Source organism: Sphingobium sp. YBL2 (genome assembly GCF_000943805.1).
GTDB lineage: Bacteria > Pseudomonadota > Alphaproteobacteria > Sphingomonadales > Sphingomonadaceae > Sphingobium > Sphingobium fuliginis.
In genome coordinates this window covers 2,647,483-2,873,870 of sequence record NZ_CP010954.1, presented here as the reverse complement: position 1 = coordinate 2,873,870, position 226,388 = coordinate 2,647,483, and the positions used below count along the sequence as shown (strand labels likewise).

The window sequence follows — 226,388 nt, the reverse complement described above, 5'->3', positions numbered from 1 at the left end:
GATCTTGTGCCCGATCTGCCCGTCGTACGTCAGGTGACAGAAGGGGAAAACTCGGTCGCTCTGCGGCGTATCAATCTCGGCTTCGCCATGGGAGATGGGTCCAATCTCGACGACTATATCGAAGAGGGCACGATCGACTTTGACGCCAGCCTTTTGCGCCTGATCAGCTCCTCTCCGGCGCATAAGCTGGTCGTGGCCGACGGCGTGGGCGACAGCATGATGCCCACTCTGCTCGACAGCGACATGATCGTGATCGACACGCACCAGAATGAGCTCAATAAATGGGATCGTATCTGGGCGATGACGCTACAAGGGGCGGGGGCGGTTAAACGGCTCGGGCCGGCGGAGCGCGGCAAGGTCGAGGTGATTTCGGATAACCCCGGCATTCCCAACAGGGTTGTCTCGCTGGCGGATGTGCGGATTATTGGCCGTGTGGTTTGGTCTGGGCGGCGGCACTAATATGCCGACGGAGCGTTCATTGAATCTCAGGGTTTGTTGACTTATATGTCAACGTTGGTAGAGCTCGAGGCGTCGGGAGCGCTGGTTCGGTTTGATGCGGACCTCGGCGCATCTGTCCTCGAGATTAGACGAATATATTTGTTGGAAAGGGTACCAGGGCAGATCGAGCAGCGGATCGAAAAGACAGGTTCTGACCGACAAATCGAAATCGAACCCAAGGAACAGTTGGACGGCTTGCTGGCTGATTTCTGCGAGGGCGAGGAGGTGATGGCTGCTACGCAGTTCAAGTGCCTCCAACCGAAAGAGAACGGGATCTGGGAATTGAAGACGCCGGACGTGCGTGTCTTTGGATGGTTCTACGAAAAGGACTGTTTTATCGTTTCGGCCGTGGACGCTAAATGGCGCATTTTGGAACACGGCTTGTACAACGGTTATATTTCGGAAGCTGTGCGGCTGCGTGCGGAATTGTTTGGCGAAAACGCCAAGTTTGTTGAAGGAACGGAACCTGACGATGTCATATCGAACTGGTGTTAATGGCAGGCGCCGCGCCGCTGCGCGCTTTGTGGCCAAGACTCACCGTTTGGTGCAGAAAGCCTACGAAAAGCGCCGCAAGGAAGGTTTGACCCAAACCGCGCTCGCCGTGGAGCTCGATGTCCATCGTTCTGTCGTAAATCGGCAGCTGAACGGCCGGGAGGATATTTCGGTCGCTCGGGTGGCTGAATATGCTTACCTCCTGGGCTACGATATCGACATGGATTTTAGAGAGAAGACGGCTGGCGTAGGGACCAATCATTCCCCTATCGTGCCTCCAGTGTTCCGAACTGTAAGTTCTCCGTCGAATCCACCCATCTCGGCGAAAGGTGAGCCGGGGAAGGGTCAGACGTCGACGGGAGCACAGGTTTCTTTTGGGATGCTTGGCAAGTCTGATGTGCGCGTGAGTGTGGTAGGGTGACGGTCTACCCCGCTACGCCGGGCGGCTACGCGATTTTCTGCGACGATATCCGGGAAGAACTCGGCGGCAAGATTTCGCTGATGGGCATATACACTGGTGAGCTGTTGCTCCAAAATATTGTCCCGCTTCCGGTCAATTTGCCGCAGATTTGTTGCCAGGTGAACATCCTCATGGATCCCGAGGAATTACCTGAAACGATTTCTATTCAGCTAAAGAAGTTCGCTCCGGACGGCTCCGAGAGCGTGGTGAACGAGTTCGACTTGCCGCCTATCCGGCAGATAGCTTGGCCGGAACGCAAGCCGAGCTATGGTCAGTCGAAGCCGCTCGTTTTTGTGAACGGGGCGATGAAGATCGCGCCTCTGCTGATCGAATCAGAATATACCCTGCGATGCTTTGCCACCATTGACGGAAACGAGCATCACTTGGGAAATCTGACAATCCGCATAGTGGATCAACTGCCCAACGGCGGTTAGCGTGCAACTCTCCCTCGCCATCGTGGGCGCCGACCATCTCAACAAGGACAAGTCGAACCGCCGGTTCGAGATCCTACTGTGCGAGCGGGGTGAGGAAGCGCGCCTAGTGCCTGAGCCGAAGAACCCGGTCGACCCGCAGGCCATCGCCGTGTTCAGCGCGCGCGGGGTGCAGATCGGCTATGTGAAGGCCGTGCAGGCGCAGCTCATCCGCAGCTATCTTTCACGGGGCAGAATCACCTCATGCATCTTTCAGGACCGGGCCGAATGGGGAGCGGTTATTCGCATTGGTCTTGATGGCGAAGAGCCGTCCCTTCCCGAGCCCAGCAGAGAATCAGAAACACCAGATGACAGCGGGTTTTACCCCGATTACATTCCGCCCGATGATTGAAACACCGAATTGGTGTTGACAAGCTAACACCGATATGGTGTTTATATCTCCATCACCTGAGCCGCCGCGCATCCAGCCGGCAGGCGAGCAGGTGGGGAGATCATCATGTCCCACAAAAGCTATGCCGTAGGCTCGTCCTTTGCCCAGGCGCTGAGCCGGGCTGACGCAATCCTGCGCGACGCCGGCCCGATGCGCCTGCGGCCGGTCGATTTCGTCAACGCCGCGCGCTTCTGCGCCGAAGAGGCGCACGCCGCCCTGCAGCGCGACCCGGCGCGGGCCCGTGAGCTGCTGATCAACGGCGCGTCGCGCATGCTTGCGGTCGCCGAGATGCTGGAGCGGCCTGCCGAGCCCGCCGGTGCCGCCGATGTCATCCCCTTCCCTGCCCGCGGTCGCCGGCCGATCTTGAGGGCGGTCCAGTGATCGCCGTGCGCAACCTCTCCATGGCGCTGGCCAGGACTGCGGTCCGCGAAGCTGATTGGCTGTTCGGCACCGAAGAAGGCCAGGGCGCCCTCACGCTCCTATGCGCCTTCGTCATGGGCCTGACGCTCGGAGGGCTCTTCGCATGAGGATCGAGCCCGAACCCGTAGAATTCGCGATACACCCGGCCGTCTTCGGCACCTGCTGTCTGATCAGCGCGGCGATGTGGCTCGGCTCCTTCAAGCTGATGGCCGCGCTGTGCCGCGCCGCCGCCAGCGTCATGGGGGTGGGCCAGTGATCGAACACTCCACCCTCCTGTCGGGCATCGCGCGGCAGGCAGCCGCCGCAACGGAGCGCAAGCTTCGCCTGCTCAACAAACCCCCACTGTCCCAACTGCGTGTTTACCCCCCTGTCACGCAGCGGACGGGAGCCTCGGACGACCTTCCCCCCTCCCGGTCGTCAATTGATCCGCGCGGGTCGGCCGTCGAGGCCGGTCGGCCCGCAAACCCATCCACCAGCGACGAGTGCGATTGCGCCGTCTGCTCCAGCGACCTTGCCGGCATCGTGCCGTGCGAGCGGGAGAATGATCTGTGAACATTGGCTATGCATCCCTGGAAGACATGCAGGTGTGGGCAGGTCGCGCCATGATGCGCATGCCAGACTTCGTGATCGGCACCGTCGACAATCCCTATCTCCTCCGCTGGTGGATCATTCCGCGCAACGAGCAGCAGAACGTCTACCTGCATCGCATCCTGCGCGACGATGACGACCGGGCGCTCCATGATCATCCGTGGCCGAACACATCGCTGCTGATCTCGGGTCGCTATCGCGAGATCACGCCTGAGGGCACGTTCATTCGGGAAGCGGGCAGCCTGGTCACGCGCGAGGCGGAGGCCTTGCATCGGCTCGAACTGATCGACGGAGAGCCGGCGGTGTCGCTGTTCTTCACGGGCGCGAAAGAACGCGAGTGGGGCTTCGACTGCGGCGGGCGCTGGGTTCACTGGAAGGACTTCACCGCCGGCGAGAACGGCGAACTGGTCGGGCGTGGATGCGGAGAAACCGACTGATGAAGCTCGGCGTCGGCATCCACGAATACGAGATCGTCAAGACGCGCTGGGGCCTGTGCCATGCCTTCAAGCAGGGCGACGGCTCATACGTCCACTGTCGTCGCAACCCGGCGACCTGCGTCGTTTGCCATAACGAGGGCATCCCTCCCTCCCCGGTCGACCCGATCGACCAGATGATCGGCCTTCTGCGCGCCAATTGGGGCAAGCGCTGGGCGGAGAGCAACCGCCATCCCGGCGAACTGGCGGAGGATCAGATTTGGCCAGCCGATGGCCTGCACATTGTCGCGATCGAGGACGAGGACCGGGCGAATCGGACCGTGCTCGTGAGCTTCGGCGACGATCCCACCATCACCGCCGCCGTGAGCGCGCTGGTGCATGTCCACAATGAGATGGTCGGGAAGGCAGACTGATGAGTTCGCTCGCCTATATCGATGTCTGCTCAGGCATCAGCGCCCCGACGGCAGCATGGAAGCCGCTGGGCTGGCAAGCGCTCTGCTACGCCGAAATCGAAGCCGCGCCCCGGTCCGTGCTGGCTCAACACTACCCCGATGTCCCGCTTGTCGGAGACTTCACCCAGATCAAAGGCACCGAATATGGACCAGTTGACCTTCTTGTCGGAGGAACCCCCTGCCAGTCGTTCAGCATCGCCGGCCTTAGAGGCGGATTGGCTGACGACCGTGGCAACCTGGCCCTCGAATATCTCCGCCTTGCTGATCGCGCACGGCCCCGATGGCTGGTATGGGAGAACGTCCCCGGTGTCCTGTCATCGAACGGAGGACGGGATTTTGGAGCCATCCTCGGAGGGATGGCAGAACTCGGGTATGGGTTCGCCTACCGCATTCTCGACGCTCAGCACTTCGGAGTTCCACAGCGGCGCCGTCGCGTGTTCGTTGTCGGATATCTTGGAGACTGGCGACGTGCCGCCGCGGTTCTTTTTGAGCGCCACGGCCTGTCGGGGCATCCTGCGCCGCGCAGAGAAGCGAGGCAAATCGCTCCCACCATCCCTAGCCGCAGCACTGGAGGCGGTGGCCTCGGAACCGACTTCGACTGCGATGGAGGACTGATCGCCGCAGCGCTGATGGCAAAGGATGGTCGCGGCGTTCATTCGGACATGATCAACTTCGTCACGCACAGCTTGCGCGGGGAGGGGTTTGACGCAAGCGAGGATGGCACGGGGCGGGGCACGCCGTTGGTCCCGGTCGCCTTCTCCGCCAAGGATTATGGCGCCGACGCAATGGAGAATTGTTCTCCCACTCTGTGGGCTGGCGGCTTTCGGAACAGCCACGCCAATGCTGGGGTGATGCCCGCCGTGGCCTTTTCCATCATGCCGATGAACAGCGGCAAGGATTACAAGGCGCGGCAAACAGACGTTGCACAGCCAATCATGGCTGGCGGGCCGGTCGGCGGGAACCAGGGCGGCGATTATGTCTGCCAGCCCGCCGTCGCCTTCATGGAGAATCAACGCGGCGAAATTCGGACCAGCGATCACGCCAATCTCACTGTGGGAGGAGGCAAGCCGGGACAGGGTTATCCGGCCGCGCTCCAAGGTTCTGCCGTCCGCCGCCTGACCCCGCGCGAGTGCGAACGCCTCCAGGGCTTCCCCGACGACTTCACGCTGGTTCCCTACCGAGGCCGGATGATGGCCGATGGCCCGCGCTACAAGATGCTCGGCAATAGCATGGCCGTGCCGGTGATGCGCTGGATCGGGGAGCGGATCGCGGCCGTGGATACGATGCAATTCACCCGAGAGGAGGCAGCATGAAGCGCCCTCTCCCCGATTACCAGATCGGCGACGTCATGCCGGTACCGGCCGATGCCGACATGAACCTGGCGCAGATCCTGATGCGCAAGCGCGGCATCATCGAGCGCAATGCGTCGCCGCGCTACCGCGGCGCCGCCGGCATCACTGCCCGGCGCATCAAGGCCAAGATGGACGAAGCCGCGCGCCTTCGGACGGAGCCGTTCGAGCGGGCGCAAACCTTCCTTCGCCGCAAGGGCTTCGTCCCCGTCTGCGCGGAGGAAAAGCAGTACCGCGTCGGGCGCCGCCTGTTCGCCACCAAGGCGGAGGTGATGGCGTTCGCCCGGTCGAAAGGATGGAAAAATGAGCATCGGTGACAAGGCCGATTACGTCCGCACGCGGCTGTCCGGCCCGACCGGCGGGCACCACTGCCACTGGCCCGGCTGCACTGCGAAGGTGCCGCCTGCCTCGTGGGGCTGCCGCAAGCATTGGTACCGCCTGCCGCACGCCATCCGCAACCGCATCTGGGCCGCGTTCCGGCCCGGCCAGGAAGAGAGCAAGACGCCCAGCCGCGCCTATGTCGAGGCCGCTCGGGAGGCTCAGGACTGGATTCTCGCCAATCATCCGCCCGAGGAGAAACTGCTGTGAGCGAGCATCAGTGCTTCACCGTCAGCACCACTGCCTATCTGCACAATAGCAGGCCAGACCGCGACCAAGACGTCTTTGCGGTTCACTACGAGGCCCCGCCACGCAAGAATGGCAACGGCACGACCTCCTATAGCTTGATCGCACCCGTCCTGGTTGTGACTGACTACATGGCCGATCCGGAAGGTATCGCCCAGCGGGTCGCCGAGATCCTGAACCAGCATTGGGACCGCGACCCTGACGAAGAGAAAAAGCTGCGCGCATATGGCGTGCTGCTCAACCATGCTTTCGAATCGGAGGGCCTGCCGGCCTTCGTGTCTGTCGAGGAATATTCGACAGAGATCGCTCTGAAGGACGGTTCGAATTGGACGGTCACTGTTAGGAGATCGGACGATGGCTGATGCTCTCACCCCGCGGCGCTTTGCTGAATGGCATGAAGATCACCGGGACGTCCTGTGGTTCCGTTCACCGATCGGCGAGCCGCCCTATTGTGGGTCGCCGTTGGATCTCGGCCGGGCCATGGCCGTCGAGATCAGCATCGGTCGCGAGCATTTCGAGTTTGCCCCTCGTGATACGGGCGGATGGCCATTTGAGCAGGAGGACGAGCCGCATCTGTGGTGGCTGCCGCTCCCTGACGCCGGCGAGGTGCAAAGCGCGATTGATACTGTGATCGCCGCGACCCTTCACAGCGCTGATTGCATCTCTTTCAGCATCGCGCGCCCTGGGCCGTGCGACTGCGGCTTGGTGGAAGCTCGCAATGGTTGATCGGCCGATCCTCTTCAGCGCGCCGATGGTGCGCGCCATCCGCGAAGGGCGCAAGACACAGACACGGCGTGTTGCCAAGTTCATTGAGAAGCTCGACGATGGCTGTTTTCACGCTCGCAACAGCGGCGGCGGCGCGTTGGGCATTGCAGAGGCAGACGTTCCCCACATCGCGCCGGATTATGCGCCTTTTGCGGAGGGCGATCGGCTCTGGGTCAAGGAAACGTGGCAGGCCGGCATGTCGGACAATGGCCCGTGTGTCGCTTATCGTGCCGATGGTGACCGCTACTATCCCGAATTCACCGGGCCGAGCGAAGGCGCTGGGCCGACGTTCGACTATGACGCCCATCCGGCTAAGGCATGGCGGCATGGCTATTGGATCGCCGATGTCGAATCGAGCGGGCCTTGGTCGACGCCGCTGCATATGCCGCGCTGGGCCAGCCGCCTGACGCTGACGGTATCCGAGGTCAGGGTGGAGCGGTTGCAGGACATCAGCGAGGCAGACGCGATCGCGGAGGGCATCGAAGCGCGGGGCGTCGGGGTGCTGTGGGGCTGGATCGATTATCTGGAAACCAACCCGAATGTGACGCGCCACTTCGCTGATCCGCGCCGGTCCTACGCATCCCTCTGGGACAGCATCAACGGCCCAGGCGCATGGGAGGCGAACCCTTGGGTGGTCGCAGTTTCCTTCGACGTCCTGAAGGGGAATATCGATGGCTGAGATCAGCGGGATCGAGTGGACCGACGCCACGGTCAATTTCTGGTGGGGCTGCACGAAGGTGGGGCCGGGCTGCGATGGTTGCTATGCTGAGACGTGGTCGGAGCGCTTCGGCGGCGGCCTGTGGGGTGTCGGGGCTGAGAGGCGGCAGATCAAGGGCGCGGCAAAGCTGCTCTACAAGCTGCATAACGGCGCCTCTTGGTGGGCGGCTGATGCACTGATCGGCCAGCTTCATCCCAACTCCACGCGGCGCGTGTTCATCCAGTCTATGTCGGACTTGTTCGACAATGAGGTGCCGCTGGGCTGGTTCGATGAAGCTTGGCGCCATATCTGCGCCTGCGACCGGCTCGAAATCCAGATCGTGACCAAGCGCGTGTCCATCGTGGAGAAGCGGTTGGCAGCGATCTGCGGCGCATGGCCCCGGCACGCCGGTCTCATCATATCGGTGGTCAATCAGGATGAGGCGGACCGGGACATTCCGCGCCTCATCGACCTGAAGGAGAGGCTCGGCATTCCGTGGATCGGGTTGTCCATGGAGCCGCTGCTGGGACCAGTCACGCTAAAGCCGGAATGGCTGGCGGCACTGGATTGGGTGATCGTCGGAGGTGAGAGCGGACCGCGCGCGCGCCCGATGCATCCTGATTGGGCGCGCAGCTTGCGCGATCAGTGCGCGGCGATGCTCGTGCCGTTCCTGTTCAAGCAGTGGGGCGAGTGGCTGGCGTGGGAGCCTGATGACCTCCCCTATTTCCGCTCGCAGGCGGGAAAACTGATCGACCGCCATGCTCTCCCTGACTTCAATGATGCCGACCTGCGCGGCTGGACCGACCGCCTGATGTATGAAGGGCAAGACATCGCCGTGCATCAGCGCGTCGGGAAGAAGGCCGCAGGCCGCCTCCTCGACGAGCGCGAGCACAACGGGTTTCCGGCGACGAAGGGGCCGCAGTCATGACACTTCGAATCGATGAAGCGGAGATCAAGGCGCGCGACCTGCGCCACCGCCTTTCCGCCGGCGAGAGCGCGATCAAAGCATCTGCCTGGCTTTGCGGCGAGAACCTGCTGGAGAACGCTAAACTGCATATCGTGTCGAACTGGGGTTCGGTTCACGAGGGAAATAAGGCGGCGCTTCAATACATCAACGCCGAGCTGGCGAAGGTGATCGACAAGATCGTCAGCGACGCCAAGCGCCAGGCGCAGCGCGACATGGATTATTATCTCGGCAGGCAGCCCGATACGGAGGTGCGCCATGGCTGATCTCCTCCACTTTGCCGATCCGGCCGACGAGGAATGGCGCGGCAGCAAGCGCCAACGGGACCCGCTGCGCCAAAAGTTTGCAGGCAAGTGTGCCTATTGCGGCGGTGATCTGGGAAAGACCATGCACGCCGATCATGTGGAGCCGGTGCGTCGTATCGTGACCGATGCGTGGAGCCGGCCCCTGCCGGTGGAAGAGCGGCGCCTTCTCAAGCCCGAGCGCAACACGGTCGGCAATATGATGCCCGCATGCGCGCCCTGCAACCTGCACAAGGGCGGCTATTCGTTGGAGGCGTGGCGAACATATCTGCAACGCTCGGCTGAAATCGTCCGCAAGCAGACGTCGACATTCAGGGCGGGCGAGCGGTTCGGCATTATCACCGTGAGCGAAAAGCCGATCGTATTCTATTTCGAAACTCTATCCCCCTCTCAGGAGCAGGCCCATGACTGACGTTGAAACCGCAGAGGCACGGCCGGAAAGGCTGCTCCGCATCCGCCAGGTGCAGGACCGCGTCCCGCTCGGCCGGGCCACGATTTACAAGCGGATGGCGGCAGGCACATTTCCCAAGCCGGTCGAGCTGGGCGGTGGTATTGTCGCATGGAGAGAATCGGAAATCGAAAACTGGATTGCGTCTTGTCCGGCGCAGGCAAGCAAGGCAGCTTAGGGGGTATCCGTGGGGGTATCGGCAAAACGGAGGTCTCTGAGAGGCGCAGAAAACCGCCGTTTTTCGGCTCCAGTTTAATAGAAGCCCTGTCCACCATCGCTGGCCGCGGGCGCCGCCGCCGGACCGAATTGATCCGCTTCAGGGCTCATCCCATCTCTCCATAGCTTGCTTTCCTGCGCGCATTGACGGGATAAGTGCGGTTCATCCGGAATCTGTTACGCTCCCCTTGATGACCCCAGTTCCTCCCGCGACCCGCCGCGCCGTCCTGACCGCCGCCCTTGCCGGCTTCCTGACCCTTCCCCTGCCCCGCCGCGCCCTTGCCGCGACGGAGGTGGAGCGCGTGGACGATCTGATCGCGCGCATGACCATAGAGGAGAAGGCGGGGCAGATGACCTGCCTGGCCGACAGTTTCCGCCCCTATAATCCCCCCAATCCGCAGGTCGGCATCCAGAATGAAAGGCAGCTTGCCGACGAAATCCGCAAGGGCCGGGTCGGCTGCCTGTTCAACGGCATCGGCGTCGCGGGCGCGCGCCGCGCGCAGGAGATCGCGCTCAAACAAAGCCGCCTCGGCATTCCGCTGCTGTTCGCGGGCGACGTCATCCACGGCCTGAAGACGATCTTTCCCGTGACCCTGGCCGAATCCGCCAGTTTCGATCCGTCGCTGGCGGAACGCACGGCGCGCGCCATGGCGGTGGAGGCGACGGCGGCCGGCCTGCACCTGACCTTTGCCCCCATGGTCGACGTCGCCCGCGACCAGCGCTGGGGCCGGGTGGTCGAGGGAGCCGGGGAGGATGTCGCTCTGGGCGGCCTCTTCGCCGCCGCCCGCGTGCGCGGCTTTCAGGGGCGCGACCTGCGCCGCGACGATTCCCTGCTCGCCTGCCCCAAGCATTTCGCCGCCTATGGCGCCGTCGCCGGGGGCCTCGAATATGGCAGCGTCGACATCAGCGACGAAACGCTGCGCGAAACCCATCTCCCGCCCTTCGGCGCCGCCTTCGCGGCGGGGGCGCTCACCACCATGGCGGCGTTCAGCGAGATCAACGGCGTGCCCGCCACCGCCGACCGCGACCTGCTCACCGACACGCTGCGCGGCGAAATGAAGTTCCGCGGCTTCGTCTTTTCCGACTATACGGCGGACGAGGAACTGATCGCCCACGGCTATGCCGAGGATGAGCGCGACGCCACCCGCCTCGCCATATTGGCCGGGGTCGACATGTCGATGCAGAGCGGCCTTTACATCCGCCACATCCCCGATCTGGTGAAAAGCGGCGCGGTGCCGATGGAAACGGTCGACGTCGCCGTCCGGCGCATCCTTTACGTCAAGACCGCCATCGGCCTGTTCGACAATCCCTGGCGCTCGCTGGACGAGGAAGCGGAAAAGACCCGCATCTCCACCCCCGCCCATCGCGCCTTGGCGCGGGAGGCGGCGGCGCGTTCCATCGTGCTGCTCCAGAATGATGGCGTCCTGCCGCTCAATCCCGCCCGGGCGCAGACCATCGCGCTCATCGGCCCGTTCGGGGAGGACAGGGAGAATGTCTACGGCCCCTGGGCCTTTTACGGCGACAAGGGCAAGGGCGTCGACATCGCCACCGGCCTGCGCGCCGCCATGCCGGACCCAGCCAGATTGCTGGTCGCGCCGGGCAGCGGCATATTGACGCCCATCGACGGGGGCGTCGCCAAAGCGGTGGAAACAGCGAAGGCGGCGGACATCGTCATCCTGGCGCTGGGCGAATCGCAGGACATGTCGGGCGAGGCGCAGTCCCGCACCGCCATCGAAATCCCCGTCGTGCAGCAGGCGCTGGCCGATGCCGTCGCCGCGACCGGAAAGCCCGTCATCGTCCTTCTCCGCCACGGCCGCGCCCTGGCGCTGCATGACGGCGTGGCGAATGCGCAGGCGATCCTCGCGACCTGGTTCCTCGGCTCCGAATCCGGCCATGCCATTGCCGACATCCTGTTCGGCAAGGAGAACCCGTCCGCCAAGCTGCCGGTCAGCTTCCCCTGGGAATCGGGGCAGGAACCCTTCTTCTACGACCGCAAGTCGACCGGCCGCCCGGTCATCGACAACCGCACCGAATATCGCTCGCGCTACGCCACCACCGACAACAGCGCGCGCTATCCCTTCGGCCACGGTCTCAGCTACAGCGATTTCACGCTGGAAGGGTTGAAACTGTCCGACACGGCGCTGCGCTGGGACCGCGCCATCGAAATCACCGCCCGCCTCACCAACAAGGGCACCCGCAAGGGCAGTGAAGTCGTCCAACTTTATATCCGCGACCGTGTCGCCAGCCGTACCCGCCCGATCCGCGAGTTGAAACGCATCCAGCGCGTCACCCTCGACCCGGGCGAGAGCAGGACGGTGCGCTTCTCCCTGTCCCGCACCGACCTGCAATTTGTCGGCGCGGGCAGCAGGATCATCGCCGAACCGGGCCTGTTCGACCTCTGGCTGGGGCAATCATCCAATGGCGGCCTCCACAGCCAGTTCACGCTTTATGCGGCGGAAACCACGCCCGCTTTCCCCCAATAAACCATCATCCCCACCCCGGATGGCGTCCATCCCGATCCCGTCACCTCTTTCCCCATTTCGTCATCCCCATCTCACTCCCGTCATCCCCGCGAAGGCGGGGACCCATCTCCTGCCCGTTCCCCTTGACGCCTCCCAAAGGACATGGACTCCCCCACCGCCCAAACCCCTGTCCTACACGGCCCCGACCATGGCATAGCGCCCTCACGCTCTTTCCCACCGTCAACCCATTCCACCCGCCCTAAGCGGGCATCTTCCGCACACCCATTCCGCAAAAATTCTCCTATTGCGAAATCAACGCCACCGGTCCGCACCCACGCAAATGCGTCGGCCACAACGCCGTGAACTTCGCAGGCATGAGGCAGTCTGCAAAACTCCCCCTCGACGCCTTCACCACGCCTTGCCGCTCTGCTAGAGGCCCCCTCCATGCTCAACCTGAACGGCATCACCGTGCGCCTCGGCGGCCGCACTATTCTCGACCGCGCCAGCGCTTCCCTGCCGCCGCGCAGCCGTGTGGGCCTGATCGGCCGCAACGGCGCGGGCAAGTCGACCCTGATGAAGGTGATGATCGGCCAGATCGACCCGGACGAGGGCAGTTGCGACATGCCCCGCGACACGCGCCTCGGCTATATCGCGCAGGAAGCGCCCTCGGGCACGGCCACCCCCTTCGACACCGTCCTCGCCGCCGACAGGGAACGCGCCGAACTGATGGCGGAGGCGGAACATACGCAAGACCCCGACCGCCTCGGCCATATCTACGAACGGCTGAACGCGATCGACGCCTATACCGCGCCGGCCCGCGCCGCCCGCATCCTCGTCGGCCTCGGCTTCGACGAGGAAATGCAGGGCCGCCCGCTCGACAGCTATTCGGGCGGCTGGAAGATGCGCGTCGCCCTTGCCGCGCTGCTTTTCTCCAACCCCGACCTGCTGCTGCTGGACGAGCCGTCGAACCATCTCGACCTCGAAGCGACGCTCTGGCTGGAAAATTTCCTCAAGGCCTATCGCGGCACCGTGGTCGTCATCAGCCATGAACGCGACCTGCTCAACAATGTGGTCGACTATATCCTGCATCTGGAGGGCGGGAAGATCACCCTCTATCCCGGCGGCTACGACGCCTTCGAACGCCAGCGCGCCGAACGCCTCGCGCAGCAGGAGGCCGCCCGCGCGAAACAACAGGCCGAACGCGAGAAGTTGCAGGACTATGTCGCCCGCAACTCCGCCCGCGCCTCCACCGCGAAACAGGCCCAGTCCCGCGCCAAGGCATTGGCCAGGATGCAGCCCATCGCCGCGGCCATCGAGGACCCGACGCTGCATTTCGGCTTCCCCAGCCCGCCGGAACTGCGCCCGCCGCTCATCACCATGGACATGGCGGCGGTCGGTTACAACGACACGCCCGTCCTGCGCCGCGTAAATCTGCGCATCGACCCCGACGACCGGCTGGCGCTGCTCGGCCGCAACGGCAATGGCAAGACCACGCTCGCCCGCCTGATCGCCGCGCAGTTGAAGCCGATGGAAGGCGCGATGAACGCCTCGGCCAGGATGAATGTCGGTTATTTCACCCAATATCAGGTGGAAGAACTGGACGTCGGCGACACGCCGCTGGAACATATGAGCCGGGTGATGAAGGGCGCCACCCCCGCCGCCGTCCGCGCCCAACTCGGCCGCTTCGGCTTCTCCGGGGAGCGCGCCACGCAGAAGGTCGGCTCCATGTCGGGCGGGGAAAGGGCGCGGCTGGCCCTCGCCCTCATCACCCGCGACGCGCCGCATCTGCTGATCCTCGACGAACCGACCAACCATCTCGACGTCGACAGCCGCGAAGCGCTGGTGCAGGCGCTGAACGACTATTCGGGCGCGGTGGTCATCGTCAGCCACGACCGCCACATGATCGAACTGGTGGCCGACCGGCTGGTGCTGGTCGACAATGGCACGGCCCAGCCCTTCGACGGCAGCCTGGAGGATTATACCGACATCATCCTGCGCAAGGCCGACGGCAATGGCGGCAATGGGGGTTCGGGGGGCGATGCCCCGAAGACCGACCGCAAGGCGGAAAAGCGCAACGCCGCGCAATGGCGCGAACGGCAGAAGGCGGCGAAGAACGCCGTCAGCAAGGCGGAAAAGGAGATGGCCATGCTGACCGCCGAACGCAGCCGCATCGACCAGGCGCTGTTCGACCCCAAAAGCGCGACCGGCGCGGAGGCTAAGATGACCATGACCGAACTGATGGTGAAACGCGCCGACCTGGAAAGGAAACTGGAAGCGGCGGAAGAAAGCTGGATGGAGGCCAGCGCCGCGCTGGAGGAGTTATAGATCGCGGAAACCAGGCTCCGTTCGGGCCGTTTTCACGAGCCACCTGTCCCGTTCAAATGTCGAAGCCCTTCACTTTCTTGAAGAGAAGCGCCTGATCATTCCGTCAAAGGCCCCTCCAGCCCATCCGCCCCCGTCCGCATCTTCGTCACGATGTTCCAGGTCGCGATGAACAGCGCCGCGATCACCGGCCCGATGACGATGCCGTTGAACCCGAACAGGTCGATCCCGCCCAGCGTGGTGATCAGCACCACATAGTCGGGAATCCGCGTGTCCCGCCCGACCAGTATCGGTCGCAGGATATTGTCCACCATCCCGATCACGAACATGCCGCAAAAGGCGAGGATCAGCCCCTTCACCACCGCCCCGGTGACGAACAGGTAAATGGCGACCGGCACCCAGATCAGCCCGGTTCCGACCGCCGGAATCAGCGAGAAGGCCCCCATCAGCACGCCCCAGAGCAGCGCACCCGGCAAGCCCAGCACCCAGAACACCACGCCGCCGATCAGCCCCTGGACGATGGCGACGACGATGCTGCCCTTGATCGTCGCACGCGTGACGACGACGAACTGATTGATCAGGGCCCGGCGATGCGCGGTCCGCATCGGCGCGGCCCTGTCCACCATCGCCGCCAGCTTCGGCCCGTCGCGCAGCAGGAAGAAGGTAAGGTACAGCATCACGCCCAGCGCCATCAGGAAACTGAACGCGCTCTGCCCGATCTGCAACGCCTGATTCGCGACCGTGCGGAAGCTCGACGCGACGCCGGCGCTCAGCATTTCGCGCACGGCGGCGAAGTTGGTTATGCCCAGCCGGTCGAGAAAGGCCGCGGCCCAGCCGGGCAGGCTCGCCTGGAATTGCGCGAACATCCGCGCGAAGTTGATCTCGCCGCTTTGCACCTTGGCGTAGAAGAGGGTCGCTTCCTGCACCAGCGCCATGGCCAGGATGATCGCCGGCACGATCACCAGCGCGACGATCAGCAACAGCGTCAGCGCCGCCGCGCTGTTCCGGTGCCGGGGCATCATGCCGATCAGCTGCTGGTTGACCGGCGCGAACAGGATCGCGGCGATCACGCCCCACAATATGGCGGCGAAAAAGGGCTCGACCACCAGCGCGAAGGCGACCGAGACGATGAGGACGAAGCCCAGGAAGACCCCATCCTCTATGCGCGCGCTTGGCTTTTCCGTGCTCCTGTCCATGACGCCGCTTTGGCAGAAGTGCAGCGCCAAATCCATGCCTGCTTATTCCGCCTGCGCACTGAACCCGAAGCTGACCGACACCTTGGGGTCCAGTCCCGCGCTGCTCTCGCCATTGCCGACGCCGAAGGACGCGCGCGCGATGGTGGCCGATCCTGAGACCTTCCGCGCCTTGCCGGTGCCGGAAAGGGTGAAGCGGATGCTCTGCGGCTTGCTTACCCCCTTGAGGTTCAGTGTGCCCGAAGCGCGATAGGCGTTTGTCCCCGTCTTCTCCGCGCCCCTTGCGGTGAAGACGGCCCTGGGATGCGCCGCCACGCCGAAGAATTCGTCCCCGGCCAGCATGCCGTCCTTATAGCTGTCCCCGACGCTGGCGCTCGCCAGGTCGATCTCCACGCGGATGTCCGCGCTGTCCGGATGATCCGGGTCCATGACGATCTTCGCCGTCCATTTGGAGAAGCGGCCGCTGATCGTCTCGCCGCTGTTACCGACGGAAAAGCCGATGGTCCCGCCGGGCTGCACCGACCAGGCGGGCGGCGGTCCCACCGGTTCTTCCGCGACCGCCGCATTGCCGGCTTCGGCCGGGGCCGCGGCATTGACGGCATCGTCGGCCGGCTCAGCGGCATTGGCGGGCATTTCCTCTTCCTCCTCGGCCGCCGCCGGCAGGACCGGCAAGGCCACCGCCTTCGCTGCGGGCGCTGGCAGGACGGCGCGCCCAAGGACGAACCCCACCGCGATCAGCGCGGGCAAGGCTGCCAGCAACAGCGGCGAACGCGCCGGCATCATCCGCCACAGCAACCCATCGCCCATCAGCACATGATGCCGCAGCGCACCCCCGACGTGCAGGACGAACAGCGCGATGCCGATCCAGGCGATCAGGGCGTGTCCGCCCTCGGCCAGTTCATGCGCGCTCATGGGCAGGGGCAGATGAGGCAGGGGGACGATGCCGAAGATCAAGGTCGGCACCTTCACCTTCGCGGTCGACACCAAGGCCCATCCGGTGAGCGGCGCGCCCAGCATGAACAGATAGAGGCCCGCATGCACCGCCTTGGCCAGCGCGCCCTGCCAGCCGCGCTCGACCGGCGCGGGACGCGGCTTCCAATAGCGCATGGCGACGCGGGCGAAGGTCAGCAGCAGGATCGAGATGCCGATCGACTTATGCCACTGGAAAAGCGCGAAGCCGCGCGCGCCAAGATCCTCGAGCGCCCATCCCACCGCGATCTGGAAGGCAAGCAGGGCGGCGATCGCCCAGTGCAGGAAAATGGCCAGCCGACTATAGCGTTGCATCGAAACCCCCATGCGCGACAATCCGGCCCGGAAGCTATGCTGCACCTGCGCGGAAGTCTACCGCCGCGCCCGGAAACGATCCGTTACCTCAGCAGAACGATAAGCTTCGCGCCTGTGTCATAAAGGTCGCAGTCCGATCAATTTCGACCCGATGATTGCATCCCCGCCGCCAAGGGCTAAGAGCATAGGAAAACAGGACATAGGACAAGCAGGACATGGCCAAACCCGAATCCTGGCGCCTCCGCCCGGAAGCTTATCGTTTCGTCACCAGCATCGACACCCGCTTCCAGGACATCGACACGATGGGCCACATCAACAATGTGGCGATCTCCGGCATATTCGAAACGGCCCGCATCCGCTTCCACCATCATCTGGGCCGCCATCCGCAGGAACAGGGGGTGCGCTGGCTGGTCGCGAACGTGAACCTCAATTTCGTCGAGGAATCCCACTTTCCCTATCCGTTCGAGGTGCACTGCGCGATCGGCCATATCGGGCGCACGAGCTGGACGATCAGTTCGGCGGGCTTTCAGAAGGGCATATGCGTCGCCACCGCCGACACGACCGTCGTGACCCATGGTTCGGAAGGGCGCCGCACCATCGACGAGAGTCTGCGGGAGGCGATGGAACGCAACTTCATCATCCGTCCGGACTGATGGGATCGCATCGATTTTCAACCGATCATGGCCCGCTCTAGCGGAAGCCGTCCATGCGGCGGCTCCACTGGAAGGCGATGACCGCCGCCTTGGCGGGCTGGATCATCGCCAGCGCAAGCAGGATCGCAAGACCCGGCCATAGCGCCGCCTGCACCCCCAGCGGAATATCCAGCGCCGCGTTCACCTCTATCATCAGCGGCACGAGCAGGTGCCCCAGCAGCAATATGACGATATAGGCCGGGAAATCGTCCGCCCGCGATGCGTCCCAGGCCTGTCCGCAATGGCGGCAGGCGGGACTGGGCTTCAGGAAGCGGGCGAACATCCGGCCTTCGCCGCAGGCGGGACAACGGCCCCTGAGGGCCAGCGCCAGCGCCGGCCGCAGCGGCCGCGCCGCATCATCCTGGGGCAATCCCTTGTTCATGCCCTCCCCCCTATGGCCAATGCGCACCCCGTGCAACATGCCCGCGCCCTGTTAGAGCTTCCGCGCCGCGCAAAGCCTGTTAAGAGGGCGGCCATGCGCCTTCCGGGACCGACCGAAGCCTTCGTCCTGTTCGACGACGCCCGTGCCCGGGCTCCCGCCCCCGCGCGCCTCTATCGCGATCCGGTATCGGTCATCGCCGCCCATCGGCTGGCGGAGGTGCAGCCAGCGCTCGACCGGCTGTCCGAAGCGGCAGAAGCCGGGCTGCACGCAGCAGGCTTCATCGCCTATGAAGCCGGGCTGGCGCTGGAGGACCGCCTTCACCCGCTGGCGGAACGGCATCGGCAGGACAGGCCGAAGACGCCGCTGCTCTGGTTCGGCCTGTTCGAAGGGGTGCGCCTGATCGATCCCGCCGCCATGACCGGCCTGTTGCCGGACCCGGCGGGCGCCAGGGTCGATCGCCTCCAGCCGCTGATCGACGAGACCGCCTATCGCGCCGCCTTCGCCCAGGTCCAGGACTATATCCGCGCCGGCGACATCTATCAGGTCAATCTGACCTTCCCCTGCGCCGCGCATTTCATCGGCGATCTCATGGCGCTCTATGCCGCCATCCGTCCGCGCCAGCAGGCGGGCTATGGCGGCGTGCTGCGCACCGGGGAACATTCGATCCTCTCCTTTTCGCCGGAGCTGTTCTTCACCCATGTCCGGGGCCAGTTGACCGCGCGCCCGATGAAGGGCACCGCCCCCCGCGATCCCGATCTCGCCAGCGACGCGGAACTGGCCCAATGGCTGGAGCGGGATGCCAAGCAGCGCGCGGAAAATCTGATGATCGTCGACCTGCTGCGCAACGATCTGTCGCGCGTCTCCCGCGCCGGCACCGTCACTGTGCCCGACCTGTTCAAGGTCGAAACCTATCCGACCGTCCACCAGATGGTGTCGACCGTCCGGGCCCGGCTGTTGCCCGGCCTGTCGCCCGTCGACGTGCTGCGCGTCCTTTTCCCCTGCGGGTCGATCACCGGCGCGCCCAAGGTCCGCGCCATGGAGATCATCGACGCGGTCGAGCCCTTTCCGCGCGGCGTCTATACCGGCTCCATGGGCTGGATCGATCCGTCGGGCGATGCCGCGTTCAATGTTGCCATCCGCACCATTTGCGTCGAAGAAGGCAGCAGGGAGGGACGCCTGGGTCTGGGATCGGGCATCGTCGCGGATTCGGATGTCGCTTCCGAATGGGCGGAATGTCTGGCCAAGGGGCGCTTCCTCGCACCGGCCTGATTCATCGCGCCATCATCGATCGGCATAAGGGGTTTGCAATTTTCCATGGCATTGGCTGACGGACGGTTCGATCTGCTCGAAACCATGGCCTTCGATCCGGTCGAGGGCATCAGATTGCTCGAACTGCATCTGGAGCGGTTGAAGACCAGCGCGGAGGCGCTCGATTTCGCCTTCGACCGCCATAATGTGCGCAATGAGCTTCAGGCCGCGACCTTCCGCCTGCGGGAGCGCAGCCGCCTTCGCCTGCTGGTGTCGCGCCGGGGCTCCATCGCCATCGAAGTGCGCGAGCACCGCACCTGGCCGCAGGCGATCATGCAGGTCGCGCTCGTCCCCCGCAACGCCCCCGCCGCCGATGCGCGGCTGGCGCACAAGACGACCGACCGTTCGCTCTACCGTGACGCCCTGCGGCGCGGCGGCACCTATGAAGTGGTGATGACGGACGAACAGGGCTTCCTGACGGAGGGCAGCTTCTCCTCCATCTTCGTCGAACGCGGCGACAAGCTGCTGACCCCGCCTTTGTCGCGCGGCCTGCTGCCCGGCGTGCTGCGCCGCAGCCTGCTCGACATGGGGGAGGCAGTGGAGGCCGACCTGCGCCCCCGCGACCTGGAAACCGGCTTCTTCATCGGCAATGCGGCGCGCGGCATGGTGGCGGCGTCGCTGGTGCGCTAGAGCATCGTGCGCAAAAGTGGGAACCGGCTTTGCGCTTGAAAGGATGCGACAACAAAAGCTTGGAGCGCGCGCCCTGCGTACGATTGAACGCAGCGCGCTATAGGGGCACGGGCAACCCTTTTCCGCACGGAATGAATTGCAGATCTTCCTCCCTCCCGGCCCTATAATCTGCCGTTACGGCCAGCCGAAGCCAACTGGCGGTTGCCCCTTCTTTCGTTGCACACTAAGGAGCCTCGCGTCCGCTTCACGCGGACCTAGGGGATTCTAGAGAAAGATTGTCATGATGAGCCAGACTTCCGCAGCCCTCGGTCGCATCCAGCCCTCCGCCACCCTGGCGATGAGCGCGCGCGTGAATGCCCTGAAAGCCGAAGGCGTGGACGTCATTGGCCTCTCCGCCGGCGAACCGGACTTCGACACGCCTGATTTCGTGAAGGAGGCGGGGATCGCGGCGATCCGCAAGAACCTTACCCGCTATACCGACGTGGACGGCACCGCCGACGTCAAGGAAGCCGTCGCCTTCAAGTTCAAGCGCGACAATGGCCTTATCTACAAGCGCAGCCAGATCAGCGTCAATTCGGGCGGCAAGCACACGCTGTTCAACGCGCTGGTCGCGACCGTCGACGTGGGCGACGAGGTCATCATTCCGGCGCCCTATTGGGTCAGCTATCCCGACATCGTGAACTTCGCGGGCGGCACGCCGGTCTTCATCGAGGCGCCGGCAAGCCAGGGCTACAAGATCACCGCCGCCCAGCTGGAAGCCGCGATCACGCCGAAGACCAAGTGGGTCATGCTGAACTCGCCTTCCAACCCGTCAGGCGCAGCCTATTCGGCCGAAGAGCTGAAGGCGCTGGGCGAAGTGCTGCTGCGCCATCCCCATGTGCTGGTGATGACGGACGATATGTATGAGCATGTCTGGTACGCGCCCACCCCCTTCGCCACCATCGCGCAGGTCTGCCCGGACCTCTACGACCGCACGCTGACGGTCAACGGCTGCTCCAAGGCTTTTTCCATGACGGGCTGGCGCATCGGCTTTGCCGGCGGCCCGGAATGGATCATCAAGGCGATGGGCAAGCTCCAGTCGCAATCGACCAGCAATCCCTGCTCGATCAGCCAGGCGGCCGCCGTCGCGGCGCTGACCGGCGACCAGGATTTCCTGGAAGAGCGCAACGCCGCCTTCAAGAAGCGCCGCGACATGGTCGTCGCCATGCTGAACGACGCACCGGGCCTGGACTGCCCGACGCCGGAGGGCGCCTTCTACGTCTATCCCGATGCCAGCGGCGTGATCGGCAAGACGACGCCCAAGGGACAGGTGATCGACAGCGACGAAGCGCTGATCGGCTATTTCCTGGACGAAGCGAAGGTCGCCGCCGTCCACGGCGCCGCCTTTGGCCTCTCCCCGGCCTTCCGCATCAGCTACGCGACTTCGGAAGAGGTGCTGCGCAAGGCCTGCACCCGCATCCAGGAAGCCTGCGCCGCTTTGAAGTGAGCCCTCTTCAATCCCCCCGGGCTTAGCCTGGAACGGGACCAGCGAAGCTGGAAGGGAAGGACCGGACGCCAAGTCCGTCCTTCCCCTCCCCCATCACCTCCATTTCGGAAACGGAAAATTTCTCCGGCGCCGTCTTGCAGATGGAGAGCGGGGGTCTATATCCCGTTTCGAACCGAAACTGGCCTTGCCCGACATCCATCGTCCCACATCGGACGTTGGTCGAAACTGCCCTGGCGCAGCGTTCATCCGGGACTAAGCCGCGCGACATTCATTTCCGCCCGCTTGCGGCGACCAAGACGACCGAAAGGAAGAACGCCATGTTGGCCTTCTTGAAATCCGACCTGTTCCTGCGCTTCATGGGCGGGTTCGCGATCGGCGCTATCGGGGTCTTCGTGCTTCAGCCGAACAGTGACGCGCCGCCGCTCACCAGTCCCGCCATGGCTGCATCCGCCCCGGCCGCCGGCGATGCGGCGCGCTGACGGCATCGCGCTTGCTTTTCTGGCGGCCCTGGCCGTCGCTTCCCCTTTGCGTGCCGAACGGCCGGTCCTCGCGCCCGCCCCGGCGGTCGACGCAGCCCCTGCCCGCAAGCTTGAAACCGCCATCTTCGCGGGCGGTTGCTACTGGGGCGTGGAAGGCGTCTTCTCCCATGTAAGGGGTGTCCGCCTCGCCGTCTCCGGATTCGCAGGCGGTCCTCGGGGCCGCAGGGTCGATTACGAACAGGTCAGCCAGGGCGATACCGGCTTTGCCGAAGCCGTTCGCGTCACCTACGATCCCCGGCAGGTCAGCTACGGCACGTTGCTGCGCATCTTCTTCTCAGTGATCGCGGACCCGACCACGCTCGACTATCAGGGCCCGGACCACGGCACCCAATATCGCAGCGCGCTATTTCCCCTGAATGCAGGGCAGGACAGGGCGGCCCGGGCCTATCTCGCCCAACTCGGTCAATCGGGCCTCTGGCGCGATCCCATCGTCACCCGAATAGAAGGCTTCACCGGCTTCCAGGATGCGGACCCCCATCATCAGGACTTCCTGACGAAGAACCCGCGCCATCCCTATATCCAGCGTTGGGACATGCCGAAGCTGGCCGCCCTCAAGACGATGTTTCCGGCATTCTACAGCGACCGCCCCTCTGCCTGAAAAGGGAGTTTTCATGAGCGACACCCACGGCCTCAAGCTGCTTTCGACCCTGGATGACGACGGCCGCCTGATCGTCGAACTGGCCGAAGAAACGCTCCCCGCTCCCACGGGCGATCAGGTGCTTGTCCGGGTGGAAGCCGCGCCGATCAACCCCTCCGACCTTGGGCTGCTGTTCGCTTCCGCCGATGTGGCAAATGCGGATTATGCCGAAGGCCGGATCGTCGCCCGCATGCCCGATCCCGCGCGCCGCGCGCTTGCGGGGCGGGTCGGCCAATCCATGGCCATCGGCAATGAAGGCGCGGGCACGGTCATCGCCGCGGGCGAGGCACCGGAAGCCCAGGCCCTGCTCGGCAAGCGGGTCGCGATGATCGGCGGCGGCATGTACGCGGAACATCGCTTGCTCGCCGCCAGCGGCTGCATGGTCCTGCCCGACGATGTCACCGCGGAGGAGGGCGCATCGGCCTTCGTCAATCCGCTGACGGCGCTTGGCTTCGTCGAAACCATGAAGCGCGAAGGGCATAAGGCGATCGTCCACACCGCCGCCGCGTCCAATCTGGGCCAGATGCTGGTGCGCATCTGCCAGGAGGACGGCATTCCGCTGGTCAATATCGTCCGCAATGAAGCGCAGGTGGCGATCCTCAGGGATCTGGGCGCGGAATATGTGCTGGACAGTTCCCGGGACGACTTTCTCGTCCAGCTTCAGGACGCGGTCGCCGCCACAGGCGCGTCCATCGCCTTCGACGCGATCGGCGGCGGCCATCTGGTCAGCCAGATCCTCCATGCCATGGAGCAGGCCGCGAGCAAGGACGCGCCCTATAGCCGCTATGGCTCGAACGTTCTGAAACAGGCCTATGTCTACGGTGCGCTGGACCTGTCGCCGACCATCCTGACGCGCAGCTTCGGCTTTGGCTGGAACGTCGGCGGCTGGCTGCTTTTTCCCTTCCTGCAAAGGACGGACGCGGAAACGGCCGAACGCCTGCGCCAGCGGGTGCGCGACGGTCTGACGACGACCTTTGCCAGCCATTACAAGGCGCGCATCTCCCTCAAGGAAGCGCTGACCCGCGACGCCGTGCTGACCTACAATGCCCGCCGCACGGGGGAGAAATATCTGATCGTCCCGAACGGCTGATGGCGGGCAGAGGGCAGCTGTCGCGCCCAACGCGACCCGGGGCGCCGCTTTTCTTCCGAAACGCAGACGTCTGAATGGCAGGCCCCCCCGGATCAAGTCCGGGGGTGACACGGAGGACGATGTCAGGAACCAGCCCTCAGAGCGCGCTGCGTCAATCAGGCGCAGGCCGCTCCAGATTTCTGTCGTCGCATCCTTTCAAGCAGAAAACCGGTTCCCATCCTTCGACAGGCTCGGGACAGGCATTTCTGCGCGATGCTCTACAGGCCGGTTCGCTCCCCTCTGCCGGCCGACCTCAATCTTCCGGCGCGATGGTGACGCGCAGGCCGTCCAGCGAATCGCTGAACGTCAGCTGGCAGGACAAGCGGCTGGTCTCGTTGCGATGGTCGGAGCTGTCGAGCAGGTCGTTCTCATCATCGCTGATCGGCGGCAGGTTGTCGGCAAAGGCCGGATCGACGAAGACGTGGCACGTCGCGCAGGAGCAGCAGCCGCCGCAGAGCGCCAGCAGTTCGTCAAAGCCGTTGTCGCGGATGATTTCCATCACGGAAAGGCCGTTCTCCGCCTCGACCGCCTGCTCTTCGCCCGAACGGTTGACCACAATCAGTTTCGCCATGTACCCAGGTCCCTCAAATTTTTCCCGCCGCTCATGTCGGACGGGCAACGGGAAATCAAGGGCCGGACGACAATTCATGGTAAATACAGCAGAAGAATTGCGGGCCAGCCTGGACGCCATCGCCGCGATGGAGCCCGGTTTCGCCGCAGCGATAGGCCGGGTCGGCTATCCGCCGCCCCGCATCCGCGAGCCGGGCTATGAAACCCTGCTGCGCACCATCGTCGGCCAGCAGGTGAGCGTCGCCGCGGCCGCAGCGGTCTGGCGCAAGCTGGAGGCGGAACTGGGCGCGGGCTGCGCGCCGGATGCCTTGCTCGTCCGCGATTTCGATACGCTGCGCGCCTGCGGCCTGTCGCGGCAGAAGCAGGGCTATGCCAGAAGCCTGGCCGAGCTGGTGGTCGGCGGCGGCATCGACCTGCACGACCTGCCGGACGATGATGAGGACGCCATTGCGCAACTGGTGCGGATCAAGGGGATCGGGCGCTGGTCGGCGGAAATCTACCTGCTGTTCGCGGAAGGACGGCCGGATGTCTGGCCGGCGGGCGATCTGGCCGTGCAGATCGAGATCGGACGGATATTGGGCCTGGCCGAACGCCCCAGCGAAAAGCTGACGCGGGAACTCGCCGAACGCTGGCGTCCCCATCGCGGCGCCGCGGCGATCATGGCCTGGCACCATTATAATACGGAGGTTTTGTAAGTGCCCCTGCCCCATGCCCGCTACATCGTCCTGGAACATGAGGGCGTCTGGAAGATCAATCTCGACAACCGCTATTACGGGCCGTTCGCGACGCGGGAGGAAGCGGTGGAAAACGCCACCGCGACAGCGCAGAAGGCCAGCGGCGCGGGCTATCCCGCCTCGGTCCTGCTGATGCAGGGCACGGCCTTCGAAACGCTCTGGACCAGCGTGCAGCCCGACAGCGCCTGAAAAATTTTTTCGCATCTGCGGGAACCGCCCCGCGATCCGCGCATTTAACGCCTCCGGTTGCGTGGACGTTGGGATGAGCAAAAAGGTTCTGATCGTAGAAGACGAGATTTTCGTCGCGCTGGAGATCGAGCATATCGTGGAGGATGCAGGCTTTACGGTCGGCGCCATCGCGGCCGATCGTCAGGCGGCGCTGGATGCGGCCGACGATTGCGATATCGCCCTTGTCGATCTCAATCTGCGCGACGGACCGACCGGCCCCGGCATCGGCGTCGAACTGGCCAGCCAATATGGCATACGGGTCATCTATGTGACGGCCAATCCCGCGCAGATCGGGGCGGCTTCCACCGCCGCGCTCGGCGTCATCACCAAGCCGTTCCGGGCGCACAGCATAGCCGAAACGCTGCATCTCGCCGCCACCGACCGACCGGAACTGGAGGCCGCCGAGATCGCGGGCTTCACCCCTTTCCTGCCGGCATCCGACTCATGGAGCGCGCTGGAATCCAGAGGCTGAGGCCAAGGCCTTCAGGTCGCCAGTCGCGCGTCATCCGCCCGCCCAGTTGCCGTTCGATGCTGAGCTGCATCAGCCGGCTGCCGAAGCCCTCATGCGTCGCCGGAAGCGCCGGCGGTCCACCCTCTTCCCGCCAGTCGATGCGGATGTCCTCGCCTTCCCTCCCCACGAGGATCGCAACCCCGCCCGAAGGAACGGAAAGCGCGCCATATTTGGCGGCATTGGTCGCCAGTTCATGGAACAGCAGCGCCAATGGCGTGGCGGAGCGGTCGTCTATCGCCGGATTATCGCCTGAGAAGCGTATGCGCGGCCCCAGCGCGTCGCGATAGGGCGCAAAAATCTGTTCCAATATGCCCCAAAGCCGACCCTCGTCCTGGTCCGGCTGCGAATTGGGGCCATGGGGCCGCACGAAATCATGGGCGCGTCCCAGCGCCATGATGCGGTCGCGCAGGTCGTCGGCCGCCGCGCGAATTTCGGGATGCTGGCGCGCCGACAGGCCGATCAGGCCGGAAATCACCGAAAAGATGTTCTTGATACGGTGGGAAAGTTCATGGGCGATGACCTCCCGCTCCTCCACCATCGCGATCTGGTCGTTGATGTCGGTGCAGGTGCCGATCCAGCGGGCGATCGCACCCTCCTCGTCCCGGATCGGCAGCGCGCGACCCAATGTCCAGCGATAATCGCCGCTATGATGGCGCAGCCGATATTCGATCTCATAGGGCTCGCCGGTCTTCAGCGAATGGCGCCAGCGTTCCCAGGCCCGCTCCTGATCCTCCGGATGGAACATGCCGTTCCATCCCTCGCCATCGGTCGATCCCAGGGGAACGCCGGTGAATTCGTACCAGCGGGCGTTATAATAGTCATGATAGCCGTCCGGCAGCGTCGACCAGACCATTTGCGGCATGGTGTCGGCCAGGGTCCGGAACATGCGATCGCTTTCCGCCACCGCCTGCGCATCCCTTTGCTGGCGGGCGATCACGTCGCGGTCGCGGCGACGGCCCTCCAGCTCGACCATGACCTGACGGGCCAGCAGGGAAATCCCCTGGCGCTGCACATCCGTCAGACCGTCACGCGGTCTGTCGTCGATGACGCATAGCGCGCCGAGCGAAGCCCCCTCGCCATCGATCAGCGGCGCACCGGCATAGAAACGGATGAAGGGCGCCCCGGTGACGAGCGGATTGTCGCGGAAATCGGGGTTCTGCGCAGTATCGGGCACCACGAAGATGCCGCTTCCCTGCATCGCATGGGCGCAGAAGGACATATCGCGCGGCGTTTCCTCCGCATCCAGCCCGGTGCGGGCCAGGAAGCGTTGGCGGTCATCCTCCACGATGCTGACCAGAGCGATGGGCGTCCCGCACAGCGCGGCGGCGAAGGCGGTGATCTGGTCGAGCGTGGCAAAGCCACCGGTATCGAGATCGTATCGCGCCAGCAACGCCGCGCGGTCCGTCTCGAGCCCGCGTCCTTCAGCCATCGCTGACGCGCTCTATGTCGGCGCCGACGGCGGAGAGCTTCTCCTCCAGCCGCTCATAGCCGCGGTCGAGATGATAGACGCGGTTGACCTGGGTCTCGCCTTCAGCGGCGAGGCCCGCGAGGATGAGGCTCATCGAGGCGCGCAGATCGGTCGCCATGACAGGCGCGCCGACCAGCCGATCAACGCCGCGCACCACCGCGGTGCGGCCATTGACGCCGATGTCTGCCCCCATGCGTGCCAGCTCCGGCACGTGCATGTAGCGATTCTCGAAGATCGTCTCGGTCAGCACCGACGCGCCGTCGGCCAGCGTCAGCATCGCCATGAACTGCGCCTGCATGTCGGTCGGGAACGCCGGGAAGGGCGCGGTCGAGATGGTAAGCGGGCGAAGCCGGCCGTCCGCCGACACCCTGATACCGTCCTTCAGTTCCTCGACATGAACCCCGGCGTCGCGCAGCGCGGCGAGGATGGCGTGCATGTCTTCGGCGCTGGCTCCGGCAAGTTCCAGCGAGCCGCCGGTGATCGCCGCGGCGCAGGCATAGCTGCCCGCCTCGATCCGGTCGGGCATCACGCTGTAGGTGGCGCCGTGCAGGCGGGGCTTGCCGTGAATGGTCAGCTTGTCGGTGCCCACGCCTTCAATGTCGGCGCCCATGGCGATCAGCAGGTTGCAGAGGTCGACGATCTCCGGCTCTCGCGCCGCATTTTCCAGGATGCAGACGCCCTTGGCCAGCACGGCGGCCATCAGCGCGTTCTCCGTCGCGCCGACGGACACCACGGGGAAGGTGTAGATGCCGCCGGGCAGGCCGCCGTCGGGCGAACTGGCGCGAACATAGCCCGCATTGATCTCTATGATCGCGCCGAAGGCCTCCAGCGCCTTCAGGTGCAGGTCGATCGGCCGGTTGCCGATGGCGCAACCGCCGGGCAGCGACACCCGCGCCTCGCCCGCGCGGGCGAGCAGCGGGCCGAGCACCAGGATCGATGCCCGCATCTTGCGCACGATGTCATAGGGCGCCTCGGTCGAGGTGACGCGGCCAGCGCGCAGGGTCATGACGCGGCCGAAATCCTCCGGCCGGGCGCCCTCGATCATGGTCGACACGCCGAGCTGGTTCAACAGATGGCCAAAGCTGTCGACATCCGCCAGCCGCGGCAGGTTGCGCAGCGTCACCGGCTCGTCGGTCAGCAGCGCGCAGGGCAACAGCGTGAGCGCGGCGTTCTTCGCGCCGGAAATGGGAAGGCGGCCGTTCAGCGCTTTGCCGCCGCGGATATGAATGCGGTCCATCGGCTGGGTTCTTAACGTTAATTACGGTTTCCGCAAGGCAGTCGGCACGACGGTTCCATCGCGGGCTTCTTTCTGCGCCGCCATGAAACATTTGTGCGTTCGCCCGCTCATTATTGATCGAGTTTAGTGCAGTTTGCGGAAATGCAGCCAAAAGACGCGTGGGGCGTTTTGCCATCGTAACGACAATGTAAGCAAAAAGGTGTTTTTGGTGGCAACAAGTTGTTTCGCGGACAGGTTGGCGAAGCATGTGCCCCTGTCCGATGCGGAGAAGAAGGCGCTTACAAGGCTGGAGGAAAATCCCCGCAAGGTGAAGCGCGGCGCGATGATCCAGCGCGTCAACGAAACGGTGACGGAACTGTTTGTCCTGCGCGAAGGACGGGTAATGAGCTTCGTGATCCTGCCCGATGGAAGCCGGCAGATCCTACGGGTCTATTTCCCGGGCGATTTCATCGGATCGGCCAGCACAATCTATAACCGCGCGCCGGAATCGCTGGTGGCGCTGTCGGATTCGATCATCTGTCCGTTCGACAAGCATGCTCTGCGCCGGCTGCTGGAGGAATATCCCCGCGTCGCCGCGTTGCTGTTCCTGCTTTCCAATGCGGAGCGGGTCGCGCTGACCGACCGGCTCGCTTCATTGGGACGCACCTCGGCCAAGGCGCGCGTGGCTTCCTTCCTGCTGGACATTTTCGATCGCCTTCGGGTGACGGACGACGGCATCACCGACAGCTTCGACCTGAAACTGACGCAGGAGGAGATCGGGGATGCCATCGGCCTCACCTCCGTCCATGTGAACCGGATGATCCGGCAGATGGAGCAGGAAGGGCTGATCAGCCGGGCCAATGGGCGGATCACCCTGCGCGACATGGCGCGGCTGGAAGAGATCGGCCATTATACCAACCGGCACAAGGATATGGACCTGGACTGGCTTCCGGGCATGGAATGAGAATGAACGCGACATGTTCCTGCGCAGGCAGGAACCCGGTTCGAACCGTCGGGCCGGGCCCTTCCTTCGCAGGGGCGCGCCGCTCAGCCTTGCCGGTTTGTCGTCAAGCCAGCAATTCCACATCCCAATAAAGCCAGTCGTGCCAGCTTTCGTGCAGATAGTTGGGCGGAAAGGCCCTGCCATGTTCCTGCAACTGCCAGCTCGTCGGGCGGATCGGCGTCACATGCAATTGCATATGCGCCTCCTTCGGCGTGCGGCCGCCCTTCTTGAGATTGCAGGGCGAGCAGGCCGTTGCGACATTTTCCCAGGTCGTCCGCCCGCCCGCCCGGCGCGGAATGACGTGGTCGAAGGTCAGGTCGTTCGGGGAACCGCAATATTGGCAGGCGAACTTGTCGCGCAGGAACAGGTTGAACCGGGTGAAGGCGGGATGTTCCGACGGCTTCACATATTGCTTCAGCGCGATCACCGAAGGTATCTGCATCTGAACGCTGGGGCTGTGCACCTGCCGCTCATAGCTGGCGACGATGTCCACCCGATCCAAAAAAACCGCCTTGATGGCGGTTTGCCAGGGCCAGAGGCTCAGCGGATAATAGCTTAAAGGCGTGTAGTCCGCGTTCAGGACCAAAGCCGGACAGTTTTCCGGATGTCGTATCAGGTCGGGATGGTACATATATTACCCTTCAACCCCCTTTCGCCACCGTCCTGATCGATCAGAAACGTGACGCCAGCATGACAGCATTAACACCCCTATCCCGTCAAGGGCCTGTATGACTCAATCGGCGCAGCCACAGCATATGGTGACTCGCTTCGCCCCGAGCCCCACGGGTAGGTTGCATGTCGGACACGCCTGGTCGGCGCTGCTGGCCATGGACCTGGTCCGGACGCGCGGCGGATACTTCCTCCTGCGGATCGAGGATATAGACGGCACCCGCAGCCGGCCGGAGCATGTCGCCGGCATAATCGAGGACCTGCGCTGGCTGGGCGTCGCCTGGGATGGGGACATCGTCTTCCAGTCGGCGCGGCTGGACCGGTATCAGGCGGCGCTGGAACGGCTGGAGGCCATGGGGCTGCTCTATCCCTGCTTCTGCACCCGCGCCGACATCGCCGCCAGCGCGACTGCGCCGCACGGGCCGGAGGGGCCCGTCTATCCCGGCACATGCCGCGGGCTGGATGATGCGGAACGGGCAAGGCGGATCGCATTGGGCGAGCCGCATGCCTGGCGGATCGACATGGCGCGGGCTGCCGCACGGGCAGGCCCGCTGCATTGGCGCGCCCTGCCCTTTCCGCCCGGGGAAGAAGCGGCGTCCTGCATCAGCGCCGAGCCGCTTGCCGCCGGGGATGTGGTGCTGGCGCGCAAGGATGCTCCCGCCAGCTATCATCTGTCCTGCACGCTGGACGATGCGGCGATGGGCGTGACCCATGTGCTGCGCGGCGACGATCTGCGCAGCGCGACCGACATCCACCGGCTGATCCAGACGCTGCTCGACCTTCCGTCCCCCATCTATGTCCACCATCCCCTGCTGGTCGGGCCGGACGGCCGGCGGCTCGCCAAGCGCGACGGGTCGATCGCCCTCGCCGATCTGCGCGCGGGGGGCATGGACCCACGGCGACTGGCCGACGATCTGCGCCATGCACGCTTTCCGATTGGCATTTCCCTGGCCAGCGCCTAGATTCAAGGCATGAACACGCTGCTCGTCATCGCCCTGATCCTGGCCATGGGCGCCACCCTGTTCGCATTGATCCGGGGGATCGTCGCCTTTCTTCAGGCGACCAAGGAACAGTTGAACTCGCCCGAGGGGGGGCCGAGCCCATCCAGCCTCAAGCAGAACAGGATGATGATGAACCGCATCCTGTTCCAGGCAGTGGCGGTGATCATCGTGGCGCTGTTGCTGCTGATGAAGGGCAACGGCTGAGGGTCCCGCCCGGCATGGTGAAGCTGAACAAGATCTACACCCGTACCGGGGACGCGGGGACGACAGGCCTGGTCGACGGGTCGCGCCTGCCCAAACATGCCCCGCGCATGCAGGCGGTGGGCGATGTCGATGAAGCGAACAGCGCCATCGGGCTTGCCATCGTCGCCATGAACGACAGGCCGGAGGCGGGCTGGCTGACCGCGATCCAGAACGACCTGTTCGATCTGGGCGCAGACCTCGCCACGCCCTTGCCGGAGGGAGAGGACGCTCCCTGGGCGCTGCGGATCGTCGCCTCCCAGGTCGAGCGGCTGGAGCGGCAGATCGACGCGATGAACGCCGATCTGGCGCCACTGGACAGCTTCGTCCTGCCAGGCGGGTCGCCTGCTGCCGCCGCCGTCCATCTGGCCCGCGCCGTCACGCGCCGCGCCGAACGCTCCGCCACGGCCGCGGCAGCCGACGTTGCGCTCAATGCGCAGGCACTGGCCTATCTCAACCGCCTGTCCGACCTGCTTTTCGTGCTGGCCCGGCGCCTCAACGGCAATGGAGCGGACGATGTGAAATGGGTGCCGGGCGCCTCCCGTTAACCGTTCGACTCATGCACGGCACGGTTCGTCCACGCGCCGGGCGTTAACCCTCTTCCTTCATCCCGCCTTTACACGCCGTCCCAATTTTGGCCCCCATTGCAATGACAGGGCCCCGGGATGCAATTCTACCTCGCGACCTCCTTCATCTTTCCCCGCTCCCTGCGGTTTCGCCTCTTCACCCTCTGCTTCGTGACCACCCACCTGCCGCTGCTCGGCTATATCGTCTGGGGCGTGACAACAGGACGTATCGCCTGGGCGGAGTTCATAGTCCTGACTTTGGCGACCATGGCGGGCGCGGCCGGGGCGCTGACGGGCATCGGCGCCCTGCTGGACCCGATCCATGCGCTGGCGGATGCGCTGAACCCGGTGGGGCAGCCCGGCCGGAAAAGCGGTGGGGCGACCTTGCCGGAAGTGGGGGACATTATTTCCAGGCTCTTCCACGGCGTGCGCGGAGCCGCCGCCGCTACGCGGGAACAGATCGACGAACTGAACATCGCCGCCAATGAGGACGCGCTGACCGGCATCGCCAATCGGCGCGGGTTCCTGGCGCAACTCGACGCGCTCCCGCTCGCCAAGCGCAGGGGCTGCATCGCGATCATCGATCTCGACCATTTCAAGCAGGTCAACGATATGCTCGGCCATGACGCGGGCGATCGCGTCCTGGCCGATTTCGCCACGCGCCTGTCGTCCCAGACCCGCCGCATCGACATCATCGCCCGTTGGGGTGGCGAGGAGTTCGCGATCTTCTATCAGGACGCGATGGAGGATGAGGCGAGCTGGTCGCTGGCCCGCATTGCGGAACGGATGCGGCGGGAGCCCGTGGGCACGGCGAACGAGCAGCCGATCACCTTCTCCGCCGGGCTATGCGCATGGCGCGGCGGGCCGGTGATGGCCGCCATCGGCAAGGCCGACGAGGCGCTCTACCGTGCAAAGAAGTCAGGCCGTGACCAGATCCAGCGGGCGGAGAGGCCATCCGCACCCGCTTATGGTTAGGTGCCCACAGACAGTTCGGGCGGAGCCTGCTTCCAGACCCCGCCCGACTAATGTCACCGAAGAATGGCGACCTTATTTCGGCGCCAGCACCATCAGCATCTGGCGGCCTTCCATACGCGGATAGGCTTCGACCTTCGCGATCTCGCCCACATTCTCCGCCACGCGCTGGAGCAGTTGCATGCCAAGCTGCTGGTGCGACAATTCACGGCCACGGAACCGCAGGGTGATCTTCACCTTGTCGCCTTCACCGATAAAGTCGTGGACCTTCTTCATCTTCGTATCATAATCATGATCGTCGATGTTCGGACGCATCTTGATCTCCTTGATCTCCTGCGTCCTCTGGGTCTTGCGGGCGAGGTTCGCCTTCTTCTGCGCCTCGTACTTGTACTTGCCGATGTCCAGGAACTTGCACACCGGCGGATCGGCGTTGGGCGACACCTCGACCAGGTCCAGCCCGATCTCATAGGCGCGCTCGATCGCTTCCTGCGTATACATCACGCCCAGATTTTCGCCTTCGTCATCGATCACGCGCACCTTGGGCACGTTGATGAACTCGTTGTAACGGGGACCGGACTTCGGCGGCGGCGCCATGGGACGGCGCATCATCGGGGGACGTATAGTGGCTTCTCCTATGGTAGTTGATAGATCGACTCTGGCGGCCCTTTAGCGCAAAGCCGAAAGGGGCGGCAAGCCCGCAATCGCGGATTTGCCGGCCCCATGTGGCATTGCTGCCTCACTGCATATCGGGTGCCTTCGCCTCCTTTACAAGACGGGCGATGATGTCGTCGACAGAAAGGACGCTCTGCCCCTCCTTGCCCAGCTCGCGCAGCGCCACCGTGCCCTCGTCCGCCTCCCGGCGGCCGACGACCAGCAGATTCGGCACTTTTGCAAGGCTGTGCTCGCGCACCTTATAGTTGATCTTCTCGTTGCGGACGTCGGTTTCCGCCCTGATGCCAGCCGCCCGGAGCTTCTTCACCACCTGGCCTGCATAGCCGTCCGCATCGGACACGATGGTCGCCACCACCGCCTGCACCGGCGCCAGCCAGAGCGGGAAACGGCCCGCATAATGTTCGATGAGGATGCCTATGAACCGCTCATAGGAACCGAAGATCGCGCGGTGGAGCATCACCGGCCGGTGCCGCTCGCCATCTTCGCCAATATAGGAGGCGTCGAGTCGCTCCGGCAATACCCGGTCCGACTGGATCGTCCCCACCTGCCAGGTCCGCCCGATCGCGTCGGTCAGATGCCATTCCAGCTTGGGCGCATAGAAGGCGCCTTCGCCCGGCAGTTCCTCCCAGCCATGTTCGGGCGTGTTGAGCCCCGCCGCCGCCACCGCGTCGCGCAATTCATTTTCCGCCTGATCCCACATCTCGTCGCTGCCGAAGCGCTTTTCGGGGCGCAGGGCAAGCTTGATCGAATAGGTGAAGCCGAAATCCCTGTAGATCCGATCCGCCAGCGCACAGAAGGCGCGCACTTCCTCCACGATCTGGTCCTCGCGGCAGAAGATATGCGCGTCGTCCTGCGTGAACTGGCGCACACGCATCAGCCCGTGCAGCGCCCCATGCGGTTCGTTGCGATGGCAGCAGCCATTCTCGTAGAAGCGCAGCGGCAGGTCGCGATAGCTCTTGATCCCCTGACGGAAGATCAGGACATGCGCCGGGCAGTTCATCGGCTTCAAAGCCATCCAGTCGGCATCGTCCGACACCAGCGGCCCTTCATCCTCGACATTCGGCACTTCGTCGGGGATGACGAACATATTCTCGCGATATTTGCCCCAATGGCCGGACGCTTCCCACTGGCGCGCGTCCATCACCTGCGGCGTCTTGACCTCACGATAGCCCGCATCGTCGATGGCGCGGCGCATATAGGCTTCCAGAGCCCGCCAGATGATATAGCCCTTGGGGTGCCAGAAGACCGATCCATGCGCCTCCTGCTGGAGGTGGAACAGGTCCATCTCCGCGCCCAGCTTGCGATGGTCGCGCTTGGCCGCTTCTTCCAGCCGCGTCAGATGCGCATCGAGCTGCTTCCTGTTGAGCCAACCGGTGCCATAGACGCGGCTCAGCATCGCATTCTTCTGATCGCCGCGCCAATAGGCGCCCGACACGCGGGTCAGCTTGAACGCCGCCGGATCGAGTTTGCCTGTCGAGGCCAGATGCGGCCCCCGGCACATGTCGAGCCAGTCGCCCCCCGACCAATAGACGGTCAGTTCCTCGCCCTCGGGAAGCTCAGCGGCCCATTCGGCCTTGAACGTCTCGCCCTCTGCCCGCCAGCGCGCGATCAGGTCCTCGCGCTTCCACACCTCGCGGCGCAGCGGCTTGTCGGCGGCGATGATCTCCCGCATCTTCGCCTCGATGGCGGGCAGGTCTTCCTCCGTGAAAGGCCGCGGCTTTCCTTCGATGACGGGGGGCGCGAAGTCATAATAGAAGCCATCGTCCGTCGCCGGGCCGAAGGTGATCTGCGTCCCCGGAAACAGCGCCTGCACCGCTTCGGCCAGCACATGGGCGAAGTCGTGCCGGGCCAGTTCCAGCGCATCGGCCTCATCCTTCGACGTCACCAGCGCCAGTTGCGCATCGGCCTCCAGCGGGCGCATGATGTCGCGCAGTTCGCCATCGACCCGCGCGGCGATGGCCGCCTTGGCCAGCCCCGGCCCGATCGCCGCCGCAATGTCCGCCGGGGTAGTGCCGGGCGCGACTTCACGCACGGAACCATCGGGCAGGGTTATCTTGAGCATGGCGGACACGGAGGGTCTTTCTGTTGAAATGGCAGGTTGCGCAGCCGAAAAAAGCCGCGCCTTCCCCATAAATGGGCCGCCCGCCCTGTCAATAGAAGCCCTCTTGCCAGCGCATCGCGATCAGCGCATGATGTATGTGTTGTTATATCATTATTTCAACAGGAGGGATGCATATGGCCTTGAGCTTCGCAAGACCCCGGCCGGGCGACGGGGAAACGCCGATGTCGGACATGAACACAACGCCGCTGATCGACGTGATGCTGGTGCTGCTGATCATGTTCATCATCACGATCCCGATCCAGACGCACAGCGTCGGCGTCGACCTGCCGCAAACTCCCAAGGAACTGACGCCGCCGCCGGTCGACACGGTCAAGAACAGGGTCGGCATCGACGCCGACGGCACTATCCGCTGGAACGGCGGGGCCGTCGACCGGCTGACGCTCCGCCAATATCTCGCCGCCTCGCTGCGCCTGCCTGCCGAACCGGAACTCCAGTTCCAGCCCGATGCCGGCGCGCGTTACGTGACCGTGGATGAGGTGCTGGCCGACATCCGCCGCTCAGGCGTGACGAAGCTCGGCTTCATCGGCAATGAGCGCTACGCCAGCTTTTGATCGGCCGTAAAAAATGACGATCCGCGTGATTTCAGGGGGATAGCATTCCATATGGCCATGAAACCCCTTGACCAACGGTCCCCGGCATAGTCTTCTCCCACCGGGGACCAAGGGGGGCATCATGGATCAGGAACGCATTGGCGGCGACGGCTTCGCTTTTGAGGGCAATTGGCGCGACTATGCGCCCATTGCCTTCACCAACCTGCTGCTGACGATCGTCACGCTAGGCATATACCGCTTCTGGGCGACAACGCGCACGCGGCGCTATCTCTGGGCGAACACGCGCTTCATCGACGACCGGCTGGAATGGACGGGAACGGGCAAGGAACTGTTCCTCGGCTTCCTGATGGTGCTGGCGCTGATCGGCCTGCCGTTCCTCTTCCTTCAGTTCGGCGCGCAGGCCCTCGTCCTTCAGGGGCATGGCGGCATGGCCGCGATACTGACGCTCGCGGCGTTCGTGACGATCTTCTACATGGTCGGTCTCGCCCGCTTCCGCGCGCTGCGCTACCGGCTCAGCCGGACATGGTGGCACGGCATCCGGGGCGGCAGCGACGATCAGGGCTTCGGCTACGGCATTTCCTATATGTGGAAGTCGGCGGTGGGCAGCCTGGCGCTGGGCCTGCTCGTCCCCTGGTCGATGATGTCGCTGTGGAACGAACGCTGGAACAAGATGAGCTTCGGCCCGCACAGTTTCGAATCGGCAGGCGATCACGGCCCGACCTTCCGGCGCTTCCTGCTCTTCTACCTCCTGCCGATCCTGCTGTTCGTGGGCGGAGGCGCAATGGTCGCGATGGCGGGCTTTCCGGGACAGGACGGTGCCGGCTCCCGCATGGCCGGGGCCATCTTCGGCATCATCGCGTTCGTGCTGACCTTCTATCTGGGTCTCGGCCTCATCGCGCTCGCCTTCTACGCGAGTTTCTTCCGTGAAGCGGTGGAGGGGCTGTCGCTCACGGGCCTCGACTTCCATTTCTACGCGCGGACCAAAGACTGGATATGGCTTTTCCTGGGTGACATTGCGCTGGTCCTCTGCACGATCGGCATCGGGTCGATCTTCCTGCAATACCGGCACTGGAAGTTCTTCGTGACCCATATGGGCGTGACCGGCACGATCTATACCGACGAACTCACACAGTCGCAGACGAAGACCAGCCGCCATGGCGAGGGCCTGCTCGACGCGCTGGACGTCGGCGCTTTCTGAACCGCATGTCGGACTTCCGGCTCTGGCATTATGACGGCGCGTCGGCGGTCCGACGCAATGTCCTGCTTCGTACCGCCGGCACCGGCTTCGTGCTGGAGGAGCCGGAGAGCGGCTGGACAGGCCTGCCCATAGACTGGAGCGACCTTACCGTCATCGGCCTGCAGGACGACCGTTCGGCCTATGGCCATAAGGCGATCCCCGGCTGGCGTCTGGGCTTTTCCGGCGAAGCGCCTCCCGACATCGCCGCCCATCTGCCGACGGGCGAACGCTATGGCCGCTGGATCGATCGCTTCGGCCTGTGGCCGGCGGCGGGAATCTTCACCGTCGCCGCCGCGCTCATCGTCTGGGGGGCGCTCGAAGCACCCGCCGTCATCGCCCCGCTCGTCCCGCAAAGCTGGGAGAACCGCATGGGCGATGCCATGGTGGGCGATTTCGGCGGGCGGTTCTGCCACACACCGGCAGGCGATGCCGCGCTCGAACGGCTGGCGGCGCGGATCGACCCCGGCCATGAGGCCCGCGACATTTCGCTCGCCAACATTCCCATGGTGAATGCGGTGACATTGCCGGGGGGAAGGATCATCCTCTTCGATGGCCTGGTCCAGCAGGCAAAGTCCGCCGATGAAGTCGCGGGCGTGCTCGGCCATGAACTGGGCCATGTGCGCCACCGCGACACGATGACAGGCCTCATCCGCCAGCTTGGCCTCAGCGTCGTGCTGGGCGGCGCGGGGGGCAATGCCGGCAATTATCTGAACGGCGTGCTGTCGCTGAGCTATGGCCGCGGCGCGGAAAGCGCTGCGGACGGCGTCGCCATCGACCAGATGCGCGGCGCCGGGATTTCGCCTGCCGCGACGGCCGCCTTCTTCGACCGGATCGGCGGCAAGGACGAGGGCACGGAAGCGCGGGCGATAAGCTGGCTTTCCTCCCATCCCCTCTCCGCCGAACGCCGCCGCCGCTTCGCCGCTGCCGTGGAGCCGGAGACATCCTACCGCCCGGCGTTGGACCAGGCACAATGGCAGGCGCTGCGCGCTTCCTGCGCCAGCGATCCGAAGGTCGCCAAATTCTGGGGCAAACCCTTTTAGGGTACATGGGCTCGGATTGTTTAAATCAGCCAGCCCCACCATCCATGCGAACGCAAAAAAGCGGCCTGTTGCCAGGCCGCTCTTTCAAGCGAACGAAGCAAGCCGAATCAGGCCGCGGCAGCGGCCTTCTTCTTCGCGATGTCGCGCTTCAGGCGGCGAGCCTTCAGCGACAGCTTGTCGTCGCTGGTCTTCAGCAGCCAGTTGTCCAGGCCGCCATTATGCTCGACCGAACGCAGACCATGGGTCGACACGCGCAGCTTCACGGTCGTTTCCAGCGCTTCGGAGATCAGCGACACGTTCTGCAGGTTGGGCAGGAACACACGCTTGGTCTTGTTATTGGCGTGGGAAACATTGTGACCCACCTGGCGGCCCTTGCCGGTCAGCTCGCAAATGCGCGACATAGTCAATCAACCTTGTAATTCGGGTTCGTTCGGAAAGCGGCGCCGATAACGGGATTCCCGACGCTCGTCAACCCGCCCAGCGCCTTTCGGGGCCGCAACCCTTTCCGACTCATGAGCGTTGACGGGCCATAAGCCAAAGGAGGCGGAAATGCGATTCATTGGTGGCCTGTTGCTGATCGTCCTGCTGGTTCTGGCCGGCGGAATTGCCACCGGCTTCATCGACCTGCAGAAAACGCAGGAGGGACGGCTGCCGGAAATCGCGGTCAAGGGCGGCTCCCTGCCCAAATATGAGGCCAGCGTGGCCAGGGTCGAGGTCGGCAAACGCAAGGAGACGGTCGAACTGCCGACAGTGGACGTACAGAAGCCCTGAGGCCTGTTCTGACAGCGGGATAGCGAGGCATTACAGCCCCTCCCCCAAAGCTCCGTCATCCTGTATGGGCGAAGCCATGTCCTCGCCCTTCCCCCTGCCCGATCCGATGCGGCGTGCGCTCGATCTCGCTTATGCCGCCGCCGGAGCGGGAGAGGTGCCCATCGGCGCGGTCGTCACCCTCGACGGCCGCATCATCGGTGAAGGGGAAAATCGCAACCGGCGCGACAATGATCCCACCGCCCATGCCGAAATGGTCGCGATCCGCGCCGCGGCAACCCATCTGGGCGACTTCCGCCTCTCCGGCTGCGACCTCTGGGTAACATTGGAGCCGTGCGCCATGTGCGCCGGGGCGATCTCCCACGCCCGCATCGCCCGCCTCTATTATGCCGTGGCGGACCCCAAGGGCGGCGCGATCGAACAGGGGCCCCGCCTCTTCACGCAACCGCAATGCCTCCACCGGCCAGAGGTCTATGGCGACCTCGCCGCCGCGGAAGCATCAACGCTGCTCAAGGCTTTTTTTCTCGCCCGGCGCTGAATAGTCGATGCGGTAGAGCGTGTAGGGCAGCGTCATCCCTGTCCTCAACGGCACCGGCTTCAGCCAGCCGGGCACCTCGCCCCGCATCAGACCGGCATAAAAGCCCCTGGGGCTGCGCGACTGATAGATGGTGCCCTCGGGAAAGCCGGGGCAGACCAGCAGATAGGTGGCATGGTGCTTCGCCGCGATCGGCCGGAACGCGTCGGCAGGGCCGTCATAGGCATGGTGCATGTCGAGGATCGTCGCGCCGTTGCGGTGATAAGGGCCTGCCACGGCGCTGTGGTGCGTCGCGACGATCAGGCGCGGTCCCAGGTCGACCATGGTGAAGATGGTGGCGGGCGGCAACTGGTCGAGCACCTGCAGCGCCGGCAGGGTGCGGCACCGGCCATTGGCCTTGTCGATGGCCTTGCGACGCAGCTGTGCCGTCGGCCTTTGCGGCTTGGGCTGTTCGCCCGTCGCCTTGACCCAGAGCTGGTTCAACTGCGGATAAAGCGGCGTTGCAAAGGCTGCCCCGGCGAGCACAGCCGCGCCCAGCGCCGCGGCCAGACGGGCGGCGGGCCGCCCCGTCTCGATCAGGCACAGCAGCCGATAGGCGGCCCAGGCGGCGGGCGGTATGGCCAGCAATTGCGCCGCCGGTCCGGCGCGAAGCTGCCAGAAGAGCAGCGCGGTGGAAAAGAGCATCATCAGGCCTACGGTGGCCCAGGCCCAGAGCCGGTCGGCGTCCCTGCGCGCGTCCCACAGCGCCCAAAGCAGGCCGATCAGGCCAGCCGCCGGAATGGCCATCAACGGCACCACCAGGCTGCGCGCCTGCACGGTGATCGGCTTGGCTTCGCGGATATTGACCAGCCACAGCTTCTCCAGCTCGGGCGAGATCTGATAGGCGCCCGACAGGCATTGCGGCCAGTTCATCCAGGCGAAGGCCGCCACCGCCGCTCCGACCAGTACCCCCGCACCCAGCCGCGCCGGCCAGCTCTTGAGCGGGAGCAGCGCCAGCAGCACCATCCCGGCCGACGCAACCGCGAAGATCGCCACCCAGATGGGCGAGATTGCGTCGCATACCATTTCCCGGTTGGCGTAGCTGGCGAACAGCACGAACAGCAGCGACGTCGCTCCGCCAAGGCTGATCGCATAAGGCAGCATCCGCCGGGCCGCGCCGTCCTTGAACACCCAGCGCATCGCGATCAGCGCGCCGCCTGCCGCCAGATAGACGATCATTTCCATGCCGATGGTGATGGACAGCGCGCTGCTCACGCCCGCGACGATGCCGCCGCGCAGCCAGTTGCGGTCGACCACGCCCGCCAGCATCAGGACGGTGAAGGCCAGTTGCCAGCCATGATGGTCGATCCGCATCGGCAGGAACATGCTGATGCCCATCTGCGCGGCGAAGGGCGCCACCGCCGCCAGGAACCAGCTATTCCCCCCCGCCAGCCTTCGCGCGATGAAGCCAAGGCCCAGCATCAGCGGCAGCATCGGCAGCATCGGCGCAATGCCGCAGGCCAGCCGGTCGGCCAGCCCCTGGTCCAGGAAAGCGCGGAAGAACAGCATCAGCGCGGCCAGCGGCAGGTCCACCAGCCGCGACCAGTGGATATTGAACCCGGCGGGCGGATCCAGCCGATATTGCCGCAGGTCGTACCATGACTGCCCGGCCAGCCAGTCCTTCACCTGCAGATAGCGGATATTGTCGTCCGTATCGCTGAGCGTCAGCCAATGGATCTGCGGCCAGCGCGTGGCGATCATATAGGCCATGGCGCCGATCCACAGCAGGACGGTCAGCCACTTCCAGTTGCGCTCCGCATAGCCGGAGAATTGCGCCGCGACAGGGGCGACATGAGCGCGCAGGACAGACCAGCTTTGCAGTTTCATGGTGGCTCGATTAGAGGGTCCGCATCAAAGCGCAACGGGGCGGCATGAAAATCCTTCATATCTTCACACCGGAAAAGCAGGCGCTGTTCTGGCAGATCGTCCGTTACGGCCTGACCGGGCTGTTCGTGACCGCCTGTCAGGCGACGATCTACTGGACGCTGGCCGCGCCGGTCAGGCTGCATCCGCAAGTCGCCAACGGCATCGGCTATCTGGCGGCGGTGGCGGTCGGCTATGTCACGCACAGCAGCTTCACCTTTCGTGGGCATGGCGGGCGCGACAACCAGGCGGCGCGGGGGGTCCGCTTCGTCGCGGTGTCGCTGGTGAGCTATGCGCTGAACGCGCTATGGGTGTGGTTGTGCGTGACCCATATGCAATGGCCGGAATGGTCGCCCATCCCGGCCATGCTGTTCGTAACCCCGGCGGTGGTTTTCGGGCTTAATCGGCAATGGGTGTTTCGGTGAAGGAGTAAGCGTCGGAACGGAGGGCGATTACCAGCGGCCTGCCGTCCGGATGCTCGTTTCGCTCGCTGCCCACCCCCGGCCCCTCCCGCTTGCGGGAGGGGAGGTTGTTAATGCACGAACCGCGCCACCACATCGCGATAGGACCGACTGACCTTCACCTGCGCGCCCGATTCCAGCACCAGGAAGCATTCGCCATTGGTATGCGGCTTCACCTGCCGCACCTGGCTCAGATTCACGATGGTCGAGCGGTGCACGCGCTGGAAATTGCGGGGGTCGAGCCGCTTTTCGAGGTCCTTCATCGTCTCGCGCAGGATCAGCGAATTGTCGGCGGTATAAATGCACATATAATCGCCCGCCGCATCGATCCGCTCGATGGAATCGACATCGACGCGGAAAATCTGCCCGCGATCCTTGATGTTGATCAGCTTCTCGAAGCGATTGGCGGCCGGCGCGTCGCCATCGCCCGAAAAATCGTTCATCGCATCGGGCGCTACCTCGGCCAGCACTTCGCGCAGCTTTTCCACTTCCTGCACCTGACGCTTTTCCGAAAGCCGCTGCCGCACCCGGTCGAGCGCGTCGGCCAGCCGGCCTTCCTCGACGGGCTTCATCAGATAATCGACCGCCTGCGCCTCGAAGGCGCGGATCGCATGGTCGCTATAGGCGGTGCAGAAGATGAAAAGCGGCGGCTCGATCTCCATCAGCCCCTGCACGACGGAAAATCCGTCGAAACCGGGCATTTGAATGTCAAGGAACACAAGGTCGGGCTTATGCGTCTTTATGGCGCGGATCGCTTCCCGGCCGTTGGAACAGGTTTCTACGATTTCGACATCCTCATGCGCTTCCAGACGCAGCTTGAGGCCTTGGATAGCCAGGCTTTCGTCGTCGACGAGGATTGTTCTGATGGTCATGCGGCCACTCTCGATGGTTCATCCAGGTTAAGCGGTATTTCGATCAGGACCGAAAAGCCGCCAGGCGTGGAACGCGTTTCGAAGCTCTGTCGTTCCCCGAAGGCCTGAATCAGCCTGTCGCGGATGTTCGCCAGACCGACGCCCGTTCCTTCGCTGGCCGGATTGTTCGGGCGGGTGAACCCCTCATTCAATCCCGGACCCGTATCGGATACGATGATCCGGACGTTTTCACCGGCAGGCTGCGCCGTGACGGAGATTTCCGCGCCCTCTTCCTTGGGCGTCACGGCATATTTGATCGCATTTTCGACCAAAGGTTGCAGCAGGAGAGAGGGGAGGCGCGATTGCGAGACCGCCGGATCGATGTTGAAGACCGGCCGCAGCCGATCCTCGAACCGCATCTTCTCGATCTCCAGATACAGCTTCAGCGTCTCGATCTCCTGCTCGATCGTCACCTGCGCGGTCGGCTCGTTGATCAGCGTATAGCGCAGGAAGGAGGACAGGCGGGACAGCATGGCATTGGCCCGGTCGGTCTGCTTCAGCAGCACCAGCGTCGAGATCGAGTTCAGCGTATTGAACAGGAAATGCGGGTTGAGCTGATAGCGCAGCATCGCAAGTTGCGCGCTGGACGCCTGATTCTCCAGCCGCAGCAACTGGTCCGCCTGCTCCTCCACCGTCAGGTAGAAGTTGATCGCATAATATAGCGCCGACCATGCCCCCAGCAATGTCATGCTGAGATAGAAGGCGCCCAGGAACAGTTGCAGCCCCGCCGTGTCGCTGCCCCGATTCTGGGTGGAGAAGACCCAGGCGTCGATAAATGCGACCAACCCCGCCGCGACCACCACCGTGACGATGGAGGCGCCCCAGGTCACGATGGGCCGCTGCCGCTGGAGGAAGCGGAACACTACCGCGATCAGCAGCGTCACCGAATAGCCCGACACGGTCGAGATCATCACCGGGATCAGGCTGGAAAGCGGCTGCCCATTGGCGATGGTCGAGGAACCGCGCAACAGGAAGGCGCCGGCCCACCCCACGGACTGGAGGTTCCAAAAGGCGCGGTTCTTGTCCGCGAAGAAAGGCTGGGGCTGGAAACGATGAACCGACATTATCGCCAGCCTAAAGCATCAGGCAAAAAAGTGGGAACCGGTTTTTTGCGGCCGGTACGTGATCGATGAAAAAATGAAACACAAAGGGGGCTCGCCATGCTGGAACGAATTCAGCATGGCCGACCGATTCAAAGCGCGCATTATCGTCAGGCAGCCGCCGCTTCCTGAGTCACCGGCGTCTCCTCATCGACGCACAACCAGATCAGATCGCTCGGCTCCAGCGCGCGGCCGTCATGGGCCTGGATGGTCATCTTGCGGATCGGCTGCCGGTCGCGGCTGTCGGCCAGCACCTGGCAGGAGATGGGACCGCAGCCCCATTTCTCACCCCATTGGCGCAGCGCGATCATCGCAGGCGCCAGATCCTGTCCCTTGTCGGTCAGGCGATATTCCACCTTGCGCCGGTCGCATTGCATCGGCTGACGCACCATGATGCCGTTTTCCACCAGCCGCGCGAGCCGATTCGCCAGGATGTTGCGGGCAATGCCGAGGGTCGACTGAAACTCCTCGAAATGCCGGATTCCCGACAGAGCGCCCCGCAAGATGAGGAACGACCAGCGTTCTCCCATCGCCTCCAATGCGCTGGGCAGCGCGCATTGTTCCAGATCCTGCGCCAGATTATGTGTCATCGTCTTCATTTGATAGCTCAAAGCCACCCGCGTTGCAAAAGCGCATCGCTATTCACCTAAGATGGGATTTTTTTGTTGCACAGCAAGGGGCATCGCGGACAATCGCAACAGGATGCTACGCCAATACGAACTTGTTGAACGGGTAAAGCGCTACGATCCGGATGCGGACGAAGCGATGATCAACCGCGCCTATGTCTTTTCCGTCCAGAAGCACGGGTCTCAGAAGCGCGCCAGCGGCGACCCCTATTTCAGTCATCCCATCGAAGTCGCCGGCATATTGACCGATTTCAACCTGGACGATCAGACCATCGTGACCGCGCTGCTGCACGACACGATAGAGGATACGCTCGTCACCTATGAGGAGATCGAGCACGCCTTCGGCAAGGACGTCGCCCGGATGGTCGACGGCGTCACCAAGCTCAGCAAGATCGAGGCCATGTCCGAAAATGAGCGGGCCGCGGAGAATCTGCGCAAATTCCTGCTCGCCATGTCGGACGACATCCGTGTGCTGCTGGTGAAGCTGGCCGACCGGCTGCACAACATGCGCACGCTGCACTTCATCAAGAATGAGCAGAAGCGCCGCCGCATCGCCCGCGAGACGATGGACATCTACGCCCCGCTGGCGGAGCGAATCGGCATGTACGACTTCATGCGCGAGATGCAGTTGCTGGCCTTCCGCGAGCTGGAGCCGGAAGCCTATGACAGCATCACCAAACGGCTGGAGCAACTGAAGGAAGGCGGCCATGACAAGGTCGACCGGATCGGCGCGGAACTGCAATTGCTGCTGGGCGGCAAGGGGCTGCCGGTCACGGTCTCGGGCCGCGAGAAGCATCCCTATTCCATCTGGAAGAAGATGCAGGAACGCCATATCAGTTTCGAACAACTGACCGACGTCATGGCCTTCCGCGTCATCACCGAGACGACGGAGGACTGCTACCGCGCATTGGGCGTCATCCACCAGACCTACAAGATGGTGCCGGGGCGGTTCAAGGATTACATCTCCACGCCCAAGCGCAACGGCTACCGCTCGCTGCACACCACCGTCATCCATCAGGACAATGCCCGCATCGAGGTGCAGATTCGCAGCCGCGACATGCACCATGACGCCGAACTCGGCCTCGCCGCGCATTGGGCCTATAAGCAGAAGGGCGACGCCACCGACCACCATGCAGCCTGGCTGCGCGACCTGGTCGAAATCCTGGAGCAGAGCCAGGATGCGGACGAACTGCTCGAACATACCCGCATGGCGATGTATCAGGACCGCATCTTCGCCTTTTCCCCCAAGGGCGAGCTGCACCAGTTGCCCAAGGGGTCGACGCCGGTCGACTTCGCCTATGCCGTGCACACCTCGCTCGGCAACCAGACGGTCGGCGCCAAGGTCAATGGCCGGGTCGTGCCGCTGCGCACGACGCTGGAGAATGGCGATCAGGTGGAGATCCTGAAATCCGAAGGACAGGAGCCGCAGCCCGGCTGGCTGACCTTCGCCATCACCGGCAAGGCCCGCGCCGCCATCCGCCGCTATATCCGCCAGAAGCAGCGCGGCGAGGAAGTCGCTCTGGGCGAGAAGCTCTATGAGGAAATCATCGGCCGCTTCTCCCCCGAACTGGCAAGCGAACTGGGCGACAAGGCATTGAAGGCGGCGTTGAAGCGCCTGAAGCTGGACGACCGCGCATCCCTGATGGTCGCCATCGCCACCCATCGCCTGCTCGATTCGGAGGTGATGGAGGCGCTCATTCCCGGCTCCACCAGCGTGGAGGGCATGGAGGAAGCCCATCCGCGCCAGCACGCTCCGGTATCGATCCGCGGCCTGACGCCCGGCATCGCCTATAATCTGGGCGACTGCTGCCACCCCGTCCCCGGCGACCGCATCGTCGGCGTCCGCCGCACCGGCGAACCGATCGAGGTCCACACCATCGATTGCCGTTCGCTGGAGGCGGGACAGGATGACGACTGGGTGGATTTAAGCTGGGACAGCAGGTCCAAGGGCGGCACCGCACGGCTTCAGGTGATCGTCAAGAACCAGCCGGGCGCGCTGGCGGCCGTCACCAACGTTTTCGGCGCGACCAAGGCGAACATCCTCAACCTGCAACTGGTGAACCGCGAAGGCCCCTTCCACACCGACATCATCGACCTGGAAGTCGCCGACGCCCAGCATCTGAACCGCATCCTCTCCGCCCTGCGCGGCCTCGACACGGTGGTGCAGGCGGATCGGGTCTAGGCAGTAGTGACATTTTAGGGATTCACGACGGTTTGGATTTGTGATTCAAGGCTGGCTTTTGGAGGCTGGCGTGGAAGGCGAAGTGCTGCGGGATGATCAGTGGGAGCGGCTGCGGGAGTTCGTTCCGGGCGGGCGCAAGGGCAAGCGCGGTCCTCGCAGTGACGGACGGTTGTTTCTTGACGCCTTGCTCTGGCTGGCGCGTTCAGGGGGACGCTGGCGCGATCTACCGGAGAAGTTCGGTCCCTATCAGACCGCCAAGCGGCGTTATTATCGCTGGGTCGAGCAAGGCGTGATCGACCGGATCTTCGAGGCTGTGTCGGATGATCCCGACATCGAATGGCTGGCGATCGATGCGACGGTGATCCGCGCCCAGGCCCAGGCGGCTGGGGCACGGGTAAAAAGGGGGGCGCTCAAGCCCAGGCTCTCGGACGATCGAGAGGCGGGTTCGGCACCAAGATCCATGCCGTAGTCGATGCCTTGGGCTTGCCGATCCGCTTCATCCTCGGCCCCGGACAGCAAAACGACATGGCGCCCGCCTGCGATCTGATCCGCGGCATCCCGGCTGGCAAGGTGCTGGCTGATCGTGCCTATGACGCCGACAGTTTGCACGATCTCATCTACGAGCAAGGCGGCGAGCCGGTCATCCCACCTCGCCGCCATCGCAAATATCAGCACCACTATGATCGCATCGCCTACAAACAGCGTTGGGGCATCGAGGGCTTCTTCGCCAAGCTCAAGCAGTGGCGCCGTATCGCAACACGCTATGACAAACTCGCCGCAAACTTCCTCGGCTTCGTCAAACTCGCCAGCATCATGCTATGGCTCAAATGATTAAATCGTCACTACGGCCTAGAGCGTTTTCCAAGCAGATGGAATCATCTGCTGACTCGGAAAACGCGACAAAACAAAAACTTAGAGCAGTCGAGCCGATGCAATCGGATCGAAATCTGCTCTAGCGGCAGCGAAGGATGGTTGGCGGGGGCCAACTCTTCTTGCCGGCCGCGCGGGGAATGAGGATGCGGGGTGGGCTGCTGCCCTTCAGCTTTCCTGGAAGTATGGCGCGCTCTTGCGAAGGCGGGGGTATGATGCGCTCAACCGCAGCAACCGACATTCCCTCACCAATACCGTCCAGGGAAAAGAAAAAGGGCGGCGCCGAAGGCACCGCCCCGATTTCCTCCGGCCATAGCCGGTAAGCAGCCCCGCCTGCGCGGGGCTCGACCGAACTTACTTGAGTTCGACGGTCGCGCCGGCTTCTTCCAGCTGCTTCTTGATCTTCTCGGCTTCGTCCTTGCCGACGCCTTCCTTGACGGCCTTCGGCGCGCCTTCGACCAGAGCCTTGGCTTCGGTCAGGCCCAGGCCGGTGATGGCGCGGACTTCCTTGATGACGTTGATCTTCTTGCCGCCGTCGCCGGTCAGGACGACGTCGAATTCGTCCTTGGCTTCTTCAGCAGGAGCAGCGCCGGCAGCGCCACCGGCCGGAGCGGCAACCGCGACGGCAGCGGCGGCCGAAACGCCCCACTTTTCTTCCAGAGCCTTGGAAAGCTCAGCGGCTTCGAGGACGGTCAGGGCCGAGAGCTGGTCGACCAGAGCATTGATGTCTGCCATGTTACTTTACCTATTCCCTTCTGGGCGGGGCATGAGCCCCTTAAACGAGAGTTGAAAACAATATTCCGGGCAATCCCGCGGCGATCAGGCCGCGTTCTTTTCCGCATAGGCGTTGAAGACCCGCGCGAGCTGGGCAGCCGGGGCCTGGGTGACGGTTGCGAGCTTGGTAGCCGGGGCGACCAGAAGGCCGACCAGCTTCGCGCGCAGTTCATCCAGCGACGGCATCGAGGCGAGCGCCTTGACGCCCTCCGCGTTCAGCAGCACTTCGCCCATCGCACCGCCAACGATCTCAAGCTTGTCGTTGGTCTTGGCGAATTCGACCGCAACCTTCGCGGCTGCGACCGGATCGGCCGAGGAAGCGAGCCCGACCGGACCGGTCAGCAGGTCGCTGATGCCGCTATAGTCGGTGCCTTCAAGGGCGATCTTGGCGAGGCGGTTCTTCGTAACCTTGTAGGTGCCGCCGGCTTCGCGCATCTTCTGGCGCAGCTGGGTCGACTGGGCGACCGTCAGCCCGAGGTTGCGGGTCACGACGACCACGCCGACTTCGGCCAGATGTGCGTTCAGCGCGGAAACGACCTCAGCTTTCTGATTACGATCCATGCCTTTACTCCACTTCATGTCCGCCGGAAAATCCGGTGGACGGCAAAAACCCGCGACGAATCGCGGGGCATTGGTCCGAAGGGGAGAGATCGACTGGCCCGCATCCCTCAGGGAGAACAGGCAGACCCGGACAGGCAAGGCCCGGCCGGTAAAGAACTTTTCCCCGTCTAGGCCGGAAATTAAGAAGGGCATATTCCCTTCACCGACTGTCTCGGACGGAAGACCATCGACATTTCTGCCGGGGGTCTGCTGCGGGCGCCCCTACAGATTTGGAGGCCCCCTGTCACGCAAAATCTGGCGATTGGCGATGGAAGGCGACGGAAAAGCGCCGCTTTACGCCGAAGTTCACACCATATGCGCGCATGCGCGCGAGCGCGCGTAGCCGCCCGGGTAATGGGTCCGACATTTCAAAGAAGGGAGCGGAATAGGCTGACCGCGGGGATGTAGGACAGGATGAAAGCGGTGCCAGGCCGGGCAATAGGATGTTTTTTCGCCAGCCGTGGCCGGGAGGTTACAGTCGGCAGGGCCGGTTCAGACGGTGCGATGATCCGCCGGGAGCAGGAGCGCGGAGCCCCCAGGCCAGAACGTGGAACAGAATCGCCGCCTTCCACCCCGTTCCCCCCTCCCCCAGGCCGTTCCCACCCGGAAGGATGGTTTACGCCCCGTCGGACCCCTTGCCATGCAAGAGCAAATAGCCATATCCTTCCCCATCATGAACAGCTTCTCGATGATGGCATATCCCGCGATGATGGCGGACAAGGATCAGGACGACCAGGGCGACGGCCCGGGCGGCCCCAATGTCGGCATCGCCACGCGCACGCGCGCCCGGACGAAAAAGCCCTCTCTCTACAAGGTGCTGATGCTGAACGACGACTACACGCCGATGGAATTCGTCGTGCACGTTCTCCAGCAATTCTTTCGCATGGACATGGAGGAGGCGACGCGCGTGATGCTGCACGTCCACCAGCGGGGCGTCGGCGTATGCGGAATCTTCAGCTATGAAGTGGCGGAAACCAAGGTGAATCAGGTGATGGACTTTGCCCGCCAGAACCAGCACCCGCTCCAGTGCACCTTGGAAAAGGCCTGATGGTGTCCCGGGGCACCTGACAGGCGGGCATAACGCGAATCTCACCGGCCCACGACTCGGGGCCATGCCCGGCAATCGATGACGTGGCACGGACCCAGCGGTTCGGTGACGCCTTCAGCCTGACCAGAGGATGGCATTCTGCCAGCGCGGCCGTGCAAGGCGTTTTTCCAGACGGTGCTGTCAGTCCAACGCGAACTCGTCGCCATCAGATGCTCTTATGTCAGCCGGGCACTCCAGCATGGGGAAAGCAGCGAAGGCATGCACATCCCGGCCCGGGAACTGGAGAATATCGTGGTAGAGAAGCTCCCGACCCTGTGCAGGTATCCGTTGCAGTTCGCCATGGACATCGGCATGTCCATCGATGGTGCCAACCTGCCAGCATTCGTCGCCGGCATCGAGACGCTGGCCGGTATGGCTATCGCCGCATCCATGCCTTGCTGGGCCAAGCGGGCTGGCAGGTCAGCCTGTCGGTGGTCGAGCGTCTCTGGCGGCGGGAGGGTCTTAAAGTGCCGAAGTGGCAACCGAAACGGCGGCGGCTCTGGCGCGGCGACGGATCGTGCGTCCGGCTGCGCCCGGAGCATCGCGGGCATGTGTGGTCCTACGACTTCGTCGAGGATCAGACGCACAACGGTCGCAAGTTCCGGATGCTCAACATCATCGACGAGTTCAGCCGGGAGAACGGCTATATCGAAAGCTTCAATGCCCGTCTGCGAGATGAACTGCTCAACGGCGAAATCTTCTTTAGTCTTGAAGAGGTGCGGATCGTCACCGGCTGGTGGCGCGATCATTACAACCGGGCAAGGCCGCACAGCAGCCTCGGATATCGACCACCGGCCCCGGAAACGATCAGGATGCCAGCCTGGCCGCTCGGCTCCGCTACGCTCCGCCTCCCGTCCAGGCTGGCATCGGAGGCGCAATTCAACTAACTACGCAATCGGACCAGTCATCGCGGGCAGTCCAATCACCCAAACTGGTGGAGGGTGATGCACCATGCCCTGACGCCATGCTCCCGGAAGCAACCTGTAATCGCTCCGTCTTAGCATTCTTTTCACCATGATAGTTTAGGAACGACGGATCTGGGAGAGGGCTGTCGCGTGCTCAAGGCGTTACAGATTGGCTACAAACCTCGTGAGACACGTCACCCGGTGTTGATTCCGGCGAGGATGCGCGTGGGCGAATCCTGGGTCGAAGCGGTGATCCATAATCTGTCCTCGGGTGGCGCACTCGTGGCATCCGACGAAGCCCCCGAGCGCGGCACTTATGTAGAGATACGGCGTGGGCGACTGACGATTATAGGGCGGGTCGTCTGGCGGAAAGATCGCTTTTTCGGGATTCAGGCGCAGGGCAGGCTCGATATCGCTGCCATAATCAATGAACCGCGCCTGGCTTCCCGTCCCCGATCTGCGAATGATCCCGAATCATCCTATGAGCGCCGGGCTCAGCCAAGAGCGGACGCAGATGCGCGCATTGCGCGCCAATTGGAGAATAGCCGACGTTGGTCAGCGGCATTCCAATTTGGTGTGTTCGTAGTCCTTGCTCTCATTGCCGCAGGCTTTGCCGCCAACGAACTTTACCAGATCCTCTCGCGACCGTTTTCCGAACTGGAAAGTCACCTTTAGTACTCCGCCTGTCAAACGGCCCTTTAGCTGCACGCTGCCCGAACCTACACCAGCAGGCTCAAGGCTGTGTGAGCCGTCCGGCGGCCAAGTCGCGCGCCATCGTGATGAATGCCTGGAAGAATTCCGGCGATTGGAATAATAGAGACACAACGGCACGAGCGGTGGCGTCCAGTCTTCGAGAATGAATCTTGGCTCGTGACACGAACTGGAACTCGCCCTACGCCCTGCAACATTACCCAAGACAGGCGATCGACCCAGCAAAAGCGACCCTTATACGACATATGGCGCATGATTTTATCTGCCCGACGGCGGACGGGCAGCTTTCGCTCTTCTCCGCCGTCGATGGACGCAAGGTCGTCTTCAACCCGATCGGCCTGGGTCTTTCCCCGTGGCTGCGTGTTGTTCGCGCATGACAACAGCAACTATGGAACGTTCGGGTGGCTGCGCCTGTGGCGCATTGAGGTTCATAGCCCGAGGTGACGCGTCACGTGTGGGCCTTTGTCACTGCCTTGTTTGTCAGAGAGCGCATGGCGCACCCTATCTTGCCTTTGCCGTCTTTGCCCGCGCGGCCGTCGCTCTTTGCGGTCCATATGCGGCGTGGGAGAGCAGCCCCGGCTATTATCGGCTACATTGCCCTACATGCGGATCTCGGTTCGTGAACCTTGCCGGCGATGAGATCGAGCTTCCCGTCGCGAGCTTCGACGACGCCACGGGTCTTGTGCCGCAATATGAGAACTGGATCACCCGTCGGCTGCCGTGGGTCGCGCCTCTTCCCGTTCCTCAATTTGCACGCAATCGGGAGTCTTGAAGTTTAGCGGACATATATGAGCACAGCGAGGCGGATCACCTCGGGCGACGAGTTGAAGTATCGGAACGGGCTCTTGGGGCGGCTGCTCACGCCGTCTGTTTACCCGTTGCCACTTAGCTTTGACGGCGCCCTCCCCAGCGCTGAGTGAAGATATTCCTAGAAATAGTCGGAGTAATTTCCTACAGCGGCATGTCTGAATATTGGATAGGCGGCGGGAGGGTCGAAGGGTGCAGCTAAATCTCACGCTGGCGTTGGCGGTAGCCGCTGTTCCGGCGTCGGCTCTGGCGCAACCGGCATCTGTCGCCATGACGGTCGCCGCCGACGGTACGGGACCGACCATCGACCGCGACATCTTCGGTCAGTTCGCCGAAAATCTGGGAACAGGCATCTATGGCGGCGTCTGGGTGGGCGAAGACTCGCCGATACCCAATGTGCGTGGCATTCGCAGCGATGTGGTTCAGGCGCTGAAGGAATTGAATGTTCCGAGCGTTCGCTGGCCGGGCGGGTGCTTTGCCGACGAATATCATTGGCGCGATGGGGTCGGTCCTCGCGCCAAGCGGGCGGTGACGGTGAACGGCAGCTGGGGCAACGCGCTGGAGAAGAATGATTTCGGCACGGACGAATTTTTCGACTTCATCGATCAGATCGGGGCCGAAGCCTATATATCGGTCAACATGGGATCGGGCAGCGTCAAGGAAGCCGCCGACTGGCTCGCGTACATGACCGCTGATCGCGGCACGACGGCGGGGGCGGAACGCGCAGCCAATGGCCATCCCAAACCCTACCGAGTCAAATTTCTGGGTCTTGGGAACGAAAGCTGGAGTTGTGGCGGCGCGTACACGCCCGACTATTATGTCGATGAAATGAAGCGCTACGCTCGCTTCGCCCGTAACCTCAACCTCGAACAGCAGGGCACGGACAATCCTGCGGGCGGTTCGGTAGCCGGATCGGACCCGATGCAACGGATCGCGGTTGGGCCCGGCGGACTGGACACGGCCTATACCGAAGCCGTCATGAAGGCATGGAAGGCGCATGACTGGAGCTGGAGCATCGAAGGGCTGTCGATGCACAACTATACCTGGATCAGCTGGCCCCCGCCCTTTTCCAGCATCGACTTTGGCGAGCGCGAATATGCGATGCTCATCAAGGACACGCTGAAGATGGAGGAGATGATCCGCGTTCACTCAGCGGTGATGGACAAATACGATCCGGACAAGAAAGTCCCGCTGGTCATAGATGAGTGGGGCGTTTGGCTCGCGAAGCTGCCAGGCAGCAAGGATGGTTTCCTGCATCAGCAGAACTCCATCCGCGACGCCGTCATCGCTTCGATCAACCTCAACATGTTCGTCCGCCATGCCGAACGGGTCCGCATGACCGCCATCGCCCAAATGGTGAACGTGCTTCAGGCGATGATCCTGACGGACGGGCCGAAGATGGTGCTGACGCCCACCTATTACTTGTTCAAAATGTATGTGCCGTTCCAGAACGCCACGCGCTTGCCGATTAGCTTCGACGCGGGAACATACAGGTTCGGCGAGGTGAGCGTGCCGCGCATCGATGCGATTGCGGCGCGCGGCGCCGACGGGAAGCTGTGGATCGCGCTCACCAACGTCGACCCGAACAATGCCGCCTCCATCGATGCGGCGGTGGCGGGCATCCGCGCGCGCAAGGCATCGGGTACCGTGCTGACCGCATCGCGGGTCGATGCGGTCAACAGCTATGACAAGCCCGACATGGTCAAGCCGCAGCCAAGTGCCGCCAAGGTGATCGGCGGCCGGTTGAAAGTGACATTGCCGCCCAAGTCGGTAACCGTTCTGAGCGTTATGGAATGATGGTCAAACGCCGACATCGAACGACCGCCCGCGCGAACCGGGACCGGATCGCGTGAAAGCTGTTGCCGCGTTGGCCGCAGTTGCAGCGACCATCTTTCCCGTCGATTTGCCAGCTTTTCCGTCGATTTGCCGGCCGCCTCTCCCCCACCGCCTTCCGCCGCGTCGCCGGCGGCGAAGCAGCGCCTTATCGTGCTGAGCGACATTGAGACGGACCCCGACGATACCCAATCCTTCACTGTTATGGTTCACAAGCCAGCATCTCGCCGCACCAGGATTTGAATAAGGTAATGGCCGTGCTGCACCAGCATAAGCACGGGCTTGTATATGCGCAGCCACGATGGTGTGTGATCCGCCATATGCGGCAAATATCGCACCCGACGAACGGTCCATGTCGAACCGAGGTGGCGCCTGGACCTCGACATTTACTCCGATAAGATTCATAGTTTACTCCGACAAATTGGTTCGATAGGGTGCTCTTGGGCATCTGATTGGGAGATTTACATGAGCTGGACGCGTCGCAGTACGCTGGGGGCTGGAATCGCGTTTGGGGCCCTGCCGCGATTCACATGGGCCGCGCCGGCTGCGACGTCGATCGCGACACCCTTTTCCCTGTCGCAGGTCAGGTTGAAGCCTTCGATCTTCCTGACGTCGGTCCGGGCGAACGCGCGCTATCTCCTGTCGCTCGACGCCGACCGGCTGCTGCATAATTTCCACGCCGGCGCCGGATTGCCGACTAGGGGTAAGGTCTATGGGGGGTGGGAATCGCGCGGGATCGCGGGCCATTCGCTGGGCCATTATATGAGCGCGGTGTCGCTGATCCACGCCCAGACGGGCGACCCGCAATTCCGCGACCGCGCCGCTTATATCGTCGGCCAACTCAAGGCGATCCAAGCCAGGCACGGGGACGGCTATGCTGGCGGCACCACGGTCGATCGCGACGGCAAGACCGTCGATGGCAAGGTCGTGTATGAGGAACTGCGCAGGGGCGAAATCCGCTCGACCGGGTTCAGCCTGAACGACGGATGGGTCCCCTTGTACACCTATCACAAGATCATGGCAGGCGCGCTGGACGCGCATCAGCATGCGGGGATCAAGGACGGCTTGACCGTGGCGATCGGGCTGGGCGACTATCTGGGCAAAATCCTAGAGGGGTTGAGCGATACGCAGGTCCAAGACATCCTGCGCACCGAGCATGGCGGGCTGACCGAATCATATGCCGAACTCTACAAGCGCACCGGCAATCGCCGCTGGCTGACCCTGTCGGAACGGATGCGGCATCACGCGATCGTCGATCCGCTTCAGGCCGGGCGTGATGAACTCGCCGGCAAGCACGCCAATACCCAGATTCCGAAGATCATCGGCGAGGCGCGACTGCATGAACTGACGGGCAACGCGGACCGCGCGAAAGTCGCACAGTTCTTTTGGACCACGGTCACGCGCGACCACAGCTACGTCATCGGCGGCAACTCGGATCACGAGCATTTCGGCCTGCCGCGCCAGCTTGCCCAACGGCTCGACCAACAGACGTGCGAGGCGTGCAACAGCTACAACATGCTGCGCCTGACGCGGCATCTGTACAGTTGGAGTGGCGAGGCCAGCTATTTCGATTTCTACGAGCGCGCGCACCTCAACCATATCATGAGCCAGCAAGACCCGAAGACGGGCATGTTCACCTATTTCACCGCGCTGGCACCGGGAATGGGACGGGTGCATTCCAGCCCCACCGAGGATTTCTGGTGCTGTGTCGGCTCGGGTATGGAGAGCCATTCGAAGCATGGCGAAAGTATCTATTGGAAGCGCGGCGATGCGGTTGCGATCAACCTCTATTACGCCTCCACGCTGAACGCGCCCGAAGCGAAACTCGACATGGATACCGAATTTCCGCTGGGCAATATGGTGCGGATTGCGGTGACGAATGCGCCGAAAAGGCTCGCGCTGCGCGTGCCGGGCTGGTGCGCCGACCCGTTGTTGAAGGTGAACGGCAAGACTGCGGGCGTCCGGGATGGCGGCTATCTGATGCTGACCGGACTGAAGGCGGGGGACCGGATTGAACTGTCGCTGCCCATGCCGGTACGGGTCGAATCGATGCCCGATGATGCCAAGCTGGTGGCGTTCGTCAGCGGGCCGCTCGTCCTGGCTGGTGATATGGGGCCTGGCAAGGGAGCTTGGGACGGCCTCGACCCCGCCATCGTTACCGACCGCGCCGAACCGGTGCTGGTGGCGGCTGCCGGACTGCATCACTATCGCCTGGGCGAACAGGGCAAGCCGGGCGACCTGACGCTACGCCCCTTTTTTGCGCAGCATGAGAACCGCACCGCCGTCTATTTCCGACGCTTCGACGTGGCGGAATGGCCGACCCAGGAAGCCGCGTGGACCCAAGCCTCGAAAGACCGGGCGGACTTGGCCGCGCGCACGATCGACGTGATCCGGCTGGGGGAGCAACAGCCGGAGGTGGATCACGCCTTTGCGGACAGCGGTCAGTCGGCGCCCGTTTCCCACGTCGCCGACCGCAGCCGGAACGTGAATGTCGGGTTCTTCGAATTTGACCTGGCCGTCGCGCCCGGCCCGCTCGCGCTTCAGGTCGCTTATGGCGGCGGGCAGCGCGACAAGGATTTTCGGATCATGATCGATAGCGAGCAACTGGTGCGCGAACGCTTGCCGGGGGAGAGTACTAGCGCCCGCAACGTGCAGACCTATGCGCTGCCGACGAAAATGACGCAGGGTAAGTCGAAGATTCGCGTCCGCTTCGAATCGGACAAGTGGCAGGGCGTCGAGGTCTATACGGCCCGCACCATGCGGCTCAAATCGGTCTAGGGTGTGTGGGGATTCAGTTCAGGGTGGAGCGAAAATGGTGGCTTTCGAGAACCAGCGCGCAGCGTACTCAAAGTACGTGAGCACTGGAAGCGCAGAAAGCCGCCATTTGCAGCCCGCCATGGGCTGAATCCCCACACACCCTAGAGCCGATTCCGATCCGATTGCATAGGCTCGACTGCTCTAAGTTTTTGTTTTGTCGCGTTTTCCGAGTCAGCAGATGATTCCATCTGCTTGGAAAACGCTCTAGCTCGAAATGCGACATATGCTCGAGCGTACGACACAGCAGAGTTCAAGAGGCAGAACTCGCGTCGACTATCCAGTTTGAAAATCGAAGGGATTTCAATGAACGGAATTGGTATCGGGGCGGCGACTGCAATTCTGTGTGCCCTGGCTGTGCCGTCGCTGGCTCGCGCGCAGAATCCCATCGTCCAGACGCGTTTCACGGCCGACCCTGCCCCCCTTGTGCATGATGGCGTCGTCTATCTCTACACCAGTCATGATGAGGATGACGCAACCGGTTTCAAGATGCTCGACTGGCAGCTCTACAGCTCGACGGACATGGTGAACTGGACCGATCGGGGAACCGTCGCCTCCTTGAAGACTTTTCCGTGGGCGGTGCAGAGCAACGACGCCTGGGCCCCGCAAGTCATCGCCAGAGATGGAAAATTCTACCTCTACGCTCCGATCAGTATCGCGGGGCGGCCCAAGAATGTCATTGCAGTGGCGGTCGCCGACAAGCCCGAGGGGCCCTTCGTCGATGTGTTGGGCAAGCCTTTGATCGCTCCGGCCAATGACAATATCGATCCGACCGTTTGGATCGACGACGACGGTCAAGCCTATCTTTACTGGGGCAATCCTGACCTGTATTACGTCAAGCTCAACAAGGACATGATTTCCTATTCAGGTCAGATCACCAAGGTCGATCGGATCCTGGATTATCAGGAAGGACCTTGGTTCTATAAGCGGAAAAACCGCTACTACATGGCCTTCGCCTCCACCTGCTGCTCGGAAGGGATTGGCTACGCAATGAGCGACAGGCCGACGGGCCCATGGACCTATAAAGGGCCGATCATGGCTCACGACGCGCGCGCGACCGGCAACCATCCTGGCATCATCGACTACAAGGGCGGATCGTACCTGTTCGGCTTTAACTATGAACTGAACTTCGCGATGACGCCGATGCATCACGAGCGGCGCTCGGTGGCGGTCGCCAAATTCAATTACAATCCAGACGGCACGATCCCCAACTTGCACTGGTGGGACAGAACCAGCGCACCTCAACTTGAGGCGCTGAATCCTTACAAGCGCGTTGAAGCAGAGACGATAGCCTGGACCTCGCGTCTCAAGCGCGATCAGGACCGGCCATATGATTGGGCTCCGGGCGTAACGACTGCGGGGGATGCGAAATCCGGTATCTTCGTGACCACGACCAAGAATCGCAGCTACATCAAGGTCGCTGGTGTGGACTTTGGTTCCGCTGGCGCCAAATGGTTCATTGCCACCGTCGCCAACGGCCTGCCGGGTTCGATGATAGAGCTGCGTTTGGACCGTACTGACGGGCCAGTGATCGGCACTCTGCCGATCGGCGAAACCGGCGCGCCTGGCGTTTGGCAGGAACGCCAGACAAGCATAGCGGGTGCAATCGGCACCCATGATTTGTACCTGCTTTTCAAGGGCAGCGGCGACAGGTCGCTATTCGACTTCGATCACTGGCGGTTTGTCCAATAACGACAGGGGGACGGCCAGACATTTGAGCTGGCCGTCTCTTCCCGTAAGCGAGAGACACACCCCAGTCATTTGCTTCAACCATGGGATCAAACACATAGTCAGGCCGCCGACGTCAGGCGATATAATATGACGCCGTGCGAGGCTATGTCAGCCTCCAGCCGGTTGGCCATGAGGCCCAGGTCGGCCTTCACCTCATTGGCCGTCAATTTCCCATGCTTCACCTCGCCAGGGCACATCCCACCACACCCCCTGAAATCTACCACACTTTCCACCACATTTTATCGAGGCTGTGGGTGAATAGTTGCGGACGTGACGGCCTCTGAAAGCCAGATTTTCCGCGGAAAACCGTGCCCTTCGGCGGGACACGCAGAAGCCAGCTTGCACCGCCAGTGCGACTTACTTTTAGGAAAAGGCCGTCCCCGTCACTATAGGTTCCGGGCTTGCCCAGTGCGGCTTTGACTTCATTGGCGGTCAGCTTGCCCATGTCAGTTCCCCACACAATGTGGGGACGCTTCCCCACACTTGGATTTCTCCCCACATCCCTCCCCACATTCTAGCGAGGCTGTGGGCGAATATCAACGGACACCGATGGATACATACGGCCTGAAAAGCCGCAGAAAACCGCGTCCTTTGGCGGTTGACTATGAACACTGAGGGATGGGTAAATGGCGGAGCGGGAGGGATTCGAACCCTCGATACGCTTTTGACGTATACTCACTTTCCAGGCGAGCGCCTTCGACCACTCGGCCACCGCTCCGCATTGCACTGGAGGCGGCTCCCTATCGTGCGTCGGCGCGCTAGGCAAGGGGATGCTTTACTTTCCTTTCCCTCCCATGCTTGATTGCAGCATGCAAATCCGTCCCTTCCCTTTCCTGGCCGCGCTTTTCCTGCCTTCCCCGGCGCTTGCCGCCGATGCGCCAGCCACCCCGTCCGCCATCGTCGCACAGGCGCCCGCCAGCGCATGGCAGGCCATCGCGGCCGATACGCTGCTGGTCATGACGGTCGAGGGCGACAAGCGCGTCGTCATCCAGCTCGCGCCCGATTTCGCGCCCGCCCACGTCGCCAATATCCGCGCACTCGCCCGCGCGGGCTGGTGGGATGGCGAAAGCGTCTACCGCGTGCAGGACAATTATGTCGCCCAATGGGGCGATGTGACCGAGAAGAAAGCCCTGCCCATCGGCATCGCCACGGACATCAGGGCGGATTATGCCCGCCCCCTCGCAGCCCTCAAGACGCCCGTGACACCCTTGCCCTATCCGGACGCCTATGCCCCGCGCACCGGCTTCATCAATGGCTGGCCGGTCGCGATCGACGAGGCGTCGGCCTGGCTGCCCCATTGCTATGCCATGGTCGGCGTGGCGCGGAACCTTTCCCCGGACACGGGAACCGGCGCCGAGCTTTATGCCGTGATCGGCCAGGCCCCGCGCCAGCTCGACCGCAATATCGCGGTCGTCGGCCGGGTGATCGAAGGCATGGACCTGCTCGCCAGCCTGCCGCGCGGCTCCGGCGATCTCGGCTTCTATGCCGCGGGGGAGAAGCGCCTGCCGATCCTCTCCGTCCGCCTCGCCAGCGACCTGCCGGAATCGCAGCGGCCACGCTATCAGGTGATGGACGTCGGCTCGCGGAGCTTTGCCGATTACCTTCGCCTGCGGGCGAACCGGAAGGACGATTTCTACGAGCGGCCCGCAGGCGGCGTCGACCTCTGCAACGCGCCGGTGCCGGTGCGGGAGGCGCCCTGAACGCTCATTCCGCCGCAACGGGCAAATTGCCGGAACGATGCCTATCTGACGGACATTACAGCTTCGCCGGCAAGGATGGAGAGGATGGTCATGATCGTAGGCACCGTCAGGGAGATCAAGAATCACGAATATCGCGTCGGCCTGACGCCGGAGAGCGTGCATGAGCTGACCGCCCACGGCCACCGCGTGCTGGTGGAAAGCGGCGCGGGGGAGGGGATCGGCGCGCATGACGGCCTCTACGCCCGCGCGGGTGCGGAGATCGTCGACGATCCGGCCGGCATCTTCGCGACGGCGGAGATGATCGTGAAGGTCAAGGAACCCCAGCCGGAGGAGCGCGCCCTGCTGCGCCCCGGCCAGATCCTCTACACCTATCTTCACCTGGCGCCCGATCCCGACCAGGCGCGGGAGTTGATGGCGTCGGGGGCGATCGGCATCGCCTATGAAACCGTGACGGACGCTCATGGCGGGCTGCCGCTGCTGAAGCCCATGAGCCAGGTTGCCGGACGCATGGCGATCCAGGCCGGCGCGACCGCGCTGGAAAAGGCGCATGGCGGGCGAGGCGTGCTGCTGGGCGGCGTGCCCGGCGTGTTGCCCGCGAAGGTGGCTGTGATCGGCGGCGGCGTGGTCGGCTTCAACGCGGCGCAGATGGCGGCGGGTCTGGGCGCGGACGTCACCATCCTCGACCGCAGCCCGGAAGTGCTGGAGCGGCTGGGCATTCATTTCGAGGCGCGGGCGAAGACGCGCTTTTCCAACCGCGCCAATCTGGCCGAATGCGTGGCGGAGGCGGACCTGGTGATCGGCGCCGTGCTGATCCCCGGCGCCGCCGCGCCCAAGCTGGTGTCGGCGGACATGCTGAAGACCATGAAGAAGGGCGCGGTGCTGGTGGACGTGGCGATCGACCAGGGCGGCTGCTTCGAGACCAGCCACCCCACCACCCATGACGACCCCACCTATATCGTCGAGGGCATCGTTCATTATTGCGTCGCCAACATGCCCGGCGCCGTGGCGCGGACCAGCACCTATGCGCTCAACAACGTGACCCTGCCCCATGCGCTGCGAATCGCCGACCTGGGATGGAACGAAGCGCTGCGGGCGGACCCGCATCTGCTCGCCGGGCTGAACGTGTGGAACGGGCAGATCACCTATCGGGCCGTGGCGGAGGCGCTGGGACTGCCCTACATCCCGGCGGAACAGGCGATCGGATAGGGGCTGAGGCGGCGCTCTGTTCGACAGTGGCTGCATTAAGCACAAAGCGCTCCTGCGAAGGCACTCATGAGAGCCCGGTTCAGGCGATGCGGCGTTCCACTGACGGCAGGACTCGGCTCCTGCCCTGGCGGCAGCATGTCGTGGTCAAAGGAAAGGGAGGGAGGCGACCACCCCCCCCTGCCCTGTCAGTAAATCCCGCCCTGGTCCTGCAGGAAGTCGCTGTCGGTGCGCTGGCGGCGCTGGACAGTCGCTTCGATGCGGGCGGCGGCCTTGTCCTGGGCGGCGACCTCTTCCTTGCGGATCGAGCGGCGGGGTTCGGATTCGGGCTTGAACGCTTCCCAGATCACGGCGGGCTTGGGTTCGTCGGTCGGCCAGACGCCATAGACGCGCTTGCCCGAGCGGCGGTCGATCGTGACCATGCGGATGCCGGCCGGCGCGATGAAGGGCGTTTTGGGCATGGTTTCGAGGACCGGCGTCATCGCCGCCTTCCAGATCGGGGCGGCGACGCGGCCGCCCTGCGCCCAGCCGCCCAGGCTGCGCGGCTGGTCATAGCCGATATAGACGCCCGCGACGATGTCCGGCGATCCGCCGACGAACCAGACATTGGTCGGGCCGTTGGTGGTGCCGGTCTTGCCGAACAGCGGGCGCTTGAGGTCCGCCAGCACGGTGGCGGTGCCGCGCTGGATCACGCCTTCGGCGATGTGCACGACCTGATAGGCGGTCATGGGATTCATCACCTGCCGCCCCTCGAAGCCGAAGCGGGGCATGGGCTTGCCATCCCAATTGGCCATGTTGCAGCCGTCGCAGGCGCGCCAGCGCAGCGGCCAGATCACCTTGCCGCGCCGGTCCTGCACATAGTCCATCAGCTTGGGGCTGAGTTGCCGTCCCTGATTGGCGAGCATGGCATAGGCGTTCACCATCCGCTCCACCGTGGTTTCGCCCGCGCCCAGCGCGAAGGAGAGATAGGGCTGGTAATCCCCGATCCCCATCGCCTTGATGGTGCGCACGACACGGTCCATGCCGGTCTGGCTGGCGGCGCGCACGGTCATCAGGTTGCGCGACTGTTCGACGCCCCAGCGCATGGTCTGCGGCCCGGCGCTGCCGCCGGTGAAGTTGCGGAAGCATTTCTGGCCGAGGCCCGCGCCCTGATAGACGCATAAGGGACCATCGACGATGATCGAGGCCGGGGTCATGCCATTGTCCAGCGCGGCGGCATAGACGAAGGGCTTGATGGTCGATCCCGGCTGGCGCATCGCCTGCGTGGCTCGGTTGTAGGAGGAGAGACGGTTGTCGAAGCCGCCCTGCATGGCGCGGACGCGGCCTGAATGGGTTTCCTCCACCACCATGCCGCCGGAGACTTCGGGCACGTTGCGCAGCGCCCAGCTCGGTCCGTTGCGCGCCACCACGATCAGGTCGCCGGGCTTCATCGCGGCGAAGGCCGGGCTGCCCGTCTTGCGATAGGGCAGTTGCGCGGCGCCCGCGGGCAGCGTGCCGGTCGATCCATCGGAAAAGCCGATCTGCGCCGCGGAGGAATCCCGGCTGACGATCACGGCGACGCGCCATCCGGCATAGTCCACGTCGATATAGCTCGCCGCCAGCTCGCGCTTCCAGCCGCGATCCATGTCGATCCTAGCGACCGGCCCGGACCATCCCTTGCCCGCGTCGAAGCGCAACAGCCCGTTGCGCAACGCCGTCGTCGTCAGATCCTGTATCTTCGGATCATAGGGGCTGCGGACCCAAAGGCCGCCGGCATAGACGCTGTTGGGGCCATCCTCCGCCTTCTCCCCGAAAAGCTGGATCAGGCGGCGGCGCACCTCCTCCATATAATAGCCGCCGGCGCGGGCGTCGAAGCTGGAGCCGTGCGCGGCCACGGTGCCGAGCGGCTGGGCCTGCGCCTCGTTCCGCTGCGCCTCCGTGATCCAGCCATTTTTGTACATTTCGCCCAGCGCCCAGTCGCGGCGTTCGAGTGCGCGTTCGTGGCCGGTCGGGCTTTCCGGGCGATAATTGGCGGGCCCCTTGGGCAGGATCGCCAGATAGGCCATCTCATGCAGCTTGAGGTCGGCCACATCCTTGTCGAAATAGGCGCGCGCCGCCGCCTGCACGCCATAGGCGTTGCGGCCGAGGAATATCTGGTTGAGGTAGAGTTCCAGTATCTGCTGCTTCGAAAGCACCCCCTCCATGCGATAGGCGAGGATCATTTCCTTCACCTTGCGGGTGGGGGAATATTCGTCGCCGATCAGCAGGTTCTTCGCCACCTGCTGGGTGATGGTGGAGCCGCCGCGGGCGCGCTGGCCCGACCCGATCTTGGTCGCATAATCGAAAACCGCGCCGATGAAGCCGGGGATGTCGACGCCATGATGCTCGAAGAAGGTCTTGTCCTCCGCCGAAAGATAGGCGCGGATGAGGAGCGGCGGATAGTCGCTATACTGGAGCTGCACGCGCCGTTCGCGGGCATAGCTGTGGACCGGCTGTCCGTTGGTGTCGCGCACGATGGTCGGCAGGGGCGGTTCATATTCCAGCAGCGTCGCCGCATCGGGCAGCCCGCGCGCGAAGACCAGCCAGAACAGCGCATAGGCGAGGAGGAGACCGCCGAAACCGATCGCGATCCAGCGGAACCAGCGCTTGTCCCAATGGGGCCGGAGGCGTTCCCCAAAGCCGCTCGCGCCGCGGCGCAGGCGCTGAGCAAAGGACGATGCGGCGTATTTGGGGCGTGCCTCTTCCATGATGGTCGAGGCTGTAAGGTCAAAATGGGGGAAGCGCCAGAGTGGAATGCCCATGTGAGGCCGGACTGCGTTGGCGGCCCGGTCCTGATTGCCCAAGCGTCTTGCCGAACCTGTTTCAGCATGACGGCAAGACGGCAAGGACGGGCCTAACCGCCGTTACCGACCGCCAGCCTGCGGGCGAAATGCACTTCGATCGCGCGGGCGACGCCTTTGGCGATGTTGGCTTGGCCTGCCTTCGACGCCAGGAAAGCCGCGTCGGCGCTGTTGGAGAGATAGCCGGCCTCGAACAGCACCGACGGCGTGTCGGGCGCCTTCAGCACCATCAGCGAGGCGAAGCGGTGCGCCGTGCCGCGAAACGGCACATAGGGCGCCGCCTCGCGCTGGAGCAGCCGGGCGAAGGCCACCGAAAGGTTCATCGATTCCCGCTGCGTCAGGTCGATGAGGATCGAAGAGACATCGCTGGGCTGGCCACCCAAATTGACGCCGTTCAACACATCCGCCTTGTTTTCTCGCGCCGCCAGCCGGGCCGCCTCGCGGTCGGATGCGGTTTCGGACAAGGTGTAGACGGTCGCGCCGCGCGCCTGGTCGTCATCGGCCGAATCGGCGTGGATGGAGATGAACAGGTCCGCATTGAGCTGGCGCGCGATGCCGTAGCGCTCCTGCAGCACCAGGAACCGGTCGTCATTGCGGGTCAGCGCGACGCGGACGCGGCCCGAGCGCGCCAGTTGGTCGCGGATCGCCAGCGCGATGGCGAGCGTCACGTCCTTCTCGCGCTCGCCATTGTCGCGGTTCACGGCGCCCGGATCATGGCCCCCATGGCCGGCATCGATCACGACCAGCGGGCGGGATGCGTCGCGCGGTCCCTCCACCGGGGGCAAGGAAACGCCGCGCGCCACCGGCGGGATGGGAACGGTGATGCTGTGCAGGCGCTTCGCCGGACGGGGCGCCATATGCGCGGGCGCGTCGAAGCGCATGCTCGCCCGGTCGCCATGGAGCGGGTCGGCGGAAGTGGGGACGGCCGAAAGGATCATGCTTGCGAGCGCAAGACTTTGGAGCATGCGCCGCTTGTGCACCGCGCGGCCCGTCGCCGTCCAGCGCAATTTCATGCGCGCAGGCGAACGACAACCGAATGATGCGTCAAGCATTGCCGAACGGCAGGCTTAACACCATCTTCACACAAGGGGCGATAAACCGCCTGGCGCCATTCGGGTCGAAGTGGCGCGACGCGAAACAATATTTCCAGGAGCCGTTGCTCCTTGCCATTTTGACTGCTACCCATTCACATTCCTTGGAGACGCGCCTTTTCGGGCGACGTTCTTTCGGGGATATTCACGATGGCACCGGCGGGCGGCAACGCCCGGAACCGATGCACGAACAGGTTGACGCTGCATGAGGCATGATTTCCAATCCACGCTGAACCCGATCCCGGGCGATGCGGCGTGGTTGGTGGTGTCCGGCACATGGTCCGGCCCTGCCCCGGCAGCAGACACGCAATTTTCCATGCCAAACCGGGCGATGCAGCAACTCGCGCCGCCCCCTTACTATCGCGCGGCAGCCCGGCCCAGTGCCGTCGGCCGCCAGCGCCGGAGAACAATAAATGACAATGCGTATGCTGATCGATGCGCGCCACCGGGAAGAAACCCGGGTCGCGGTCGTCAAAGGTAACCGGATCGAGGAGTTCGACTTCGAATCGGCCGAGCACAAGCAGCTCAAGGGCAATATCTACCTCGCCAAGGTCACTCGCGTAGAACCGTCGTTGCAGGCGGCCTTCGTCGATTATGGCGGCAATCGGCACGGTTTCCTGGCTTTCAGCGAAATCCACCCCGACTATTATCAGATCCCCCGCGAGGACCGCGAAGCGCTGCTGCGCGAGGAACGCGCCCATGCGGAGGAAGAGGCCGCGCTGCGCGCCGAGGTCGAGGATGACGAGGATGTCGCCGCCGACGGCGGGCTGGAAGTCGTCGAGGCCACCCATCATCATGACGATGAGGATCATGGCGAGGAAACGGCCGAGAACGGCAATGGCGGCGATAACGGCAGGGGCCGCGGCCGTCGCGGCAAGGGCGACGATGCCGCCGACGAACTGCGCCGCAAGCGCATGGCGCTGCGCCGCCGCTACAAGATTCAGGACGTCATCAAGCGCCGCCAGGTGCTGCTGGTGCAGGTCGTCAAGGAGGAGCGCGGCAACAAGGGTGCGGCGCTGACCACTTACCTGTCGCTTGCCGGCCGTTATTGCGTGCTGATGCCCAACACCAGCCATGGCGGGGGCATTTCGCGCAAGATTTCGAACGCCGCCGACCGCAAGCGGCTGAAGTCGATCATCGCGGAGATGAACCTGCCCTCCACCATGGGCTGCATCGTCCGCACCGCGGGCCTCCAGCGCACCAAGCCGGAGATCAAGCGCGACTTCGACTATCTGGCGCGCCTGTGGGACGAAATCCGCGAGAAGACGCTGAAGTCGGACGCGCCCGCGCTGATCCACAATGACAGCGACCTCATCAAGCGGGCGATCCGCGACATCTACAACAAGGATATTGAAGAGGTCATCGTCGAGGGCGAATATGGCTATAAGGCGGCCAAGGACTTCATGAAGCTGCTGATGCCCAGCCATGCGCGCCGGGTGAAGCAATATGCCGACGCGGTGTCGCTGTTCCAGCGCGCCAGCGTCGAGGACCAGCTCGCGGCGATGTACAATCCCGTCGTTCAGCTCAAGTCCGGCGGCTATCTGGTCATCAATCCGACCGAGGCGCTGGTTTCGATCGACATCAACTCGGGCCGGTCGACCCGCGAGCATGGCATCGAGCAGACCGCTGTCGCCACCAATCTGGAAGCGGCGCGGGAGATTGCACGTCAGTTGCGCCTGCGCGACATGGCGGGCCTGGTCGTCATCGACTTCATCGACATGGAGATGAACTCCAACATCCGCAAGGTCGAGAAGGCGATGAAGGAGGCGCTGAAGGACGATCGCGCCCGTATCCAGGTCGGCCGGATCTCCGGCTTCGGCCTCATGGAAATGAGCCGCCAGCGGCTGCGCACCGGCGTGCTGGAAGCATCGACCCGCCAGTGCCCGCATTGCGAAGGCACGGGGCTGGTCCGCACCGCTTCGTCGGCCGGCCTCAGCGCGCTGCGCATGCTGGAAGAGGAGGCGGCGCGCGGTCGCGGCAGCCTGATCACGCTGCGGGCGAGCCAGGAAGCGGCCTTCTACGTGCTCAACAACAAGCGCCGGGAGCTGGACGAGATCGAGCAGCGCTATGGCGTGCGCATCGCGATCCTGCCCGATGGCGAGGTCGAAGGCGCGCGCATGTCGGTCGAGGCCAGCGGGCCGCGTCCGGAGCGGGTGGTGGACTATACTCCGATCGCGGAAGAGGATGACGATCTCGACGTCATCGAGGAACTGGACGAGGAAGAGATCGAGGAAGTCGACGCCGCGCAGGAGGAACGCGCCGAGCGGGGCGAGGATCGCGGTGATGATCGGGAAGGAGGCGGCCGTCGCCGTCGCCGCCGTCGTCGCCGTCGCGGCGGTCAGCGCGACGAGCATCGCGCCGAGTCGGAGACCCAAGGCGAGGCTGGCGAGGACGCCGACAGCGCTGAAGAGGAAGCCGAGATCGAGGGCGAGACCGAGGCTGTTCTGGCCGAAGCCGCCGCCGAAGCGGAGGGCGAAGGCCGTCGCCGTGGCCGTCGGGGCCGCCGGGGCGGACGCCGCCGCCGCGAAGCCGGCGAGGAAGCGGTGAGCGAAGGCTCGGTTGCAAGCGAGGAAGCCGTCGAGGCCGAAGTCGTTCAGGAGCCCGTGGCGGAAGCAACGCCCGAAGCCCCTGCCGAGGAAGAAGCGCCCAAGACCCGCCGCCGCCCCCGTGCACGCAAGGCGAAGGAAAGCGCCGCGCCTGCCGCCGAAGCGGTGGAAGCCGTTGCGGTCGAAGCTCCTGTGGAAACGCCCGTCGAAGCCGTGCCGGAAGCCGCCGCCGCCGAAGAGGCGCCGGCCAAGCCCAAGCGCACGCGCCGCAAGAAGGCCGATCCGGTAGCGGAGGAAGCCGCTGCTGCCGAGGCTGCACCGGCAGCGCCCGCCGCCGAAGAGGCGCCGGCCAAGCCCAAGCGCACGCGTCGCAAGAAGGCCGATCCGGTGGTCGAGGAAGCCGTTGCCGCCGAGACCGCGTCATCCGTTGAAACGCCCGTCGAGGCCGTTCCATCCGATGAGGCTGCGGAGACGCTCATCGTGAACGGAGAAGCCGAAGCGGCAGACGAAGGTGACGATGGCGCGCCGCGCCGCGGCTGGTGGCAGCGCACCTTCGGCCAGTAAGCCGACAGGCGATGGAAAGACGCCGCTGTCTTGCCGCTTCGGGCGGCCGGACGGCGGCGTTTTCATTTTCCCCCGGCGGGATTTTGCAGCTATTTCAGGACCTTCTTTCTTCATGGAGGGAGATGGGAAGCTTTGGCGACGAAGGAGCCGGGGCTGATCTGGATGAGAGGGGAGCGGGCCTGCGGCCCACGCGATCCTTGGATCGCACCCCCCTTACCCAGCTACGACTAGGCAGCAAGCTGCCAAGTCTGCGCAGCCCTCTCCCTCCAGGGAGAGGGATAAAGTGGGTGTTCGCTTCCCGCCAAAGCCCCTATTGGACCTGCCGCTTTATGGGCTACATAACGCCTTTCAGTTGCCGTTCATCCCCTGGACGGCATTGACAGTCAGCGATGGAGCCTTTTCCCCTGCCCCGCACCGCCCCTGCACGCCGAACCATCCTCGCATGACCGCGCGCTGGCTTCGTTTCGCGGCCATCGCCGCCGCATCGCTCGCCCTTTTGTCGCGCCCGGCCGCGGCGCAGCAGATCCTGCGGGACGCGGAGACAGAGGCGTTCATGGCCGACATGTCAGCGCCGCTGGTCGAGGCGGCCGGCATGGAGCCGCGCAATGTCCAGGTGCTGGTCATCAACGATCCCAATATTAACGCCTTCGTGGCGGGCGGCCAATATGTCTGGGTGCATAGCGGGCTGATCGCGGCCGCCGACAATGTGAACCAGGTGCAGGGCGTGGTCGCGCATGAACTCGGCCATATCGAGGGCGGCCATGTCATCCGTTACGGGGAGGGGATGAAGGAGGCGACCGGCATCACCCTGCTCAGCCTGGTGCTGGGCGCGGCGGCGATCGCGGCGGGCGGCGCGGAAGCGGGCATGGGCATATTGGGCATGGGGCAGCAGGCGGCGATGGGCAAGTTCCTGGCCTTTTCGCGGGCGCAGGAAAGCTCCGCCGACCTTGCCGGCGCGCGCTATCTCAGCAAGGCGGGGGTTTCGGGCAAGGGCAGCCTGGAATTCTTCAAGAAGCTGCAGAACCAGGAATATCGCCTCGCCATTCCGCAGGACGACAGTTACGGCCGCACCCACCCCCTTTCAGGCGAGCGCATCAATGTGCTGCGGGAAGTCTATACGGTCGATCCCGCCTGGGACAAGCCGATGGACCCGAAGCTGGAGGCGCGGTTCGAAAGGATCAAGGCGAAGCTGGTGGGCTTCGTGTCGGAACCCAGCCAGACCCTGCTCAAATATCCCGAAAGCGACCAGTCGCTGCCGGCGCATTATGCCCGCGCCTATGCCTGGCACAAGAGCGCCTATCCGGACAAGGCGCTGGCGGAGGTCGACGCCCTGCTGGCCGCCGCGCCGCACGATCCCTATTTTCTGGAACTGAAGGGGCAGGTGCTGCTGGAAAGCGGCAAGCCCGCCGACGCCATCCCGCCGCTGCGGGAGGCCGTGCAGCTCACCAACCAGCCGCTGATCGCCACGCTGCTGGGCCATGCGCTGATCGCGACGGAAAATGACGCGAATTTCGCGGAGGCGGAGAAGGTGCTGCGCAACGCCATTGCGCGGGACCGGGAAAATCCCTTCGCCTGGTACCAGTTGGGCGTGGTCTATGAACATCGCGGCGACCTACCCCGTGCCGCGCTGGCGACGGCGGAACGCTATTCGATGATGGGCGAGGATCAGATGGCGCTGCGCAGCGCCGACGCCGCGATGCAGGGATTGAAGCCGGGCACGGTTGACTATCTGCGCGCGCAGGATATCGCCATGGTTTCCCGCGCAGCCGTCGAGCAGAAGCGAAAGAAACGATGACAGATCAAAGGCGGCCCAGCTTTCGCGCAGCGCTTTCCAACAGGACCATCATGATGACCCTTGGCGTTTTCGCCTTCATCGCCGCCACCGCGACGGGCGCGGCGCTCGGCACCCAGAGCACGGGCCGCGTCGACGCCGGAGACAAGGCCGCCATCGAGCAGATCGTGCACGACTATATCCTGGAACATCCCGAGATCATCCCGCAGGCGGTCGAGAAGCTGCAGGCGAAGCGGATGTCGGGCATGATCGACGCCAGTCGCAAGACGATCGAGACCCCCTATGCCGGCGCGTGGGAAGGGGCCGCCAATGGCGATGTGACCGTGGTCGAATTTTTCGACTATGCCTGCGGCTATTGCCGGGCGTCGCTGCCCGATCTCGCCAGGCTGGTGGGTGAGGACAAGAGGGTGAAGGTCGTCTATCGCGAACTGCCGATCCTGTCCGACGAGAGCATCGATGCCGCGAAGGTGTCGCTGCTGGCGGCGGAGAAGAACCAGTATATGCCCTTCCACCGGGCGCTCTATGCAGCGGGCAAGGTAACGCATGAGACGATCCTCGCGGCGGCGGCGAAGGTCGGGATCGACGCGAAGGCGGCGCAGGCGGCGATCGCGGGGGGCAGATATGATGCGGAGATCCAGTCCAATATCGGGCTGGCGCAGAAACTGCAGGCAAGCGGCACGCCGACCTTCGTTATCGGGGGTCAGGTGCTGAATGGGGCCGTGGGCTATGACGCCCTGAAGGCCGCGGTGGCGTCGGCGCGGGGGAAGTAAGCGGCGGCTTCCGCGCGGTTTGCTGACCTTCCGCTTTCCTTGAAGCGCACCCCATGAAGCGCACCGTGCTCCTGCGAAGCACTCGAATGAGACAGGCGGCTCATGAGAGCCAGGTTCCCACGGTATGATGATCCACGGACGGCAGCGCTCGACCGGAATCCGACATCGCGCTGAACCGTCCTCGAAACCATCACGACCTTCTCCTCCGCCATTGACTCGCCTCTCCCTTTTGCCTATCGGACGCCCCCTGACATGCGGCCGCCCGCCCGGCGGCCCTTTTTTGTCACGCCCGATTCTTTTAGTTTTTTGAGGAATGAACGATGAAGCGCACCTATCAGCCGAGCAATCTGGTTCGGAAGCGCCGTCACGGTTTCCGCGCTCGCATGGCGACCCCCGGCGGCCGCAACGTGCTGCGCGCTCGTCGTGCACGCGGCCGCAAGAGCCTGAGCGCCTGAACGACGCGCCGCTTGAGCGCGCGCCTGCGGTCATGACCCGGCGCGCTGATTTTCTGGCGGCGAATCGCGGGCGGCGCGCGCCCATGCCAGGCTTTGTCCTGTTGGTGCGCGAACGCGGCGACGGCGATCCGGCGATGCGGTACGGCATCACGGTCACGAAAAAGATTGGCGGCGCTGTCATCCGCAACCGGATGAAGCGCCGCTTTCGCGTTCTGGCGCGGGATCTGTTGCCGGCGCATGGCATAGCCGGAGCGGATCATGTGCTGATCGGGCGCGCCGAGGGGATCGAGCGCGACTTCGGCCTGCTTCGCCGGGAGCTGGAAAAGGCGCTGGGCAAGGTGATGAGCCGGCCTGTTGATGAGGCGCCGCGCAGGAAGGGGCGGCCTTCCCCTCCGAAAGACACGGCACCCCTGCGCAGGCAGGAACCCGGGGTCGCGACGGAAGGCAGCGGCGGAACGGGCTTCCCGCCCTCGCAGGAACATGGCAGGGGCAGACATGGCAGGGACAGGCCGTGATCGCCCGCCTTTTCATCCTGATCGCGCGCTTCTGGCAGCTTGGGCCTTCGCGCATTTTGCCTCCTTCCTGCCGCTATGCGCCCTCCTGTTCCGAATATGCGATTCAGGCGATCGGCAAATATGGTGCGGTGAAGGGTAGCTGGCTGGCCACGAAGCGGCTAATGCGATGCCACCCATGGGGCGGTTCGGGTTACGATCCGGTCCCCTGATACGAATTTCGAGATACGGCGGAGCCGACAAGCGTGGACGACAAGAAGAATATCATCCTGGCGGTGCTGCTGACCGCGGCGATCCTGTTCGGCTGGCCCTATGTCGCCAAATATTTCTTCCCCGCCGCCAATCCGCCGGCCACGAAGATCGAGGGCGGCAAGACCACGCCGCTCACCCCGTCCGGCGCCGCCCCCGCGGCGGAAGGGTCCGCTGCGGTCCGCGACCTGGCGCTGGCGCTGAAGGACAGCCCGCGCGTGCCCATCCGCACGCCCAAGATCACCGGATCGATCAACCTGAAGGGCGCGCGCATCGACGACATCGTGCTGCCGACCTACAAGGAAACGATCGCCAAGGCGTCGCCGGCCATTCGCCTCTACAGCCCCAGCGGCACCCGGCACGCCTATTTCGCCGGCTTCGGCTGGCAGGGCGAAGGGGTGAAGACCCCGGACGGCAGCACGCTGTGGACGGCGTCGGCCAAGGAACTGACCCCGTCCAGCCCGGTCACGCTGACGTGGAACAATGGCGCGGGCCAGACCTTCGAGATCCGCTATTCCATCGACGAAAATTACATGATCACCGCGCAGCAGAAGGTGTCGAACAGCGGCGCCGGCGCGGTGGGCGTCAAGAGCTACGGCTATGTCAGCCGGGCGACTCCCTCGGCCGATCCCGACACCTGGACGATCCATGTCGGCCCGATGGGGGTGTTCAACGGCGCGGCCAATTATGACGTGAACTACAAGGATCTGGAAAAGGGTCCGGCGACGCAGAGCTTCCAGTCGACCGGCGGCTGGATCGGCTTCACCGACAAATATTGGCTCTCCGCCCTGATTCCCGACCAGAAGGCCGCCTTCACCGGCCAGATGCGTAAAGGTGCCGGCACGCAGTTCCAGACCGACGTGTCGCTGGCCCCCATCATGGTCGCGCCAGGCAAGGCAGTGACGCAGACCAACCGGCTGTTCGTCGGCGCCAAGGAGGTGAAGACGCTGGAAGCCTATCAAGACGCCGGCGTTCCGCTGTTCGACCGGGCGATCGACTGGGGCTGGTTCTACTGGTTCGAAAAGCCGATCTTCGCCCTGCTCCACTGGCTGTTCGAGCATATCGGCAATTTCGGCGTGGCGATCATCTGCCTGACCTTCGTGGTGCGCGGCCTGATGTTCCCCGTCGCCCAGCGCCAGTTCGCCAGCATGGCGGCGATGCGCGCGGTGCAGCCCAAGATGAAGGCGCTGCAGGAGAAATATAAGGACGACAAGCCCAAGCTCCAGCAGGAGATGATGGAGCTCTACAAGCGCGAGAAGGTGAATCCGCTCGCGGGCTGTCTGCCGATCTTCATCCAGATCCCGATCTTCTTCGCGCTCTACAAGGTGCTGCAGCTCACCATCGAAATGCGCCACCAGCCCTTCGTGTTGTGGATCAAGGATCTGAGCGCGCCCGATCCGCTGCACATCGTCAACCTGTTCGGCCTGTTGCCCTTCACCCCGCCCGCCTTCCTGGGGATCGGCGTGCTGGCGCTGCTGCTGGGCATCAGCATGTACTTCCAGTTCAAGCTGAACCCGGCGCAGATGGACCCGATGCAGCAGCAGGTGTTCGCGATCATGCCGTGGATGATGATGTTCATCATGGCGCCCTTCGCGGCGGGCCTGCTGGTTTACTGGATCACCAACAACTGCCTGTCGATGTTGCAGCAATGGTGGCTCTACAAGCGCCACCCGCAACTCAGCGCAGCGACCGCGAAATAAGGCCGGGGCGTTGACCGAACAGGAACAGGCTGAATTGATCGAGGAAGCGCGCAAGGTCTTTGCCGGCCCCATCGCCTTCCTCAAATCCGCGCCCGACCTCAAATTCCTGCCAGACATGGCGGTGAACGAGGTGGCATTTGCGGGGCGGTCCAATGTCGGCAAATCATCGTTGCTGAATGCGCTGACGAACCGCAACGGCCTTGCCCGCACGTCCAATACGCCGGGGCGGACGCAGGAGCTGAATTTCTTCGACGTGGGCGACCCGTTGCGCTTCCGGCTGGTCGACATGCCGGGCTATGGCTATGCCCGCGCGCCCAAGGACATGGTGCGCAAATGGCGGTTTCTGGTGAACGACTATCTGCGCGGGCGGGCGAAGCTGAAGCGCACGCTGGTGCTGATCGATAGCCGCCACGGCATCAAGGATGTCGATACCGACATCCTCGACATGCTGGACGCTGCGGCGGTCAGCTATCGCATCGTCCTGACCAAGGCGGACAAGGTGAAGGCCAGCCATCTTGCGGAAGTCCACGAGGCCGTGGCCGAGGCGATCCGCAAACGGCCCGCCGCGCATCCGGACATCATCGCGACGTCGAGCGAAAAGGGCATGGGACTTCCCGAATTGCGCGCCGCCGTGCTGGAAAGCGTGACCCAAGGGTGAGGCCCGGCCGATGGTGAGGATCACCTGCCTCTGCGGTCGGATCGGCCTGACGATCGAGAAACGCCCGGCGTTCATCAATGCATGCAACTGCACGCTGTGCAGCAAAACGGGCGCGCACTGGGCCTATCTCGACCCCCGCGAGGTGCGTGTCGAGGGCGCCACGCAAAGCTATTGCCGGGAGGACAAGGACGATCCGGCGGCGGAGATCCAGTTTTGCGGTCGATGCGGATCGACCACCCATTTCACCCTATCCGCCAGCGCGGTATCCCGGTTCGGAAACGGCATGATGGGCGTCAACATGCGCCTGGCCGACGAACGCGATCTGGCGGGAATCGAACTGCGCTATCCTGACGGGCGGTCCTGGTCGGGCACGGGCGACTTCGGCTATGTGCGGGCGCCCCGGATCATCGGCCAGGACGCAAGTTCCGGCTGATCCCCGGCAGGCTTTCCTCGCGGGAGCCGAAGCGGCTAGAAAAGGCTGTACTGCCCACTTCCTTTCAGAGTCCAGGTGGCCAGGGTCTCATGATGCGTGCGCCCGACATGGCTGCATATCAGCATGAACCGGTCGACATGCCAGCCAAAGCCATCGACCCGACGCTGTTCCGGCGGACCGTCGCGGTAGAACAGCGTCTGGTGCGGGCTGAAGCTCCAGCCGGGACGCAGCATCACCCCCGCGCCTTTCATGCCCGCCGCGATCTGCTTCTGAAGCGTGCCGAGCAGCGGCACGCTATGGGACGGACGCAGGGCGGCGGACCGGTTGCCGATGCTGAGCCGGTCCAGCCGCAGGTCGAACGGTTCCGCCATCACGCCTGTCCCGGCGCGCATCAGCGCCTTGATCACCGCATAGGGATATTCGACATAATCGCAGGTGATCGCCAGCGTCACATGCTGGTGATCCACGGCGATGCGCCGGGCGCCGCCGGCGATGGCCTCCGCGAAATGATCCGTCTGGCGGGCGATCAGCAATGTGGGCTTCAGGGCGAAGAACAGGCGGAAGAGGGTCTTGCCGGGCTGGTTTTCCATGACATTTCGCTCCATGCGAATCGGTCGATCATGTTCATGATATGTTCTTTTCCTTCCCAAGGCGAATCCGGTGGAGCCGCCCCTGATTTCATGCGTTTGCGCGATAGGGGACAAGGAGAGTGACTATGATGCAATTGACGCTCGACAGTCTGGCGGAGAAGATGAAGGACATCGATTTCGCGATGCTGTCGACCCATGCCGACGGCGGCCAGATCGGCGCAAGGCCGATGAGCAACAACCAGGATGTCGCCTATGGCGGCGACAGCTTTTATTTCACCACGGAAGACACGCTGATGGTGAAGGACATCGAACGCGATCCGCGCGTCGGCCTGTCCTTTCAGGGGCGTACCGGGTTGCTCAAGCAGAACCCGCTGTTCATCGCCGTGGAGGGCCGCGCCGACCTGATCCGCGATCGCGATGCGTTCCGCGCGCATTGGAACAGCCAGTTGCAGGACTGGTTCGAGGAAGGGCCGGACACGCCCGGCCTTGTCATGATAAAGGTCCAGGCGCAGCGCGCCCATATCTGGGACGGCGAGAATGAGGCTGAACTGGAGCTTGGATGATTCGCGACGGCGCGAGGCCGCACGGCAGAGGGAGACGGGTCGCGCAAACGGTCCTGGCCTTGGCTTTCGGCCTGGCCGGAACCCTGCACCTGACCCGGCCCAGCGGCTTCGTCGCGATCACGCCTGACTGGGTTCCCGCACCCCATATGACGATCGCGCTGACCGGCGTGGCCGAGATCGCCGGCGCCATCGGCCTGATGCTGACGCCGCTGCGCAGGGCGGCGGGCATGGCTCTCGCGCTCTACGCCCTGTGCGTGTGGCCAGCCAATTTCCACCATGCCCTGAACGACATTCCGCTTGGCGGCGTGCATCTGAGCTGGTGGTATCACGGGCCGCGCCTGGCTGCGCAGCCGGTGATCATATGGTGGGCGCTCTGGGCAGGCGGAGCAACGGACTGGCCGTTCAAACGGCAGCGGGCGCGCAGTCCGGTTTCCGGACAAGATGATTGTCTTTGAAGATTGCGGCTCTACTGTGCGCACTTTCCAACGAACAAGCGATCAGAGAGCGATGACCCGGCATATTCCCTGGATAATGATAGCGATTATGGGCGCGGTGGCGCTGTCGGTGGTGGCTGTATCCCGCGGCGAGGCGGTCAATGCGCTGTGGATCGTGGTGGCGGCGGTCAGCAGCTTCCTCGTCGCCTATCGCTATTATGGGCTCTACATCGCGCGAAATGTGATGCGGCTCGACCCGTCGCGGCCCACGCCCGCGATCCGGCGGGCCGATGGCCTCGACTATGTGGCGACCGACCGGACGGTGCTGTTCGGGCATCATTTCGCCGCCATTGCGGGCGCGGGCCCGCTGGTGGGACCGGTGCTGGCGGCGCAGATGGGCTATCTGCCCGGAACGCTCTGGATCATTGCGGGCGTGGTGCTGGCGGGCGCGGTGCAGGACTTCATGGTCCTCTTCATCTCCATGCGCCGCGACGGCAAGTCGCTGGGCGAGCTGATCCGCATGGAAATGGGGCAGGTTGCCGGGACCATCGCGCTGTTCGGCGCCTTCATGATCATGGTCATCATCCTCGCCGTGCTGGCGCTGATCGTGGTGAAGGCGCTGGCGGAAAGCCCCTGGGGCATGTTCACCGTGGCGGCGACGGTGCCGCTGGCGATGGCCATGGGCGCCTATACGCGCTGGATCAGGCCGGGGCGCATCGGGGAAGTGTCGCTGCTGGGACTGGTCGGGCTGCTCGCCGCCATCGTCTATGGGCAGAACATCGCCGCTTCGCCGGTCTGGGGGCCGGCCTTCACCTTCACGCCGGTGCAGCTTTGCTGGATCTTGATCGGCTATGGCGCGGTAGCGTCGGTATTGCCGGTGTGGCTGTTGCTGGCGCCGCGCGATTATCTGTCGACCTTCCTCAAGATCGGGGCGATCGCGGCGCTGGCGATCGGCATCGTCATCATGGCGCCGCCGCTCAAAATGCATGCCGTGACCCAGTTCGTGAACGGCAACGGGCCGGTCTGGTCGGGCGGATTGTTCCCCTTCCTGTTCATCACCATCGCCTGCGGGGCGGTTTCGGGCTTCCATGCCCTGATCGCCAGCGGCACCACGCCCAAGCTGATCGCCAGCGAAGCCCATGCGCCGATGATCGGCTATGGCGCGATGCTGATGGAGGCGTTCGTGGCGATCATGGCGCTGGTGGGCGCGTCGATCCTCGATCCGGGCATCTATTTCACGATGAACAGCCCTGCGGCGGTGATCGGCAAGGACGCGGGCAGCGCGGCGGCGGCGGTGACGGCCATGGGCTTCCCCATCTCGCCCGATCTGATCCTGCAGACCGCGAAGGATGTGGGCGAGCACAGCATCATCTCCCGCGCGGGTGGGGCGCCGACGCTGGCGGTGGCGATGGCGGAGATATTCTCCCATATCATGGGCGGGCCGGCGATGAAGGCCTTCTGGTATCATTTCGCGATCCTGTTCGAGGCATTGTTCATCCTGACAGCCGTGGATGCGGGGACGCGCGCCGGACGCTTCATGTTGCAGGATCTGATCGCGCTGGCGGTGCCCGCCTTCAAGGACAGCAAGAGCATGGCTCCCGGGGTCATCGCAACGGCGCTGACCGTCGCGGCCTGGGGCTTCTTCCTCTATCAGGGCGTGACCGATCCGCTGGGCGGGGTGAACACGCTCTGGCCGGTGTTCGGCATTTCCAACCAGATGCTGGCGGCCATCGCACTGATGCTGGGAACGGCGGTGCTGTTCCGGATGAAGCGGGACCGCTTCGCCTGGGTGACGCTGATCCCGACCGCCTGGCTGCTGATCTGCACCCTGTCGGCGGGCTTCCTCAAGCTGTTTTCCGCCGATGCGAAGGTCGGTTTCCTGGCGCATGCCGCCCGGTTCAGCGCCGCGGCGGGCGATGGCGAGGTGCTGGTCCCCGCCAAGTCGATGGCGGAGATGCGGCAGATCATCTTCAACGACCGGATCGACGCGGCGCTGGTCGCGGTCTTCCTGTTCGTGGTGTTGGCGGTGCTGCTGTTCACCATCCGCACCTGCCTCGCCGCGCGGAAGGTGGCGGCGCCGACCGCACGGGAAATTCCGGCGCAACTGGTCCCGGCGGAATGAGCATCTTCCTCCACCGGCTGCGGCAGATGGCGCATATGATGGTCGGGGTGCCGGATTATGACGCCTATCTGCGCCATATGCGGGCGCATCATCCCGAGCGTGCGCCGATGGACCGGACAGCCTTCTTCCGGGAGCGGCAGGAGTCGCGTTATGGGGGCAGGAATGGGGGGAAGTGCTGCTAGGGCTGGCCGCCCTCCCCTTCGTCGATGGGGAGGCTTGGCTTAGAGCCAATCGACATTCAGCCCTGACGGCCTGCAAATGACGCTTTTCCGTGCTTCCGGTGCTCTCCTACTTTGAGTAGGCTGCGCTCCGGGTCACGGAAAACCACCATTTTACCTTCGGTGGTCTTCGGCTCGGCTCGTCATCTTCTGAATGTCGATTGTCTCTAGCGCTTGGCGTTGAAGCCCGCGACCATGCCGGCTGCGATGGAGAGGGCGATTTCCGCCGCGCCTATCGCCCCTATGTCGAGGCCGGCGGGGCCGTCTATGCGCGCCAGTTCTTCCGCCGAAAAGCCCAGAGCAGCCAGCCGTTCCAATCGCGCCGCATGGCTTTTGCGCGATCCCAGCGCGGCGATGTAGCCCGTCGGCCCACGCAGCGCCGCCGCCAAGGCGGGATCATCGATCTTGATGTCGTGGCTGAGCGTCACGACCGCGGTGGATTCGCCGGGAAAACGGGCCGCAACCGCTTCGTCCGGCCAGCGGTCGTCCAGTTCGACGCCAGGGAAGCGCTCCTCCGTCAGGAAACGGCCGCGCGGATCGATGACGACGGGAGTGACGCCGATTGCCCGCGCCAGTGCGCTGAGCGACTGGGCGATCTGCACAGCACCGACGATCAGCAATCTGCGGGGCGGATCGTAGCGGTTGTGGAACTGCCCCTCCCCCGCCCCTTCCCGCGTGAGGCCGGTCGCAAGATCCGTCGACAGGGTGAGCGCCCTGCCCTTCTCGCTTTCCGCCGCGATCCGCTCGAACAATGCGGGGTCGAAGCCTTCCGGGCTGACCGGCTGGACCAGCACGCTGATTTCCCCGCCACAGGGCAGGCCTACCGCCCAGGCGTCGCCATCGGCCACGCCATAGGTTTCCAGATTCGCCGGCCGTCCCCCGATCACCTCCGCCGCGCGCTGGAGCACGTCGGTCTCGACGCATCCGCCGGATATGCTGCCTTCGAACCGGCCGTCCTCATGCACGATCATATGGCTGCCGCGCGGCCGGGGCGCGGAGCCCCAGGTCGACACCACCGTCGCCAGCGCCAGCCGCGCCCCACGCCATTCGGTGGCCTTGCGGATGGCCGCGCCATTGTCGTTCAAAAGCCTGCCTCCCAGAGCGATTTCCAGCAATCGAACCGATCGCTGGTCAAGAAATCGCGGACAATAAAGAGATTATAGCGGCGATCTGATTCAATCACATCGAAACCCGCCCTAAACCAGCCGTCTTCCTGTCCATACCACCCGACCCACGATCACGACCAGCGCCGGATCGATGTCGATCCAGTCGGGATAATGGGGATTGTCGCTGAGCACGGAGAAAAAACCCCTGCGCGGCCCCATGGCCACGCGCTTTACCATGAGCACCCCGTCGAGCCGCAGCACATAGACGCCGTCGCGCAGCCGCCCCGCATCGTCGTCATGATTGACCATGATCTCATCGCCATCGCTGAGCGTGGGGGCCATGGATTCGCCATCGACGCGGATGATCGATATTTTCTGCGGCCGAACGCCCAGATGACGCAGCCAGTTGGCGTCGAAGGCCATCAGGCCGGCCGCCCGCTCATCCTCGTCCAGCGAACCCGGCCCAGCCGAAGCGCCCAGCGAAAGCCGCGGCACGCTGACCACCGAAGGCAGCGACCGCACCCTGACCGGCGGGGTTCCGCGCGGGACCGACCCGCCCAGCATTTCCTCCGCCACGCCGAAATAGCGGGCCAATATGCGCCGGTCCTCCTCATCCAGCTTCCGCGGCGTGCCCCTTTTTATGAACTGCTGGATATAGGCGGGATTGCGGTTCAACAGGCGCGAAAGATCGGAATAGCTGTCGCCCCGCTCGGCAATCAGCCGCTCCAGCACCATGCGCGGATCTTCTCCAATACCGACCATATCTCATCCATTACTGATAGGAATTTTCCTAGACAAGTAGGAAATTAGGCAACATGAAAATCACCTGAGGGATTCGCGCAGGCGGATCGAATCGACAGAGGAGAAGCGGGACTATGCTGTTGCGAGAGGTCGAAAAATTTCTGCGGGAAAACGGCATTCCCGCGACCCGGTTCGGCCGCGAGAGCGTGCGCGATCCCCGGCTGGTCTTCGACCTGCGCAGGGGCCGCGAACCCGGCATGAGAATGAAGAGGCGAGTAGAACATTTCATGAACACATATCGCAGGAGCATGGGCGAATGACAAGCATCCACGTGAACGCTCCCATCCGGAATCTGCTCCAAAATGAAGGTGCGGCGAAAGCGCGCGACCCCCTGCCCCGTCTGCTGTCGCAACTGATCGCGCGGGCGGGTGGAACCGTCATGGTGGAACGCGCCGTCAGCCGTCCCTGGGCGAGCGCGCTGTTCCAGGGGCGGCGCCATGTCGTCGCGCTGACCCTGGCCGGGCCCGATGCGGCCGAGCGGCGCGCAGCCTTTGTCCAGGGAATCGAAGAAGCGGAATGGAGCCTGTCCGGCCATTTCGTCGCGGACATCAGCATCGACTGCCGCCGTCCGGTGCCGGGCGGCGAGTGGGTCGAATTGTCGGCGCTCACCATAGAGGACTGGTGAGAGCCATCAAGGGAGAGCGCCCGTCAGCGCGCTCTCGCCTGCCGGTTCAGCGGGCGCGGCCGGCCATGGTCCGCAAAGTCCCCAGAGCGGCGCGCAGGGCCTCATCGACGCCCTGCTCCACCTTATCGCGCACGGGCACGGCGGCTTCGACCGGCATGTCGGCCAGAACGGAGGCCGGCCGGCCCATGCGCTTGCGCTGGGCAAGACCCTGTTCCAGCCTTTGGGTCAGCTCCGCCAATGAAAGATGCTCGATGGGCGCAGGCGCGGGAGCGGTCTCGGGCTGCGCCGGCTGCGCGATCTCCTGAGGGTCGGCATCGACGGTCTCCGACGAAAATGCGCGCTGCAGGCGTGCGAAGGCCGTTTCCTCCGTCATCTTGTCCGGCATGCCGGGAATGGAAAGGCTGCCCGGCGCGGTGATGGGCGCCTCGACAGCGGCTTCCGCCTCCCCATCTTCGCGTCCGGGCGCGGTGCGGGCGAAAATGTCGAGGCCGCCAAAGTCGCGGCTGGCGAAGATCGGCGGACGCGCGGGGGCATCGGGATGGGCGTCGGCACGGCGCAGCGCCGGACCCGACCTGCTCCGGTCACGCGACAGCCAGTTCAGCTTCGACAATGCAAAACCCATTTCACTCACTCCTGCGGCGCCGTTCCCGCGCCCTTGCTTGTCATGCGTCAGCAGAGCGACGCGCTTTTCCCTTTGTCCCGCCCAGATCAGGCCCAGGACCATCGCCGCGCCGAAACCCGCCAGCAGCAGACGGGCCTTCAGCCCCAGCGGCGGCGCGGCGGCCGGGATGACTTCGCTAAGGCCACTCGACGCCACGACCGTTTCGACCAGCCCTGTGGGCAGCGAGAAGAGGAGCAGCCCGGCCCCGAGCGCGCCCGAAAGCGCCTTCAGCAGCCCACGCATTCTTCTCACGCCGCCGCACGCGCCCCTTCAGGGCGCGCCAGCAATTGCCGATAGACGGGTTCGTAGCGAAGAATGTTTGACGACCAGTTACGCTCCCGCTCCACAAAGGCGCGCGCCGCCGCGCGCCGCTCTTCCCAGAAGCCGCGATCCGCGAACATCCCCGCCAGCGCGGCGGCAAGGGCGGGCGGATCGTCAGGCGCGAACAGCGTGCCGGTGACGCCATGTTCGATCAGTTCGCGATGGCCGCCGACGCTGGACGCGGCGACCAGCCGACCCTGCGCCATCGCCTCCAGCGGCTTCAACGGCGTCACCAGATCGGTGAGGCGCATCGACTTGCGCGGATAGGCGAGGATGTCGACCTGCGCATAATAATCCTCGACCTGATCGTGCGGCACGCGGCCGACGAAGACGATATGGTCGGCAAAGGGCGAGGCCATGGCCCGGTCGCGCAACGCCTGCTCGCACGGGCCGCCGCCGACCAGCAGCAGCTTCGCCTTCGGGCGGGCGCGCACGAGTTTCGGCAGGGCGGCGATCAGGTCGTCCAGCCCCTCATAATCGTAGAAGCTGCCGATGAAGCCGACAACGTCGGCGCCCTCCAGCCCCAGTTGCGCGGTCAGCGCAGGATCGCGGGGAACGGGCGTGCCGAACTGGTCCATGTCGACGCCATTGGGCGAGACGATGATCTTGGCCGCGTCGATTCCCCGCGCCACCAGATCGCCGCGCAGGCCTTCGCAGATCACGGCAACCGCATCGGCTGCGCGGACGGCATGGGTTTCCAGTTGCCGTGTCAGCCAGTAGCGCGGACTGCCCTCCGTCCCGGTGCCGTTGCCGACCGCCGCATCCTCCCAGAAAGCGCGGATCTCGTAGATCATGGGGATATTGTGCCGCTTCGCCACCTTCTGCGCCGCGATCGCGTTCAGCACCGGCGAGTGGGCGTGGATGATGTCGGGCCGCCACTGGCGCACCAGCATATCGATGGCGTCGGCATGGGCGGAAATGTCGCGCCATTCGCGCAGCAGCGGATGGCCGCCGGTCGATTCGCCGGGCGTGCGGTGGAAATGCAGGCCGTCGACCACCTCCTCCAGCGGCCCCGGCGCGGCATGGCGATGGCCGGTGATGCCGCGCACGTCCCAGCCCTTCGCCAATTGCGCCCGCAGGATCGCGCGGGTGCGGAAGGTGTATCCGCTATGCATGGGCAGGCTGTGGTCCAGCACATGGAGAATCCGTGTCATGGCGACGAGTCTTGCCGAAAAAGGTTTAACGGGCCGTCAACTCTGTTGGGTTAGGGGTGGGAGGGTTCGGGCTTCAGTACAACATGCTCCTGCGAAGGCAGAAGCCTAGTCCTGCCGTCCGGCCTGGGCTTCTGCCTTTGCAGGAGCATGTTGGAAGTGACGGATAGCTCAAGCACGCGATGATCGACGCCCTTTCCCTTCTCATCAGCCATGGCGTCATTCTGCTGGCGGCCTGGCGGCTGCTGTCGCGGCCCGATCTGGATCGCGATCCTCCCTCCGGCCTGGAGGCGGAGAGCGGCGATGCGTGACCTGTTCTTCGTCGCCTTCCTCGGCGCTTTCTTCCTGCTGGGCTTCCGCAGGCCGTTCCTGCTGATCGCGGTCTATGCCTATATCGACATCGTTTCGCCCCAACGGCTCTCCTATTTCCTGCTGAACAGCATCCCCATCTCCTTCATCGCCTTCGTACTGGCGGTGGGGGCGTGGCTGCTGGTGGACGACAAGAAGGATTGCCGACTGTCTGCGCGGCAGGCGATCCTGCTGCTGTTGTTAGTCTGGTGCGGCTATACCACGGCGACGGCAGACTTTCCGATCAACGCCGCGAGCAAATGGGCTTGGGTGTGGAAGGCGATGCTGTTCGCCATCTTCCTGCCCGTCACCCTGCGCACCCGCCTGCGGATCGAGGCGCTGGCCCTGTTCATGGTGCTCTGCGCCAGCACGATCATCATCAATGGGGGCATGAAGACGGCGCTGTCGGGGGGCGGCTATGGCGTGCTGAACCTGATGGTCGACAACAATAGCGGCCTTTATGAAGGCAGCATCATTTCGACCGTCGCCATTTCGCTGATCCCGCTGATCCTCTGGCTGTCGCAACATGGCACCGTCTTTCCGCCCGACTGGCGGGTCAGGCTGTTCGCCTATGCGCTCTGTTTCGCCTGCCTTCTGATGCCCATCGGCACGGAGGCGCGCACGGGCCTTGTCTGCATCGCCGTGCTGGCGGGGCTGATGCTGATGCGGTCGAAGCGGCGGTTCATCTACGGCCCGCTGATGGCGCTGGCGGCGCTGGCGACCATCCCCTTCCTGCCGGCCAGCTTCACGCAGCGCATGTCGACCATAGAGAATCACAGCCAGGACGAAAGCGCCTCCACCCGGCTGGCCGTGTGGAAATGGACGCTGGACTATGTGGGCGAGCATCCGGGCGGCGGCGGTTTCGACAATTATCTGCAGAACAGGTTCACCTATGTCATGCAGGAGCGGGTGATCGACGCCGCCGGATCGCGCATGGAAAAGCGCATCGTCACCGACCATGGCCGCGCCTATCACAGCGCCTATTTCGAGATGCTGGGCGAGCAGGGCTATTTCGGCTTCTTCCTCTGGGCGCTGCTGCACCTCATCTGCTTCATCCGGACGGAGGCGATCCGGCGCATGTACCGGAACCGGGAAGGCGATGAAGCCTGGGTGTCGCCCTTCGCGCTCGCCCTGCAACAGGGCCATGTCATCTATATGGTGGGATCGCTGTTCGTGGGCATCGCCTATCAGCCCTTCATCTTCATGATGCTGTCGTTGCAGATCGGCCTCGACACCTATTTGACCCGGAAGCGCAAGTTGGCCGCGCGCCAGCCGTTATTTCCCGCAACACCCGTCGCGCAAGGGAGCGCCGCATGAAGGGCGAACTGAAGATATTGGGCGCGGCCCACGGCCTGCTGCTGGGGCTGGTGCTCGCCGCGCCGCTGATTGCGCCGGCGCTGCTGCCATGGGGCGCCGAAGCGCTGTTCATCATCGCCGCCTTCCAGTTGCGGCTGGCCGACCGGCGCTGGGATACCCGCGCGGGGTTGCAGGGGTGGATCAGCCACATCCGCATGGCGCCGTTGCGACTGGTGCCCTGGGCCGGGACGGCGGTCGTGGCGCTGATCGCGGGACCGGAGCAGGCCCGGCTCGCCACCGCAATCCTCATCGCCGTCGCCATGGGCGAATTGCTGATCTATCCGGTCATCGCCCATCTGCTCGGCCGCATGCCGCGCCTGGGTCTGGCGGGCGCGATCCTGCTGCTGCTGATCGGCTGCGGCCTGGCGGAACCGGCACAGGCGGCGCGTTTCGCCATGGCCTTCGCGCTGGGCGTCGGCGGATGCGTCTTCTGGCTGCGCGGGCCCGATGGCGAGCCGGGCGCGACTTTGCTGGCGCTGGGCGGATCGGCCGCCGCGACGGCAATCGCCCTGCTGCTGCCGGTGGCGCAGTCCGTGGCGATTCCCGCCGCGATCCTTTGCCTGACGCTGACGCTCGCCCATCTGTCGGTGATGCGCCGTCACCCGCTCCATTGGCGGTTGCCCAGCGGCATGCGGTTCATGCGGATTCATTGAGGGTTGCGCTTCGGTCATTGGCCACTTCCAGCCATTCCCCTATCGCGCATTGCGGAACGAAGCGAGGAACGGCGGGTTGAGGAAAAACCATGCCGCCCGATTCCCTCGTCCATGCCAATGACAGCCTGCCGGGCATCACGCGCCGGGCGATGAAAAGAGGATGGGCCTATTTCGACGCCAGCGGCGCGCGCATCACCGACCGGGAAGAGATCGACCGGCTGAACGCCATCGCCATGCCGCCCGCCTATCGCGACTGCTGGTTCTGTCCCCATCCGCACGGTCATATCCAGGCGACCGGCTATGACGACCGGGGCCGCAAGCAATATCGCTATCACCTCGATTTCCGCGCCGCGCGGGAGGCGGAGAAATATGCCGGCTGCCCCGCCTTCGGCCGCGCCCTGCCCAGGCTGCGCGCCCGGATCGAAGCCGACCTGTCCAGGCGCGGCCTGCGCAAGGAAAAGACGCTGGCAGCCGTCGTGCGCCTGCTCGACCTGGCGAAGGTGCGCGTCGGCAACGAGCAATATGCCGCCGCGAACAAGAGCTTCGGCGCGACCACGCTGCGCCGCCGCCATGTCGACCTGCGCGGACAGGCGCTGCGCCTGCGTTACCGGGCCAAGTCGGGGCGGGAGCATGAGCTGACCGTCACCGACCGCCGCCTCGTCCGCTTCGTTCGCGCCGTACAGGATCTGCCGGGACAGCATCTGTTCCAATATCTGGATGAGGAAGGCGTCGCCCGGCCCATCACCTCGGGCGACGTCAACGCCTATATAGCCGAAGCCATGGGCGGCGATTTCACCGCCAAGCATTTCCGCACCTGGGGCGCCTCCGTCATTGCCTTCGAAACGCTGGCGGCGGGCAGCATGTCGCTCAAGCAGATGATCGAGCCGGTCGCCGCCGCGCTGGGCAACACCCCGGCGATCAGCCGCAAAAGCTATATCCACCCCGCGCTGATCGAGCTTTGCCGCAACGGACAGGATGCATGGCGACAGGGGCTTCGCCTGCCGCGCGCAACCCGCTATCTTTCCCGTTACGAACGCGGACTGATCGCCTTTCTGGAGGATGCCGGCGGCACGGCCGCCCTTCCGATGGCGGCCTGATCCGCATCCAGAACCGCAAGGATATTCATGGCCGCCAAGAAAGATACCGCCACCCTGCCGCAGATCGACGTCCGCCCGCCCAATCTGGCCGAGATGTGGCAGTCGACGGTCCACTGGTTCTCGCTCCACTATCTGCAGATCCTGATCGCCATCGGCGCGGCTGTGGCCATCTACAGCCTTTTGACGGCGCTGCGCAGCGTGGGCGGACGGTTGAAGGGGCATCCCGGCGACACTCTGGGCCTTGCCAACGTCGCCGGCCGCGCCTTTGCCCGCACCACCCATTTCTTCATGGCGATGGTCGCCGCGCGGCTGGTGGTGAGCTATGCCCGGCCGCCGGAGATGGTGCTGAAGACCGTCGTCTTCCTCTTCACCATCGCCGCCGTCTTCCAATGCGCCATCTGGGCGCGGGAAATCATATTGGGTCTGGTGGAACGGCGCACCTCGGCGGACGAGAGCCAGAGCCTGGCCAACGCCATGGGCCTGATCCGCGTACTCGTGACCTTCGCTCTGTTCGCCATCGCGCTGATCGTCGTGCTGGACAATCTGGGGGTGAATGTCACCGGCCTGGTCGCGGGCCTGGGCATCGGCGGCATCGCCATCGGCCTTGCGGCGCAGGGCATCTTCTCCGACCTGTTCGCCGCCTTGTCGATCATCTTCGACAAACCCTTCCGGCAGGGCGAGGTCATCACCTATGACCAGACCACCGCCCGGGTGGAGCGCATCGGCCTTAAGAGCACGCATCTGCGCGCGATGAGCGGCGAGAAGAAGGTGATCTCCAACGCCAACCTCCTCCAGAAGGAGATCACCAGCCTGCAGACGCTGGCGCAGCGGCGCGTGACCTTCGCCATCGGCATCATCTACCAGACGCCGGAGGACAAGGCCGACGCCATCCCCGCCATGCTGAAGGAGATCGTGGAGGCGGAGGGGCATATCTTCGTCAATGCGGGGCTGGTCAGCTTCGGCGCCAGTTCGCTCGACTATCAGCTCAATTTCGACGTGCCCGACCCCGACACCCATGATTATTTCCTTTCGCGGCACCGCGTGGGCCTGGCCATCTGGAAGCGCTTCAATGCGGAGGGGATCGAATTCGCCTATCCAACGCAGACCAGCTTTACCGCCGCGCCCGACGGCCGGGCGATCATGCCCTATCCGGAGGTGCAGCCCGTGGTGCGCGTGGACCAGCCGGGGGGCAGCGCCCCCGCCTGACTCGCCTGACCGCATATCGGACTCGCCTTGCCTGCTCCCGCTTGCCCGGCGCATCGGCCGGAGTCAGGCGGGTGCAATGACGAACGGACATTTCGGAACAGCCATGAAAACCTGTTATTTGCTGGCCGCCGCTGCGCTCGCCTTCACCCCTGCCGCCCATGCCGAAGGGATCGGGGCCGAGGTGAATTACGGACGCGCGGACGGGCATTGGGGCACGGAAATCGGCGCCGGCTATGCGATGGATATTGCCGGCTTCAGCCTGACGCCGGGCGGCGGCGTCTATCTGCGCGATGGCGACACGAAGCTCTATGGGCGCGTCGAGGCGACCTACACCCTCCCCGCTTCCGCCACCATCGGCGCGGGCGTGCGCTTCAGCGGCGACAATATGCGGCCCTATGCGACGCTCGCCATGCCGCTGATCCCCAAGCTGCGCGCCAAGGCCAATGTGGGGCCGAAATATTATGCGGTGGGATTGACGCTAGGATATTGAGGGTCGCCCCCCTCTCCTCCTTCGTCATGCTGGGAGATAACTTAATCCAAGCCCCATAGCCCGCCAGGCAGCAGCAGCCCGTCGCGCAGTTCCAGCCCCCCTTCCCGATCCTTCGCCAGCAGCAGCGCGCCATCCAGATCGATCCAGTCCGCCCCCTGCGCCACCAGCGCGGCCGGAGCCATGCCCAGCGACGTGCCCAGCATGCAGCCGACCATCACGCGGAATCCCCGCGCCCGCGCCTCTCGCGACAGGGCCAGCGCCTCGGTCAGCCCACCCGCCTTGTCGAGCTTGATGTTCACTGCGTCGAAATCCGCCAGCCGGTCGAGATCGGCCCGCGTATGACAGCTCTCGTCCGCGCAGAGCGGCAACGGCGACCTGATCCCCGCCAGCCGCTCTTCCCTGCCGTGGAAGACCGGCTGTTCGACCATCTCCACGCCCAGTTCCGCCAGCGCCTGCGCCTCCGCCACAATGTCCAGATCGTGCCAGCTTTCATTGGCGTCGACGATCAGCCGGACGTCCGGCGCGCCCGCCCGCACCGCCGCGATCCTCGCCCGGTCGCCATCCCCGGTCAGCTTGCATTTGAGCAGGCCGAAGCCGCGCCCCGCCGCTGCCCGCGCATCCGCCTCCATCTTCTCCGGATCGCCCAGGCTGATGGTGAAGGCGGTGGGCAGGGGCCTGGGCTCCTCCAGCCCCGCCAGCTTCCACACCGGCACCCCGGCGCGCTTCGCCTCCAGGTCCCAGAGCGCGCAGTCCAGCGCGTTGCGGGCGGCCCCGCGCGGCATGGCGCTCAGCAGCGCCTCCCGCTCCAGCGGCCCGGCATAGGCGTCGATCGCCGCCGCGCAGCCTTCCGCCGTCTCGCCCTCATAATAGATCGCCGTGCCCTCGCCCCGCCCGACATGCGCGCCATCGCCCACCGTGCAGACCACGACATCCACCGACGTCTTCGCGCCCCGGCTGATGATGAAGGCCCCCGCGACCGGCCAACGTTCAACAGTCGCGGATATGATGCGTGTCATCGGCGTTCCCTGTGCTGGCGATATACGGGTCCAAGCGAACCGGCTATCCCGCCGCATAACCAGTCTCGACCCGCAGATAAAGGATAGGCGCACCCGTGACCTCCAGAGAATTGACCGGTTTCCTGTCCCTCAGCGAAGCCGATGCCGTGGCGGCCCGGCGCCGCCTGTCCGACATGATCTGGCGCGTCGGCTTCGGCGCGATCACCTGGCCCTGGCTGCTGGCCAGCCTGTCGGGCGGGCGCAAGGCGGACAAGCGCGCGCTGCTCGACGAGCTTGGCCTGCCCCATGACGCCCTGCCGCATCTGGGGAGCTGGAAGGCCGATGTCGGTTTCCTGCGCCATATCGTGCGGGAAATCGCCCGGCTGCGGCCCGCCCATGTGGTGGAACTGGGGGCAGGCGCATCGACGCTGATCGCCGCGCGCGCTTTGGCGCTGCACGGCGGGGGGCGGCTGACCAGCTTCGACCAGCATGACGGCTTCGTGCAGGCGACCCGCAACTGGCTGGCCGACCATGGGCTTACGGCCGATCTGCGCCACGCGCCGCTGGTTGCGGAAAGCGAGGACTGGCCGGGCCGCTGGTACGACATCGACAGCCTGCCCGACAGCATCGACCTGCTGATCATCGACGGGCCGCCCTGGGCGGTGCATCCGATGGTGCGCGGCGCGGCGGACAACCTGTTCGCGCGCCTGTCTCCGGGCGCGGTCGTGCTGCTGGACGACGCGGCCCGTCCCGGCGAGCGGATTGTCGCCCGGCGCTGGCGCAAGCGCTGGCCGCATATCGACTTCCGCCTGAAGCATGACGGGACCAAGGGCACGCTGGTGGGCCGCCGCCGCGACACATCGATCCCCGTCGCCAATGACAATGATCATGGCCGGGCATGGCGCCATCTCGGCCGGGCGGCGGGCATCGCCGCGCTGGTCGCCACCGGCTGGATCGCGCGGGGCGAGCTGGGCGAATTTCCGCAGGCGGCGCAGGCCACCACCTTCCTGGACGAAGCCGCCGCATCGCACCGCACCGGGCTGCTGCGCCAGAGCATGGCGTCCCAGGTGGAGAGCGCCACGCTCAACCCCGGCGAGATACAGCGTTCGACCGGCATCGTCCTGCCGCCGCTGCCGGCCCAGTGGCGCATCCATGACGTGCAGCTTTACCCGACGCCGGACAGCCCCGCCGTCGCCGTGTCGATCACCACGCCGGAGGGCGAGCAGCTCTCCTTCTTCGCGGACCGGGCCGAAACCCCGGCGGAGGCGAGGCCGCTGCTCGCGCGGCGCGCCGATGACGTCATCGCTTATTGGGAAGCGGGCGACATGGCCTATGCCCTGACCGGCCGTGCCGGACCGCAGCGCATCATGGCGCTGGCGGCGGAGATCGCGCCCGCCGGTTAGCGCCCGGTCGGATTTCGGAACCGGGAAATGTTCCCTTTCACGCAAAATCCCTTTAGAGCGCGGCGCCATGGAGGATGTGGACCAACCATCGCCGCGCGACAAGGCGCGCCCCCCACTCGGCAGCCTGGCGATGATCTGGCGCTTCGCCAGCCGCTATCCGGGCCGCATCGCCGGGGCGCTCGCCGCGCTGCTGATCTCGTCCGCCGCGACGCTGGCGATTCCCAGCGGGTTCCGGCTGGTCATCGACCGCGGCTTCATGGGCGGCGGCGACATCAGCCGCTGGTTCGAATATCTGTTCCTGATCGTGGTGGTCCTGGCATTGGCGACGGCCGCCCGCTTCTATTTCGTGTCCTGGCTGGGGGAGCGCGTCGTCGCTGACATCCGGTCGGCCACCCAGGCCAATCTGCTGCGGCAGGAACCCCGCTTCTTCGAGGAAAACCGCCCCTCCGAAATCGCGTCGCGCATGACCGCCGACACGGCCATCATCGACCAGGTGGTGGGATCGACCGTGTCGATCGCGCTGCGCAATGTGGTAACGGGCACCGGCGGCCTCATCTATCTTTTCGCGCTGGCGCCCAAGCTTGCCGGGCTGCTGCTGCTGGGCATTCCGGTCATATTGGTGGCGATCATCGGCCTTGGCCGCCGCGTGCGCGCCCTGTCGCGGGCAAGCCAGGACCGGCTGGCCGATGTCGGCAGCGTCACGTCGGAAACGCTGGGCGCGATGAAGATCGTGCAGGCCTTCGGTCAGGAAGGACGGGAAGCGGCGCGATTCGACAGCACGGTCGAGGCGGGTTTCGCCACGGCGCGCCGCCGGATCGCCCTGCGCGCGGCGATGACCGCCATCGTCATCGCACTGGTCTTCGGATCGATCACGGCGGTCATGTGGCAGGGCGCGCTGGACGTCGCCGCCGGACGCCTGTCGGGCGGCAGCATCGCCGCCTTCGTGCTGACCGGCGGGCTTGTCGCAGGCGCGTTCGGCGCGTTGTCGGAGACCTGGGGCGACCTGCTGCGCGGAGCGGGCGCCGCCGGACGGCTGCATGAACTGATGAGCGCCGTACCGCAGATAACCCCGCCGCCCCGTCCCGTCCCGGTGCCGCGAACCGAGCATGGCGCGCATCTCCAGTTCGAGGACGTGCATTTCCGCTATCCCACACGGCCCGACCAGGCGGCCCTGCATGGCATTTCCGTCGACATCGCGCCGGGCGAAACGGTCGCCATCGTCGGCCCTTCCGGCGCGGGGAAGTCCACCCTGATCCAGCTGGCGCTGCGCTTCTACGATCCGGATTCGGGCGTGATCCGCCTGAACGACGTGCCCCTGCCCGAGGCCGATCCGGCCGAGGTGCGCGGCATGATGGCCATGGTGCCGCAGGAAAGCATCATCTTCGCCGCCTCCGCGCGCGACAATCTTCGCTACGGGCGATGGGACGCCAGCGACGAGCAGATCTGGGCCGCAGCCCGCGCCGCCAATGCGGAGGGTTTCCTGCGCGCCCTGCCGCAGGGCCTTGACAGCTTTCTGGGCGAAGGCGGCGCGCGCCTTTCGGGCGGCCAGCGCCAGCGCCTGTCCATCGCCCGCGCCCTTCTGCGCGATGCGCCGATCCTGCTGCTGGACGAAGCGACCTCCGCCCTCGACGCCGAATCGGAACGGCTGGTGCAGGATGCCCTCGGCCGGCTGATGCAGGGCCGCACCACCATCGTCATCGCCCACCGGCTGGCCACGGTCAGGGCCGCCGACCGCATCCTCGTGCTGGACGAAGGGCGGCTGGTCGAACAGGGCGACCATGCCACGCTGATGCGGCAGAAGGGCCTCTATGCGCGGCTGGCCAACCTCCAGTTTCAGGATGTCGCCGCAGGCTGACGGCATGGGCCGCCATGCCTCGCACCGGGACATGCGCCAAGCCGACGGTCAGTGGGTGCGGCTGGTGACGTTGGCGGTGCCGTCGGCCTGAATTTCGATCAGATGCGCCGTGCCGTCATTGCACGCGGCCTTCCAGCCCTTGACGCCGGGCCGCACCTCGGTCCGCTCCGACCGGATGACGGTCGGGCAAGCCGCGCCCGACGCCCGCACCGCGCGTTCCAGCACGCCGTTGCGCTGGGCCTCGTCAAGCTTCGCGACGGCGGCCGCGGCGCCGGTTTCGGGCGTATCCCGGCGGTCGACCGCGGTGATCCGGTCGCTGCTCTCGCCACAGCCCATCAGGGTGAGGACCCCCGCCAGCACCATCCATATGCGCATGCTTATCCTTTCGCTTGGGCGGCAAACCCGTCCGTCGCCCGGATGAGCGCGTCCAATATGCCGGGTTCGTTGAACGCATGGCCCGCCCCTTCGATCATCTCGAAGCGCGCCCCGGGCCAGGCCCTGTGCAGCGCCCAGGCGGTTTCTGCGGGGCAGGCCATGTCATAGCGGCCCTGCACGATGACGCCGGGGATGCCCGCCAGTTTCCCGGCGTCGCGGATGAGCTGCCCCTCCTCCAGCCAGCCGCCATGGACGAAGTAATGATTTTCGATCCGCGCGAAGGCGAGCGCGAAATCATCGGCCTCATGCGTGGCGGACAGCGCTTCGTCGGGCAGCAGGCGGATGGTCTCGCCCTCCCAGACGCTCCAGGCCTTGGCCGCGGCGATCTGCCGCGTGCGATCGTCGCCGGTCAGGATCCGGCGATAGGCGTGGAGCAGGTCGCCACGCTCCGCCTCCGGAATGGGCGCGACGAAACGTTCCCATTTGTCCGGATAGATGCGGCTGGCGCCCTGCTGATAATACCAGTCGATCTCCTGCTTGCGGATGGTGAAGATGCCGCGCAGCACCAGTTCGGTCACGCGGTCGGCATGGGTCTGGGCATAGGCCAGCGCCAGCGTGGATCCCCAGCTTCCGCCGAAGACCAGCCATCGGTCGACGCCCATCATCTGCCGCAGGCGTTCGATGTCCGCGACCAGGTGCCAGCTCGTATTCGCCTCCAGCTCCGCATGGGGCGTCGAGCGACCGCAGCCGCGCTGGTCGAAGAGGAGGACGTCGTAGCGTTCCGGATCGAACAGGCGGCGGTGGTCGGGCGATATGCCGCCGCCCGGCCCGCCATGCAGGAAGACGGCCGGCTTGGCGCCCGGCGTCCCGGCCCGCTCCCAATAGACGCGGTGGCCATCCCCCATGTCGAGATGTCCGGAAGCGAAGGGTTCGATGGCGGGATAGAGCGTGCGCATGCGCAAAGGTGTAGAAAGTCTGGCGGGCAATGCAATCGGCAGACGCGCGATCCCCTTCCGGCATGGCAGGTCGCAGTCCCGCCGCCAGGGTCTTTTGCGATGCGGCCCGACCCGGGCGGCACGATGCCGGATTACATTTTGCGACAAATCTTTATGGGCATTGCCAGAGTCTTGCGACAACTTCCCCCTAGAGGGAGGGCATTCAGGGTTTGATCCTAAGGGGTAAACAGTGCGCCGTTCCTTTGCCTGTCTTCTGTTTCCGTTGATGATGAGTGCGGCGCCGGGCGCGCTGATGGCGCAGACCGAGGAGCCGAGGGGCCCGGCCGGGCAGATGGATGATGCCGATGAGATCGTCGTCACCGGCCAGCCTGAACGCGGCGCGGTGGTCGGCAATGTCAAGCCGGAGCAGCAGCTTTCCCCCGCCGATGTCCGCGCCCTGGGCGTCACGTCCATATCCGAAATGATCTCCGAACTGTCGCCTCAGACCAATGGGACGCCGGTGATCCTGCTGAACGGCAAGCGGATCTCCAGCTTTTCGGAAATTCAGGACATCCCGTCCGAAGCGGTGGCGCGGGTCGACATCCTGCCCGAACAGGTGGCGCTCAGCTATGGCTATGCGCCGACGCAGAAGGTGGTGAACATCGTGCTGCGCCAGCGGTTCCGCGCCGAAACGGTGGACCTGCGCGCGGGCACAACGACGCAGGGCGGGCGGGAGAACGGCTCGGCGGAAGGCGGGCTGCTGCGCATCCGGGGCGATAATCGCTTCACCCTCAACCTGCAGTACAAGACCGCCGCATCCCTGCTGGAGAGCGAGCGCGGCGTGGTGCCGACCGTGCAGGGTGAGCAGGCCAACCGGCAATCGGGCATCGACGCCTTTCTGGTGGGCGGGAATGGCATGACCGGCGGCGAGTTGGCCCATCATCGCACGCTCAGCCCGGCGACGGAGAGCTTCGCCGCCAATGCGACGCTGGCCCGCGCCCTGGGCAAGGTGTCCATGACCGTCAACGGGCGGCTGGAACTGTCCGACAATGACAGCCTGCAAGGGTTTCAGGCAGCCGCGTTCGACCTGCCCGCCGGCAACCCCTTCTCGCCCTTCGCCACGCCGACGAGCTTCTATCGCTATCTGCGCCAGACGGGCGAGTTGGGACAGCAGATCAAGGGCACGACCGGCCATGTCGGCGTGACGCTGAACGGCCTGCTGGGCGGCGGCTGGCAATGGTCGTTCACCGGCAATGGCGATTATTCGAACACCCGGACTTCGACCGACCGGGGGTTTGCGACCGGAGCGATCCAGAGCGCGATCGATGCAGGCGCGGACCCGTTCGGCGGCTTTTCGTCCGACCTGCTGTCGACGCGGGTGATCGACCGGGCGGAGGCGGAATCGAAGGCGGTGCAGGGCGACCTGCTGCTGTCGGGTCCGCTGTTCGACCTGCCGGCCGGCGCGGTGACGACCGCGGTGCGCGTGGGCGGATCGGCCAATGGCTTCGTTAGCTGGCCGATCCGTTCGGGCGAGGATCGCGACAACAGCTACAGCCGGGAAATCGGCAGCGGGCAGATCAGCGTCGACCTGCCGATCACCAGCCGGTCGAAGGGCGTGCTGGCCGCGGTGGGCGACATCGGCGTCAATGTGAACGCGGCGGCGCAGCATTATTCCGACTTCGGCACGCTTTCGACCCTGGGGTACGGCATGCGCTGGCGGCCGGTGCCCGCCGTGCAGTTGCTGATGTCGGCCAACCAGGATCGCGCCGCGCCCACGGGCACGCAGATCACCGATCCGCTGGTGTCCACGCCCAATGTGTCGGTGTTCGACTATGCGACCGGGCAGACCGTCTTCGTGACGCAACTGAGCGGAGGCAATGCCGCCCTCAAGGAGAGCGTGCGCGACCAGTTCCGCCTCAGCGCCAATATCAAGCCGTTCGACAAACCCAACCTTACGCTGACGGCGACCTACACCAACAGCCGGACGAGCAACCCGATCTCGGCCTTCCCGACGCCGAGCCCCGCCATTGAGGACGCCTTCCCCCAGCGCTTCCTGCGGGACGAAGACGGCAATCTGGTGCAGGTCGATGCGCGGCCGATCAATTATCTGCGATCGCGGAGCGAGCAGCTCCGCTGGGGCTTCGACCTTTCCATTCCGCTGAAATCGCACATCCAGAAGGTGGTGGAAGCCTGGCGTGCCGCCGGCGCCAGGCCTGAGGAGCGGCCCAAGGAGCTGCAGGACCTGCGCAGCCTGTTCGGCAATCGCGGGCCGGGCGGCGGCCAGGGCGGACAGCCCCCTCAAGGACAGGATGGCGGCGAGCGGCCAGGCGAAGGCAGTCGGGGCGGCTCGGACGGAGGCTTTGGCGGAGGTCCGCGCGGTCCCGGCGGCGGCTTTGGCGGGCCGGGAGGTTTCGGCGGCGGCCGTGGCGGCGGGGGCGGCGGCCGGCTCAGCTTCAGCCTCTATCACAGCTGGCATTTCACGGAGAGCATCCTGATCGCGCCCGGCGTGCCGGAACTGGACCTGCTGAACGGCGACGCCACGGGATCGTCGGGCGGCCAGCCGCGGCATGAGCTGAATGCACGGATGGGCTATACCAATAACGGCCTCGGCGCGCGGTTGAGCGTGGATTGGGAGAGCGGCACCCATGTCGACGGCGCCCTGAACGGCACGGCAGGCGGCGCGTCGCGGCTGGACTTCGGCAGCCTGGCGACGGTGGACCTGCGCCTGTTCGCCAATCTGGGGCAGATGCCTTCGCTGGTGAAGAACCATCCATTCCTGCGCGGGGCGCGCATATCGATCGGCATCGACAATCTCTTCAACCAGCGGCGCAGCGTGACCGATGCGAACGGGACCACGCCGGTCCGGTACCAGCCGGGTTATCTGGACCCGCTGGGGCGCGCGGTGACGATCAGCTTCCGCAAGCTGTTCTTCTGACGATTGATGGCGACGCGCGATGGGTCGGAATGACGCTTCGGCAGACGCAGAACAGGCGGTCGAAGCACCGTTCATGACGATCAGGATATAGCCCCACCCGGCTGCGTCGGAGCGCCGCCGATACGCTCGAATTCGCCATGGACGGAAGGACCGGATGGGTCGAGACCGTGGACATGGAGGCTTGTCGCGTCATCATGCTCTCCAGTCCGATGCGACCCGCGCCCATCACCGCCCGGCATCGGCAAGGCTGCGGCCGCTGCCAAAACAAGGCGAAGATCGCATGGACGGCAGCGAAGTTCATCGCGCCGGTCGAGGACGACGCGGATGGAGACGCGGATGGGATGGTCCGGAGCGGGCCAGCGGCACCGTCAGCGGGGGAGCGCAGCCGTGGAGGAGACGATGGGTCGGCGTCCCCGTCGGCGCCGATCATCGGCGTGATGGCGGCCTTTGAACTAAGCGCGCCAGCAAGCGAATCGCCGCCGGTTTACTGGCTGATCCGGATGATGTGATCGAGAATCGCCGGATGCAGCGGGCGTTCGAAGACGCAGCCCGATTCATGCGACCGGCTCCACAACACGCGCGCCCGGCGGCCTTCGAAGCCCGGCAGCATGATCCACAGATCATCGTCCGCCGCCAGTTTCATGAAACTTTTCAAGCGGAAGCCGACTTCGGAGACATCGGTGATGTGGCTCTTGAACCAGGTCTCGCCCGGGCGTCGGACCCGAACGCCGATCACAGCCGTGCGGCGATCCGCCAGACGATTATTGCCGTGATACGGGTTTGTCTGAACTTTGGCGCCCATGATCCCATGCCGATTTGACCGGCCGCATCATCGCCCGTCGCGGTGAAGAAAGCATTAAGCCGAACCCGGCCGGGCAAAAATAAGGGGCCGCCGAAGCAGCCCCCATGCAGGTCCGCGCATCACGCGCCCGATTGCGTCACCCCAGCCCGCGCCCGGAAACGGGAAGTCGAACATTCCCGGCCAGACGGCGGCGGCGTATTCGTGCCCTGGGGGCGCACGGACGTCCGATGATCCAGCGAACGCCCGTCCTGCGCCCCTTTCGATGCGCAAATCCTATCGAACCGGTTCCGGCGTTGTGCCGGCTCCGGTTCCGACGGCCTTAGAAATTGCCGTACTGTTCGTTGCCGACGAAGCCCAGCTTCGTCACGCCAGCGCGCTTGATCTCCGCCAGCACTTCGTCGACGACGACGTAGCGGGTGGCGGCATTGGGCTGGAACTGCAATTCGGGTTCGACCGGCAACCGCAGCGACTGCTGCAGATACTGACGCAGGGTCAGCAGGTCGATGGCCGAACCGTTCCAGGTGATGACGCCGCTGGGATCGATCGCCACCTTGTTCTTGACAGGGTCGATGACGCTGTCGGTCGGCGGCGCGTTCTGCGGCAGGTCGATCTTGACCGCGTGGGTCTGGATCGGGATGGTGATGATGAACATGATGAGGAGAACGAGCATGACGTCGATCAACGGCGTCGTGTTCATTTCCACCATCGGTTCGCCATCGTCTCTTCCGGCACTCATTGCCATGGCGATACTCCTAGAGCATTTTCATCGATGGACGTGGACCGGCCACCAGGTCTGAAAATGCGGCACAAAGGGCTGTAACTTAAAGCCGCTGCGTATGCGAACCCGGCTCGGGCTCGGATATGAAGCCGACCTTCGGGAAACCGGCGCGCTGCATCGTGTAGATGGTACCGCCGATGCACCGATAGGGAACGTTGATGTCGCCGCGGATATGCACTTCGGGCAGATCCTCGGGCGTCAGATTCTCAACGCCGCCCGCCTTCTTGATGTCCGCCTCCAGCTTCGCGACCGCACGGTCGAGCAGCTCGTCGGAGGAGACGCGGGTCAGGTTCCAGTAGACCGCACAGCTACCGTCGGAGCCCTGCGTGATCGACAGGGAGACGTTTTCCGGTTTCGTCGTCGTCGGCTCGAACGCGACCTTGGGGAGCTGCAGCTGAACCGTCTGGACGACGACCGGGACCGCGATGAGGAAGATGATGAGCAACACCAGCATGACGTCGACGAGCGGCGTCGTGTTGATGTCGGACATCGGCTTGTCTTCACCGCCGTCAGAGCCAACACTCATTGCCATTGATTATTTCCTAACATGCTTGTCGATGGCGCCCCGGCATTCCGGGACCCACGTCCGATAAGGGGGACCGGGCGTCGCAGCCGCCGCCGGCCCCCTTGCCGGCATCTCAGCCTATCAGGCCTTGGTCGGCGCAGCGGCCGGCTTTGCGGCCGGAGCGGCCGGGGCAGCGGCGATCGTCGGCTTCACGGCGCCGTTCGACACCAGGTGAGCCAGCAGGTCGACGGTGAAGCCGTTGAGCTGTTCCGCGATCGACTTGTTGCGGCGCTGCAGGAAGTTGTAGGCCAGCACCGCGGGAACGGCCACGGCCAGACCCAGGGCGGTCATGATCAGAGCTTCACCGACCGGGCCGGCGACGGCGTCGATCGAGGCCTGACCGGCAGCACCGATCTTGATGAGCGCGCGGTAGATACCGATAACCGTACCGAACAGACCGATGAACGGCGAGGTCGAACCGACGGTGGCGAGGAACGCCAGGCCGCCGCCGAGCTTCGAATTGATCGAGGCTTCCGAACGGGCGAGCGAGCCGTGCAGCCAGTCATGGGCTTCGACCGGGTCGGTCAGCTTGGTGTGTTCTTCCTGGGCCTTGATGCCGTCGTCGACGATCTGCTTGTAGGCCGAGTTCTTTTCCAGCTTGGCGGTGCCTTCCTTCAGGGTGGCGGCGCGCCAGAAGGTCGCACGAACCTTCTTGCCCTGGTTGATCACCTTCTGCTGTTCGATCAGCTTGGTGAACAGAATGTAGAAGGTGCCGATCGACATACCGCAAAGGATGATGAAGACGGTCCAGGCGATGGTGCCGCCCTGCTCAAGGGCCTCCATCAGGCCATACGGGTTCTCCGCCTTGGGCGCGGCAGCTGCTGCGAGATACATCAACATGTTCAAGACTTCCCTCTCAAAGGATCAATAAACAAGGGTAGGCGGCGTCCAGTCATCCGGAGGCGCTCGCCCGCCCTTTTCAAAATCATTCCGGCAGACGCCAGGTGATCCGGCCATTGTACGTGTCCGACATCGGACCACCCCCGGCTGCCGTCGCGGGCTTGAACCTCGCACGCTTCGGAAGCAGGCGGCACGTCGCCTCGTCGAGGTCGGCATGGCCGGTCGAAGAGGTGATGGTGCAGTTGGTCACGCGACCGTCCGGGCCGATTTCCAGGCGGAACCCGGCCGTACCCGAGCGTTCTTCACGCTGCGCGCGGCTCGGATAGTCGGCATCGCTGAGCCAGCTGCCCGGGCTGCTGCGCGGCGACGCACGGGATGCGGGCACCTCCGGCGGCGGGGGAGCCGGCGGCGGCGGCGGAGCGGCAACCGGAACCGGGTTGAAGACCGGCGGCGGAGTCCGGACCGTCTGGATCGGCGGTGCGGGGGCCGGGGTCTGAACGATCGGCGGCGGTGCGACGACCGGCGGCGGTTCGACCGGCTGGTCTGGCGGCGGCGGCGGCGGCTCCTCGTCCGGTGGCGGCGGTTCCTCCTTGACGTCGATCACGTTCAGCTGTTCCGCCGCCTTTTTGACATATTTCATGCCAAGACCGGTGACGAAGGCATAACCCAGAACAGCGTGAATCAGGGCGACGATAATGATCGAGATCGTGCGACTCGATCCTTGCGAGTGGTCAGCATAGGCCATTCGGCAACGACACTCCTTAACTCAGCTTACCAGTTGATTATCGGCAAATAAGCCAAAAACGGCCCGAGCTGGCCGGGCTACCCCGGTCATCTTGGCCCCTATCCGTCCATTTGCTACCGTGCGAACTCCTATCGCGGCGCATCGTGGCACGCAAACGCTTTATCGATATGATCATTTGCGACCGCCATTACACACCGGAAAGACTTGCATGTGACAAACATGTCACGGACTGCCATCATTAGGACGAAGATGAAAAAGAAATCCACCATGCCCCTGCGGAAGCTCGCCCTGCTCTGCCTCATTTCCGCCGTACAATCGCAGATTTCCGTGGCTCAGACGGGTTCGGGCCGGATGGTAACGCAACCATCGGAACGCGTGGCCGGACTCTCCTATGCGGACATCGCGGACCTCGCGGACGCCGCGCCGCTGGTGGCACAGGCGCGGATTGGCAACATCATCAAATTGAAACCCGCGCAGGCCGGCACCGTCCCGGCAGGGTATCAAAGGGTCTATGTGGAGGCGAATGTCGCCAATCTGATTCGCGGCGAGGGGGGAATCAGCCCCACCGTCCGTTACCTCTACGACGCGCCGCTCGATGCGCGGGGCAAGATGCCCAAGCTGAAGAAAGCGCAGGTCATCCTGTTCGCGCGTCCCGGCGGGCGCCCCGGCGAAATCCAGCTCGTCGCACGCGATGCGCAGATCGTCGCATCCCCTGCGGAGACCGAGCGGGTGAAGGCGATCCTGTCCGAACTGGTCGCCGTCGATGCGCCGCCCCGCATCATCGGACTGGGCGATGCCTTCCATGTCGCGGGCACGATCGCCGGCGAAGGGGAGACGCAGATTTTCCTCCGCACGGAAAATGGCGACCCCGTCTCGCTGTCCATCCTGCGCCGGCCCGGGCAACAACCGCGCTGGGCCGTGGCGCTGGGCGAGATCGTGGATGAGGCTGCCCGGCCCCCGGCGCCGGGCAGCCTGCTCTGGTACCGCCTGGCCTGCGGCCTGCCCAACGCGCTGCCGGCCCGGTCCGTGCGGGCGCTCTCGCCCCAGGACGCCGAGCTGGCCCGTGCGGATTATCAGATGGTCCTGGACGCCCTGGGCCCCTGCGGGCGGACAAGGACGGCGCGCTGATTGCGCGATGGCGGCAGCCTTCCGGTTCCGCGGTCGGCTCCTTTTCCTTGGACAGAAGCGCAGAGGCCGCTATCAGCGCGGCGTCTCGTGATCAGGAAGGATGAACGGAAGCCATGACCAATCTGCACCGCCATGCCCCGCTGCGCGTCGCGCTGGTCGGCCTCGGCACGGTGGGCGGCGGGGTCATTCGGCTGCTCCAGACCAATGCCGACCTGATCGCCCGCCGCGCCGGTTGCCCGATCCAGATCGTCGCCATCTCCGCGCGCGACCGCAACAAGGATCGCGGCGTCGACCTCTCCCCCTATGAATGGGTAGACGACATGACCACGCTGGCGACCCGCGCCGACATCGACGTGGTGGTGGAACTGATCGGCGGGGCGGACGGCCCTGCCCTCACCCTCGCCCGCCAGTGCCTGAGCGTCGGCAAGCCCTTCGTCACCGCGAACAAGGCGATGCTGGCCCATCATGGCCTCGACCTTGCCGGGCTGGCGGAGAAGGCGGGCGTCGCCCTCAAATATGAAGCAGCGGTCGCGGGCGGCATCCCGGTCATCAAGGGCATGCGCGAAGGCGCGGCCGCGAACGAGATTGCGCGTGTCTACGGCATCCTCAACGGCACCTGCAACTACATCCTGACCACGATGGAGAAAGAAGGGCGCGGCTTCGACGAGGTGCTGAAGGAAGCGCAGGAACTGGGCTATGCCGAGGCCGATCCCAGCTTCGACATCGACGGTGTCGACGCCGCGCACAAGCTGACCATCCTCGCCAGCCTCGCCTTTGGCACGGAACTGGATTTCGATGCGGTCGCGACCACCGGCATCCGCCATGTCATCGCCGCGGACATCGCGGAGGCGGCAGCGCTCGGCTATCGCATCCGGCTGGTCGGCATGGCGGAAAATGGCCCCGACGGCCTGTTCCAGCGCGTCCACCCGATGCTGGTGCCGCTCGACCATCCGCTGGCCCATGTCGACGGGTCGCTGAACGCCGTGGTGGCGGAGGGCAATTTCGTCGGCCGCCTTTTCTTCCAGGGACGCGGCGCGGGCGACGGGCCGACCGCATCGGCGGTGGTCGCCGACCTGATCGACGTGGCGCGCGACGAATATGGCGACGCGCTCGCCATGCCCGTGGCCGCCCTGGCCCAGCAGAAGCCGGCCGATGCGGGCAAGCGCGTGGGTCGCGCCTATCTGCGCTTCAAGGTGCAGGATCGGCCCGGCGTGCTGGCGGAGATCGCGGCGGCGACCCGCGACGCCGGCGTGTCCATCGAGAGCATGATCCAGCGCGGCGCCAGCCAGACGGACGGCGTGCTGGTGGCGATCGTCACCCATGCAGGCGAGGAACGCTGCGTAAGGGAGACGCTGGACCGGCTGGCGGGGTCGGACAGCCTGCTGCAAACGCCGATGGTGATGCATATCCTGGATTGAGATGCAGGTGTAAGGCATGGCGCTGGGATTGACCCATCCAGGACCTTCGACAGAGGGGTGGCTGGCGCGACATCGGCGGCGGTTTTCAACAGCCAGCTTGTAAGCTCGCCGCTTGCGCCCCCCTATCCCTTCCACAGGCGGGAGGAGCATGGCTTCGAACGCCCCTTTCCGTTCCGCACGCTCAATCCAGCCCGAAACTGCGGGCCAGCGTCTGGCCGATGGGTTCGCCCAGCCGGAATATCTGCCGATTGGCGCGCTTGGGGCAGCCCATATTGCCCACGATCCGGCATGGCCGCGCATCGAAGCGGTAGGCGCTCATCTTCCCGTCGCCCGCTGAAGCCGCGCTTCGTCCCAGACGCGGTTCCTGCGCGACCGTATCGGTCAGGCACAGCGCCGGCACGGCCTGGCATGGCGCTGGCTGAACCCTGGCGATCCGGCGCGGCGCACCATCGGGCTGCGCGGCGAGGCTGGCGGCAATCAGCAGAAGGATCATCGGAGCGGCCCTTGGTCTTGTCCTGCTGCGAACGCCACAAACGCGCTTCCGTTGCATCCCCCTCGCGAAAAGCGCACCCTCGACAATGTTCGAGCGACATCCTATCGCGCTCTCCAAAATAGCGGCTGAAGAGGAAACGACATGGTGCAGGCAAGCTCGATACTCGATCGTGTGCTGGTGCTGGAGATGGTGCGCGTGACCGAAGCGGCCGCGATCGCCGCGTCGAAGCTGATCGGCCGCGGCGATGAGAAGGCCGCCGATGCCGCCGCGGTCGAAGCGATGCGTCTGGCCTTCAACGACCTCTATATGGACGGCACCGTCGTCATCGGTGAAGGCGAACGCGACGAAGCGCCGATGCTCTATATCGGGGAGAAGGTCGGCAACGCGATCGGCACCGGCCCGCGGATCGACATCGCGCTCGATCCGCTGGAGGGCACCACCATCACCGCCAAGGCCGGTCCCAACGCGCTGGCCGTGCTGGCGATTTCCGAAGAGGGCGGCCTGCTCAACGCGCCCGACGTCTATATGGAGAAGCTGGCGGTCGGCCCGGGCCTGCCGGACGGCGTCATCGACCTCAACAGGTCGGTGAAGGAGAATGTCGAGGCGGTCGCCCGCGCCAAGGGCGTCGACGCGCATGAGATCATCGTCTGCGTGCTGGACCGGCCGCGCCATGAGAAGCTGATCGCGGAGCTGCGCGCCATCGGCTGCGGCATCATGCTGATCCCGGATGGGGACGTGGCGGGCGTGATCGCCACCACCAATCCCGAAACCAATATCGACATGTACATGGGATCGGGCGGCGCGCCGGAGGGCGTTCTGGCCTGCGCGGCGCTGCGCTGCGTCGGCGGGCAGTTCAAGGGCAAGCTGCTGTTCCGCAACGATGACGAGCGCGCACGCGCCCGCAAATGGGGCATTGCCGACCTGGACAAGGTCTATGACCTCAACGAACTGGCCAAGGGCGACTGCATCTTCGCGGCGACCGGCGTCACCGACGGATCGTTGCTGGCCGGCGTCAAGCGGCTGCCGGGCGGCAAGCTCACCACCGACAGCGTCGTGATGCGCGCCAGCACCGGCACGGTGCGCTGGGTGAAGGGCGAACATCGGCTGGACCGTAAACCGATCTGAGCCGGAATCAGCGGCCAGGCAAAAAGGGGACCTTGCCGGGTCCCCTTTTTTTCATGCGCGATGTTGGAGCGGCTATCGCCCGGCGCGGTGATTGAGATCGTGGCCAAGCGCCAGGATCGCGACGCCCAGCAGCGTATAGGCACTTTCCTGCCAGCCATGATCCATGGTGAGCGCACCGGCCATGATTCCCAGGCCCAGCGATCCGATCGCGGCCGGCATCATGAAGCCATGCGCCACGGCGCCATGGCCGAGCGCTACCGCGCCCAGCAGGATCGCCAGCACCAAGCCGGCCTCATGGAAGATCGGGCTTTCGAAAATCCCTCCGGCCGAGGCGAGCACGCCGAGCAGCACGGCCGTACCGAAGCAATGCGCCACGCACACGCCCGACAGAGCGATCGCGATGCGATCGATCCGGCCGTTGAGCAGATGCTGGCGAAGGCTGATCGGCATGGTGCGTGCTACATAAGCGAGGCCGAGCAAAGTTACAACATATCATCACGTGATTTTTGCGATATGTGCGGAAGATGTTTTTGGTCGAGCGTCGCCATCAGGCCGCGCCGCGCTCCTTCGGGAGAGGGCGGCGTTCAGACCGTCGGCCATCCCCTCTGCGTCACCCGCTTCCGAGCCGGCAAGCCGAAAATCTCAACCCACATCCGCCCCTGCCAGCCGTCCCGATGACTGGCCTCCCTCATCATGCAGGCCCGCCGCCGGCGGTGCATGCGTCCTGCGCCGCCGCGTCCTTGTCGCTGCGCTGCCCGGTCCGCCGCCGACCAGCTTTTGCAGGTCGATCATCGCGCGGGACAGGGATATGCCGCTTGGCCCCGCGATGAAGCGGGGTTCCCAGCGCGGGGCATATTTGTCCTTATAGGCGCGCAGCCCCTCGAAACCGTAGAAGCTTTCGCCATGGCGGAAGAAGAAGGCGCCCGCCTTGGCCCAGAAGGGCGACAGACGGCGCGCCTCTATGCCCGACAGCGGCGCGAGTCCCAGGGTGAACCAGTCATAGCCCTGTTCGCGGCCCCATTGCATCAGGCGGATGAACAGGAAATCCATCGTGCCATAGGGCATCTCATCCGCATGGCGCATCAGGTCGACCGACAGTTCGCGGCGATTGGCGATGGCCCAGATATTGGCGAAGGCGACGATCCGTCCCTCCTGCCGGACGAGGGCGCAATCGCAGGCGGCGATATAGGCGGGGTCGAAGCGGCCGACGCTGAACGCCTTTTCGCCATGGCCTTTGGCGGCGAGCCATTGGTCGGAGATCGCCTTCAATTCCGCCATCAGCATGGGCACCCGGCCCGCCGGCACGATCTCGAACGTCGCCCCTTCGCGCATGGCGCGGCGTTCGGCATAGCGCAGCGGCTTGGCGTCCGGCCCGTCGAGCGTGAAATGATGCAGGTCGACGCGGGCTTCCTCGCCATATTTGACGATGGCGAGGCCAAGGTCGATCGCCAGCGGGAGGGCGTCGAGGCTCAGTTGGTAGAGCAGCAGGCGGCCCTGTTCTGCATCCGCCCTTTCGCGCAACTGCCACAGCAGGTCGGGCCATTCCGATCGGTCGCCCACGGGGTCGCCCATCACGATCCAGCTATGTCCCTGCACCTGGTACATGACGAAGGCGCGGCCGGTGCCGGAGGTCAGGAACAGCTTGTCGCCGGTGGTAGCCAGCAGTGCGTCGGTCCGTTGGGCCAGCGCCAGCGCGTCCGCGCTGGCCGTGATGGACGGGCGGTCGGCGAGGCGCGGCGCGGTCGCGGGGCGGAACATGCGCCAGAAGGCGGCGCTGACCGCCAGCACCGCGGTCGCAAGGCCTGCGCGCAGGAAGCGGGCGGCGTTGGCGTGCGGGCCGAAATGCCACCACAGGTCGTTCTGATAATCGACATGCTTATAGGCGAAGAAACCGATCCAGATCGACAGGCCGACCGCCACGGCCAGCGTCGCGATCCAGGCGGGGGTCAGCGCTTCGGCGGTGAAGCTGGTGCGGCGGTAGAAGGCGCCCCGCGTCCATTGCAGCAGCGCGGCGATCAGCAGCAGCGCGCTCGCTTCCTCATAATCCAGCCCCTTGATCAGCGAGAAGATCGCCCCCGCCAGCAGCAGCGCCCGCGTCATCCAGAAGGCGGCGTCCAGCCTGCGGTAGAGGCCGGAAGCGAGCAGGATCAGCAGCGTGCCGATGACGCTGGCGGCGAAATGGGACGCTTCGATGAAGGTCAGCGGCAGCCAGCCGGTGACGATGCGCATGCGGTGCTGGATCGCAGGCAGCGCGCCGGAGATCAGCAGGATCACGCCGCCCACCGCCACCAGCAGCGACAGCATGACCGGCGCCATGCCGGACGCGGCGGCCTGCGCGCCGTCCAGCACCCGGCTGACCGGGTGGCGCCAGCCATTGCCTTCATGCAGGGCGATGGCGATGACGCCCAGCAGCAGCGGGATCAGATAATAGATCAGGCGATAGGCGATCAGCGCGGCGAGCAGGCTGGGCCTGTCCACATCGGGCAGGGTGGCGACGATCACCGCCTCGAATATGCCCAAACCGCCGGGCACATGGCTGACCAGAGTGACGATGACCGCCAGCCCATAGGCCAGGAACAAAGTGGGATAGAGCGCCGGGGCGATGCCGGGCACCAGGATGAACAGCGCGGCGCTGGCGGCGGCAAGGTCGATGCAGGCGACGCCGATCTGGGCGAGCGCCTGCCCCTGGGTCGGCAGGGCCAGCCGCCAGCCGAACAGGCGCGGGGCGCGGGCGGGGCGGGCAAGGAGGAGCAGGACCGCCGCCGCCGTCAGCAGGATCGCGCCCCCCGCCAGCCTTTGCCACGGCATGCCGATCGTCCATCCCATGATGCCGATGGTGGCCGGATGGACCAGCATCAGCGCACCCGCCAGCACGAACACCCCGCCCCAGAAGGAGAGGCCCGCCGAGGCGATGATGCGGGCGATGTCGCCGCCCTCCAGCCCGGCGGCGGTGTAGATGCGGTAGCGCGCCGACCCGCCGGTCAGCAGCGACAGGCCCAGATTATGGCTGAGCGTGTAGCTGCAGAAGGACGCCAGCGCCGCCGTCCGCCACGGCAGGGGCCGCCCGACGATCCGCAGCGCGACATAGTCGTAGAAGGTGAGCGCGATGTAGCTCGCCGCCGTCAGCGCCAGCGCCGCCGCCAGCCGCCAGCCGGCGATCAGATGCACGGCATGGCGGATGTCCTTCAGCCGCACTTCCGCCAACAGGCCGTGCAGCGCCACCAGCCCCAGCGCCGCCACCGCCAGCGTGACGGCGACCGTCAGCGGCGCTTTCCAGGCCTTGATCCGCTCGACCAGGATCATATCGTCAGCCCCTTGAGCATATGAGTCACCAGCAGCGGGGCGTTGCGATCGAAATGATGGCCGCCGGGCACCACCACCATCTGCGCCAACCCTTGGGGAATGGAGGGGCAGGCGCTGTCATTCTCCAGCGTTCCGCGCACGCAGAGCATCGGCAGGCCGCGCAGCCGCTTTATGGCGGGAACGGTCGGATATTGACGGGTCGAATCCATGTCCAGCCAGCTACTCATGTGAAACTGGAAATCGGCGCCGGGGCTGAGGCCCAGCAGCGACAGGCGCTGCACCTGGGTGCGCTGGGGGGCGGGCAGGCCGCCGACGATATAGGGCAGCACGTCCGCGCCGAAGCTGTAGCCCACCAGCAGGACGCGGGGGCGATGCCAATGGCGCGAATAGCCGCGGATGATCGCGCTCAGGTCCCGGGCCGCGCCCTGGGGCGTGCGCTGGCTCCAGAAATAGGACAGGCTGTCCATGCCGACCACCGGGATGCCCGCATGGGCGAGTTGGCCCGCGACATCCTTGTCCAGCCCGACCCAGCCACCGTCGCCCGAATAGAGGACCGCCATCATGCCGGTGCGCGGCGCGGCGGCGTCGGTGACGATGTTGAGCGGCAACCCGCTGGGCAAAGCGGCGTCGGCGGGCGGCGCGGCCAGGAAAGGCCTTAGCTGGGAGAGCAGCGCGACTTCCCCCTGCCCCTTGGCGGCCGTCACCAGCCTGCCGCTGCCGGTGCGGGCGACGAAGCGTTGCAGGGCCGGGCGGGGGCGGACGTCGGACAGCACGATCCACGGCGAAGGGAGCTTGCGGCTGGGAGCGAAGGCCAAGCCATGATGCACGGGTGCGGCCTTCAGGCTCCCTGACCGGCACCAGGGCCGCCCGCCGTCCAGAAGCGGCGTGAAGTCCCGCGAGACCACCGCCTTGTACGCACCATTGGGTCCGGCGGCGAGCGTCGCATAGGCCAGCGCCGCCCCCTCGCCCCGGCCGATCAGGACCGGCTTGTCGTACATGGGCAGCGCCAGCCGGTGCTGCAGGTCGCGGGCCAGCGCGATGATGCCGTAATTGGGGTTGATGCAGCGGCGCGAAACCTGCAACGCCCGCAGGAAGGCGGGCGTGGAGATGCCCGCCACCAGCGCGCCGCGGGCCGCCAACAGGCGCGCGGTGTCGGCGCTGTCATCGTCCCAGCCATGGCGGTCGGACAGCGCCAGCACGACGCCGCTCGGCGCGCCTGCGGGCCGGTAAACGGCGATCCGGCCCAGCGGCGGGAGGCTATATTGGCTTTCCGCGACCGGACCGGTCGCGCCGGGCACCGGATCGGCCGCTGCCCGCGCCGGATTGCTGGCGTTGGAGGTCGACAGCAGCAGCGCTGCCGCCGCGAGCAGGCCGGGTATCAGCCAGAGACGGACGCGGCGGAACCGGATCATGACTGCCCCGGCAACCGGTCTATCCGGGTCCAGAGCTGCGACTTGCAGATGAGGCCGCCCAATATGCAGCCCTTGACCCGCAACTGGCCCGGCGAAAGCTGGCTGATCTGCGAGCTGAAGCGGCGGCCCAGATCGGGGACGAAGACGGTGCCGCGCCATTGCCCTTTACCCTCGGCGCGATAATCCTCCAGCAATTCGGTGCCGACCAGCCGGGGGGTGCCGCCGTCGCGGGCGTCGGCCTGCGCCTCCCGGTCGGCCCAGACGATCCAGCCGCACAGCCGGTCGCCGCAGGGCCCGGTGCGCACGGCGACATTATCATGCGGGCTGAGCCACAACCCTTCGGGCTGCGCGACGGGCACCTTGGCCGCGAGGACGGGGGCGGCTGCAACCAGAAGCGCCAGCGCCGCCCAAAGCCTCCCTATCGCCATAAGAACCATCCTTTCCCGGAACGATCATGGCTTCTAGGCCCGTTCAGATTGCGGGAGGCTCTGCGCTGTCTGAATTTTTGGCAATGTTCGGGCCCGCGTCCGACAAAGCGCGCAGCAGGGTCTTCGCCACCCGTTCCGAATCATCCTCCAGGAAATGGCCGCCGGGCAGGCCGACGACGCGGACATTGGGCTGGCGCCAGCCGGGGCAGAGGCTGCCGCTTTCCTCGATCCCATGGATGCACAGCACCAGCGCCCAGTCGAGCGCATGGGCGGCGGGCGCGGCGGGGCCGTCGTCCCCAAAGTCGAACAGGCCGCCGGGCGTGGCTCGGAACAGCATGGTGTCGGCGGGGACGATCAGCGCGACCATGGCGACGCGGGCGCGCAGGCTGGGCGGCAGGCGCTCCAGCCCGGCGAGCAGCATGTTCGCGCCGAAGGATTGCCCGGCCAACACCAGCCTTCGCGCGCCGGGCTGAGCCAGGGCGCGGCGGGCGGCCTGCTCCACCAGTCTGCCGCTTTCCTCCGGCGACTGGCGGCGGGCGAAGGCGGCCAGCGAATTGACGCCCAGCACCGGGACGCCGCCTTGCGCCATATGGTGGGCGATCACCGGGCCCATGCCTGCGTTGAACCCCATGTCGCCGGAAAAGAAGACCGCGACGGTGCCGTCTTCCCTGGGTGCGGCAGCGGGGACCGGGGTGAAGATTCGCCCGTTGGGATAGCCGAGATAATGGCAATAGCCGGCGGCGCCTGCGATGAGCGCCGCGAGGAAGGCTAGTATCAGGGTTGTGCGAAGTCGGCGTGAAGCCCGCCTCCTTCCGTCATGCTGAACTTGTTTCAGCATCCATCGCGCCTTCCGAGACCGCGGTTCGTGGGGATAAATGGATGCTGAAACAAGTTCAGCATGACGAATGGTGGCGGTGTGGAATCACCTCTTCAATCTAGCGCCGGCCCGCCTGCTGTAAACGGAGGGAATAGACCACCCTCCCCCCGCGTATACCGGGCATGAACCATGCCGCCGACCTTCGTGCCGACCCTATGCGCCTTTCTCAATCCCGCCTTGCGCTGTCGGCGGCGTTGGGCCGTCCGCTGCGGGTCGCGCTGTTTTCCGGCAATTATGATTGCGTGCGCGACGGCGCCAACCAGGCGCTCAACCGGCTGGTCGCCTATCTGCTGCATCGCGTGCGGGCGGAGGTGCGGATCTATTCGCCCACCGCGCCGCGCAAGGCGTTCGCGTCGGTGGGCGAGGTGCGCTCCGTCCGATCGATCAGCATTCCCGGCCGCCCGGAATATCGCATCGCCCTGGGCTTCACCCGCGCCGCCCGTCAGGATTTCGAGGATTTCGCGCCCGACATCGTCCACCTCTCCGCCCCGGACCTGCTGGGGCGGCAGGCGCAGAATCATGCCCGGGCGCTGGGCATTCCGGTAGTCGCCAGCCTGCACACCCGCTTCGAAACCTATCTCGACTATTATCGCCTGTCCTTCCTCCGCGGACCGGTGGAGCGCTATCTCGACCGCTTCTATGGCGATTGCGACCGCATCCTCTGCCCTACCCTGCCCATAGCGCGGGATATGGCGGAGCGGCTTGGCGGAGGGCGGATCGCCATTTGGGGGCGCGGCATCGACCCCGCCTGCTTCCGTCCGGCGCTGCGCGATCCGGCCTTCCGGTCCGGGCTTGGCTATGATGCGGCGGATATGGTGCCGCTGTTCTTCGGCCGGCTGGTGCTGGAAAAGGGGCTGCGCGTCTTTGCCGAGACCGTCGGCGCCGTCCGCGCCCAGGGCCTGGCCGTCCGCCCGCTGATCGTGGGCGAAGGACCGGCGCGGAACTGGCTGGCCGAGCGGCTGCCCAACGCCACCTTCATGGGCCATTTGTCGGGAGAAATGCTGGGCCGCGCCGTCGCCAGCGCCGACATCCTCATCAACCCCTCCGTCACGGAGGCGTTCGGCAATGTCAATCTGGAGGCGATGGCATCGGGCCTCGCCATCGTCTCCGCCAATGTGCCCAGCGCGTCGGCCCTGATCGCTGACGGGCGCACCGGCCTGCTGGTGCCGCCCAAGGATGTCGGGGCCTATGCGGCGGCGGTGGCGGGGTTGATCCGCCAGCCCGCCCGCCGCGCCGCGCTGGGCGCTGCGGCGGCGGAGGCGGCGGCGCGCTTCGCCTGGGACGATGTGCTGGAGGATGTGGCGCGCAGCTATGCCGAGGCGCTGCACATCCCGCTTGCCACGCCCGCCGCGCAGGCGGCATGACATGGCGATGATGGACGAGGGTTCCGGCATCAGGGACGATCTGGTCGCGATGCGGCGCTATGCCCGGTCGCTGACCCGCGACGAGCAGGACGCCGACGATGTCGTGCAGGACGCGATCGTCCGCGCCATAGAGCGGCAGGAGACGTTCCAGCCCAACCGCGACCGCCGCCGCTGGCTGCTGGCGATCGTCCACAATGTCTTCTTCTCCGCCAAGCGGCGCGAGGCGTCGGAGGCGCGGCGCAACGGCCGCTTTGCCGAAACGCTGGTCGACCGGCTGGAGCCGGGGCAGGAGGAACATGCCCGGCTGGTCCAGATCGCGCGGCAATTCGCGGCCTTGCCGGAGCATCATCGCGCCGTGCTGCACCTGACGGCGATAGAGGGCCTCAGCTACCAGCAGGCGGCGGAGACTTTGGGGGTGCCGGTGGGGACGGTGATGTCGCGGCTGGCGCGGGCGCGGGCTGCATTGAGGGAGCGGGAACAGGGGCAGCAGGGGGCGATGGGCCTCCGGCTGATAGGAGGAAGCGATGACTGATCGTCCGACCGATCCGGAAATTACCGATCTGGAGATTGACGCCTATATTGACGGCGAGCTGGATGTGGAGCGGCGTTTCGTCGTCGAAACCCGCCTTTCGCGCCAGCCCGAGCTGGCCGCCCGCGTCATGGGCGACCTCAGCGTCCGCAGCGCGCTCCGCATGCTGACGCAGGACCGGCGGCCAGTGCCCGCCGGGCTGGCCGACAGGGCCGAACGATTGGCGCAACCGCAGAAAAGCCGCTGGCGCCGGTTGATGCCGGCGGGGTTGGCGACATCGGGACTGGCGGCGGCGCTGGCGGTCTGGATGGTGGGGTTCGAGCGGCCGCCCGCCTATGTCAGCTACGCGGTCGCCTCGCACCGGATCGCGATGCTGCGCGCCGACATGAATTCGCAGATCGAGGCGCCCCGCTTCGATGCGCGGGAAGTCGCGCTCAACACCCGCATCGCCATGCCGCAACTGCCCGACGACTGGCATGTGACCGACGTCCAGCTCTTCCCGACCGACAAGGCCCCCGCGCTGCTGATGGCGGTGCGCACCGATACGGGTCACCGGATGACGATCTTCGCCGTGCATGAGAAGACCGCCGCGCCCGAACATCCCGACGCGGTGCGCGAAGGGGAACAATCCGTGGCCTATTGGCGGCGCGGCGACATGTCCTATGCCCTGACCGGCGACCAGGAGCCGGGAACGATGGACGCCACGGCGGAGGCGCTGGCGCGGACCTGAATTCGGGGCGGACCGGCGGGCGTCATTCGGGAACCGTCATGCCCAAGCTGTTTCAGCATGACGGAACAGGCGAAGGCCGTTCCCTTCCCGCCTCAAGCCGGGAAATTGCCAGCCGTGACGAATTCCGAAATATCCTTGCGGCCGCTCGGCACCTCGCGCGCCTGGAGCGATTCGGACAGGATGGACTTGTCCGCGATGCGGCCGATGGCGACGGCGGCCTCGATGCGGAAACGGTCGGGCACGCCCAGTTCCACGCGCGCCTTGTCGAAATCCACGCCCGACATCGCATGGGCATGATAGCCCAGCCGCGTCGCCTGCAACGCCAGCAGCGCCCAGGCCGCGCCGGCATCGAAGCTGTGGCTGTGCGACGGCTTGAAATCTTCCGATCCGGGCGCGGCGATCAGCGTGTCCGACAGGATGTAGAGCAGCACCGATGCATTTTGCACCCAGCTCTGGTTGAAGGGCAGCAGCACGCCCAGGAAGCGGCTCCAATTGGCGCTGTCCCGCGTGGCGTACAGCAGGCGCCAGGGCTGATAGTTGAAGGCGGAGGGCGCCCAGCGCGCGCCTTCGAAGATCGTGTCCAGATCCTCCTGCGGGATGAGGGAGGAATCGAAGGCGCGCGGTGACCAGCGGTCGAGGAAAAGCGGTTCGACGGCACGGGTGGCGACGCGGGCGGTGGCTGACATATGATCTCCAGAACAAGAAGCGGCCGGAATATTGGAGGCAGGGACGGAAAGGGCAAGCCCCGCCCGGCATGTTCACCGCAGTTCGAGCGAGCGTTCCAGCCGTTCGGCCTGTTCCGCGGGCGGCGCGACCGCTTCAGGCCCACGGTCGATGAGATACGATCCGGCTCCCGCAGCAATTCGCGTTTCACGGCGTCGCTCCAGCGACCCCAGTGCCGGCCGATCGCCGATCGCCACTCCATATGTCCTCTCCCTGCCGAATCGAGACGGGCCGTTATCTAGTTTGCCGGTAGAGATTTGTCTTTCAAGCTTTGCTGATCGGCGGGGTAGAAAAGCTTGACCGAGGGGGAAGCCTGTTTGCCGCCCTGCTTCCCGGGAAGGCGGGATGACGGACCTGGCAGGAGCAGCGTGGAAGGCAGCGCGATAGGCAGCGCGACGGGGCGACCTCGTTCAGCCCGTTCAATCATGACCAATAGTTCATGCATGGCCCATCGGCCCGGCAAGGCCGGGCGCGTAAAGGCTGGCCCGAAACAGGGCGACAGCGCGAACGATGACCAGACCCATATTCTTCGATCCCACCGGCCGCAGGGGACTTTGGGCGCGGCGCCTGCTGGCGGGCGCGCTGCTGTTGATCCTGCTCGCCGCCATCGCCTTCGCCACCACATTGGTCGCCGTGCCGTCGGAAGGCGACCTCGCCCTGCCCCTGCCCCAGCCGCATGCGGCCCGCCTGTCGGGCATCTCCTCGCTGCGGCGCGACATCGCCAAATGGCTGCCGCATTGGGGCAAGCATCGCGTGCAGGCCCGTCCGCTGAACGTCGGTTTCTATATGCCGGGCGATGAAAGCAGCATCGCCTCCCTGCGCCGCCATGTCGGACAGCTCGACTGGGTGGTGCCGGCCTTGATCACCGCGCCCGGTCCCGGCAAGCCGATCCATGTCGCGACGGACGCGGCGTTCGACCGCATGATCGCCGCCATGCCCCGTCCACCCAGGGTGCTGCCCATGGTGCAGAATATCGGCAGCGAAAGCTGGGACGGCGCGGGCGCGGCGCGGCTGTTGCGCGATCCCGCAGCGGCGCTGGCGCTTGCCCGGCAGCTGAGCGGCTATGTCGCCCGCCGCCATGAGGCGGGGCTGGTCATGGACCTGGAATCCCTGCCGGACAGCGCCATGCCCGGCTATCTTCGCTTCCTCCGCATATTGCGCGCCACCCTGCCGCACGGCGCGAAGATCGCGCTCACCGTTCCCGCCGGGGAACAGGGCTGGCCGCTGGCCCGCTTCGCCGCCGTGGCGGACCGGGTGATCCTGATGGATTACGACCAGCATTGGCAGGGCGGCCAGCCCGGTCCCATCGCCGCCCAGGACTGGTTCGCGCGGCAGGCGGAGGTCGCGCTGCGCGCCATCGGCGCGGACCATATCATCGTCGCGCTCGGCAGCTATGCCTATGACTGGCATGGCGGGACCGCCGACGCGCTGTCGCTCGATGAAGCCTGGCTCGCCGCGCATGACAGCGCCGCGCGCCCGCTCTACGACGCGGCGAGCGGCAATGCGGGCTTCGCCTATGACGAGGCGGGGCAGCGGCATCAGGTCTGGATGCTGGATGCCGCCGCGAGCTGGAACGAGCTGCTGGTGCTGAAGCGCCTGGGCGTCCAGAGCGTCGCGCTGTGGCGGCTGGGCAGCGAGGACCCGGGCATCTGGGCGGATCTGACCGCCTGGCGCACCGGCGGCCGGCCCAGGCTCGGCACCGTGGCGAGCACGCTCAACACCGATGTCGAGGGGTCGGGCGAGATCCTGCGCATCACCGCCACGCCGACGCAGGGCCATCGCGCCGTCGCCTTCGGGCCGCTGGGAACGATTGAACAGGAAAGCTATGGCGCGCTGCCCACCCCCTATCAGGTGGAGCGCACCGGCGGGCAGAACCGCAAGATGCTGGCCCTGACCTTCGACGATGGGCCGGATGCGGAATGGACGCCGAAGATATTGAAGGTGCTGGAACGGACCCGAACGCCGGCGACCTTCTTCGTGATCGGGGAAAATGCGCTGGAGCATCCGGGGCTGCTGCAACGAATCGTCGCTGACGGGGACGAGATCGGCAATCACACCTACGACCATCCCAACCTCGCCACCTGGTCGGAGGAGCCGACGCGGTTGCAGCTCAACGCCACGCAGCGGCTGGTGCAGGCCTATACCGGGCGCAGCATGCGGCTGTTCCGCGCGCCCTATTTCGGGGATGCGGAGCCGACCACGGCGGACGAGCTGGGCCCCGCGCTGGCGGCGCAGAAGCTGGGCTATACGGTGGTCGGCCTGCACGTCGATCCCAATGACTGGCAGCAGCCGGGCACCGACGCCATAGTGCGGCAGGTGATCGATCAGGTGCATGCGGCCAGCACCGAGCGCTCCGGCAACATCATCCTGCTGCACGATGGCGGGGGCGACCGGTCGCAGACCGTGGCGGCGCTGCCCCGCATCATCGCTGGACTGAGGGCGGAGGGCTATCGCTTCGTGCCGGTGTCGCAGCTTGCCGGGCTGCCGCAGCAGGCCGCCATGCCGCCGGTCAAGGCCGGCGACCTGCTGGCGGTGCGCGTCGACGTCGCCGCCTTCGTGGCGCTGGCGACGCTTTCGGCGCTGCTCGGCTGGATATTCTATGTCGCGATTGCGCTGGGGCTGGCGCGGGCGGTGCTGATGACGCTGCTCGCCTGGTTCCAGGCGCGGCGGGGACGCCCTACACCGCCGGACTATCGGCCCAGCGTGTCGGTCATCATCCCCGCCTATAACGAAGCCCGCGTGATCGAGGCTTCGGTGCGCCGCGTGCTGGCCAGCGACTATCCGGGCCTGCAACTGATCGTCGCGGATGATGGGTCTAAGGACGCGACCAGCGCCATCGTGGCGCGGGCCTTTGCCGACGATCCGCGCGTGACGCTGCTGACGCTTCGGAATGGCGGCAAGGCGGCGGCGCTGAACCGGGCGCTGCGCGATGCGACGGGGGAAGTCGTCATCGCGCTCGACGCCGACACCCAGTTCGAGCCGCAGACGATCCGCCGCCTCGCCCGCTGGTTCGCCGATCCCGCGCTCGGCGCGGTGGCGGGGGATGCGCGGGTAGGCAATCGCGTGAACCTCGTCACTCGCTGGCAGGCAGTCGAATATATCACCGCGCAGAATCTGGAGCGGCGGGCGCTCGCCGGCTTCGATGCCATGACCGTGGTGCCCGGCGCGGTCGGCGCGTGGCGCCGCGCCGCGCTGGACGCGGTGGGCGGCTATCCCGAAGATACGCTGGCGGAGGATCAGGACCTCACCATCGCGATCCAGCGGGCAGGCTGGCGCGTCACCTACGATCCCGAAGCCGTCGCCTGGACCGAAGCGCCCGAAAGCTTCCGGGCGCTCGCCCGGCAGCGCTACCGCTGGGCCTTCGGCACGCTGCAATGCCTGTGGAAACATGGCCGCATCCTGCGCGAACGGCGGCCGACGGGGCTGGCATTGGTCGGGTTGCCGCAGGCCTGGCTGTTCCAGATCCTGTTCGCCGCCATCTCCCCGCTGATCGACCTGGCGCTCGTCACCTCGATCCTGGGCACCATCGTCCGGGTGAACCAGCATGGCTGGGCGCAGACCAGCAACGATGTGTGGACCATGGCGCTATACTGGCTGGCCTTCACCGGCGTCGACATCCTCTGCGGCTGGGCCGCCTATGCGCTCGACAACCGGGACATGCGCTATCCGCCGCATCTGCTGGTGGCGCAGCGCTTCGTCTATCGCCAGATCATGTATTGGGTCGTGGTGCGCGCCATCGCATCGGCCATTGGCGGCTGGGTCGTCGGCTGGGGCAAGCTGGAGCGGACGGGACGCGTCGCCGTCCACGAAGGCGCGGCCCCGGCATGAACAAAGCTTAACATGACATGGCGGCGCCCATGGATCATCCTTCCGCCCATGAAAGCGGGTGCATGGACAGGCAGAGGCTGAGCCACGCGGCATCGGGCGTCCTTCTGGCGGCGCTGGCGCTTTGCGCGCTGGTCATGAGCGGCGCCTTTTTCCTGCACGTGCGCCATGCCGGCGACGACCGGATGGAGGTGGCGGCCGCGCAGGCCCGGGCCCTGCCCGGCATCACCCTCAGCAACGGCATGCCGGCGGGATCGGGCGTGGTCGTCACCAGCATGGAAACCGACGGCCAGGCGGCGCGCCTGGGCATCCGCGTCGGGGACGGCGTCGTCAGCCTGGACGGCATGCCGATCCGCTCGCTGGATCAGGCCAGCGCCTATCTGCTACACCATCCCCAGCCGAGGATCATGCTGGGGCTGAAACATGCGGACCATATGCGCGTGGTGATGCTGGACCGGCCGGAAGGGGAAAGATGAGCCACAAGATATTGGTGGTGGAGGACGACGCGGCGACCGCCGCCTATGTGGCCAAGGGCATGGGCGAGGCGGGCTTCACCGTCGACCGGGCGGACAATGGCCGCGACGGCCTGTTCCTGGCGAGCGACGGCAGCTATGGCGCGATCATCCTCGACCGGATGATGCCGGCGATGGACGGCATGGCGATGCTGAAGGCCCTGCGCGCGGCGGCGATCGAGACGCCGGTCATCATCCTTTCCGCCCTCGGCACGCCGGAGGACCGGGTGGAAGGACTGACCAGCGGGGCGGACGATTATCTGGTGAAGCCCTTCGCCTTTGCCGAGCTGATGGCCCGCGTCCAGTTGCTGCTGCGCCGGGGCGGCGGCGGCAGCGCGGTCGTCACCCATTTGCGGCACGGGGACCTGGAGATGGACCTGCTTTCCCGCCGGGTGAAGCGCGGATCGCGCACCATCGACCTGCAACCGCGCGAGTTCCGCCTGCTGGAATATTTCCTGCGCCATCCCGATCAGGTGGTGACGCGGACCATGCTGCTGGAGGGCGTCTGGGACTATCATTTCGATCCGGGCACCAACGTCATCGACGTGCATGTCAGCCGCCTGCGCCGCAAGCTGGACGAAGGCGGGGACAAGCCCTTGCTGCATACGGTGCGCGGCATGGGCTATCGGCTGGGACCGGAGAGTTAGAGCCGATCGACATTCAGATGATGACGAGCCGTAAATGGTGGTTTTCCGTGGCCCGGAGCGCAGCCTACTCATGGTATGTGAGCACCGGAAGCACGGAAAAGCGTCATTTGCAGGCCGTCAGGGCTGAATGCCGATTGGCTCCAGGGCGTGCGGGACGGCGTCCATGACCGCTTCCGGCCATCCTAAGACCCTCCCCTCCCGCCGCTGGTTCGGCTTTGCCCGTTCGACCATCGGGCGCTTCGTCGGGCTGGCCTTCCTCTGCCAGTTCCTGGTGACCGGCGGCGTGCTGCTGTTCGTGCAGCAGGCGAGCCAGCGCACCGTCGTGGCCACCGACCGGCAGGCGGTGGAGGATGCCCGCGACGACCTGCTCGCGCTCCATCGCAGCGGCGGGACGGCGGCCCTGCGGTCAGAGATCGCCCGGCGTTTCCGCGCCATAGAGGGGGAGCGCGCCGTGCTGCTGCTGACCGACAGGGCGGGACGGCCCGTCAGCGGCAATCTGGGCGCGTGGCCCGCCGGGCTGGCGGCAGACGGGCGCTGGCAGATCATGTCGCTCTACCGCATCGGCCGCGACGCGCCGGAACCGATGGGCGTCATTCCCGTGAAGCTGCGCGGCGGCGGGCAATTGCTGACCGGCATGGTCGTTTCCAACAGCCTGCAACTTACCCGCATCTATGAGGAGGCGCTGACCGTCGCCTTCGTCATGAGCCTGGTGCTGGCGCTGGGCTTCGCGATCATGCTGGGCCGCATATTGGCGCGGCAGGTTTCCGACATAGCGGAAACCGCCAACGACGTCGCCGTGGGCGCGCTGGACCGGCGGGTGCCGACCGATGGCAGCGGCGACGCCTTCGACCGGCTCGGCCAGTCGATCAACGCCATGCTGGAACGGATCGACGCGCTGGTGACGCAGCTTCGCATGATGACAGACGGCCTTGCCCACGACCTTAAATCCCCGGTGACGCGGCTGATCTCCGTGGTCGAGCAGGCCAGCGCCCAGACGCGGGACGACACCGCGCTCGATGCCTTGGAAAAGGTGCATCATGAAGCGCAGACGCTGCGTTCCATGTTGACCACGGCGCTGCTCATCAGCCGGACCGAGGCGGGCTTCGGGGGCGACCAGCGGCGCGACACCCATGTTGCGGAATTGCTGCGCGACGTGGGCGAAATCTACGGCCCGCTGGTGGAGGATAGCGGCTTTGCGCTGGCCATTTCCGCGCCTGACGCGCTGACCTTTCCGCTCCATCGCGAACTGGTGAGCCAGTCGCTCGCCAATCTCATCGAAAACGCGCTCTATTATGCGGAAAGCGGCGACCGCATCGAACTGAGTGCGGCGCTCGAGGGTGGCGACCTTCTCATCGCCGTGGCGGACAATGGCCCGGGCATCCCGGCGGAGAGCCGTCCCGCAGCCTTGAAGCGCTTCGGCCGGCTCGACCCGGCGCGCGGCAAGCCGGGATCGGGGCTGGGCCTGTCCCTGGTGGAAGCGGTGGCGCGGCTGCATCATGGCATGGTGACGCTGGCGGATAACGGTCCCGGCCTGAAAGTCCTGCTGACCCTGCGCCGACCGTGAAAAGCGCATCCCGGGCAACGGCCTGAAGCGTGCAGTTCATCCGACCGCCGCCCGGGATGACAGCCGTTGCCTTGCTTGGAGAGTATGACAACGTTGTCTTTCCGCTCTAGACCGTTACCGATGCCGGATCAAGGACAATTTTCACGGCTCCCCGCGACCATTTTCCCTGATTTACGTACCATATTTACGATTCCGGCATGAATATCGGCGTCTGGCGGTGCCGTTATCCGGGTAAACGTTGTTTCCTCCATCGGCCTTCCATGGCAAGACCGGTGCATGACCGTCCTTTCTTTCGCTCAGCCCCGCTGATGCCCAGCATCCACGACGTTGCGGCACTGGCCCGCGTATCGATCAAGACCGTCTCCCGGGTGGTCAACCAGGCGCCCAATGTCAGCGAGGAGCTGCGCGAAAGGGTGACGGCGGCGATCCGCCAGCTTGGATACCGGCCCAACCAGTCCGCGCGGCGGCTGGCGGGCGGGCGATCCTTCATGATCGCCTTCCTCTACAACAATCCCGCGCCCTCCTATAATGGCGGCATCCAGTCGGGTGCGGCGAACCGGTGCCGGGACCTGGGCTATCATCTGGTGGTGGAGCCGATGCCGCTGACAGGGGAAGAACGGTTCGCCATTCTCGACCGCCTGGTCGCGGCATTGCGGCCCGATGGCGTCTTCCTGGTACCGCCCCTGTCGGACGACGCGCAATTGCTCCAGCGGCTGTCCGAACTGAAGCTGCCCTGCGCCCGCATCGCCGGATCGGTGATGGCGGAAAGCTTCAACATCCCCACGCCGGAGCGTGCGGCCGGCCGGATGATCGCGGATCATCTGATCGGCCTCGGCCATCGCCGCATCGGCGTGATCACCCCACCCGCCAGCCACAAGGCGGCGATGCAGCGCGTCGAGGGCTTTCGCGACGGCATGGCCGCGGCGAACCTGCCGCTGGAGGAGTCCCTGTTCGTCGAAGGCGCCTTCGATTTCGAATCAGGCATAAAGGCTGGCGAGCATCTGCTGTCCCGAGGCGAGCGCCCCACCGCGATCTTCGCGACCAATGACGACATGGCGCTGGGCACGCTGACCGTCGCGCACCGGCTGAAGCTGCGCGTGCCGGAGGACCTGTCTGTTGTCGGTTTCGACGACACGCCCGCCGGCCTCACGGCCTGGCCGCCCCTCACCACCGTCAGCCAGCCGCTGGAGGCGATGGGCAGCGCCGTGATCGACGCGCTCGCGGGCGGCTCCGCCGACGCGCCGCACTTCACCTTCAGGCTGGTGCAGCGCGATAGTTCCGGCCCGGCGCCGGGCCGGGGCATGAAGCCGGCAGGCGGCGCCTCCAACCTTTCTTAACCATGTCCATGTATGATTCGTCCATCAGATTGGGGACGAAATGAGCGTAGAAGCCAAATTTCCATCCGATGGTGCAAAGGAATTGCGGCTGGCCGAGGGCGACGGGCGGCAATGGTTCCACCTACCGCGGCGAATGCTGGTCGGCGGCCTTCTGCTGGTCATGGCCGTCGCAGTGCTGGTGCGCAGCTTTATCTTCACGGCGGGTTACAATACCACTTTGGTGGCGGACATGGGCCTGGTCAGGGCGCCGATCTCCGGCGAAGTCGACCGGCTGGGCGCGAACGTCGGCGACCGCGTGACGCGGAACCAATTGCTGGGGAGCTTCGCCGCGCCGGTGGGCCTGTCGGCGGCCGTCCGTGCCGGATCGGAAGATGTGGACCAGCTCAAGGCGAAACTGGCCAGTATCGACGGCCGGATGGCAGCCCTCAGGGCTGACGCCGACCATATCCGCCGCGAATCGGGCGTCTACCGATCTGAAAAGCTGGTGCAGATGGATGCCGTCGCGGACGAAAGCTCCGCCCAACTGTCGGCCGCGCAGGCTCGGTTGGCCTTTGCGCAGAAACAGTTGGACCGCACCCGCGCCCTCGCCGGCCGCGGCTTCATCAGCGCAGCCGGACTTGAGAAGGCGGAACAGGATCAGCGCGCCGCCCTGGCGGACAGGAATGCGGCGATGGCACGCCGACGCACGAACCTGATCGAGGCGCATGCCGCGGGCCAAGGGCTGTTCCTCAACAACGGCTACAGCAATGTCCAATATTCGACCCAGCGGCTGAGCGATCTCAATCTGGCGTTGAGCGAATTGCGGGGCGAGAGGGAGAACTTGACCGCAGCGCTGGCCAAGGCGCAAAAGCTGAGCGGCGATGGCAAGGCCGGCGCCATGCGGCGGCTGCAGCTTCCGTTGCAGGCGAGCATCGACGGCCGGGTCTGGGCGAAGGTCGCCGCCCCCGGGGAGTCGCTGCGTGAAGGCGATCCGATCTACATGCTGGCCGACTGTTCGTCCTTCTTCGCCTATTTCACCGTGGGCCGCAGCGCCTATAGCAGGCTCACCATCGGTTCGCCCGTGACGTTCATCGCCTTTTCGAACGGCGATCGCTGGCCGGGAACCGTCGTCAACATGGGGGTCAGCGATCCGTCCCAGCTCCGCGTCACCAGCCATGTCCCCAATCCCGCCGCAGGCGAATATCTGATCGGCGCGCGGATCATGCTGGACGCGAAGGGCAAGAAGCAGTGCCCGGTCGGCACGGCGGGCCGGGTGGTGCTGTAACGCGGCCATGAACCCCGCCGAGATCCCGTCCTATTTCTGGGGCCTCGCCACCCTTGGCCTCTGCCTGCTGATCTTTCCCAAACTCAGGCCGGCCAACCCGCTGCATCGGCTGATCGTCAGCGGCGCCGCGATCGGATCGATCCTGATCTACATGACATGGCGCATGGTCGCCACGCTCGACCTGGACACGCCCGGTTCCGCCCTGCTTTCGGTGGGCTTCTTCATGCTGGAGGTCTGTTCCACCCTAGGCGGGGTGCTGGTGCTGGTCGTGCTGACGCGGCGGCGCGACCGACTGAAGGACGTCAGCGGCAACATACGCTGGCTGCATGTCAACAGGCCCAGCGCCGCGATCTTCATCTGCACCTATAATGAAGATGTCGGGATTCTCGACCGCACGATTACCGGCGCCCTCAACCAGAATTATCCGGCGAAGGTCTTCCTGCTGGATGACGGCCGGCGGCCGGAGGTGGAGGCGCTGTGCCGCCGTCGCGACGTGGAATGGCTGACGCGGCCGGATAATGCTCATGCCAAGGCCGGCAATATGAACGCAGGCCTGGCGACACTGGCCGCGCGTGGCGAGATGCCGGATTTCATCGCCATATTGGACGCGGATTTCGTCGCCCTGCCCAATTTCATGTCCCATTGCGTGGCCCTGTTCCAGGACCCGACCGTGGGGGTGGTCCAGACGCCGCAGCATTTCTTCAACCCCGATCCGCTGCAACACAGGATCAAGGGGCATCTGGACCTGCCCGACGAACAGCGCTTCTTCTTCGACACCTTGCTGCCGGCCAAGGACGGATGGGGCACCGCCTTTTCCTGCGGGACGTCGTCCGTCGTCCGCACCGCCGCGCTTGCCAAGATCGGCGGATTCCCGACCGACAGCATTACCGAAGACATGCTGCTGTCGATCCGCATGAAAGAGCATGGCTTCGTCACCGCCTATCTGAACGAAAAGCTCAGCCTTGGCCTCGCGCCGGAAGGGATCGGCGAATATTGCACCCAGCGCATCCGCTGGTGCATCGGCGCGATGCAGATCATGCGCAGCGCCGACGGCCTGTTCTCGCGCAAGGGCCTGGGCTGGATCGACAGGATGAGCCTGCTGGAAACCCTGCTCTACTGGATGGGCAGCTTTCCCTTCCGCCTCGCCTGCCTGCTGGTGCCGATCCTCTACTGGATGACGGGCCTCACCATCATGGATGCGCCGATCGGCGAGCTTGCGACATTCCTGCTGCCCCGCATCCTGGTGGAAGCCTTCGCCATCAGCTGGTATTCCAACGGCCGGATACTCCCGCTTCTGACCGACACGTCCCAGTTGCTGGTCGCGCCGGAGATCGTGGCCGCATCCTGCCACACCCTGCTGTTCCCCGGGGAACGGCCGTTCAAGGTGACCAACAAGGGCGGCGACCGTTCCCGGACGGTGATCCACTGGAAATTGCTGTCGCGCTTTGCGGTCGTGCTTCTGCTGACCGTGGGCGGGATGCTGTTCGGCTATGGCTCGCCACTGGCGCCGACCTTCTTCTCGGACCAGAAGGGCATCGTGGCGTTCTGGAGCATGTACAACGTCCTCGTCTGCATCATCGCCATCATCGTCTGCGTCGAAACGCCGCGAAGGGCGGAAGAGCGGGCGCCCATCAGCGGAACGGCGCTTTTCAGTACAGGGGACAGCGCCACCCCGGTGCGGCTGCTCGACATTTCGTCGAGCGGCGTGGCCTTCGCCAATGAAGGCGGCTGGCGCATAGGCGACAGGGGCACGATTTCCATCAGGGAGCTTGGCGAGGTTCCGGCGATCGTCGCGCGCATCACGGATCGCGTCGTGGGGGCCAAGATCCTCCTTTCGCCCCAGCAGCAGGTGGCGCTCACGCATTTCCAGTTCGCCGGCGACCGCATGCGCACGCCGGACGTGTCCACGCTCGGCAGCGTCCTGGCCCTGATCAGAGGTCTTGCGCTGAACTGAGCGGAGGACCGCTTCCGGCAAAGCCATTCGAACCCGCGGGCAGCAAGGGTGGAACCTCCGGCAAGGCCCGTCCTCCTTTGCGTCTCTCCTCACTTCCCGAAACGGAACATCGCTGCTGCGCGACGGTTTGCTTGCGAGATCATCGGAGGCAAATCGATGAAGTCCGGCCGCCAGACTGCAAAATTGCTGAAGGTCATCGCGGTCCTGATAGGCGTTGTCGGCACGGCCAACCTGATCGGCGGCATCTGGCTCGCCTCATTGGGCGGCAGCCCCTTCTATGCGGCCGCGGGATTGACGATGCTGGCCAGCGCCTTTCTGCTCTGGAAGCGGCGCGCGGCCGCCCTGCATCTGTTCGCGGCGCTCGTCCTCGCCACGATGGTCTGGGCCTGGGCGGAAATCGGCGTGGACTGGTGGCCGCTCGTTCCGCGCGGCGACCTGATCTTCCTCTTCGGCCTGCTGCTGATCCTGCCATGGACCGTGCGGCGCCTTGCGCCGGCTGGGGGATGGGTGCGAAACGCCGGCCCCCTGGCGGTGGCGCTGGCGATCGCCGGAATCTTCGGCCTGGCCGCGCTGATGCGCGACGTCCACAATCTCGACGGCACGCTTCCTGGCCCGCGCAGCGCGATCGCGGCGGAGCCGAACGCAATGCCCGATGATGACTGGCAAGCCTATGCCCGAAGCTGGCGTGGCGACAAATTCTCGCCCCTGACTCAGCTCACGCCCGCCAATGTCGGCAAGCTGGAGGTGGCGTGGCAGTTGCGGACGGGCGATCTCAAGCGCTCGGGCGATCCGGGCGAGACGACCTATGAAATGACCCCGATCAAGGTCGACGACACCGTCTATCTCTGCACGCCGCATAATCGGGTGATCGCTGTCGACGCGGAGACGGGCAGGGAGCGCTGGAGGTTCGATCCGCTGATCAGGACTTCGGCAAGGAACATGCAGCATCTCACCTGCCGCGGCCTTTCCTATTGGGATTCATCCCGCGCGGGTGCGAGCGCCGCCGACTGTCCCCGGCGCATATTCCTCGCCACGAACGACAGCCGCCTGATTGCGCTGGACCCGCGCACGGGCGCGCCGTGCCGCAGCTTCGGACGCGCCGGGACCGTCAGCCTGCTCCCGGGGCAACCTCATTATAATGGCGGCTGGTATCAGGTGACGTCCGCGCCCCTTGTCGCGCATGGCCTGGTCGTGACCGGCGGCGCGGTTTACGACAATATCTCCACCGACGTGCCCTCGGGCGTCATCCGTGCCTATGACGCGCTCACGGGCCGACTGGTCTGGAATTTCGATCCGGGCAATCCGGACAGCACCGCCCCGCTGGGCGCGGGCCGGCACTACACGCCCTCTTCCCCCAACAGCTGGAGCACGCCGGCCGCTGACGAGGCGCTGGGCCTGATCTACCTGCCGATGGGGATGGGCGCTGTCGACCAATGGGGCGGCAGGCGGCCCGCGACGACCGAACGGTTCGCCACTTCGGTCCTGGCGCTGGACATCGCGACCGGAAGGCCGCGCTGGGTGTTCCAGACGGTCCATCACGACCTGTGGGACATGGACGTCCCGGCCCAGCCGGCGCTGGTCGATCTGGACCTGCCCGGCCGCGGCCGGGTGCCGGCGCTGGTGCAGTCGACCAAGACCGGCAATCTCTTCGTCCTCGACCGCCGGAACGGCAAGCCCCTGTTCCCGGTGGAGGAGCGCCCCGTCCCGGGCGGCGCAGCGCCGGGCGACCGCCTGTCGCCCACCCAGCCCTTTTCCGCCATATCCCTGATGTCCGCCCCGGCGCGGGAAAGGGACATGTGGGGCGCAACCATGCTCGACCAGCTTTATTGCCGCATCCGGTTCAAGTCGCTCGACTATAAGGGGCCCTTCACGCCGCCCTCATTGCGGGGGACGCTGGTGTTCCCGGGAAATTTCGGCGTGATGGACTGGGGCGGCATTTCGATAGACCCGATCCGCCAGGCCGCATTCGCCCATCCCAACCATATCGCTTTCGTGGACAGGCTCATCCCCCGCGCGGAAATGGAGGACCATGGCGTACGGGGACCGGCGGGCGGCTCCGACCGGCGCGGATCGGACGAGCAGGGGTACAATCCCAATACGGGCGCGCCCTTCGCGGTCGACATGAACCCCTTCCTGTCCTTCGCAGGCCTGCCCTGCCAGTCGCCGCCATGGGGCTATGTCGCGGGCATCGACCTGCGGTCCGGCAGGAAGGTCTGGGAACATAAGAACGGCACGATCCGCGACGAAACCTTCCTGCCTATCCCGTTCAAGCTGGGCGTTCCATCGCTGGGCGGTCCGATGTCGACGGCAGGGGGGCTCACCTTCATGGCGGCGGCGATCGACAATTATCTGCGCGCCTATGACACGCGCACCGGCAAGGTGCTGTGGCGTGCCCGTCTTCCGGCCGGGGGACAGGCGACGCCGATGTCCTATCGGTCGAGGGCGAGCGGACGGCAGTTCGTGATCGTCGTTGCAGGCGGGCATGGCTCCCTCGGCACGAAGCTGGGCGATTATGTCATCGCCTATGCTCTGCCCAGACAGCCTTAGTTCCCCGGCTCGCTACGTCCGCGGGCACGGCGGGGCCCCGCCCGCCATGCCGCCAGCGGATCAGATCGGCGCTGGCGGCGACGGCAGCTTCCGAACGGCGCCCAGATAGTCCCGCTTCCCCAGGGGAACGCCGTTCGTCCGGAGAATGTCGTAGGCCGTGGAGGCATGGAAATAAAAGTTGGGCTGGGAGAAGCTGAGCAGGAAATCCTTGCCCAGGAAATCCCAGCGCAGCTTGTCACCGATGGTAAATGTCATCGGCCTGTCGCTCAAGCTTTCCACATCGGCAACTTGAAGTGCGCCAAGGGCGTCGGCCGCTTCCATCACCCTGGCGTTCAATTCCTCGAAACTGGCCGGTGGCGCCGCGATGTCAGGCGAGAAATTCCCGCGCTGAACGCCATGGATCGCGCCGATGGAATGGATTGCACAGCTTTTCACCTGATAGGCGAAGTCCAACATGTCGGGAGCGAGTCTGGCATGAAGCAGCCGTTCCGGGGGGAGAGACTGCGCATCGCAATAGGACTTCGCTTTCACAACCAGTCTCGAGACAGACTCCAAAATCTGAAGGCACCCCGGTACGAAGGCGTCGTAAAGCGTCATCATGGATCCTGAACCTTTTGACTGGCCACCGAATGGACCGGCAATGGCCGATCTGGCCAGGATCGGCAACCGCATCCTTCCCGGCAGCGTCCCACAAGGACTGGAGCGCCCGTGGACGATCGATCGCACCGGATGGGGAGCCCGGGGTTGAATCTCTGGAAGAGGCACCCGCCATCGCCGGGCGTGTATCAACCGATGAAAGCAACCCTTATCGGGCACAGCTAGCCCACAGGGAGCAGGCGGAACGATTTGCCGGAATTCAGCGACTTGAGGGATAATATGGCGGAGAGGGAGGGAACCAAACATTCTTTTCAAGACACTCATTTCATTAAGTTATTTTATTCATCTTTATAGTGCATGCCCCCGTGAATGCCCCCACTTTCATATCGCACAGCGGGAATTCGTGAAGCGCCTCGGTGGCAAGCCTCCTATACTCCTCACATCCGCCACCTTACTGCGTAACACGGTCCTCCAGCTGTTCGCCGTCCGACAATGTGCGGACCCAATGCGATCAGGGATCGACCGGCCTTAGCTCGTCTACGTCGAAATCGCGTAGACCGATCTCGCCGCTGCCGTTCAGCATGTCGCTCGCCAAGGAGCGCTTCCGCTCAAGAAGCTCGTCCAGCTTAACATCAAACGTCTTGAAGTCGCCAGCAGACACGGTCGGATAGTAGACGAACACGTCCTTCGTCTGTCCGATGCGATAGGCCCGGTCGGTTGCCTGATCTTCCTTCGCGGGATTCCAGGTCCGGGTGAAATGAATCACGTGGTTAGCCGCCTGCATGTTCACCCCGAACCCGACGGCCACGGGCGATAGGACGATCACGCCGAAGCCAGGCTGTTCCTGGAAGGCCCTAATCCTCTTCTGCCGGCTATCGATGCTGCTCGCCACGGCGGTCGTATCGCCGTTGATGATGTCGACGGGAACATCAAAGGCCTCGCGCACATAGTGTCGAATCAAGCGCTGGATCGCCTTGAACTCGCAGAAGACGATGGCCTTCTCTCCGCGATCGCGGATTACCTCAAGCACTTCTATTAGCCAATCCAGCTTCGGTGACCGTGCTCGGTAGCTCTCAACCGGATCATATGCGCTACCCGCGTTTTCATCCGGATCGGAACAAAGGAGCCTGAGCTTGTGGAGAAGTGCAAGGTGGCTCCCCGGTGCCGCCCCCGATCGCCGGAAGGTGTCGATGGCTCCGACGTAGAGGCCGCGTTGGAAAGGGCTCATATCCAAACTGCGGCTTTCCTCGTCCACGACCTTCGCCTTCAGGTCGGTCGCGACATCTGCTTTCATCCGGCGGAGCAACTGAGGCGTGATGATACCCCGAAGCTGCTCCACCTTCACCCGATCATCGTCGCTCTTCGCCTCGATCGGTCGGCGGTAGGTCGACCCGAACTCGTTGAGCGCGCCGAGCAAACCGGGCTGCACGAAGTCGAACAGGCACCACAGATCGACTAGGCTGTTTTCGACGGGCGTCCCGGTGCAGGCGATACGGAACTTCGCCTGCTGCTTCTTGGCAGCCCGGGTCATCGCCGCGTTGGGGTTCTTGATCTTCTGCGCCTCGTCGCAGACCATGACCGACCACTTCTCGCGCGCGAACGAGAACTCCAGGTCGCGCAGCGTCTCATAGGTCGTAAGGACGAGGTCGGCATCACCCCGCCAGTCCGGCCGGAGGAAGCGCACCAGACCCTCCCGGCGAAGCTGCTCGTCGACCGAGGACCGATCGACGCGGAGACCAGCGAGGCCCTCGCCGTAAGCCATGAGGATCTTCAGCGTTCCAGACTCGAGGAACTTCTCTGCCTCCTCCTTCCAGTTCTCCAAGAGAGAAAGCGGCGCAACCACCAGCGCTGGCGGCGTACCGGGATCCTCTTCCCTTGCCCTCGCGACGAGGCTCAGGATCTGAAGCGTCTTCCCAAGTCCCATGTCGTCCGCCAGCAGTGCGCCCCGGCACTTATCCGGGGCCAGTGCGAGAAGGTGTTGCATCCATGCAAGACCTTCAAGCTGGTGGTGCTTCAGCGCGACGCCGGGACGAAGACTGGAAGGAAGGCGGGCGGGAGCCGGCTTTTCGGCTAGCGCCGCGAGCCGCTCCTCCTGGTAGTCGACCTGTCCGATATTGCTCTTGAGGATCAACGTAGGCTTTTTGCCGCGACGGACAGGAGACTCTGGCTTGAAGGTGCCCTTTGCCGCCTGATCCTGCACCTGTCCGAACGTAGAAACTATCGCCTCCGCCTCGCGGACGGGTATGGGAGTGGGGCACCCGGTCAAGGATACGGAAGTGGCTCCTTTCGCCTTGGCCATCTCCAACCCCTTGCGGAGTTCGGCCGATAGCTTGTCGGTCAGCGGCAGAACGCACGGCTGTTCGGTGTTCGGATCAGTCCATCCGATCATCGGAACTAGATTCTCGGGGAACCAGCCCTCACCATCGTCGCGCTTGGCAATGTGCGGTGAGTAGAAGGACTTTTCTTGGCCGATTCCCTCGACGCGCTCCGAATAGCCGGAGAGGTCGTAAATCTGGCCGTGCGTGATGACCCCATCCTCGCGATGGCCGAGCGCCCGGCGAAGCGCTTCGCAGTGTAGCCTGCTATCGCCGTCAAGCTCGAACTCGTATTCGTCCCAAGCAAACAGCTGGAGGCCACGATCAAGGTTCCGCTCTACGCCCTCGATGAACTCGAGTACGTCGGCTTCCTCGAGCATGATCTCGCGCGTCTCAATAGCGTCGCCTGACCCGCTCGTGATGAGCAGCCCCAAAGCACCTTCTCCATTGGTTTCAGGTGTCACCGCGGCGAACCGTTCGAACACGATGCCCGCCTGCTGCTTTGCCTCCTCGAACTGGTCCTCGTCGACGACAGCTGCCGCGTCCGGTCCGAGCGCCGCAATGGGATTGAGGAGGAACGCCTGCGCCCGCTCGCCAGCCACGCGCCGACCGGGCATGCGTTTGACCTCCCGCAGCACGGTGCCGACCTCCGGCGAGATCATGACCTGGATGATCCCGTGCGGCGTTGGTAGGTCGTATCTGTCACGCACCTGACCCGACTTATCAAACGCCTCGAGCCAGTCGGCGGGTGCCCCCTCGAACCACGGTTCGATCTCCACGAGGCCAAGTCCATCCGATCGACGGAGCGCCATCTGCAGTCGGTCCGGAGTGAGAACCACGGTTCGATAGAGGAAGTCGTCGAGCGAGGCGCCAGCGGCTACTGCCAACTGACGAATCTCTCCCCACGCCCGGCGCTGGTCAGCTTCGTTCCGTTCCCCTTCCGGACGGCGCGCAAACCGCCGGATTCGCTCGATAAGGTTCCAGACGCCTGGAGCGACGAGCTGAACGCCACCGTCGGCTTCGAGGGCACCGCCCTTGAGCCTGACGCCGGACATTGGTCGACGGTCGGTATCGAACCATCCGTCTATTGCGACCGAGAAGTCTCTATCGGTCAGAGACTTCCGGCTGACAATCTTCGGGACCGCAGCAGTGGATGATGGAAGATCGAGTATCGCCAGCTCTTCCGCAGCCTCCGCGTCCTCCAACAGCACGAAGAGCTGGGACCAATTCAAGCGGTGACCATCCTCCACCCGCTCGGCCAGCCCCTCATCCGCCAATTGGTCGAGAAGCGCCGTCGCTGCCTTCGATTTGGGGGTCGGCTCGCCACCGCTCGGCAGGAGAATGCCACCATCCTCAACGACGGGCGATCGCGGGGCCACCTGGCGCACTTCCGTCTTGGCCGCCTTCCTACCCCAGATCATGAGCGCAGATACCAAGCCCCGCGACGCTCCGCCCAAGCGAAGTTCCTACGGGTGAGTTCGTTCGTCGCAGGACCGAAGCGCGGCGCGTAGGCCCATAGCGAACCTCCCTTATCTCGCGAATCCGCTGTCTTGATCCCATGCTTGGCGAAGAACGCGAACAGTTCGGAGTCGGCGCTCGCGGGTCGCGGGGCTGGTGAGGGGTTGGAGGATATGGTGATAGGGGGCGGCGGCGCTGATGGGCGCGCGCCGTAGGACGGCGTCGTATGACTAACCTGGGAGCCACTTCGTGCGGCTGACAGGGAGGCGATGAGCCGATCGGCCTTACGCTCCCACCGTTCACCCACGCCGTCCTTGTGGATGATACGCGCGACGTTGCTCGGGTGCTTGAGCGCGGTCTTGTTTCCCGCCACCTGCAACTTCGAGAGATCGAACGGCAGCTTGGCAGCATCGAAGGCGAACATAGCGTTGCCCTCCTCTCCGAACTCCACGTAGACGTGGCCGGCGATGCGCATGATGAAGGCATTGTTGCTGGAAACGCCTCCGTTTGTAAGGTTGAGCATGCGGCCCTTCATCATCTGCCGCAGGGTCTTGAAGCTCGGACGCGGATCGCGATAGGCGGCGTCGCCAAGCGCGAAATGCATGTCGCTGATCTGATCAACGTGGCGTTTCCAGAAGTTGATGCGACGCTGGTCGTTGATGCCATCGGCCGAGAGGAGGTTGAAGAAGTCCTCGATCAGCCGGAGTTTGTGCCACGAGGAAACCATCCGTCGCGTGTCCGGACGGACCAGTGTCCAAAGTGTGTCGTTGCGCTCGAGCCACGGATTGCCCCATCGACCGACGGAGGTCTCACACAGCGCCGGATCGACCTCGATCGAGGAACATTCGGAGTAGCGATCTAGAACACGGGACAGGCCGTGATCCGCGAGCACATCATGCTCCAGGATCAAACCGATGACGCGCGGGAGAACATCACGGAACTTCCGGTCATCGAACCTTACCGCTGCCTCGATCTGCGCCTCGAATATGCGCTGGCCGATCCACGAAGTGTCACCCGCGGAGAGATCGTGACGAAGAACCTCGAGGGGATTCCCCTCCCCGGTGAGAAGCTCGGCCCCGTAGCGCGTGCATGGATCCTCAGTCAGCAGGTTAGCATGGTCGTCGATCGCGGCGAGCCAGTCCGGTGCCTGCCCGGAGCGTTCGAGCTGTGGAAGATTGTCGTTCAGATATTCCCGCAGGACCCGCCAGTTCCGATCACCGGCACCACGAGCATTTCGGGGATCGTAGTTCACGTAGCCATCGAGCAGGCCCCGCCAGCACCGCCTGTATGGCCGGGGCATCGATCGGAAGGCATCAATCTCACTCAGCAGCGGATCGAACCGTTCACCGTCCTCTATTAGCGCTGGCTGGCCTACAGACCTGAGGCGCGTTCCCCAGCTCACCAAGCGTGCCGACCGAACATCATGGAGCCTGCCGGTCTCGCGAAACCTCAGTATCTCCGTCTGGATCCGGTCGTTCGAAGCGCCCGCACCCGCGCCTGCCCCGCTGAGCATGGCCTGAAGTGACTGCACATGCCCTTTCAAGATTCGGAGGTCGGGCTCCGGCATGTCGCGGAACGCCGCAGCGCCAACGTCGGCCAGCCGCTGCTGCAGCTTCGTCATTCTCGGGCTCAGAGGGCGCATGTACCGAATTCGCCTTCAAACGCGTCGACAGGTGCAGCCGCCGGTTCATCAACGCCGAAGAATTCCAGGCGCAGCTCAATGCGTCGACTTGCGTCGAGCGACGCCTTCGCGGAATTTGAGGAGTAGCCGCCGACGAGGAAGAGCCGCCGTATCTCCTCTAGCTCGCGTCGATCCATGGGCCGTTCGCCCGCCTGCGGCCGCGCCATCAGCGCGCACAGAACGCGCTGGCTACGCTGGAGGCTGAGGTTCAGGTTGTAGAGATAGCTCCCCCTCCGGTCAGTAAAGCCCTCGACCACAATCCGCTTCAGCCATCGCTGCCCGCCCTTGTCCCGCGCTATCGCGAGCACCTCCGGGACAAACGACCGCAGCAATCGCTCCTGTTCGGGACTGAGGGCATTGCTCGCCGAATCGAAGCGGGCACGATCTCCGAAGTCGATGACGGCACGGTTGTGATCGACGCGGATGCCCTGCTTCTTTGCAGCCTTGTCGATGCGGTCGAGGAGCTTGACAATCTCCGCCTGCCTCTCGGCCTCAAGCTGCTCGCGCTCCGAAATCGTGCGCGTCACGGCAAGGAGCGCCACGCTCATGACGAGCAGGAAGAGCACCATCAGGGCAGTCATAAGGTCGGCGAACGAGATCCAGAAGGGTTTCTCGCCCTCCTCGCGACCACGATGCCCCATAGTAACGCGCTGGAACATTCAGATCACGCCGCCTGCCGACCGGTCGAAGGTAAGGAGGCCTCGAGTTCCTGGATCGCCTCCTTGAGCAAACCGGTGGCGCTGGACAGCTGGGAGTGAAACACCCGGTTCGCCTCGATGACCGTGCCTCGCATGCCTTCCGCAAACTTCTCGTGCGACTTGCCGATAACGTCAGCAACCTCGTCCAGGAAGCCGTCCGCCTCGTACTGCGCCGACGCCAGTTTTTGCGTTGCGCCCTCGATCCGACTGAGGACATCCGCGGTCAGGCTTGCCTCGCGGGAGGCATTTTCGACGGTAGCGCGGAGATCCTGGATCATGGTGGCAACCGCGTCGCGGGCTGATCGGTAATCGGAGACGACAGAGTCGAGGCCCCTAGCCGCCCCGGCAACGCTGCCTGCGGCCTCCGAAAGGCCAGTGGTGACATTCGCGATGCGGTCGAACCCGCCAACGACCTCGCGCCCTGAATTCTCGAGCTTGTTAGCGGCGGCCAGCAGGGAGTCCGCCCCCCCGTTGAGACGAACGAACGCATCCCGCGTCGCGCTTTGGACGCCCGCGGTCATTTCGCGGATCGCCGCCACGAGACCATCGACGTTGGAGGAGATCGCATCAACGGATTGCCGCATCTGCCCGACGTGGCCAGCCGCCGCCTCAGCACGCCTGCCGTCTTCCTCGGCCTGAAGCCTGGAGCGTTCAGCCGCCTGTCTCTCAATGGCGGAGATCGCCTGCGCCATCCCCTCACCAAGCGCAGTCAGCATGTCCTGGACGCGGGTCTGGGTCGCCTCCTGCATCTCGCCCGTCGATGAGCGGATCTCTTCGATCACAGTGCGGAGCTCCTCCGACATCGCGGCCTGCTTGGCCTCGACCGCCTGAACAACCTCGAGAAGCTTGGTCGACATCGCGTCAGAAGCTCGCGTCCCGGCAGCCTCGACGTTGTCGGTCAGGTCCTGCAATTTCAAGACCGCAGTCTGCATCGCGTCAATCGTGCGCTGCTGCATGTCGCCGATGCCGGAGAGCTGCGTGCCGAACATGTTCTCCAAGCGGTCGCTGAAGCTCGCGAGCACGTCGGTCAGCAGCTTCGTCACGGCGGACGACTGATCCTGGCTGACTTGGCCCACCGCGCCGGCGATCTGGTCGAGCGGTCCCTTGAGTGCGTCGGTCAGCGCACCTGCGATAGTCGTGCCGAGTTCGTTGGAGCGCTGCACCGTCGCGTTGATCTGCCGATCGGCAAGGTCGGTGAGTATCTCCCGCAAATCTGCGACGAGCGCATCCTTCAGGATCTTGGTCTGACTGGCGGCGTCCTCCGAAGAAGTCACGAGGCGAGCTAGATACTCCTCGCCTGCACCGGCCTCATAGGTCGCGTCGATCTCGTGAGCGAGCTGCGTTACCTTGCGGTAGAGGCTGTTGAGCCGGAATTTCTCCAGTCCGGTCGTGAGCATCGCAAGGATGATTGCGAAGGCCGAAACGACGAACGCCTCGCTCACGCCATGCAGCAACGCGGTCAGACTGTTCCGGACTACACCGGAATCGTCCGAGATCTGGAAGGAGCTCAAGCCCGTCAGAAGGCCGGTGAATGTCCCGATGATGCCGATGCCGGTGAAAATGCCGGGCAGATGCTTGAAGAACTCGGCATGGACGCGATTGTCCACCACAGCGTGTGGCGAGAGAAACATCTCAGCCGGCACCGTCGAGCGGACAGCCCTCTCGACCATCTCGCCCGTCTGGGTGTCGAGATCCTTCTGAACGTGGAGCGTCTCGCGATACTCGTTGAAGATGGCGGCGATCGCACGGTCGGGTTCGAAGCACTTCGAGAGGTCGCGAAGCCCGTTCGCCCGCGCTGCCTCCACGTTCTCGATGATCTGCTTTAGGCTTGCATCCAGCCGCTTCGCGGGAATGAAGAAGTAGCGGACGAACGCGTATGCAAGGCTAACGAGAACCGCAAAAACAAGCACCGGTATGACCGGAATTCCGAACAACACCATTTCGTCCATTCCCCCTGTCATCGACTTCCTCCGCGAATCCCACGCACGGGCGGATCGACACTTCACGCTGCTATATCCGCATTTATTATTCTACGGCTAACATCAACTGATTCAGATCACTTTGCCATTTTTGGGGAAGAGTAAGGCTCTGGCAATCCGAATAACTTTGGGACAGTATCCCTAAGTCGGGGGGAAGAATGATGGCCCAGTCAGAAGGTTGGCTCTCTAGAGTCGCGCGTCGATTTGGCGAGATGATGTCTGGCGCCCCGGCGATAGGCACTGACGGACAGCCCGAACTCGGTCGGCCCACGGAGACAACCGCGGCGACAGCGTCATCGCCCTCTCCGCCTTCGAACCTCGGTAGGGCTCCGCCGGGCGTCAGCCTGAGCGCCAATGGCCGATACCTTTATGGCGGATACTCATTCTCGACCCTCGAGCAGGCGTCAGACTATGCAACGCGGATGACCAAGCCGGGGGTCGCCACGCCGCGGCCTTGCCCCTCCGCGCCCGCATCTTCGACATCGAAGAGGCAACGCGCTCCAGCCTGCTGGGTTAACCACCCGGCTGTGGTTCAGGTGGGAGCGCGAACCGTCACTCTCGATATGGTCTACTATGGCACTCCTGCCCGGCATGACCCGGCGCGTGACAAGAGCCGGATCGATCCCACGCTTCCCATCAATCCTCAAGGCGATCCCTCCGGCGACACCTTGACATACTGGCCGAGCTACGATCGCCTCGATCCGCGGGCACGCTGGACCTATCTGGACTGGCTGGAGAATGGCCGGACGGATCCTAACATCCCGATCGGCTACGTGTTCGTGTTCTTCTACGGCCTCGAGCAGCGCTTGCTGGTCGATGAAGCCAAGGACGAGGCGTCAGCGATCTTCGCCGAGCTTCGGCGCCTCCTTTTAATCCATGGAGAGAACTACTCTTTTGCGGCCTATGCGTCGAAGCTGCTCGCGCTTTCCTGCCTATACGGCGAAAACGCCGATCAGCAGCTAACATCCGCTCCGCCGCACAACTACGAGATGGAGCTGCCGCTCAATGTCCGAGTGCGGCTTGGCAGCCGAATCGAGCGAAACCAGCCCTTCGATGCCGACGACTGTCTTCTATGGGTGCTATCGCTTCCAGACGTCTACCTCCGGACGCCGGGGCAGCGGTGCTTCGAAGAGCTGCTCGGCCTATGGCGCGTCCGCTTCGCCGTCCGCAATCCAGAAGGATTACGGGTCCGACGGCCGAAGTCGAAGATCCGCTCCCGATATCAGGCGGCAAGCAACACGTTCTTCCGTTCGATCGAAATGGATCTTCCTGACATTTCTGGGACGCAGGCCCCGCTCAATAGCCTTCGCACGATCCTCGACGGCTGCATGGAAGATCTATCAGCCTACAGCCGACTGCTGGGCCGAGACCCAAATGCTCGCGGAACGCTGCGCGGCGACCTCCTGCTACCACTGGAGCTCCGCCGGGGACGGGCCTCCTTCGCCGATTGCCGGAACGCGCTCGATCAATCGACAGTTGGCGGCTTGGCAACGGTCGGCGACGTGGCACGCGCCCTCGATCTGGAGCTAGGGCCGGGCACCGAGAAGCTGCCTGCAGTTCTCGTTCGGCGGATGGGCCTCGCGCTCGACGCGCTGGATCTCGGGTTCGAGCCCGATCGCCGCTACGGTCCGGCCGCTGCGCTCCGGGCCGATGGACGCGTCGCCCTGTTCCCGGCAAGCCTTGGTGGGGCCGTCGATCCCGAACGCTCGGTCTACGCGGCTGCCCGCGGCATGGTTGAAGTCGCAATGCTGGCCGCAGTGTCGGACGGGACTGTCGCCTCCTCAGAGATGGACGCCATTGAACGCCGTCTGCGCTCGACACCCGAGCTCAAGGAAGAGGAGATCATCCGGCTGCTCGCGTGCGGAAACGCTCTCGCTGCGGATCCGCCAAAGGTCCGTGCAGCCCTGAAGAAGCTGGCGGACATCGCTCCTGAGAGCAGGGCGGCGCTCGCGGCCTCCGCGGTCGAGGCAGTGCTAGCAGATGGCCGAGTCCTGCCCGACGAGGTTAGGTTCCTCGAGGCGCTCCACGCGGCGCTCGGGCTACCCGCGAGCACGCTCTATTCCGCCCTGCATCGCAGCGGCGAGGATGCCGGTCCGGTGGAGGTGCTGCCAGCCACTGACGAGCGCATGGTGCCGCTGCCTGACGAGCCAAAGCGGGCGGGCGTTGCCATCGACGCCGCCAGGCTTGAGAGGATCCGCGGCGAAACGACGCAGGTGTCCGCGATGCTCGCGGCAATCTTTGTCGAGGAGGAGCCCGAACCAGCCCCCGCCCCTCCGCCTAAGGCAAGCGTCGCCGCATCGGCTTTCGCTGGCCTCGACGCCCCCCATTCTAATCTTCTTATTCGCCTTCTGGCCGGCCCGATGGCTCGGACCGATTTCGATGCACTCGCGGCTGAGCTGCGCCTGATGCCAGACGGCGCCATCGAGACGTTGAACGAATGGGGCTTCGACAATTTGGGCGAGCCGATCGTGGAGGACGACGACGACGTGCGCGTCTCCTCCGAAGTGACTGACCAACTTGAACCAATGGGAGTTGCCGCTTGAGCACAATCCGACGCAAGGACCGGGATCTCATCATTCAGGCCCTTTCCGCCGGCGTCGTTCCACGGGTGGGCCTCCAGCATATCCAGGTCGGACGCTCTCAGGAGGTCGGCGCGCTCGTCCGCGACATCGACCGGATCGCGGACGCCGGATCGGCCGTTCGCTTCGTCATCGGCGAGTATGGAGCAGGCAAGACCTTCTTCCTGAATCTCGTGCGTCTCATCGCCCTCGAACGGAAATGCGTCACGGTCCACGCCGATCTCGCTCCCGACCGTAGGCTTCACGCGACTGGGGGACAGGCCCGCGGCCTCTATGCGGAGGCTGTCCGGAACATGGCGACACGCACGAAGCCGGAAGGCGGCGCTCTTCCTAGCATTGTCGAGCGATTCGTAACGGAGTGCGTTCGGGAGGCTGAAGACGGTGGAGCTCCTGTCGAGCGAATCATCGACCGGCGCCTCGCTCCCCTGCTGGAGATGCTAGGCGGTCACGACTTCTGCACGGTGCTCAAGACATACTGGCGCGCCCACGAGGATGGTGACGACGGCCTCAAGGCGGCGGCGCTGCGCTGGCTCAGGGCCGAGTATCCCACCAAGACGGAGGCGCGGCAGGCCCTCCCCGTTCGCAGCATAATCGACGACGCGGACGTCTATGACACATTCAAGCTTCTCTCAGCGTTCGTTCGCATCGCGGGGTATTCAGGACTTCTCGTGGTCTTCGACGAGATGGTCAACCTCTACAAGCTGCAGAGCTCCCAAGCGCGCAACCAGAACTACGAGCAGCTTCTCAGGACGCTCAACGACGTGCTGCAGGGCAATGTCGAGGGGCTCGGCTTCGTTTTCGGAGGAACGCCGGAGTTCCTACTCGACAGTCGGCGTGGCCTCTACAGCTACAAGGCGCTCCAATCGCGGTTGGAAGAGAACAGCTTCGCCACAGAGGGGCGGATCGATCTCAGCGGACCAGTGATACGGCTCCAGAGCCTGTCGCCCGAGGATCTCCTCGTGCTGCTAGGAAACATCAGGTCGGTCTTCGCACTCGGAGACCCATCGGCCTTCCTCGTGCCTGACGAGGCGAAGACCGCCTTCATGGAGCATTGCAATAAGCGGATCGGCGAGGCCTATTTCCGCACACCCCGCAACACCATCAAGGCCTTCGTCCAGTTTCTGTCCGTTTTGGAGCAGAACCCTGACACGCAGTGGCACGATCTGATCGCAGCTGTCTCGCCGGACAGGGAGGAGCCAGAAGAGCCAGAGGCGGACGAAGAGCTTGTCGACCTTCGCATCTGACGCCCCGTCCTATGATCGGCTTCATCCTGAAATCCGCCGCTGGGTGCGCGATGAGGGATGGACCGGCCTGCGTGAGATACAGGACACGGCGATCCGCTCGATCCTGGGATCCAGCAGCGACGTAATCATCATGGCCGGCACAGCCTCGGGCAAGACCGAGGCAGCGTTCCTGCCGCTGCTCACCGAGGCAGCGGAGATGACAGGTGGTGGCCTTCGCCTCCTATACGTCAGTCCGCTCAAGGCGCTGATCAACGACCAGTTCAGGCGTCTCGAACCTCTGTGCGAACGCCTTGGTCTACCAATCACCCGTTGGCATGGCGACGCGCCTCAGGGTCCTAAGACGAGACTGCTCAAGGCGCCAGCGGGCGTCGCGCTGATCACCCCTGAATCGATCGAGGCCCTCCTGCTGCGCCGCCCCGCCGATGCCACTAAGCTGTTCAGAGGCGTGCATGGGATCGTCGTGGACGAGCTTCACGCATTCCTCCAAGGCCCGCGCGGGCTGCACTTGGCCTCTCTTCTCCGTCGCGTCGACAGGATCGCGTCCGGACGCCCGCGACGGGTCGGCCTCTCCGCCACGCTAGGCGATGCCGACGCGGCCTGCCGCTGGATGAACGCGGTCAGCCCCCAGAGCGTAACAGTATTGCGGGCGCCGAAGAGCGGCCCAGGTGTCAGGCTGCAGATTCGAGGATACGAGGAGCCTCCCGAGGCAGTCGGGATCGATGAGATCGCCGAAAACGGTGCGCACGATGCGCTCAGCCAAATCGCCGACCATATCTTCGCCAACCTGCGCGGATCGAACAACCTCGCCTTCGCTGCCTCTCGCCGGACGGTCGAGGCACTCGCGGACCGCCTCCGCGAGCGGTCGGAGCGAGACAAGGTGCCGGAGGAATTCTTCCCGCATCACGGCAGCCTCTCCAAGGAACTCCGCGAGACGCTGGAGACGCGGCTCAAGGCTGGCGACCAGCCTACCACCGCAGTCGCGACGACAACGCTCGAGCTCGGCATCGATCTGGGCAGCGTCCAGTCGGTCGCCCAAGTGGGTGCGCCCAGATCGCTTTCCGGTCTGAAGCAGCGCCTCGGTCGGAGCGGCCGTCGCGGTAGCCCGGCGGTCCTCCGCATCTATGTCCGCGAAGACCATCTCGATCCGGATTCCGATCCGCTGGACAAGCTACGCCTCGAAACGGTGAGGGCCGTCGCCTGCGTCCGACTTCTGCAGGAGAATTGGGTCGAGCCCTCTACAGAAGACCCCTCGCTTGCCACGGTGGCTCTGCATCAGACCCTCTCGCTCATAGCATCCGAGGGCGGCGTCCGTGCGCCCGCGGCGCACAAGCTCCTATTCGGTCGGGACAGCTACCTAGCCTTCGCGCCGTCCGACTACGCCGATTTGCTCCGCGGGGCTGGTCCTCAGGGTTTCGAACTTCTCGAACAATCGCCAGATGGCATCCTCATGCTCGGTCGTGCGGGGGAGGAACTGGTCCAGGCGCGCGACTTCTATGCCGTCTTCAAGACGGACGAGGAATGGCGCCTTGTCTCGAGCGGCCGTACCCTCGGGACCGTTCCGCTCACCAATGTCCTCGGGATAGGATCACTCGTAGGCTTCGCAGGCCGTAGATGGCGCGTAGAGGCGGTCGATGACCGCGCCAAGGTGCTCGAAGTTGTTCCCCATCGATCCGGGAAGCTGCCTCGCTTCGATCGGCCCGCGAACGAGCAACTGCACGACCACGTCACCGCGACGATGCTGGAGGTGCTGTCTGACCACGAGATCCCCGCATATCTCGATGCAGCCGGAAAGAAGTTCCTCCTGCAGGGGCGCACCGCGTTTCGCGAACTCGGCCTCCATCGGCGCGCACTCATCCCCGCGGCGCGAGACACCCACGTCATCACCTGGCGTGGCACGGCTATAAATTCGGTGCTGTCGATCGTCCTCATGAGCGCTGGCCTAGAGGTTGCGGTCCACGACGTGGGCGTGACTGCGTTCGATGTGACACCGAAGCAACTCGCTGCCATTCTCCAGCAGGCGGGCGATTGCCCGCCGATGGAAGATCTCTCGGACTTTGTCCTTGGGCTGAGAACCGCGAAACTCGACGATTTTATAGAGGAGAGTGTGCTTCGACGCCTTTGGGCTGCCCGGAATGAAAAGCATCGAGACACTGTGAGCTCAATCCTAACCGAATTGCGGACCGCGATGACATTTTAACCGGATGCTCGAGCAGCTGAAACTGAAGCATGTTGACATACGCCGGCTTGCGGAACCCAACGCAAACCTACAATGGGCATCATTTCTACATAGTGCCGGATAGTATGCGACCTGAACTCGACAAAAAAGAAATTACCAGACGCGTGTTTGAACGAGCTGCTTGGGTAATGCATCAGTCATGGGAAGAAAACTGGCGTCACTCGCGTTTGCTTGATGAGCCATTGATCCCTAACCATATCATCATGGCTGGGCGCTCACGGGCGTCCGCTGACCATCGTGAACATGTTGTGCCCTTGGCGCTCATTCGTAATCAGTGCGAGAAGATGTTTTCTTCGGGAGCAGATGCGTCAGCGGTCGCGAAGTTGTTGGAGCGGCATTTGAAGATCGTGATGATCTCCAAAGCTGAACGACAGCGCCTCGACTTCGAGCTCGGCCTGAAAGTGCGCATGCCAGAAGGTTGGTCGTTCGACGACGAGAATGCTGACCCTTTTGCGCGGTTGAAGGCTGCCGGCATTGAATGGGATCAACTTGAACTGAACGTCTGATGATATGGAAAGCGAGGCACAGCTCTAGAGCATTTTCACATTGACCGTTGATACCCTGCGTCGTGGAAGAAGTTGGCACATTCTTGGGCTGGGAAGCGATCAAGCAGGTTGCCGATGCGCTCGACAAGGGCATCGACGGTGCGGGCCGGTTCCTGCCGCAGCAGCGCCTTGAGTTTGGAGAAGGCCATCTCGATCGGGTTCATGTCGGGGCTGTAGGGCGGCAGGTAGAAGAGCTGGGCGCGCCGGGCGGTGATCGCCTCGCGGATGCCGGCGACCTTGTGGGCGGGCAGATTGTCGAGCACCACGACATCGCCGCGTCGAAGAGTGGGTGCCAGGACGTCGCGGATATAGACCCGGAATGCATCGCCATCCATCGGCCCGTCGAGCACCCAGGGCGCGGTCATGCCCGTCAGACGCAGGCCGGCGATGAAGGTCATCGTCTTCCAGTGTCCGAACGGCACGCGATCGCGGCAGCGTTCGCCGACCGGCGCCCAGCCATAGAGCCGCGCCATCTTGGTGTTTACCCCTGTCTCGTCGAGAAAGACGAGGCTTTCAGGGTCGATGAACGGCTGGGCTGCCCGCCACAGCTTGCGACGTGCCGCCACGTCTGGCCGCTCCTGCTCGGCTGCGTGCAGGGCTTTTTTTAAACGACAGGCCGAGCCGCCGAACCGCGTTCCACATCGCGCCGGTGCTGAGCCCGATTCCGTGTTCGGCCAGCAGCCACGCTTGCGCCTGCGCCAGCGTGATCCCCGGTCGCGAGCGGATGTGCGCCGCCAGCGCCAGCTCCTGTGCCGGCGAGAGCTTGCGCGGGGGACGGCCACGGTTCGGGTTGATCCCGGTATTACCGGTCAGCCGACGCCGGATCCGCGCCTTGTAGATATAGGCCACGCTGACCTTGAAGATCACGGCCGCCTCGCGGACGGGCATTCCGCCGTCCACAGCCGCCAGCACCCGATCGCGTAAATCCTGCGAGTAACTCTGCCCCGGTCGCCAACCCATCGCAGCCTCCGTCGTGACGGCTACCTATGAATCACACGATCAGCAAAAAGGGAATCCCTCGCGATTCCACCCATCGTGAACCCGCTCTAAATCAGTCGCCCCTGCCCCTCCGCTTGCCGCATTCGATGCTTCTGGCGACGCTTAAAGTTCCACGGCGGATCGGGATTGTTGCTCACCCATAATCCGCGCCGGTTCCGGCTGGCATCGTCCTGTGCATTGAAATATTCCGCTTCGCGGTCGAACGCATATTGCTCTGTGACCCAGGCCCAACCGTTTACGATCATCTCCAGCTCGATATTGCGGGTAACGCACCGGGGTCTCGTCACCAAGCCAGATCCCCGCTTACCCTCATGATAATATTCCACCCTTCCGGCATCCATCTGCTCCGTCAAATATGCCATGCAGAGGAGGCGTTTATACGGGTCTATAGGTACGCCGCCCGTCGCTTCCTTGCCAATCGGAAGCAAACGAAGCTTTTTGCCACCTACCAGCCCGAGCAGAAAGTCGCGGGCTTCGGGCCCGAAGGGCTGTTCCATTTCTGGTGCATCTATGAACGCCAACCGGAAAGGGACGAGCTCCACCCATGCCTCTCGCAGTGGGTGCCAAACATTTGCTAGGAAGCCGTCGCCGTCGAAAACCTTCAGGACACGCACATCCAAGGCTTCGTCGGGCCTGATCGGACCCGGATCATCCGGCGCAAGAATCATTCAAGCTCGTCTTGATCATCGACATCCAGCGGTACTTCATGTTGATCATCAGGAAAATAAGCTACAAGCAATTTCGTCGAGGGCGCCGGCGTGACGAGCAACAATGTGCAGGCCTGCTCAGGAACATCCTCTGCCGCAACATCACTCCTATCGCCGATGAGCTTATAGGCTCGCAGTTCATCCTGCGCTGTAGGAATCCCGGCATGATGCCCTACCACGGTCAACGGCGCCGTCAGCTCAGCGACATCACTCCGCGGATCAACAAAGCGATCGCCTTCCAGTGTGACGATGTGGCCCTCGACAAGTGCAGCTACCGGGATCTTGTTCATATTGATGCGCATTCCTTAACCAAACGCGTCGACCCGCTTGAGCCGCCGCTTCCGCCTCTCATCTACATCGATTTAACTGCCTATAAGTTAAGGCATTTTCTCTAGACATCACAGATGCTGATCTTCTGATCATGCGGGGAGAGCCCGAAAAGTCTCTGAGAAGGAAAGCCTCACCCGTACATACGCAGCTATGCGACTGGCGCGTTAGAGCCAAGAGACGCTGTTCAGTCGGTGGTCGAGGGCAGTCCGGAAACCGTAAGCTCCTCCACGATAGCCCGGGCAAGCATCGGCGAGGCCCTCACGAGCTGCTGCAACTCCCGTGTTGCGCCGTCTTCCAGTCCTTGTGCGTATTCACCTGCCACCCAAGGGCGACCGACATGACCGGGAGAAGGCGTGAAAAAGCATAGTGCGCCGTCCCCATTAGTCAAAATCTGAACCCCGTAATGGGCAAGCCTCTCCATAATCAGACCCGCAATCGTCTTGAGAGGTTCTATGCCTGTTCCAAAGTTGTTCACGTTCTGTTTACTCGTTGATTCTGCGCCAATATTTCTCGTTGGGGTGTGAATAAGTCACGCGACAGATTTGGACGCAGCAGAATTCTTCCAGTCCGATGCGGCGCTCGACATAGCTATCGTCCAACGCGCGCGCGGGAGAACAAGGCGGGCAAGCAAACGAAAGGGCGCGCCGAAACCGCCGCGCCCTCCCATTGTTAGCGAATGATGTCAGAAGCCGAAGCTAATGCCACCACGGACCTGGCCGAGGCTGTTGTGGCCACCAAAGCCGTAACCGCCAGAGAGGAACAGGTTGACGCGCTTATTGACCGAGGCATCCACGCCCAGTTCGATCAGCCCGTTACCGTCCGGATCCACACCCTTCAGGCGGAAGGCATCCCCGCCGCCCAGATACTGGACCGTGCGATCGCTGCCGATGCTGCCCTGGAAGCTGTACTGAACCTTCGCATAGGGGCGATAGGCGATCCCATCGGCGTCACCGAGCAGAGCCCCGGCCTTCACGCCCAGAACGGGCGAGAAGACGGTCTTGGAGGCATGATCCACCTTCAGTCCGATGCCAGCGCCACCTTCTTCAGTGAAGCCGTTCATCGACCAGCGACGCAGCGCCAGCTTACCATAGGGGGTCACGACCAGGCCGCTACCGGCGGTCAAGTCGTAGCCCAGCTCCAGGCTGGCATCCAACTGCTTGCCCTTGAAGTCACCTTCAATGGTGCGAGCCAGGATGTCCAGGTCGCGTTCGACTTCAAATTTCGAGAAGCCGTACGCCAACTGGAAGCTGCCGTAGAAGGGGCCAAAGCCCTGGGTCGCATAGGCACCGATGGTGTAGGTGCGAACCTGCGCCTCTTCCTGCGAACCCTGTGCAGTGACGTCATGCTGACCATAGCCAAAGCCGATGCCGAAGGCGCCGTCTTCCTGATAGGCCACGTCGAGGCCAAAGGCGCCGCCATAGCTGTTGGTCTTGATCTTCGACGCTCCGGACTTGGTGCCCCCCGTCTTGGCGAAGTTCGCCGACGGGTTGAACCAGATCTGGGTGCCCAGCGCCTCACCATAGCCACGGCGAGCAGCCAGACGGTTGACGGTGGTGTTGAAAACCGCGTTCTGATCAACCGCGGCCAGCGAACCGTAGATCTCCGCCGAGGAAAGCTCGTTGAAGACCTGCGCCGCCTGTGCGCTGTTCAGGCGCCAGTCGAGACCAGCAGCGATGTTGGCGATGTCCTGCGCATTGGCGATCTCCGTAACCGAAGCAAAGCCATTGCCGCCAGCAGCATCCGTCTTCACCCGAGCAATGACGTCAGCCAGCGCGCTGTCCAGACCCACGGCTGCCGAAGCGGCATTGGGATTGGTTGCGCCCGTGGCGTAGCTGTTGCGGGTCGCCTCGATCGAAACGGTCTTAGCGGTCGCATCATGCTTCAGATCGAAAGTGACGAACTGCGAGGAGAGCGTCGGTGCCGCGGTGGCGGTGACATTGCCGGTACCGGTATAGGTGAACAGCGTATAGCCGTCGCCCGTCGAATAGAGGCTATCCTTCGACACCGTCACCGCGACCTTACCGGCCAGGTTCAGGTTACCGTCCACAGTGACCGACGACGGGATCGAGAAGACACCGGCATTGGTCGGGGTGGTGAAGTAGGGAACACTGACCCCACCGGTGATCGGACCCAGCACTTCGGGAGCTGCGCCGCCATCGTTGACTGACAGGTTGCCGAAGCGGACCAGCGAGGGGTTGACGCCCACAACCGTCGTGCCGTTGGCAGTCTGGGTGTAGTTGCCCTGCTGATAGAGCTCGATGCCCTTGATCGCTTCGGGTCCCGGCGTGACGATGCTGTTGCCAACCGTCTGAACGAAGGTCGGTGCACGACGGCCGAGGACCAGGGTGGCATCATTGTTGATGTTGCCCTTGATGCCGAACACGGCGTCGGCGCCAGCAACGTCCAGCTGAACTTCGCCAGCCTGCACGTTGAAGTTGCCAACATCCATCGTCCAGCCTGCGGGAGTCGAGCCTTCAGCCGGAACATATTCGGCACCCGTCACCACGAAGGTGCCCGCACCGGTCTTGTTGACCGTGTTGACGCCCAACACGCGGACGGCGGTCGGACCGAACAGGCCTTCAGCTTCTTCCGGCAGCGTGGCGACCGGCGTGAAGTTGGCAGGCGCTGTCGAGGTAGCCGAACGGAGTTCGCTCGCGCCTAGGAAGCCGCTGCCATTCAGGTTGACGGTCGTGTCGGTGAGGAAGGCCCCGCTGTCGTCACGCTGTGCGTCGATGTCGCCAAGTGTGATCGAGCCGTTGTTGAGGTTGATCGTCGCCTTGATGTCGGCGGTCTTGACGGCAGCCTCACCACCCACGGTCAGGTTGAACGCAGCCGGATCGACCTGCGAGGCATCGAGCGGAACCGCCGGCGACAGGAGTGAAGACAGCGCAGACGCCACCTCGTTCTGCGTCGAAACCGCGCCCGTCACGCTGAAGCCACCCGAAACACCGTTTTGATCGACAGTGTAGGTCTGCGAAGCGGCAACGGGAGTCACGGTCACGTTGGTGGTGTTGATCGTCGCATCGACCGTGGCCGATCCGCTGAACACCGAACCACCAAGCGTGGTCGTGCCGGTCAGGATGCCATTGTTGGTGAACGATCCGGTCAAGCCTTCCAGCTCAACATCGCCAAAGGCGTTGCCGCTGTTGGTGAAGCTGGCGTTGCCGCCCACCGGCATTGCGTCAACCGTCGCGGCGAGGGCGCGGATGCCAGCGTTGGTCGGATTCGTGTCGGTCAGCGTGACAGTGCTGTTGCCATCCAGAGCCGAAACGCTGAACAGATTGCCGCCGGTGCCCAGATCGCCATTGTTGACGAGCGAAGCGGAGGTCAGTCCTTGAACCTCGACATCGCCAATAACGGTGCCGTTGTTGGTGACCGAAGCGGCACCGCCTACCGCGGCAGTGCTGAAGGTCGATGCAACCGTGACGGGCGTGAAACCGTCCGCAGCGTAGGTCGTGACCGTCTCATCGCTGCTGCTTTCGCCCAGGCTGTTGGCAAACAGATTGCCGCCCGTACCCGTCGCAGCATCACCGATGACACTGCCGCTGCCGACGGTGATCGAAGCGCCAGCAATGCCCGAAGCAAAGACATTGCCTGCAACGCTTGGCACGCCCTTACCCTGAAGCGCGGCAGCGGTGTCGATCACGACATCGGCTTGGCCACCAGCATCGGCGAAGCTGTCCGTGACGGTTTGCGACGTCAGCGTGTTGAGTCCGCCAGCAACGCTATATTCCGAGGTGGAACCGCTACTCGAGGTGGACGCGAACGCGCTGGCGTTCACCGAACCGCCAACAGTGCCGGTGATCGTGGCCGTAGCGTTGCCGAAGCCGGCTGCAACCGTCGCATCGCCATCGATTCGGCCCGCATTGTTGAGCGTGGCATCAGCAGCGACAGCCGGAGCCGACACCGTAAACAGCGACGTGTCGACCTGAGTGCCGTCTCCCGACGCATCCGTTGTCCGCGTGCTGGAGGCTGTAGAGGACGCATCGCCTACGGTGAAGAAGAATGGGCCAGTCGGGACAGCCGTGCTGACGAACACATCCTGTTCGACCTTGGCTGCCGAGCCGATAGCTGCCGAAGCCGAGGCACCGCCCACAACGCTGACATTGCCGTTAACCAGGCTGCTGCCCTGAAGCGAGACGGAAGCGTCTCCGCCTGCCCGCGCCTGATTGAACTGCGTGCCGCTTACCGAGGTGGAACCCTGGAAAACGCCTGCGTCATAGGTGTCAGTGTCTTCCGAGGTGAATGCCCCGTTGAACGCCACGCCCTGGCTGGTCGACGAAACATTGCCCGACACCTTGCCGCCGTTGATATTGACGGCACTCGCAGTATCGCCGCGAGAGGTAACATCGCCATTTCGGCCCGAATCGCCAGGCGCAACGGTGCCGGAGATGTTGACCGTGCTCGTGCCGCCAGTCGACGCAACATTGAACGTGTTGTTGCTGCTGCTCACGACCGAGCCGGTGCCCGCCGCGTCGCGCGAATCGGTCGACACGGCCACATTCTGCGTAGCAAACGAAGAGCCAGACGCTTCGGAATAGATGTCGCCGTACACGGTGCCCGTCACGGTCGCCGTGCTGTTCGTGCCGCTCACCTGAGTGATGCTGCCGTCATTGCCAGCACCGAAGTTCAGCGAGCCATTGATGCCAGCATAAGTGCCATCGATATCGCCGCCGACGGTCTGCTGCGAAGTGCTCGACTGGGTGGTCGTGGTGGTGCCCGAAACAGTGGTCGTCGGACCGGTCGAGGTGAACGTCGTATTGCGGCTAAACGCGTCAGTCTGACCCAGGACCTGGCCATTGTTCGCGATCGTGATCGCGCCGGATTCGGATCCCGCGGACACATCGCCGCTGATGCGGCCAGACGCGGCGTTGGTGACGGAGATCGCCCCTTCGCCGGTCGAGGCAAAGGCGCTGCCTGCAACATCGCCGCTGTTGGCGATGCTGACGGTGCCGGTGGTGGCCGATCCATCAAGGTCGCCTTCGACTGTGCCGACGTTGGTGATCGAGACATTGGCGGCGTCGAGCGCCTGCCCGATCAGGCTACCACCCACTTCGCCAGCCAGGCCATTTGCGAGTGTGACATCGCCAAAGCCAGAGCCGACAACATTGCCACCGACCGAGCCGTTGTTGGTGACCGATACCGCGCCGCCAAAGTCCGTTGCGCTTACGCTGCCGACGACTTCGCCATTGCTAGTGGCGGTGAAGCTGTTGGCGGCACTTGCCACGCCAACTCCGCCGAAGCTCAGGCCGGTTACGCGACCATCATTGGTGAGGTTTACCGCGCCGTCGCCCTGACCCGCAGCAAAACCTCCTGCGACGAAATCATAGCCGATGCTTGCGCCGCTGATATCTGCGCCGCTAGCAATCGTAACCGTGAGATCGGGATTAGCCGGCGTCGTGATGGCCGTGGCAATGTCGGCATTTACCGCCGCGCCGGTCCCTGCCCCGGCCGGCACGGTCACAGTGGCGGGCGCCGCCAGTGCACCACCAGCGTTTGCGAGCAGAGCCGCCGCTGGGAAGGAGGCTGACAACAGCAGCATCCGGTTGAACCTCGACTTCTTATTCATTCAAAACCCCTATTGGCTGCGATTCTCAGGCAGATGAGCGGCAAACGACGGGCGCCAGTGCTTTCGCGTACGCAAAAGGCTTTGCGCTGATGCTGTTCGTAACTCCCCCCATGACACCTGCAGTTGCGCAAATATGCGCAACATGCGCAAACATCTATGTCCAGACCGAAAGCCGTGCAAATCTTTTTTGCGAGTTCGCGCTCTCAAGAATGACAGAAATGGTCGCAGTCGCGATATGCCGGTATGCCGCACCGCAATTTTTCTGATGAATTTGCGCAAATATGCACTTGCAAATTTGCGCTATTATAGTTTGCGCCGGAATGATCGAAGCGCATAATGATGTAGACGCGACGGACGACGGCCGCATCTGGTCGTGGTTGGCTGTCGCGCTAAGTAAACGGGCGCATACACATGTCTTTTGTCGGTGAGTGGGATCAGGATAGAGCCCGCAGCCTGATCGGTTGCCTGATCAAGGAAACCGGGTTTTCAGCAAGCCAGATTGCACGCCGTTCCGGCCTTGCGCCTTCCACGCTCACCCGGATCTACCCCAACCCCACGGTCGGCTATTCGCTCTCACAACAAAGCGTCGCTAAGCTCAGGGCCACGTTTCCGGATGCATTTTCCATCTGTGAAACGGATGGGTTGCCGCTGCGATCTCCGGCATCCGACATCACGCTGAAGGACGATCCGGCCCTTCCCGTGGTTTCGAAGCAAAGCGGCATCCCAGTGTACGCGGCGAGTGTCCACTTTCATGAGGAGAGCGGCCTAGCCTCTCTTATTCACGACGCTCGGTTTCGGGCCCGCTCTGGGCATTTGCTGCGGCTGGCTGTATTGCGCGGACGACCGGCATCGCTGGCGTTTGTTTCACCGCATTCGGATTGATGGGCTTTTCGGGTTGAAGGGCTGGGCTCGGAGTTCTGCGGCGCTGCCGCATGGGCTACGTCGGCGCAGGCTTCAGCCGGAGAACGAGGGCGCGGAACAGGTCGGCATCCGGACAGGCGGAAGCGAAGGCAATGCGGATGCGGCTAGCACTTTCTACGACGCGCGCAGCGACCTTGAGCAGCCGCAGGCGCAAGGTGGTAAACTCCGCGCTTGCCAGAGCAGCGGTCCTGGGCATCGCCTGCTGGATGCGCCATAGCAGCCAGTATGCGGCAGTGTGCAGTATCAGGCGCATCTGATTGGCATTGGCCGAGCGGCACGAGGTTCGGTCGCTGGCGAGCTGGGACTTGTGGCGCTTGATCAGGTTCTCGGCCTGACCACGCGCGCAGTAGAGCGTGTCGTAGATGTGCTCGGCCGATCCTGTTGCCAACGAGGTGACGACATAGCGGATGTCCATGCCCAGCGTGCTGGCCTCGATCCGTGCAACGACGCGACGCTGGCACTTCCAGGTCTTTGCCCCATAGCGGGTCTCGGCATAGTTGCGCAGGACGGGACACTGACGCTGGGCGCGCTTGACCGCGCAGGCATCGGCGACCGCAACAATGGCGGGATCGGCGCGCAGCGCTGAATTGGTGGGCAGGCCGAACACGTAATCGACGCGGGCCGCATCGCAGTAGGCCATGACCTCGGGTCGACCATAGTGCCCGTCGCCGCGGATAGTGATGTGGGTATCGGGCCAATTACGGCGCAGGTGACGCACCAGGCGTCGGATGTGCCCCGCCGCCTCCTTTCCAGAAGGCGTCTTGCCTGTGCGCAGCAGCATGGCCACCGGCCTGCCGGTCGCGGTGTCGTAGATATGGATCGGTAGGAAGCAGCGCTCCCCATGATGCCCGTTCCAGAACGAGAGCTGTTGATAGCCATGCACGACGTCGCACGTGTCGTCGATATCCAGCGTGACCGCTGTCGGAGGGGCGGGATAGCTGGCGCAGTAGATGTCGATCATCGCGGCCATCATGCTGGCCAGTTCGCGCGTAGTCGGTGCATTTTCCCACCGGCTCATCGTCGGTTGGCTGGCCAGCCCCGCGCCCGATTCCGGCAGCTTGCCGAGCGCCAGGCGGAAGCCTGGATCGTCGCGCAGAGCATCGAGATCATCGGCATCCTCATAGCCGCACGCAATCGCGAACACACGGGCACGCAGAATGTCATCCAGGCGATGGATCACCCGCGCTGGATCGCGCGGATCGGCAATACAAGCCGCCAGGCGCTGGCAAATCCCCATCGCGCGCTCGGCCTGTGCAAGCAGTAGAACACCGCCATCCGAGGTAAGCCGGCCACCGTCGAACGCAGCTGTGATTTTCTTGCGGCCGACTGCTGGGAATCCAAATGAGCTTGCGATATCATCGTTCATGGCGGGTGTGGCCCGTGGCATTTTCTGCCCTGCGGCAGGTTCGGCTTAGACACCCAGTTCCTAATTCAGATCAGAGGCTTACGCCACTCCCGCCAACCCTTCAGGACACTTTTGGTGAATAAGGCGGGCTAGCTTTTGCCGAGCAGCTTGAACTCTGGGAAGCCGATCTTTCTCGTCCAGTAGCCTATATGGCAGCACCTTTCGGGCTGGGCGACACTGAACGCTATTTTGTCATGTACATCCCTGGCGAAGCCATGGAACCGCGTTTCAGAGCCGGCGAGCGGGTACTACTCGACCGCGTCAAACCGGCATCGATCAATGCGGATGTACTGATCCAGCTGCGAGATGAATCAGGGCGCTCCTTGTGGACCGCCGGTCGACTGCTCGCCCGCGATCGCAACCTTATCGAGCTAAGACAATATCGCGAACAGGCGACGGCATCGATCCCCCACGGCCAGATCAAACAAGTTTTCCCAATCATCGGCATGATCGACGACAACGTCTGACCGACTGAAAGCACCGCCCCCCCCTATCTCGGCGCGCGGTGTATGCGCCAAATGACGCGGTCAGTGCGCCGATTAAGAATTCATCGCTTTTTCTATTCCGGCCCATTCATGCCCATGTGTGCCGACATGATTTTCCATTCCGGGCTTGGTCAGGCAGCCTTTCGGACTGGTATAGCTGTGAATCGTTCTGGCAGGTTGCTCGAACCAGGATATGTTGAAAGCCCAATATTTGGGGAAGAAGTAAAGACTGGAGTAAGGCAGATGATCATGGATCCACCATGCGAGCTTCTGCCAATCGCCCTCCTCCTGGAAGGCATCCCAAAAAGACGGAACGACGATACAGGCCGTCGCTCCCATCATACCATCACGCTTCCGATCCCAAATATGGCTCGCGTAGTTGCGCTCGTTGGAGGCGCAGTTATAGCCCGCTTTACCGGCATTCATCATCTCGGAGCCAAGTCCGTTGACGTCGCAGGAGCGGAATGCCGAGCGTATGGCCAGCCGACCGAAGCGGTCTTGTAGCGGCTCAAGCAGGTCCTCACACAAGCGGCTACCCGCAGCGATGGCGAGATCAGGATCATCCGGTACGTTTGGAAGTCCGTGAATTGCCGCGATGTCCGAGAACAAAAAGTCGCGCATGAAAAACGACTTTGACAGCCGCACCCTTCCAAATTCGCTCAGAGTGGCGACGCTCACCGGCTTTTTCATAGACGCTCCTTTTCTTTCGCCTTTGCCAGTCAGATGCGACATTTCCTGTCACAGTCGATGGCCATCTATTGCACTGGTAGCCAGCATCCTCAGCTCATCGACAATCGCCTTATTCGCCGCAATGGCAACGCGGATGATTGAACTTTTGACTTCATTCGTTGCTTGGAGCCCAAAATTCAGCGGTCCACGGAAGGCGGGTAGCCATCTCAAGCTCCGCCATCATCTCTCGCACCGGCCCGCTTGGCACCTCAGCGTCGTCGTTCCGCGCCAAGCGATCATTCCTGGCCTGATCCAAACAGGTGATCGCAAGCGATGGGCCATCATTTCGTATGAAAAAGTGACCGATCTTGACATCATGTACGGATATCATACATCTCCATCGAGAGAAGGAGACTGCAAATGGCCACAGTTGCCCAGTCCGGAGCCCTAGCCAAAGCGCCAAGCCGTAAGGACCTGACCGGTCCGGCGCTGCGCACCTTCTTCCGCATTGCCGATGCCTGGGGCCTCAAGGAGGCCGAACAGATGAAGCTTCTCGGGCTCGATAAGCGCTCCACTTTTCAGACTTGGAAACGCGGCGCCATTGCAGCAATTCCCAAGGACGCACTCGAGAGAATTTCCTATGTGCTGGGCATCTACAAGGGACTCACGATACTCCTGCCTCGCACCGCCGACGAATGGGTGCGCAAACCGAACGACGCGCCGCTGTTCGCCGGGCGTCCAGCGATCGAACGGATGACTTCGGGCAATGTCGCCGACCTTTATGTCGTGCGCCAATATATCGACGCGCAGCGCGGATAATGGATGCCATTCCGAAAGCGCGTGTGCGCTGGCAACCATGCTATCGGATCATCGCAAGCCGCTTCCCGCCCATATCGCTGTTCGAGGACGTTGCCCATCCCGCCGATCTCGAAGCGGTCTATGCGATCGAGGCGATGACCAACGACCGGCTGCGCGATGAGATCGGTGACCTTGCACTGGTGCCGCCGGAGGATCGCGTATCCGGGCCGGGCACCTCTGTCATCATGGCCGCCTTTACCCATCTCAATCCAGACGGAAGCCGCTTTTCCGATGGCAGCTTCGGCCTGTTCTATGCAGCCAGAGAGATCGAGACCGCGATCGCCGAAACCAGCCATCACCGCGCGCGGTTCATGGCGCTCACTCGGGAACCGGCGCAGGAACTGGACATGCGCGTATATGCGGTCGATCTCGACGCAGAATTGCATGATATCCGGGATCTGCGCGAGGCGCTGCCTGACCTCTACGCCGTTGACAGCTACGTCTCCGGCCAAGCACTTGCGATCGAGTTGCGCAGCCGTGGGGCAGACGGCATCGCTTATCAGAGCGTGCGCCATCCGGGCGGGGAATGCGCCGCTGTGTTCCGTCCCCGACTGCTCACCGACTGCCGTCAAGAGCGGCACCTGTGCTATGTCTGGGATGGGCAGGCGATCATTGCCGTCTATGAGAAGAAGGCGTTTAACCCGCAAAACACCGTGGTCGATAATGCGGGTTAAAAGTTTTCATTTAGATTGCGCACGATGACCCGTGAGGCGCACGGTGGCTGACCGGTTCTGGCCGTTTCGCGAATAGCGAGTTAGAGGCTGGCGACTCGGCAAAGCTGCCATTCCCGCCGCCGATGAACCTGCCGCGCCGCCATCGACCATGTTTGGTTGCTCTGCCTTATACCAAGATGCATTGATCACGACCCACGCGCCCATTTACGGCGTCCGATAGTCATGATGCGCCACGGCTGATCGACCAGCTTGTTCCAGGCTTCGCAGCAAAGGTCGATGATGTTGTCGTGGGATATGAAGATCCGGTTGGACAGCCAGTTATCCCGCATGAACTGCCAGATATTTTCGACCGGGTTGAGTTCGGGGCATTTCGGGGGCAGCGGAATGATGCTGATATTCTCTGGCACTTCCAGCTTTCCGGTCATGTGCCACCCGGCTTGATCCATCAACACAACACCGTGGGCACCTGGCTCGATAGCGAGCGATATCTCCGTCAGGTGCAGCGACATGGTCTGGGTGTTGCAGAACGGGAGGATCAGGCCCGCCCCCTTGCCGAGTTCGGGGCAGATCGCACCGAAGATGTAGGCCGATTTCGTCCTCTGGTCCTTGGGTGCCGACGGCCGGGTGCCACGCCTGGCCCAGCGCCGGGTGATCTTGTTTTTCTGGCCGATCCGGGCCTCGTCCTGGAACCAGACCTCTATCGGCGTGCCACGCGGGAGGGCGGCTTTGATCTTTGCCAGCTCGGCTGCAAAGCCCCCTTTTTAAAGTCCTCCATCGCATATTCGTTCTGGGCATGGTGACGCGGGCGTGCCGTCAGTTTGACATAGCCCAGCTTCTTCAGCTCCCGCCCCACAGTCGTTTCCGTCAGGGACACACCAAACTCGCCATGGAGCCACCGCACCAGATCAATCAGCCGCCAGCGAACAACTCCATGGATCGCCGGGATCGGGCCGCTTTCAACGATCTCCGCAAGAGCCCGACGCTGGGCATCGTTCAACAACGGGGACTTGCCCGGCGCCTTCCCGTCGAGGAGTCCGTCCGGCCCCCGGGCATTGAAGCGCACCACCCAGTCGCGCACGATCTGCAACGTCACGCCGCCAATCCGCGCGGCATCGCTGCGGCTCCCACCATCATAAATTTCCGCCAAGGCCAGCAGCCGCCGTCCCTGGTTCGCGCTCCTGGTCGCACGCGCCAGTCGCCTCAAGCCCACCGCGTCAAAGTCGTCCCGCAATCCGATCGCTGCACCCATAGCCATGCCCTCCAACGGGAAGCCATAGATTCAGAAATTCAGCGCCTTGGGAATCCCCCTCGTGAGTCAGCATCACTGGAGGTCGGTATTACACGCCCTTATGAGGAAGTCTACAATGGCACACAAGGACATCCAGACTGGTCATTTCTTAATCATCAATTTTTCACGTCCATGCACGCTTGGAAAATGCGAGTCTTGCCTTCCTAATGACGCCAACCGAAAAAGCTGGCCCTGTGTCCCGGGCACGATCGCATATAGATGCGCGATCCGAGACATATGACAGGGATGGAATTTTCGATGTCGAACGCACAGCCGAAATCAGATGCGTATAACCCAGAAGGCCCCTGCGTCGGGATATTCTGGCGTGTACCGACCTCCAACGGGCCGAAACTGGTCAGCCATGTCGTCAGCCTCAAGGACGCAGATGAATACGGCGATTTCCTGACCCATCCAACTGGGCATTATGAAGTCTGGGAAGCCTGGCGCGCGGCCGGGTCGGCCGCCTTAAAGCGGATAGGTTTGCCGATAGAAATTGTCTCATCTGAGTATGAGGAACATCCACGCGGTCGCGTCGTGTTCGACCGCCGCGCGGAGCAATTCATAGTCTATGCGGATCGAAGGCTGCAGAAAGCCGCAATCATCTCTGACATAGCGGAACTGTTCGCCATCGGCGGCCATCCCCACATAGTGCGATCCGATTCACACTATGTCGCTCGGCCCATGTCTGATCGTTAGGAGGCCATCAGCGCTTTCACCCTTTCGATCTGCGTTGCCTTCTTTGCTCGATCAGGATGGGGTAGGCCAATGGCCTTGACCTCGTGGCCACTGGCAGTCTGATAGGTGTGCCAGTTCAAAGGTTCGACCAGCGGACGTACCTTCTGATCTTCCAGTGTCGGAGGGAACTGATCCCAGCCCTTCTTCGTGAACACAAACAGCTTGTCCGGCTTATACTTGTCGAGAATTCGCTGAACCCGGGCGCGCCCCGCCTCGTTCTGCTCTTTCGTGCCATTATTGTTCCATTCCGATCGTGCGCCGACGATACTGGGCACGAAATTGAAGAAGAGCACAGAATTCCAGAAACCCGCCCGATCGTCGCAGCCGAAATAACCGGGTACCCGATTAAAGAACTGTAGATTGGGATATTCCCCGGAAATCACTTTTTTCAGGCAATTCTCAGTCATTGCGGCATTATCCGGTTCATCGGACGTGTGAGAGTGGCCCGCGATAGCGATCCGTTGCCCTGCGATGCCGCTTTGTTGATAGCCAGCAGGACACCATACGCGATGCTCGATCATCTCACTCCCTTACGTTACATTGAGACGGCCCACCCTTCGCATATTATTCATATGGGCGCGATTTCTTGTTCAGATCAAGAGTCTAATTGATAGAATTCCCGTTTGTGAGCCGCGAGCCGGTGCGGATTGGTCAAGGGCGTATTTCCAAACAGACTCTTCGCAAAATAGCTGACGGTCCGCTGTGGGTAATGGGATTTGGGCGTCGAACGACTGTGAATGGCAGATAGTGTTGAAAAAGTCGGCTTTTCCCGAGGCAGGGCTCCAAGCAGGAATATCCTGAGGGGCGTCTTGAGGATCAGCCCGTTGCTGGTTGCAGCTTCATCGGGAGAAGCCTTGCCATCTTGCGGAGGTTCTGGGCGGTAGCGGCGAGGAGAAACTCGTCTTTTGCGCCATTTGGTCCCCGAAGGCGCAGTCGATCGAGCTTCAGTATGCGTTTCAGATGCGCGAACAGCATCTCGACCTTCTTCCGTTCCCGGCGTGAGGTGACATAGGCGTCGGTCAACGACAGATCGCGGGCCAGATCGCGAGCGCCTTCATGGACTGACCGCAGAATTTTGCGGACAGGTTGGCCTGGACAGCAGTCCGGCTTGAGCGCGCAAGCGTCACAATCGGCTTTAGACGCGCGATATCGCATGAAGCCATCCTGATCGACGCCAGGACGAGCTGCTGCGAAATTGCGGTTATATCGCTTCAGATCCTTTCCTCCCGGGCAGACATAGACATCGCGCTTATGCTCGAAGCGGAACGCGGGCCGTTGGAAGCTGTCGGTGCGCCTGTTGCTATGATCGAACACCGGAATGTGCGGCTCGATCCCTTTCTCATGGACCAACCATGCCAGATTTTCTGCAGAGCCATAGGCGGTGTCCGCCGCCAGTCGCGCGGGCCAGATTTCGAACCGGTCCTGCACACGATCGATCATTCGCCTCGCCGCTGTCAACTCAGCCTGACGTACCGCCGTGCTCGCTTCCACATCCATGATGACGGCGTTCTTCAGGTCGATCAGATAATTGGTGCAGTAGGCGAAGAAGGCCTGTCCGCCTTTGGCGCTGGTCCAGCGTGCAGCAGGATCGGCCGGCGACAAGAACTTCGGTACGACAGGTGTCGCGCCGCCAAACGCCGCATCGTCGAGCACCGCCAGATATTCGTTTACAGCATGGTTGGTCGCCTCTGGCGGCAAGGGTTCACCACCGCGAACCCCACGCTGGCGATTGGCATCGGCCGCGATCAGGCTGGCATCGACGGCAAAGCCTTCACCGCCAACCAGTCCCTCCATTATGCAACGCTCCACCGTCGTCTCGAACAGCGTGCGCAACAGATCACTGTCGCGGAACCGGCCATGGCGGTTCTTGGAAAAGGTCGAGTGGTCGGGCACATCGCCTTCCAGCCCTAACCGGCAGAACCAGCGATAGGCCAGGTTGAGATGTACCTCATCGCACAGCCTGCGTTCCGAGCGGATCCCCATGCAGTAGCCGATGAGCAGCATCCGGATCATCAGTTCCGGGTCAATCGATGGCCGTCCCGTCTCGCTGTAATAGGGCCGCAAATGCTCGCGAATGCCGGACAGATCGACGAACCTATCGATAGATCGCAGCAGATGGTCTGCCGGCACGTGTCGTTCCAGGTTGAAGCTGGACGGCTCGAAAAACGTCAGGATTTTGCGCTGTCATGGAGGCGCTGGCGCGGGGCGGCCTGACTGACCGCCTTGTGGGCTTGTTTTCCCTAGTTCTGCGGGCTGATCTGCTCCTTGGTGGATCGTTTCGGTATCAAGCAGACGCAGTTCGGCCTTCGAGCCACGCGAGGCGCTGGAAATTATAGACCAGGTTGGCCATGCCGATCTTGATCCTGGCGCGGGCGATACCGATGGTGCGGACGACGAGGCCCATGCGGTGCTTTTGCCCGGCAAAGACATGTTCGACGGCAGCGCGGACCTTTGACCGCTTTGCATTGGCCCTCGCTATCCGCCCGGGCAGCGGCCGCCGGGGCAACCGCTTCTGGTGGATGTTGCTGGTGAACATGCCCCTGGCGAGGAACGCCTCGTTCTTCTTCGATCGATAGGCGGTATCGGCCCAAACGCCCGAGGCGGTGTTCTCCTTGCTGATCAGATCGGGTAGTCGCGCCCCATCATGGGCATTGGCGGCGCTCGCATCCCAGGTGCGGATCAGCCCATGAGTCCGATCGATGCCGATATGGTTTTTATAGCCGAACATCGGAATGGCCAGATCGACCGGCTTTGCCGCCGTGGGATCGGCGCCTTCCCTGACCTTGGCCTTGGTATATTTGATCGACCAGCGCGCATCGCGGTCTTTCTGCCGGACCTTGGCGGGCGTCCAGTCCTGGGGAATACGACCCTCCTTGATGGCGGTCTTCTCCTCCTGGGTGTTGCGCTGCTTGGGCGCGGGCACGACGGTGGCGTCGATGATCTGCCCGCCCATGGCCAGATAGCCTCGATCCTTGAGCGCGGCATCGAAGCGCGCGAATAGCCGGTCGATCGCCTTGGCCTTTACCAGCCGTTCGCGGAACAGCCAGACCGTGGTGGCATCGGGCACGGTGCCCTCCAGCCCGACGCCCAGGAAGCGCTGGAACGAAAGCCGGTCCTTGATCTGGAACTCCGTCGCCTCGTCGGACAGCGAATACAGCGCCTGCAGAACGAGGATCTTGAACATGAGCACCGGATCGAACGGCGGGCGCCCGCCCTTATTGCGGGGTCCGCGTCGCAGTGCGGCCACCAGCGGCCCCCGGAATAGCTCGAAATCCACCACAGCCGATAGCCGTTCCAACGGATCACCCGCCGCGCTCAGCGCCTCGTAACGGTCCGAAAGATCAAAAAAACCAGGCTGCCCTGCCATCACCGCCTCCGCTCGTCGCGAAAGCCAATGAATCATGCAGCGAAGCTAATCACCAGCGGTTTTTCGAGGCGTCCAGCTGTAAAACAGCGCTTCCTGCGCCACCGTCCGCTCGCCCATCATCGGCCCATCTCCGTCCTGTATGGACAGTGAATCAGACCCCGAAGGCTACTTCAAGCCAGAGTTTTTCAACACTATTGTCCGATTCCGGACTGGCGGGTTAGCGGCAGGCGACTCGGCAGAGCTGCCGATGCCATTGTTGAAGATCCCCCTAGAATCTGTCGGCATTCACCTAATTGCCGCCCTGGCATTTTCAACCCTCTTCACAGCCTCAACAGAATTCTGAAACACCAATTGCGCTGGTATTCTTAGGACTGTGTAGCCCTCTCGTCTCATGTCTTCGTCCCTTTGGCGGTCGCGTGCGACCGCCTCGGGAGAGGAATGATAGGTAGCTCCATCAATTTCCACGACAAGTTTGTCATCGACCAAAAAATCCGCACGGTACTGGGACGACGCATGTCCCGTGTAAATCCGCAGTCGTCCCATCGATATTTGACTACGCAGCCGCAATCCTTGTCCCTCGATGGCACCCGGCCCGGTTTGCAGGGAATAGGCTGATATCATGGCATCGAGGAAAGCTGCCTCTGCGGGAGATTCGCACGCCCATCGGATATCCTCTACACTTACCGGCGCATTGATCGAGGCCTCGATCTGTGCCTGCTGCGCTCGCCGTGCGGGGGCTTCGACAATGTCTCGGTAGACACTCCAAGCGATTAACCCTCCCAGGAAAAAAAGTGGGAAGAAGATAAAACCGAGAAGAATGCAAACGACTGCAAGAAAGCCACGTTGAAAAAAGGTCAATGTTATGCCTTTAAAATCGAAAATATGTCGCATACTCCCAAAGAGTACACGGGATACGATAGAAGTAGTTTTTCGATTATCTGGCGTGTGATTTTACGGCGCCCGCTTTATTTTCTGCTCTTACCACTCCACGGAATTCAAAGCCCCCCCTAAGATACCGAGCCTTGCGCCACTTGTTCCCCCGTGCACCATAAACTAGGCGGATTCCCAATCCGATGAGAGCAATAACTAAGATTGCCATCGCCGCAGGTTCGGGAAACTCAGTAGGCTCGCGACCTCTCTCAAGTCCATTGGAAGCGATATTCAAAACCAACTCGATTGGAAGCATAATTATGGCAGCTAAAAAGAATCCGCTAAACAAGGACCATAATGACCCAAAGAAGAATGCGGGCCAACACCACCCGTTTTTCACTGCTCTAGAACTTCCTTTGGAGTTTTGGTATATACTAAATTCCCTCATTTACTCCCCCATTAGTATGGCCGCCGTCCTGCATCCGCTGGAAACAGCCGGTGAACTCCATTAGTGCCAATTCAAGTGAATCCAGAATCTCGCGTTCTTCATCAGAGTAAAATGGCTTTCCTATTAGTCTCGCCAGAAATCTTTTAGATAATGACCATCCCCATATCGGGAACAATAAACATTTTGCAGCATCAGCTTCCCATTGAAGCACGTCCGCTGAAGGACGAATGCCCCCCAGACAACTATTGATTACATTGATAGCGCTTTGCGTTGGCCCAATAGCTTGACGAGTTTGCAGGTCAGCGTACCGAACGCTTTCTGTTTCCTGGTTTATTTCCTTAGTCTTTGATCGGGAATGCCAAGCGGCTATCGCGACAACCGGGGCTAAAGCTACCCCGCCTAAAACTAAGGTGCCGCCGGCCATACCTGCTCCACCGGCGGCTAGTGCGCCACCGCCGAACCATGCCAGCGTGGCATTGGTGGCGGCTACTCCTGAAAGTGTCGAAATGGCGGTGCCTGTCGATGCCGAACCTATTAGCGCAACCAACGACCAAGAGCCTGCTGCCACAGCCGCTCCCGCCCCCGCGCCGCCAGCGACTGAAACAGATGAAGAATATTCCTCAATAATACGATCGACGTTATTTAAACGAATTTCTTGACCGAATTCAGCACTTCGCAGGCTTTTTTCGGGCAGAGAAGCGGCATGGCAACGATCAACATAGCGCAGAATTTTCCTTGCTTTCTTAGCTGATTTGAAGCTGTCAATTACCAATTCTCCGAGATTTGATAGATTATCTATCCTCGTGCGCTCCAGGTAGTATAGCCTATTTCGATTATCTTCGTATTCTCGGTAGACTGATGCGTAGGTGGCCTTCGCAGCCTCAAGCTGCTCGTATCCGCCGAGCGTCACGAGATTCATTGCGAAATCTTTGAAGTTCACCAATGCCCCCGACCCCAAATAATTGCCCTATTATCAGGCATTATTACTCAAAGGTTGATTTTTCCAGCGTCTCACCAGCTTGCGGCGAAATCGGCATGGGTGGCGAGATAGTTGGACGCCTCGAAAAACCGCTGGTGATTAGCTTCGCTGCATGATTCATTGGCTTTCGCGACGAGCGGAGGCGGTGATGGCAGGGCAGCCTGGTTTTTTTGATCTTTCGGACCGTTACGAGGCGCTGAGCGCGGCGGGTGATCCGTTGGAACGGCTATCGGCTGTGGTGGATTTCGAGCTATTCCGGGGGCCGCTGGTGGCCGCACTGCGACGCGGACCCCGCAATAAGGGCGGGCGCCCGCCGTTCGATCCGGTGCTCATGTTCAAGATCCTCGTTCTGCAGGCGCTGTATTCGCTGTCCGACGAGGCGACGGAGTTCCAGATCAAGGACCGGCTTTCGTTCCAGCGCTTCCTGGGCGTCGGGCTGGAGGGCACCGTGCCCGATGCCACCACGGTCTGGCTGTTCCGCGAACGGCTGGTAAAGGCCAAGGCGATCGACCGGCTATTCGCGCGCTTCGATGCCGCGCTCAAGGATCGAGGCTATCTGGCCATGGGCGGGCAGATCATCGACGCCACCGTCGTGCCCGCGCCCAAGCAGCGCAACACCCAGGAGGAGAAGACCGCCATCAAGGAGGGTCGTATTCCCCAGGACTGGACGCCCGCCAAGGTCCGGCAGAAAGACCGCGATGCGCGCTGGTCGATCAAATATACCAAGGCCAAGGTCAGGGAAGGCGCCGATCCCACGGCGGCAAAGCCGGTCGATCTGGCCATTCCGATGTTCGGCTATAAAAACCATATCGGCATCGATCGGACTCATGGGCTGATCCGCACCTGGGATGCGAGCGCCGCCAATGCCCATGATGGGGCGCGACTACCCGATCTGATCAGCAAGGAGAACACCGCCTCGGGCGTTTGGGCCGATACCGCCTATCGATCGAAGAAGAACGAGGCGTTCCTCGCCAGGGGCATGTTCACCAGCAACATCCACCAGAAGCGGTTGCCCCGGCGGCCGCTGCCCGGGCGGATAGCGAGGGCCAATGCAAAGCGGTCAAAGGTCCGCGCTGCCGTCGAACATGTCTTTGCCGGGCAAAAGCACCGCATGGGCCTCGTCGTCCGCACCATCGGTATCGCCCGCGCCAGGATCAAGATCGGCATGGCCAACCTGGTCTATAATTTCCAGCGCCTCGCGTGGCTCGAAGGCCGAACTGCGTCTGCTTGATACCGAAACGATCCACCAAGGAGCAGATCAGCCCGCAGAACTAGGGAAAACAAGCCCACAAGGCGGTCAGTCAGGCCGCCCCGCGCCAGCGCCTCCATGACAGCGCAAAATCCTGACGTTTTTCGAGCCGTCCAGTTTGCTTTGGCTAATCTGCGACCCTGATCAGTCCTATAAACGAACGGACAGGTGCTCTGTGATAATGCCGTTGGTGCCTCTGGGTAACTTTCGTGACGGAAGCTCTCGGCCCAGCCGATGTGAGACTTGGCAACTCAATGGCCGGAATGACGGGTTCCGGGATCGCCATCTGCGTCCTGCGGTGGCAGAGATTGGCGCACTGTGCCCCGGCCGATGGTCCGCGCAAAAAAGTGGCTAAATCTGGAACAGGCGCAGGTCCCAAGGTACCGGACTCGCCATGTCGTGAGTGATCTTGCCCGCGTCGGGGTGACGCAGATTTATGAGAAAGTTGCGCTCGATTCGACCGCCGGGAATTGATGGGACGATGAGTATGCACGAGCGACATTCGAGACACCATGTGGCACCGAAGGTCTTCGAAATCGAATCGTCGATCCCGTCCCAGCCCGGATGGGAAGTCTGCGGGAATTCTTCGTAGCTGACGCCCGGCGGAATCGTGAGGCGGATGTAGTGCTGGTTCCCGGGAAGCACCCCGTTGAAGTGGGCGAGTTTCTCGATCAGCGCGGTCGCATAATGCTCAGAGGTGTAGAGCATCGGGCTGTTCGGGGTGTTCCAGCGTCCCGGGAAAAGGCGGGCTCCCTCGTCATCATAGATTGGATGCTTTCCTGCAGGGTCACCGATCCGGTAGCTGTAGAGAACCCTGTCAACGATCCCCGGCTTCAAGCGCCGCCGCCATAGGCCGCTCGGCCGAGGAGATTGATAACAAGATCGGCACCAATTCCCGTGTCGGTAGCCACGTCAATCGGCCTCTGGTTCTCAAGCATTGGGTGCGAACGGTAGAGAAACTCGCGCGCCTTGATCTCGTCGTGATAGATCTCCATCGCAAATTCCCAGACCTTGGCGACGGATGCGACACGATTGCCTTCGTCAACGGTGAGCTTTGGCTCGCTGGCGCCTTTGCGCCGCGTCAGCGTTGCACGGGGCACGAAGCGATACGGGAAGCTAGCGTCGTCCGGCGCGATAGCCTTCGACAACCGCTCTAGCGAGGAGAGCGGGAGTCCAGCCTTGATGCGGTTCGCGATCGCCAGCGGCGATCGCGGGCCTGTCTTTAGCCCGAGCGAGTCAGCGAGGCCGCATGCTTCCGCGATCATCATTATTCTCCGTCGTTCATATGAGCCATACATATGGCTCATATGGTCAAAAGACAAGATCGAATCGGTCGGACAATGGAGCTTGCTCCTCCCTGCAACCCGAGACAGCCTCAGCTAAACCCAGCCGTGCGTTCAACCCGCTAGAAAGCAAATTGATGCAGAGCCATCTTTGTCCGGTTCCAAGTAACCGCGGCACTTGAATGACCGCCCTTGGCGCGATGCCGAACGGCTACTGGTCGATGCGACTGGCGGCAAGCTTGGTGGGGTACAGGGATCCTAGTGTGCCGCCCACGTGATCGCCACCGCAGATAGCCTCGGGTAATCACATACTCTCAGAAAGCGTTTGCCGCACGAGGTATATCCCCCGCTTCGGCCATCGCCCACTGCACCGCCTGCTCCATCACGACGATCTCGGCATCGGTCAGTTCGTCGAACTGAGCGCGCTTGCTATTGGAAAGACGTCCGCCGTTCTGAAGCATCAGGCGGATCAGCAACGCGGCGCGGCGGTCTGGCATATCGACGATTGTGCGGACCCCTTCCATCGCGCGTTCAAACATAGCCAGGAAGCCCAGTTCTTCGCGCATCTCCGTACGGACAGCATCGATAACGCGGTCATAGAGATATTCGGCAAGCGGCGTGGCGTCGAAAAAGCGGTAGAGCAGCGCGGTCTCGCTGCGGACCTCGATCTCGCGCTCGCTGGTCCAGCCCCAATCGATCGCGGTTAACAGGGGTCTTGAAAAGCTCTCCAGCACCGCGTCATAGCTGCGCTGATCGCGGACGATGGCGGCCGACACAGGGAAGATCATGCTGTCAGGGCTGAAACCGGTCTTGCTCAGCACATGATGAACGATGAAGCGATGGATGCGACCGTTGCCGTCCTCGAACGGGTGAATGAAGACAAAGGCGAAGGCCGCGACTGCAGCTGCCACGACAGGCTCGATGTCGTCGGCGAGCATCCGCGCCGTCAGCGCCATCCAGCCCATCATCAGCGAGGGAACGTCTTCAGGTCGGGGGCAGATGAAATGCACCTCCTCGCGGAGATCAACGGTCGTCTCGCCGACGAAATTCTGGAAGCTGCGCCAGTCGGTCGCGGCATAGCGGCGATCGACGATCGCATTTTGCAGCCGGACGATCGCTTCCTTGTCGCCCGTGTCAAAGCTGGAGGCGGAGCGCAGCGCGGCGACGAATGGCTCGGTCCGATCCGGGTTGGGTACCTCCCCTTCGATCGCGAAGGATGCGCGCGTCTCCTTGGTGAAGAGATGCCGCACCGCGCGGGCAAGCACGGCTGGGTCATAGCGTTCGATGATCGCCCATGCTTCGGCATCGATATGGACGCCGATCTGCTCTTCCAGCTTCGCCGTGCGGCGCACCGTGGGGCACAGGTCCGGCGTGCCGAGCAGATTATCGATGACGCGGTGACGCGACGAGTTCCGCCGCGCCCCGACCATATACTTCTTCGGATCGAGCGCCTCGACATAATTGCCGGCCGCGGCATCGGGCACGTCGAGACGTTCGCCGGTCAGATACTCATAGAAGAACCAGGCGCGCCGCGCGTAGCTGCCGCTCGGCTCGGTGCGCACCCATGCCGCGACGACCTCGGCGTCGATGGCAACGAAGGTTGCGGCCAGCACGCCTAGATCCAGGGATTCATAGCGCAGGGCAAAGCGCAGGTTGGCGATGACATTGTCACCGGTCGCATAGGAACGCGGGTAGAGCTCGACAGTGCGACCAGCGATTACTTCGGTGCGCCGCGCACCCGAGACGAGGTAGCTTTCGGTATAGGGCGGCGGACTTTGCGGTGCGAACGTCGCTCGCAGCCACATATGGCCCAGCTTCGGCCGACCGTCACCCATGTCATCGTTCATGTAAAAATGCTTAGCGGGATACGAAAACGATTACCAATGACATCCTCTATCCAAGATTGGTTATGAAATTAACGTGATGGGCTTCCGTGGTGCAAACGCTTTCGCCGCGACTCACTCTTCAACGACGATGTGTCAGCCGCGACAAGCTGGCAGGATGAAGGTCGTGCGCTGCGCCGATCTTCGCTTCATCCACGACGGGCGCAATGTCGAGGCGGCCGGGGTCATACTGGTGCGGCAGCGACCCGGGTCAGCCAAGGGTGTGCTGTTCGTCACCATCGAGGACGAGACCGGCGTTGCCAACGGCATCCTTTGGCCGAACAGGTTCGAGATCTATCGACGGCGGGTCATGTCGGCATCGATGATTGCCATGCGCGAGCGGCTACAGAAGGAGGGCGAAATCATTCACATCATCTGCGATCGGATCACCGATCATGATGACATGCTGCGGTCGATCGGGCGAGCCGAGTTCAACATTGCGCCGAGTCGCGGTGATGGCGCCAGCCATGGCGGTGGCCCTGACCCCCGCGATCCGGGCTTGCCGCATGGTCGCGCACTGGCGCCACCACCTATCGATACGGCAGCTCTACCGAGCGACGATCTCCTGCCCGTCCGTAGTCACGATTTCCATTGACCTGTTCCGAGTATCAACACGGACAGATTCAGGCTACCGCTCGTTCCCTACCCAGCGTTGAATGGCAGGACGCAGTGCGCCTTGAGTTCAACTGCCCGTTCCAACATGGCATCGCTGGAGACGCGAGCCGACCGAGCCCAAGCCTAAAACGTGTGGACCTCGATCGAGCGCGGCGTCTCTTATGCGTTACGCCACGGTCATTGCAGGTATTTTCGTCGCGCTCTTCTTCCTTCTACGGGTCGAGACGATGCGCTCGAAACAAGCGCGAATCTGATCCGTGTCATGCTCCTTCTCCAGCCGACGAAGTCTGAAATGAACATGCGCCATGGTCTGATAGTAGGACGAGAAGGCTGAGTTGATCGCCGCGCCAGTGACAGCCCCGATGATGGGCGTAGACTGCAGAAGGATCTTCTCGCTGACAACCACGCCGAAACGAGGAAGAATCGTCTTCATGAGTTCGGCGGTAGCCTTCCCGGAAAGCGCCAGACGGCTGGCGAACAAGCCGGTCTCGGCGTCATCGTCTTCGGTAAGGGGGCCGCCGAAACCGAAAACGGCAAGGCATTGTGCGCGGACGGCCTCATCGTTTAGGTCTTCGCCATATCCCGTCGCGATCTGCTGGATCGACCGCAGGATCAGGGTCGTCGTCACAGGCAGATCGATAAGTGTCGTGGATATTCCGCCGAGGCCGCCGGCCGCTCCCGCAACGCTGGTGGCAAACCTGTGCCAAGTCTCGCCCTGAGCCCAAGAAAGGGCCTTGTTTAAAAGCGATTGATTTTCTTGATCGGGCTGGGTGGCAAATGCGAGCCGATAGCTCTCCTTCAAGGCAAGGTCCGTAGCCTCCTCAATGAGGTGCTGCCAGTTTGCAGGAACCTTGTGGATCAGGTCGTCCGCTTTGGCCCCGACCCAACTGGCTAGCTTGATGATGAGCCCACCAGACTCGATGTACAGTGCCGCCACGCTCTTCAGTTCATCAAGTTCATCCTGATTGAAACCACTGCATGCATTCCCAAGATCATTCACAAAAGGTGCCCCCAAATTTGACGTGGGGACGAATGCGAGATTTCATCGATTTTGCAAAGACCTAATCAAACGCCAGCCGGAGTTTATAGGCGATCAGTCGATGGCTCTCGCCTAAGTCCGCCCATTCACGACGCTGCCTGATCGCCTACAAGGCCGTTGCTTTCGCGATGCGGAATGCTGAAGTGATAACGAGCAATGTTCTCTAATGTATCGGTACGGGTTGTATGAGCGTTTTGCTGGCGCGTGTAATAAATGATCTCAAATGTCATAGATGTCTCGATCTTCAGCCGATGAACAGCTGCTTCCGAATGCCGATCGACCGGGATTACTAACGCAGGCTGCAATTCACGCATCACCTCGACGAACCCCAACTGGTACGCCCGATCAATGACATCCTGCTTGAGCGCACTTCCCTTGTCGTGCCGGGTTCGAAAGGGGACCAGATAGGGATAGGCAAGCTGCCATAGGCTTTGATGAGTCGCCGCCAAGATGGCATTGATGTGGCGCCATTGCGCCCCCCACGAAGGCATGCCCAAGCGATATGCCCGATTCATTTGCTCGAACGATTGAACATCGTCGAATAGGCTGATCCTCTTTGCAGCATCGTACAACTTGGCGTCTCCCGCGGTAGGACGAAAATCATCCTTCCCGCCCGCCGGATTGACAGAGACGATGGCCAACCCACCGCTCGAGTAGTTCTCCCCTACCATTCCCGGTACGGCCACATCGGCTTGGGATGAGGGCGCAATTGGTCGCAGTTGCTCGTCTGAAGACCCGAAGATGTCTTGCCGTGTGATTTTCGCACGTTCGTGCCAAAGCTTCGCCAACATGCTTCGATCAGCCATATCCATCATCTCCGTCACTCGCGCCAACTGAGCCGCTTCGCCACTGAATGTCGAGTTCTTCCTATCCGAATCGGTTGAATTGCGAGCAGTTTCCCTCCGCGACCCGAAGGCTTGGCCTATCCAAGTTCTTCTACTGGGGCCGGCTGAGCCGGCCCCACTTTTCCAGATCAAGCGGCTTCCCAGACCCGGTTCAAAATTTTAGCGGCCATCGCTGCTTTGTCTTGAGGAAGGAACCGACCGTAATGCTTTGCTACCATCTCCGGAGTGTCCTGAATGGCATAGCTTGCCTGTTCGTAGGAGCCGGTGTGCTTGAGGATGTGCGTGGCTAGGACGTCCCGTACGTTGTGCGGCCCATGCGGCAGCAATCCTTTGATTGCACCTCTCCCGGTATAAGGATTGAAGACACCATAGCGCTGGATCACAAGCCTCCACGCTTCATAGAATGTATTTTGATTGTATGACGCGTCCCGACTGGTCCTCTTGACCGTCTTGACGAAAAAGGTGCCAGGGTCTTCCGCACCGTTGAGCAGAGCAAGGCGATGCCGCTCGATATAGGCGCTCATATGGTCATAGAGACCGCCGAGATCGGGCAGGACCAACCGGAAGGGCTTGCCGGCGAAGAAGGATGAATGGGCATTCTTGAACGCGACAGCAGGCACAAAAACTTCCCAGCCATGGTCGCGCTCGCTCCAGCGAATTTCACCGCGCTTCTGCGCCTCAAGCTGCCGTTCTGAACGCGGCAGATGCCCTCGCGGGCAGACCATCAGCTGCCGCAAGTTTTTCTGTCGCAATCCAAGATGTAGGCCCAGACGAATGATGAGGTAGGAGCGAGCCACTTCCGCGGCCGCACGCGGAAACCGCCGCGCGTCTGGGCGAAGCTTCAGAATTTCATCGGCAATCTTCAGATATTCCGCCACCGGACTCGACGCCTCCAGGATCGGCAGTATCGGCTCAAACGGATCACGATGGATCCGCGCGACCCGCTCCACTTCCTTCACACGTGCGCCCGCATGCGCATGGAGAAAATCGCAAGCACCCTGCCAATCGGCACGCACAGCTGCGACTTCCTCAGCCGATATGAGTCCTGCAGCCGGCACGAGGCGCGAAGCGAGTTCTGGATGCTGCCGCAGCCATCCAGTCTCGGAACGGACCAACGCCATGGCATTGCGCAGCATGTCGCATTCCCAGCGAGTGAAGAAGCCGCGTCGCCGCTCACGCCACTGGGCATACCAGTCCCAAACGCGCGGAAAGATGAGCATGGCGAACGAGATGTCCTTCAGCGGCACGCCATGCCCATGAACGGCCCCCGACGGCGAGGCGGCCAAAGCGCCGAACATGAGGCCGAAATGCTCGATCTTCTGGGCTGTCGTTTCCTCGTTCCAGACCCCAATGCGTTGGAAACCGATATCTGTGAGGGTGGCGGTCTTGAAACGGATAAGCTCGGTCAGTTCCGACACAAGGCGAGGCGGCGCATCCACCACGCCGATATGGTCAGCCTGGTCACCGAGATCGTAAGCCCCAACGTTCGGAACCGACGCTCTTATCTGCTTGCCTGTCAGCGAAGGAAACCGGATCGCGTAGCGCAGCTTCATGGCTTGAGCCTGAAAGCGGCGATATTCGGTGGCGCCGGAGATCACGACGTTCTGAACCCAATCCAGGATCTCCTTCTGCTCCTTGAGCGGCCTTGAGTTAAAATCATCGGGCAGGTGCCAAGCCAGCCGCCGCTGCTCAGCTCTCGGCAGCCCCTTCACCAATAGACCAGAAGCCGCGCGCGCAGGGTTCGGCAGCTTCGATTTGAAGTAACCCATGGGCAAATCGTAGCGCCGCTCGATACGCGTTAGCAGCTCAAGACTCGTCGTTCTTTGCGGGGTGCGACGTCCCTCGACCCACGATTGCAGGGTCGCGCGATCGAACTTCTCCCCGGGTTGGATGATGGATCGGTGGAGTTGGTAATAGCTCTCGGAAAAGCGGCCCAGATGGAGGACCAGCGCTTCACGAAAAGAGGGGGGATCCACCCAATCTGTAAACTTTGGAACCGGGCGTTCCACGATCGGCGCAGGCGTGCGACCCCGCTTCAATGAGGCAGATTGATCCCCGTCGCCGTTGCTCCGGCGTGTTGTTCTTAGCATCGTCGAGATTTCCAAATTTTGATGGTCAATATCCAGCTTGGGCTGGCGACGCCTGAGATGCAGACGCAAAAAGCATGACGGCAAAGCTTCGCCTTCAACGTATCCCGCGTTGATGGCGACAAGTTCCGCGTCCGTGCGCGATCACGCCCTGTCAGGCATAGTTACATCCCATATGAGCGGGACCAAGCGTCGAAGCTAACGACAGATGCCGGCCGTCATGCCCCGCAACCTGCCTTCTAGCCGCTGGCGTGAGGCATGCAGCGCGGTCAGCCGTTCGGCAGCCTCTTCTTCATCTATGACCATCGACTCCCGGACGGCCTCGCCCGATCTGAAGGTGAGCATTTTCAGTACCAGATGCCATCGGCCACGATGATCGACGGTCACCGTCGCCGTCCCGTGGCACAAAAGGGACCGGAAGGAGTGATGTACGTTCCATTCGGCAAGTGATTTAGCCACGCCCTTCCCCTCTGCCGCGAACGCACCATTTTCACTTACCAATTCGCCCAGCGCCGCGAAGCGTTGGCCAACAAGATGCGGCAGGCTCACTGGGTCGCCCCGCCCAGGTATTTCCGATAGCAACAGGAGCGCTTCGCTGACGGCTGCCTCGGCTCGGGCGAATTCGTCCACGGCGCGTCCTCGCCATAAATTGACGTTGCTCCAAATTGACGGCCATGTGTCAGTCGCAGGTAGCGCCGAAGGGGTGATAGCAAGCACCGTTCGGCCTTATTCTTCATTCCTTGCTAAGCCGTTAGCTCTGATCAACGTTCAGGTTGAGCGACGCCACCTGCCCTGTGAGGCAGGCTTCTTCATGATACGCCGAATGTCCAAAAATTCTGTCGCATAGGCAAAGTGGACCACCATGAAAGCAGGTTTGCCACAGCGCAGAACGACTACCAGGTCATGCGTCGCCCGGGCGCAGACGGCGGCCGGGTGTTCCCGCATCATGCGCAGGTCCAAACGTATGACACGGCGAGGGTAACCGACTGGGAGCTTCGGCGCCTTTCGCCACCCAAGTTTATCAAGTTGACGCTGGATCACCCCGTGCTTCAATCTGCCGCGCTTCGCCCCTTGCCGCCAATGCGACTTGCTCATGGCACCTCGCGGATCATCATCAGCAGCAGGTTGACCCACCTGGTCGGCGGCTCGATCAGCTTCATAGGGCTTCCACCCCGTTGAACGCCAACCAGCTGGCAAGCGCTTCAGCCGCACCTGCATCGGAGCATGTGTCACGGGCGTGCAGACCAAACCCATTCGCAGTCAGCCGCCGAGCTGGCACCAAGATGTGGACATGGGGTTCGTTCGCAGAGCCCGCCAGGAATGGCGCATGCAGGACGAGGACAGCGGCAAGTTGCAGCTCGCGCACGAAATAGCTCAGTGCCCAGGCGCGGACGAGCTCCCAATCGGCGTGGAGAGGGCGGTCGGCATCGAGAATGATGTTGAACTGGGCATAACCATTCCGTTCGATCAGGGGCTGGGTAGCATCATAGCGTTCGAGCAAATAGCGCAGGTCCGCATATTCCCCTGGCGCACTGCTCGGAAGGAGAAGGTCATGCCGAGCCGCCCGATGGCCAGAGGGGTGGAGCTTCGCCAACACGGGGGCGGCGATCCCGATACGCGCCCCGTCTGACTTCCAATACCAACGCATGTACCGGAACTGAGGATGGGCGGGCCAATCGAGATAGAAGCAAGACAATTCCTCTGGACCCGACTTCGACTTCTTCTGGGTCATGCGACGTCCCTCCCTGCCGGCTGGATCTCGGTCGCACTAGGCCGCTGAATTGAGTTCGGCAGCATCGGGGGATTGAGGAAGAGTCCCTGACTATCAGCCCTGACAGTGAAGGATTGGTCTTCATGCGCGGGAACAAACCAGACCTGTCCGCCCAAAAGGCTTTGCCGATAATCCGACAGCCACTCGCCTTCGCCGTGAAAAAGAATATCGAAGCTGCATTGATATGCGTCGAACCGGACGAGCAGAGCGTCCATGCCGTAGAGGTCACCGATCTGGCCGAACAGCTGCTCGCCAAGGGGCCGAAATGCTGACGTACCAAGGATCAAGAGGTTGGCTTCCTGAAGCAGAAGCGCTCCACCCCCGAAAGCCGGATCGACGCTGATAGGCCCGCCGATTTCCCAAGCGACCTTGATCATCGCACGCTGGACTGCGTCACGGACGAACGGGATTGTTGGCGCACCCGAGCCGGGCTGCGCGTTCATCGAGCTAAACATACTTATTATCTTCCTTTTGGGGGCGCGATCCGCTGAGCTTGGACGCGCATCACCCCAAGATTTTCATCTCATCTGCTCAGTCACCTGAGCTCTTCTCATCCGATCAAAGCCGCTGCCGCATCGTGTCGGCAGCGCTCGTCCTCAATCGTCTTTGGGGTATCTGAGATTCAGCGATATCATCGGTCGCCCCAGCGGTTTTGTGAAACCGGCCCCGTGCTCCTCACAAAGGGTGGCATAGAGATAATTACCGACCATGAGCTCGCCAGCAGCTCCACACTCTTGGCACATGCGGGTCGAACGCTGCTCAGCGGCTGCAATGAGCGGCGCTGCCGCTTGGTCAGGCCGATCGATATAGACTCTCAGCTCCCCGAACTTCTCTTTGGCTTGCGTCACTCTCACCGAAATGCCAGCCGAATGCAGATCGGCCAACAGCTGGCGAAACAGCGGTCGCCATCCAGCGGGAAGGTACGATTCCCAATGCAAATTCTCGTCGTGGCTCATACGAAGTTTCCTCCGATTTCCGCGACCCAGCGAAGATCGGCGATCCGCAAGCCTGTCTCAGCAGAGACCGGATCACCAAACGGTGCTCCAGCTTCCTCTGCAACGCCGGTCGACCGAATGCTGAAAAAGCAGGGGTCGAGATCCCTATCCCGTGGATCTGCGACTACCCACAGCGGCGAATCGAAATCGGCAGACCAGAGCCGCAGGCCCCGGTGGAGGCGGACCTCGCCGGCCCGAGCGAGGATCAGCGAAAGATAATAGGTCTTCCGCCGAGAGGTGTCGCGCCCTGGCTTAAGGATAAGGATGTCCGTTCGTAACTGACGGACTGCCTCGATCAATTTGCTGAACGAAATTTCGCGACGCCAGTGACCAAGAACGAGCCCGGCCCGCTCACTGTAACGATATTGGCTCAGAATCTGCGGGAATAGCCCATCGCAGGGCTGAGTGGTCCAGCCCCCCATCTTGGCAAGCGCGCGAGCGGCATCTTCGCCGTCCGAGATCCGCTGCCGATCTTCTTCATTCACATATACCATATCTGGTCTCTTCGACTTGGCGCGGAGGCGGCTGCCCTCCGACGCCTAAGGAACATTTCACTTCTCAGCGACAGCCAAAATTCCCCCACTCGACCTCTCAAACATCCTGCTTCCAGCAGCCGCCTTGCGGGATTGATCCGGTGCCACCTTTCCGAGCAATTGGGCACAGCTTGGCGATACTAGAGGAAGGCGCCAAGGCTCTGTTTTCATGAGCCGAAACTGTGACGACCGATATTGTCGTGGACGCATTCATTAATGACATGACAAAGCATTTGCGCTTACGGCCAGCAATGCCGTGCGCTGACGAGGCAGCTCGCGGATGGGGGATAGTTAAGAATGAAGCTTATCTTCGGCCTTTCATGCAATGGCCGTTCCTTTCCGGATTTTCCGGGCCCGAATGAAGGCGTCTTCAATGCCGCAGTAGTGGGGCCACAAGGCCTGATAGAGATGCTCGAGGTGCAGCTTGGCCTCACAGCTCCCCGGGTGGCACATGCGGTTCGAGTTTCCAGCTACGCTACTAAATTGCGTACCGCGCTGGCCACAGCCCCGGACCTGTTCTTCGGTCAGTCCTTCACCCTTGATCCGTGGGCCACTGCCGCATCATTGCTCGATTGGCGAGATGAACTGATCGCCGGCGGCTGGTCCGGCAGCCCTATTGGCGCCGCACGTGTTGATGCATTCGCGGTGGTGGAAGAGGCCGGTCCGCCCCTTCCCCCCGGGGTCGCAGATCGCACGCGAACGCTCTGCGATGCGGTCAAGGCCCGTGCAAGCCTGCCGCTCGCTTCAATCGAGCTGGTCGAGCCCCGAGATTTGCTGCCGCCTCTCTGGCAGCGCCTTATCGATACGCTGGAGGGATCGGGGGTAGAAATCTCGCAGGCTCCTGCCTGTGCAATTTCCTCCAATGACCTGGGCCACGTGCAAGCCTTTCTCGCGAGCGGCTCACCCTCGACATTAGCAGGCGATGGTAGCTTTGCGATCGTCCACGCGGACACAGCCTTGGCGGCGGCGGAAGCAGCTGCAGAGTGGCTCGCCCATTGTTCGGAAACCGAGTTGCATGGCACGGTCATTGTGAGCGCTGACGGAGACACCGCGCTGCTGGACCGCGCGCTTCAAGCTCGCGGGCTTCCCGCTCTGGGCTTGTCGGCCTCGTCGCCATGGCGTGGAGCGCTTCAGGTACTGCCGCTCGCGTTCGCCGCTTCTTGGGCACCATTCAACGCGAACGCGATGCTTGACTTGCTCATGCTACCGCGCCCCCCGATCGCGCGACATGCGGCGCGCAAGCTCGCCTATGCACTGAGCCGCGAACCTGGCACGGGCGGCCCAGCCTGGCTCGCTGCATGGGGTAATATCGAGTCAGATCTTGCCGAAAGGATGTCCACAGAACCTCAAGAAAAGCGCGATGCGAAGCTTGCGGCGTGGAGGCAATGGACGTCTGGAGAATTATACCCGCGGCACGAAGGCATGCCTGCGGAGGCGGCCAAGTCGATCGCTTCTCGCGTTGCGCAATGGGCGCTCGAGACGAATGCTGGAAATGCTGATCCGCTTCTTCTGGCGCTAGTTGGTGCCGCACAGGCCCTCGTGCAAGCGATTGATGTGCTGAACGTCGAGATGCTCTCTCCGCTGCTGCTTGGACGCATGACAGACCAAGTGCTTGCGGACGGCGCTCAAAACCCCAACCACATAGCGACGTCGGGCGGTTTACGTGCCGTGCGTAATCCAGGCGCCATCTGGGGCGATGCTAAGAATGTACTTTGGTGGGACTTCAAAGGTCCCGGAGAACGCGTAAGCTCAACGCCATGGACCGCCGCGGAGGTTGCTGCTCTTAAGACTCATGGCTGCGAAATCGAATCGTCGGCCGCGGCCAGCGCCCGAATCGGGTGGAGCAATGCCAACGCAGTGCATCGCGCTGGGGAGCGCGTCATTCTTTTCTCACCGGCGCTTTCGGCGGGGGAGGAGACGACGAGCCATCCCCTCGCCCATCAGCTGAACCCATTGACGACACCTGCTAAGGACTTGATCCAATGGTCAGCAGAACAGTTATTGTACGGGCCGTATCATGAGCTCGCAGGGCACGAGATTCTCCGTGAAGCGATCACTCCAAACCTCCTGCCAGCACAGCGCCCTCGCTGGTCTCTGCCGGCATCTGTAATCGCCAAACTCGACGATCGCGTCGAAAGCGCCACCAGCTTGGAGCATCTCGCGGACTGCCAACTGCGATGGCTCATTCTTGACGTTTTGCGGCTCTCAGGCGGCCGGGTTGCTGAGATCCCTGGCACAAGCCAGCTGCTTGGCAACCTCGCCCATGAACTTGCAAATCGCGTTTTCCCGCCAGGCCCTGTGCCTGACCCAGCAGTCGTTTTCTCGCAAGCCAACAATCTGTTTGACGAGTTGCTTTGTGCGATCGCGACGCCGCTTCAGCAGCCGGAATATGCGGGTGAGCTTGCGTCGGCCCGGGTCAAAGTCCCAGCTGCTCTGGCCCAACTCGCACGTCTTCTACAGGCGATGGACGTAAAGGTGATTGGGACGGAAATCGAACGCGCGAGGAAGTTCGTCGATGGACCGGATGTAAAGGGCCGCATCGACATGCTGATAGAACACCCGACTCACGGCACCGGCGTAATAGATCTGAAATGGTCAAGGAGCCCAAAGAAGCGACGCAACGAGCTCGCCGAAGGTCGTTCGATTCAGCTCGCGACATACGGTGCGATAGCTAATTCCAACAGCACCACGCCTGCTCCAGGCGCATTCTATATGCTGAACCAGCGACAGCTGATCGGGCTGAGCGGCTCGTTCATGGCGGAGGAATCGGTCGAATCCGACCATAGCCTGTCCGACACATGGTCGAATCTCGTGTCGACGTGGCAGGTGTGGCTCGATCTAGCCCGGGAGGGGATTGCGGTTGCGACGGGTGCCGATGAGACCGAGGCCCACATACCGGCCGATCTCCCGATCGAGACGGGGGCCGAACCGTGTCGCTATTGCGAACTTACAGCGCTCTGCCGCGTAGGCGTGGAGGCCAACTGAACATGACCGTTCCCAATATCACGACCGTCGTGGCGTCTGCCGGTGCCGGCAAAACCACCCGAATTGTCGGCAACATCGCGAAGGAGGTCACATCCCGTGATCCCGAGACGATCGTCGCAACCACATTCACGGTGAAAGCGGCGGACGAACTGATCGAGCGCTCGCGTGCTAAACTGTTCGAATTGGGCATGCCGGATAAGGCAGCGCGATTGCTTGGAGCCCGCTTTGGAACGGTGAACGCCATTTGCGGTCAGATTGTATCTGAGAACGCCATCGCTTTGGGGCGATCTCCGCGGGCCGAGGTCATTCCCGAAGGCAGCGTGCCACGAATTTTCGCGATCGCTGCTGATGCTGCGATTGAGCGCCACGCGCCGACGCTTAACTCGCTCGCCGATGTCATGGGGTTCTTCGAGCCCAAGCGAGCCGCTGACGCTGAACGAAGTGATTGGCGGACCACCGTCAGGCGTTTGATCGAGCTCGCTCGAGCGAATGGAATTCCCGCCCAGGATCTATCCGTTTCAGCGGAGCGATCAGTCGCAACCTTCCTCGAACTGCTACCACCGGTGTCGATCCGACGCAGTGACGATCTTGATGCAGATTTGCGAAAGGCCGTAAGTTCGGCAGTGACTGCGGTTCCTGTTGAATCGAGCGCAACTGCCAAGCCCCACGTAATGTTGCTGCGCCAGACCGATGCAAGCATTCGTCGAGGAGAACGGATTTCCTGGCCAAACTGGGCCCGCCTATCGAAGGTGGGCTGCGCCAAGAAAGATGGTCAGGCCTTCATCGACGCTCTCGACGCAGTTGCACAAGCAGCGAGCCGCCACCCTGCACATCCGCGGCTTCGGGAGGATTGCAGCCAGTTCATCAGGTCGGTCTTCGCCTGTGCGACCGAAGCCCTGACCGCATTCCAAGCTTATAAAGCAAAGCGCGGCTTATTGGATTTCACCGACCAAGAGGCGCTCGCGCTCGACGTCCTTCGCGATCCGGTAATGTCCGCCGGACTGGGCGAGCGCATTGGTCGGCTGTTTGTCGATGAATTTCAAGATTCCAGCCCGCTTCAAGTCGCCATTTTCACTGCGATGTCCGGGTTAGTCGACGCAAGCACGTGGGTGGGAGACCCCAAGCAGGCCATCTACGGCTTCCGCAATGCGGACAGCGCCCTCACCCAAGCCGCGTTTGCAGGGGTAGCTGCATCGTCGAGTGAACCGCAGGATGTGCTAGCGACCTCATACCGAAGCCGCGAGGGCATCATAAACCTCGTCAACGCCGCCTTTGCGCCAGCCCTGAGCGCGATGGGTCTTAAGGCGGAGGATCATGCGTTCAGCGGAACGGGTCGCAGCGAAGAGGGATTCACGCAGGCGCCGCTGGCAGTCTGGTGGCTCGAAGGAAAGCTTGAGCTTCAATATGCCGCTTTAGCCGCCCAAATCCGCGAGATGGTGACAGCCGACCAAACATGGGAAGTGGCAGCCAAGCCCAATGGCGTTCGGGCGCTCCGCGCTGGAGACATAGCGATTCTGTGCCGCAGCAAAGCGGACATCGCCAAAGTGTCGGCTGCGCTCAGTCAGCAAGGTGTCAAGGCAGCCGTTGAGCGTGAAGGCCTTACCCAAACGCCGCATGTCCAACTGGTAATGGCGGCATTCCGCTGGGTTGCAGATCCCACAGACCGTCTCGCGCTTGCCGAACTTGCCCGCTTCTTCGCCGAGGATCCAGAATCAGAAACCTGGCTTGAGGCGCTTGGCGCGGAAAATGCCTCAGAGGCACTGCTCGCCATCGTACCAATCTCCACAGCCCTCCAAGAGATTCATGAGGGCATTTTGTCGCTGACGCCAGCCGACCTTATCGATGCGATCATCCTTCTCCCTGAGCTCAATCGCCACATCGAAAGTTGGGGCGATGTGCCGGCGCGTCTCGATGATCTCGAAGCGCTTCGCGGCTTCGCTCGGAGCTATGAGGAAAGCTGCGCGGGCGAGGGATCTCCTGCGACGCCTTCGGGGCTGGCACTCGCGTTGGCTGCAGAGAACCCAGCCCGCCCGCGAAGCCTTCGGGACGATGCTGTTAAAGTCATGACCTACCATGGAGCGAAGGGGCTTGAATGGCCCGTCGTAATCCTGACTGGGCTAGGCAAAGAACCAAAGCCTCGACTGTTCGAACCCATGGCCGAGGCTGATGGTGACGTGGATTGGCAAAATCCTCTCGTCGGACGCTGGATCCGCTATTGGCCTTGGCCATATGCGAGCCAAGAAAAGGACGTATATCTCGATTCTTCAGCGCCCAGTTCGGCGCTTGGGCAACGGGCTGCGATCCGATCGAGGGATGAGGAGGCCCGCCTTCTTTACGTCGGCATGACCCGCGCTCGCGATCATCTTGTGTTTGCGGCTCCAGCTAAGGGGACACTTCACTGGTTGAAGGTTCTCGATGGGGACGAAACGGAGCATTTCGCTCTACCACGCAGCGGAGGCGAAGAAATCCATGCGGGGACGAAAACTTTTCCTGCAAGAACAGCAACGCTGGTGTGCGGTGAAGGCGGGGAGTCTCAACCTCCGGTTGTATCATTCGGACGCATCGCGCGGCCAGCGACGCACCGAGCGCCGCTTTATCGTCGCCCTAGCGAGGCTTCCAGCAGCGAAACCTTCATCATCGTAGAGAAATCGACGATCGGCCCGCGTTTGCCGTTCGCAGGCAGCCCAGACATGACCCTGCTCGGCGAAGCCGTGCACGCTATCATTGCGGCAGATCAACCTCACGATTCGTATGATGCCCGGCTTATTCAAGCACAGGCGATCCTCGATCGCTGGGGGGTGCATCAGGTTGCCGCAAAGGACGTGCTGGAAGCCAATGAGCGGCTGTTCGCTGAGATCTCGAAGCGATGGCCGAGCGGCCGAATTCATCGCGAGACCCCAGTTTCCGCCCGGATCGGAGATCAGCTTGTAACGGGTCGCATCGATTTACTGGTTGAACATGACAGCGGCTTCGCCATCATCGATCACAAATCCTTCCCAGGTTCGCCGGATAGCTGGGATGCCCGAGCGGTCGGGCACGGCTCGCAAATCCAGCTCTACGCTGACGCGCTCGACAAGGCCCGGCCTGGTGTTCCCTGCGAACTATTCATCCACATGCCGATAGTCGGAGGCCTTCTGCAGGTGGGCACCAGTTCATGCTGATGCCTGCTTTCCGGCTCACCGCCCTTTCCCTATACCCCCCATTCAGCAACCAGAATGACGTCTGGATGTGAAAATCCCAAATCCTGAGGGATGCAGTCAACCCACGGAAATCGAATAAAGATGCCTCAAATTTACGACGTCAGCTCTTTGGCTCGGTGGGACGCGGCCCATCCAGGTAACGCTGTACGCGCGCTGTTCGAGCGATGGGCTCGGCCGGGTTGTCCACTTTCGCCAGAGACGCCACTGCGGATGATGCCCTTTAAGGACAGCATCGCCATCTATCATTACGGTAGGAAAGTGGGCTCTTTGCTTTCGGCTGATGCCGCACCCTTGCTCACCGTGACCGCCGATGACGGTGTGCGGACCTATCGCCCTGCAGCACTTGCGACCCCGAAGCGAACGGATGAGATAATCAGCAGCGTAGAGGAGGCGTGTACGACACGATACGAGGGTTCTTGTTTCCTCGAAGAGGTCATCGCAGCTAACCCCGGTGTGATCGGCATGACCGCGGAATCTGGTTCCGGAGACCGCCGATATGGAGGTCGCATAGCTGTTGCTCAGGGAGGAACTGGCTACCCCGCCGGAATAGCGTTGTGGGACGTCATAACTGCCTGCTCCCCTATGTTACACGGGCGAGATGGTAGCGAGCCGGCCATAATGCAGCCCATTGAAAAGAGGAATCACGACAACGCCGCAGCGGCATATTGGCGTCAAGCGGCCAAGGTCCTGGTGGACCTGGACGACCTGTTCGGTAGTAGCACAACCCATAGCAGCGTTTCTTTGTGGCGCGCCGTATCCACCAAACTATCGGTAGTCCTTATCGGCCCTCCGGGTTTGATCGTCAGCACCTATTGGCCGCAAGGTTACAATCCTCCCGTGGCAAGCCGGCGGATGCAGCAGTGCGTTGATAAGCTCTCCCGAACTGGTGTTATCGACGTTCTGCAGGAAGGCGGCCGAACGGTCGTGATGGCACAGCCGGCAACGGACGCCACGTCCTCGGCCAAGCTGACACTACCTTTGTTGAACGATTCACCCATGACCAAATCTGTCGCAATTGATGAGTAGAGAGCCTTCATGCCACTTTTTGAACGCAAATTCGACGTCGACGCCCTTCGCAACTATCGGGATGTCGCCGTCATCAAAGCTCTGTTCGACCGCTGGGTGCTGCCGGGCGAAGATGCGGGTCCACATGGACTACGCGTTGCGGTGCGCAATGGTTATTTGAACTTTTATGTAAAGGGTCAGTCCATAGCCAAGCTGAGTATAAGTTCCGGCTCGCCTCGCTTCGAAGTCCACGACAAATATGTGGCGGGTGTCGTTAAAGGGCACGAAGACGAGAGCAAATATGCTCAGAAATACACCTCCTTCTCGCTCGGTCATGGGACGGAGATACCCATGATGGAGGTCACCAAATGGGTTCACACCGCTGAAACCTATGCAGGTGACGAGAAGCGCTTCGTAGATGATTTGGTCGCCGTCACTGCGGGCACGCTGGATCTAGAAATGGCTCTTCCTGCCCGTCCCGATGCCACTGGGAAAGTGGCGCCGCGCATGGATCTGGTAGTCGCGCAGGGTCATGATATCGGGTTCTGGGAAGCGAAATGCGCCGTAAACGGTGAGCTACGGTCCGACCACAATAAGCCAGCGGCACCGCACGTAGTGGTTCAGCTCCGCAAATACGTGGCATGGATGGATAACGACAGCGGTCCCAGCGAGGTACGCTCAGCCTATTCCGAAGCTGCACGGATCCTTCTCGCGCTAGCCGAAATGTTCGGCAAGACCGGCCCCGCCATTGCGGCGTGGCAGACATTTGCCGACGCTGGCGATACTGCATCCGTCATCCTTCCTCCCGGAGTGGTCGTCGGCAACTACTGTTCGCCCCGAGCCAACGGGGTGCTACGCGAGACGGAGATGGAGCGCTATCGCTCCCATGGGGCTTCCTTCGTGCAAAACCAGCATGAGGCGCGCCTCAAACGGTTTGGTATCAAAGTCCTTCCAATTGGCTGCAAGCCTGCAACCTCCTGCCTCTGCATTCTGGTCCCAGGCAAGATCGCGGAAGTGGAACCGCGCCCCTGATGCTTGAGGTGATTGTTCATCGCGGCACGCGCGCGATCGGCGGCTCGTGCATCGAACTCGTCGCCTCAGGAGGCGAGCGCTTGATCCTGGATGCCGGCCGGCCGCTCGACGCACCGCGCGAGGCGAGCGGCCTCCTACCCCAGACACTCGATCGCGACGGTCCGGCCACCGTCCTGTTCAGCCACGCGCACATGGATCACTGGGGCCTGATCGACGAACTGCCCGCGCATTGGCCACTTTGGACCGGTGAAAAAGCAGCGGAGTTGATGCGGCTTACATCCGGCCTGTTCGGGACGCCGCTTTCGCGTTCGATCTCTACTTGGCGGGCTAGGTCAGGTCCTCTCGCCCTCGGCGCATTCACGGTGACCCCATTTCTCACCGACCACAGCGCCGCTGACGCGTACATGCTCCTGATCGAAGCAGAGGGCCGCCGCATACTCTATTCTGGAGATTTTCGCTGCCATGGGCGTAAGGCCGCACTCGTTGAGGCGATGATCGCAAATCCGCCGCGAGACGTGGACGCGCTGATCATCGAAGGCACGAACCTGGGAACCCACAAGCCTGTCGTCACCGAAGCGCAGCTGGAGCATGATTTTACCCAGCTTGCCCAGGAGGTGCCGGGACACATCTTCGTAAACTGGTCCGCACAGAATCTCGATCGAACAGTCACATTGTTCCGCGCCGCGAAACGCACCGGGCGTTCCCTGGTGGTGGACCTTTATGGCGCAGACGTGCTGGAACGGATCGCACCTGGCACTGGGATCCCCTTACCCGGCGATCCGCGCTTCCCTGAGTTGCAGGTAATCATTACCGGCTCCGGAAAACGCCTCTATGCAAGGCAAGGACGGGATGACTGGGTCGACGCTCTTGCTAGGAAACCATATGCCACCTCCCGCAAGCGCCTATCAGGCGGTCGAGCGATAGTTATGACGCGGGACTCCATGGTGGCAGAGTTCGCGCGCGGTGGCCTCGGCTTCACAGACCGTGATGCATACGTCTTCTCCAATTGGCGCGGCTACTTGGATGAAACCGCACCAAACACGGGTTGGGGTCATGCCCTGCAGGCCGGTGCGAAGGCGCTGCACCTCCACACCAGCGGCCACGCCAGCCCTTTCGACATCGCGCGCTTTGCCAAAGCGGTAAACCCGTGCGCCCTGGTCCCAGTCCACGGTTTGTCATGGGATGCACCAGGCATCGACCTTCCGCCTATCCAGCGCCTTGCCGATGGGGAACGCTGGCTGGTGCCGTAACCACAGTGGTCCCGACGCCAAAGGACCGGCCGCATCAGGCGTAATGTTTGATCGCGAGATGCTTAATCATCACGCCACCTCTGGAGTCAGCTCTGAAACGATAGCTGCGAACGCCTGCTCGACGTCCTCACCACCCATCACCTCTTCAATCAGAAGCTCCCTAAACTGCTTGATAGCAGAGGGCATCCGAACGCGATTGGCTGAGTAATAGTCCCAAACGATCTGCACGGCTGTCCCGCGATCGCACTTCGCTTTGCGTTCATTGGCTTTGCGCCATTCTCCCAACTGCAGGAAAAATGCGGGCTCCACATTTTTCCAGTCGAAAGCAGCGACCTTCGCCTGTTCAGCCTCGGGATTCGGGAAAACGTCAGCAGGCAGGTTGGTCCGCAGTTGAACTACAAGGCAGGTGAGGTCCGGGTAGCCAAGGGGCGCTGTAAACGCACGTACTGTAGCCAGCCGGCGACCGAGCCCGACTGGCACTTGTTTTTGAATCGCCACATTGTCCGGATGACGCAGTTTCGCTCGGTCGATCAACTGAAGACAAGTAAGCTTCTCCCCGCCCCGTGCCGCTTCAACCAGCACAGGATAGAGGAGTTCTGCAATCTCGATATCCACCGGTGTGATATTACGCTGCGTCAATTCCGAACTTCTCCTGTCAATGCCCGCAGGGCCCTCTGACGAATGCGTCAGTCCCAAGGACTGCTGAGGGATGATATCTGATTGCACGACAAAATTGGTCGCATTGAGCCGATGCCTGCCGTTCCAGAAGTCATCATTCCGCAGTCGTTACGTTCTAAGCTCTTAATTTTTTGTGGAAGCGTTGCCCGCGACATCTTTTTTCCAACCAGCGCCGCAGAAGCACGTTCTTTGATCCGTGGTGAGGTTTGAGGATAGGACTACCCCTTCTTGCGACGTTTATCCGCGGCCGCGCGTCAGTGGCGGAACGGGGTCGGTTCCCGCACTTCATTCTCCATGCTAGCGGGCAGATATTGTGCAGAGGAACTGGGGACATGATGAGCTGGCTCGATCGCAGAACACCAGAGTTGCGAAAATCTTTTGATGCGCGATCTGAGGGCGACGTGGATTATGGCCGCGTCGTCCACTCAGCCTCCTTTCGGCGGCTGCAGGGTAAAACCCAAATCCTCAACCTAGGGGAAAGCGATTTCTACCGCACCCGCCTCACACATTCGCTTGAAGTCGCGCAGATCGCTGGCGGGTTAGCCAAACAGCTCGTCCATAATCTGCCCGGCCATCCAGCCCTTGAGCACCTTCCCGAACATGCGCTCCTTCAGGCGATCGCCTGCACCCATGATTTGGGGCATCCTCCATTCGGTCATGGCGGCGAAATTGCCCTCAACTACTGCATGAGAGATCATGGCGGCTTTGAAGGGAACGGCCAAACGCTTCGGATTCTATCGCGCCTGGAGAAATTTTCTGAGGTTGCCGGCTCGAACCTGACGCGCGAGACGCTGCTCGGCGTTCTTAAATACCCCGCGTCGTTCAGCGAAGTGGCCAACCCGGACCTCCGTCCGGGAATGTTAGCAGATACGAGCGGTATGCCGCTGCTTGATCGCAAGGCATCCGAGCCTCCGAAATGCTTTTTGGATTGCGAGCAGGATGTCGTGGACTGGATCCTCTCCCCGCTTTCCAAGGGCGATCAGGATGCTTTCCGCCAGTTTGACATTCGTGCAGGGAGGCATGCCAAAGCACGCCATAAATCCCTCGCTTGCTCGATCATGGACCTTGCAGATGACATCAGCTTCGGCATCCACGATCTAGAGGACGCGCTCGAGCTTAAACTGATAGATCAAAAGCAGTTTCAAATGCACGTGCCCGTTTCGGCCTGCCAAGGCCTACTCGACTATCTTAACAGCCAATATCGCGGGCAGTATGGCAACGACGTATATGGTGGCCTACTCGATCGCCTATTTGGTGACGGCAACGACCGCAAACACCAGATCAACCGGATCCTCAACTTCGTCATCCCGAGCATCCAGATCCGCGACGAAGCCGAATTTGAGGAGCACAGGCTTCGGTATCGTGCGGAGGTGCCAAAACCCGTAGCGGATTTCCTGGCTGCGGTAACGAAGCTGGTTTACGAGGAAGTCATTTGTAGCCCCAGCGTCCAGCATCTCGAGTTCAAAGGGCAGATGATGGTAATCGCCGTATTTGAGGTCATGAAGTCTGAGCCCAAGAGATTCCTGCCCTGCGATGCGTACGCCAAATTCGCCAGCTCTTCCGATCCGATGAGGATCATCTGTGATTATGTTTCAGGCATGACGGACTACCACCTGCTGCGAACCTATGAACGCCTTTTCGCACCGCGGATGGGATCGGTTTTTGACAAGCTTTGAAATGCGCAAGGGGTGTTTCGGCTGTTGCGAAGCGGTTCTGCGTCAACCAATTACAGGCGGCTTGCATATCAGCTTGTCAGAATTCGGGTGGCCAAGATCGAGATCCAACCACAAATCTTATGACCGATTTTGACGCAAGATCACCTCATCAGGCTCCGAACAACGGCAGGGAGCAGATGTGGCGGAACGCGAGAATGATCTTCTAGCCTGGGTAGGCGCGGGCGTCGCCTTCGCATTAATGATGCAGGTAGCCCCTTTCCGTTGGGCCGCTTACGCGCTTGCCGCATGGCTGGGAGTTCTAGCGTTTCAAGATTGGTGGAGCGAACATGAGCTACCTGCAAGGTCCCCCGTTGTAGAATGGACAATCGAGGAGCAGGCACTTCAATCCAACGCTGACGATCAGCAGCTTCGCTATTCCGTGAAGGGATGGTTTCAAAACCATGGGATGGAGGCACTCGAAAGCGCGACCCTGGCCGGTCGCCTTTACGAATGCGATACACCCGACCAGCCAATCGACCGGTGCACCCCTGTCAGCGAAAGCCAGGATAATCTGTCGCTCGATCTGAAGCCGGGTTTCCGCACGCATTTTACAGCATATCCCCAATTCAGCGGCGCAGGAGGACCTAATCCACGGGTGGTTTGGAACATGCAAAACATCATCGCAGATAATGATTGGAAGCTCGATCAGTGAAGTCGATTCCCTCAAGTCCTCTTTTCTACCAGGACAAAACGACGGTGTCAGATTTCAGGGCTAGCCAAAACGGAATTTCGATAGCCCACCGAGCGTCGACATGATATATCTCATCGCAAAGGAGCTCGGTCATGGGTCGTGCCGAAAATATCCAGCTCAACGTCCGCTCGGCTTTTGCGCGCGATCGGGTCCGTGCGCTTGCGAAACTCACCGGCATGACGGCCAGTGAGGTGATCGAGGACGCGCTGCGAGGTTATGTCCCGCCAGGTATTCCAGCCAATACCGGCAAGCTGGTGCGGCGCGGCGCGCTGCTGGTTCGTCCGTCGAGCGGCAAGCCGGTCAGCCTCGAAAGCGCCAATGAGGCTCTCGATCGAACCCGTGAGCATGACATTGACGATTGATGCGCTAATCGACAGCAATGTGATTATAGCGGCGTTGGCAGGCGATCATGAGCATCATGCTTCGTCGGCCGACCTGTTCGACGCTGGTCGCGGTCATGTGCTGGGCGTTGCCGCACACAGCTATGCCGAAGTCTATAGCACCCTGACCCGTCGCGGCACACACGCGCCATTTCGTTTCACGGCAAAGGAAGCCTGGGCCGCGCTTGAAAGCGTGAGAACCGTCACCCAGTTGATCGGCTTGACCCCGGCGCAGACGTTCGACACGGTGCGCAGCTATGCAGCCGATGGCGGGATCGGGGCTCGCCTCTACGATCGAATGATCGGCGAAACAGCGGTGGTACACGGTATCCCCACGATCGTGACCTGGAACATCGGTCATATGCGCGGCCTATTCCCGACGCTCGATGTCCGCACTCCTCGCGATTTTCCGAGGGCATGACAGCTTCAATCCGTTCGAAATCCAGCGTTTATAAGACGATTAGCCCACCGCCCCAGCTATTAGCCTGATCGAAATATCTCCGAACAATAAGGCTCACGTCAAAAGAGGATATGTCGTGCGCGGGTGCTTGATAACTTTGGGAGTGCTGATCGCGGGTATCGCACTTGTACTTACCACCTACGGCTACGGAATCCTTGGCGAGCAGCGCTATCGCTACAAGATGACGGTGGAAGTCCAGACGCCGTCCGGCGTTAAGAGCTAATCCAGGAGAGCGATAGGATGACCAACGATCATATCGCACTGGGCGCGGCCATGATGCTGTTGAGGAGACATGGTAACCAAGCGCCGGTCAAAGTAGCCGAGCGGATCGGCGAACTTGCTGTCGAAGCTGATTGGGAAGGGTTGTCCTTCTGGAAGCTGATAGCATCCAAAATGGACCAAATACTTCAAACAGGCTCGGTCCAGTAAGACGGTCCGCAGGGCAAGGTTCTTCAATCCCAGAGGCCGTTCGCTTGACATCCCGACCGGCGCTCTGCCACACGATGACTGGCCTTGGGGAAGGCCAAATATGGGGGTAAATCAATGAGATTGATGTATGTTGCGCTCGCGTGCGCAATCGCGTCGTCAACGCCTGCACATGCTCAGGTTCAAGCGCCTGCACTCGCCGTGGGACCCGCGGCCAACAATGTTCTCCGCACAGGCACTGAAATCCAACTTAAGATGGAAGAGCCCCTGACGACCGAAGGCAAGAAACTTCGGGTAGGTCAGCACTTCAGGCTCTCCGTGATCGAGCCGGTTTCCGTTGGGGGACAGGTCGTCATTCCGGTCGGTTCGCCAGCCGTCGGTGAAATCACCGAGGTTCGTAATAAAGGGATGTGGGGCAAGTCAGGCCATTTGACCGCCTCGCTCCTCAATGTGAGCGTGAACGGGCGCCAGATCCGGCTGACCGGCACGTTTGATGACAAAGGCGTTACCGGAACGGCAGGCGTCGTAGCTGCTGTGGCCTTCGTTCCTGTCGTTGGATTTTTCACCACAGGAACAAGCGCCAAAATCGCTGCGGGATCGCAGGTCAAGGGCTTTATCGGTGAAGACGTGCCTTTGGTCTTCGCTGAGGCCACACCTTCCGAGCCTGTGACCGTTCCTGTCGCAGCTTCCTCAGTCGCAATCGCAGCCCAGTCGGCTCCGACGGTGGCTCCCGCCGCGAAGTAAGCCGGCTCCAACAGGGAAAGTATACTTTATGCGTTTCGTTCTGATTGCCGCCCTCTCGATGGGTATTGCAGCGCCTGCCTTGAGCCAAGCGCCCCATGCCCAGCCGCTCGTAAACGAGGAAGTCGGCGTCCCCGTTTTTCCATACGATATCACTGACCGCCCTTATGAGATCCTAGGAGAGGTCAAGGCGGGCGTCCGCAAAGCAACGGTGTTCAGCAAGTCGCCCTCGCAGGACAAAATCTACAAGGAGCTTTGGGAACGCGCGCAAAAGCTCGGTGCTGATGCCGTGGTCAAAGCGCAGTATGGCGATGCTCACGTGTCGGCATTCAGCTGGGGCAAGGCGAATGCGACTGGCACCGCGGTCCGCTTCTTGTCGGCAAGCGGTACCGCCGCGGCAGCTACCACTGCGGGCTCTCACTAACTCAATGTTGCGCGCAGCCTTTATGGCAGGACTTCTCCTAGTCGGCAGCCCGTTGGCGGCCGCACAGGACGTCGCTTCAGAAGCCTCCGTCGTCCCGGCCCCATCCCATCCTCGTTGGGTAAAAGGGACGGATGTCGAACTGATGGTTGTTCGGGAAGTCAACAGCCGATCAGCTAAAGCCGGCGACCGCTTCCGGCTGCGCGTCAACTCACCTGTGACAGTTGATGGGGCAACCGCAATCCCGATCGGATCTACTGCTTGGGGCGAAATCGTTTCCGTCTCGGGCACCAGCGCGGCGGGAGGAAAAGGCCAACTGAGCCTGCGCTTGATCCACGTCGACACGCAATGGGGGCCGGTCGCGTTGGCCGGTACGAAGGGCACTGAAGGTGCCTCAAACACGGGCGGAGTCATTTTGGGCGTGTTAGGCTTTGGCCTCCTCGGCCTCCTTAACAAAGGCGGCAATGCGACCTTCAAGGCGGGCGATATCATTCACGGATACATCGCAGATGGCGAAGAGCCTGCAGCCCCTCCGCTTCTAATCTCGAACCAAGACGGCCCTAATACTTGATATATGTTGGCCGGTTGCGCGATCTTTACATCGCAGAAATATCTTAGACATCTGATACAGAGAAGCTGAGCAATGTCTTTCCGCTACCCATCTTCTAGTCCGCTTCATCCTGAGGCGCTCAAGCGGAAGCAACGTAGCTTACGTGATGGCTTCGCAATGCCTCTCACTCTTCGAGTTCACCGAGCGCTTTCCTGGCTGCGCCGTGCAGAAGCCAGCGAAGGCGATGAAGATGTGCGCTTCATACTGCTTTGGATCGGGTTTAACGCAGCGTACGCAGGCGACGTTAGCCTAGCGTTGGGTGGAGAGAGTCAGCGCGAGCGCGATGCCTTCGCGCGCTTCTTCTCCACTTTGGTTAGCTTCGACAGCAAACATCGAATTTATGACCTGGTTTGGCAGCGCTTCAGTCAAGAAATTAGGCTGCTGCTAGACAACCGCTATGTCTTCGCGCCCTTCTGGCATCATCACAATCAGGTTGCCGGTTTCGAGGATTGGAGCGGAATGCTGGAACGGGAGCGCATTGCTACGGCGAACGCCCTTCGTCGCCACGACACCGCCACCTTGCTGTCGATATTGTTTGGACGCCTGTACGTCCTGCGAAACCAATTGGTCCACGGAGGGGCAACCTGGAATAGCGAGGTCAACCGCACTCAAGTTAGAGATTGCGGCGCCTTGCTGGGCTCCCTTCTGCCGCTGTTTATCGACCTGATGATGGACAACGCGGATCATGAATGGCCGATGCCGCACTATCCGGTGGTCGATTCACCGGCTTGACGGCTCGGGGCCGTCCCGGACTTCAATCTCTAAAGCATCAGCGTCGTCGACGTGCAGCATGCCACAAAGTCAGAACCCGCCGCCGCACCATCAGGACGCATCGCGTGCCGTCCGGCTTGCAATATGGGTTCGGATAACGTGCCAACTGTTGCGAAGCTGACGGCGGCGACTGTCGACTTCCTCGCGCGCGCGGCTCGCGATCCGTTCCAGATCAACGACCAGTTCACCGGCAAGGCTGCTCCGCTCTGAGTGGTCAGCGTCCATCATCAGTGCTGCAGCCGTTGAAACCGCATCTGGCACGGTGCGCGAGATAAATGTCGAACAATCGACGATGCTCCATTCGACCGGGCCCCCAGCTGCCATCTCCAACACTTGAGCGCAGTGGCGCCTAGCTGCGGAAAGACGCTGAGCGTATTCTGGTGCAAGCTCTCCCGCCATTTCCCACGCCTCAGCGATGCGGGGATCCGCCTCAGGCTTGATCACTTCCTCGACGATCGGGAGGGACGTCGACTGATCCTCTTCCATCGGGGACAGCGGACGAGCGGCGCGTCCGTCTCGAACCGCGAATTTCCTCCAACACAGGACGAAGGCTGCGATCGCGACACTCACAACCGCGATTCCGAACCAATCACCCAGGACAGCAATAGGCAGAACAACGAAGGCAACGAGGCCAGCCAATCCCGCCACCAGCGCCGCTCCCACCACCTTAGCTGACATGTAGGCGAGTTTGACAATGCTCTGCAAAATCTTAAGCGCCGCATTCCAAGCCAGGTGCAGCAGAACAGCGCCGGTGACCAATAAGAAGGCAATAAAAATTAGCCGCATCAACTCATATCTCCGAGACAAACACTCCTGATGCAACCGTTCTCCCGCCGCGTTTGTCTGGTGCATTCACCAATCCGGCCCCCTCCAGCTCCTGCATAATGCGGCGTGCATAGGCGTTTTGAATACCCAATTCTCGGGCTAATCGGTTTGTCGAACCGGAACGCGATTTTGTTACCAGCTCGCGAGCCATCGCGATGCGATTAGCATGTATGACCGAGCTATCGCTTTGGCGTTCACCCATCATTCCGTTCTCGCTTAACCGAACAGACCAACGAGCCACCTCAAGCCGGATGCCAGCATCATGCCTATGCCCAACAGGAGAAGCCCTCCGATAATGATCACTTCTAGAGCCACGAGATAAGGAAACGCGGGACCATCCACCTCTGTACCCTTCTCATCCCAGCGACGAGCCATCACCTGCACTCCCGCGCCAATTCGAGCCCATTGTCCCACTTCCTCATGTAAACCGCCTGCCCGCGGCCGATCTGCTCACAGGCAACATTCACGCCGTTCACATATACGTGCGCGAGGGTACGACCATAACGGTCGTGTCCGACGCGGCGAATGCTGAGGGAGCCGTTCATGAGATTTTGCAGGCTGCGCTTGCTCGCTTGGCCATCGCCAGGAGCACAGGCGCGCCCCGCCGGACACCTATGTATCTCAGGGGCATCAATACCTACCAGACGTACGCGTTCTCCGTCCAAGCGCAGGGTATCGCCGTCAACGACGGTTACAGCCGCCAGCAGGAATATTCCAAACATGTTAGGTTCCGTTCAGCGTTTCTCGATCACCTCGCAGCCTCTACTGAGGTGGGGCTGACCATGGCAGGTTGAGACCGTCTCGCCATTGGCAGGCTTCCGGTCCCAGACGAGGTTTACTGACCCGACCTGACGTTCTTCGCCAAAACGGAAATCGCGCCACCGATCAGCAAGCCGGCTCCAACCGTGACGAACGGGACGACCGCAGCGATAGCCGCGCCGGCCGCAGCGCCGGTGATGGCGGTGCGCCCCATCTCCGTTTCCCAAGCCTTCTTCACCCCATCGACCGTCTTCTCGCCAATTTTCTGGCTGACCTTTGCGGCGCTGGCTCCTGCCTCTTTCAGCTTATCTCGATCAATCTTCATGATATTTCCCCCTATGATGCTTTCACCACCCTATCGTGACTGCTGGGTCAAGACAGTTTGGCCTCTCATAGGCCAAGAAGAGGAAGGTACGACCGTATCTGTCAGATTCGGTCGTAGTAACTCTCTCCAACTTCAAGCTGGAGCCATTAAGGTGGCTCGAAAGGACAAGAATGGAACAAAGAGACGCTGCCCATACCCCCCGCACCAGTTCGAGCCATCCACTGCAAATCGCGTTCGTCCAAACACACGCCAGCGGCGGCAGAATAGGGATCACATTCTGCCCCGGGAAAAAGCAGCCCGATTCACTAACGGGTGCGTGGGATCGCGACCTTTTGCATCGACCTAGACGCCATTCAAGCTAGCGGAGCGGCGGCGGTGATTTCTCTCATCGAACCTCTAGAATTCCAGAGTCTCGGCGTGGATCGGCTCGGAGAGGAAGTACGCGCGCGCCACATGGACTGGTTCCATCTGCCCATTGCTGACGTGAGCATACCGGGTCCTTTGTTCGAGCAGGAATGGACCACCAGCGGCGCAAATCTGCGCTCACGCCTACGCCAGGGCTTCGACATAGTGGTACATTGTAAGGGCGGCTTGGGACGCGCTGGAATGATAGCCGCACGGCTGCTGGTCGAGTTGGGAACCGAACCAAGGGCTGCCATAGAGCAAGTGCGAAAGGCTCGTCCTGGAGCGATCGAAACGCACGAGCAGCTCACCTACGTGCAGCATAAAGTCGCAGTCGCAGAGGTTCGTCCCGCCAAGACGCCCGCGGCCACCCGTGATCGAGGCCGAGGCGCTCTGATTGGATTGGCCGTAGGCGACGCACTGGGAACGACATTGGAGTTTGCGCGCCGGGACACTTATCCCGTTCTTACCGACATGATCGGCGGCGGCCCCTTCGGTCTGAAGCCCGGCGAATGGACCGACGACACGTCAATGGCGCTCGCTTTGGCGGACAGCCTCATATCCTGCGACGGCATCGATGAAACGGATCTGATGAAGCGCTTCGTCGCGTGGCGAGATGAGGGAGCCTATTCATCAAACGGGCACTGCTTCGACATCGGCATGACCGTCAGCGCAGCATTGGCGCACTGGGAGCGATCGGGAAACCCCATCGCGGGATCAACAGACCCCACCACCGCGGGGAACGGGAGCCTGATGCGCTTGGCGCCAATCGCTCTGAGGTATCATGACGACATCCCCTCCCTTGAAGAGGCAGCCGCTCGTCAAAGCCGTGTCACGCATGGCGCGACTGAGGCCGTAGATGCCTGCGTCATCTACGGGCGAATGATCGCGATGGCGATTGCCGGCAAGAGCCTCCACGATGTTCTCAGCATCCCGGCAGAGGGCATAACCGAGAGGATCTCCCACATCGTGAGCGGATCCTGGCGCGGTAAGCCGAGGCGGGATATTCGCGCGTCAGGCTATGTGGCGCATTCGCTCGAAGCCGCACTCTGGTGCATCGGCCGGACCGGCAGTTTCGCCGAGGCTGTCCTCACTGCCGCCAATCTCGGCGAGGACGCTGATACGACAGCTGCCATTACGGGCCAGCTCGCGGGCGCCCTCTATGGCGAGAGCGGCATCCCGGAAGCTTGGCGAAATCGGATCGCCGGGTATCAACGCATCGGCGAAATGGCAGATCAGCTTTTGTTTCGGTAGATCCTCAAACCAGCGCTGTTCCTCCAGCCAACACCGCGCACCTCCACGAGTCGCAGGTCTCAATTTCCGCCTTTAGGCTCTTGAAAAAACGACGGGTGCGGTCGTAGTTGGACATAAATGGGGGGTAGTGCAGCATGACCGATCGTATGGCCAAACTGGATCGATTGTTGGCGCTCGTTCACGCGCTTTCGGAATCTACAGAGGGCCTGACTCTCGATGAAATGGCGGAGACGCTGGGCGTCAATCGAAGGACCGCCGAGCGCATGCGCGACGTCATCGCTCGGCACTTCGACCTTGAGGAAGTGACAGAAGATCGCCGAAAGCGCTTTCTCATCAGGGACAGCCTTCGCCGCGTCTATACCCGCCCCACTGCGGCTGAAGTTGCAGCCCTGCAAGCCGAGGTGGATGGACGGCGAGAAGCCGGACAGACGGTTCGCGCCGACCAGTTGGCGAACCTTCTGGCGAAGGTCAAAGGGGCCTTCGATGATCGCGAGAAGCGCCGCATAGATCCTGATTTAGAAGCGCTCACTCGGCTTCAGCGGACGATGGTCACCGCGGGACCTGTTGCGACCGTGCCGCCCGAGACAATCGCCACCGTCCAAGCCGCAATACTGTCCGGCAGCTGCCTCGAATTCAGCTATGCCGCCGTTCAGCAGCAGGAGCCTCGCTGGCGACGGGTCATTCCCTACGGCATTGTCCACGGGCCTCTGTCGTACCTGGTCGGAAAAATGCCCGACCGCGAAAACGATCCGGTCTATTATCGACTGGATCGTATGATCGAACCCCGGCTGAGCGAAAAGCTCGGCTGCGCCCCGGATGATTGGAACATTGACGCCTGGCTAGCCGACAGTTTCGCAGTTTGGCGAGATGAGAAGCAAGACGTCGTGCTTCGCGTCCACGCATCGGCAGCCTCGCGAGCGCGAGAGTGGCGCTTCCATCGCCATCAGCAGATCGAAGAACTGGAGAATGGAGATCTTCTCATCCGCTTCACCAGCGGCGGCATGCGAGAGTTGGCCGAGCATCTGTTCACTTGGGGCAACGAGCTCGTCATCGAGCAGCCTGATGCCCTGATTGAGATGATGCGCCAGCGCATCGTGGCTGCGTTGACGATGTTGCCGTCTCAGGCCCAGCCACCCGAAACGACCGCATTTGTCGCATCGACTGTGCATGGTTGAACCATGACGATCAGCTCTCCACGATTCTTCCTCCCCCTCCTCAACCTCATCATGAGGGTGGCAGCATGAGCGTCTCACCGCGCCCGCATGGTCTGTCCAAATCGAGGATCACCTATTTCGAGCAATGCCCGAAGCGGCTATGGCTATCGGTTCATCGCCCTGAACTCGCGGAAGACGATGAGGGCGCAGAAGCGCGGTTCGCTGCCGGGCACGAGGTTGGCGAGGCTGCCTGCTCGCTCTTGCCGGGCGGTGTCATGGTGGAGGCTGAACCCGATCTGTCCGCTGCGTTGGCGACGACGAAGGCTTTGCTGGAAAACGGTCACGAGGATCCGATCTTCGAAGCCACCTTTCAGCATGATGGCGTTCTGGTGCGGGTCGATATTCTCGAGCCAAATGGCCTTGGTGGCTGGCACATGGCCGAGGTCAAAAGCTCGACCAAGCCCAAGGACTATCACGTCAATGACCTAGCAACGCAGGTCTGGGTCGCCCGCGAAGCCGGCGTTCCAATCGAGAGCGCAGCGATTCGTCATCTGGATTCCGATTTCGTTCTCAAACCTGATGGGTCGCTTGAGGGCCTATTTTTCGACAGCGACCTCACTTCCAACATACAGGATCGCGTCGAAACGCGAGCCGCAGTAGTGGCAGCTGCACGCGAAACGCTCACTGGCACCGAACCCACCGTCCTTCCGGGCTCCCATTGCAACGGGCTCCCGTGCAATTTCGCCACATATTGCGAAGCAGCGCTTCCTCCCGGCCCGGAATGGCCTGTGACCGTGCTTCCATACGGGGGGGGCAATCAGTGGCTAAAGCGCGGGGTCGAGGATCTTTTCGAGGTCGACCCTGCGGCGCTGACCAATCCGACCCATCAACGGGTATTTCAAGCTACCCTTAGCGGCGAGCCCGATCACAATGTGGAAGGTGCCCGAGCCGCCATGGCAGATTGGGCCTTCCCCCGAACGTGGTTGGACTTTGAGACGATCGCTTTTGCCATTCCTCGCTGGGTGGGTACCCACCCCTATCAACAGGTGCCGTTCCAGTTTTCCGCTCATATCGAAGCGGAGGATGGAAGCCTTCAGCACCATGAATTCCTCAGTCTGGACGGGGCGGACCCACGCAGGGCCTGTGCCGAAGCGCTGGTAAGGATGATCCCCAGGTCGGGCGCGGTAGTCGCTTACAACGCTAGCTTTGAAAAGGGGCGCCTTCGCGAACTTGCTGACTTTTTCCCTGATCTGGCGGACAATCTCAACTCGATCATTGAGCGGGTCGTCGACCTTTTGCCGGTCACTCGCGCCAACTGGTATCACCGCGACCAACGTGGAAGCTGGTCGATCAAGGCTGTTCTGCCCACCGTCGCCCCAGATCTTGATTATTCAGAGTTGGAGGTCAAAGACGGCGGGAACGCCCAGGCCGCATATCTGGAGGCCATCTCCCCCGCAACGACGGAAGACCGCCGAGCGGCACTTGATACGGCGCTACGAGCTTATTGCGGACGGGACACGGAAGCCATGATCGTCCTTGCCAGACACCTCTGCCAGAGCGGAGATGGCTGCTAAGCCGCCGCTGACCATCTCCGCCGCAATCGAGTTACGTCCATTTCTGTCGCCAATTTTGCGAAATTGAACCCATGACCGAATCGATACCGGCCTTCCGGCTGATCCATAGTTCTGACTGGCACATCGGGCATGAGCTGTTCAGCCATGAACGAGAAGCAGAGCATGACGCATTTCTGTCCTGGCTTCTGGATCGCCTAATAGCCGAAGAAGCGGATCTGTTGCTCGTCACGGGCGACATATATGACGTAGCGAACCCGCCGGTGTCAGCCATGGCACGGCTTTATGCCTTCCTTCGGGACGCTACGGCGCGCTGCCCCAAGCTGCAGGTCGTCATCATTGGCGGGAACCATGACAGCGCAGCGAGGATCAATCTGCCCGCCGCACTTCTTGGACCAGGGCGTATTCACCTTGTGGGCTCCCTACCCCGTGAAAACGGCGTAGCGGACCTCGATAGATTGCTGATCCCACTCACCGGTCGGACGGGTAAGACCGCAGCATGGTTGGCAGCCGTCCCCTATTGCCGGCCGGGAGATATGGGCGCTGGCGGCCTTGGCGAGTTGTACGCCAATGTTCTGGCGGCGGGCGCTGCAAAAGCAGACGGATTGCCCCTCATAGTGACTGGCCACCTTCACGTCGCGGAAGGGGACATCTCCGAACATTCAGAACGTCGAATCACCGTAGGGGGTGAGGAAGCCCAAGCCACAGCGCTTTTTGACGACCGAGCAGCTTATGTTGCGCTTGGCCATCTTCATCGTCCTCAGACGATCAAGGGCGATACTCTGATCCGTTATGCGGGTTCACCATTCCCCTTGTCCGCAACGGAAAGGCTCTACCGCCATTCCGTCAGCATAGTCGACCTTGTGCCGGACGGCGCGAAGGCCCGAGAGGAAGAAATTCCCCGCATCGTCCCCTTTCTGACGATCCCGGGTGACGGCCCAAAGCCGATCAGTGAGGTTGAGGTCGCAATTCAGGGACTGGACTTCGATTCCGATCTTCCTCGCGGGCTGCATCCGTTTGTGGAAGTTTCGGTACTCGTTGATGGCCCTGAACCGAACCTACAAGCTCGGGTCATGGCGGCGCTCGATGGGAAGGCTGTGCGGCTGACGCGCATTGCACGGATCTCGGCTCGTGAGGCCACCAACCAAGCCATCGCTGAGCGCGATGTAGATCTAGCCGAACTCCTCCCTGATGCTGTTTTCGCAGAGCTGTTCGAGCGGGCTCACGGCAGCGAACCACCGGATGATTTGAAGCAAGCGTTTCAGACCCTTCTCATTGAGACTCAAGCATCGAGGGAGGACGCCTAATGCGTGTCCTAGCAATCCGCGGACGCAATCTCGCCAGCCTGAACGGCGATTTTGAAGTTGATTTCGAAGCCGAGCCACTAAGCGACGCCGGCATCTTTGCGATCACCGGCCCGACAGGCGCAGGGAAATCTACCCTGCTTGACGCAATGTGCCTGGCATTGTTCGATTCGGTACCACGTCTCGGCGCAGCACCGGCACGGGCCAAGTTCGAAACTGCCCAAGGTGACGAGTTGTCGGCAGGAGACCCTAGGGCCATCCTTCGGCATGGCTCCGGTGAGGGGTATGCGGAATTGGACTTCGTGGGCCGGGACGGCGAGCGATACCGTGCTCGATGGACCGTTCAGCGCGCCCGTCAGAAGACCGATGGCCGCATGCAGGCCACCCGGCACAACCTCACGCGCCTTGCTGACGGCGAGATCTTGGGTGGGACCAAAACTGAAACGCTAGCGGAGATTCACCGTCTCGTCGGTTTGTCAGCTGAGCAGTTTCGTCGGGCCGTCCTCCTGGCGCAGGGCGATTTCGAAGCCTTCATCAAGGCTGACGATAACGAGCGAGCCCAGCTACTCGAACGGCTGACCGGGTCACATATTTATGCGAGTCTTGGCCGCGCAGCTCATGAAAAGGCAACGACGCTCCGGGCCCAGCAGCAGGCAATCCTAGACCGCATTGAGGCGCAGAACGGCCTCGACGACGAAACACGCCGGATCGCCGAAGAGCAGCAAAGCGCCGCGAAGGACGTTGCAGATCGAACCGCGTCTGCGCTGGGAGAACTCTCCAAAGCTGTTCGCTGGGAGACCGATCGCATTGCCTTGGCCAACAAGGTGACGGAATGTGAGTTGGCCGCATCGATCGCGAACGCAGCCCGCGAAGAAGCCGCCCCTCGGCACGAAGCATTGCGCCTAAGCAAAGCGGCGTACGCGCTCGCCGGAGACTGGACCGCGGTCCAGGAAGCGGCCACGCAGGCGCAAAAAGCGCAGCAAACTGTTGTCCTGCGGCAAAGTGCACTTGAGCAGGCAAGCGAACGCGTAACGCAAACGGCAACCGAAGAAAATCAGGCGATAGCTAACGTCCAGGTCGAAACGGAACGGGTTGCGGCGCAATCTCCTGAGATCGAAGAAGCCCGCACGCTCGACCGCAAGCTTTCCGAAACAAGCGTATCACTCGATGGCATAGCAGGCGTCCGCGCTGCGCGCGCGCAAGCCCTATCCGAATGTAAAGAGGTTGAGAAGGCTGCCGGCGGTTCGTTGACTGAGGCCATAGAGACCCGAGACGTTCATGCATCGTGGCTTACGGCGAACGCCGGGCTTGCCACATTGGCTGCACAGCAGCAGGAACTCGCGGCAGAGCTCGTCGAGATCGCAGCCGTCGATATAAAGCTGTCCCAGCTTTCAGAGAGCGCAAAGGAAGCAGAGGCTTCCAAAATAGAGGCCAACGCCACATGGGAAGCCGCCAAGGCAGCCGAAGAGGGAACAGCCGCCGCTGCCATATGGGCTCGCAACATATTGGACGAGGCTAAGGCTTCAGCACCATCCGATGCTGCCTTCTCAGCGCTCATTGAAAAACGGGATCGCCTGGGAGGTCTTTCTCCTCTCCTAGTAGACTGGAAGCATCAAGAAGCTCAGGTACAAACATCCCGTGACCTCCTGGTTCGTCTGCGCAGCAATCTCGATGACGCTAAGGCCGAACGCAAAGATCTGGTCGTCCGGCATTCCCAGGTCAGCTCCTCCCTTCCTATTCTGCGAGCGCAATTGCAGGAGGCACGGCGTGCCGGCGAGCTAGCCGAAACGGCCTCGGGCGAAGCGGCAATGCAACTTCGCGCCACGCTTGAGGATGGACAGGCCTGCCCAGTTTGCGGAGCGACCGAACATGCGTTGAGTGCGATCGACTCGCTCTTGGGCCTACAGCTTCGGGAGCAGCGGGAGCGCATCGCCGAGCTGGACGCCTCATTGTCTTCAAAGACCGCTGAAGAGGCCGCCCTCACCGCAGGCATCCAGGCTACTGACCAGTCAATCCTCCGGCTGGACCACGACATAGAAAGTCAGACCGCTGCATTGGCTGCGGCCAGCAATAATGCCCAATCTGCCTTTGCAGTCCTGTCAGAAAAGTGCAGCTCGGTGGACCTTGATCCGGCCGGGCCTGACTTCGAAGCCACTCTGCAAAGCGAACTCGCCGCGCTGGATAAGCAGCGCGCTTCGATGACGGAGGCGAGGACCGCAGTCACGATTGCGCAGGTCGCCGATGAAAAGGCTCGAAACGAGTGGGAGAAATGCCGCGCAGCCTCAAGTCTCACCGCTCAGACAGTGCGCGATATCGAGCAGCAATCGAGCGGCATAGCGGAACGCCAATTGCACGCTACCGAAACACGAGATCGGCTCGCGCGATCGATCGACGCAAGGTTCGGCGGCAGCGCACATTGGCGACAGTTACCTGACCCCGCAGCCTGGCTCGATGAATCTGCCAAGGCTTGGCGCGCCCATTCTGCGGAACATTCACGGCTCCTCGCCGCAATTCCGGGGCTGGAGAGATCCGTTGCTGACGCGCGTACGGAGACCGCCACAGCCACCGCCCGACTCGAAGAAATCGAGTCTCAAGCGAAGGGGTGGGAGGAAGATCATCTTCGGCAAACGGACGCTCGGAAAAGCCTGCTTGGCGGCGACACGGTGGAGATCGTCGTCGCCCGCAACGAAGCGGCCCTATCGCAGAGCCGCCGAGCTTTGGAAGTTGCCCAAGTAGAGGCCAGCAAGGCGCGAGAGCAGCAGGCGGCCGCAACCGCTCACAAAGAGTCCGCGGACCAAGAAGCAGAGCGCAGGATCAAAGACCATCTGGATCGCCAAGGTCGATTTCACGCACGCCTTACTGAGTTGGCGATCGAAGAAGACGCCGTCGCCGACGCAACTCGAGCGGGACAGGAGGCCATCGATCAGGAGGCTGAGGCTCTTGCCAGCATCGACAAAGCCGCAGAGCATGCCGCTGCCCTACTGATTCAACGGCAGCAGGATCTGACCCGCCACGATCAGACTGACCCTCCTTCCCTCTCTGGCGATGCCCTTGCTCAAGCGGTCAGCGAAGCCAAGCACGCGGGCGAGGCGGCGCAGAAGGCGCTCCAAGATGCCCAATTCGTGCTCCGCCGGGATGATGAGGTTCGGACGCAGACTACGAAGCTTCGTGCCGACTTGGAACGCGAGCGGGCAGCGGCGCGGGTGTGGCTCGCCCTTGATGAACTCATCGGCGATGCGACGGGCGCTCGATTCCGGCGCTTTGCCCAGGGGCTAACGCTTGATCGCCTGCTGGCGCACGCAAATTCGAGGCTTACGGATCTCAAGCCCCGCTATGAACTTCAACGCGCTTCTGGTGCCGACATGCTTATCCAGGTCGTCGATCATGACATGGCTGGCGAAATCCGCGGTGTGCACAACCTTTCGGGCGGAGAACGCTTCCTGATCAGCCTCGCCTTGGCGCTCGGCCTTGCCGAGATGTCCACCGGCCGCGGCCTCAAGATCGAAAGCCTGTTCATTGATGAGGGGTTTGGCGCATTAGATGGGGCCAGCCTCGGCCAAGCCCTATCGGTATTGGAGCACCTCCATGCGACGGGCCGCAGAGTGGGCGTCATCAGCCATGTCGAAGAGATCAAAGAACGGATCCCCGTGAAGATCGAAGTGACGCCCGTCGCCCGTGGCCGTAGCGAACTATCGGTGATCAGCGGATAGCCCGCTGGTTTTGTATCCTGACACGCTCCGATGTTCGGACTCAATATGGCCGCTGGCCTAACGGGGTGGCCGTTCATGAAAACTCCGGTCGGGCAGGCGCTGGCTGGCTCTTTTCGTTCTCACAGTCGGCACTTTCCGATACGTGCGTACGCTAGGAGCCGTTGAGAAAAGTGCGTTCGCTCAATCTGCCATCTCCTCAGGGACAAGCAACACTTCGCCTCTTACGGTCGGGCGGGTCATGCCTTCTGCGATGCCTGGCGCTGCTTCATAGGCGTGCGCCAGCAAGGCCTTGGTGAGCGTTGCCAGAGCCGCGCCTCCGTTTTGCAGGGAAGTTGTCGCGGCATCCGATCGGCCAAGACGGTTCAACCGCTGTAACAGTTCCCAGTCGCGAAGGATGTGCACCTTGCCCTCAGGATCCTGCCACGCCCCGATTACAACGCGGCTGACCGTTTGGCCTTGGCCAGTGACTTCATCGCTAATCGTGGCAACAAGCAGCGGAGAATCAAGCCTGTTGCACGTTGCGAGGAACACGTCGCGCCTCTCACTTTCCAGCAGAGCACGGTCGAACAGTGCATGGCCGACGCCTACCAATCTGGTCGGAGCCTGCTTTGAGTCGATCGGAGCGTTGCGATCGAACACGAGGCCCGTGTACTTCTTACTGATAGCGTAGTCGGACTTGCTCCAGGCATCGGGCGAGTTCACCTCTAATCCATCGGCGCGGCTCATGGCGCGCCGCCCCTGACGTTCAAGCTCGAGTTTCAAAAAGCGTTCGAGATCTGGCAGATCAACTTGGGGGAGATTACGCCCGACTTGTGCGAAATCGAAGCGGCTAACGCTGCCAAGCATATTCCGAACGCTCTCCACGACGTCGCGCCCACCAATCGTGGCGGAACGCTGATCGAACCATTGAGTCAGCCCTTCGCGCCCGCGCGTCTGCCCTTCGGCAAAGATCGCCTCGATCGTCGCCGGACCGCTCATGCCTACAACCAGCTGGCTGATGTCCTCGCGCTCGTCCATTGCGACGTCGAGTGCGGCCTGTATGCGCTCCAGCTTGGTATTGAGAAGATCCCAGATCCGAGCCTCGACAGTGTCCGGATTTCGCAGGATGAAAACTTGGACTGGCCGCTTCTGACCGTAACGCGACAGACGGCCAACGCGCTGGTGCAGCCGCATCGGGTTCCATGGCATGTCCACATGTACGAGCGTGGCGCAGCGTTCCTGAAGGTCGATGCCTTCTCCTGCGGCCTCCGTCGATACGAGGAAGCGCACCTTCCCACCGTTGAATGCGTCGGCGGCCGCCTCCCGAGTCCAACTGCGCGGGCCGCGGCTGCCATTAGCGAGCGAAAGGTCGTCGAGCCGTCCGTCGCCGTTGATGAAGGCGCAGCATCCATGCCCAAAGCGATCGTGCAATGCATCGACGACCATCGCCTGCGTCGCCTTATATTCGGTGAACAGCAGGACCGGTTCGTTTTCCGGCAAATCCTTGTCGATCAGGCCGACAAGTCGCTCGATCTTCTGCTCGTGCACGATCGGCTCAGCGAGTTCCAGCAGTTCATCGAGACGCGCGACCTCGCCGTCCATCAGCTCTACCAGCATCTGCGCCAAGGTGTTCTCTACCTGGATCGCCTGGTCGTCGAGCGTTTCAGCCTCCTCGGGAATGCTGAGTGCCACTCTCGCATTCTTGGCCACGGCCGCCAGCTTTGCCCGGCGCTTGATCAGCGCGCTACGGATAGCCGCGATTGAGGATGCGGCGAGCTTCTGCAGTGCAATTAGGAGCAGCATCCTGGCAGACTGCGCTCTTCCATCGAGTGTAGAGGCATAGGCGCGGCCGTCGATGATGAAGGCGCTCAGTGTTTCGTAGAACTTGGCCTCAGCTTCGGAGAAGGCATAGTCGCGCGTTTCGACTGTGACCGGCGTGAACAGGCGGTTGCCCTTGAGGTCGGTAACTGTAGCCTTGTTGTTGCGGATCATGAAGTCGGGCAACGCGGCGAGCTGCTCATCGACGTCCTTGTCCGGCCCGAACCGTTCGGCGTCGAGCAGACTAAGCAGAGACAAGAAACCATGATCCTTCCCGCGGTGTGGCGTGCCGGTGAACAGCAGCAGCGACCGGATTTTCTGTCTCCTCTCCATTTCCTTCAATAACTCAAGCGAAAGCGTCTCCCCTGTTCTCTCGTCGGCATGAAGGTGATGCGCTTCATCGACGACGACCGCGTCCCACGGCTCGGCATCAAGGAAGCGACTGGCCTCGGCGCGCCCCTCAGCGACCTCGCGCCTGAGTGTATGGACCGACGCAACGACCATCTGCGCCGTTCCCCAGAAATCGGCAGCGGGCTTGTCTACCTCGCGGTCGTATATCTGCAGGCGGAGATCGAACATCTGGCGCAGTCGCGCCTGCCACTGCGGTACCAATTTGGCGGGCGCGAGAATCAGCAGGCGGCGCACCTGTGCGCGTGCCACCAGTGGCATGAGGACCAGGCCCGCTTCGATTGTCTTGCCGAGCCCCACGTCGTCGGCGACCAACCAGCGGAACGGCCACTGCCGGTTGACCTTGTGACAGACCCAGAGCTGGTGTGGAAGTAGCTGCACACGCGAGCGCGAGAACACCCCCCACTGGTCGTTGACCGAACGGATCGCCAGTGCGCTGGCGCGCAGCAGGCCATCGGCGCTATCATCGAGCTGGCCGACGCCCAGAGCAAGTTCGAGCGAGCGGGCAAGGGCGAGTTCGGAGCGCAGGACCTGTTGGATTTCCGCGCCGAAACGAACCACTACCGTGGCACCGGTATCGGCAATGACTTGTCCCGTACCGTGTATCGGATGCGAAACGGGGGTATTTGGCGCTAGCGCATCGGTGGCATCAAGCATTTTCCGTCACCTCATCGAGATCAGGGGCGATCCAGGTTCCATCGAGAATTTGGGTGCGGGCGGGCAACCATCCGCGGCCGGGTTCACGGGTATTGAGCAGTTCTAGCGGCAAGTCGCCGTCTGTTCCGAAGGGCAGGTCGATTCCCACTTCATCAAGCACGGCGTCATACAAGGCCCGGCCCTCATCAATGCCGGATTCGAAATCGCCGAGGCGGATCGCACTGGCAAAGTGGCGGATTCGGAGCCGCGCGCTCCACGCGAAGGGTTGGACGATTTCCGCATCATCCTCGTCATAGACGCCACGCCTTGCCAGCTCACGCACGATCCAATTCGCGCCCATACCGAGGGACCGGGCGATCGGCGCGGCATCTAGCCCCATCCGGGCGACGATGTGGCTGCTGGACGGGCGCAACAAATCACGGAGCGCCAGTTGGTCGTCATGCTGGCGCACCATCTGTGGTAGATTGAGAAAAATCTCACGATAGGTTTCAAGATGCCTCGCGATCATGCACATATCGCCAAGGCAACGTCGCCACATGAGATAGTCGTCTGCCGCGCCGATCTCTGTCCAGTCGAGCAATCGCTGGACATACGGCTTCAATTCGCGATCACTTTCGTCGATGGTCGCGAGATCGCGCCACCACCCTTCGTTTACACAGCGCTCAATGAAGCCACGCGACTGCTGAGGCGTGATCCGGCCCAACGTCTGAAACGAACCGAGCGAGAGAAGCGTGAACCAGGCCACGTCATCCATATCGATGAGGTCCGCCGGGTCGCAGAGCTCGCCGTATGTGAGGCGATCATGCCGCGCAACTAGGGCAAAGCGGTTTTCCTCCCACCAAGAGGCCACGTCTTGAAGGATTGCCTCGGCGCTGCGTACGACATCATCCTCGAAATCGAACGCCGATTGGGGAGAAGTAGGATTTTCGCCGTTGTTGACGAGTCGGGCCTCGATCGAAAGCTGCTGCTGGCGGCTAAGCTGGCGATATTCTTTCAAAGATTGAAGGTCGGCGACGGTGGAGAGCCATTCGATCCCACCAATCTCGCTGGGGCGATCGGCCAAATAGGTGAGGGCTGCAAAAAGGCGAGCTGAGTCCTGATTAGCGGTTGCGAGATATTTGCGTACGATGATCTGAGAATAGCCCGCCAGCGCGCGCACGAGGTGAGCAAATTCCACCGCATTGCCCGTATAGTCAGAGTTAAGTCTGCCCGCGGCGGGCGCAAAGGCGGCGCGCTGTCGCTCAGTCTCGCCCTCCTGAGTCTCGCGTGTGTCTTGCGGGAACAATAACTGGTTAGAACGCACATAGCTGCCGTCCTCAGGCAGCAGTAGAACATCGCGCAACGCGCGCTCCGCCCGCTGGCGCTCCTCAGGATGCCAATTCTGGCGTTCGCTCGAATTGAACACCGTGCCGAACGCCGCAGCACGAAACGGATCAACACCCCCACCGGAGAACAGCCTCTCTGCGAGGACGCCAAGATCGATCCCGGCCACCTTGTCGAAGCCGAGTGCCTCTAGATTTGCGGCCCACCCCGCGTTTATCGCGTGGTTGTGAAAACCGAGATAATCGCCCCAAGCTCTAACGCGCTGCAATGTCACGGGATCTTCTAGGGTATTGCGATAGACGCCCTCAACCTCATCAGCGCAAACCAGACCGCCTCCGGACAGTGGTACCACCGGACATGCATCGACGAGCGCAGCCAGTCCCCGCAGTGCGTCAACTTGAAGAGACTGCCCAGCTCGCCCATGCAGTTCGAGCGCAAGTTGGTCGCGCGTGTCGTCGATCATACGGTCGATTAAGAGCGCGAAGAAATCGTCACGGCCATCGACAGCCAGGCCAGCTATAGGCGCGATCTCGTCCCAGCCCTGGAAAAGTTCGACTAGCCGATCACCAAGTGGCCCCCCAAGCGCGCGCATAGCGCGGCGTTTATCTTCTCCCTGACCATGGAGCCCGCGTCGCCCCTGGTCCATCTCAAACCGGCCGTCAATCAACCACGCGGCGTTCACCGTCTCGCCATCCAGCGGAGCAAGGTTCCACAGCCGGCTCCACCCCTTGGCGAACGGCACTGGCGTACCCGCGATGAGCTTGACGTAGAGATAATGCTGGCGGCCAAGATCAAGGCGCAAAGAGCGCTGATCGTGGCCATACTGGACCGCAGCAATACCTGGAGCGACCTCAGTGACGGCGGCTTCGCCACTACGGGTTTCGCCGCCGTCCTTGATCACCATTTCGCCGATTTCTGGCGCGGTAACGGGCAGGAACGGTGCGACCTCAACGAAGCAGTTCCACGCATCGGCGGCAGCATGCTCCAGACCGGGGGAAATCGGCATATCGATGATTGTCGCCGGCGCGTCTTTGGTGTTATGCAACTGCTGAAGAGCGCGGCCATCTTCCCACTTTTCGGGGATCATCCCACCTTTGATGCGAAAGCGCAGCCGCCCGCTCGCGACACCCACATTGTCGCTCAGCATGTGGGTCGTCTTGAAGCCAAGGCCGTGCTTGCCGTGATCGGCTTCCTTCTCAGATGAGTCCAGATCGAGCATATTATCGAGATCGCGCGCATAGCGGGCAGGCGTCAGCGGGCCGCCCGGCACGTTGACCGGCCGCCCCCAGTGAATGAAGCGAAGGTGGCAAATCGCGCCCGTTTCGTCGCGTTCAGCCTCGACGCGAACGTCGGAAGGCTGGCCTTTCTGACGGGCCGCATCGACCGCGTTCTGGAAGAGCTCAAACAGCGTCCGCGATGGCGCGTAGTTGCGCCGCAACATCTTCTCTCGGACCGACGCGAGCAATTCCTTGCCTGCCTCCGGGCGAGAGATCGCTGCCCACAGATTGTCCTTGGCGCGCTGCCGCGCAGCGGTATCGTCCTGTTCGTGGCGGCCCTGTTTGCGGTCGTCGTCGTAGCGGCTTAATGCCGATTTGAGATAAGTCCCGCGGGTCAGCTTCTTGATCCGCTCGGCCAAGCCGTCGCGGATGTCGGCGATTAGTTCGTCAAGAGTTGCTTGGTCGGAAGCGAGGTAGCCATCGAACTGGGCCAGCACCGCGCTAGACTGATTTTGCATTCGCATACCGATTGGTTCGACGAGCTTCTTCACAGCACCGCGCAGTAGATTCGTGGCGTGGGTTAGATCCCGCGGTTCGATCGGTGACATCGTCAGCTGCCAATTATGGGACCCGTCGCCCGCCTTTAAACAGCCATAGAGCAACGCGCCTTCACGCTCGGCCGCAGCCAGCACGATGGTGCCCGCGGCTGACAGAGCCAGCGCCCGGCCGTCCTGCACCGGAACTACGACCAGGCGCAGGCGCGCCATGTGGTCGGCCAGCGGATCGTACAAGCCCAGCTGTCGGCGCGATCTTTCATCAAGGTCTGCACATATGTCGTCGAAATCGGGATTGCCCATGAATTGGCTAGCGACCCGGCGAATGCCCTTGTCGCGCCCCAGCATGGCCAGAACCATTAGCACAGCAGTGTGCAGTTCATGGAAAGGTTGGAACGGCTTGAAGAGCGCCTCAACCATGTCCCCGATCGGCCTGCTCGCTACCTCTTTGCTAAGTGCGGCTGGCGAATGATTGGCGGGCACATCGAACTGCCATTGCCGTGCCAACAGATCACGCGATTCCACACCTGAAGCAGAGAGGGCCAACTCGTCGGCACGCGCAAAACGACCGGCCTCGCTCTCCACAAGCAGATCCGCGGGCAGAAAATCGGTTTCGATACGCAGGTCTGGAGCATGCTTCTCGAAACCGGCGCGCCACAACCTGCGGGCGGCCTCACCGACCTGACCATCGCGCGCGGCGATTCTGGCCAGCGCATTGAGTTGGTCAACGACGGCATCGAGATCGGGGTCGGCAAAGCGGATGCCGGCCATTACCCCTCGTAGCGCCTCTTCATCCGAAAAGTTGCGCAGCGCGCTAGCAACGATCGGCCAAGCGCCTTCGGCCAGCTCGCAGCGCGCGTGCGCAAGCTTTGTCAGATCCGCCCGCCCGTTCAACGTATCGACGATCAACCCCGCCAGGCGGCTTTCGGCCGCGTCGCGCAGCACCCGGCGGAAAGCCGTCGCTCGATCGTCGACGAGGCGATGGCGATCAAGCGCCGAAAGCAGTTCGGGGGACAAGTGCTCGCGGAGGACCGGGGTCTGTGCGGCCATCACTTGGGTCCACGCTTCGGCAGCGCAGATCGGCAGGTCGAGCACATCGCGCGGCGCCCGTCCGCGCCCATCCACCGCCAACCAATCCCGTGCACGCAGATTTGCATCCATCGAATCCTCGAGTGACGCGATACTGCCCAGCACCTCGGCTATCTCCGAGCAGAACCGATGCGGTTCGGCGCTGTCTAGGGCGAGCCTAACCTGGCGCTGCGGACTCCATCCGACTATCAGGTCATTTTGCACGGCAGACGCGCGCGGATCAGGCCAAGGGTCCAAATTCCGCACGAGGCTTCGCATGGTCACGGGAACGGCATTGAGCCCACCTCGAAGCAGGGTGTCCGCGCGGTGCAGTCCCTCCTCATTCATCGCCCGGTGCAACGCCAATTGCATCAGGACTTCTTTCGAGAGGCCCGACGTGAGTAAAGTTTCAGCCTGATTTTCGCTAAATGGCTCGACGAAGCTGCGCCGGCGCACCAGCTGTTCACCGAGCCAGGCCAGATCGAGATCCTCGATGTCGGTCTTGCGCGCCTCCTCGTGGCCGAGCTTGTCGGCGATGGCCGGGTCAAGCAGACGGATCGAGACATCATCCGCCATCAATTTATGGACGAGAGATCCCAGTGCCACAGGCAAGCCGACAAGCCGCGCCAACGTGACCTGATCACGTAGGCCCGGTTCGCCCGTTATCAGCCGCCGCATCAGCGGTGCGGGCATATGTTCGCGCAATTCCTTGAACAGTTCGACCCGCGCTAAAATCGGCCCGAATTGCAGAACTTTCCCCAGTACCGCGACCTTGTCGGATACCGTGTTCGACGAAGCCAGCGACATGCCCGGCGGCGGGGTGAGCGCGATATTCTGCCGCAAGTGGTAGATCACCGGCTCAACAATCGCGCTGGCAAGCTTTTCAAGCTGCGAGTGGGGGCCGTGGTGGAACAGCAGCTTCTCGCGCATGAGATCGAGAACTTCCGCGGGGGAGAGCATGATGTCTGCTCGATCATCAACCCGCACAACGGGGATGACCTTCAGCGATGCTGCCTTGCTGTCGCGCGCTAGTTCGGCAAGCGTCGGGCCGTTCTGCAAAACAAGTCCGATCAGTGCGAGCGCCTGATCAAAGATACGGCTTGGCCGCTGGGTCACCGGTTCAAGCACAGCCAGCAACGACACTGCTTCGTCACGCGCAAGCCTACGCGTTTGCTTCGCCTGCTCCTCGCTTATCCATTCTGCGCGAATGCACAATGTGTCTGGAAGTTCTGCAAGGCGAGCGAGCAACTCCGGATCGGTTACCGACTTGGGGAGGACGAGCACCTGATCGTGCGGCAAATGCAAAGTCAGTCGCCTGAGCTGGGCCATCGGCGCCAACTTCGTACCATTGTGCATCGCAGCCCGAAACGCATTCGCCATTGCGGCCCGGGCCAACGGACCAATCTCGCCTCCACTCGTGCTGGCATTGTAATCGAGAATTTCGACCAATGTATTGGCGGCATCCTTGCTCGATAGAGATGCTGGGGCGAAGCCGGCTACCAACTCGGCCAGCTCCCGATCCTCCCACGCAGGGCGCGCTTCGCCGAGCGTGACGCCTTGCGCGAGCACGAACTCATTTGCTGTGCACCAATCAAGAAAGCCCTTCCACGCCTCCGTGAGGCGGCGCGGGCGAGTTGCCTCGGAAGAAGGCATAGGGCGCAGCTGCGTCGCCTTCTCAATGCGCCAGTTGCTATCGCTCCCATCGAGTCGTCGCACCAGCGCGCGACCTCCGCAAATCGCTCTCGCCCTCTCCCCCCACCAACGACTTTCACCAAGAGCGCGAATCAGCTCATAGCGATCGTTGTTGGCTTTGATGCCGAGGACCGCCTGAGCCACCGCGTCGAGCACACAGGGGAGCGAAGCTTCGGCCTGCAAGGCTTCGTTCCAGCGAAGCTTGATCGCGTCCTGCCCCCTGTTACCGTCGTTAACAAGGATACTCGCGCGATTGCTCGACACAAAGAAGTCACCGTGGACGACGATGTCGACATTTTCATTTCCTGGCAGCGCGGGATCGCCAAGTACGACACTGCGGTCCTTGGCCGGGTCACCGAGTGGCAGATAGACACCCTGCCATATGCGTAGCCGCGCGGACTTACCAGGACCTACCGGGTGCCGGCAAATGATCGAAGCTCCATGTGGCGTGGCTTTCGCCTTGTCCAACCCGGTCAACGTCCAAGCAGAGGGCCAGTCATCTTCTTGTCTCAGCGTCACAGCCGTTCCGTCGGTGAGGCTGCGCTGGGCGCCATGTACCTCGCACGCTTTCCCGTTTACAGTGAAGCGCCCCCCAAACGCAGCCTCCATCTGACGCTGGGCGTCATCGCCCGGGCCGGAGAGGCGCGTGCCCCCCGGCTGGACTTCGGCGCGCCAGGGAATTTCGCCCGGGCATTCGATGTCGATCCGCGCGAGGTGACGCAGGCAACTTATTGTGGCGTGGAGCTGCTCGCCATCTACAATATCCTTCAATGCGTCGCGAGGATTCCATTGCGCTCTGGTCAGGCTAATCCGGGAGTCAGAACTGGGCCGCAGCGTATCAGTGCGCAACGGGATGTAAAGCACGAGCCCCATCGCCATCCCCTGACCATCGGCCCACTCAGCCAAGAGCATTTCGTCCTTCGCCGAAAGCGACTTCCATGCGCGGGCGTGATCGGCCTCAGCGATTTCCTCATACGGATTGAGGATCATCGTGGTCGGCTGAGGACCGCCATCGATCCGGGCGAACACGGGATATGCATCGCACAGGTGGTAAAGCGCCTTCTGGCCCAACCCGAAACGGCCGACTGCCTGCCCGTCACCACCCTTACTGCCACCGGCAGCTAGTTGTAGCCCCTCCCAGTTGCTCGAACTCACTGGACCATCATTGGCGACGAAGATCCCAGGCGCACGCAGCAGCACGTTGTTAGCATCAGGGAAGCCGTCGTGCCCCGCCAAGAGAAGCCTGCTAGCGCCAACATCATCAGCGTTTTGAATCAGTTCCTTGAAGATCGTGAATCCCGATCCGTAACTTTCCGAGAGCAAGGTCTGGATCTGCTGTATGGTCGCCTGCGGCGTGGTCTTCAATGCGGTCATGCAATTTCAACTCAAGAGTTTCTGAGGCCAATTATTCATCGGATGCGAGATTTCACCGATGGGCGGCCGCTAGGTTGTAAGCGCCAAAAACTCCGTGGCGCTACCCAGCAGCCAGCGATCACGAAGATCTGAGCGAGATTACGCTCCGCCCATATACAGGGTACGGGAGCGACGGTTGACGGCAGCTGGCGCTGAATTGATGGATTCTTGACATGCGCTTCAGCGTGGCACGATCAAGCGACAAAAATGGTCGCACCATCATTCGCCTCGAATTCCGTGCGCTTGGGTGAATGGCGCAAACCAGCGGGTGCTTTGACGAGATGCAGCTATCAATCAGAATGCCCCCTTCTCGACTGCCAACAAAACCAACATCGGATCTGTTACACAGACAGCTACTGCCGAAAAGTTGATTTACTTACGCATCGGCAAATTTTAGTTCTTGTCCCGCCAGGCAGCCTTTCCAGTACGATGCAGGAGCGCCGGGCCTGCGCCGCGGAAGTTCTGGTCAGATTGGCGCGGGGACGTTGCAACGCACCGAACGCAAACAGATCATGCTGTAGCCAACTTCAGATCACTCTCGAGTTCACGAGGCAGAAAGTCGAAAATCAGTTTTTTCAATTCGTTTTGGACGAGGTTCATCTGCGCCGTCAAATCAACTAATCCGAGCGCCAGCATTTCTCGCCCCCCCGCTATGCCGAAGCGGCGGCTGAGGATTGTTCCGCTCCCCGCGACTGCGGGATAGAGTAGCATCAGGCGATCGCACCGATAGAGCCGCGAATAGGCCATCATCTGGTACACATCACCTTGAGCCACCCCCCTCTTCGCGACCGAAACATCCTGGGCGAGGCATTTCCATTTGGTGTCGATAATGGCGAGATCCTTCCCTCCACGGCGAAGAAGGATATCAGGTCGTGTTTGGAACACGTGGCCCTCACAATCCTCATCTTTTGTCCATTCGCCCAAGCAATGACGAAGGCCTCCCTGCTCCACGACGCTGATGCCGCTTCCTGACAAAGCCCGTCGTAGCAGGGCAGCGACCGCTGCTTCGAATAGGTCATTCATCGGAAAGAGCAGCGTTATGCCGTTGTGTGATCGACGATCGTAAGCCGTTCCCTGCCAATCACGCCTGAGCAGCAATTTCGCCAAAGCAAAGACAGTTTCCCACCGCTGGCTGGTGCGATCGATCCTGACTTTCTCCCAGGGGAGTGCGGAAATAGGCACATCTGCGACATCTGCCAGAACGAAGCGCAGTTCTTCTAGCAGTCGGCGCGTGTCGTGCGCGCGGGCCAACCGAGAAAGAAAGACCACGGCTGCTTTCATCACCTGCATCAGCGGTATGTCGCTGGACAGCACATCGAAGCGACAGGCGAGCCGATCCGGACGGCCCACATGAACTGTCAGCTGGCGGACGATATTGAGCTTCCCCCGCAGTGTCGGAAGATCCTCAGCTCGAGCCTGATAGGCCCGGGGCAAGCCTCGGCGAGCCAGGGCTAGAAGCCGCTGCGCGAAAAGGCGGATCAAGATGTCGAGCAGGTTTTCCGCACCATGAGCCATGGCGGCCTGAGCGCCGTCCGCCAAGTTCAGCCCCAGCGCCAAGTCCAGCAAGGAAATCAGGCGGGACCGAACCGTCGGGAGATCGCCCAGTTCGGCCTCAGGATCGACTTTCGGCAAGATTTCTAAGCTGCAACCTGGTGCGGCGATGACGCCCACCATCTGTTTGGCCCGCAGGTGGTGACGATGATCGGTCAGGATGGCGCTCCCATCCTCTCCACCCATCGGATGTGCCCGAGCGGCAGAAAGCAGCGCCTCAGCCTGGGCCAGGGAAAAGCCATCTGGACCGATTGCTACTCGTCCCCACTCGGGCACGTGGAGATGCGTCATGCGACGTCGTTCTCCGCGTCGGGCTCGTCATCCTCGTTGACCGCTGACAAAATTGCCCCTTTGCCCAGAAGACGAGCAAACGCATCCGAGAGCGAAATTTTCGGCTCAGCACTGTAGAAATCCCGGACAAACCAGCGCTCGCGATCCATACCGTCCATACCCGGAGGAGCCTTGATCACTTCCTGGCCAATGAACCCATCCCCGAGCACCATCCGAACGCGGCTCCAGTCTTCGAAGAAATATTCCTGGAGCAGCGGGATGATTTTATCGCGCATCACATCGATAACATCGTCGGACGTTTTGCAGCCCATGAAAAAGGCATGCCCAATACGGTGCTCACGATCGACCAGATATTCAATGCGATCGTTTATTGTCCTCAATATCTCGACGAGAGGCATGTTCGTTGCTGCTGCAGCATTCTTGAGCTGCTGGGGGTTAGGGGCAATCTCGCGAAATTTAAAGCGGCGACGGAGAGCAGTATCGAGCAATGCAATAGACCGGTCAGCGGTGTTCATCGTGCCAATGACGTGAAGGTTCGCCGGCACGCCGAACTCTGCCTTCGAATACGGCAGTCGTACAGTCAGAGCGTTAGGCATGCCGAGCCGTTTGTCCGGCTCCAGGAGTGTGATCAGCTCTCCAAATACCTTTGATATGTTAGCCCGATTGATTTCATCAATGACTAATACAAATTCGTCGGGCTTGGTCAAAGTGATCGGCCGCTCACCCGGCTCTTCATCGGCCTTAAGCAGACGGCTCAATGCAGGAATGTTGATGCGCTTACGAGGTATCTCGTAAACGGTGCGCATAGTGAAATTGCCGTCGATGATAACGTCAAGAGGCAGCGGCTCATCAGCTGTCATGAGCCATTTCACCTTGCGCCGGTGGGCAAAATACCCTTCGGCTTCAGGGATGAACTCATAGTCACCTACGATCTGCCCCACGGCTCGAAACGCGCTATTGCCGAAAGGAACGATGACGATATCACCGATCGCCATATCATTGCGGAAACGGTGGGTCTGGGTCCAATTGCTGGGCTCTTGGCTTTCAGGAAACAGCGACAACCAATGGGACTTGATCGCCTCTACGGTCGAGAAGCGGTCATCGCTCCAATCTTCCGCTCTCCCCCAACCCAAAGCGATGTATTCGTCCTTAAGCGCCGCCTCGTAAACTTCCTCCTCCTGGCGAATAGCGCCCAAGCCCATCTTCCAGAATCGGCAGATGGAAAGATCGATCGCCCGACCCGATTCGCCTGCTTCCGCCTTTTTTCGGGCATGTTCAGCGAGCGCACAAATCTCCCGTAGAATGCCGGGATACGGCTTTAGCCGGAAACCAGCTCCCTGTTCTTCGGCATCCTCGTCAGGCCGCAAACCTTCCACGAAATTTTCATAATCGTAGGCCTGATGGAAGGTGACGAACGCAATGCGTTTCTCCGCTTCGAGCTGCCGATAGCGAGCCATGAGAGCAGCCCGCCCCTCCGCCGTTTCCGCAAAATCGGCCGAACCAACGCACAAGCGCACGGCCTCCCGGGCCGTAGAGTAGGTCTTCCCCGTGCCGGGAGGTCCGTAGAGAATGAGATTGGTCGGATTGAGCATCATATTATCATCCTGCGACGCGTTGAGGCGGTCACGCCAGAAAGGTAGATTCAGAAACCAGGCGATATCTTGTGCTTCGCCTTCAAAAATGAACGCCGCGAGCTTACGCGCCGCCTCACGCTCAAGTGGGAGCCGCCAGATCGTGTCATTGTTGGTGTAAAGCCACCACAGCAAAGGTTCGGGCAACGGGGTCCAATCCACCTGAACCTGACAACCGTCTTCGCCATCACCCCTCACGATACCGGTAGCCCTTATCCGCATGGCGCTGACCGGTTTACCGTTTGTCTCGAATGGCGCATTCCGCTGGTTTGGCAGATAGTCTCGCAAGACGATCCTATCGCCCGGCTGCATCTCGCGAACCATATGATTATATTTGCTGTCGCTATCGTAGAGCAGATGCCATGTCCCACGCTCCACGAAGCTGGCGAACCCGTCAGCCTCGCCATCGCGAGATGTCACGAGCCAGATTGGCTTTTCATCGGTCATCACGCTGACCTCCGCTGCCGGTTCTGGTAGTCGCTTCTGACAGGTTTCCCAAACAAATCCCTGAACATCCCAGAGGTCGCGAGGCGCCCATTGCCACTCGTCGCGCATGAGACGTTCCACTGTGCGGACAAGGCGCATAACGCCAGCCAACTCACCTTCGCTCAATGGGTTTGGTTCGAAAGCGGGGCTCCCGGTTAGCATCCAACATGCATTGTCAGTGGGGGTGGATCGGATGCCAAACATTCCTTCGGGAGCGATCAACGCGCGAAGCATGGTCGATATCGTCCGGCTTTCGGCATAAGGATTTGCTTGCGCATGAGGCAGCATCAGCGGCCACGTAGCGCCGACGAAAGCCATGACTCCGGCAACGTCGTCCCCGGCCTGAGCGAGATCCTCAGCTGCTTGCTCCACCACTCCTGGATTGTCAGTCCGAAGCGCTTGGACAATATTGATCACCCGCCAATCAAGAAGCTCGCATGGCACCCCGGCTTTGCCGACGAGCAGGTCGAGCAACGATGAGCCTAAGGACGGCTCATCCTTCGCTTCGCCCGTGAGCTGACCTACCAAAGCTTGTGCATATTCTACCAGATTGCGTCTTTTGCTGCCCTCATTGGACGCATAGCTGGCGCCGTCCTCGAAGCTTACAAACCCGGGATGGCGCTCAAGAAATTCAGAACGCAACCGATCCAGCCAGTCACGATCGACATAAGGGCCGGCATCGTCATACCAATCGAGCAGTTCAACAATCTGCATTGCATCCGCCGGGCGAACGATCAAAACGGGTCGCGGCCTGTGTCCATTTGCCGCCCTATGTTTCAGCCGAGGCGGTAGATTAGAATGCCGCGCCTGAGTGGGAAGGTACGTGCGGTGAATAGGAAGCGGGCAAGACTCTCGATCGACACTGTCTTCAATCCAAATTTGAGCTACCGAGACCGTGCGCTCCCAGGCAAGCTGACGCCCATCTGGCAGGCCAAATGCCAGAATCTTAGCGGTATCCACAAGCGGGACGCCGTATCGCTGACGCAATTCCCCTTCGATGTCACCGTCATTTGCCGCGAGATCAAAACGCAAGACCGTTGCCGGGCTGATATTCGCGCCGACACGCTCAGCCAGTCTCACATCAGCCATTTCGCGAAACTTGCGGCCGGCAAGAGCCTGGCAGATGTTCGGCCAAGCCTCCTTCAGGCCGAGAGCCGCGTTGACGTCGCGTACCAGGACCTCAACGCTATCCTCTTCGCGCTCACGTGCCGGCTCAATGTAGTTTTCAAGGACATGCAATCGGATGGCGTCGGCGTACCGATCGCCCAGTACCGCCCCTCCCAAAAACTGCCCGTACTGGCCCAGCCAGGAGCGCCAGCTAGCCAATCGATTTAGCGGCCTCTCAGACTGCGGCATGAGTATCTTGAAATCACTGCCGCCGTTTTGGAAGTCGGCCTGCATTGCCTTCAGACGCTGACGTAAATGTACAAATTTGTCCGCCTGCCAGGCGTCGGCGAGATCCGAATGAGGAGAGCCTAACGCAGACAGGTTATTCTCGATGGTCCGAACCGCATGGGCACGAGTGTTTCGACCGCTTTCAGTATTTGCTCCCCGCTCGGCAAGCCAAGCCTTAAACTCCGCTTCTTGCAAATCAGCCCCCCATTTTCCGCGTCCAGCTAACGCTATCGGCTCGTTGGAGCTACGATTTTCTTGTTAACTTTCCACGCCTTTTAGACGAGCCAAGCTGTACAACAGTCTGCGACAATAACGGTCGCATGTCTGTAAGCAGGTTCGCAAATCCGCTCATCAAGACGGCGCGCCCTGGCTCTCTCACAATGTCAACGCGAACGGCCTGATTGTTGCGCAATCCAGGCCAGTTGACGATCGATGTCGGCGTCAGTGTCGATCTCAGGCTCTGCCTTCGATTGGGTGCGCCGAGGGGCAATCGCTGAACGCTCCACAGCAGCTTCCTTCGTGATCGGTTTGTGAGCGGGCATTTCGTAGAACACCGGATCATTATGCTTGACCACGGTTTTTTCGGGCACGTGATGCGGTATGAAAAGCGCGTAGCTCAACAAGCGCGGTAGTCGAAGCTTGCCTATTTGCGTCTGATGTTCCTCATCCAGCGCGTTGAGTTGAGGCAATCGCACGTTCTTCGTGAACGCAACGCTGAACGATCGCCTTTGCGACGAAGGGAGACGTGCAGTTTCCTCCTTGCGCTGTTTGGTCAACCGCTCAGACAGAGCCTTCCGCCTTGCCCGGTGCGCGCGTTTCAGCTTCTCCCGCTCGAGACGCGCAATTCGGCGCGCCTCGAAATGCTGCGTCCGGTATAGATTAAATTCTGTCCGGTCTGGTCGCACCTCTTCGACCTTCATCTCCGGGCAGGCGCGCAGATAGTCGGTATTTTCAGGCCACCACCGCTCAAAGGTGATAGCGTCCGCAGGGCGGCGCTTTTCAATTTGAAGCAACCCATATCGGCGCTCCGCGGTATCCAAATCGGAGGCCTTGATTCGATTGTTGACGCTCCGCAGATCGAACAGCGTCAGGCCAACGATCCTCGCCCCTGTCTTTTTGCTTTTGCGCAAAGCAGCCTCGAAGCCGACACCGATGGCGGCGAGAGCCCGGCCAGCTTGGTGCCACGTCTGAAGGTCCAGAGCGGCACGGATGTCATCAGCCCTTTCAAGCAAAGACCGCTCACCAGTTCGGGCCTGCCGATGTTCATGGGCAGCTTTGGTCCGACGCGACGGCCCGATTTCGCGTGCCAACTCCATCTCGAGGTGGGTACGCAATTGGCGCAGTTCGAGCCGCTTCTCGATCGTCCTGCACAGGTCTTGAAGCCGAAACAGTGCAAACTGATTGAACGAACGCCACACGACATCCGCCACGGGCAACTGCTCAACCTCAGTCTTCTTGAGGGCGAAAGATGCAACCCCTTTGCGACGCGCGTGCGGCGCGAGGAAAGCCTGCTTCGGAGGTGTTTTAAGAGTTAAAGGCGACACGGTGCAGATCATGAGGTGGATATGGTCATACTGCTTATCGCGGTGGCGGACGGCAACTAGCTGGTGGCCGTGAAGGCCGAATTCGTCGAGCAGATCATCAATGATCTGCTTCCATGTCGCGTCAGACAACTCCCCGTCTTCGACGGCCGCGGAAAGCGAAATGTGCATCACGACCGCTTTGGCCCTGGGCGCCTGCTCGGCGACCAAGGTCATTTCAGCAGATGCATTCCCGAGTGAAGAAACCTCACGCAGATCGAGGATCTCGTGATCGCGATTGTAGGTAAGATATATTTCCAGGCCCGAAAAGTTTCGGCCCCATGTGATTGAGGGGATCACGACGCAAGCATCCTGCGGATGGCGTCGAGCAGGTCGGCATAGGCGGCTTGCAGCTCACCCACGAGTTCGACGGAGCGCGCGGTATTCGCATGACGCGCAATCTGGTTGATGTTCTGGCCGATACGCCGGACATCATGAACCAACTGACGCGAAGGAATGAGCTGGGGATGCGATTGCCGCACCAAACGGCGGAGCACTTCAGCAGTTGAGATGTCCGAATGTTCTGCGATCTCCTGGAGGAGGTCATATTCGGCAGGTGACCAGCGCGTGGGAAGCACGACGGTGCGCACACGAACCTCGCTGCCTGAGCGATGGGTCATTTCATTTTCTCCAGAAACAAGGGTTTCGAAAAGTCTTGGAGGGAGGGGTCCAGGGGAGGGCAACGCTCCTCCCCGGCCAGGTCCGGCCACGTCAACGGCAGCGCCAGAGCGACCACGCGACAAAGCTGACGTCTCCGCGCCGATGCGCGGTATACGTTGGCCAGCCCTGGCTAATTTCCTCCCACGTTAATTTGAAAGCACACTAAACTTAAACCCGCAGCTATCTGCGGACGGAGCCGAAGGCGGAGGGGAGAGCCTGTCAGCACAACATCGTTGAACTGACGGGCCTTCAATTACTGATTTGCGAGGCGGTCGGCGTATTCCGCCGCACAAAGGCGAGAGTCGCTGCGGAACTGTTCCACGGCGTAATCTGCAGCTTCGGCGACATTGCGCTGTTTGACCGCTGCTGCTCCGAAGACGGCATCAATGCAGTGATTGAAGTTGATTTCCGAGATTGCGTGCTGGCGTACTTCAGGACGCGAGAGCCACCATTTGGTGCTGGCCCCACCAGTGACGAGGCCGAAGATCAAAACAAACAGCATCCAAAACGCGCCCCAGCGATACAGGCGCGCCATCGCGTCCTGACTATCGACTGGCATCAGATCGCGGAAGGTATAGAAGGCAGTTTCCGCTGCCTTCTCAACTCGTTTTGGTAGGTCTCGATGAACGGTCTGTTGCGCCTCGAATGAGGCCCTCTGTACGACTTCATCAATTTGGCGGATATGTTCTAACCGGAAGATTATCTCAGCAAGAACCCCCGGCGAATCCCGCATTCCCGCAGGAAGCCGTCGGAGGAATTTTTCCATTCTGACGTAATCTTCGGAACTTGCTTCGCGCTCCAATAGATCACGATACATCTGTTCGACAAGTTGCCTCATAGGATCAACCCCGACTGAATGCAAAACGGACGAAAGGCTCGAATGACGTCGTCCCACCACAGCTCAAAATCGACCTGTTCGGATACGCTCAGGGTCAACATCGACAAATCATCGAACGGGCAACGTGCGCGGGCGATCTTCGTACGAGGCCGAATTTGCAGCGCCGGAATGAAGGTCTCCGACGCGCCGGCCGCAAGCATTTCTTCGCGCAGTTCGGACTCGTGCCACAGCACGAATGAGCGAGGGCTATCGCCGAACCGCCCATTCATCACGATTAGCGTTTTCTCTGGAGGCGCGAAATCTTTGACGCGATTCAACAGGGTGATTACGTCTTCCTCCTCATCAATCACCCAAACATGCAAAATATCGCGATTGAGCTTTGCTGCGGCCCGATTTACCCGGTGCATCTCGCGCTCCAGCGCGTCGCCAACATTTCCTGGCATATCGACAAGGAGCGCGGCATTTGAAGGGGAATTCTCCCACCCATCAAGAAGCAATCCCCAACCATCCGTATGGCGAAGATAAGCCCGCGTTACCGGCATGACGCTACGATAGTAGCGATCCAAATGCGCATTGCGCGCATCGCAATCGAAACCGACGACGAGGTAACCGGCTGACCGGAGAAATGCGGCCAAAATACGGGCGATGAGAGACTTGCCGATGCCGCCTTTGTCACCATTGACGACAATGATGGGCAGAGGCGGTGAAGTTGCGAGCGGCGGAAATTCCGGGCAGATTGATCCTGTCTTTGCGGACATAACGGGCACTCCAGAGAAATTTTTCGATAGTAACCGCTTGTGAGTTGCTGAGCGCCGGTGACGGAAAGCGCAGAGCGCCTAGCGGCAGTTCTTCAATCTATGCCGGTGCGGGTTATCGGCCGGCTAGTTTGCGCTCGCCTGAGCTTTCAACGTAATTTCGGCAAAGGAGCCTGAGGCTGGTCGGTGCGAGACAGACGCACAAGGTTTAAGGTGTTGGACGACTTACCCGTCCCTCCCTTGTCGCCGGTGACGAAGATCACCAAGGGCATTTCAAGAGCATGAGGCTCACGGCGAAAGTCAGCATTTTGATCGATAATCATCGTCATGATTTGAGTCCTGTTGGGCGTAATTTCGAAGAGTTGCGGGCAGATGACACGATCCAGCCGCCCGCCATTTTGATGCAAGGCTTGGGCAGGAAGGATTAGTTCGGCACCATCACATCACTATAGAGATCAGCACGAGGTGCTGGCTTGGGAGCCGCGACACTGTGAGCGCTGCTCGCCCTGGACGGGACTGGAGTTCCCAAAGCGGTTTGCTGCCGCGCATTCCGCGTCGAGACCGGCTCGGCATCGATGGGCGCATACTTCTTGCTCTTCTTCGGCCTTTTAAGCGCGGTTTCAGCGCTAACCGATTTTAACTCCTTGCGACCAGCGGCCAGCGCCTCACGGAGGATCGACGGCGTAACACGCGCAGCCTCCATCCAATCTCTGGCCTTCTGGTTGGCAACAATCGCCGGCAGTTTCACCCGAGGGTTCGCCGCCAGTAGAGCCTTCACGAACCGGGCGGCCGCTACCTGCGGCGCGGCAAGCAACTCGCGATCTGCGAGCAGTTCACGCGCAACTTCCGTACCTAGTTCCGCTTCATCGTTAGTCATCTTTACGTCCTCATCTAAACCGAACCACTGCGGCTCGATAAGGACGTTCGTACACAGCTAACGACGTCTTCGATTGGTATACGATCCGGCTTTTAATCAGAACTTTAGGGTCTTCATCCACAGCGCTCCGGGCCAGTTCACCGGAGCCAGACCATATGTTTGAAGATCCCTCGAATTTCGTCAGAAGCGGTTTTGGGAACGGACCCGTGGACATGGGGATTTTGAGGTCCCTGGCGCGGGATTTTGTTCTGAGCGCTCAAACGCATGACATGGACCGGCAAACGTATCTCGGCCGTCTATTTACTGAAGAAGATCTCGCAAGCTTGCCCATCGGACACCTGATGGACCATCGCATCCGCATGCCACGAGAATTCGCCTTGGGCCTCGAAGACAAAAATCAAGATGAGATCACCGGCCTTTTGGATCACATGCTTTGCGTCCGCCCTCATCAAGAAGCCCGCCTTCTTCTTGCGGGCGCTCTGAAGATCGAAACGAGCAGACTAGCGTCAGATCTTGTCGAGATGCGTAAACAGAATCCGAGTCTTTTTTTCGATGTCATCAGCGGACACCTCGATGAGCCTTTGGAATATTTAGCGACTCTGCATCTCGGAAGTACCGATTTATCCCGCGCGCAAGCATGTATCGCAGATGTGCTTGTGCTTTATTCAATGTTTGAAATTCAGGTTCTCGCAGCACGGGCTGTAGTTTTGGATGCCGGACAATTCTTACCCTTTGATTACACCGAAATGACAGAGCGGGCTATATTAGACCTCATGTCCGACATTGCCGACGCCTATGTTTATCGCTATCGTCAAAACCACTTTAAAGCCAATAATCTTCCACTAATACAGGGTCGCCCTCCCATACTCGCATCGAAATTTAACCTAAATTTTGCCAAAGGCGTCGTTAAATCAAAAGGAATCTCCCAAAAGGACGAAGATGGCAATTTTGGGAGGCTGAATGACGAACTCTACCAAACGTTTGGTGAGATTAAAGACATCATCGATCGAGCCAAAAATGATCCAGAATTCAAGCGCCCATCTAAGGTGGATAATGAAAACTTCAAAAGCACAGCGGCATCAACCTACTTTTTTGGCATAAGCGCCGGGATCCAAGTAGCTTTTGCAGCATTGCGACTCGTAAACCTCTCTAAAAGAAAAAGGCAGCTGACGTCTCCAAATCCCAGCCATCGTGAGTTGGCGTTCCGGGAATGGCTTAAAGAGGATCTCCCAGCCAAACGGCACAACGGGGCCAAGACGATACTTTTTGTCATGAGAACGTTGATTCTTGAGGATCGCCAAGCCGGCACGGCGTTCGATTCCGATGGCAAGGCTTGTCATCTGTCATCGCAAATGAACTCGCACGATCATGACGGCAACGTGGCGGGCATATCCCTGCTTAGGGATGCAAAGCGAGGCTATCCAATGAAAAGCGCTGTAAATCGAGAAACAGTCCCTCTGGATAACAAGCTGAGCTTAGCAGGAGTTCACGAGATAGACCTCCTGCCCGACTACAGGATTGGATTAAATTTCAAATCGTCTACCTCCAAGGAGAGGACGAGAAAGCCTAGGGTTGGGTATGACCAACCCGCACGTCCTAAATACCGATTGGAAAGCCGCTCTCGGAGAAGCCCCCGAGCGCCCAGTCGATTTGGATAAACTCGGCGGACTGATTTCGAACCTGATGCAATCTCTAGAACACCTTCCTAGTAAGGAGCGGCAGCACCTGATTGCCGCCATCCTTCCCATATGCCTTTCATTTGCAACTTCATTGAGACCAGTCGATCAGACCAGCAGATCCAGCTCGAGCTTACTTCGGCTTCCAGAGGTGCTACGTCGGACAGGTCTAAAGAGATCCACACTGTATAACAAGATTGCGGCAGGGTCATTTCCGTCGC

209 protein-coding genes, 1 tRNA gene and 2 pseudogenes (2 of these 212 only partly in view) are annotated in these 226,388 nt (G+C 62.6%); 127 read left to right on the top strand and 85 right to left on the bottom strand.

Annotated elements, in window-relative coordinates:
• The 22 genes from TZ53_RS13205 to TZ53_RS13105 all read left to right on the top strand — a co-directional run.
• Positions 1–459 carry the 3' portion of an XRE family transcriptional regulator gene (locus TZ53_RS13205; protein ID WP_172668319.1) on the top strand. 249 nt of this gene lie to the left of the window's left edge, so only the last 459 of its 708 coding nucleotides appear in the window; its start codon lies off the left edge, out of view; the stop codon is at positions 457–459.
• Positions 460–513: 54 nt separating this feature from the next.
• Positions 514–993, top strand: a complete 480-nt coding sequence (locus tag TZ53_RS13200; RefSeq protein ID WP_157009812.1) for a hypothetical protein — start codon at positions 514–516, stop codon at positions 991–993.
• Positions 971–1,411, top strand: a complete 441-nt coding sequence (locus TZ53_RS26175; protein ID WP_084694373.1) for a helix-turn-helix domain-containing protein — start codon at positions 971–973, stop codon at positions 1,409–1,411. The genes TZ53_RS13200 and TZ53_RS26175 overlap by 23 nt, the downstream gene beginning before the upstream one ends.
• Entirely contained in the window at positions 1,408–1,884 is a 477-nt protein-coding gene (locus tag TZ53_RS13190) for a hypothetical protein (RefSeq protein WP_044661569.1), read from the top strand. Before TZ53_RS26175 ends, TZ53_RS13190 begins: the two co-directional genes overlap by 4 nt.
• A gap of 1 nt (position 1,885) precedes the next feature.
• Entirely contained in the window at positions 1,886–2,272 is a 387-nt protein-coding gene (locus TZ53_RS13185) for an HIRAN domain-containing protein (protein ID WP_172668318.1), read from the top strand.
• A 105-nt stretch (positions 2,273–2,377) separates the two neighbouring features.
• A complete protein-coding gene (locus TZ53_RS13180; protein WP_044661567.1) occupies positions 2,378–2,692 on the top strand; it encodes a hypothetical protein in 315 nt (104 codons plus the stop codon).
• Positions 2,689–2,838 (top strand): hypothetical protein, encoded by a 150-nt coding sequence (locus TZ53_RS26825; protein ID WP_157009811.1) that lies wholly within the window; start codon positions 2,689–2,691, stop codon positions 2,836–2,838. Before TZ53_RS13180 ends, TZ53_RS26825 begins: the two co-directional genes overlap by 4 nt.
• A complete protein-coding gene (locus TZ53_RS26820) occupies positions 2,835–2,987 on the top strand; it encodes a hypothetical protein (protein WP_157009810.1) in 153 nt (50 codons plus the stop codon). Before TZ53_RS26825 ends, TZ53_RS26820 begins: the two co-directional genes overlap by 4 nt.
• Before the next feature lie 322 nt (positions 2,988–3,309).
• Positions 3,310–3,756, top strand: coding sequence for a hypothetical protein (locus TZ53_RS13170; protein WP_238320057.1), 447 nt, complete (start codon positions 3,310–3,312; stop codon positions 3,754–3,756).
• Complete coding sequence (locus tag TZ53_RS13165) at positions 3,756–4,166, top strand: hypothetical protein (protein WP_044661564.1); 411 nt, start codon at positions 3,756–3,758, stop codon at positions 4,164–4,166. Before TZ53_RS13170 ends, TZ53_RS13165 begins: the two co-directional genes overlap by 1 nt.
• Complete coding sequence (locus TZ53_RS26170; protein WP_044661563.1) at positions 4,166–5,518, top strand: DNA cytosine methyltransferase; 1,353 nt, start codon at positions 4,166–4,168, stop codon at positions 5,516–5,518. The genes TZ53_RS13165 and TZ53_RS26170 overlap by 1 nt, the downstream gene beginning before the upstream one ends.
• On the top strand, positions 5,515–5,871 hold the full coding sequence (locus TZ53_RS13155) for a hypothetical protein (protein ID WP_044661562.1): 357 nt from the start codon (positions 5,515–5,517) through the stop codon (positions 5,869–5,871). The genes TZ53_RS26170 and TZ53_RS13155 overlap by 4 nt, the downstream gene beginning before the upstream one ends.
• A complete protein-coding gene (locus tag TZ53_RS13150; RefSeq protein ID WP_044661561.1) occupies positions 5,858–6,142 on the top strand; it encodes a hypothetical protein in 285 nt (94 codons plus the stop codon). Before TZ53_RS13155 ends, TZ53_RS13150 begins: the two co-directional genes overlap by 14 nt.
• Complete coding sequence (locus TZ53_RS13145; RefSeq protein ID WP_044661560.1) at positions 6,139–6,540, top strand: hypothetical protein; 402 nt, start codon at positions 6,139–6,141, stop codon at positions 6,538–6,540. The genes TZ53_RS13150 and TZ53_RS13145 overlap by 4 nt, the downstream gene beginning before the upstream one ends.
• On the top strand, positions 6,533–6,904 hold the full coding sequence (locus TZ53_RS13140) for a hypothetical protein (RefSeq protein ID WP_044661559.1): 372 nt from the start codon (positions 6,533–6,535) through the stop codon (positions 6,902–6,904). Before TZ53_RS13145 ends, TZ53_RS13140 begins: the two co-directional genes overlap by 8 nt.
• A complete protein-coding gene (locus tag TZ53_RS13135; RefSeq protein WP_044661558.1) occupies positions 6,897–7,622 on the top strand; it encodes a hypothetical protein in 726 nt (241 codons plus the stop codon). Before TZ53_RS13140 ends, TZ53_RS13135 begins: the two co-directional genes overlap by 8 nt.
• Positions 7,615–8,568, top strand: a complete 954-nt coding sequence (locus TZ53_RS13130; RefSeq protein WP_044661557.1) for a DUF5131 family protein — start codon at positions 7,615–7,617, stop codon at positions 8,566–8,568. The genes TZ53_RS13135 and TZ53_RS13130 overlap by 8 nt, the downstream gene beginning before the upstream one ends.
• On the top strand, positions 8,565–8,870 hold the full coding sequence (locus TZ53_RS13125) for a hypothetical protein (RefSeq protein ID WP_044661556.1): 306 nt from the start codon (positions 8,565–8,567) through the stop codon (positions 8,868–8,870). The genes TZ53_RS13130 and TZ53_RS13125 overlap by 4 nt, the downstream gene beginning before the upstream one ends.
• A complete protein-coding gene (locus TZ53_RS13120) occupies positions 8,863–9,318 on the top strand; it encodes an HNH endonuclease (protein ID WP_044661555.1) in 456 nt (151 codons plus the stop codon). Before TZ53_RS13125 ends, TZ53_RS13120 begins: the two co-directional genes overlap by 8 nt.
• Positions 9,311–9,532 (top strand): helix-turn-helix transcriptional regulator, encoded by a 222-nt coding sequence (locus tag TZ53_RS13115; protein ID WP_044661554.1) that lies wholly within the window; start codon positions 9,311–9,313, stop codon positions 9,530–9,532. Before TZ53_RS13120 ends, TZ53_RS13115 begins: the two co-directional genes overlap by 8 nt.
• Positions 9,533–9,761: 229 nt before the next feature.
• Positions 9,762–12,053 (top strand): glycoside hydrolase family 3 N-terminal domain-containing protein, encoded by a 2,292-nt coding sequence (locus TZ53_RS13110; RefSeq protein ID WP_044661553.1) that lies wholly within the window; start codon positions 9,762–9,764, stop codon positions 12,051–12,053.
• Between the two features lie 423 nt (positions 12,054–12,476).
• Positions 12,477–14,357, top strand: a complete 1,881-nt coding sequence (locus TZ53_RS13105) for an ABC-F family ATP-binding cassette domain-containing protein (protein ID WP_044661552.1) — start codon at positions 12,477–12,479, stop codon at positions 14,355–14,357.
• 95 nt (positions 14,358–14,452) lie between these two features.
• On the opposite strand, the gene TZ53_RS13100 is transcribed toward TZ53_RS13105, so the two are convergent.
• Together TZ53_RS13100 and TZ53_RS13095 are read right to left on the bottom strand one after the other, a co-directional pair.
• A complete protein-coding gene (locus tag TZ53_RS13100) occupies positions 14,453–15,550 on the bottom strand; it encodes an AI-2E family transporter (RefSeq protein WP_044663035.1) in 1,098 nt (365 codons plus the stop codon).
• Between the two features lie 42 nt (positions 15,551–15,592).
• Positions 15,593–16,831, bottom strand: coding sequence for a YceI family protein (locus TZ53_RS13095; RefSeq protein WP_044661551.1), 1,239 nt, complete (start codon positions 16,829–16,831; stop codon positions 15,593–15,595).
• A gap of 215 nt (positions 16,832–17,046) precedes the next feature.
• Between TZ53_RS13095 and TZ53_RS13090 the strand changes: the two genes are divergently transcribed.
• Complete coding sequence (locus TZ53_RS13090) at positions 17,047–17,484, top strand: acyl-CoA thioesterase (RefSeq protein WP_025552022.1); 438 nt, start codon at positions 17,047–17,049, stop codon at positions 17,482–17,484.
• Positions 17,485–17,521: 37 nt separating this feature from the next.
• On the opposite strand, the gene TZ53_RS13085 is transcribed toward TZ53_RS13090, so the two are convergent.
• On the bottom strand, positions 17,522–17,905 hold the full coding sequence (locus tag TZ53_RS13085; protein WP_044663034.1) for a DUF983 domain-containing protein: 384 nt from the start codon (positions 17,903–17,905) through the stop codon (positions 17,522–17,524).
• A 93-nt stretch (positions 17,906–17,998) separates the two neighbouring features.
• On the opposite strand from TZ53_RS13085, the gene pabB reads away from it, so the two are divergent.
• The 6 genes from pabB to TZ53_RS13055 all read left to right on the top strand — a co-directional run bounded on the left by pabB (position 17,999) and on the right by TZ53_RS13055 (position 23,595).
• Complete coding sequence (gene pabB, locus TZ53_RS27570; protein WP_044661550.1) at positions 17,999–19,174, top strand: aminodeoxychorismate synthase component I; 1,176 nt, start codon at positions 17,999–18,001, stop codon at positions 19,172–19,174.
• Between the two features lie 45 nt (positions 19,175–19,219).
• The gene (locus tag TZ53_RS27565; RefSeq protein WP_044661549.1) at positions 19,220–19,843 is read left to right on the top strand and encodes an aminotransferase class IV; all 624 of its coding nucleotides are present in this window, start codon (positions 19,220–19,222) and stop codon (positions 19,841–19,843) included.
• Between the two features lie 283 nt (positions 19,844–20,126).
• A complete protein-coding gene (locus TZ53_RS13070; RefSeq protein ID WP_044661548.1) occupies positions 20,127–21,329 on the top strand; it encodes a pyridoxal phosphate-dependent aminotransferase in 1,203 nt (400 codons plus the stop codon).
• A gap of 317 nt (positions 21,330–21,646) precedes the next feature.
• Positions 21,647–21,808, top strand: coding sequence for a hypothetical protein (locus TZ53_RS27165; protein WP_165363330.1), 162 nt, complete (start codon positions 21,647–21,649; stop codon positions 21,806–21,808).
• Positions 21,795–22,466 carry a peptide-methionine (S)-S-oxide reductase MsrA gene (gene msrA, locus TZ53_RS13060; RefSeq protein ID WP_044661546.1) on the top strand — a complete coding sequence of 224 codons (672 nt, stop codon included), beginning with the start codon at positions 21,795–21,797 and terminating at the stop codon, positions 22,464–22,466. Before TZ53_RS27165 ends, msrA begins: the two co-directional genes overlap by 14 nt.
• 13 nt (positions 22,467–22,479) lie before the next feature.
• Entirely contained in the window at positions 22,480–23,595 is a 1,116-nt protein-coding gene (locus TZ53_RS13055; RefSeq protein ID WP_044661545.1) for a zinc-binding dehydrogenase, read from the top strand.
• Between the two features lie 292 nt (positions 23,596–23,887).
• Here TZ53_RS13055 and TZ53_RS13050 read toward each other — a convergent pair whose 3' ends face one another.
• A complete protein-coding gene (locus TZ53_RS13050) occupies positions 23,888–24,205 on the bottom strand; it encodes a 2Fe-2S iron-sulfur cluster-binding protein (RefSeq protein ID WP_025549918.1) in 318 nt (105 codons plus the stop codon).
• A gap of 76 nt (positions 24,206–24,281) precedes the next feature.
• Here TZ53_RS13050 and TZ53_RS13045 point away from each other — a divergent pair, with 76 nt between their 5' ends.
• The 3 genes from TZ53_RS13045 to TZ53_RS13035 all read left to right on the top strand — a co-directional run bounded on the left by TZ53_RS13045 (position 24,282) and on the right by TZ53_RS13035 (position 25,638).
• Positions 24,282–24,899, top strand: coding sequence for a DNA-3-methyladenine glycosylase family protein (locus TZ53_RS13045; protein ID WP_044661544.1), 618 nt, complete (start codon positions 24,282–24,284; stop codon positions 24,897–24,899).
• A complete protein-coding gene (locus TZ53_RS13040) occupies positions 24,900–25,127 on the top strand; it encodes a hypothetical protein (RefSeq protein WP_044661543.1) in 228 nt (75 codons plus the stop codon). It begins immediately after the preceding gene.
• A 73-nt stretch (positions 25,128–25,200) separates the two neighbouring features.
• On the top strand, positions 25,201–25,638 hold the full coding sequence (locus tag TZ53_RS13035; RefSeq protein ID WP_044661542.1) for a response regulator: 438 nt from the start codon (positions 25,201–25,203) through the stop codon (positions 25,636–25,638).
• Here the strand turns inward: TZ53_RS13035 and TZ53_RS13030 are convergent.
• Both TZ53_RS13030 and murA read right to left on the bottom strand, forming a co-directional pair.
• The gene (locus TZ53_RS13030) at positions 25,583–27,106 is read right to left on the bottom strand and encodes a sensor histidine kinase (protein WP_044661541.1); all 1,524 of its coding nucleotides are present in this window, start codon (positions 27,104–27,106) and stop codon (positions 25,583–25,585) included. The genes TZ53_RS13035 and TZ53_RS13030 overlap by 56 nt on opposite strands.
• Positions 27,099–28,382 (bottom strand): UDP-N-acetylglucosamine 1-carboxyvinyltransferase, encoded by a 1,284-nt coding sequence (gene murA, locus TZ53_RS13025; protein ID WP_044661540.1) that lies wholly within the window; start codon positions 28,380–28,382, stop codon positions 27,099–27,101. Before murA ends, TZ53_RS13030 begins: the two co-directional genes overlap by 8 nt.
• A 205-nt stretch (positions 28,383–28,587) precedes the next feature.
• Between murA and TZ53_RS13020 the strand changes: the two genes are divergently transcribed.
• Entirely contained in the window at positions 28,588–29,325 is a 738-nt protein-coding gene (locus TZ53_RS13020) for a Crp/Fnr family transcriptional regulator (protein WP_044661539.1), read from the top strand.
• Between the two features lie 103 nt (positions 29,326–29,428).
• Here the strand turns inward: TZ53_RS13020 and TZ53_RS13015 are convergent, their stop codons facing one another.
• Positions 29,429–29,995: an HNH endonuclease gene (locus tag TZ53_RS13015; RefSeq protein WP_025549923.1), complete on the bottom strand. Its 567-nt coding sequence runs from the start codon at positions 29,993–29,995 to the stop codon at positions 29,429–29,431.
• A gap of 97 nt (positions 29,996–30,092) precedes the next feature.
• Here TZ53_RS13015 and gluQRS point away from each other — a divergent pair, with 97 nt between their 5' ends.
• The 4 genes from gluQRS to TZ53_RS12995 all read left to right on the top strand — a co-directional run bounded on the left by gluQRS (position 30,093) and on the right by TZ53_RS12995 (position 32,815).
• Positions 30,093–30,995 (top strand): tRNA glutamyl-Q(34) synthetase GluQRS, encoded by a 903-nt coding sequence (gene gluQRS, locus TZ53_RS13010; protein ID WP_083198971.1) that lies wholly within the window; start codon positions 30,093–30,095, stop codon positions 30,993–30,995.
• Between the two features lie 9 nt (positions 30,996–31,004).
• Positions 31,005–31,238, top strand: a complete 234-nt coding sequence (locus TZ53_RS13005; RefSeq protein WP_025549925.1) for a twin transmembrane helix small protein — start codon at positions 31,005–31,007, stop codon at positions 31,236–31,238.
• A 14-nt stretch (positions 31,239–31,252) separates the two neighbouring features.
• A complete protein-coding gene (locus tag TZ53_RS13000) occupies positions 31,253–31,822 on the top strand; it encodes a cob(I)yrinic acid a,c-diamide adenosyltransferase (RefSeq protein WP_044661537.1) in 570 nt (189 codons plus the stop codon).
• Positions 31,823–31,939: 117 nt separating this feature from the next.
• Positions 31,940–32,815: a GGDEF domain-containing protein gene (locus TZ53_RS12995; RefSeq protein ID WP_044661536.1), complete on the top strand. Its 876-nt coding sequence runs from the start codon at positions 31,940–31,942 to the stop codon at positions 32,813–32,815.
• A gap of 72 nt (positions 32,816–32,887) precedes the next feature.
• Here the strand turns inward: TZ53_RS12995 and infC are convergent, their stop codons facing one another.
• Both infC and thrS read right to left on the bottom strand, forming a co-directional pair.
• Positions 32,888–33,421: a translation initiation factor IF-3 gene (infC, locus tag TZ53_RS12990; RefSeq protein ID WP_013039295.1), complete on the bottom strand. Its 534-nt coding sequence runs from the start codon at positions 33,419–33,421 to the stop codon at positions 32,888–32,890.
• A 127-nt stretch (positions 33,422–33,548) separates the two neighbouring features.
• A complete protein-coding gene (gene thrS / locus TZ53_RS12985; protein WP_044661535.1) occupies positions 33,549–35,546 on the bottom strand; it encodes a threonine--tRNA ligase in 1,998 nt (665 codons plus the stop codon).
• A 173-nt stretch (positions 35,547–35,719) separates the two neighbouring features.
• On the opposite strand from thrS, the gene TZ53_RS12980 reads away from it, so the two are divergent.
• From TZ53_RS12980 to TZ53_RS12970, 3 genes are all read left to right on the top strand, one after another.
• Entirely contained in the window at positions 35,720–36,157 is a 438-nt protein-coding gene (locus TZ53_RS12980; protein WP_044661534.1) for an ExbD/TolR family protein, read from the top strand.
• Between the two features lie 121 nt (positions 36,158–36,278).
• A complete protein-coding gene (locus tag TZ53_RS12975; RefSeq protein WP_025549930.1) occupies positions 36,279–37,355 on the top strand; it encodes a YjgN family protein in 1,077 nt (358 codons plus the stop codon).
• Positions 37,356–37,360: 5 nt separating this feature from the next.
• A complete protein-coding gene (locus TZ53_RS12970) occupies positions 37,361–38,434 on the top strand; it encodes a M48 family metallopeptidase (RefSeq protein WP_044661533.1) in 1,074 nt (357 codons plus the stop codon).
• Positions 38,435–38,541: 107 nt separating this feature from the next.
• Here TZ53_RS12970 and rpmB read toward each other — a convergent pair whose 3' ends face one another.
• Entirely contained in the window at positions 38,542–38,835 is a 294-nt protein-coding gene (gene rpmB / locus TZ53_RS12965) for a 50S ribosomal protein L28 (protein WP_025549932.1), read from the bottom strand.
• A 148-nt stretch (positions 38,836–38,983) separates the two neighbouring features.
• On the opposite strand from rpmB, the gene TZ53_RS12960 reads away from it, so the two are divergent.
• Both TZ53_RS12960 and TZ53_RS12955 read left to right on the top strand, forming a co-directional pair.
• Entirely contained in the window at positions 38,984–39,205 is a 222-nt protein-coding gene (locus tag TZ53_RS12960) for a hypothetical protein (protein WP_025549933.1), read from the top strand.
• Positions 39,206–39,281: 76 nt separating this feature from the next.
• Positions 39,282–39,740, top strand: a complete 459-nt coding sequence (locus TZ53_RS12955) for a nucleoside deaminase (protein WP_044663033.1) — start codon at positions 39,282–39,284, stop codon at positions 39,738–39,740.
• On the opposite strand, the gene TZ53_RS12950 is transcribed toward TZ53_RS12955, so the two are convergent.
• Positions 39,702–41,603 (bottom strand): hypothetical protein, encoded by a 1,902-nt coding sequence (locus tag TZ53_RS12950; RefSeq protein ID WP_044661532.1) that lies wholly within the window; start codon positions 41,601–41,603, stop codon positions 39,702–39,704. The genes TZ53_RS12955 and TZ53_RS12950 overlap by 39 nt on opposite strands.
• A gap of 44 nt (positions 41,604–41,647) precedes the next feature.
• Here TZ53_RS12950 and TZ53_RS12945 point away from each other — a divergent pair, with 44 nt between their 5' ends.
• Positions 41,648–42,064 carry a GtrA family protein gene (locus TZ53_RS12945; RefSeq protein WP_044661531.1) on the top strand — a complete coding sequence of 139 codons (417 nt, stop codon included), beginning with the start codon at positions 41,648–41,650 and terminating at the stop codon, positions 42,062–42,064.
• Positions 42,065–42,171: 107 nt separating this feature from the next.
• Here the strand turns inward: TZ53_RS12945 and TZ53_RS12940 are convergent, their stop codons facing one another.
• From TZ53_RS12940 to TZ53_RS12930, 3 genes are all read right to left on the bottom strand, one after another.
• On the bottom strand, positions 42,172–42,972 hold the full coding sequence (locus TZ53_RS12940; RefSeq protein WP_044661530.1) for a LytR/AlgR family response regulator transcription factor: 801 nt from the start codon (positions 42,970–42,972) through the stop codon (positions 42,172–42,174).
• The gene (locus tag TZ53_RS12935) at positions 42,969–44,075 is read right to left on the bottom strand and encodes a sensor histidine kinase (protein ID WP_044661529.1); all 1,107 of its coding nucleotides are present in this window, start codon (positions 44,073–44,075) and stop codon (positions 42,969–42,971) included. Before TZ53_RS12935 ends, TZ53_RS12940 begins: the two co-directional genes overlap by 4 nt.
• 146 nt (positions 44,076–44,221) lie before the next feature.
• The gene (locus TZ53_RS12930) at positions 44,222–44,701 is read right to left on the bottom strand and encodes a winged helix-turn-helix transcriptional regulator (protein WP_025549937.1); all 480 of its coding nucleotides are present in this window, start codon (positions 44,699–44,701) and stop codon (positions 44,222–44,224) included.
• Between the two features lie 112 nt (positions 44,702–44,813).
• On the opposite strand from TZ53_RS12930, the gene TZ53_RS12925 reads away from it, so the two are divergent.
• Complete coding sequence (locus TZ53_RS12925) at positions 44,814–46,919, top strand: RelA/SpoT family protein (RefSeq protein ID WP_044661528.1); 2,106 nt, start codon at positions 44,814–44,816, stop codon at positions 46,917–46,919.
• Positions 46,920–46,989: 70 nt separating this feature from the next.
• A protein-coding gene (locus TZ53_RS12920) for an IS5 family transposase (RefSeq protein ID WP_099185988.1) occupies positions 46,990–47,750 on the top strand; the annotation gives its coding sequence in 2 pieces (ribosomal slippage) (positions 46,990–47,314 and positions 47,314–47,750; 762 coding nt in all).
• 393 nt (positions 47,751–48,143) lie between these two features.
• Here TZ53_RS12920 and rplL read toward each other — a convergent pair.
• A complete protein-coding gene (gene rplL, locus TZ53_RS12915; RefSeq protein WP_007687446.1) occupies positions 48,144–48,524 on the bottom strand; it encodes a 50S ribosomal protein L7/L12 in 381 nt (126 codons plus the stop codon).
• Between the two features lie 84 nt (positions 48,525–48,608).
• Positions 48,609–49,124 (bottom strand): 50S ribosomal protein L10, encoded by a 516-nt coding sequence (rplJ, locus tag TZ53_RS12910; protein ID WP_025551854.1) that lies wholly within the window; start codon positions 49,122–49,124, stop codon positions 48,609–48,611.
• Positions 49,125–49,836: 712 nt separating this feature from the next.
• On the opposite strand from rplJ, the gene clpS reads away from it, so the two are divergent.
• The 8 genes and pseudogenes from clpS (at position 49,837) to TZ53_RS12885 (ending at position 59,012) form a co-directional block, all read left to right on the top strand.
• Positions 49,837–50,211: an ATP-dependent Clp protease adapter ClpS gene (clpS, locus tag TZ53_RS12905; RefSeq protein ID WP_061941026.1), complete on the top strand. Its 375-nt coding sequence runs from the start codon at positions 49,837–49,839 to the stop codon at positions 50,209–50,211.
• A 404-nt stretch (positions 50,212–50,615) separates the two neighbouring features.
• A pseudogene (locus TZ53_RS12900) lies at positions 50,616–51,137 on the top strand (integrase core domain-containing protein); the annotation flags it as partial.
• Positions 51,138–51,305: 168 nt separating this feature from the next.
• Positions 51,306–51,830 (top strand): PilZ domain-containing protein, encoded by a 525-nt coding sequence (locus TZ53_RS26160; protein ID WP_048577268.1) that lies wholly within the window; start codon positions 51,306–51,308, stop codon positions 51,828–51,830.
• A 188-nt stretch (positions 51,831–52,018) separates the two neighbouring features.
• On the top strand, positions 52,019–52,243 hold the full coding sequence (locus TZ53_RS27160) for a hypothetical protein (RefSeq protein WP_165363318.1): 225 nt from the start codon (positions 52,019–52,021) through the stop codon (positions 52,241–52,243).
• A complete protein-coding gene (locus TZ53_RS26155) occupies positions 52,240–52,638 on the top strand; it encodes a GFA family protein (RefSeq protein ID WP_083198969.1) in 399 nt (132 codons plus the stop codon). The genes TZ53_RS27160 and TZ53_RS26155 overlap by 4 nt, the downstream gene beginning before the upstream one ends.
• Before the next feature lie 227 nt (positions 52,639–52,865).
• Positions 52,866–54,470 carry an alpha-N-arabinofuranosidase gene (locus TZ53_RS12895; protein ID WP_443216133.1) on the top strand — a complete coding sequence of 535 codons (1,605 nt, stop codon included), beginning with the start codon at positions 52,866–52,868 and terminating at the stop codon, positions 54,468–54,470.
• Positions 54,471–54,971: 501 nt separating this feature from the next.
• A complete protein-coding gene (locus TZ53_RS12890) occupies positions 54,972–57,284 on the top strand; it encodes a glycoside hydrolase family 127 protein (protein ID WP_065846209.1) in 2,313 nt (770 codons plus the stop codon).
• Positions 57,285–57,626: 342 nt separating this feature from the next.
• Positions 57,627–59,012 carry a glycoside hydrolase family 43 protein gene (locus TZ53_RS12885; RefSeq protein ID WP_052628200.1) on the top strand — a complete coding sequence of 462 codons (1,386 nt, stop codon included), beginning with the start codon at positions 57,627–57,629 and terminating at the stop codon, positions 59,010–59,012.
• A 98-nt stretch (positions 59,013–59,110) separates the two neighbouring features.
• Here TZ53_RS12885 and TZ53_RS27780 read toward each other — a convergent pair whose 3' ends face one another.
• The 3 genes from TZ53_RS27780 to TZ53_RS12875 all read right to left on the bottom strand — a co-directional run bounded on the left by TZ53_RS27780 (position 59,111) and on the right by TZ53_RS12875 (position 59,769).
• Positions 59,111–59,233 (bottom strand): hypothetical protein, encoded by a 123-nt coding sequence (locus TZ53_RS27780; protein WP_272947345.1) that lies wholly within the window; start codon positions 59,231–59,233, stop codon positions 59,111–59,113.
• 35 nt (positions 59,234–59,268) lie between these two features.
• Entirely contained in the window at positions 59,269–59,496 is a 228-nt protein-coding gene (locus TZ53_RS27935) for an Arm DNA-binding domain-containing protein (RefSeq protein ID WP_083198967.1), read from the bottom strand.
• A gap of 182 nt (positions 59,497–59,678) precedes the next feature.
• Positions 59,679–59,769, bottom strand: a tRNA-Ser gene (locus TZ53_RS12875).
• A gap of 52 nt (positions 59,770–59,821) precedes the next feature.
• Here TZ53_RS12875 and TZ53_RS12870 point away from each other — a divergent pair.
• Positions 59,822–60,751 (top strand): peptidylprolyl isomerase, encoded by a 930-nt coding sequence (locus TZ53_RS12870; RefSeq protein WP_083198966.1) that lies wholly within the window; start codon positions 59,822–59,824, stop codon positions 60,749–60,751.
• A 90-nt stretch (positions 60,752–60,841) separates the two neighbouring features.
• Complete coding sequence (ald, locus tag TZ53_RS12865) at positions 60,842–61,957, top strand: alanine dehydrogenase (protein ID WP_025551745.1); 1,116 nt, start codon at positions 60,842–60,844, stop codon at positions 61,955–61,957.
• A gap of 185 nt (positions 61,958–62,142) precedes the next feature.
• Here the strand turns inward: ald and TZ53_RS12860 are convergent, their stop codons facing one another.
• Together TZ53_RS12860 and TZ53_RS12855 are read right to left on the bottom strand one after the other, a co-directional pair.
• Positions 62,143–64,680, bottom strand: a complete 2,538-nt coding sequence (locus tag TZ53_RS12860) for a penicillin-binding protein 1A (protein WP_044663028.1) — start codon at positions 64,678–64,680, stop codon at positions 62,143–62,145.
• Between the two features lie 146 nt (positions 64,681–64,826).
• Positions 64,827–65,825 (bottom strand): N-acetylmuramoyl-L-alanine amidase family protein, encoded by a 999-nt coding sequence (locus TZ53_RS12855; RefSeq protein WP_083199152.1) that lies wholly within the window; start codon positions 65,823–65,825, stop codon positions 64,827–64,829.
• A 452-nt stretch (positions 65,826–66,277) separates the two neighbouring features.
• Between TZ53_RS12855 and TZ53_RS12845 the strand changes: the two genes are divergently transcribed.
• The 9 genes and pseudogenes from TZ53_RS12845 (at position 66,278) to TZ53_RS12805 (ending at position 75,543) form a co-directional block, all read left to right on the top strand.
• The gene (locus tag TZ53_RS12845; protein ID WP_044661521.1) at positions 66,278–68,974 is read left to right on the top strand and encodes an Rne/Rng family ribonuclease; all 2,697 of its coding nucleotides are present in this window, start codon (positions 66,278–66,280) and stop codon (positions 68,972–68,974) included.
• A gap of 442 nt (positions 68,975–69,416) precedes the next feature.
• Positions 69,417–70,769, top strand: a complete 1,353-nt coding sequence (locus tag TZ53_RS12840) for a M48 family metalloprotease (RefSeq protein WP_044661520.1) — start codon at positions 69,417–69,419, stop codon at positions 70,767–70,769.
• On the top strand, positions 70,766–71,536 hold the full coding sequence (locus TZ53_RS12835) for a DsbA family protein (RefSeq protein ID WP_044661519.1): 771 nt from the start codon (positions 70,766–70,768) through the stop codon (positions 71,534–71,536). Before TZ53_RS12840 ends, TZ53_RS12835 begins: the two co-directional genes overlap by 4 nt.
• A 320-nt stretch (positions 71,537–71,856) precedes the next feature.
• Positions 71,857–71,991 carry a 50S ribosomal protein L34 gene (gene rpmH, locus TZ53_RS12830; RefSeq protein WP_007683189.1) on the top strand — a complete coding sequence of 45 codons (135 nt, stop codon included), beginning with the start codon at positions 71,857–71,859 and terminating at the stop codon, positions 71,989–71,991.
• 32 nt (positions 71,992–72,023) lie between these two features.
• Positions 72,024–72,398, top strand: a pseudogene (gene rnpA / locus TZ53_RS12825) (ribonuclease P protein component); the annotation flags it as partial.
• A gap of 104 nt (positions 72,399–72,502) precedes the next feature.
• A complete protein-coding gene (gene yidD, locus TZ53_RS12820; RefSeq protein ID WP_025551802.1) occupies positions 72,503–72,715 on the top strand; it encodes a membrane protein insertion efficiency factor YidD in 213 nt (70 codons plus the stop codon).
• Positions 72,716–72,748: 33 nt separating this feature from the next.
• Positions 72,749–74,452: a membrane protein insertase YidC gene (gene yidC, locus TZ53_RS12815; RefSeq protein WP_044661518.1), complete on the top strand. Its 1,704-nt coding sequence runs from the start codon at positions 72,749–72,751 to the stop codon at positions 74,450–74,452.
• Between the two features lie 10 nt (positions 74,453–74,462).
• A complete protein-coding gene (yihA, locus tag TZ53_RS12810) occupies positions 74,463–75,110 on the top strand; it encodes a ribosome biogenesis GTP-binding protein YihA/YsxC (RefSeq protein WP_025551804.1) in 648 nt (215 codons plus the stop codon).
• A 10-nt stretch (positions 75,111–75,120) separates the two neighbouring features.
• Entirely contained in the window at positions 75,121–75,543 is a 423-nt protein-coding gene (locus TZ53_RS12805; protein WP_044661517.1) for a GFA family protein, read from the top strand.
• Between the two features lie 35 nt (positions 75,544–75,578).
• Here the strand turns inward: TZ53_RS12805 and TZ53_RS12800 are convergent, their stop codons facing one another.
• Entirely contained in the window at positions 75,579–76,133 is a 555-nt protein-coding gene (locus TZ53_RS12800) for a 2'-5' RNA ligase family protein (protein WP_044663026.1), read from the bottom strand.
• Between the two features lie 128 nt (positions 76,134–76,261).
• On the opposite strand from TZ53_RS12800, the gene TZ53_RS12795 reads away from it, so the two are divergent.
• The 4 genes from TZ53_RS12795 to TZ53_RS12780 are packed head-to-tail and all read left to right on the top strand — an operon-like array spanning position 76,262 to position 79,434.
• Positions 76,262–76,696 (top strand): pyridoxamine 5'-phosphate oxidase family protein, encoded by a 435-nt coding sequence (locus tag TZ53_RS12795; protein WP_371873080.1) that lies wholly within the window; start codon positions 76,262–76,264, stop codon positions 76,694–76,696.
• Positions 76,693–77,151 (top strand): DoxX family protein, encoded by a 459-nt coding sequence (locus tag TZ53_RS12790; RefSeq protein WP_083199151.1) that lies wholly within the window; start codon positions 76,693–76,695, stop codon positions 77,149–77,151. Before TZ53_RS12795 ends, TZ53_RS12790 begins: the two co-directional genes overlap by 4 nt.
• 52 nt (positions 77,152–77,203) lie before the next feature.
• Entirely contained in the window at positions 77,204–79,252 is a 2,049-nt protein-coding gene (locus TZ53_RS12785) for a carbon starvation CstA family protein (RefSeq protein WP_044661515.1), read from the top strand.
• Entirely contained in the window at positions 79,249–79,434 is a 186-nt protein-coding gene (locus TZ53_RS12780) for a YbdD/YjiX family protein (RefSeq protein WP_044661514.1), read from the top strand. Before TZ53_RS12785 ends, TZ53_RS12780 begins: the two co-directional genes overlap by 4 nt.
• 203 nt (positions 79,435–79,637) lie before the next feature.
• Here TZ53_RS12780 and TZ53_RS12775 read toward each other — a convergent pair whose 3' ends face one another.
• Together TZ53_RS12775 and TZ53_RS12770 are read right to left on the bottom strand one after the other, a co-directional pair.
• Positions 79,638–80,555, bottom strand: coding sequence for an XdhC family protein (locus tag TZ53_RS12775; RefSeq protein ID WP_044663024.1), 918 nt, complete (start codon positions 80,553–80,555; stop codon positions 79,638–79,640).
• Positions 80,556–80,666: 111 nt separating this feature from the next.
• Complete coding sequence (locus TZ53_RS12770; protein ID WP_044661513.1) at positions 80,667–81,338, bottom strand: S24 family peptidase; 672 nt, start codon at positions 81,336–81,338, stop codon at positions 80,667–80,669.
• A gap of 113 nt (positions 81,339–81,451) precedes the next feature.
• Here TZ53_RS12770 and TZ53_RS12765 point away from each other — a divergent pair, with 113 nt between their 5' ends.
• Together TZ53_RS12765 and TZ53_RS12760 are read left to right on the top strand one after the other, a co-directional pair.
• Complete coding sequence (locus TZ53_RS12765; RefSeq protein WP_025549299.1) at positions 81,452–81,637, top strand: hypothetical protein; 186 nt, start codon at positions 81,452–81,454, stop codon at positions 81,635–81,637.
• Positions 81,634–82,002, top strand: coding sequence for a hypothetical protein (locus TZ53_RS12760; protein WP_044661512.1), 369 nt, complete (start codon positions 81,634–81,636; stop codon positions 82,000–82,002). Before TZ53_RS12765 ends, TZ53_RS12760 begins: the two co-directional genes overlap by 4 nt.
• Positions 82,003–82,048: 46 nt before the next feature.
• Here the strand turns inward: TZ53_RS12760 and TZ53_RS12755 are convergent, their stop codons facing one another.
• Entirely contained in the window at positions 82,049–82,906 is an 858-nt protein-coding gene (locus TZ53_RS12755; protein WP_044661511.1) for a hypothetical protein, read from the bottom strand.
• A 5-nt stretch (positions 82,907–82,911) separates the two neighbouring features.
• A complete protein-coding gene (locus TZ53_RS12750; protein WP_044661510.1) occupies positions 82,912–84,138 on the bottom strand; it encodes a TIGR04063 family PEP-CTERM/XrtA system glycosyltransferase in 1,227 nt (408 codons plus the stop codon).
• 179 nt (positions 84,139–84,317) lie between these two features.
• Between TZ53_RS12750 and TZ53_RS27775 the strand changes: the two genes are divergently transcribed.
• The 6 genes from TZ53_RS27775 to TZ53_RS12725 all read left to right on the top strand — a co-directional run bounded on the left by TZ53_RS27775 (position 84,318) and on the right by TZ53_RS12725 (position 89,285).
• Positions 84,318–84,446 (top strand): hypothetical protein, encoded by a 129-nt coding sequence (locus TZ53_RS27775; RefSeq protein ID WP_255308758.1) that lies wholly within the window; start codon positions 84,318–84,320, stop codon positions 84,444–84,446.
• Positions 84,439–85,800: a putative O-glycosylation ligase, exosortase A system-associated gene (locus TZ53_RS12745; RefSeq protein ID WP_044661509.1), complete on the top strand. Its 1,362-nt coding sequence runs from the start codon at positions 84,439–84,441 to the stop codon at positions 85,798–85,800. Before TZ53_RS27775 ends, TZ53_RS12745 begins: the two co-directional genes overlap by 8 nt.
• Positions 85,797–86,492, top strand: coding sequence for a hypothetical protein (locus TZ53_RS12740; protein WP_044661508.1), 696 nt, complete (start codon positions 85,797–85,799; stop codon positions 86,490–86,492). The genes TZ53_RS12745 and TZ53_RS12740 overlap by 4 nt, the downstream gene beginning before the upstream one ends.
• Positions 86,493–86,581: 89 nt before the next feature.
• A complete protein-coding gene (locus tag TZ53_RS12735) occupies positions 86,582–87,589 on the top strand; it encodes a DNA topoisomerase IB (RefSeq protein ID WP_044661507.1) in 1,008 nt (335 codons plus the stop codon).
• A 27-nt stretch (positions 87,590–87,616) separates the two neighbouring features.
• Positions 87,617–88,795 carry a mechanosensitive ion channel family protein gene (locus tag TZ53_RS12730; RefSeq protein ID WP_044661506.1) on the top strand — a complete coding sequence of 393 codons (1,179 nt, stop codon included), beginning with the start codon at positions 87,617–87,619 and terminating at the stop codon, positions 88,793–88,795.
• A 103-nt stretch (positions 88,796–88,898) separates the two neighbouring features.
• Positions 88,899–89,285 carry a hypothetical protein gene (locus tag TZ53_RS12725; protein WP_044661505.1) on the top strand — a complete coding sequence of 129 codons (387 nt, stop codon included), beginning with the start codon at positions 88,899–88,901 and terminating at the stop codon, positions 89,283–89,285.
• 41 nt (positions 89,286–89,326) lie between these two features.
• Here the strand turns inward: TZ53_RS12725 and dgcA are convergent, their stop codons facing one another.
• Entirely contained in the window at positions 89,327–90,301 is a 975-nt protein-coding gene (dgcA, locus tag TZ53_RS12720; protein WP_044661504.1) for an N-acetyl-D-Glu racemase DgcA, read from the bottom strand.
• A 95-nt stretch (positions 90,302–90,396) separates the two neighbouring features.
• Here dgcA and TZ53_RS12715 point away from each other — a divergent pair, with 95 nt between their 5' ends.
• Positions 90,397–91,683 carry a class I SAM-dependent methyltransferase gene (locus TZ53_RS12715; RefSeq protein WP_044661503.1) on the top strand — a complete coding sequence of 429 codons (1,287 nt, stop codon included), beginning with the start codon at positions 90,397–90,399 and terminating at the stop codon, positions 91,681–91,683.
• A gap of 67 nt (positions 91,684–91,750) precedes the next feature.
• Positions 91,751–93,538, top strand: a complete 1,788-nt coding sequence (locus TZ53_RS12710; protein ID WP_044661502.1) for an ABC transporter transmembrane domain-containing protein — start codon at positions 91,751–91,753, stop codon at positions 93,536–93,538.
• Positions 93,539–93,586: 48 nt separating this feature from the next.
• Here the strand turns inward: TZ53_RS12710 and TZ53_RS12705 are convergent, their stop codons facing one another.
• Positions 93,587–93,913, bottom strand: a complete 327-nt coding sequence (locus TZ53_RS12705) for a hypothetical protein (protein ID WP_044661501.1) — start codon at positions 93,911–93,913, stop codon at positions 93,587–93,589.
• Between the two features lie 2 nt (positions 93,914–93,915).
• Positions 93,916–94,869: a prolyl aminopeptidase gene (gene pip / locus TZ53_RS12700; protein ID WP_044661500.1), complete on the bottom strand. Its 954-nt coding sequence runs from the start codon at positions 94,867–94,869 to the stop codon at positions 93,916–93,918.
• Positions 94,870–95,137: 268 nt separating this feature from the next.
• Between pip and TZ53_RS12695 the strand changes: the two genes are divergently transcribed.
• The gene (locus TZ53_RS12695) at positions 95,138–97,783 is read left to right on the top strand and encodes a TonB-dependent receptor (RefSeq protein ID WP_238320171.1); all 2,646 of its coding nucleotides are present in this window, start codon (positions 95,138–95,140) and stop codon (positions 97,781–97,783) included.
• A 484-nt stretch (positions 97,784–98,267) separates the two neighbouring features.
• Here the strand turns inward: TZ53_RS12695 and TZ53_RS12685 are convergent, their stop codons facing one another.
• From TZ53_RS12685 to TZ53_RS12665, 5 genes are all read right to left on the bottom strand, one after another.
• Positions 98,268–98,585, bottom strand: a complete 318-nt coding sequence (locus TZ53_RS12685) for a PilZ domain-containing protein (protein ID WP_025549314.1) — start codon at positions 98,583–98,585, stop codon at positions 98,268–98,270.
• Between the two features lie 319 nt (positions 98,586–98,904).
• The gene (locus tag TZ53_RS12680) at positions 98,905–99,327 is read right to left on the bottom strand and encodes an ExbD/TolR family protein (protein ID WP_025549315.1); all 423 of its coding nucleotides are present in this window, start codon (positions 99,325–99,327) and stop codon (positions 98,905–98,907) included.
• A 79-nt stretch (positions 99,328–99,406) separates the two neighbouring features.
• Positions 99,407–99,895 carry an ExbD/TolR family protein gene (locus TZ53_RS12675; RefSeq protein WP_025549316.1) on the bottom strand — a complete coding sequence of 163 codons (489 nt, stop codon included), beginning with the start codon at positions 99,893–99,895 and terminating at the stop codon, positions 99,407–99,409.
• 114 nt (positions 99,896–100,009) lie between these two features.
• On the bottom strand, positions 100,010–100,768 hold the full coding sequence (locus TZ53_RS12670) for a MotA/TolQ/ExbB proton channel family protein (RefSeq protein ID WP_025549317.1): 759 nt from the start codon (positions 100,766–100,768) through the stop codon (positions 100,010–100,012).
• An 85-nt stretch (positions 100,769–100,853) separates the two neighbouring features.
• Positions 100,854–101,513: an energy transducer TonB gene (locus tag TZ53_RS12665; protein WP_025549319.1), complete on the bottom strand. Its 660-nt coding sequence runs from the start codon at positions 101,511–101,513 to the stop codon at positions 100,854–100,856.
• 249 nt (positions 101,514–101,762) lie between these two features.
• On the opposite strand from TZ53_RS12665, the gene TZ53_RS12660 reads away from it, so the two are divergent.
• Both TZ53_RS12660 and TZ53_RS12655 read left to right on the top strand, forming a co-directional pair.
• Positions 101,763–102,641, top strand: a complete 879-nt coding sequence (locus TZ53_RS12660) for a hypothetical protein (protein WP_052628198.1) — start codon at positions 101,763–101,765, stop codon at positions 102,639–102,641.
• Positions 102,642–102,754: 113 nt separating this feature from the next.
• The gene (locus TZ53_RS12655) at positions 102,755–104,059 is read left to right on the top strand and encodes a homoserine dehydrogenase (RefSeq protein WP_044661497.1); all 1,305 of its coding nucleotides are present in this window, start codon (positions 102,755–102,757) and stop codon (positions 104,057–104,059) included.
• 181 nt (positions 104,060–104,240) lie between these two features.
• On the opposite strand, the gene TZ53_RS12650 is transcribed toward TZ53_RS12655, so the two are convergent.
• Positions 104,241–104,552, bottom strand: coding sequence for a hypothetical protein (locus TZ53_RS12650; protein ID WP_044661496.1), 312 nt, complete (start codon positions 104,550–104,552; stop codon positions 104,241–104,243).
• Between the two features lie 141 nt (positions 104,553–104,693).
• On the opposite strand from TZ53_RS12650, the gene glpX reads away from it, so the two are divergent.
• The gene (gene glpX, locus TZ53_RS12645; protein WP_025549323.1) at positions 104,694–105,677 is read left to right on the top strand and encodes a class II fructose-bisphosphatase; all 984 of its coding nucleotides are present in this window, start codon (positions 104,694–104,696) and stop codon (positions 105,675–105,677) included.
• A gap of 72 nt (positions 105,678–105,749) precedes the next feature.
• Here glpX and TZ53_RS12640 read toward each other — a convergent pair whose 3' ends face one another.
• The 5 genes from TZ53_RS12640 to TZ53_RS12620 form a co-directional block, all read right to left on the bottom strand.
• A complete protein-coding gene (locus TZ53_RS12640; RefSeq protein WP_025549324.1) occupies positions 105,750–106,127 on the bottom strand; it encodes a MerC domain-containing protein in 378 nt (125 codons plus the stop codon).
• Between the two features lie 192 nt (positions 106,128–106,319).
• A complete protein-coding gene (mprF, locus tag TZ53_RS12635) occupies positions 106,320–108,980 on the bottom strand; it encodes a bifunctional lysylphosphatidylglycerol flippase/synthetase MprF (protein WP_238320056.1) in 2,661 nt (886 codons plus the stop codon).
• A complete protein-coding gene (locus TZ53_RS12630) occupies positions 108,977–110,392 on the bottom strand; it encodes a virulence factor family protein (protein WP_052628197.1) in 1,416 nt (471 codons plus the stop codon). Before TZ53_RS12630 ends, mprF begins: the two co-directional genes overlap by 4 nt.
• Entirely contained in the window at positions 110,389–110,820 is a 432-nt protein-coding gene (locus TZ53_RS12625) for a DUF2147 domain-containing protein (protein WP_044661495.1), read from the bottom strand. The genes TZ53_RS12630 and TZ53_RS12625 overlap by 4 nt, the downstream gene beginning before the upstream one ends.
• A 43-nt stretch (positions 110,821–110,863) precedes the next feature.
• A complete protein-coding gene (locus tag TZ53_RS12620) occupies positions 110,864–111,658 on the bottom strand; it encodes an AcvB/VirJ family lysyl-phosphatidylglycerol hydrolase (RefSeq protein ID WP_044661494.1) in 795 nt (264 codons plus the stop codon).
• A 194-nt stretch (positions 111,659–111,852) separates the two neighbouring features.
• Between TZ53_RS12620 and TZ53_RS12615 the strand changes: the two genes are divergently transcribed.
• From TZ53_RS12615 to TZ53_RS12605, 3 genes are read left to right on the top strand one after another with little or no spacing between them, the layout of a single operon-like run.
• Positions 111,853–113,061: a glycosyltransferase family 4 protein gene (locus TZ53_RS12615; RefSeq protein ID WP_044661493.1), complete on the top strand. Its 1,209-nt coding sequence runs from the start codon at positions 111,853–111,855 to the stop codon at positions 113,059–113,061.
• Between the two features lies 1 nt (position 113,062).
• On the top strand, positions 113,063–113,593 hold the full coding sequence (locus TZ53_RS12610; RefSeq protein ID WP_084694371.1) for a sigma-70 family RNA polymerase sigma factor: 531 nt from the start codon (positions 113,063–113,065) through the stop codon (positions 113,591–113,593).
• The gene (locus tag TZ53_RS12605) at positions 113,586–114,320 is read left to right on the top strand and encodes an anti-sigma factor family protein (protein ID WP_025549333.1); all 735 of its coding nucleotides are present in this window, start codon (positions 113,586–113,588) and stop codon (positions 114,318–114,320) included. Before TZ53_RS12610 ends, TZ53_RS12605 begins: the two co-directional genes overlap by 8 nt.
• Before the next feature lie 92 nt (positions 114,321–114,412).
• Here the strand turns inward: TZ53_RS12605 and TZ53_RS12600 are convergent, their stop codons facing one another.
• Together TZ53_RS12600 and TZ53_RS26805 are read right to left on the bottom strand one after the other, a co-directional pair.
• Positions 114,413–115,006 carry a nitroreductase family protein gene (locus TZ53_RS12600; protein ID WP_025549334.1) on the bottom strand — a complete coding sequence of 198 codons (594 nt, stop codon included), beginning with the start codon at positions 115,004–115,006 and terminating at the stop codon, positions 114,413–114,415.
• A gap of 72 nt (positions 115,007–115,078) precedes the next feature.
• Positions 115,079–115,240, bottom strand: coding sequence for a hypothetical protein (locus TZ53_RS26805; RefSeq protein ID WP_157009809.1), 162 nt, complete (start codon positions 115,238–115,240; stop codon positions 115,079–115,081).
• A gap of 313 nt (positions 115,241–115,553) precedes the next feature.
• Between TZ53_RS26805 and TZ53_RS12595 the strand changes: the two genes are divergently transcribed.
• From TZ53_RS12595 to TZ53_RS12560, 8 genes are all read left to right on the top strand, one after another.
• Positions 115,554–118,871, top strand: a complete 3,318-nt coding sequence (locus TZ53_RS12595; RefSeq protein WP_044661492.1) for a glycosyltransferase — start codon at positions 115,554–115,556, stop codon at positions 118,869–118,871.
• A 29-nt stretch (positions 118,872–118,900) separates the two neighbouring features.
• The gene (locus TZ53_RS12590; protein ID WP_082718659.1) at positions 118,901–119,344 is read left to right on the top strand and encodes a PDZ domain-containing protein; all 444 of its coding nucleotides are present in this window, start codon (positions 118,901–118,903) and stop codon (positions 119,342–119,344) included.
• Positions 119,341–120,027, top strand: a complete 687-nt coding sequence (locus TZ53_RS12585; RefSeq protein ID WP_025549336.1) for a response regulator transcription factor — start codon at positions 119,341–119,343, stop codon at positions 120,025–120,027. The genes TZ53_RS12590 and TZ53_RS12585 overlap by 4 nt, the downstream gene beginning before the upstream one ends.
• A gap of 271 nt (positions 120,028–120,298) precedes the next feature.
• Positions 120,299–121,591 carry a sensor histidine kinase gene (locus TZ53_RS12580; RefSeq protein ID WP_044663019.1) on the top strand — a complete coding sequence of 431 codons (1,293 nt, stop codon included), beginning with the start codon at positions 120,299–120,301 and terminating at the stop codon, positions 121,589–121,591.
• Positions 121,592–121,899: 308 nt separating this feature from the next.
• The gene (locus tag TZ53_RS12575; RefSeq protein ID WP_044661491.1) at positions 121,900–122,928 is read left to right on the top strand and encodes a LacI family DNA-binding transcriptional regulator; all 1,029 of its coding nucleotides are present in this window, start codon (positions 121,900–121,902) and stop codon (positions 122,926–122,928) included.
• 40 nt (positions 122,929–122,968) lie between these two features.
• A complete protein-coding gene (locus TZ53_RS12570; RefSeq protein WP_238320054.1) occupies positions 122,969–124,192 on the top strand; it encodes an HlyD family secretion protein in 1,224 nt (407 codons plus the stop codon).
• Positions 124,193–124,199: 7 nt separating this feature from the next.
• Entirely contained in the window at positions 124,200–126,146 is a 1,947-nt protein-coding gene (locus TZ53_RS12565) for a glycosyltransferase (protein ID WP_044661489.1), read from the top strand.
• Positions 126,147–126,302: 156 nt separating this feature from the next.
• A complete protein-coding gene (locus TZ53_RS12560) occupies positions 126,303–128,693 on the top strand; it encodes a membrane-bound PQQ-dependent dehydrogenase, glucose/quinate/shikimate family (RefSeq protein ID WP_157009808.1) in 2,391 nt (796 codons plus the stop codon).
• Positions 128,694–128,753: 60 nt separating this feature from the next.
• Here TZ53_RS12560 and TZ53_RS12555 read toward each other — a convergent pair whose 3' ends face one another.
• From TZ53_RS12555 to zorA, 5 genes are all read right to left on the bottom strand, one after another.
• Positions 128,754–129,365, bottom strand: a complete 612-nt coding sequence (locus TZ53_RS12555) for a DUF1993 domain-containing protein (RefSeq protein ID WP_229742491.1) — start codon at positions 129,363–129,365, stop codon at positions 128,754–128,756.
• A 436-nt stretch (positions 129,366–129,801) separates the two neighbouring features.
• Positions 129,802–133,026, bottom strand: a complete 3,225-nt coding sequence (locus TZ53_RS12550) for a DEAD/DEAH box helicase (RefSeq protein ID WP_044661488.1) — start codon at positions 133,024–133,026, stop codon at positions 129,802–129,804.
• Positions 133,023–134,684: an EH signature domain-containing protein gene (locus tag TZ53_RS12545; RefSeq protein ID WP_062113575.1), complete on the bottom strand. Its 1,662-nt coding sequence runs from the start codon at positions 134,682–134,684 to the stop codon at positions 133,023–133,025. The genes TZ53_RS12550 and TZ53_RS12545 overlap by 4 nt, the downstream gene beginning before the upstream one ends.
• A gap of 8 nt (positions 134,685–134,692) precedes the next feature.
• The gene (locus TZ53_RS12540; protein ID WP_044661486.1) at positions 134,693–135,403 is read right to left on the bottom strand and encodes an OmpA/MotB family protein; all 711 of its coding nucleotides are present in this window, start codon (positions 135,401–135,403) and stop codon (positions 134,693–134,695) included.
• Positions 135,404–135,408: 5 nt separating this feature from the next.
• The gene (gene zorA / locus TZ53_RS12535) at positions 135,409–137,391 is read right to left on the bottom strand and encodes an anti-phage ZorAB system protein ZorA (protein WP_052628196.1); all 1,983 of its coding nucleotides are present in this window, start codon (positions 137,389–137,391) and stop codon (positions 135,409–135,411) included.
• A gap of 593 nt (positions 137,392–137,984) precedes the next feature.
• Here zorA and TZ53_RS12530 point away from each other — a divergent pair.
• Genes TZ53_RS12530 through TZ53_RS12515 form a run of 4 tightly spaced genes read left to right on the top strand, consistent with a single transcriptional unit; the run spans position 137,985 to position 143,986 of the window.
• Positions 137,985–139,964 (top strand): tellurite resistance TerB family protein, encoded by a 1,980-nt coding sequence (locus TZ53_RS12530; protein ID WP_052628195.1) that lies wholly within the window; start codon positions 137,985–137,987, stop codon positions 139,962–139,964.
• Positions 139,961–141,244 carry an ATP-binding protein gene (locus tag TZ53_RS12525; protein WP_044661485.1) on the top strand — a complete coding sequence of 428 codons (1,284 nt, stop codon included), beginning with the start codon at positions 139,961–139,963 and terminating at the stop codon, positions 141,242–141,244. Before TZ53_RS12530 ends, TZ53_RS12525 begins: the two co-directional genes overlap by 4 nt.
• A complete protein-coding gene (locus TZ53_RS12520) occupies positions 141,225–143,441 on the top strand; it encodes a DEAD/DEAH box helicase (protein ID WP_044661484.1) in 2,217 nt (738 codons plus the stop codon). The genes TZ53_RS12525 and TZ53_RS12520 overlap by 20 nt, the downstream gene beginning before the upstream one ends.
• 29 nt (positions 143,442–143,470) lie before the next feature.
• A complete protein-coding gene (locus TZ53_RS12515; protein WP_145902206.1) occupies positions 143,471–143,986 on the top strand; it encodes a hypothetical protein in 516 nt (171 codons plus the stop codon).
• A 35-nt stretch (positions 143,987–144,021) separates the two neighbouring features.
• On the opposite strand, the gene TZ53_RS27930 is transcribed toward TZ53_RS12515, so the two are convergent.
• The 4 genes from TZ53_RS27930 to TZ53_RS12485 all read right to left on the bottom strand — a co-directional run bounded on the left by TZ53_RS27930 (position 144,022) and on the right by TZ53_RS12485 (position 151,630).
• Positions 144,022–144,985 (bottom strand): IS630 family transposase gene (locus TZ53_RS27930; protein ID WP_197565228.1). Its coding sequence is split into 2 segments (ribosomal slippage): positions 144,022–144,633 and positions 144,635–144,985, totalling 963 coding nucleotides; the frame shifts between segments, so codons are not numbered across the junction.
• Between the two features lie 86 nt (positions 144,986–145,071).
• Positions 145,072–145,692 carry a thermonuclease family protein gene (locus tag TZ53_RS25685; RefSeq protein WP_052628194.1) on the bottom strand — a complete coding sequence of 207 codons (621 nt, stop codon included), beginning with the start codon at positions 145,690–145,692 and terminating at the stop codon, positions 145,072–145,074.
• Complete coding sequence (locus tag TZ53_RS26800) at positions 145,689–146,021, bottom strand: hypothetical protein (RefSeq protein ID WP_145902204.1); 333 nt, start codon at positions 146,019–146,021, stop codon at positions 145,689–145,691. Before TZ53_RS26800 ends, TZ53_RS25685 begins: the two co-directional genes overlap by 4 nt.
• Positions 146,022–146,743: 722 nt before the next feature.
• Positions 146,744–151,630, bottom strand: coding sequence for an autotransporter domain-containing protein (locus TZ53_RS12485; protein ID WP_062113557.1), 4,887 nt, complete (start codon positions 151,628–151,630; stop codon positions 146,744–146,746).
• A gap of 411 nt (positions 151,631–152,041) precedes the next feature.
• Between TZ53_RS12485 and TZ53_RS27375 the strand changes: the two genes are divergently transcribed.
• Complete coding sequence (locus tag TZ53_RS27375) at positions 152,042–152,512, top strand: hypothetical protein (protein WP_084694370.1); 471 nt, start codon at positions 152,042–152,044, stop codon at positions 152,510–152,512.
• A 55-nt stretch (positions 152,513–152,567) separates the two neighbouring features.
• Here the strand turns inward: TZ53_RS27375 and TZ53_RS12480 are convergent, their stop codons facing one another.
• Positions 152,568–153,917, bottom strand: coding sequence for an IS1380-like element ISSp1 family transposase (locus tag TZ53_RS12480; protein ID WP_013039775.1), 1,350 nt, complete (start codon positions 153,915–153,917; stop codon positions 152,568–152,570).
• Positions 153,918–154,105: 188 nt separating this feature from the next.
• Here TZ53_RS12480 and TZ53_RS12475 point away from each other — a divergent pair, with 188 nt between their 5' ends.
• On the top strand, positions 154,106–154,423 hold the full coding sequence (locus TZ53_RS12475) for a hypothetical protein (RefSeq protein ID WP_044661478.1): 318 nt from the start codon (positions 154,106–154,108) through the stop codon (positions 154,421–154,423).
• Positions 154,424–154,495: 72 nt separating this feature from the next.
• Here the strand turns inward: TZ53_RS12475 and TZ53_RS12470 are convergent, their stop codons facing one another.
• The gene (locus TZ53_RS12470) at positions 154,496–155,131 is read right to left on the bottom strand and encodes a hypothetical protein (protein ID WP_044661477.1); all 636 of its coding nucleotides are present in this window, start codon (positions 155,129–155,131) and stop codon (positions 154,496–154,498) included.
• 399 nt (positions 155,132–155,530) lie between these two features.
• Between TZ53_RS12470 and TZ53_RS12460 the strand changes: the two genes are divergently transcribed.
• Both TZ53_RS12460 and TZ53_RS12455 read left to right on the top strand, forming a co-directional pair.
• Positions 155,531–155,929: an antitoxin Xre-like helix-turn-helix domain-containing protein gene (locus tag TZ53_RS12460; protein WP_044661475.1), complete on the top strand. Its 399-nt coding sequence runs from the start codon at positions 155,531–155,533 to the stop codon at positions 155,927–155,929.
• Positions 155,929–156,642 (top strand): RES family NAD+ phosphorylase, encoded by a 714-nt coding sequence (locus TZ53_RS12455; protein WP_044661474.1) that lies wholly within the window; start codon positions 155,929–155,931, stop codon positions 156,640–156,642. Before TZ53_RS12460 ends, TZ53_RS12455 begins: the two co-directional genes overlap by 1 nt.
• Before the next feature lie 185 nt (positions 156,643–156,827).
• On the opposite strand, the gene TZ53_RS26135 is transcribed toward TZ53_RS12455, so the two are convergent.
• Positions 156,828–157,891, bottom strand: a protein-coding gene (locus TZ53_RS26135) for an IS630 family transposase (protein ID WP_157009807.1) whose coding sequence is annotated in 2 segments (ribosomal slippage) — positions 156,828–157,397 and positions 157,400–157,891 — 1,062 coding nt in all. Because the reading frame shifts where the segments join, the coding sequence is not laid out codon by codon here.
• A gap of 297 nt (positions 157,892–158,188) precedes the next feature.
• On the opposite strand from TZ53_RS26135, the gene TZ53_RS26130 reads away from it, so the two are divergent.
• The gene (locus tag TZ53_RS26130; RefSeq protein ID WP_062120175.1) at positions 158,189–158,626 is read left to right on the top strand and encodes a hypothetical protein; all 438 of its coding nucleotides are present in this window, start codon (positions 158,189–158,191) and stop codon (positions 158,624–158,626) included.
• Here the strand turns inward: TZ53_RS26130 and TZ53_RS12440 are convergent.
• The 6 genes from TZ53_RS12440 to TZ53_RS27370 form a co-directional block, all read right to left on the bottom strand.
• Entirely contained in the window at positions 158,623–159,186 is a 564-nt protein-coding gene (locus TZ53_RS12440; protein ID WP_062113551.1) for a hypothetical protein, read from the bottom strand. The genes TZ53_RS26130 and TZ53_RS12440 overlap by 4 nt on opposite strands.
• A gap of 295 nt (positions 159,187–159,481) precedes the next feature.
• Positions 159,482–160,840, bottom strand: a complete 1,359-nt coding sequence (locus TZ53_RS12435; RefSeq protein WP_044661472.1) for an IS1182 family transposase — start codon at positions 160,838–160,840, stop codon at positions 159,482–159,484.
• Between the two features lie 109 nt (positions 160,841–160,949).
• Entirely contained in the window at positions 160,950–162,032 is a 1,083-nt protein-coding gene (locus TZ53_RS12430; RefSeq protein ID WP_044661470.1) for an IS5 family transposase, read from the bottom strand.
• Positions 162,033–162,317: 285 nt separating this feature from the next.
• Positions 162,318–162,923: an endonuclease domain-containing protein gene (locus TZ53_RS12425; RefSeq protein WP_084694369.1), complete on the bottom strand. Its 606-nt coding sequence runs from the start codon at positions 162,921–162,923 to the stop codon at positions 162,318–162,320.
• 43 nt (positions 162,924–162,966) lie between these two features.
• Positions 162,967–163,350 (bottom strand): DUF2628 domain-containing protein, encoded by a 384-nt coding sequence (locus tag TZ53_RS27925; protein ID WP_083535806.1) that lies wholly within the window; start codon positions 163,348–163,350, stop codon positions 162,967–162,969.
• Positions 163,337–164,269, bottom strand: a complete 933-nt coding sequence (locus tag TZ53_RS27370) for a hypothetical protein (RefSeq protein ID WP_197565227.1) — start codon at positions 164,267–164,269, stop codon at positions 163,337–163,339. Before TZ53_RS27370 ends, TZ53_RS27925 begins: the two co-directional genes overlap by 14 nt.
• A gap of 208 nt (positions 164,270–164,477) precedes the next feature.
• On the opposite strand from TZ53_RS27370, the gene TZ53_RS12420 reads away from it, so the two are divergent.
• The gene (locus TZ53_RS12420; RefSeq protein WP_044661470.1) at positions 164,478–165,560 is read left to right on the top strand and encodes an IS5 family transposase; all 1,083 of its coding nucleotides are present in this window, start codon (positions 164,478–164,480) and stop codon (positions 165,558–165,560) included.
• A 369-nt stretch (positions 165,561–165,929) separates the two neighbouring features.
• On the opposite strand, the gene TZ53_RS12415 is transcribed toward TZ53_RS12420, so the two are convergent.
• The 3 genes from TZ53_RS12415 to TZ53_RS12405 form a co-directional block, all read right to left on the bottom strand.
• Positions 165,930–166,415: an RES family NAD+ phosphorylase gene (locus tag TZ53_RS12415; protein WP_044661469.1), complete on the bottom strand. Its 486-nt coding sequence runs from the start codon at positions 166,413–166,415 to the stop codon at positions 165,930–165,932.
• A complete protein-coding gene (locus tag TZ53_RS12410; protein ID WP_145902203.1) occupies positions 166,412–166,846 on the bottom strand; it encodes an antitoxin Xre/MbcA/ParS toxin-binding domain-containing protein in 435 nt (144 codons plus the stop codon). The genes TZ53_RS12415 and TZ53_RS12410 overlap by 4 nt, the downstream gene beginning before the upstream one ends.
• Before the next feature lie 329 nt (positions 166,847–167,175).
• On the bottom strand, positions 167,176–168,708 hold the full coding sequence (locus TZ53_RS12405) for a Fic family protein (RefSeq protein WP_044661468.1): 1,533 nt from the start codon (positions 168,706–168,708) through the stop codon (positions 167,176–167,178).
• 154 nt (positions 168,709–168,862) lie between these two features.
• On the opposite strand from TZ53_RS12405, the gene TZ53_RS12400 reads away from it, so the two are divergent.
• Positions 168,863–169,339, top strand: coding sequence for a hypothetical protein (locus TZ53_RS12400; protein ID WP_044661467.1), 477 nt, complete (start codon positions 168,863–168,865; stop codon positions 169,337–169,339).
• A gap of 186 nt (positions 169,340–169,525) precedes the next feature.
• Here the strand turns inward: TZ53_RS12400 and TZ53_RS12395 are convergent, their stop codons facing one another.
• From TZ53_RS12395 to TZ53_RS12355, 8 genes are all read right to left on the bottom strand, one after another.
• Positions 169,526–170,359 (bottom strand): EcsC family protein, encoded by an 834-nt coding sequence (locus TZ53_RS12395; RefSeq protein ID WP_062113542.1) that lies wholly within the window; start codon positions 170,357–170,359, stop codon positions 169,526–169,528.
• Positions 170,360–170,484: 125 nt separating this feature from the next.
• Positions 170,485–171,204 (bottom strand): hypothetical protein, encoded by a 720-nt coding sequence (locus TZ53_RS12390; protein WP_145902202.1) that lies wholly within the window; start codon positions 171,202–171,204, stop codon positions 170,485–170,487.
• 167 nt (positions 171,205–171,371) lie between these two features.
• Positions 171,372–173,402, bottom strand: coding sequence for a hypothetical protein (locus tag TZ53_RS12385; RefSeq protein WP_235589490.1), 2,031 nt, complete (start codon positions 173,400–173,402; stop codon positions 171,372–171,374).
• A gap of 126 nt (positions 173,403–173,528) precedes the next feature.
• Entirely contained in the window at positions 173,529–173,960 is a 432-nt protein-coding gene (locus TZ53_RS12380) for a hypothetical protein (RefSeq protein ID WP_052628192.1), read from the bottom strand.
• A gap of 526 nt (positions 173,961–174,486) precedes the next feature.
• Positions 174,487–175,062 carry a hypothetical protein gene (locus TZ53_RS26115; RefSeq protein WP_083535804.1) on the bottom strand — a complete coding sequence of 192 codons (576 nt, stop codon included), beginning with the start codon at positions 175,060–175,062 and terminating at the stop codon, positions 174,487–174,489.
• Positions 175,059–175,556 carry a hypothetical protein gene (locus TZ53_RS12365; RefSeq protein ID WP_044661463.1) on the bottom strand — a complete coding sequence of 166 codons (498 nt, stop codon included), beginning with the start codon at positions 175,554–175,556 and terminating at the stop codon, positions 175,059–175,061. Before TZ53_RS12365 ends, TZ53_RS26115 begins: the two co-directional genes overlap by 4 nt.
• Positions 175,557–175,697: 141 nt before the next feature.
• The gene (locus TZ53_RS12360) at positions 175,698–176,057 is read right to left on the bottom strand and encodes a hypothetical protein (protein ID WP_044661462.1); all 360 of its coding nucleotides are present in this window, start codon (positions 176,055–176,057) and stop codon (positions 175,698–175,700) included.
• Positions 176,054–176,590 carry a hypothetical protein gene (locus tag TZ53_RS12355; RefSeq protein ID WP_044661461.1) on the bottom strand — a complete coding sequence of 179 codons (537 nt, stop codon included), beginning with the start codon at positions 176,588–176,590 and terminating at the stop codon, positions 176,054–176,056. The genes TZ53_RS12360 and TZ53_RS12355 overlap by 4 nt, the downstream gene beginning before the upstream one ends.
• A 336-nt stretch (positions 176,591–176,926) precedes the next feature.
• On the opposite strand from TZ53_RS12355, the gene TZ53_RS12350 reads away from it, so the two are divergent.
• The 5 genes from TZ53_RS12350 (at position 176,927) to TZ53_RS12330 (ending at position 186,101) form a co-directional block, all read left to right on the top strand.
• The gene (locus tag TZ53_RS12350; RefSeq protein ID WP_044661460.1) at positions 176,927–179,614 is read left to right on the top strand and encodes a PD-(D/E)XK nuclease family protein; all 2,688 of its coding nucleotides are present in this window, start codon (positions 176,927–176,929) and stop codon (positions 179,612–179,614) included.
• Positions 179,615–179,616: 2 nt separating this feature from the next.
• Complete coding sequence (locus tag TZ53_RS12345; protein WP_044661459.1) at positions 179,617–182,775, top strand: UvrD-helicase domain-containing protein; 3,159 nt, start codon at positions 179,617–179,619, stop codon at positions 182,773–182,775.
• A gap of 657 nt (positions 182,776–183,432) precedes the next feature.
• Positions 183,433–183,840, top strand: coding sequence for a hypothetical protein (locus TZ53_RS26785; RefSeq protein ID WP_145902201.1), 408 nt, complete (start codon positions 183,433–183,435; stop codon positions 183,838–183,840).
• Between the two features lie 9 nt (positions 183,841–183,849).
• Positions 183,850–184,851 carry a hypothetical protein gene (locus TZ53_RS12335; RefSeq protein ID WP_044661457.1) on the top strand — a complete coding sequence of 334 codons (1,002 nt, stop codon included), beginning with the start codon at positions 183,850–183,852 and terminating at the stop codon, positions 184,849–184,851.
• Positions 184,851–186,101 carry an MBL fold metallo-hydrolase gene (locus TZ53_RS12330; protein WP_044661456.1) on the top strand — a complete coding sequence of 417 codons (1,251 nt, stop codon included), beginning with the start codon at positions 184,851–184,853 and terminating at the stop codon, positions 186,099–186,101. The genes TZ53_RS12335 and TZ53_RS12330 overlap by 1 nt, the downstream gene beginning before the upstream one ends.
• Before the next feature lie 69 nt (positions 186,102–186,170).
• Here the strand turns inward: TZ53_RS12330 and TZ53_RS25680 are convergent, their stop codons facing one another.
• Complete coding sequence (locus TZ53_RS25680; RefSeq protein WP_052628189.1) at positions 186,171–186,740, bottom strand: hypothetical protein; 570 nt, start codon at positions 186,738–186,740, stop codon at positions 186,171–186,173.
• Positions 186,741–186,821: 81 nt separating this feature from the next.
• Between TZ53_RS25680 and TZ53_RS26780 the strand changes: the two genes are divergently transcribed.
• The 10 genes from TZ53_RS26780 to TZ53_RS12280 all read left to right on the top strand — a co-directional run bounded on the left by TZ53_RS26780 (position 186,822) and on the right by TZ53_RS12280 (position 192,955).
• Positions 186,822–186,989 (top strand): hypothetical protein, encoded by a 168-nt coding sequence (locus TZ53_RS26780; protein WP_157009805.1) that lies wholly within the window; start codon positions 186,822–186,824, stop codon positions 186,987–186,989.
• A 122-nt stretch (positions 186,990–187,111) separates the two neighbouring features.
• Positions 187,112–188,455 (top strand): anti-phage deoxyguanosine triphosphatase, encoded by a 1,344-nt coding sequence (locus tag TZ53_RS12320; protein WP_172668317.1) that lies wholly within the window; start codon positions 187,112–187,114, stop codon positions 188,453–188,455.
• Between the two features lie 178 nt (positions 188,456–188,633).
• Positions 188,634–189,146: a hypothetical protein gene (locus tag TZ53_RS12315; protein WP_083535803.1), complete on the top strand. Its 513-nt coding sequence runs from the start codon at positions 188,634–188,636 to the stop codon at positions 189,144–189,146.
• Positions 189,147–189,277: 131 nt separating this feature from the next.
• On the top strand, positions 189,278–189,547 hold the full coding sequence (locus TZ53_RS27155; RefSeq protein ID WP_044661455.1) for a hypothetical protein: 270 nt from the start codon (positions 189,278–189,280) through the stop codon (positions 189,545–189,547).
• Positions 189,531–189,986: a type II toxin-antitoxin system VapC family toxin gene (locus tag TZ53_RS12305; RefSeq protein WP_062113527.1), complete on the top strand. Its 456-nt coding sequence runs from the start codon at positions 189,531–189,533 to the stop codon at positions 189,984–189,986. The genes TZ53_RS27155 and TZ53_RS12305 overlap by 17 nt, the downstream gene beginning before the upstream one ends.
• A 279-nt stretch (positions 189,987–190,265) precedes the next feature.
• On the top strand, positions 190,266–190,454 hold the full coding sequence (locus tag TZ53_RS12300) for a DUF6961 family protein (protein ID WP_044661454.1): 189 nt from the start codon (positions 190,266–190,268) through the stop codon (positions 190,452–190,454).
• A gap of 252 nt (positions 190,455–190,706) precedes the next feature.
• Complete coding sequence (locus TZ53_RS12295) at positions 190,707–191,195, top strand: hypothetical protein (protein WP_443216132.1); 489 nt, start codon at positions 190,707–190,709, stop codon at positions 191,193–191,195.
• A gap of 28 nt (positions 191,196–191,223) precedes the next feature.
• Positions 191,224–191,616 (top strand): heavy metal-binding domain-containing protein, encoded by a 393-nt coding sequence (locus TZ53_RS12290; protein ID WP_044661452.1) that lies wholly within the window; start codon positions 191,224–191,226, stop codon positions 191,614–191,616.
• 52 nt (positions 191,617–191,668) lie between these two features.
• Positions 191,669–192,184, top strand: a complete 516-nt coding sequence (locus TZ53_RS12285) for a hypothetical protein (protein WP_157009804.1) — start codon at positions 191,669–191,671, stop codon at positions 192,182–192,184.
• Positions 192,185–192,256: 72 nt separating this feature from the next.
• On the top strand, positions 192,257–192,955 hold the full coding sequence (locus TZ53_RS12280; protein ID WP_044661450.1) for a HEPN domain-containing protein: 699 nt from the start codon (positions 192,257–192,259) through the stop codon (positions 192,953–192,955).
• A gap of 90 nt (positions 192,956–193,045) precedes the next feature.
• Here TZ53_RS12280 and TZ53_RS12275 read toward each other — a convergent pair whose 3' ends face one another.
• Both TZ53_RS12275 and TZ53_RS26105 read right to left on the bottom strand, forming a co-directional pair.
• Positions 193,046–193,780, bottom strand: a complete 735-nt coding sequence (locus TZ53_RS12275; RefSeq protein ID WP_083535801.1) for a hypothetical protein — start codon at positions 193,778–193,780, stop codon at positions 193,046–193,048.
• A 413-nt stretch (positions 193,781–194,193) separates the two neighbouring features.
• Positions 194,194–194,439, bottom strand: coding sequence for a thermonuclease family protein (locus TZ53_RS26105; RefSeq protein ID WP_337589257.1), 246 nt, complete (start codon positions 194,437–194,439; stop codon positions 194,194–194,196).
• Between TZ53_RS26105 and TZ53_RS27850 the strand changes: the two genes are divergently transcribed.
• A complete protein-coding gene (locus tag TZ53_RS27850) occupies positions 194,329–194,613 on the top strand; it encodes a hypothetical protein (RefSeq protein WP_337589258.1) in 285 nt (94 codons plus the stop codon). The two genes, TZ53_RS26105 and TZ53_RS27850, sit on opposite strands and share 111 nt — an antisense overlap.
• A 41-nt stretch (positions 194,614–194,654) precedes the next feature.
• Here TZ53_RS27850 and TZ53_RS12265 read toward each other — a convergent pair whose 3' ends face one another.
• Positions 194,655–194,903 (bottom strand): hypothetical protein, encoded by a 249-nt coding sequence (locus tag TZ53_RS12265; RefSeq protein ID WP_020819327.1) that lies wholly within the window; start codon positions 194,901–194,903, stop codon positions 194,655–194,657.
• Between the two features lie 375 nt (positions 194,904–195,278).
• Between TZ53_RS12265 and TZ53_RS12260 the strand changes: the two genes are divergently transcribed.
• The 5 genes from TZ53_RS12260 (at position 195,279) to TZ53_RS12240 (ending at position 204,298) form a co-directional block, all read left to right on the top strand.
• A complete protein-coding gene (locus TZ53_RS12260) occupies positions 195,279–196,559 on the top strand; it encodes an ADP-ribosylglycohydrolase family protein (protein ID WP_238320053.1) in 1,281 nt (426 codons plus the stop codon).
• 134 nt (positions 196,560–196,693) lie between these two features.
• Positions 196,694–197,734 carry a helix-turn-helix transcriptional regulator gene (locus TZ53_RS12255; RefSeq protein WP_044661447.1) on the top strand — a complete coding sequence of 347 codons (1,041 nt, stop codon included), beginning with the start codon at positions 196,694–196,696 and terminating at the stop codon, positions 197,732–197,734.
• Positions 197,735–197,799: 65 nt separating this feature from the next.
• On the top strand, positions 197,800–199,287 hold the full coding sequence (locus TZ53_RS27150) for a DUF2779 domain-containing protein (protein ID WP_044661446.1): 1,488 nt from the start codon (positions 197,800–197,802) through the stop codon (positions 199,285–199,287).
• A 71-nt stretch (positions 199,288–199,358) separates the two neighbouring features.
• Entirely contained in the window at positions 199,359–200,591 is a 1,233-nt protein-coding gene (locus TZ53_RS12245) for an exonuclease SbcCD subunit D C-terminal domain-containing protein (RefSeq protein ID WP_044661445.1), read from the top strand.
• On the top strand, positions 200,591–204,298 hold the full coding sequence (locus TZ53_RS12240; RefSeq protein WP_044661444.1) for an AAA family ATPase: 3,708 nt from the start codon (positions 200,591–200,593) through the stop codon (positions 204,296–204,298). Before TZ53_RS12245 ends, TZ53_RS12240 begins: the two co-directional genes overlap by 1 nt.
• A gap of 180 nt (positions 204,299–204,478) precedes the next feature.
• Here TZ53_RS12240 and TZ53_RS12235 read toward each other — a convergent pair whose 3' ends face one another.
• The 10 genes from TZ53_RS12235 to TZ53_RS12190 all read right to left on the bottom strand — a co-directional run bounded on the left by TZ53_RS12235 (position 204,479) and on the right by TZ53_RS12190 (position 224,491).
• The gene (locus tag TZ53_RS12235; RefSeq protein ID WP_083535797.1) at positions 204,479–207,160 is read right to left on the bottom strand and encodes a DEAD/DEAH box helicase; all 2,682 of its coding nucleotides are present in this window, start codon (positions 207,158–207,160) and stop codon (positions 204,479–204,481) included.
• A complete protein-coding gene (locus TZ53_RS12230) occupies positions 207,153–214,388 on the bottom strand; it encodes a sacsin N-terminal ATP-binding-like domain-containing protein (protein WP_062113506.1) in 7,236 nt (2,411 codons plus the stop codon). Before TZ53_RS12230 ends, TZ53_RS12235 begins: the two co-directional genes overlap by 8 nt.
• A gap of 549 nt (positions 214,389–214,937) precedes the next feature.
• Positions 214,938–216,269, bottom strand: a complete 1,332-nt coding sequence (locus TZ53_RS12225) for an McrC family protein (protein ID WP_044661442.1) — start codon at positions 216,267–216,269, stop codon at positions 214,938–214,940.
• The gene (locus tag TZ53_RS27365; protein WP_197565226.1) at positions 216,266–219,976 is read right to left on the bottom strand and encodes an AAA family ATPase; all 3,711 of its coding nucleotides are present in this window, start codon (positions 219,974–219,976) and stop codon (positions 216,266–216,268) included. Before TZ53_RS27365 ends, TZ53_RS12225 begins: the two co-directional genes overlap by 4 nt.
• A gap of 188 nt (positions 219,977–220,164) precedes the next feature.
• A complete protein-coding gene (locus TZ53_RS12210) occupies positions 220,165–221,661 on the bottom strand; it encodes a relaxase/mobilization nuclease domain-containing protein (protein ID WP_062113497.1) in 1,497 nt (498 codons plus the stop codon).
• Positions 221,658–221,981: a plasmid mobilization protein gene (locus TZ53_RS12205; protein ID WP_044661439.1), complete on the bottom strand. Its 324-nt coding sequence runs from the start codon at positions 221,979–221,981 to the stop codon at positions 221,658–221,660. Before TZ53_RS12205 ends, TZ53_RS12210 begins: the two co-directional genes overlap by 4 nt.
• A 293-nt stretch (positions 221,982–222,274) precedes the next feature.
• Positions 222,275–222,859 (bottom strand): hypothetical protein, encoded by a 585-nt coding sequence (locus TZ53_RS12200; RefSeq protein ID WP_044661438.1) that lies wholly within the window; start codon positions 222,857–222,859, stop codon positions 222,275–222,277.
• Complete coding sequence (locus tag TZ53_RS26775) at positions 222,856–223,617, bottom strand: nucleotide-binding protein (protein ID WP_062113495.1); 762 nt, start codon at positions 223,615–223,617, stop codon at positions 222,856–222,858. The genes TZ53_RS12200 and TZ53_RS26775 overlap by 4 nt, the downstream gene beginning before the upstream one ends.
• Positions 223,618–223,763: 146 nt before the next feature.
• A complete protein-coding gene (locus TZ53_RS26770) occupies positions 223,764–223,943 on the bottom strand; it encodes a hypothetical protein (protein ID WP_145902199.1) in 180 nt (59 codons plus the stop codon).
• A gap of 95 nt (positions 223,944–224,038) precedes the next feature.
• Complete coding sequence (locus TZ53_RS12190) at positions 224,039–224,491, bottom strand: hypothetical protein (RefSeq protein WP_044661436.1); 453 nt, start codon at positions 224,489–224,491, stop codon at positions 224,039–224,041.
• A 155-nt stretch (positions 224,492–224,646) separates the two neighbouring features.
• Between TZ53_RS12190 and TZ53_RS26765 the strand changes: the two genes are divergently transcribed.
• Positions 224,647–226,149: a hypothetical protein gene (locus tag TZ53_RS26765; RefSeq protein WP_145902198.1), complete on the top strand. Its 1,503-nt coding sequence runs from the start codon at positions 224,647–224,649 to the stop codon at positions 226,147–226,149.
• Positions 226,070–226,388 carry the 5' portion of a helix-turn-helix transcriptional regulator gene (locus TZ53_RS27845; protein ID WP_335339083.1) on the top strand. 74 nt of this gene lie beyond the right edge of the window, so the window shows 319 of its 393 coding nt (coding positions 1–319); its start codon is at positions 226,070–226,072; its stop codon lies beyond the right edge, outside the window. Before TZ53_RS26765 ends, TZ53_RS27845 begins: the two co-directional genes overlap by 80 nt.

What these genes read in the sequence shown, in the direction of transcription:
- TZ53_RS26115 (WP_083535804.1), bottom strand. Translation starts at nt 175,062, where the DNA reads ATGACCCAGAAGAAGTCGAAGTCGGGTCCAGAGGAATTGTCTTGCTTC.
- TZ53_RS12335 (WP_044661457.1), top strand. Translation starts at nt 183,850, where the DNA reads ATGCCACTTTTTGAACGCAAATTCGACGTCGACGCCCTTCGCAACTAT.
- TZ53_RS13150 (WP_044661561.1), top strand. Translation starts at nt 5,858, where the DNA reads ATGAGCATCGGTGACAAGGCCGATTACGTCCGCACGCGGCTGTCCGGC.
- TZ53_RS12705 (WP_044661501.1), bottom strand. Translation starts at nt 93,913, where the DNA reads ATGCGCATATGGATGGTGCTGGCGGGGGTCCTCACCCTGATGGGCTGT.
- TZ53_RS12780 (WP_044661514.1), top strand. Translation starts at nt 79,249, where the DNA reads ATGAGCATCTTCCTCCACCGGCTGCGGCAGATGGCGCATATGATGGTC.
- TZ53_RS12710 (WP_044661502.1), top strand. Translation starts at nt 91,751, where the DNA reads ATGGAGGATGTGGACCAACCATCGCCGCGCGACAAGGCGCGCCCCCCA.
- TZ53_RS13030 (WP_044661541.1), bottom strand. Translation starts at nt 27,106, where the DNA reads ATGGCTGAAGGACGCGGGCTCGAGACGGACCGCGCGGCGTTGCTGGCG.
- TZ53_RS12455 (WP_044661474.1), top strand. Translation starts at nt 155,929, where the DNA reads ATGGATGCCATTCCGAAAGCGCGTGTGCGCTGGCAACCATGCTATCGG.
- TZ53_RS12610 (WP_084694371.1), top strand. Translation starts at nt 113,063, where the DNA reads ATGGCGATGATGGACGAGGGTTCCGGCATCAGGGACGATCTGGTCGCG.
- TZ53_RS12590 (WP_082718659.1), top strand. Translation starts at nt 118,901, where the DNA reads ATGGATCATCCTTCCGCCCATGAAAGCGGGTGCATGGACAGGCAGAGG.
- TZ53_RS12740 (WP_044661508.1), top strand. Translation starts at nt 85,797, where the DNA reads ATGAAGGGCGAACTGAAGATATTGGGCGCGGCCCACGGCCTGCTGCTG.
- TZ53_RS12300 (WP_044661454.1), top strand. Translation starts at nt 190,266, where the DNA reads ATGACCAACGATCATATCGCACTGGGCGCGGCCATGATGCTGTTGAGG.
- TZ53_RS13130 (WP_044661557.1), top strand. Translation starts at nt 7,615, where the DNA reads ATGGCTGAGATCAGCGGGATCGAGTGGACCGACGCCACGGTCAATTTC.
- TZ53_RS12540 (WP_044661486.1), bottom strand. Translation starts at nt 135,403, where the DNA reads ATGTTCCAGCGCGTTACTATGGGGCATCGTGGTCGCGAGGAGGGCGAG.
- TZ53_RS13155 (WP_044661562.1), top strand. Translation starts at nt 5,515, where the DNA reads ATGAAGCGCCCTCTCCCCGATTACCAGATCGGCGACGTCATGCCGGTA.
- TZ53_RS12955 (WP_044663033.1), top strand. Translation starts at nt 39,282, where the DNA reads ATGTCCTCGCCCTTCCCCCTGCCCGATCCGATGCGGCGTGCGCTCGAT.
- zorA (WP_052628196.1), bottom strand. Translation starts at nt 137,391, where the DNA reads ATGGACGAAATGGTGTTGTTCGGAATTCCGGTCATACCGGTGCTTGTT.
- TZ53_RS12935 (WP_044661529.1), bottom strand. Translation starts at nt 44,075, where the DNA reads ATGTCGGTTCATCGTTTCCAGCCCCAGCCTTTCTTCGCGGACAAGAAC.
- TZ53_RS12725 (WP_044661505.1), top strand. Translation starts at nt 88,899, where the DNA reads ATGAAAACCTGTTATTTGCTGGCCGCCGCTGCGCTCGCCTTCACCCCT.
- TZ53_RS12930 (WP_025549937.1), bottom strand. Translation starts at nt 44,701, where the DNA reads ATGACACATAATCTGGCGCAGGATCTGGAACAATGCGCGCTGCCCAGC.
- TZ53_RS12350 (WP_044661460.1), top strand. Translation starts at nt 176,927, where the DNA reads ATGAAGCTTATCTTCGGCCTTTCATGCAATGGCCGTTCCTTTCCGGAT.
- TZ53_RS13005 (WP_025549925.1), top strand. Translation starts at nt 31,005, where the DNA reads ATGAACACGCTGCTCGTCATCGCCCTGATCCTGGCCATGGGCGCCACC.
- TZ53_RS12295 (WP_443216132.1), top strand. Translation starts at nt 190,707, where the DNA reads ATGGAAGAGCCCCTGACGACCGAAGGCAAGAAACTTCGGGTAGGTCAG.
- TZ53_RS26130 (WP_062120175.1), top strand. Translation starts at nt 158,189, where the DNA reads ATGTCGAACGCACAGCCGAAATCAGATGCGTATAACCCAGAAGGCCCC.
- TZ53_RS12255 (WP_044661447.1), top strand. Translation starts at nt 196,694, where the DNA reads ATGACCGATCGTATGGCCAAACTGGATCGATTGTTGGCGCTCGTTCAC.
- TZ53_RS27370 (WP_197565227.1), bottom strand. Translation starts at nt 164,269, where the DNA reads ATGAATCTCGTGACGCTCGGCGGATACGAGCAGCTTGAGGCTGCGAAG.
- TZ53_RS13105 (WP_044661552.1), top strand. Translation starts at nt 12,477, where the DNA reads ATGCTCAACCTGAACGGCATCACCGTGCGCCTCGGCGGCCGCACTATT.
- TZ53_RS12835 (WP_044661519.1), top strand. Translation starts at nt 70,766, where the DNA reads ATGACAGATCAAAGGCGGCCCAGCTTTCGCGCAGCGCTTTCCAACAGG.
- TZ53_RS12480 (WP_013039775.1), bottom strand. Translation starts at nt 153,917, where the DNA reads ATGAACGATGATATCGCAAGCTCATTTGGATTCCCAGCAGTCGGCCGC.
- TZ53_RS26765 (WP_145902198.1), top strand. Translation starts at nt 224,647, where the DNA reads ATGTTTGAAGATCCCTCGAATTTCGTCAGAAGCGGTTTTGGGAACGGA.
- TZ53_RS12680 (WP_025549315.1), bottom strand. Translation starts at nt 99,327, where the DNA reads ATGGCAATGAGTGCCGGAAGAGACGATGGCGAACCGATGGTGGAAATG.
- TZ53_RS12240 (WP_044661444.1), top strand. Translation starts at nt 200,591, where the DNA reads ATGCGTGTCCTAGCAATCCGCGGACGCAATCTCGCCAGCCTGAACGGC.
- TZ53_RS13015 (WP_025549923.1), bottom strand. Translation starts at nt 29,995, where the DNA reads ATGTACCATCCCGACCTGATACGACATCCGGAAAACTGTCCGGCTTTG.
- TZ53_RS13165 (WP_044661564.1), top strand. Translation starts at nt 3,756, where the DNA reads ATGAAGCTCGGCGTCGGCATCCACGAATACGAGATCGTCAAGACGCGC.
- TZ53_RS12615 (WP_044661493.1), top strand. Translation starts at nt 111,853, where the DNA reads ATGCGCCTTTCTCAATCCCGCCTTGCGCTGTCGGCGGCGTTGGGCCGT.
- TZ53_RS12870 (WP_083198966.1), top strand. Translation starts at nt 59,822, where the DNA reads ATGCTTTACTTTCCTTTCCCTCCCATGCTTGATTGCAGCATGCAAATC.
- ald (WP_025551745.1), top strand. Translation starts at nt 60,842, where the DNA reads ATGATCGTAGGCACCGTCAGGGAGATCAAGAATCACGAATATCGCGTC.
- glpX (WP_025549323.1), top strand. Translation starts at nt 104,694, where the DNA reads ATGGTGCAGGCAAGCTCGATACTCGATCGTGTGCTGGTGCTGGAGATG.
- TZ53_RS12425 (WP_084694369.1), bottom strand. Translation starts at nt 162,923, where the DNA reads ATGCGACATATTTTCGATTTTAAAGGCATAACATTGACCTTTTTTCAA.
- TZ53_RS12760 (WP_044661512.1), top strand. Translation starts at nt 81,634, where the DNA reads ATGACAAGCATCCACGTGAACGCTCCCATCCGGAATCTGCTCCAAAAT.
- TZ53_RS12795 (WP_371873080.1), top strand. Translation starts at nt 76,262, where the DNA reads ATGCAATTGACGCTCGACAGTCTGGCGGAGAAGATGAAGGACATCGAT.
- TZ53_RS12595 (WP_044661492.1), top strand. Translation starts at nt 115,554, where the DNA reads ATGACCAGACCCATATTCTTCGATCCCACCGGCCGCAGGGGACTTTGG.
- TZ53_RS12970 (WP_044661533.1), top strand. Translation starts at nt 37,361, where the DNA reads ATGTCGGACTTCCGGCTCTGGCATTATGACGGCGCGTCGGCGGTCCGA.
- TZ53_RS12460 (WP_044661475.1), top strand. Translation starts at nt 155,531, where the DNA reads ATGGCCACAGTTGCCCAGTCCGGAGCCCTAGCCAAAGCGCCAAGCCGT.
- TZ53_RS12275 (WP_083535801.1), bottom strand. Translation starts at nt 193,780, where the DNA reads ATGCGGCTAATTTTTATTGCCTTCTTATTGGTCACCGGCGCTGTTCTG.
- TZ53_RS12805 (WP_044661517.1), top strand. Translation starts at nt 75,121, where the DNA reads ATGGTGAGGATCACCTGCCTCTGCGGTCGGATCGGCCTGACGATCGAG.
- TZ53_RS26770 (WP_145902199.1), bottom strand. Translation starts at nt 223,943, where the DNA reads ATGACGATGATTATCGATCAAAATGCTGACTTTCGCCGTGAGCCTCAT.
- TZ53_RS27935 (WP_083198967.1), bottom strand. Translation starts at nt 59,496, where the DNA reads ATGGGCAAGCTGACCGCCAATGAAGTCAAAGCCGCACTGGGCAAGCCC.
- TZ53_RS12405 (WP_044661468.1), bottom strand. Translation starts at nt 168,708, where the DNA reads ATGAACGATGACATGGGTGACGGTCGGCCGAAGCTGGGCCATATGTGG.
- TZ53_RS12855 (WP_083199152.1), bottom strand. Translation starts at nt 65,825, where the DNA reads ATGCTTGACGCATCATTCGGTTGTCGTTCGCCTGCGCGCATGAAATTG.
- TZ53_RS12770 (WP_044661513.1), bottom strand. Translation starts at nt 81,338, where the DNA reads ATGGTCGGTATTGGAGAAGATCCGCGCATGGTGCTGGAGCGGCTGATT.
- TZ53_RS12800 (WP_044663026.1), bottom strand. Translation starts at nt 76,133, where the DNA reads ATGGAAAACCAGCCCGGCAAGACCCTCTTCCGCCTGTTCTTCGCCCTG.
- TZ53_RS12790 (WP_083199151.1), top strand. Translation starts at nt 76,693, where the DNA reads ATGATTCGCGACGGCGCGAGGCCGCACGGCAGAGGGAGACGGGTCGCG.
- TZ53_RS12670 (WP_025549317.1), bottom strand. Translation starts at nt 100,768, where the DNA reads ATGTTGATGTATCTCGCAGCAGCTGCCGCGCCCAAGGCGGAGAACCCG.
- TZ53_RS13120 (WP_044661555.1), top strand. Translation starts at nt 8,863, where the DNA reads ATGGCTGATCTCCTCCACTTTGCCGATCCGGCCGACGAGGAATGGCGC.
- TZ53_RS12545 (WP_062113575.1), bottom strand. Translation starts at nt 134,684, where the DNA reads ATGACGAAGCTGCAGCAGCGGCTGGCCGACGTTGGCGCTGCGGCGTTC.
- TZ53_RS26775 (WP_062113495.1), bottom strand. Translation starts at nt 223,617, where the DNA reads ATGTCCGCAAAGACAGGATCAATCTGCCCGGAATTTCCGCCGCTCGCA.
- TZ53_RS12365 (WP_044661463.1), bottom strand. Translation starts at nt 175,556, where the DNA reads ATGTTTAGCTCGATGAACGCGCAGCCCGGCTCGGGTGCGCCAACAATC.
- TZ53_RS12650 (WP_044661496.1), bottom strand. Translation starts at nt 104,552, where the DNA reads ATGATCCTTCTGCTGATTGCCGCCAGCCTCGCCGCGCAGCCCGATGGT.
- pip (WP_044661500.1), bottom strand. Translation starts at nt 94,869, where the DNA reads ATGCGCACGCTCTATCCCGCCATCGAACCCTTCGCTTCCGGACATCTC.
- TZ53_RS12730 (WP_044661506.1), top strand. Translation starts at nt 87,617, where the DNA reads ATGGCCGCCAAGAAAGATACCGCCACCCTGCCGCAGATCGACGTCCGC.
- TZ53_RS12925 (WP_044661528.1), top strand. Translation starts at nt 44,814, where the DNA reads ATGCTACGCCAATACGAACTTGTTGAACGGGTAAAGCGCTACGATCCG.
- TZ53_RS12620 (WP_044661494.1), bottom strand. Translation starts at nt 111,658, where the DNA reads ATGCTGAAACAAGTTCAGCATGACGGAAGGAGGCGGGCTTCACGCCGA.
- TZ53_RS12655 (WP_044661497.1), top strand. Translation starts at nt 102,755, where the DNA reads ATGACCAATCTGCACCGCCATGCCCCGCTGCGCGTCGCGCTGGTCGGC.
- TZ53_RS12320 (WP_172668317.1), top strand. Translation starts at nt 187,112, where the DNA reads ATGATGAGCTGGCTCGATCGCAGAACACCAGAGTTGCGAAAATCTTTT.
- TZ53_RS12570 (WP_238320054.1), top strand. Translation starts at nt 122,969, where the DNA reads ATGAGCGTAGAAGCCAAATTTCCATCCGATGGTGCAAAGGAATTGCGG.
- TZ53_RS12280 (WP_044661450.1), top strand. Translation starts at nt 192,257, where the DNA reads ATGTCTTTCCGCTACCCATCTTCTAGTCCGCTTCATCCTGAGGCGCTC.
- TZ53_RS13055 (WP_044661545.1), top strand. Translation starts at nt 22,480, where the DNA reads ATGAGCGACACCCACGGCCTCAAGCTGCTTTCGACCCTGGATGACGAC.
- TZ53_RS12575 (WP_044661491.1), top strand. Translation starts at nt 121,900, where the DNA reads ATGCCCAGCATCCACGACGTTGCGGCACTGGCCCGCGTATCGATCAAG.
- TZ53_RS12980 (WP_044661534.1), top strand. Translation starts at nt 35,720, where the DNA reads ATGGCCTTGAGCTTCGCAAGACCCCGGCCGGGCGACGGGGAAACGCCG.
- TZ53_RS12305 (WP_062113527.1), top strand. Translation starts at nt 189,531, where the DNA reads ATGACATTGACGATTGATGCGCTAATCGACAGCAATGTGATTATAGCG.
- TZ53_RS12485 (WP_062113557.1), bottom strand. Translation starts at nt 151,630, where the DNA reads ATGAATAAGAAGTCGAGGTTCAACCGGATGCTGCTGTTGTCAGCCTCC.
- TZ53_RS12390 (WP_145902202.1), bottom strand. Translation starts at nt 171,204, where the DNA reads ATGGCTGATCGAAGCATGTTGGCGAAGCTTTGGCACGAACGTGCGAAA.
- TZ53_RS13140 (WP_044661559.1), top strand. Translation starts at nt 6,533, where the DNA reads ATGGCTGATGCTCTCACCCCGCGGCGCTTTGCTGAATGGCATGAAGAT.
- TZ53_RS13100 (WP_044663035.1), bottom strand. Translation starts at nt 15,550, where the DNA reads ATGGACAGGAGCACGGAAAAGCCAAGCGCGCGCATAGAGGATGGGGTC.
- TZ53_RS27375 (WP_084694370.1), top strand. Translation starts at nt 152,042, where the DNA reads ATGTCTTTTGTCGGTGAGTGGGATCAGGATAGAGCCCGCAGCCTGATC.
- TZ53_RS13170 (WP_238320057.1), top strand. Translation starts at nt 3,310, where the DNA reads ATGCAGGTGTGGGCAGGTCGCGCCATGATGCGCATGCCAGACTTCGTG.
- TZ53_RS12200 (WP_044661438.1), bottom strand. Translation starts at nt 222,859, where the DNA reads ATGAGGCAACTTGTCGAACAGATGTATCGTGATCTATTGGAGCGCGAA.
- TZ53_RS26820 (WP_157009810.1), top strand. Translation starts at nt 2,835, where the DNA reads ATGAGGATCGAGCCCGAACCCGTAGAATTCGCGATACACCCGGCCGTC.
- TZ53_RS12660 (WP_052628198.1), top strand. Translation starts at nt 101,763, where the DNA reads ATGAAAAAGAAATCCACCATGCCCCTGCGGAAGCTCGCCCTGCTCTGC.
- TZ53_RS13045 (WP_044661544.1), top strand. Translation starts at nt 24,282, where the DNA reads ATGGTAAATACAGCAGAAGAATTGCGGGCCAGCCTGGACGCCATCGCC.
- TZ53_RS13180 (WP_044661567.1), top strand. Translation starts at nt 2,378, where the DNA reads ATGTCCCACAAAAGCTATGCCGTAGGCTCGTCCTTTGCCCAGGCGCTG.
- TZ53_RS13090 (WP_025552022.1), top strand. Translation starts at nt 17,047, where the DNA reads ATGGCCAAACCCGAATCCTGGCGCCTCCGCCCGGAAGCTTATCGTTTC.
- TZ53_RS13125 (WP_044661556.1), top strand. Translation starts at nt 8,565, where the DNA reads ATGACACTTCGAATCGATGAAGCGGAGATCAAGGCGCGCGACCTGCGC.
- TZ53_RS12665 (WP_025549319.1), bottom strand. Translation starts at nt 101,513, where the DNA reads ATGGCCTATGCTGACCACTCGCAAGGATCGAGTCGCACGATCTCGATC.
- TZ53_RS12530 (WP_052628195.1), top strand. Translation starts at nt 137,985, where the DNA reads ATGGTCTACTATGGCACTCCTGCCCGGCATGACCCGGCGCGTGACAAG.
- TZ53_RS12265 (WP_020819327.1), bottom strand. Translation starts at nt 194,903, where the DNA reads ATGAAGATTGATCGAGATAAGCTGAAAGAGGCAGGAGCCAGCGCCGCA.
- TZ53_RS12630 (WP_052628197.1), bottom strand. Translation starts at nt 110,392, where the DNA reads ATGATCCGGTTCCGCCGCGTCCGTCTCTGGCTGATACCCGGCCTGCTC.
- TZ53_RS12890 (WP_065846209.1), top strand. Translation starts at nt 54,972, where the DNA reads ATGAGCTGGACGCGTCGCAGTACGCTGGGGGCTGGAATCGCGTTTGGG.
- TZ53_RS13110 (WP_044661553.1), top strand. Translation starts at nt 9,762, where the DNA reads ATGACCCCAGTTCCTCCCGCGACCCGCCGCGCCGTCCTGACCGCCGCC.
- TZ53_RS12785 (WP_044661515.1), top strand. Translation starts at nt 77,204, where the DNA reads ATGACCCGGCATATTCCCTGGATAATGATAGCGATTATGGGCGCGGTG.
- msrA (WP_044661546.1), top strand. Translation starts at nt 21,795, where the DNA reads ATGCGGCGCGCTGACGGCATCGCGCTTGCTTTTCTGGCGGCCCTGGCC.
- TZ53_RS12470 (WP_044661477.1), bottom strand. Translation starts at nt 155,131, where the DNA reads ATGAAAAAGCCGGTGAGCGTCGCCACTCTGAGCGAATTTGGAAGGGTG.
- TZ53_RS12225 (WP_044661442.1), bottom strand. Translation starts at nt 216,269, where the DNA reads ATGACGCATCTCCACGTGCCCGAGTGGGGACGAGTAGCAATCGGTCCA.
- TZ53_RS12940 (WP_044661530.1), bottom strand. Translation starts at nt 42,972, where the DNA reads ATGACCATCAGAACAATCCTCGTCGACGACGAAAGCCTGGCTATCCAA.
- infC (WP_013039295.1), bottom strand. Translation starts at nt 33,421, where the DNA reads ATGATGCGCCGTCCCATGGCGCCGCCGCCGAAGTCCGGTCCCCGTTAC.
- TZ53_RS12995 (WP_044661536.1), top strand. Translation starts at nt 31,940, where the DNA reads ATGCAATTCTACCTCGCGACCTCCTTCATCTTTCCCCGCTCCCTGCGG.
- TZ53_RS12440 (WP_062113551.1), bottom strand. Translation starts at nt 159,186, where the DNA reads ATGATCGAGCATCGCGTATGGTGTCCTGCTGGCTATCAACAAAGCGGC.
- TZ53_RS12235 (WP_083535797.1), bottom strand. Translation starts at nt 207,160, where the DNA reads ATGCTTGATGCCACCGATGCGCTAGCGCCAAATACCCCCGTTTCGCAT.
- TZ53_RS12585 (WP_025549336.1), top strand. Translation starts at nt 119,341, where the DNA reads ATGAGCCACAAGATATTGGTGGTGGAGGACGACGCGGCGACCGCCGCC.
- TZ53_RS27775 (WP_255308758.1), top strand. Translation starts at nt 84,318, where the DNA reads ATGATCGACGCCCTTTCCCTTCTCATCAGCCATGGCGTCATTCTGCTG.
- TZ53_RS12565 (WP_044661489.1), top strand. Translation starts at nt 124,200, where the DNA reads ATGAACCCCGCCGAGATCCCGTCCTATTTCTGGGGCCTCGCCACCCTT.
- TZ53_RS12640 (WP_025549324.1), bottom strand. Translation starts at nt 106,127, where the DNA reads ATGCCGATCAGCCTTCGCCAGCATCTGCTCAACGGCCGGATCGATCGC.
- TZ53_RS13070 (WP_044661548.1), top strand. Translation starts at nt 20,127, where the DNA reads ATGAGCCAGACTTCCGCAGCCCTCGGTCGCATCCAGCCCTCCGCCACC.
- TZ53_RS12675 (WP_025549316.1), bottom strand. Translation starts at nt 99,895, where the DNA reads ATGGCAATGAGTGTTGGCTCTGACGGCGGTGAAGACAAGCCGATGTCC.
- TZ53_RS12550 (WP_044661488.1), bottom strand. Translation starts at nt 133,026, where the DNA reads ATGATCTGGGGTAGGAAGGCGGCCAAGACGGAAGTGCGCCAGGTGGCC.
- TZ53_RS12755 (WP_044661511.1), bottom strand. Translation starts at nt 82,906, where the DNA reads ATGCGTGGGCTGCTGAAGGCGCTTTCGGGCGCGCTCGGGGCCGGGCTG.
- TZ53_RS12750 (WP_044661510.1), bottom strand. Translation starts at nt 84,138, where the DNA reads ATGACACGGATTCTCCATGTGCTGGACCACAGCCTGCCCATGCATAGC.
- thrS (WP_044661535.1), bottom strand. Translation starts at nt 35,546, where the DNA reads ATGCTCAAGATAACCCTGCCCGATGGTTCCGTGCGTGAAGTCGCGCCC.
- TZ53_RS26170 (WP_044661563.1), top strand. Translation starts at nt 4,166, where the DNA reads ATGAGTTCGCTCGCCTATATCGATGTCTGCTCAGGCATCAGCGCCCCG.
- TZ53_RS12230 (WP_062113506.1), bottom strand. Translation starts at nt 214,388, where the DNA reads ATGACCGCATTGAAGACCACGCCGCAGGCGACCATACAGCAGATCCAG.
- TZ53_RS12960 (WP_025549933.1), top strand. Translation starts at nt 38,984, where the DNA reads ATGCGATTCATTGGTGGCCTGTTGCTGATCGTCCTGCTGGTTCTGGCC.
- TZ53_RS12885 (WP_052628200.1), top strand. Translation starts at nt 57,627, where the DNA reads ATGAACGGAATTGGTATCGGGGCGGCGACTGCAATTCTGTGTGCCCTG.
- TZ53_RS12290 (WP_044661452.1), top strand. Translation starts at nt 191,224, where the DNA reads ATGCGTTTCGTTCTGATTGCCGCCCTCTCGATGGGTATTGCAGCGCCT.
- TZ53_RS12330 (WP_044661456.1), top strand. Translation starts at nt 184,851, where the DNA reads ATGCTTGAGGTGATTGTTCATCGCGGCACGCGCGCGATCGGCGGCTCG.
- TZ53_RS27925 (WP_083535806.1), bottom strand. Translation starts at nt 163,350, where the DNA reads ATGAGGGAATTTAGTATATACCAAAACTCCAAAGGAAGTTCTAGAGCA.
- dgcA (WP_044661504.1), bottom strand. Translation starts at nt 90,301, where the DNA reads ATGACACGCATCATATCCGCGACTGTTGAACGTTGGCCGGTCGCGGGG.
- TZ53_RS12560 (WP_157009808.1), top strand. Translation starts at nt 126,303, where the DNA reads ATGAAGTCCGGCCGCCAGACTGCAAAATTGCTGAAGGTCATCGCGGTC.
- TZ53_RS12345 (WP_044661459.1), top strand. Translation starts at nt 179,617, where the DNA reads ATGACCGTTCCCAATATCACGACCGTCGTGGCGTCTGCCGGTGCCGGC.
- TZ53_RS12625 (WP_044661495.1), bottom strand. Translation starts at nt 110,820, where the DNA reads ATGGCGATAGGGAGGCTTTGGGCGGCGCTGGCGCTTCTGGTTGCAGCC.
- TZ53_RS12205 (WP_044661439.1), bottom strand. Translation starts at nt 221,981, where the DNA reads ATGACCCATCGCTCAGGCAGCGAGGTTCGTGTGCGCACCGTCGTGCTT.
- clpS (WP_061941026.1), top strand. Translation starts at nt 49,837, where the DNA reads ATGAACAGCTTCTCGATGATGGCATATCCCGCGATGATGGCGGACAAG.
- TZ53_RS12360 (WP_044661462.1), bottom strand. Translation starts at nt 176,057, where the DNA reads ATGAGCCACGACGAGAATTTGCATTGGGAATCGTACCTTCCCGCTGGA.
- rpmB (WP_025549932.1), bottom strand. Translation starts at nt 38,835, where the DNA reads ATGTCGCGCATTTGCGAGCTGACCGGCAAGGGCCGCCAGGTGGGTCAC.
- TZ53_RS12515 (WP_145902206.1), top strand. Translation starts at nt 143,471, where the DNA reads ATGTTGACATACGCCGGCTTGCGGAACCCAACGCAAACCTACAATGGG.
- TZ53_RS27565 (WP_044661549.1), top strand. Translation starts at nt 19,220, where the DNA reads ATGGCATTGGCTGACGGACGGTTCGATCTGCTCGAAACCATGGCCTTC.
- TZ53_RS12745 (WP_044661509.1), top strand. Translation starts at nt 84,439, where the DNA reads ATGCGTGACCTGTTCTTCGTCGCCTTCCTCGGCGCTTTCTTCCTGCTG.
- rplL (WP_007687446.1), bottom strand. Translation starts at nt 48,524, where the DNA reads ATGGCAGACATCAATGCTCTGGTCGACCAGCTCTCGGCCCTGACCGTC.
- rplJ (WP_025551854.1), bottom strand. Translation starts at nt 49,124, where the DNA reads ATGGATCGTAATCAGAAAGCTGAGGTCGTTTCCGCGCTGAACGCACAT.
- TZ53_RS12765 (WP_025549299.1), top strand. Translation starts at nt 81,452, where the DNA reads ATGCTGTTGCGAGAGGTCGAAAAATTTCTGCGGGAAAACGGCATTCCC.
- TZ53_RS12950 (WP_044661532.1), bottom strand. Translation starts at nt 41,603, where the DNA reads ATGAAACTGCAAAGCTGGTCTGTCCTGCGCGCTCATGTCGCCCCTGTC.
- TZ53_RS12735 (WP_044661507.1), top strand. Translation starts at nt 86,582, where the DNA reads ATGCCGCCCGATTCCCTCGTCCATGCCAATGACAGCCTGCCGGGCATC.
- TZ53_RS13115 (WP_044661554.1), top strand. Translation starts at nt 9,311, where the DNA reads ATGACTGACGTTGAAACCGCAGAGGCACGGCCGGAAAGGCTGCTCCGC.
- gluQRS (WP_083198971.1), top strand. Translation starts at nt 30,093, where the DNA reads ATGACTCAATCGGCGCAGCCACAGCATATGGTGACTCGCTTCGCCCCG.
- TZ53_RS12845 (WP_044661521.1), top strand. Translation starts at nt 66,278, where the DNA reads ATGACAATGCGTATGCTGATCGATGCGCGCCACCGGGAAGAAACCCGG.
- TZ53_RS12695 (WP_238320171.1), top strand. Translation starts at nt 95,138, where the DNA reads ATGAGTGCGGCGCCGGGCGCGCTGATGGCGCAGACCGAGGAGCCGAGG.
- mprF (WP_238320056.1), bottom strand. Translation starts at nt 108,980, where the DNA reads ATGATCCTGGTCGAGCGGATCAAGGCCTGGAAAGCGCCGCTGACGGTC.
- TZ53_RS12475 (WP_044661478.1), top strand. Translation starts at nt 154,106, where the DNA reads ATGGCAGCACCTTTCGGGCTGGGCGACACTGAACGCTATTTTGTCATG.
- TZ53_RS12860 (WP_044663028.1), bottom strand. Translation starts at nt 64,680, where the DNA reads ATGGAAGAGGCACGCCCCAAATACGCCGCATCGTCCTTTGCTCAGCGC.
- TZ53_RS26800 (WP_145902204.1), bottom strand. Translation starts at nt 146,021, where the DNA reads ATGAACAAGATCCCGGTAGCTGCACTTGTCGAGGGCCACATCGTCACA.
- TZ53_RS13035 (WP_044661542.1), top strand. Translation starts at nt 25,201, where the DNA reads ATGAGCAAAAAGGTTCTGATCGTAGAAGACGAGATTTTCGTCGCGCTG.
- TZ53_RS12555 (WP_229742491.1), bottom strand. Translation starts at nt 129,365, where the DNA reads ATGCGGTTGCCGATCCTGGCCAGATCGGCCATTGCCGGTCCATTCGGT.
- TZ53_RS12355 (WP_044661461.1), bottom strand. Translation starts at nt 176,590, where the DNA reads ATGGTATATGTGAATGAAGAAGATCGGCAGCGGATCTCGGACGGCGAA.
- TZ53_RS26785 (WP_145902201.1), top strand. Translation starts at nt 183,433, where the DNA reads ATGCAGCCCATTGAAAAGAGGAATCACGACAACGCCGCAGCGGCATAT.
- TZ53_RS26175 (WP_084694373.1), top strand. Translation starts at nt 971, where the DNA reads ATGTCATATCGAACTGGTGTTAATGGCAGGCGCCGCGCCGCTGCGCGC.
- TZ53_RS12975 (WP_025549930.1), top strand. Translation starts at nt 36,279, where the DNA reads ATGGATCAGGAACGCATTGGCGGCGACGGCTTCGCTTTTGAGGGCAAT.
- TZ53_RS13135 (WP_044661558.1), top strand. Translation starts at nt 6,897, where the DNA reads ATGGTTGATCGGCCGATCCTCTTCAGCGCGCCGATGGTGCGCGCCATC.
- TZ53_RS12840 (WP_044661520.1), top strand. Translation starts at nt 69,417, where the DNA reads ATGACCGCGCGCTGGCTTCGTTTCGCGGCCATCGCCGCCGCATCGCTC.
- TZ53_RS12605 (WP_025549333.1), top strand. Translation starts at nt 113,586, where the DNA reads ATGACTGATCGTCCGACCGATCCGGAAATTACCGATCTGGAGATTGAC.
- TZ53_RS13000 (WP_044661537.1), top strand. Translation starts at nt 31,253, where the DNA reads ATGGTGAAGCTGAACAAGATCTACACCCGTACCGGGGACGCGGGGACG.
- TZ53_RS27150 (WP_044661446.1), top strand. Translation starts at nt 197,800, where the DNA reads ATGAGCGTCTCACCGCGCCCGCATGGTCTGTCCAAATCGAGGATCACC.
- TZ53_RS12945 (WP_044661531.1), top strand. Translation starts at nt 41,648, where the DNA reads ATGAAAATCCTTCATATCTTCACACCGGAAAAGCAGGCGCTGTTCTGG.
- TZ53_RS12400 (WP_044661467.1), top strand. Translation starts at nt 168,863, where the DNA reads ATGAAGGTCGTGCGCTGCGCCGATCTTCGCTTCATCCACGACGGGCGC.
- TZ53_RS27155 (WP_044661455.1), top strand. Translation starts at nt 189,278, where the DNA reads ATGGGTCGTGCCGAAAATATCCAGCTCAACGTCCGCTCGGCTTTTGCG.
- TZ53_RS26155 (WP_083198969.1), top strand. Translation starts at nt 52,240, where the DNA reads ATGACAACAGCAACTATGGAACGTTCGGGTGGCTGCGCCTGTGGCGCA.
- TZ53_RS12430 (WP_044661470.1), bottom strand. Translation starts at nt 162,032, where the DNA reads ATGGCAGGGCAGCCTGGTTTTTTTGATCTTTCGGACCGTTACGAGGCG.
- TZ53_RS25685 (WP_052628194.1), bottom strand. Translation starts at nt 145,692, where the DNA reads ATGATTCTTGCGCCGGATGATCCGGGTCCGATCAGGCCCGACGAAGCC.
- rpmH (WP_007683189.1), top strand. Translation starts at nt 71,857, where the DNA reads ATGAAGCGCACCTATCAGCCGAGCAATCTGGTTCGGAAGCGCCGTCAC.
- TZ53_RS12600 (WP_025549334.1), bottom strand. Translation starts at nt 115,006, where the DNA reads ATGTCAGCCACCGCCCGCGTCGCCACCCGTGCCGTCGAACCGCTTTTC.
- TZ53_RS27165 (WP_165363330.1), top strand. Translation starts at nt 21,647, where the DNA reads ATGTTGGCCTTCTTGAAATCCGACCTGTTCCTGCGCTTCATGGGCGGG.
- TZ53_RS12410 (WP_145902203.1), bottom strand. Translation starts at nt 166,846, where the DNA reads ATGATGATCGCGGAAGCATGCGGCCTCGCTGACTCGCTCGGGCTAAAG.
- TZ53_RS13085 (WP_044663034.1), bottom strand. Translation starts at nt 17,905, where the DNA reads ATGAACAAGGGATTGCCCCAGGATGATGCGGCGCGGCCGCTGCGGCCG.
- TZ53_RS13095 (WP_044661551.1), bottom strand. Translation starts at nt 16,831, where the DNA reads ATGCAACGCTATAGTCGGCTGGCCATTTTCCTGCACTGGGCGATCGCC.
- murA (WP_044661540.1), bottom strand. Translation starts at nt 28,382, where the DNA reads ATGGACCGCATTCATATCCGCGGCGGCAAAGCGCTGAACGGCCGCCTT.
- TZ53_RS12190 (WP_044661436.1), bottom strand. Translation starts at nt 224,491, where the DNA reads ATGACTAACGATGAAGCGGAACTAGGTACGGAAGTTGCGCGTGAACTG.
- TZ53_RS12245 (WP_044661445.1), top strand. Translation starts at nt 199,359, where the DNA reads ATGACCGAATCGATACCGGCCTTCCGGCTGATCCATAGTTCTGACTGG.
- TZ53_RS12685 (WP_025549314.1), bottom strand. Translation starts at nt 98,585, where the DNA reads ATGGGCGCCAAAGTTCAGACAAACCCGTATCACGGCAATAATCGTCTG.
- TZ53_RS12420 (WP_044661470.1), top strand. Translation starts at nt 164,478, where the DNA reads ATGGCAGGGCAGCCTGGTTTTTTTGATCTTTCGGACCGTTACGAGGCG.
- TZ53_RS13050 (WP_025549918.1), bottom strand. Translation starts at nt 24,205, where the DNA reads ATGGCGAAACTGATTGTGGTCAACCGTTCGGGCGAAGAGCAGGCGGTC.
- pabB (WP_044661550.1), top strand. Translation starts at nt 17,999, where the DNA reads ATGCGCCTTCCGGGACCGACCGAAGCCTTCGTCCTGTTCGACGACGCC.